Source organism: Sulfitobacter sp. R18_1 (assembly GCF_017743915.1).
Lineage (GTDB): Bacteria > Pseudomonadota > Alphaproteobacteria > Rhodobacterales > Rhodobacteraceae > Sulfitobacter > Sulfitobacter faviae.
In genome coordinates this window covers 1-209,516 of sequence record NZ_JAGHRG010000012.1, presented here as the reverse complement: position 1 = coordinate 209,516, position 209,516 = coordinate 1, and the positions used below count along the sequence as shown (strand labels likewise).

Sequence of the window (209,516 nt, the reverse complement as noted above, 5' to 3'; positions counted from 1 at the left end):
CAATCCCCGCAAGGCTTTTCAGCCCTTCGATATGTGGGGTCTCCGGGCTGCAAAGCCTTGCTACCGTCGCGCCAGTAGTGACATTCCTGCTTTGCAAACCCAGTGACATTTCTGAATGGTGTTTACATTGACTGCGCAGCCGCGTCCAACCGCCGCCCCCTCTGGCCGCTTGGCCCAAAGCCGATTAGAAGCGAGGGCGAAACCGGGGGAGCGAACCGTTGCAAAAGATCACATTGCCCGAAAGACCCGATTGGCGCGCCCATGCGCAAGAGGTCGGCTTTACCTTTGCCGATATGCATGGCGAACCCTATTGGGACGAAACCTCGGCCTATGCGTTCTCCCTCACCCAGATCGAGAATGACATCGAAGACCCTTCGACCGAGCTTCACGCCATGTGCCGCGAGGCCGTGGCCGAGATCATCGCCAGCGAAGAGTTGATGACCCGGCTCGCCATTCCAGATGCCCACCGCGATCTTGTGGCCGAGAGCTGGCGCCGGGGCGATCCTGAGATCTATGGCCGTTTCGATCTGGCCTATGACGGCACAAACCCGGCCAAACTGTTGGAATATAACGCAGATACACCGACCTCGCTTTATGAAAGCGCGGCCTTTCAGTGGCAGTGGCTTGAGGACCAGTTGAAAGCGGGCGTGTTGCCCGAGGGCACGGACCAGTTCAACGGCATTCATGAGGCGCTGGTCGCCCGCTTTGGCGATGTCTTCGAGCAGGACAGCGATCTGCATTTCACCGCCGTGGCCGACAACCCCGAAGACTACGGCACTGTCGAAGCCATGGGCTGGGCCGCACGCGAGGCGGGGCTGGGCGCGCATTACTGCGATCTCGACAAGATCGGGCTGAGTGACGATGGCCACTTCCTTGATGATCAAGACCGCCGCATTGCCGTCCTGTTCAAACTCTACCCATGGGAAGACCTGCTGCGCGACGACTACGCCGCCCATATCCAAGGCTCGGGCTGTCTGTTTCTTGAGCCTGCGTGGAAAGCGCTTTTGTCCAACAAGGGCCTTCTGCCCGTGCTGTGGCAGATGTTCGAAGGCCACCCCAATCTGCTGCCCGCGTTTTTCGAGGCTGATGTGGCCGATGCGCTTGCCGGGCGCGGCCCCGCCGCCCCCGCCTGCGCCGACGCCTTTGACCGTGCCGCGGCGGAACTGGCCGAGGCGCATGTGCGCAAGCCGATCCTTTCGCGCGAGGGGGCGTCGGTCACGATCCACCAGTCCGGTAAGGTGATCGAACAGTCGCAAAACTCTGATTACGCCGAGCATCCGCGCATCGTGCAGGCCTATGCCCCGCTGCCCACATTCGACGGTTTCCGCCCGGTGATCGGCTCGTGGATCGTGGGCGAGAGTTGCGCCGGCATCGGCATCCGCGAAGACCGATCGCGCATCACGCAGGATTTGTCACGCTTCAAACCGCACTACATTCTGGCATAGCCCACCGCTCGCCGCCCCTTGGCAGAAAGACGACCATCATGACCAAACGCTCGAAACGGGTTTCCATCGCCATCGTCGGCGCCGCCGCCTTCACCCTTGCTGGCTGTGAGGAAGAAAAGGTCGACGCCGCCGCCTTCCCCGACCTGCAAAGCTGTCTTGCCGATGCCGCGCGTGGCGGGATGTACAGCGAACAGGAATGCGAAACCGCCTTTGACGCGGCGCAAACGCTCCATGTGGAATCCGCCCCGCGCTACGACAGTCTTGAGGTCTGCGAAGAGCAGCATGGCGAAGGCGCCTGCGGCTCCGAAGAGGCAGCGACCCAAGGCGGATCGGGGGGCATCTTCATGCCCCTGCTGGCGGGCTATCTGATCGGCAATATGATGAGCAACCGCGCCGGCATGGCGGCGGCGCAGCCGCTATACAAAACCTCCGATGGGCGCTTTACCAATGCCGCGCGCTCCAGCACCTATTCGACAAATCGCGGTGCGGCCAAGCTCAGCACCTCGCAATTCACCCGCCCCAGCACCACCATCGGCAAAACCCCGATGACCCGTGCCACCGCGGCATCGCGCGGCGGCTTTGGCCGGGCGGGCGGATCGCGCGGCTTTGGTGGCTGATCGGCGCTGACGCCCTACTTGCGGCGCAGCACCGCTGCGGCAAGGATCACGATCGCCAGTGACAGCATCGCCACCGCCCAGAAGGGATCGTTGCCATGGGGATGCACATGCGCGCCCTCATGCGCCGCCAGCGGTGCGGCAAAGGTGGCGAGGGCGAATGTCAGTTTCTTCATCTCAATCTCCTTGATCTATCACGGTGGACCGTGCGGCCTCAGGCCAGCCCCAGAATCTCACGCGCCTGCTGCGCGGTTGCGACGGGGCGACCGGCCTCTGCGCAGATCTCGGCCGCGCGGGTCACGAGGGCGGCATTGGAGGTGGCGAGGGTCTGTTTGTCCAGCCGGATGTTATCCTCAAGCCCCGTGCGCAGATGGCCCCCCGCGGCGGCACACCATGCGTTCAACTCGGCCTGATGCCGCCCGATCCCGGCGGCGCACCACGGGATATCGCCGAAGAGCCGTTTGACGGTTTTGATATAGAAATCAAAAACCTCCCGATCCGCTGGCATGGCGTTTTTCACGCCCATGACGAATTGAATATAGGGCCGGGCCGGGATCTTGCCCGCCTCGGCCATCGCCTTGGCCTGTAGGATGTGGCTGAGGTCAAAGACTTCGATCTCGGGCAGCACGCTATAGGTCATCATCTCTTCCGCCAGCCAATCGACAAGCTCGGGCGGGTTCTCATAGACGCGGTTGGGAAAGTTGTTCGACCCCACCGAAAGCGAGGCCATGTCGGGCCGCAGCGGCAGCATCCCGCCCCGGTTTTTGCCCGCGCCCGAACGCCCACCGGTCGAGAATTGCACGATCATGCCGGGGCAGTGTTCACGCAGCCCCTCTTGCAGCCGCGCGAAACGGTCGGGGTCCGCCGTGGGGGTGCCATCGGCGGTGCGCACATGGGCATGGCAGATCGTCGCCCCGGCCTCAAAGGCGGCATGGGTGCTTTCGATCTGCTCGCTGATGTCGATCGGCACCGCCGGGTTGTCGGCCTTGGTTGGCAGCGATCCGGTGATGGCCACGCAGATGATGGCAGGAGTATCGGTCATGGGTGTCCTCGGCTTTCTGGAAAATCAAGCGGCGCTGTCGCAGGCAAGGGCGATGACACGGCGGAGGGCTTCCTCCGTCGGGCCTGAGCTCTCCCCCTCGGGCCAGTCGTAGAACCCCTTGCCGCTGCGTTTGCCAAGATGCCCCCGCTCGACCAATGCGGTGAGACTGGGCGAAGGGTCGTGCCGGTCGCAAAGGTCCGGGTAGAGGTATTCGGCGATGCTCAGATGGGTGCCCAGCCCGTTCAAATCGCGCTGGCGGAACGGGCCGGAAAGCGCCATGCGCACGCCGACGGACCATTGCACGATCTCGTCGATCTCCGCCGGGTTGGCGACCCCTTGATCCACCAAATGCAGACATTCGCGCATGATGGCATGTTGAATGCGATTGGCCACGAAACCGGGCGGCGCGTGATCCAGCCGCACGGGCCGCCGGTCCAACCCGCGCAGTAGGGTCATGACCTCGGCACAAAGCCCTTCGGGCGCGTCTTCAGCTGCGACGACTTCGACGGCGGGGATCACATCGCCGGGGTTGAAGAAATGCGTGATCACGGCGCGTTCAGGCCGGGCCATATCCGCCGTCATCTCTTCTAACCTCAGGCCAGAGGTATTGGACAAGATCGGCGCGCCCTCCGGCACGGCCCCCTCCAAAGCGGCGAGCACACGGCGTTTCAGCGCGAGGTCTTCCGGCACGCATTCCAATGCAACATCGGCCTGCCCTGCCCCCTCCAACGCGGCGCAGGCGGTCGACCCCGGCACCGTGGCCAAAAATGCCTCACGGGCGGCCTCGGTCGGGTCGACCGCTTGGACCCTCCAGCCGTGCTGGCCAAAGAGCCTGCCGATGGATTGGCCCATCGTGCCCGCCCCCACGATGATGATGCCTTTGGCCATGTGATCCCCCTCCCGGATATCAGTTGTATACTTATCACCAGAGCGTAGTGATAAGTAAACATCGAATAGGAAAAAGGATGCCGCCCCGTGACCCAAGACCCCTCTCCGCGCCATGCGCTCGTCACCGGCGGGGCGCGCAACATCGGCCTTGGCATCGCGCGCAGGCTGCGTGAAGATGGCTGGCGTGTCTTCGTGCTGGATATCGAAGAACCGGAAGACCCCGCGCTTCGGGCGGATGCGCAACGGGTGGATCTGACGGACATCGCGGCGACCACGGCTGCCCTCCAACACATCCTCGCGCAGGGGCCGGTCACCTGTCTGGTCAATAACGTCGGCATCGTGAAACCCGCATCTTTCGACGCTGTCGCCCTCGACGACTTCGACTCCATCATGCATCTGAACCTACGGCCCAGCATTCTGGCGGCGAAACTGGTCGTCCCGGGAATGCGCGCGGCGGGCGGTGGCCGGATCGTGATGAACACCAGCCGCGTGACCAAGGGCAAGATCGACCGCACGCTCTATTCCGCGAGCAAGGGCGCGATCCAGTCGATGGCGCGGACTTGGGCGCTGGAACTGGCGCGCGACAGGATCACCGTGAACTGTGTCGCCCCCGGCCCCATCGCCACCACCGCTTTTTGGGAGAACAACCCCGAAGACGCGCCGGAAACCCGCGCCATCGTCGATGCGGTGCCGATGGGCCGGATGGGAACACCTGAAGATGTGGCGCAGGCGGTGTCCTTCTTTGCCGATCCGCGCAGCGGCTTTATCACCGGGCAGACGGTCTTTGTCTGTGGCGGCACGGCGGTCGGGTAATCAGCCCTCGGGCTCCAGGGCCGCAAGCAGCCTGCGCAGGACCGGATTGCGCGCATCGCGCAGATAGGCCAGCCCGATCCGGCTTTGCACTTTGGCGTCGCGGATTGGTAGGAAGGACACGCCCGCATCCTTCATCCGCGCGGCGGAGGCGGGGACGAAAGCCACCCCGAGACCCGCAGAGACGAAATTCACGATGGCGGTGAACTGCGGCGCGCGATGGGCCACGCGGGGGGCGAAACCGGCATCGGCGCAGAGTTGATAGGCGCAGGCGGCAAAGCCCATGTCGGGGCCTAGGTGGCTGAAAATGAAACTCTCCTCGCGCAGCGCCGCCATGGCAACGGAAGGCACCTCGGCAAGGCGGTGATCGGGCGGCACGGCCAGAAGGATATTCTCGGTATGAACCGTGCGGGTGGCCAAATCCTTCGGCACGCCGGAAAGCGGCAGGCGCACGAAACCCGCGTCGAGCCTGCCCGCCACGATCTCGGCGATTTGCAGGTCCATGTCCAACTCGCGCAGGATCAGATCCACCTCTGCCGCGCCCGCGCGCAATTCGCGCAGGAGCCGTCCGAGGATCCCCGCGTAGGAGGCCGAGCCGACATAGGCCAATTCGATCCGCCCGCGCTGGCCGTTGCGCGCCGCTTCGGCCAATGCCTCGACCCGCCGGGCCTGTTGCAGCAGGGCGCGGGCCTCGGGCAGGAGCGACTTGCCGAAGTCCGTCAGCATCACCCGGCGGCGGTTGCGGTCAAAGAGAAGCTCACCGCCAAAGGCGGTTTCGAGATGTTTCAGCTGCTGCGTCAGCGCCGGCTGCGCCACGCCGAGCGCGGCAGCCGCTTGACCGAAATGCAGCGTTTCCGCGATGGCGACGAAGACCTCATACTGGCGCAACGTGGCGGTGAGTGGCGTTTCCATGCGGCCCCCTGAACTGACGTCAGAGGGTTTTCACACGCGCGCCGGTGATAAGCAAGTTAGATCACCGGCCCCTACCCCTCCGCCGCGCGGGCGCGGCTGCGGCGGGCGTGCAGTGTCTCGGCATCGGCCAGATCGTCGCTTTCGACCTTAACCGTCTCATGCCCACCGGGGCGCCGTGCACGTTTGCGCCGAAGCGGCCCGCTGTCATCGCTTTCCCGCGGGAGGATCAGCCGGTCGACAAGACTGCGGCGGAGGCCGAGGGTTGAGGTCAGATCGAAGACCCGCGCCGCGACCGCCTCAGCCTCTTGCGGCTGCACCAGCAACTCAAGCCGCGTGACGGGGCGGGATTTCTTGCCCTGCCCGCTGAGCATCATGAGATCGACCACGCCCTCCATGCAGCGCAACCGATCCACCGCCGCGCCCAATTCTTCGCCCGTCATATCGTCGATATCGCAGGCGAATTGCACAAGACTGTCCTGCGCGATGCCCGCCGTGGCGGTGTCAAAGACGCTCACGCGCAGGATATTCGGCAGGCCTTTCATCACCCGCATCCCCGCGCCCGATCCGGTACAGCGCAGCCGCCCCGGTGGACGGCTGGCGATGGGGCTGCCGCCGGTGAGATGGGCAAGGATCGCGGCACCCGTGGGCGTCACCCGTTCGCCTGGCACGCCGTCATCATGCCAGTCATAGCCTTGCAAGATCAGCGCCGTGGCGGGCGCGGGCACCGGCAGTTTGCCATGCGCCGTCTCGACCAGCCCACCGCCGAGGGGCAGTGGTGCTAGCGAGACGGTCGCCCCCGCCAGCGCGGCGCAGATGCTGCCCGCGGCGGTCACATCCATCAGCGCGTCCCAATCCGCGATCTCGTGGAAATGCACCCGGTCGATGGGGATATCATGCACCTGCGCTTCGGCCTCGGCGATCCGGTGAAGGATGGCGCAGGCGGCCTCCGCCGTGCCCTCCGAAAGCGCCGCGTTCTCTAGCAAGTTGCGCATGGCGCGATAGGTCGTCTCGGCACCGTGCCGCCTGCCGGCGTCGGGTGCTGTCAACACCAGCTCAAACCGCCGCGACGTGATGCCCGAGGCGACATGTTCGCTCAGTTCCGCATGGCCCACCTCAGCGGGGAGCACGGTGGCGACATCGGCCAAGGCGCGCTCGGCCAGATCGGGGAAGGCATGCAACATCGCCGCGATGAACATATCCCCCGCCGCCCCGCCAACGGGGTCGAGGTGTAGGTGAAGCCCGGGCCCCTGCATCAATGCCCCTCCGGCCAAGGGTTGCGCAGCAGGCCGCCGTCGAACTGCATCTCTTGCAGGTCGCCAATCACCTCAAGCCCCGCACGGTCGCGCAGTTCCGGCAGCATCGCCTCGGAGGCATAGAGATACTCAAGCTTCAACGTGTTGGGGATGCGCAGCAGCCGGACCTTGGTGATATCCTCGGCCCCGCAGGTCTTGACCGCCGTCTGGATCGCGGTGCGGTCGCAGGGCATGACCATCGGGATTTTCGACTGTTTCAACACCTGCGAGGTGATGGCATTGGCATAGACCGCCTCACGGTCGAAATCCTGCTCCAACCGCTGCGTGATCACATCCGCCCGCGCCGCGCCATTGCCGTTGCCATTGCTGCGCGGCGACAGGCCAAGCGCCACCAACCGCGAGATATGCAGATGGACCTGCATCTTCTCGCTCGAAAACCGATGGGTGATATTGGGGTCCATCCCGGTGCCGGAGAACTCCTTGCCGATCTCATCCACCACCAGCACGTCCAGATCGCCCGAGGCCGAAGGCGCATCCAGCGGCCCCAGCGGCAGACGGGGCATGTTGCGCATCGCCTCTTGCAGATAGGGGGCTTCGGCCTCCAGCATCCCGTCACTGTCGAGGGCGACCACCTGCGCCAGCCCGTCATAGGCATTCTCAATCGTGCCGATGCCGAAGAGCACCTTGCAACGCTCCAGCTTCATGCGCGCCATTTTGGCCACGAAGATGCCGACGTTGTCGATGCCGCGCGAATGGCAGGTCTCGGCCCCCGATTGCTTGCCCAACCCGATCGAGAGCATCTTGGCCAGCCCGCTTTCGTTCGGCGCGCGGAAAGAGGTATGCGGCTTGATCCGGTTGAACAGGATAATCCCATCGGCGGCATTGGCGTGGCGGTCCATCCGTACCGACATGCCGTTGTCGAGCACGCCGATCTCATCGGTTTCCATCGAAGAGCGGATTTCGCAACCGAGGCTCTCTTCGGTCACGCCCAGTTTCGCCAGCAGCGCGGTCTGCCCCTCTGCGGTGGCGCCGCCGTGGCTGCCCATGGCGGGCACGACAAAGGGATGCGCCCCCCGCGCGCGGACCTCGGCCACGATGGCGGCCAGCAGTTCCGGCAGGTTTGCCAGACCCCGGCTGCCTGCGGTGATAGCGATGGACATGCCGGGTTTTATCTTGCCCGCGCAATCGGTCTGCATCGCCTCCGCCACGGCAGCGCGCGGAACATCGACTTGCGTCGCGGCAAAGGTCTGACGGCAAAGCGCCATGCGCGGCAGCGGCGTATCCTCGACCAGTTTCACATAGTTCGGTTTCATCTGCGCTCTCCCGTCTGACATCTTTACCCCGTGACCCCGATCGGCCAAGGCGCGAATTCCTCTTCGCCCACCCCGAGCGCTTCGGATTTGCTCTGCTCCCCCGAGGCTATGGCGAGGATGCGTTCAAAGATCGCTTGGCCCAGTTCCTCAAGGCTCAATTCGCCGTCGATCACGGTCCCGCAGTTGATGTCCATATCGTCCTGCATCTTGGTGAACATCGGTGTGTTGGAGGCCAGTTTGATCGTTGGCGAGGGATAGGAGCCAAAGCAAGACCCGCGCCCGGTGGTAAAGCAAATCAGGTTCGCACCCCCCGCGATCTGCCCGGTGGCCGAGACGGGGTCGAAGCCGGGCGTATCCATGAAGACCAGCCCCTTCTGGATCACGGCTTCGGCATAACGGTAGACTTCCATCAACCCGGTGCTGCCGCTCTTCTTGGCCCCGCCGAGCGATTTTTCCAACACATTCGCCAATCCGCCCGCTTGATTGCCGGGGCTGACCACGCCGTTGATTTGCGTGTCGCGGCCCTTGGTATGCTCAAGCCACCAGTCCATGCGTTCGACCAGTTTGCGGCCCACCTCTTCGCTGCGGGCGCGGCGGGTCAGCAGGTGTTCGACGCCGAAAATCTCGGGCGTTTCCGACAGGATCGCCGTGCCGCCGTTGCGCACCAGAATATCCGCCGCAGCCCCCAGACCGGGGTTGGCCGACAGACCCGAAAGCCCGTCCGACCCGCCGCATTGCATCCCGATGGTAATATGCTCTGCCGAACAGGGTTCGCGCCGCACGGCATTGGCCTGATCCAACATCTCGCGCACGGCGTCCTTACCCTCGGCAATCGCGCGGGCCGTGCCGCCGACGTGCTGCATGGTGATGGTGCGCAGCATCTTGCCCTCGGCCAGCCCTTCCTCCTCAAAGAACTGCGCCAGATTGTTGCGCTCGCAACCCAGTGACAGGACCACGGCCCCGGCAAGATTTGGATGGCGGATATAGCCCGACAACGTGCGGCGCAGCAGGTCCATCGGCTCGCCCGTCAGCTCCATCCCGCAGCCGGATTCGTGGATGAAGGGGATCACCCCGTCGACGTTCTCCCATGCCTCCATCCGCTCTTCGTCGAAGTAATTGGCGATCTTGCGCGCCACGGTGGCCGAGCAATTCACGGTCACGAAAAGCCCGATGTAGTTGCGCGTGCCGACGCGGCCATTCGCGCGGCGGATGCCCATGAACTGCGCGCGCTCTGCAGCCGGCAGCAGGTCTGTCGGGGTATAATCGCGAGCGAAAGCATAGTCTTTGTCGACCGCGTCGAATTTGATGTTGTGGCTGTGCAGCCAATCGCCCGCGGCAATATCCTGCGCCGCGTAGCCGATGACTGTGTCAAATTTCAGGATCGGCGCGCCCTGCTGGATCGGGCGGATCGCGATCTTGTGCCCTTGGGGCGTATCGTGGTTGGCACGCAGCCCGTCTCGCGGCAATACCGCGCCACGGGGAACCGCCGCGGTTGCCACGACCACGTTATCCGTCGGTGACAGCAGCATCACCTTTGCGTCTCTGTCCTCTTGCATGGTCTGGCTGTCCATCGGATGCTCCCCCTCCCTTGGGTGTCGAAAAAACCGCTTCGGTTAGATGTCTTTAACTGATATATTAGATTTAACAGCTATGGAAGAGCCCGCATGACCGCATCGAAGAAACCCGCCGCGCAGAGCGCACAGACCCTTGCCAAAAGCATCCTTGGCGGTGGGGCCGACTTGGGTCTGTTTGAGGGCGGGCCGACGGGGCGCGGGGTTTACGCCACGCTGCGCGATCAGATCGTACGGCTTGACCTGCCGCCCGGCACGCCGCTGTTGCGCGCCGAACTGGCCGAGACCCATGGCGTCAGCCTGACGCCGCTGCGCGATGCGCTGCAACAGTTGGCCAAAGAAGGGCTGGTCAAGATCTACCCGCAATCGCGCACGCTGGTCACGCCGATCGACATGTCGGCGATCCGCGAGGCGCAGTTCATGCGCATCGCGCTTGAGACCGAAGTCGTGCGCCGTTTGGCCGATGAGATCGCGCCCGAAGCCCTCACCCGTCTGCGCAGCATCGTCGCCTTGCAAAGCAGCATCTCGGACCAACCCGGCGATGTGCCGACCTTTCAGGAGTTGGACGAGGTGTTTCACCAGACCCTCTTCGTGGCGGCGGGCCATGTGCAAAGCCAGCGCATCATGCGCAGCCATGCGGGCCATTTGGAACGCCTGCGCCGCCTGCATCTGGACGACATTGATGAGGCGGGACGCATTCTGAACAACAAGGACGTGATCGGCGGCCACAGTCGCATCCTCCACGGGATCGAAGCGGGCGATGCGCCCGCGGCGATGGAGGCGCTGCGCCAGCACCTACAACGCACTGTCGACCGGATGACCGAGAAACGGGCGGCGTTCCCGGAGTATTTCACCCCGGAAAAGCCCTGACTCAGCGGTTGTTGGCCTTGCGCCACGCGGCGAACTTATCAAGATTCTCTTGCTTGGTGCCGGGGTAGAGCCCGATGATCCCGGCGCCATCCTTGACCTGCTCCACCACAAAATCCTCATAGGCGGTCATCTCGACAGCCTCTTCGGCCACCTCTTCGGCGATATCTGCGGGGATGATGATCACGCAGTCGTCGTCGCCCACCACGATATCACCGGGAAAGACCGGCGCATCGCCGCAGCCCACGGGGCCGTTGATCTCAATCGCCTCATGCAGGGTCAGGTTCGTGGGGCTTGAGGGCCGTGCGTGGTAGGCTGGCATCTCGAGCGCGCCAATGGTCGCCGCATCGCGCAGCCCACCATCTGTCACCACGCCCGCCGCACCGCGCATCATCAGCCGGGTGATCAGAATGTCACCGGCACTGGCGGCACGCGCATCTTTGCGGCTGTCCATCACCAGCACATGGCCCTCGGGGCAGGTCTCAATCGCGACGCGCTGCGGATGTTCGGGATTGCGGAATTCGACCAGTTGGTTGCGGTCTTCGCGGGCGGGCATATAGCGCAGGGTAAAGGCAGGGCCGACCATGTTCCGCCCCTTGGCGGCAACCGGGCCGACCCCCTGTACCACCTGATTGCGCAGCCCGCGCTTGTACAGCGCCGTCGCCAATGTCGCGACCGAGACTGCTTGGAGTTTCTCGCGTAGTTCGGGGCTCATGCCGCCTCTCCCTTCAGTTGATTGTCTTTCAAGAATTGATCCAGCACCGCCTGCTGCTGTTCCGTCAACGGCCATGCGGAAGGCGGGCGCGTGGGGCCGCAATCCTGTCCGATGGCCATGAGAGCCGCTTTGACGCCGGTGACATTGGTGCCGTTATGCTCTTCCGCGCGGATGTCCTCAAAAGCGCGCATCCCGGCGATGAGGCGGTTCGCTTCGCCGTAGTCGCCTGCGTCGAGTGCCGCGTGGATGGCGACCGAGCGCTCGGGCCAGACGTTGATAAGGCCCGAGGTGAAGCCCCGCGCCCCCACGGCATAGAGCGGCGGCGCCCAGACCTCGGCCAAACCGCCGACCCAGACGATGTCTTTCGGCGCCGCTTCGATCGCGCGGGCAAGGTTCAACGGGTTCGGCGTGGCCCATTTGACGCCCTTCACCCCGTCGACCTCGCACAGCCGCGCGATGCCCTCGGGCCCCATGGCGTCATTGCGCAGGTACAGCATCACCGGCAGCCCGCCCGAGGCATCGCGCACCGCGCGCACATAGTCGACCGTGCCACGGGGGGAGACGAAGGGATCAGGCGGTTGGTGGATCATCAGCGCATCCGCCCCGGCCTTGGCGCTTGCCTTGGCCAGCGCGCAGGCATCGCGAATGCCGCGCCCCACGCCTGCGAGTAGCGGCGCGCGCCCGTCGACCATCTGCGCCACCTCGCGCACCATGGTGCAGGCCTCGTCATTGGTCAGCGCGTAGTATTCGCCGGTATTGCCGTTCACCACCGGGATATGCACCCCGGCGGCAAGCGCGCGGTCAATGATCGGCGCCAGCTTGCGCGGCGCGATCTCTCCGCCCGCGTCATAGGGCGTCACGAGGATGCCCGAGATGCCGGTAAGCGCCTTCGAAAGATCATGTGTCATTGCCAGCCCCTCTCAGAAAATATCCGGCTCGCCCGCCGCTTGGCCGAAGGCCGCGGTGAGGTAGTCGAAGTCGCAGCCCTGATCGGCCTGCCCCACATGGCGCTGGAACATATAGCCCCAGCCCCGCTCGAACCGCGGCTCGGGCGCTTTCCACGCGGCGCGGCGGGCGGCGAGTTCGTTCTCATCCACCAGCATGTCGAGGGTGCGGGCCTCAAGGTCCATGCGCACGATGTCCCCCGTCTTCAGCAGCGCCAGTGGCCCGCCCACGAAAGACTCCGGCGCGACATGCAGGATGCAAGCGCCGTAAGAGGTGCCCGACATCCGCGCATCCGAGATCCGCAGCATGTCGCGGTGCCCCTGTTTCAGCAGCGCCTTGGGCATCGGCAGCATCCCCCATTCCGGCATCCCCGGCCCGCCCTGCGGCCCCGCGTTACGCAGCACCAGCACATGGTCGGGCGTCACATTGAGGTTTTCGTCGTCGATGGCGGCCTTCATCTCGGGGTAGCTGTCAAAGACCAGCGCCGGGCCTTCGTGGTGGTGGAATTTTTGGTCGCAGGCCGCCGGTTTGATCACCGCGCCATTGGGGCAAAGGTTGCCCTTGAGCACGGCAAGCGAGCCTTCTTTATAGACCGGGTTCGACAGGGGCCGGATCACGTCGTCATTATAGACAGGCGCATTGGCAATCCCCTCCTCCAGCGGTTTGCCGGTGCAGGTGATGGCTGACCGGTCGAGCTTGTCGCCCAACTGGTCCATCAGCGCCCGCAGCCCGCCCGCGAAATAGAAATCCTCCATCAGGTATTCGCTGCTGCCCAAGGGGCGGATATTGGCGATCAGGGGTGTGGTGCGGCCCAAGGCATCCAGATCGTTCAACTCCAGTGCTACACCGGCGCGGCGCGCCATCGCTAGTAGATGCACCACCGCGTTGGTCGAACAGCCCGTCGCCATGGCCACCGTCGCCGCGTTTTGCACGGCGGCGGGGGTGATGATCTTGTCGGGCGTCAGGTCCTCCCAAACCATATCGACAATGCGCCGCCCGCAAGAGGCGCTCATCCGTTTGTGCCCCGCATCCGCAGCGGGGATCGAGGTGGCGCCCGGCAGGGTCAGCCCCATCGCCTCGGCAATCGCGGTCATGGTGGAGGCGGTGCCCATCGTCATGCAATGCCCGTAGGACCGCGCAATGCCGCCCTCGACGCCGACCCATTCCTCGGCCGAGATCGTGCCTGCGCGGCGCTCATCCCAGAACTTCCAGGCGTCCGAGCCAGAGCCAAGCGCCCGGCCCGCGTAATTGCCCCGCAGCATCGGCCCCGCGGGCAAGAAGATGAACGGCACGCCTGCGCTGATCGCGCCCATGGTCAGACCGGGCGTGGATTTGTCACAGCCGCCCATGAGCACCACACCGTCAAGCGGGTGCGAGCGGATCGTCTCTTCGGTCTCCATCGCGATCATATTGCGGTAGAGCATCGAAGTCGGCTTGGTGAAACTCTCGTCGATCGAGATCGTCGGAATCTCCAGCCCCAGCCCGCCGGCCTGCGCGATTCCCTTCTTCACGTCCTCCGCGCGGTCGCGGAAATGAAGGTGGCAGGGGTTCATCTCGGACCAAGTGTTCAGGATGCCGATCACCGGGCGCCCCTCCCAATCCTCGGGGCCCAAACCCATCTGCATCATACGCGACCGATGGCCAAAGCTGCGCAGATCGTCGGGGGCGAACCAGCGCGCGCTGCGCAGCTGATCGGCGGTTTTCTTGGTCTCGGTCATGGATTCCTCGCCAGCTAAAACATCATCACAAAAAGGTTGGAAAACACATCTTGCTCGAACTGATATATTACCGTATCACCCCAATTGTCGATACCATTTGAGGGAGGAGCCGCGAAAATGTCGGGAAAACCACTGAAACAAACGCTCCGCCCCGGCAGCCGCCTGTCGGGCTTTTGGCTATCGCTCTGTTCCCCTACGGTGACCGAGATCGCGGCGGGCAGCGGGGTCGACTGGCTGTTGTTGGATATGGAGCATGCCCCCAACGACCTGAGCCAAATCCCCGACCATCTGCGCGCGGCAGGCAGTGCCAATCCCGATGCGCAGATGATCGTGCGGATGCCATCCTCCGATCAGACGATGACCAAACGGCTGCTGGATATCGGCGTGCGCAACCTGATGTTCCCGATGATCCAGACCGCCGAGGCCGCCCGCCAAGCCGTATCATGGACCCGCTACCCGCCCGAAGGGCTGCGCGGTATCTCGGCCACGATCCGCGCCAATGATTACGCGCGGCAAACCGATTACCTCAGCACCTATGCAGAGACGCAATGCGTGATCGTACAGGTCGAAACCCCCGAAGCGGTGGCCGAAATCCCCGCCATTGCCGCCGTGCCGGGGGTCGATGCGATCTTTATCGGGCCGGGAGATCTCTCCTCCGCGATGGGCCATACCGGCAACCCGATGCACCCAGATGTCCAAGAGAAGATCCGCGCGGCGGTCGCGGCCATCCATGCCGCCGGGCGGCCTGCGGGCATCCTCGGCTATGGCGCCGATCTTGCGCAACGGTACTTTGGTGAGGGTATCGAATTCGTCGCCATCGCAGGCGACGCTTGGCTGCTCACGCGGCAGATGGATGCGCTGGTGCAGACCATGGCGCGGCCCTCCCCCACTTTGACACAGGAAACCCATAAGGATTGATCATGACCGCGGACAGCAAGAGATTTCACCCCCACGGCAAGCATCTGATCGCCGGCGAATGGGTCGGCGGCGGAGAGACCTTCGCCAATTCCCCCGCCACCGGCGAAAGCGACCAATTCCAAAGCGGCACCCCGGCCCATGTGGACCGTGCCTGCCAAGCGGCGGAGGAGGCCTTTTGGTCCTACGCCTATGCCAGCCGCAAGACCCGCGCCGCCTTCCTCGATACCATCGCGGATGAGATGGAGGCCCGGGCCGAGACCATTACCGAGATCGGCACCCGCGAATCCGGCCTGCCCGAAGCCCGCCTTCAGGGCGAGCGGGGGCGGACAACCGGGCAGCTGCGCCTTTTTGCCGATCACATCCGCAAAGGCGCGCATCTCGACCGCCGCGTCGACGGCGCCCTGCCCGAGCGCCAGCCGATGCCGCGCCCGGATATCCGCATGATCCAGCGCCCCATCGGGCCGGTCGCGGTCTTTGGCGCATCGAACTTTCCGCTGGCCTTCTCCACCGCGGGCGGCGATACCGCCGCGGCGCTGGCGGCGGGCTGCCCAGTCGTGGTCAAGGGCCACTCCGCCCACCCCGGCACGGGGGAGATCGTGTCCGAAGCGATCCACGCGGCGATCCAGAAATGCGACATCCACCCCGGTGTCTTCTCCCTCATCCATGCCAACAGCCGCGAGGTGGGGCAGACGCTGGTGCAGCATCCGTTAATCAAAGCCGTCGGCTTCACTGGCTCCCTCGGTGGGGGCCGCGCGTTGTTCGATCTCTGCGCCCAACGCCCCGAGCCGATCCCCTTCTTTGGCGAGTTGGGATCGGTGAACCCGATGTTCGTTTTGGCCGATGCCGCCCGCAATCGGGGCGCGGAAATCGGCGCGGGCTGGGCCGGCTCGCTGACCATGGGCGCGGGGCAGTTCTGCACCAACCCCGGCATCGCGGTCGTGGCCAAAGGGGCCGAAGGCGACGCATTCGTCGCCGCCGCGAAAGAGGCGCTTGAGCAGGTCGGCCCGCAGGTCATGCTGACCGACGGCATCGCCCAAGCCTACCGCGACGGCAAGGAACGTTTCACCGGACGTAACGCCGTCCGCGCGCTGGTCAGCAACGACAGCGAAGGTCGCGCCGCCCAGCCGAACCTGTTTGAAACCGACGCCGATACCTACCTGCAAGACCATGCGCTTGGGGAGGAGGTCTTTGGCCCCTTGGGTCTGGTGCTGCGGGTATCCTCGGGCGATGAGATGCAAGCGCTTGCCAAAGGGTTCGAGGGTCAGTTGACCGCGACGCTCCAGATGGACGAGGGCGACACCGACGCCGCCAAGGCGCTGATGCCGATCCTTGAACGGAAAGCGGGCCGGGTGCTGGTGAACGGTTTCCCCACCGGGGTCGAGGTTTGTGATGCCATGGTGCATGGCGGCCCCTACCCCGCGTCGACCAACTTTGGCGCGACTTCCGTGGGCACCATGGCGATCCGCCGCTTCCTGCGGCCCGTGTCCTACCAGAACCTGCCCGAGGTGCTATTGCCCGAAGACCTGCGCGGGGCTTCGGCATGAGCGGCGGGTTGATCGGCCCCGTCGCCGTGCTCGACGCGATGCCGCAGGACATGCGAGACAAGGTGCGCGGCTATGCCGAAGGGCTTGATCTGCGCTTTGCGGCCTCCTTCTCGGAAGCGGACTTTGCCGAAGCGGTAAAGGGGGCGGCCTATATCGTCCCACGCGGGCGGGGGCTTCCGGCTGAGGTCTTGCGGGGGGCCGATAGCGTGCGCCTCGTGCATCAATGGGGCACCGGGTATGACAAAATCCCCTTGGATGTCGCGCGCGAGATGGGTGTGCCGGTCGCGCGCAGCCCCGGGGTCAACGCGCCCACCATCGCGGATCTGACCATCGGCATGATGATCGCCGCGCTGCGCCGCATTCCGCTGCATTACAACAACACCCGCGCAGGCAAATGGATCGTGCCCGAGATCGTCCCCGGGGCGCGGGATCTCAGCAGTCAGAAGGTCGGGCTGATCGGCTTTGGCGCCATCGGGCAGCTCGTCGCGAAACGGCTGACGGGCTTTGACTGCGAGGTGCTCTACTACCGCCGGTCGGGGCCAGCCGAAGGCACCAGCGCGCGCTATGCCGAACGCGATGAAATCCTTGAGACCTGCGATATCGTCAGCCTGCACATGCCGCTGACCGATGCGTCACACCACACCATTGGGGCGGATGAACTGGCGCGGATGAAATCGGATGCGCTTTTGGTGAACACCGGGCGCGGCGGGCTGATCGACGAGGCGGCCCTGATCGACACGTTGACCCACAAGCGCATTGCCGGGGCGGCATTGGATGTCTTCACCCAAGAACCGGTGGAGCCGGACAACCCGCTGCTGCGCCTCGATAATGTTCTGCCGCTGCCGCATATCGGTGGCCATAGTGAGGACAACCTCAGGCGCATGGTCGGCCATTGGGCGGGCAACATCCGCGCCTTCCACGAAGGGCGCGGCATCGACGAGGCCTGCCTCGTGACCTGAAGGCTGCCCCCGGCCTGACCTTTCAGGCCGGGGCGCTGCTTACCTATCGAGCGGTACGGGCATCAGGATCTTATTGGTCTGGCTCACCAAATACCCCGCCTCGGCGCTTTTCTTGAGATAGACCTGCCACTCAGGATCCGCCGCCATCTGCGCCCGACGCGCGGCCCGGTCGGCGGCGTCCTTATAGGCCCAGATATGCACGAAGGAATTCACGTCCCCCGTCTCGACCTGCGCATAGATCACCGGCTCGCCCAGGATGCGTCGCTGCGCCGGGAAGCCGAATTCGGCATAGAGCGCGAGGTGTTTCTTGATCGTGCCGGGGCGGCAGCAATAGGTGCGGTGGTCGTAGATCATGGGGTGGTCTTTCTGCTTGCTTGGGTCATGCGATACCGGCGTGGTCGGTGATCCGGGCCCGCGCCTGCAAAAGGTGATAGGCCATCGACACGCCTGCGACTTCGCTGTCGCCCGCGCGGATCGCTTCGAGAATTTCGCGATGTTCGCTGATCACCACGTCGATCCGCGCCTGGGAGCCTTGGCGCGTCAACTTTTGCGCCACGTCGATCCCCTGTTCGATCGAACCGCGGGCGCAGTCGAGCATCTGCACGAAGACCTCATTGCCCGAAGCCGCCGCGATGGCGCGGTGGAATTGGTAATCGGCGTCAAAGGACGGGTCGCGCGCCTGCATCGATGCCTCCAGCGTCTGTAAGGCTGCCTCGATCCGGGCGATATCCTTGGGGCTGGCACGCTGCGCGGCCATGCGGGCGGTGGCCTTTTCGATCGTGATCCGCGCCTCCATCGCGCGCATCAGCCCGGCGACGGAACCCGCCGTGGCATATTCGATCAGCTTTTCCGAAGGCCGCCGCCGCACGAAAGTGCCCACGCCGCGCCGCGCCTCGACCAGACCGTCCTCTTGCAGCTTGCGCAGCGCCTCACGCACCACGGGCCGCGACACGCCAAAGGCGGTGGCGATCTGGTTCTCCGACGGCAACTTTTCCCCCTGCACCAACTTGTTCGACACGATCTGCTCAAGGACCTGCCCGTAGAGCTGGTCGGCCAATGTCTGGCGTTTCTTGATCTTCAGTTTCGGTGCTGTCACCGGCTACCCTCCCGCCGCGGCGCGGCGCATCATATTGGCCAACCGCAACGCTGATGTTGCAGCCCCATAGCCGTTGTCGATGTTCACCACCGTCACCCCCGGCGCGCAGCTGGCGAGTATCGAATCAAGCGCGACCCTCCCGCCGCGGGCGACACCATAGCCCACGGAGGTCGGCACACCAATGACCACCCCCGGCACCAGCCCGGCCACGACCGAGGGCAGCGCCGCGTCCATCCCGGCAAAGACGATCACCACATCCATCTCGCGCAGCAACTCTTCCCGCGCGAGCAGACGCCACAGCCCGGCGACGCCCACGTCCGAAACCTCGGTCGCCGCCATTCCGCCATAGGCCAGCGTGCGCCGCGCTTCGGCCATGGGGGCGTAATCAGAGGTGCCCGCACTGACGAGGGCGATGCGCGGCGTGCTGGCCAAGGGCCCGATCTCTCCCAAAATGGCGGTGCGCGAGGCGGTGCAGTAATCGACCTGTTGCGCCGCGTCGGCGGGCAGGGCGGCAAACTGCTCTGCCGTCAGCCGGGTCAGCAACAGCCGCCGTTCCTCTGCTGCCGCGTCTCCGATGATGGCGGCGATCTGCGCCACGGATTTATGCTCGCAAAGCACGGCCTCTTCGATGCCGATACGCCCCCCGCGGCCCCGGTCAAAGGTCACGTCTGGATGCCCGTCGGGGCCGGTCTTAGTGATGGACAAATGCACTTCCTCTTGAATAGGCCCGCAGATCGACCGCACACCCGTCATCCGTGGCCTGCCGAACCTGCATCAATATCGCTGCGCGTTTCTGGGCGGAGAGGTCTTCGTAAACAGACGGATCAAGCTCCACCACCCAGCCCCCACGCAGCAGACGGCAGCGCAGGGTGATATTGCCCAACTCTGCACGCAGCACGGTTTCCACCCGGTCGATCACCGCCAAATCCGCAGGCTCCACCCGCAGACCGGTCTCGATCCGGCTGGCCAAACAGGGGGCGGCGGGCAGTTCCGCCAGATCCCCCAGCCCGAGCGCGCGGGCCAAGGTGCGCACATCCGACTTGGACATCTGCGCCTCGACGAAAGGGTGCAGCACGCCGTGCTCCGCAGCCGCTTGCAGGCCAGGGCGGTAGTCCGACAGATCATCGGTATTGGTGCCCGCCGCCACCAGCGGCCCCATGCGCGCCAAGGTGCCATAGAGGTTCGACTTGCAGAAATAACAGCGATTGACCGGGTTGGCGCGATAGGCGGGATCGGCGAACTCCCCCGCGTCGACCAGCTTCAGCGGCAGGTCCCAAGTGGTGGCGAAATCCTTCACCCGCGCGGTCGCCGCCGCCGGAACGGCGGGTGAGACCGCATGGCAAAGCGTCACGCCCGCCACCCCGCGCACCTTGGCCGCGGCGGCCGAGAGCGTCAGGCTGTCGATCCCCCCGCTGAGCGCGATGGTCAGTGAGGGGGCACGCGCGAGGGCGGCATGGAGGGCGGCAGGAATGGTCACTCTGCCAGCCCGTCCTCGGTCTTGAGCTGTGCCAAAAGCCGCCCGCTCGACATCTGGAGGTGGTCGCGCATCCGCTGGCGGGCGCGTTCCGCGTCACCCTCGGCGATAGAGGCGGCGATGTCGTAATGCTCTTGAATCGCGTCGCGGCTTTCGCCGCCGCGTTTCAGCGCTTGCAGCCGCCCGGCCAACATGGTCTCGCGCAAGCTGGCGACAAGGTAGTTGAACAGGCTAAGGTAATAGCTGTTCCCCGTCGCCTCGCACACCGCGCGGTGAAAATCGAGGTCGGCAGTGACCCCTGCCGCCACCGCCGGGCCGCCGATCTTGTTGCTTTGGTCATAGGCGGCGGCGGCACGCTCGATCTCCGCGCGGGCCTCGGGGGTGGCGCGGGCGGCGGCGATGGCAGCGGCTTCGATCTCAAGCCCCATGCGCAGCTCTAGGATCTGTTCGAGCTTGCGCTGGCTTTCCATGTCACGTTCAGGGATAGCAAAGCCCTGACGGGGCCGGTCGCTGGCGACAAAGGCCCCCCGGCCCTGACGGCTCGACAACATGCCTTCGGCCTTAAGGCGCGACACCGCCTCGCGGATCACCGTGCGGCTCACGTCGAAATCGCTGGCCAATGTGGTTTCGGAGGGAAGCACATCGCCCACGTTCCACACACCGTTCACCACGTTGTGACGCAGCACCTCGGTCACCTGATCGCTAAGCGTGGCACCATCGACGAGGGGCACGGTCGCCTGAAGATTTGCAGCCATAATAACAACTTCCTTTCGCCGATTGGACCACCTGTATGACAAGCTGTCAATAATCAGAAGGTAGGGTCATTCCCAGCATTACAAGCAGAATACAACATTACAAGTAAGATGAAATCCCCGTAAATTTGTATTTTTAATTGACAGGCTAGAGATTCCCCCGCAGTCTGCGGATCACGGCAAGAGGATGTCAGGGGGGAGCCCGGAACCCATCCAGTAGCTGCCGACACACAGTCAAAACTCGGGAGGAGTTTCTATGTCACCGTTCTTCAAATCGATCCGCCGCACCACAGCGGCCACCATCCTTTTCGCCGTCGCAGGCGCCGCCGCCCATGCGCAGAGCTTTGTCATGGCGACCGGCCAGCAGGGCGGGTCGTGGTATCCCGTGGGCGGCGCGATCAAGGCGATTGTGGAGCGTGAGAACCCCGATATGGACATCACCGTCACGCCGGGTGCGGGTGTGTCGAATGTGGTTGGTGTAGACGCGGGCCGCTTTGGCATCGCCTTCGCCAACTCGATCTCGACCGTGGATAGCCTGTCGGGCAAAGAGCCGTTCCGCAAGGCGACGACCAATGTCTGCAACCTTGGCATTCTTTATCCGCAGTACTTCCAGGTCGTCGCGCTTGAGGATTCGGGCATCAAGACCATCGCCGACATGAAGGGCAAACGGCTGACCACGCAACAGCTTGGCAACACCGGCGAATTCCTGACGCGTGAGCTTTTGTCGACCGCCGACATGACCTTTGATGACCTCGACAGCGTCGCCAACACTTCCTATTCCGACTCTGCATCGCAGATGAAAGACGGTCAGGCCGATTTCTTCACGCTCGGGTCGTCGCTGCCAACAGGTTCGGTCATGGATCTGGCCTCCTCCCGCAAGATCCGCCTGATCGACGTGGATGAAGAGACCTTCCAATACTTCAAAGACAAGAACGCCGCCTTCCAGCGTCGCGAAGTCAAGGCAGGCGCCTACCCCGGTTTCGATGAGACCGTGCATGCGATCAGCTACGACACCCATATGGTCGCGCCCTGCGACTATGACGGTGAGATCGTCAAATCCGTGCTCGCCGCGATTGCCGACAACAACGACAGCTTCGCCGCGATCAGCAAATCCATGGCGAACCTGACGGTCGAGGAAATGGCCACCGACATCGGCGTGCCCTTCCACCCCGCCGCGAAAGAGTTCTACGCAGAGCGTGGCGTCTCGGGGATGTAATTCCCCCCTGACGAGAAACGGGTCGGCCGGGGCCAAGCGCTCCGCCCGACCCACATCCCCATAGGCCCTGCCGCCCGCGCATCGCATGCGCCGCCGCCCAAGGGCCGCCTTCCACTCTAGACGCGAGAACCCCCATGCAACTGTCGATCTTTCTGGACAAGATGCCCCTGATTACCCGCATAGCAAGGCTGATCCTGGTCGGTATGGCTGTGTGGCATCTCTACGTCGCCTTCGTCGGCCCGCCCAACCCCTATATCATGCGCGGCGTGCACGTCGCTCTGGCGCTTTTGCTGATCTTCCTGACCGTCAATCGCAAGGGGCTGCGCAATGATGTGCCGCGCTGGTATGACGTGGTGCTTGGGCTGGTCGCCTTGGGCGCGGCGCTCTATCCATCCTTTAACCTCAACTACATCACGCAGCGCTTTCTCTACGTCGATCCGCTGATGCCGATGGACATCGTGGTGGGGATCACGCTGGTCGTCCTGTTGCTTGAGGCCACGCGCCGGATGCTGGGGCCGATGCTGCCGATCACGGCGCTGCTGTTTCTCGGCTACGGCCTCGCCTTCACCTCGACCCTGCCCTCGGTGATCCTTGAGCAGTTGTTCATGACGCCCGAAGGCATCTTCGGCATCCCGATCGCGGTTTCCGCAACCTATATGGTGCTTTTCATCCTCTTCGGTTCCTTGGTCGAGCGGATGGGCGTGGGCCAGCTCTTCATGGATTTCGCGGTGGCGCTTACCGGGCGTCAGGTCGGCGGTCCGGCCAAGGTGGCCTGTGTGACCTCGGGCCTCTTCGGGTCGGTGTCCGGCTCTGCCGTGGCCAATGTGATGACGACCGGCACCTTCTCTATCCCGCTGATGAAACGCATGGGGTTTAAACCCGCCTTCTCCGGCGCAGTCGAAGCCGTGGCCTCGACCGGGGGGCAGATCATGCCGCCCGTCATGGGGGCTGCGGCCTTTGTCATGGCCGAATACCTCGGCGTCGGATACCTCACGGTTGCGAAATACGCGCTGGCGCCCGCGATCCTGTTCTATGTGGCCCTCTTCGCTGCGGTCCACTTCGAGGCCAAGCGCAAGGGCATCGGGTCGGTCCCGAAAGAGGATCAAGTGCCGCTGAAAACCGTGCTGCTTGAACGCGGCCACCTGTTCCTGCCGCTGGCGATCATCGTGGGCGTGCTGATGCTGGGCTATTCGGCCCCCTATGCGGCGCTTTGCGGTATCGTCTCGGTCGTGCCCGTGGCGGCGCTGCGCAAGACGACACGGCATTACGTCACCGTCGACAACATCCTCGAAGCGCTTGAGGGCGGCGCGCGCAACGTGCTGGCGATTGCCGCGGCCTGTGCCTGTGCGGGCATCGTGGTCGGCGTGATCGACATCACCGGCCTTGGCCTGACCTTCTCGAACTTTGTGATCGAAGCGGCCCAAGACACGCTGGTCATCGCGCTGTTCCTGTCGATGATCGCGGGCATCATCCTTGGTATGGGGATGCCGACAACACCTGCCTATATCGTGCAGGTCGCCTTGCTGGTTCCGGCACTGGTGAAACTGGGCGTACAGGTCGAAGCGGCGCATCTCTTTGTGTTCTACTTCGCTATCCTGTCTGCCATCACCCCCCCCGTCGCCATGGCGGTCTATGCGGCCAACACCCTGTCGCACGCCAAGATCGTCGAGGCGAGTTGGGCTGCGGTGAAACTCGGTGCCACCGGCTTTATCGTGCCCTTCATGTTCGTCTATGAACCGGCGATCCTGATGCAGGGTTCGGTCACCCAGATCACGTTGGTCCTGTTGCAGGCCACCATTGGCGTCATCCTGCTGGCCGCCGCCTTGCAGCGCTACTACTTCGGCAGACTGTCCAATGTGCTGTCGGTGGTGCTGTTCGGGGCGTCGCTGCTGCTGATCTACCCCGATCTGCGGCTCACCGCCTCGGGGTTGGTCATCGCGGGCGTTATCCTGGCCTTCCAAAAGGCCAGGAACCCCAACCCGAAAAGCCAAGCGGCCACACATACTTAAATCTTAGAACGAACGAAACGGAGCCTTCTCCATGCTGCAAAAAACTTCCCTTAAGGCGCGGACCGGCGGACAGGTCCTTGTGGATCAACTGCTGATCCACGGTGCCGACACCGCCTATTGCGTGCCCGGCGAAAGCTACCTTGAGGTGCTGGATGCGCTGCATGACGTGCAGGACCGCTTCACCCTCATCAACGCGCGGCACGAAGCCGGGGCCGCCAATATGGCCGAGACCTATGGCAAGCTGACCGGCACCCCCGGCATCTGCATGGTCACCCGTGGCCCCGGCGCCTGCCACGCGGCCATCGGCGTGCATATCGCGCAACAAGACAGCACGCCGATGATCCTCCTGGTGGGGCAGATCGCCCGCGACACGACCGACCGCGAAGCGTTTCAAGAAGTCGACTACCGCGCCATGTTCGGCCCCATCGCCAAATGGGCCACTCAGATCGACGACCCGGCGCGGGTGCCGGAATATATGGCCCGCGCCTTCCGTGTGGCGACCTCGGGCCGCCCCGGCCCGGTGGTGATCTCCCTGCCCGAGGACATGCTGACCGAGGTGGTTTCCGTCGCCGACGCGCGGCCCTATACGGCGACCCATGCAGGGCTGTCGCCTGACAATCTCGACATGCTCAAGACCGAGATCGCGCAGGCCGAACGGCCCCTGCTGCTGCTCGGCGGCTCTGGCTGGTCGGATGAGAGTGCGGCGGCCATCACCCGCTTTGCCGAAGCCAACAAGATCCCCGTCACCACCTCTTTCCGGCGGCAAGACATCGTCAATAACCTCTCGCCCGTCTATGCAGGCGATTTCGGCACCTCTACCGCGCCCAGCCTCTATACGCATCAACGCGATGCGGATCTGCTCGTGGTGATCGGCGCGCGTTTGGGGGAGATGACGACCAAGACCTACACCAGCATGCAATCGCCCAACCCAGACACCCGTCTGGTGCATCTTTATCCCGACGCGGATGAGATCGGGCGCGTCTATTCGCCGGATCTGGGCATCGCTGCAGCACCCGTTTCTGTCGCTGCCGCATTGGATGGTGTCGATCTGGGCCGCGCTGAGACATGGGGCGGTTGGTGCGAGAAACTCCACGCCGATTACCTCACCGACACCGAAGCGCCCAATGGCGGCGACTGGGATCTCGACATGGGTGTCGCACTTGCGCAGCTGCGCGATGAGCTGCCCGACGATGTGGTGGTCACGCTCGACGCGGGCAACCACACCGGCTGGGCGCAACGTTTCCTGCGTTTTGGCCGTCCCGGGCGGATTGTCGGGTCGACCTGTGGTGCAATGGGCTATTCCGTGCCCGCCGCCGTCGCGGCCTCGATTGCCGAGCCGGAGCGTCTGACGCTGTCCTTTGTCGGTGATGGCGGCTTTATGATGAGCGGCAATGAGTTGGCCACCGCCGCGCAATATGGCGGGCGGCCCATCGTGCTGCTGTTCAACAACGGCATCTACGGCACCATCCGCATGCATCAGGAACGCGACCACCCCGAACGCATCTCGGGCACCACCTTGCAGAACCAAGACTTCGTAAAGATGGCCGAAGGTCTGGGCGCCCATGCCGAACGGGTGACCAAGACCGAGGATTTCGCCGCCGCCTTCACCCGCGCCCGCGAGAGTGGCCGTCCGGCGCTGATCGAACTGGTGACCGACCCCGAGCAGATCTCGACCCGCACCACGATCAGCAAGCTGCGCGCCGCGGCCCAGAAAAAAGTCGGCGCCGACCAGCGCTGAAGGATGACCCAGATGACGACCCTGACCGCGCCGCGCCGCGCAGATAATACGAACGCGCAAGACCACGCCGCCTTGCTCGACGCGCTGCGCGATGCCATCGGCCCTGCCCATGTGGTGACCGACGCCAAGGATTTCGACGCGCGTCTGATCGAAGACCGCGGGCTGCGGCGCGGCACGGCGCTGGCGCTGATCCGCCCTGGCTCAACCGAAGAGGTCGCCGCCTGCATGCGTCTGTGCCACGCAGCCGAAGTGCCGGTCACACCGCAAGGCGGCAACACCGGTCTTGCAGGCGGCGGCGTGCCCGATGGCGGCATTATCCTCACGACCGACCGGCTGAACCGTATCCGCGCGGTCGATCCGACCAATGCCACGATGACGGTCGAGGCGGGCTGCATCCTTGCCAATATCCAAGCGGCGGCGGATGAGGTCGACGCGCTCTTTCCGCTCTCGCTTGCCTCCGAAGGGTCATGCCAGATCGGCGGCAACCTTTCGACCAACGCGGGCGGGACGGCGGTGCTGCGCTATGGCAATACCCGCGACCTCGTGCTGGGGATCGAAGCGGTCCTGCCCGATGGCCGGGTGCTGAATGACCTGAACGGCCTGCGGAAAAACAACACCGGCTTTGACCTCAAACACCTCTTTATCGGCGCCGAAGGCACGCTTGGCATCATCACGGCGGCGGTGATCAAGCTCTTTCCCAAACCCACCGCCCGCGCCACCGCGCTGGTGGCCTGCACCGGCCCCGATCCGGCGCTCGCGCTCTATGCGCGGATGCGCGGCCAGACCGCCGACACGCTTTCGACATTCGAGTATATCGACCGGCTGGGCTTGCAAATGGTGATCGACCACGCGCCCGGCTGTAGCGATCCGATGGCCGAGGTGCATCCCGCCTATTGCCTGATCGAACTCACCGGCAATGGCGCGCAGACAGACCTCGACGCCCGGCTGGAAACCGCATTGGAAGCGGCTTTCGAGGCGGAGGAGATCATCGACGCCGTGATCGGCGCCTCGGAGGCGCAGAAAGACGCGCTTTGGGCGCTGCGAGAGAACCTGTCAGAGGCGCAGAAACCCGAAGGCGCGTCGATCAAACATGACGTTTCGGTCCCGGTGTCGCGCGTGGCGGATTTCATCCGTGAGGCGACCCAAGCCTGTATGGATCACATGCCCGGGCTGCGGCCCTGCCCCTTTGGCCATTTCGGCGACGGCAACCTGCATTTCAACCTGTCGCGCCCGGTGGATATGGCGGATGCGGCGTTCCTTGCCGAATACGGGGCCTTCAACCGGTTCGTGCATGATATCGTGCACCAGATGGGCGGCTCTTTCTCGGCGGAACATGGCATCGGCACCTTCAAACGCGCCGAGCTGCGCCGGTATAAAGACCCGATCGCGCTGGAGTTGATGGCGCAGATCAAGGCCACCCTCGACCCGGGCCATTTGATGAACCCGGGCAAGGTGCTTTGACCGCTTAGCCGCGCCCCGCGAAGGGCATCTTGGTGGCCATCACGGTGACGAACATGGCGTTGGAGTCGAGCGACAGCTTCGCCATGTAAGACAGCGTTTCGGCCACATCGTTCACATCCATGCGCGGCTCGGACATGCGGCTGCCGTTTGGTTGCAGAATGCCCTCCTTCATCCGCTCGGTCATCTCGCTCGCCGCATTGCCGATGTCGATCTGCCCGCAGGCGATGTCATGCGCCCGCCCGTCGAGCGACAGCGCGCGGGTCAACCCGGTGATCGCATGTTTCGTCGCCGTATAGGGCACCGAGAGCGGGCGCGGCACATGGGCGCTGATCGAGCCGTTGTTGATGATCCGCCCGCCCTTGGGGCTCTGCCGTTTCATCAGGGCAAAAGCCGCGCGGGCGCAGAGGAATGACCCGGTCAGATTGGTCGCGACGATGTCGTTCCACTCCGCCACGCTGAGAGCGTCCACCTCAACTGCCGAGCCATTGCGCCCGGCATTGTTGAACAGCAGATCCAGCCGCCCAAAGGTCGTCTCCACCCGCTCGAAAAGCGCGTCGACCTCCGCCTCGACGCCCACATCTGCCGCCACGGCGATATGCCCCTGCCCGTCGAGGGTCGCGCAGGCTGCGTCGATCTTATCCTGCTGCCGCCCCGTCAGCACGAGGGTGAAACCGTCCTTCGCCAAACGCTGCGCACAGGCAAGGCCCACCCCGCTTCCGGCTCCTGTTATCAGAGCAATCTTTTGATCCATCTTCTCATTCCATCCCTGTCATCGCCCTCCGGGCCGTTGTGTGGAATCTAATATATATGATTGCGCAAGAATAGGTTTTTTCGCTATTTTCTGGTTTGGCGCCTCGTTCAACTTGGCTGTCTCACATTCGCGCGAACGCACTAGACGACCGGTCTATTATTCCTTAGATGCCCGGGTATGACAGAGGCAAAGAAATCAGATCAGACGCGGCAACGCATCTTGGACATAGGGCGCAGCCTCGTGCTGCGGCACGGGTTCTCTGGCGTTGGCCTGTCGCGCATTCTGAGCGAAAGCGGCGTGCCCAAGGGCTCTTTCTACTATTACTTCGCGTCGAAAGAGGCTTTTGGCACCGCGATGCTGGCCGATTACGTCGAGGCCTATCTCGACCGCGTCGATGCGCTGATCGCGGCCCCGGGAACGGCGGGCGACAAGCTCGACAGTTTCTGGGATGCATGGCTCAGCCAATCCAGCGCCCCGGGGATCGCCAGCGCCTGTTTGGTGGTGAAACTCGGATCCGAAGTTGCCGACCTGTCGGAAACGATGCGCGAAACGCTCGATCAGGGTGTCGATGCTTTGGTCGCCCGAATTGCCCAATTGCTGCGCCAAGGCGCAGAGGATGGGACCGTTCGTGTGCTTGAAGACCCCGAGACCACAGCCCGCATGCTCTATGCGAAATGGCTCGGCGCTGCGGTGCTGGCCAAACTGGCGCGCAGCGATGCGCCCCTGCGCATGGCGCGCGCTGAAACCTCTGCCCAACTCTCCCCCACTGGGGGCCAATTCCCAACCTGAAAGGAAACAACATGTTCGCTGCCATCCACGACACATTCGGCGAGCCCGCCGAGGTTCTGACCACCCGCGAAACCGACAAGCCCGCGCCCGCCGCTGGCGAAGCGCTGCTGCGCATGGTGCTCTCGCCCATCCACAACCACGACCTTTGGACCGTGCGCGGCAACTATGGCTACAAGCCCGACCTGCCCGGTGCCATCGGCGGCTCCGAAGCGCTTGGTATTGTCGAGGCCGTGGGCGAAGGCGTTGACGAAGCGCTGATCGGCAAGCGCGTCACCGCGGCCGGGTTCCACGGCGCATGGGCTGAGTATTTCACCGCCCCCGCGGCCGGCCTGCTGCCCCTGCCCGAGGCGATCTCGAACGAAGCCGGTGCGCAGTTGATCGCCATGCCGTTCAGCGCCCTGTCCCTGCTGGAGACCCTGAAGGTCGGCGAAGGCGATTGGCTGATCCAAACCGCCGCCAATGGCGCGGTCGGCAAAATCATGGTCGGTCTGGCCAAGGCGCGCGGTGTCAAATTGCTGAACCTCGTCCGCCGCGAAGGCGCCGCCGAAGAGATGCGCGACACCGGCGCGGAACATGTCCTCTCCACCGAAGATGCGGATTGGCAGAGCAAAGCGCGTGAGTTGTTCGGCAAAGAGGGCGCGGTCTCGGCCATCGATTCCGTCGGTGGCGAATTGGGCGGTCAACTGGTCGAACTGCTGGGCAAGGACGGTGAGTTGATCGTCTTCGGCACGGCGACGGGCCAGCCGCTCTCCATGTCTTCGGGCGAATTGATCATGAAGCACATCACCGTCAAAGGCTTCTGGGGTTCGCGCGTCAGCGGCGAGATGGCGGCAGAGACGCGGGGCCGCCTGATTGGCGAATTGGTGCAACTGGCCGCGAAGGGCCAACTGCCCCTCGACACCGGCGGCATCTACCCGCTGGCCGAGGTGACCGAGGCGATGAAAGCCGCGCTGACCACGGGCCGTGGCGGCAAGGTCATGCTGCGCCCGTGATCGGGATTTGACGACAGCGGCGGCCCTCCCTCCCCGGGGCCGCCGCCCCATGCGCGGAATGCCCAAGTTTAGGACAGCCCCGCGATTTGCTGCCCATTTTTCAGGCAAACCCGCCGCGCAGGCGGCTCTGAACCGCCTCGGCGATGACTCTCCCCCGTCTCTATGGTGATTAAAAAATCATCAGACTTTACCGGGCGGAGCGTTCCTCATTCTCATCGACAGCAGCATAAACAGCCCCCAAGCGACCCCGGTGCAGCCGCGCGCCATTGGTGCTGCGATGGTCTCGGCCAAGGCTGCGCGGGGCGGGTCGACAATTGGCGAATTGCGCCAGTCGGGCGCGATGAAGCTGCTCTTCCCGCGCCCCGACCCTGCGCTGTTGCAAGCGATCGTCATCAATTCCGCAGGCGGCATCACCGGCGGCGATAGTTTTGCCCTGACGGCCCGTGCCGAAGCGCAAGCGGCGCTCAGCCTCACCACGCAGGCCGCCGAACGCGCCTATCGCGCGCAACCGGGGCAAGTGGCAGCGCTGCGCAACACCCTTACCGTCGACTCCGGCGCGACGCTGCATTGGCTGCCGCAAGAGACCATTCTCTACGACGGATGCGCCCTGCGGCGGCATCTGACCCTCGAACTGGCGCAAGACGCCTCCCTCCTGCTGGTCGAACCGCTTGTCTTTGGCCGCGCCGCTATGGGCGAAACCCTGCGTCATGCGTATTTCTGCGACCGGATCGAGATCAACCGCGCGGGCCAGCCGCTTTTTCACGACGCGATGACACTCAGCGGCGATGTCACCGCCCATCTGGCGGCCCCTCATATCGCGGCGGGCGCAGGCGCCCTTGCCACGATTATCTATGTGGCCCCCGATGCCGAAGCGCGGCTGCCCCGGCTCCGCGCCCAATTGCCCGACAGCGCCGGGGCCAGCCTGATCGGCCCTGAACTGCTGGTCGCCCGGATCCTCGCCGCAGATAGTTTCGACCTTCGCCAATCGCTCGTCCCGATCTTGGGCACGTTGAGCGGTGACACCCTTCCCCGATCATGGATGACCTGACGTGCAACTGACCCCGCGAGAAAAAGACAAACTGCTGATCTCCATGGCTGCCGAGGTCGCCCGCAAGCGCCTTGCGCGGGGGGTCAAGCTGAACCACCCCGAGGCCATCGCCCTCATCACCGACACCGTGGTCGAAGGCGCGCGGGATAGCCGCAGCGTGGCCGATATGATGCAGGCCGGTGCCCATGTCATCACCCGCGACGACTGTATGGAAGGGGTGGCCGAGATGATCCCCGAGGTGCAGGTCGAAGCCACTTTCCCCGACGGGACCAAATTGGTCACCGTGCACAACCCCATCAGATAGGATATCCCATGCCGCGTTTTGCCCCCCTTCTTGCCCTACCGCTTATGTCGCTCGCCATGGCGGCCTTCGCCCATAGCGCGCCGCTCCCCCACAGCCACGGCGGAGAGGGTGACGGATCGCTCGCCGTCTACCTGATCGCCGCCGCGGCCTTTGCGCTCTCGGGGGGGAACCTCGTCCTGCGGCGTCTGAAGTCCGCCGAAGCATGATCCCGGGAGAGATCATTCCGGCGGAGGGCCTGTTGACCCTCAATGCCGACAGCACGGCGATCACGCTGATGGTCGCCAATACCGGCGACCGCCCGGTGCAGGTCAGCAGCCACTACCATTTTGCCGAGAGCAACCCGGCGCTTGAGTTCGACCGCGCCGCCGCGCGGGGCCTGCGCCTCGACATCGCGGCAGGGACTGCGGTGCGTTTCGAGCCCGGCCAACGGCGCGAGGTCGCGCTCATCCCGATCGGCGGGGCGCGGCGGGTCTTTGGCTTTAACAGCGCGGTGATGGGAGACCTCTGATGCCTGCACAGATCAAACGCGGTGACTATGCCGCCATGTTCGGCCCCACGGTGGGCGACCGGGTGCGGTTGGCCGATACCGACCTTATCATCGAAGTCGAACGCGACCTGACCACCGGCGAGGGCCGGGCCTATGGCGAAGAGGTTAAATTCGGCGGCGGCAAGGTGATCCGCGACGGCATGGGCCAGTCGCAGGTCACCCGCGCGGGCGGCGCCGTGGACACGGTCATCACCAATGCGCTCATCGTTGACCATACCGGCATCTACAAAGCCGATGTGGGGCTGAAAGACGGGCGCATCGCCAAGATCGGCAAGGCGGGCAACCCCGACACGCAACCGGGGGTCGATGTCATCATCGGACCGGGCACCGAGGTGATCGCGGGCGAGGGGCGCATCCTCACCGCCGGGGGGTTTGACAGCCATATCCATTTCATCTGCCCGCAACAGATCGAAGACGCGCTGCATTCGGGGCTGACCACCATGCTCGGCGGCGGCACTGGCCCTGCGCATGGCACATTGGCCACGACCTGCACACCGGGCGGCTGGCATATCGGGCGCATGATGCAAGCCGCCGATGCCTTTCCGATGAACCTCGCCTTCGCGGGGAAAGGCAATGCCTCGCAACCCGCCGCACTGGAAGAGCAGATCAACGCAGGCGCCTGCGCGCTGAAACTGCATGAGGATTGGGGCACCACCCCGGCGGCCATCGACTGCTGCCTTGGCGTGGCCGATGCGATGGACGTGCAGGTGATGATCCACACCGACACGCTGAACGAAAGCGGCTTTGTCGAACATACCGTAAAAGCCATGAAAGGCCGCACGATCCACGCCTTCCACACCGAAGGCGCGGGCGGGGGCCATGCGCCAGATATCATCAAGATCTGCGGCGAAGAGCATGTGCTGCCCTCCTCGACCAACCCCACGCGGCCCTTCACGGTCAACACGTTGGAAGAGCATCTGGATATGCTCATGGTCTGTCACCACCTCGACAAATCGATCCCCGAGGATGTGGCCTTTGCCGAAAGCCGCATCCGGCGAGAGACCATCGCCGCCGAAGACATCCTGCATGACATGGGGGCGTTCTCGATCATCGCCTCCGACAGTCAGGCCATGGGCCGGGTCGGAGAGGTCTTGATCCGCACATGGCAGACCGCGGACAAGATGAAAAAGCAGCGCGGACGGCTGCCCCAAGAGACGGGCGACAACGACAATTTCCGCGTCCGCCGCTACATCGCGAAATACACCATCAACCCCGCCATCGCCCATGGCATCTCGCCCCATATCGGCAGCATCGAAGAGGGCAAGCGCGCCGATCTGGTGCTGTGGAACCCGGCCTTTTTCGGGGTGAAGCCCGAGATGGTCTTGCTTGGCGGCAGCATCGTCTGCGCGCAGATGGGCGATCCCAACGCCTCGATCCCTACGCCGCAACCGGTCTATTCGCGGCCCATGTTCGGCGCCTATGGCCGGGCGGTGGAAAACTCCGCCGTGGTCTTTGTCAGCGAAGCGGCAGAGGCCGCGGGAGTGGGCGGCAGCCTCGGCCTTGCCAAACAGACGCTTGCGGTGCGCAACACCCGTGAGATCGGCAAGCGCGATCTGAAGTTGAACGACGCGCTGCCCGAGGTCGAGGTCAACCCCGAGACCTATGAGGTGCGCGCGGATGGTGAATTGCTGACCTGTGAACCTGCCTCTGTGCTGCCCATGGCGCAGCGCTATTTCCTGTTTTGAAGAGACCGAGATGACCCCAATCCTTTGCCAAGAGATGCGCCGCGCCGGAGCGTGGTCCGATGCCAGTGATCGGGTCGAGCTGACCTATGACGGGCGCTTTCTGCGCCGCAAGGTGCTGACCACGGCGGACGGGCTGGCGTTTCTGGTGGATCTGGCGCAGACCACCTCGCTCGACCACGGCGATGCCTTCGTTCTGGCCGACGGGCGTCTCATCGAAGTGGTGGCCGCCGACGAAGCTCTGCTGGAGGTGACCGGCCCCGACCTGCCGCGCATCGCGTGGCACATCGGCAACCGCCATACCCCCTGCCAGATCGACGCCGAGCGGCTGGTGATTCAGCGCGACCATGTGATCGCCAAGATGCTCGGCCAGATCGGTGCCACCACGCGAGAGATCACCGGCCCCTTCCGCCCCGAAGGCGGTGCCTATGGCCATGGGCGCACCCATGGGCATGATCACGGCCATGTTCACCACGCTGTTCACGACCACGACCACCCGCATGACCATGCGCATGGCTGACACCCTACAGGCCGATGCCCTTTTGACCTTGGTGCAGATGCTGTCGCCCTCCTACCCGGTGGGGGCCTTCGCCTATAGCCACGGGTTGGAATGGGCGGTGCAGAACGGGGATGTGACGGGGCAAGACAGCTTGGCCGATTGGCTGGGCGGCGTGTTGCGGCACGGGGCGGGTCAGGCGGATGCGCTTTTCCTTGCGGCGGCTTATCGCGCGGATGACCCATCGGAGATCGACGCGCAGGCCCGCGCCTTTGCCGCCTCTGCCGAGCGGTTGAAAGAAACCGTGCTACAGGGCGAAGCCTTTGCCCGCGCCAGCGCCGCGATCTGGCAGCAGGACATGCCGCCGCTTTGCTATCCCGTGGCCGTCGGACGCGCCGCACGGCTGCAAGGGCTGCCGCTGCGTCAAACGCTTGAGATGTTCTTGCACGCCTTTACCGCGAACCTCGCCACCGCGGGCATGCGCCTGATCCCCTTGGGGCAGACCGAGGGGCAGACCGTCATTCGCGACCTTGCGCCGCTCTGTCTTGAGGTCGCCGCGGCGGCAGAGGACGGCACGCTCGACGATCTCTCCTCCACCGCCTTTCTCTGCGACATCGCCGCGATGAAACACGAAACCCAATATTCAAGGATTTTCCGCACATGAAACGCAACAACGGCCCTTTGCGCGTCGGCATCGGCGGCCCGGTGGGCGCGGGCAAGACCACTCTGACCGCCGCGCTCAGCCGCGCGCTGCGGGATCGGCTGTCAATCGGCGTGATCACCAATGACATCTACACCCAAGAGGACGCCGAGGCGCTGATGCGCATGCAGGTGTTGCCCCAAGACCGGATCATCGGGGTCGAGACCGGCGGCTGCCCGCATACGGCAATCCGCGAAGATGCCTCGATCAACCTTGCCGCGGTGGCGGAGATGGTTTCGCGGCACCCGGATGTGGAAGTGGTCTTGATCGAAAGCGGCGGCGACAACCTGTCGGCCACCTTCAGCCCTGAACTCGCGGATGTGACGCTCTATGTGATCGACGTGGCGGCGGGGGAGGAGATCCCCCGCAAGGGCGGCCCGGCGATCACCAAGTCCGACATTCTAGTCATCAACAAGACCGACCTCGCCCCCCATGTCGGCGCCTCGCTCGAGGTCATGCAACGCGACAGCGCGCGGATGCGCCCGGACCTGCCAACGGTCTTCTGCGCGTTAAAATCCGGCGAGGGGATCGGCGCGCTGCTGGCGCATCTGGCGCAGGTCGGCGGGCTCGACCTCGCCCCAATGGACCCGGTGAGCGCGGCTTAATCGCGGTAGACCTCGGCCATCCGGTCGCGGAAGGCGGGCAAAAGGCTGCCATCATAGCCCCGGTGCGGCACCCCATGCCAAAGCGCGTTGAGGATCGCCTCCTCAACCGCTTCGACCGCGGCGATAAAGAAGGCATCCATCCGGTCTTCGTTCAACCGCTCGACGCTTTGTGTGTCGGCCCCGCCACGGGTGATGCGGTTGGCGGTTGAGAAGGCCAGCGCGATGTCGCCGCTTTGATGGCCGATGTGGCTGCCCAACCGGCCAAGGGCCGCGGCGCTGCGCCGGGCCATGCGGGTCAACTGCCGCGAGCCCATCGGCGCGTCGGTCGCCAGAATGATGATGATCGAGCCCTTGTCGGGGTCATCCCCCGGCCCCGGCGGCGGCAGCTGTTGGCCAAAGACCCGCAAAGCGCTTTGTTGGCCAAAGTTCGACAAAACCAGCGCGCCAATGTCGAACCCCGCGCCGCCCTGCAGGGCGACCCGCCGCGAAGCGGAGCCGAGACCACCAGCATAGCCGAAGGTCTTCATCCCGCTACCGGCCCCGACCGTGCCCTGCGCAAACGCTGGCCCGCAAGCCGCAATCGCCGCCTGCGCGTGATCCTCGTTCACCGCCAGCGCCTGAATGTCGTTCACCGTGCCGTCGTTGCATTCCAAGACCAGCGGGTTGACCGTGCAAGTGCCCCGCCCGATCTCGGGGTTTTCTGCAATCGCCCGCCGGATCAGTGCCGTGCTACAGGGGCCGACGCCAAAGGTGTTGGTCAGCAGGATTGGCGTCTCAATCTGACCCAGTTCGGCCAGTTGCATCAGGCCCGCGCTTTTGCCGAAACCGTTCAACACGGCGACGCCCGCAGGCACCGGATTGCGGAAAAGATCACCTTCATGCGGCAGAACCGCCGTCACCCCGGAGCAAAGCCCGTCCCCGCGGAGGTCTTGGCTGCCCACACGCACCCCCGCGACATCGCAGATGGTATTTCGTGGCCCCGTGGGCAGGGTCCACCAGTTCTTGCTATCGATCGTATTGCGCATTTTGCCTTAGTGAGTTTGGGGTGCCGTTGGTGCGTCAATCCGCGCCAAAAAGATCGCGGGTGAAGACCTTGTCGGGGACATCCGCCAGATCGGGGTGATTGCGGTTGGCCACGATCACATCCGCGCGCGTCTTGAACGCTTCCAAATCGCGGGTGACTTCGGATCCGAAGAAGCGTTCCTCTTGCAATACGGGCTCATAAACGATCACTTCGATGCCCTTGGCCTTGAGCCGCTTCATGATCCCTTGGACCGAGCTTTGCCGGAAATTGTCCGACCCGGCCTTCATCACCAACCGGTAGATGCCCACCCGCTGAGGGCCAAGCGCCAGAATCTGCTCCGAGACGAAATCCTTGCGGGTGCGGTTCGCCTCGACCACGGCGTTGATCAGGTTTTGCGGCACGTCAGAGTAATTGGCCAGCAACTGTTTGGAATCCTTGGGCAAACAGTAACCGCCATACCCAAACGACGGGTTGTTGTAATGCCCACCGATGCGCGGGTCGAGGCAGACACCGTCGATGATCTGCCGCGTGTCCAAGCCATTGGTCAGCGCGTAGCTGTCCAATTCGTTGAAATAGGCCACCCGCATGGCGAGGAAGGTATTGGCGAAGAGCTTGACCGCCTCTGCCTCGGACGCACCGGTAAAGAGCATGGGAATGTCGTCAGCGATTGCCCCCTCGGCCAGCAATTCCGCGAAGCGCCGGGCGCGCGGGCTGTCTTCGCCGACGACGATGCGCGAGGGGTGGAGGTTGTCGTAGAGCGCGCGGCCCTCACGCAGGAATTCCGGGCTAAAGATCACTTGGTCGCTGTTCAAGTCGGCGGAGAGGCCCGCGGTATAGCCCACCGGGACGGTGGATTTGATGACGATGGTGGCCGTTTTCGTGACCGCCAAGACATCCCGCACCACCGCCTCAACACTGGAGGTGTCGAAGACATTGGTGCTTGGGTCATAGTTGGTCGGCGTGGCGATGAGCACGTAATCAGCCTCGCGATATGCCGCCTCCGCGTCGGTCGTGGCCCGGAGGGTGAGGGGCTTTTCCGCGAGATATTGCTCGATCTCCGGATCGACGATTGGCGCTCGGCGGGCATTCACCTGCGCCACCCGGTCTGCGTTCAAATCGACCGCTGTTACCTCATTGTGCTGCGCCAGAAGCACCGCATTCGAAAGCCCGACGTAGCCGATACCGACAACGGCGATCTTGGTCTTGGACATAAGCGTGGGCCTTTCTTGCGCGGCGTGGCGTGATGTTAAACTGCGGCTTTCGTTTTGAAAAGGCTCCGCCTGACAGGGAGTTAGGGCGGTTTGGCGAAAGTGAAAGCCGCAACGTGAACCTTCCGCGCGACGGGGCAGAACCGCCGTTTGTTGCGCGCGGCCCGAACGGTGGGTTGTCAGGCTGGCAAGACTTCCTTCTCACAGTCTCAGGCGACCCATAACGCGGAGAGCCCCGATGCCCGACACCTCTGAGCGCCTATCCCTGCCCTATTTGATGCCCGCACAGGCGCAAAAACATGTGACCCATAACGAAGCGCTGCAACGGCTCGATCTTCTCGTGCAGCTTGCGGTCGAAGGCTTTGACGCCAACACGCCGCCCGCCCTACCGCAGGCGGGGGAGGTTCATGCGCTCGGTGATGCGCCGACAGAGGTTTGGGCGGGTCATCCCGGTGAACTCGCCGCCTGGGTCGGAGAGAGCTGGCAGTTCACCGCCCCGCGAGACGGCTGGGTCGCCTTGGATAAATCGACCGGGATTCTGCACCGTTGGGGGGCTGGGGCTTGGGCCGAGGTATCGCCCCCCGATCTGGCGAACCTCCCCGGGCTGGGGGTTAATACGGATTACGACAGTGGCAATCGCTTGTCGGTCTCCTCCCCGGCGAGCCTGTTTACCCACGAAGGGGCGGGGCATCAGTTGAAGCTCAACAAGGCCAGCGCCGCCGATACCGCAAGCCTGCTGTTCCAAACCGATTGGTCTGGCCGTGCCGAGATGGGCACGGCGGGGCAGGATGATTTCGCCATCAAGGTCAGCGCCGATGGCAGCAGTTGGACCACCGCACTGGCCTTTGACGCGGCCAGCGGCATCGCTTCAGGCGCGGCGCTGACGCAGGACGTGGGTGATGCGACGGTGGGTCGCTTGCTGCGGGTCGGGGATTTCGGCATCGGCGCTGATGCAGGGCCGCTGGTGACGGACCTCGACGCGCATGATCTTTCTGGCAGTTTTTCAAGCTATGGCGGCGCCCATGCGCAGGCGCCTGTCGGGGCCAACCCTTTCCCGGCGCTGAATGGGGTCTTCGGCCTGCTCTGCGGCAATAGCACCTTAGGCGGGCAGAGCGCCTATCTGTGGCAGATCGCACTTGGCATCGACACGCCGGGTCTGGCCTTTCGTGTCCGGGCGACGGGGGCATGGGGCGCGTGGCAGCCCATGTGGTCCGGCGCGAATACGACCGTGGATGCCAATGGGTTCATCAAGGAAGCCAGCCCGATCGTGCGTCTGTTCCGCGATGGCAGTGAAGAGCCTGCGGTGCCTTTGGGTGCAGGGTTCGAACGGGTCGGGCTTGGCCATTACCGATTGTCGAATGTGCCGCCGCTCGCCAGCCGCGGCTGGCAGATCGAAGCGCCGCAGGATGCGAATGGCAACCGGCTGGTTCATGTCGCGTGCAGTTATGATGCGGGGACGCTCGATATCCGCACCCGCGAGGTGATCTGGCAGGACGGCTGGGCGGGCGGTGCGCCCCGTGACATTCCTGAAGGCCGCTGGGTCGACCTGCGGTTCGACATGCCCTGAGGGGAAATGGCCGGGCAGCCGTCAGATGATTCCGCGCAGCTGCTCGACCTCATAATTGCCACCGCATAGCAAAACGACAGAGGTCTGGCCCGCGAAGTTCTGCGGCCCTGCCAGATAGGCCGCCAGCGCCAAAGCGGCGGCCCCTTCGACCAGCATGTTCTCTTCCCAAGCCAACACTTTTAACGCTTCGGCGATCTGATCCTCGTCGCAATGGATGATCTCGTCGATCACCGCGCTTGCGAGTGGCAGGGTCATCGAGTCCGCATCGACCCCGCCCGCCACGCCATCGGCCAGCGTGTCGAGATGTTCCGTTTCGACGATCTTGCCTGCTCTGATCGACGCGGCCAGCGCGCAGCTATTCGCGGCACTCACACCGATCACGCGGGTCCGCGGCGAAAATTCCTTGATCACCGATCCCATGCCCGAGATCAGCCCACCGCCGCCCATCGAGATGAAGACATTGTCGATGCCTTCGATCTGGTCGAGCAGCTCCAGCGCGGCGGTGCCCTGCCCCGCGATCACCTCGGCATCGTTGTAGGGTGAGATATAGGTGTAGCCCTCAGCCTCAGCCAAACTCTGCGCATGCAACTCTGAGAGCGAGGCATCGGCCCCATGGATCACGACCCTAGTGCCGTAGCTTTCAATGATCTTGCGTTTCTTGGCGACGACGGTTTCGGGCAGCACCACGATCAACTCATGCCCCGTGGTCTGGGCCGCAAGCGAGCAGGCGATGCCGTGGTTGCCGGAAGATGCGGTGATGACAGGCCGGTCGAGCGGCACCGTCGTCAGCTTTGCACTGGCGCCGCGCAGTTTGAATGACCCGGTATGCTGGAAGTTCTCGGTCTTGTAGAACAGCCGCGAACCCTCTGCCATTGGCAAGCGGGAGGCGATCACCGGCGTGCGGTAAACCGCGCCAGCGATTTTGCGATGAACCACGCAGGAACGTGCGGCGCTTTGGGCGATCAGGTCTGAGGCTGACGGCATGACAGGCTCCATCTAGCTTGACTGCGCTGCACCGTGACGCGCGAGGAAAGCCGAAACACGCGCCAACCCGTCGCGCAGGTCCGCCGTCGAATTGGCGAAACCGATGCGCAGCCAGCCCTCCATGTCCATGGCGCTGCCGGGGGTGAAAAGAACGCCCTCCTCTTCCAGCAATTGCGTGCAGAAATCACGGCTTGGCAGCGGCAGGTCGTATTTCAGCAGCGCCGTGGTGCCCCCTTGCGGCTTCACCCATGAGATCAGCGGCTCGGCCTCGACCCAATCCGACAGGATTGCGAGGTTCTCACGCGTGATCCGATGCGCGCGGTCGAGGATCTGGCTGCGGTTTTCGAGGGCGAGGGCCGCGAAATACTCGTCAATCCGCCCGACAGAGATCGTGTTGTAATCGCGGTGGATCATGATGTCTTCCAGCAGGGCCTTCGGCCCCGCGACCCAGCCCACGCGCAACCCGGCCAGTGAATAGGCCTTGGACATGCCCGCCGTGCTGATCCCACGCGCGTAGAGATCGCAGATCGAGGCGGTATAGCCGTTCCCGGCCTGATCGGTGCCGCGATAGACCTCGTCGCAGAGCACCCATGCGCCGCTGCCGCGCGCGATCTCGGCGATCTCTGAGAGCATCGCCCGGTCCATCAGCGCGCCGGTCGGGTTGTTGGGGTTGTTGGTGGCGATCATCCGCGTGTCGGGCCGCATCATCGCGCGCAGCTCGTCAAGGTCGGGCAGGAAGCCGTTCTCAGCGCGCAGATGCAGCAGTTCGACCTCGGCGCCGATGCTTTCGGGGATCGAGTAATGCTGCTGGTAGGTCGGCACGATGGCGATGACATGATCGCCGCGGCTGACTAGCGTCTGGTGCACCAACGCATTGGCCCCGATGGTGCCGTGGGTGGTCAGCACGTTCTCGCGGGACTGGTTCTCGTAGAGCCCCGCCACCGCGTCGCGCAGCCGGTCTGAGCCTTCGATCGCGCCATAGCCCATGCGCATGCCGCGCAACTCGCCCAGCACGGAATTGTCGACGCCAGCCATATCGATCAGCTCGCCCAAGGTGATCGAGTCGACGCAGGTCTCGGCGAGGTTGTAGCGGCAGTGGTTCTCAAATTCGTTCATCCACATTTCGACGCCAAAGGTCTTGATATGCATGGTGTTTCCTTTCGTGTCAGCTATCGGCCAGCGCGGCGAAGAGCCGACGGAGGAATTGCGGCGTGGCGGTCGGCGCGAGCCAGCGCATCACCGCGACGATTTCCTGCTCGGGTGCGACCCAGATCGTATGGCCGCCGGCGCCCTGCGCGCTGAAGGCGCTCTCGGGCAGTTTCGGATCGGCCTCGGCCCCGCGGTTCAGCCACCACAGAAAGCCGTATTTGTCGAGCGTCGGCGTTGGCGTCAGGGACCGCTGCATCCAGTCCTCGGGCAGAATTTGTTCGCCGTTCCACGCGCCGTTCTGGCAGATGAAATGGCCGAATTTCGCGTGATCCTCGGCAGAGATGAAGAGGCCCCCACCCCAGTGCCCGCCGCCGGTGACCGATTGCATCCGGGTGCCATCCAGCTCGACCCAAGAGGTCGAATAGCCCTCCCACCGCCAGTCGTTCGAGGCCCCGATCGGGTCCATGATCCGCGCGCGCAGCACCTCCGGCAAAGGGCGGCGAAAACGCATCATCAGCGCATAGGCCAACGCGTTCACCCGGACGTCGTTGTACTCATAGTGGCTGCCCGGCGCACCGACCTGCCGCAATTGCCCCTTGCGGCTGTTGTCGGCGCCCGGGCCGATCTGGCGGTAGTGGTCGACCTGATCGTCCTTGCCGAAAATCTCGCCGCGCCATTCGCTGTTCATCTGCAACAGATGCCGCCAGGTGATGCGCCCGTTGTGATCGCCCGCAAAATGCGGCCCCGGCACGCTGTCGCCCACGGGCGCGTCGAGGTCCGCGATCAGGCCGTCTTTCACCGCCAGCCCCGCCAGCACCGACAGGTAGCTCTTGGCGATGGAGAAGGTCATATCGGCGCGTGTCGTATCGCCCCAGTCGGCCACGCGCTGGCCGCGATGCAAGATCACCCCGGCAGGGCCGCCCCGCGGTTTGACGGGGCCCACGATCTCAGTCCAAGGGCCGCTTTCGTTCCACTCGCGATTGCCGACATAGGCGCCATCGGCATGGTACATCGAGCGGGGCCAGTCGGTCTCATGCGCTTGCGCATGATCGACGACGGCTTGTAGGGCGGGGGTTGCGGCGAATGTCATGGGGGCTCCTCGGGGCTTCGGGCGAACATTTCCCAAGGGGGGCGGAATTGTAAACCGGTTAAATGTCTCCCCGCGCCTCAATCGCCGATGTCGGGATAGACCTGAGAGCGTTTGACCACGCCGTAGACGAAACTGGTGTCGATCGACCCGATGCCACCGATGGGATGCAGCCGCGCACGCACGAAACGCTCATAATCCTCGAGGTCGCCCACCACGACGCGCAGCAGGTAGTCCGACAGGCCGCTCATCACGAAACATTCCAGCACCTCCGGGATCGCGCGGATCTGGCTCTCGAAACGCTGCACCGTGCCCTCGTCGTGACCATCCAGCGTCACCCGCACCATGACCGTGACCGGCAGCCCGTAGGCCTTGGCATCGACCTCCACGCTGTAGCCCCGGATCGCGCCGTTTTTCTCCAGCGCCCGCAAGCGGCGCAGGCAGGGCGAAGGCGAGAGGCCCACTTCATCCGCCAGATCGAGGTTGGTCATCCGGCCATTGCGCTGCAGGGCGCGGATGATGCGGCGGTCGGTGGCGTCCAATCGGGGCGTTTGGGGCATGATATGCCAAATCTCCTGCAATTTGCGCATATATTAGCAACCAAATGCCTTTCACGCCATCGGATCATGCCCTCAAATTCAGACAGGGGCCAGCCATGACCGAGAACCAGAAATCCTTTGCCACCCGCGCCATCCACCACGGCTATGACGCGCAGGACGAACAGGGCGCGCTGAACCCGCCGATCTACATGAGCTCGACCTTCACCTTCGAGACTGCGGAAGCGGGCGGCGACATGTTCGCGGGCGAGCGCGAAGGGCATTTCTACACCCGTATCAGCAACCCCACGCTGGACCATCTGGAAAAGCGCATCGCCAACCTTGAGGGGGCCGAGGCCGGGCTCGCCACCGCCTCGGGCATGGGGGCGATCACCTCGACGCTTTGGTCCTTCCTGCAGGCGGGCGACGAGATCATCATCGACAAGACGCTTTACGGCTGCACCTTTGCCTTTATGACCCACGGCCTGCCGCGCTTTGGTGTCAAGGTCACGCTGGTCGATATGACCGAGCCTGAAAACCTTTCCGAGGTTATCAGCGCCCAGACCAAGATCGTCTATTTCGAAACCCCCGCGAACCCGAACAACCGTCTGGTGGACATCGCCGCGATCTCGGCCATCGCGCATCGCGCCGGGGCCAAGGTGGTGGTCGACAACACCTATGCCACGCCGGTGATCACCCGTCCCATCGAACATGGCGCGGATATCGTGCTGCATTCGGCAACGAAATTCCTCTCCGGCCATGGTGATGTGGTCGCGGGTCTTGTCGCTGGCAGTGCCGAGGACATGACGCAGGTGCGGCTTGTCGGGCTCAAAGACATGACCGGTGCCGTGATGTCGCCGCTGACCGCCATGCTGCTCTTGCGCGGGATCAAAACGCTGGAGCTGCGGATGGAACGGCACTGCGCCACGGCCGCCAAAGTGGCCGAGGCACTCGAAGCGCATCCGGCGGTGCTGCATGTCGCCTATCCGGGGCTGGAGAGCTTTCCGCAGGCCGAACTGGCGCGGCGGCAGATGGGCAATTTCGGCGGCATGATCCCATTCGAGGTCAAGGGCGGCAAACCGGGCGGCATCGCTTTCATGAACCGGCTGACCCTCATTCAGCGCGCGGTGAGCCTTGGCGATGCGGAGAGCCTGATCCAGCATCCCGCCAGCATGACCCATTCCACCTATTCCCCCGAGGAACGCGCCGAACATGGTATCGCCGAGGGGTTGGTGCGGCTTTCGGTCGGGCTGGAATCGGCGGAAGACATCATTGATGACCTTTACGCCGCGCTCGGGGCGCATAACATGCAAGCGGCCTGATCCGGCACGAACCGGACCAGTCGCGGGCGGTGTCGAGGAGGGCGCCGCCCGAGGGAACCATAGATGAAAGACCTGCCATGACCGCTCTCGCCCCTGCCCAGCTCAAGACCGTCGAACAACGTCTGCTGTGGCTGTCGCACTGGATGATCCACAACGCGAACCACATCCGGCCCAAGGTGGACGGGATCAAGGTGGGCGGGCATCAGGCGTCCTCGGCCTCGATGGTGTCGATCATGACGGCACTTTATTTCAGCGCCCTGCGGCCTGAGGACCGGGTGGCGGTGAAGCCGCATGCCTCGCCGATTTTCCATGCGATGCAATACCTCATGGGCAACCAGACCCGCGAGAAGATGGAGAATTTTCGCGGTTTTCAGGGCGTGCAGAGCTACCCTAGCCGCACCAAGGACGTGGACGACGTGGATTTCTCCACCGGGTCGGTCGGGCTTGGCGTGGCGGTGACCTCCTTCGCCTCGCTGGTGCAGGACTACATCACCGCGAAGAACTGGGGCGCGGATGTCGATCTGGGCCGCATGGTCGCCTTGGTGGGTGACGCCGAGTTGGACGAGGGCAACATCTACGAGGCCCTGCAGGAGGGCTGGAAGAACGACCTGCGCAATACATGGTGGATCATCGACTACAACCGCCAGTCGCTCGACGGGGTGGTGCGCGAAGGGCTGTTCAAACGCATCGAGCAGATTTTCGACGCCTTCGGCTGGGACGTGGTGAAGGTGAAATACGGCGCCCTGCAACGCGCCGCCTTTGACGAACCGGGCGGGGACAAGCTGCGCGACTGGATCGACAATTGCCCCAACCAGCTTTACTCGGCGCTGACCTATCAGGGCGGCGCGGTCTGGCGCGAGCGGCTGATGGAGGCGTTGGGCGATCAGGGCGATGTGACGGCGCTGATCGACGCACGCAGCGACGACGAACTGGCCGAACTGATGGAGAACCTCGGCGGCAATTGCGTGGAGACGATGGCCGAGACCTTCGCCGCCATCGACCACGACCGCCCGGTCTGTTTCCTCGCCTATACCATCAAGGGGTGGGGCACACCGATTGCGGGGCACAAGGACAACCACGGCGGGTTGATGACCAAGACCCAGATGGCGGATTGGCAAAAGCATATGGGCGTGGCCGAGGGGGAGGAATGGGAGAAGTTCGCCACCATCGAGAACCCGCAAGCGTTGCAAGCGGCACTCGACCGCGTGCCCTTCTTCGCCAAGGGCCGCCGCCGCTACAATGACACGACACTGCCGGTACCGCAGATCGAACTGTCGAGCGACCGCGAAATTTCCACGCAGATGGCCTTCGGCAAGATCCTCGACGACCTGTCGAAGGGCGACAGCGATCTCGCCTCCCGCATCGTGACCATGTCGCCGGACGTGACCGGCACCACGAACCTTGGGCCATGGGTGAACCGGCGCAAGCTCTTCGCGCGCAGCGAACAGGCCGACACTTTCATCAACGAGAAAATCCCCTCCACCGCGAAATGGGAGTTCACGCCCGAGGGCCAGCATATCGAGCTGGGCATCGCCGAGATGAACCTCTTCCTGCTTCTGGGCGCCGCGGGCCTGTCGCATTCGCTCTTCGGCAAGCGGGTCATTCCCATCGGCACGGTCTATGACCCCTTCGTCGCCCGCGGCTTGGATGCGCTGAACTACGCCTGCTACCAAGACGCGCGCTTCATGATCGTCGGCACCCCTTCGGGCGTGACGCTGGCGCCCGAGGGCGGGGCGCACCAATCCATCGGCACGCCGCTCATCGGGATGAGCCAAGACGGGCTGGCGAGCTTTGAGCCTGCCTTCGCCGACGAATTGGCGGTCATCATGCAGTGGGCCTTCGACTACCTGCAACGCGACGGCGAGGGCGACCCGGACGAGCGCACATGGCTGCGCGACGAGACCGGCGGCTCGGTCTACCTGCGGCTCACAACCAATCCCATCGAACAGCCCGGCAAACGGGTCGACGAGGACTTCCGCCAAGGCGCCATCGACGGGGCCTATTGGCTGCGCAAGCCCGGGCCGAACTGCGACGTGGTGATCGCCTATCAAGGTGCCGTGGCCCCCGAGGCGATCAAGGCCGCCGGCAGCATCGCCGAAGGCCGCCGCGACGTGGGCGTGCTGGCGGTGACCTCCGCCGACCGGCTGAACGCCGGCTGGACCGCGGCACAGCGCGCCCGGGCGCGCGGCAATCATGCAGCGCAGAGCCATATCGAAACGCTGCTGGGTCAGCTGCCGCGCGACTGCAAGCTGGTGACGGTGATTGACGGCCATCCAGCGACGCTGTCGTGGCTGGGCTCGGTCGTGGGGCATCAGACGGTGCCGCTCGGGGTCGAGCATTTTGGCCAGACCGGCACCATCGCCGACCTCTACCGGCATTTCGGCATCGACGCGCGCTCGATCGTTGAAAAGGTGCAGGGCCTGACTCCGGGCCGCCAGATGTTGCACCGGCTAGCGGGCTAAGGTTCGAAGGGGGGGGCAAACTGCCCCCCTCATCACCTGCCGAACTTGGCTTCCAGATAGGCCAGATAGGCCGTCGGGTCGTAGGCCCCTGCCCCGATCCCGGCAAGGATCTCGGCCCGGCTGCGCGAACGCCCGTGCTGCCAGACGAGATCACCGAGCGCCGCCTGCAATGGGGCGTAGTCTCCCGCCGTGACGCCTGCGCGCACTTCTGGCTTCGTGGCATCCAGATGCGCCATGATCTGCGCGGCGGTGGAATTGCCCACGGTATAGGTCGGGAAGGAGCCGATGTAGCCGTGCGACCAATGCACGTCCTGCAAACAGCCCGCCCCGTCGTCCGGCACCTCCAGCCCGAGATCCTCACGCATCGCCGCGTCCCAGGCCTCGGGCACGTCGGCGACCTTCAGCGAGCCGTCCATCAGCGCCATCTCGATCTTCACCCGCAGCATGACATGCAGATCGTAAGTGAGCTCGTCCGCCTCGACCCGGGTGAGACCGGGGGAGACGCGGTTGATCGCGGCGACGAATTCTTCCTCGCTCACGTCGCCCAACTGCTCGGGGAAGGTGTCACGCAGGCGTCCGTAATGCACTGCCCAGAAGGCGGGCGAGCGGCCGATGTGGTTCTCCAAAAGGCGCGACTGGCTTTCGTGCATCCCGAAACTGGTGCCCGCCACGGCATAAAGCCCGATCATGTCCGTCGCGTGCGCCCCGCGCGTGAGCGCCGGATCGGCACCCATCTCGTAGAGCGCATGGCCCGCCTCGTGGATCGTGCCGAAGATCGACATCGGCAGGTAGTTCGGGTTCCAGCGCGAGGTGATCCGCACGTCGTTGCGGGTCATGGAGATCTCGAAAGGATGCACCGCTGTGTCGAGACGCCCGCGGTCCATGTCATAGCCCAAGGCCTCGGCGATATAAGCGCAGAAGGCCTGCTGGCCCGCCACGGGATAGTCGCGGAACAGGAAATCGCTGCGCGGCGCGGGCCGGGCGAGGGCCGCGTCGAGGATCGGGCGGATGCCGTCGCGGAGCTGATCGAAGAACCGGGTGAGCTGCATCGCGGTGGCGCCGGGCTCGAACACATCGGCCATCGGGTCGTAGGGGTGGCCGTCATAGCCAAGCGCCTCAGCCTTCTCGCGCGCCAGATCGACGATGCTTTGCAGATGCGGCTGGAACAGGGCGAAATCGCCGGTGCGGCAGGCCTCGGTCCAGGCGGCACCGGCGGTGATCGATTGCTCGGCCTGCCGGCGCAGCAGGGCTGCGGGGATGCGGGCGTGATGGGTGCGCGCCTCCTGCACCGATTGCGCGGCGCGGCGTTCGATCTCGGGCGCGTCGCTGTTCAAGACCGCCTCCGCCGCCTTGCCCATCTCGGGGTCGAGGATCATCTCACGCGCGATGCCCAGAAGCGTCGCGATCTGGTGGCCGCGCGTCTCGGCCCCGCTCTTGGGCATCATCACCCGCGCGTCCCAGTTCAGCAGGTTTACCGAGACGAGCACGTCGTTCAGACGCCCCACGCGGTCGGTCAGGGTCAGGCTCATGCGGCTGCTCCTGTTTCGGCGCCGGTGCCCCCGTCGTGCAGGTGGCAGGCGACGCTGCGGGTGTCTTTCGGGTTCACGAGGCGCGGCACCTCCACCTTGCAACGCGGCCCCGCAAGCGGGCAGCGCGGGTGGAAGGCACAGCCCTTTGGCGGGTTGATCGGCGAGGGGATCTCGCCTTTGATCGGGTGGAAGTTGGCGCGCCCGGTGCCGAGGGTCGGCACGGAGGCAAAGAGCGCCTCGGTATAAGGATGCAGCGGCTTGGCGTAGAGTTCATCCGCCGGCGCGGTCTCGACCACGCGGCCGAGGTACATGATCGCCACCCGGTCGCAGACGTGGCGCACGACCGACAGGTCGTGGCTGATGAACAGCGCGGTGAGGTCCAACTCGCGCCGCAGCTTCATGAAGAGGTTCAGCACCTGCGCCTGGATGGAGACGTCGAGCGAGGCCACGGCCTCGTCCAGCACCAGAAGCTCGGGCTGCATCGCCAGCGCCCGGGCAATGGCGACGCGCTGGCGCTGCCCGCCGGAGAACTGGTGCGGCAGGCGGTTGGCATAGGCGCCCTCCAGCCCCACCTGTTCGAGCAGGCTGCGCACGCGGTCCTGCACCTCGCGCGCGGGGATCAACCCATGGATGCGCGGCCCTTCGGCGATAATCTCGCCCACCTTCATGCGCGGATTAAGGCTCGCGAAAGGGTCTTGGTGGATCATCTGCACGCGGGTGGTGAGCTTGTCGACATTGCCGCGATGGTCGCGCGCCACCGGCTTGCCTTCGAGCGTGACGCTGCCCGCGCTCGGCGCGTAGATGCCAGAAACGACACGCCCCAGCGTGGACTTGCCGCAGCCGCTTTCGCCCACGATGCCCAGCACCTCGCCGCGCGGAACGCTTAAGGTAACGTCGTTGACCGCGTGAACGGTCTGGGTGGAGTCGCGCCCCGACAGGCGGTCCAGCCCCCGAACGACCAGCCCCGGCTTACGGGTGAACCGCTTGGAGACGCCGTCAATTTTCAGAATGGGATCGGTCATGTGGCCTCGATCGGATGGTGGCACAGGACGGAATGTGCCTCGGTTCCAGTATTGGGTGGGATCGTCGCGCAAACCTCGGTTGCGCGCGGGCAGCGCGGGCGGAACGGGCAGCCCGAGGGCAGGTTCGCCAGCTGCGGGGTCGAGCCCGGGATCTGCGGCAGATCGCGGCCCGGTTCATGCAGGCCGGGGACCGAGTCGATCAGCCCGCGCGTGTAGGGATGGCGCGGATGGGCGATGACCTCCTCGGCGCTGCCGCTTTCGACGATCCGGCCTGCGTACATCACCGCGATGTCGTCGGCGAGCGAAGAGACCACGGCGAGGTCATGGGTGACCCAGACGATGGCCGTGCCGGTCTCATCCGCCAGCCGCCGCACCTCGGCGAGGATCTGGCCTTGGATCGAGACGTCGAGCGCGGTGGTCGGCTCATCGGCGAGGATCACGGCGGGGCGGTGCAGCAGGGCCGTGGCAATGGCGACGCGCTGGCGCATCCCGCCCGAGAGCTGGTGCGGATAGGCCTGCAGACGCTCGGCGGGGGCCGGGATGCCGACGATCTCCAGCGCCTCGCGAGCGCGGTCCCATGCGGCGGCCTTGCTGAGCTTGTCGTGCACGCGCACCGCCATGGCCATCTGGTCGCCCACCCGCAGCACGGGGTTGAGGGTCATCATCGGGTCCTGAAACACCATCGAGACATTGCGGCCCCGCATCTGGCGTCGGCCCTCGGCGCTGAGGCTGCGCATGTCGGTGCCCTGCACCAGAACCTCGCCTGCGGTGATCCGACCGGGTTCGTCGATGAGCCCCATGATCGAAAACCCGGTGACGCTCTTGCCCGAGCCGCTCTCGCCCACCAGCCCGAGGATGCGCCCCGGCTGGACCGAAAAGCTCACCTCTTTGACGGCGGTGACATGCCCCTTGCGGGTGCTGAATTGCGTGGTCAGTCCCCTGACCTCCAGTGCGGCGCTCATCGGCTGTTCCTCGGGTCGAGCACCTTGCGGACCTGATCGCCCACGAGGTTGATTGCGACAACGGTCACCATCAGCGCCAATCCGGGATAGATCGACAGCCAGTAGCGGTCCGAATGGATGTATTTGAACCCGTTGGAGATCAGCGATCCCAGCGAAGGTTCAGTGAGCGGCAGGCCCACGCCAAGGAAGGACAGCGTGGCCTCCAGCGCGATTGCGCTCGCCACCTGCACCGTGGCCACGACGATGAGCGGCGGCAGCACGTTGGGCAGCAGGTGCTTGAAAAGCACCCGATGCGTCGGCAGCGGGGTGGAGCGCGCGGCCTCGATATAATCTTTGCCGCGTTCGACCTTGGCTGCGCCATGGGTGGTGCGCGCGAAATAGGCATATTGCGCGACGACGAGGGCGAGGATGATCTGACCGATCCCCTGCCCCAGCATCGCCACCAGCACCAATGCCAGCAGGATCGCGGGCATTGAAAGTTGTAGATCGACGACACGCATCAACAACGCTTCGATCCGCCCCCCGAAATAGGCCGCCGTGAGACCCACGGCGATGCCCACCAGCAGCGCCAGCGCCCCGGCGGACAGGCCGATCACGAAGCTGGTGCGCAGCCCGTAGAAGATGGCCGAGAGCATGTCGCGGCCCGCGTTGTCGGTGCCCAGCAGATGGACGTAGCCGCCCGAGCCTTCGGTGCCCGGCCGCAGGAAGGCGTCGAGCCAGTCGAGCGCGGCCATGTCATAGGGATCCTGCGGCGAGACCAGCGGCGCGCCGAAGGACAAAAACAACAGCAGGCCGATCACGATGAGCGCGCCCACGGCGACCCAGCTTTCGCGGAAGTCCGACCAGAAGTTGCGCAGCCGCTCGGCGCGGGTCTCCACCGGCGGGGCCGAGGGCACGGCCATGGTGTTTTCAGCGACGATCTCGGGCATCATGCGCCTCCTTTCAGGCGGACCCGCGGGTCCAGTCGGGCGTAGACCAGATCAACCACGAGGTTGATGAGGACAAAGAGGATCACGACCATGATAAGGTAAGAGACCATCACCGGCCGGTCGAGTTGCAGGATCGAGTCGATGATCAGCTTGCCAACGCCGGGCCAGTTGAACACGCTCTCGGTCACCACCGCGAAGGCCAGCGTCGAGCCAAGCTCAAGCCCCAGCACCGTGACGATCGGGATCGAGATGTTGCGCAGGATGTGGCGGAAGACGATCTGCCGGTCCGGCAGGCCCTGCGCGCGGGCGAACTTGACGTAATCGGTGCCCATGGCCTCGACCATGCCGGCGCGGGTCAGACGGATCATCAGGCCCATCTTGAACAGCGACAGGTTGATCGCGGGCATGATGACATGGCTCCAACCATCGGGCGTGAAGAGCGAGGAGGTGATGCCAAGGAAGGTCGCCTCGTCCCCGCGCCCGCCCGAGGGCAGCCAGCCGAGTTCCACCGCGAAGCCCATGATCAGCAGCATGCCGATCCAGAAGGTCGGCACGGAGAAGCCCAGAACCGAGAGCGCCATGATCATCTTGGCGCCGAGGCTCTCGGGGCGGTAGCCGGCCCAGAGACCGGCGGGAATGCCCACGCCCACGGCGATCAGCACCGAGGTCAGCACCAGCTCCAGCGTGGCGGGAAAGCGCGAGAAGACGAGGTCGACGACCGGAATGTTATAGACCATCGAGGTGCCCAGATCGCCCTGGGCCACGTTCTTGAGGAAGGTCCAGTACTGCACGACCAGCGGTTGATCGAGCCCGTATTGCTCGATCAGCTTCTGGCGGATCTCGGCGGTGGCGCCCGGATCGATCATCACGTCGATCGGATTGCCGATGGCAAAGACGCCGACAAAGACGATCACCGACATGGCAAAGACCACGACAACCGCCTGTGCCAACCGGGTTACAAAATAGCTGAGCATTCGACCTCGCCCATCAGACTTGAAAAATAGAGGCGCCCGCCGGCAAGCAGCGGGCGCCCGGTGCGTTATGCCGCCTTATTCGACCGGGGTGATCGCATAGGCGCGGGTTTCCTGATCGACGCGGGGCGTCATCTCGATGGTGTCGGCATTGGCCGCCCAGACGGTCTGCAGGATCACCGTCGGGATCAGCGCGCGATCTTCCATCGCGATGAAGGAGGCCTCTTCATAGAGCTTCTTGCGCGCTTCCGGGTCGAGGGTCTGGGCGCCTTCGCCGAAGACCTTGTCGAACTCGGGGTTGGAATAGCCCGCGCGGTTGAAGTTGCCGAAGCCCTTCTCGGGGTCCTTGGTGTGCACCAGCGCGCCGTAGGTATAGGCGGCCTCACCGGTCAGCGTGCCCCAAGCGGACATGGTCATGGTGTATTCCTCACGCGCGGCGGCGGGGAAGAAGACCGTGCCATTGAGCGCCTGTGCGTTCACCTTGAGACCCAGACGCGACCACATCTGCGCCAGCGCCTCGCAGACCACGGCATCGCCGGGCACGCGGTTGTTGGTGCAGGTGAAATCGATCTCGAAACCCTCGGGGTAGCCGGCTTCGGCCAGCAGTTCCTTGGCCTTCTCGATGTCATATTCGCGCTCGCCCAGTTCCGGGCTGTAGCCGAAGAAGCCTTCGGGCATCAGCTGGTTGGCGGGCGTGCCCAGACCTTCGAGCACCACGTTGACCAGCACGTCGCGGTTGATCGCCAGGTCCAGCGCCTTGCGCACGCGCAGATCCTGCAGCGGGTTGCCCTCGACCTCTTCGCCGTTGACCTTGATCGGCTGCGGCTCTTCGTCCTTCACCGACGGCGCGATGTTCAGGATATAGACCGAGTCAGACACGAATGTTTCGATGTCGCCATCGTTCTTCATCGCGAGGTAGTCGGAGGCGGGAACGTAGTTGATCAGGTCAACCTCACCCGAACGCAGGGCCGCGACGCGCGAGGTGTCCTCGGGGATTTCGCGGCGGGTGACGGTCTCCCACGTGGCCTGACCGCCCCAGTAGTCGTCGAAACGCTCAAGCACCAGATCGCCTTTGGGCTGCCAAGAGACGAAGGTATAGGGACCGGTGCCGATCGCCTTCTCGCCCGAGTTGAACTCCTCGTTGCCCGCTTCCATGCCGGTCTCAGACGGCACGACGAAGAGGCGGGTGAAGTCGTTGGGCAGCGACGGCGCCATGCCCTTGGTCTTCACGCGCAGGGTGTAGTCATCGACCACTTCGACGCTGTCGACATATTTGGTGTAGAGGGTCATCGGCATCGGGCCGGTCACTTCCGGAATGCGCTCGATCGAGAATTTTACGTCCTCGGCGGTGAAGTCGGTACCGTCATGGAATTTCACGCCTTCGCGCATCTTGAATTCCCATGTGGTGTCGTCGATCGGCTCCCAGCTGACGGCGAGGCCGGGCTTCAACTGCAGCTTCTCGTCCACGTCGACGAGCGTGTCGAAGACATGGCGCAGGGCTTCGGCCTGCGAGCCCAAGGTCGACCAATGCGGGTCAATCGAATCCGGGCCGGCGCGCAGGCCGATCACCAGATCGGCGGCCATCGCTGCTGGCGCGGCAGCGATCAACGCCAATGCGGCGACGGCGGATTTCAGGGTAAGCTTCTTCATTGGTCAAAACCTCCATGTGTTATATCTTGCAGTTACACTAGACAGCTATAATTGTGACGGTCAACACAAATATGTAACATTGCAACCTTCGCAAGCCGTATAAGCCCAATATATAAGCTTGTCGCGCCATGGATTTTGAGGCAGTGTTACAGACATGAGTGACAAACAGGCAAAATTTGAACGGGCAATGGATCGAATCGTACAGGCGATGGATCGCAGCTCGTCCGTATCTCTTTCCGTTCAGCTCCGCGGAGCGCTGGAATTCGGGATCGCGTCGGGCGAATTGCCCTCCGACGCGCGCCTGCCCTCGGTCCGCGCTTTGGCCGCACGGATGAAGATTTCCCCGGTCACGGTCAGCAATGTCTACGCCGCGCTGCAATCCTCGGGGTTGGTCGAGGGGCGCGTCGGCTCGGGTACATTCGTCAGCGGCGGTGGCAGCCGCGCCCACGACGGGCGCTTTCGGCAGCTTGATCAACAGATCGCTGAACTGTTGAGCCTTGCGAAATCCTGTGGCGTCAGCGCGTCGGAACTGGCTGTGCGCATTTCCATGGCCAGCAGCGCCAGCCCGCGCCCGCTGCGCATCCTGATGGTCGGCAATTTCATCGACGCAACCCGCGCTTATGCAGATGAACTGCGCCAGCATCTGCCCGAGGGCGATGAGATCGACGCCGCCGTTCTGGATGAGATTGCACCCAATCCGCCCATGGACATCGACCTGATTATCGCGCCCAAAACTCTGCTGTCCAAAACGCGAGAAATCTTGCCGAATGTCGAGGTGCTGGGCCTGACGCTCATCCCCAATGAAGCGACCCGCGTGGCGCTGGCCTCAATCCCGCCCGACGCCAAGACGCTCGCTTACTCCTATTTTCCCGGCTTCGTTACGATCATGAAAGCGGGCATCCTGCGGTTTGCCCCCCATGTCACGCAGTTGACCATGAAGGTTCGTGACGAGAATGGCCTGTCATCGGCCATGCGCGAGGCAGATGTGGTCATCTATGCCACCGGTGCCGACTACCTTCGTGGCGCCTTGCGCGCCGAGCAGACCGCTTTTGAATACCGTCACACCCCAGACGTACACGCCATCCGTTCAGAAATCCTGCCCGCCATTGAGACATGCCGGGCCTCTCTCAAATCCACAAAGGCCGCCGAAGAATGAAGATATCCAAAAGCAATTGGTTCGAGATCGAAGAATACCTCAAGACCGACGACCGCTGCGTCCTCCCCTTGGGCAGCACCGAGCAGCACGCCTATCTCAGCCTCTCGGTCGATTCGATCCTGTCGGAGAAGGTCGCCGCCGATGCCGCCGAACCTCTGGGCGTGCCAGTGTTTCCGGCCGTGGCCTATGGTCTGACGCCCTATTTCATGGGCTTCCCCGGCTCGGTCTCGCTGAAGCTTTCGACCTATGCGGCGCTTCTGCGTGACATCCTCGACAGTCTCTATGCCACCGGCTTCCGCCGCGTGCTGATCGTCAACGGCCATGGCGGCAACAGCCCGGTGCAGCCCGTCACGATGGAGTGGATGGAGGCCAACGAAGGCGCCCGCTGCCGCTTCCATGACTGGTGGCGTGCGCCCGAGACCTGGAACTGCGTGCAGGAGATCGACCCCGTCGCCTCCCATGCATCCTGGATGGAGAACTTCCCCTGGACCCGCCTTCCCGGCCGCGAGCTGCCTGGCGAGCAGAAACCCTTCGTCGATTTCGATCGCCTGCGCGACCGCAACGCCGCCGGCGTGCGCGCGCTCATCGGCGACGGCAACTACGGCGGCGTCTACCAGAAACCCGACGCCGATACCGACCGCCTGTGGGAGATCGCCGTGCGCGAGACCCGCGCGCAGCTCGAGGGGGACTGGGCATGAGCGAGACCCCGATCCTGATCTGGGGCGCCGGTGCCATCGGCGGCATCCTCGGCGCCTATTTCGCCCGCGCGGGTCATGCCGTGCATATGGTCGATGTCGTGGAAGAGCATGTCGAGGCGATGCGCAGCAGCAGGCTGCGCATTGAAGGCCCGGTCGAAGCATTTGCCCAAATCCTCCCGGCCAGCACGCCGGACGAACTGACTGGCAAATACGACCGCATTTTCCTCTGCGTGAAGGCGCACCACACTGCCGCCGCTTTGGAGATGCTTGCCCCGCATCTCGCGCCGGGCGGCTATGTCGTCTCGGCCCAGAACGGGCTCAACGAAAAGGTCATCGCCGCGCGCATCGGGGCCGAGAACACGGTGGGCTGTTTCGTCAACTACGGCGCCGACTGGTTGGAGCCGGGCCGCATCCTCTTCGGCAACCGCGCCGCTGTCGCAGTGGGCGAATTGGATGGCAGCATGAGCGACCGCGTGGCCGACGTGCATGGACTGTTGAAACTGGTCGAGCCCGAGGCCGTGGCGACCGACAACATCTGGGGCTACCTCTGGGGCAAGATGGGTTACGGCGCGCTGCTCTTTTGCACCGCGCTCACCCCCGACAGCATGTCCGACGCCATGGCGCGGCCCGAACACCGCGCCGCCTACCGCGCGCTTGGCCACGAGGTGATGACACTGGCCGCGCATGAGGGCATCTCCCCCCTCGGCTTCAACGGGTTCGATCCGGAAGCCTTCCGCGAGAACGATACCGCCGCCATCGATGTCGCGATGGAGAAGATGATCGCCCACAACCGCAAGACCGCCAAGACCCACTCGGGCATCTGGCGCGACCTCGCGGTGCGCAAGCGCAAGACCGAGGTCGACGCGCAGATCGGGGTTATGGTCGACTTGGGCCGGGAGGCAGGTATCGCGGTGCCGACACTGGCGCGCATGGTCGAGCTTATCCACGACATCGAGGACGGCAAGCGCGAACAATCCGCCGACCTCGTCGACCTGTTGGTGGCGGCATGAAGATCGATTTGACCGGCAAGGTCTTTGCCGTGACAGGCGCGGCACAGGGCATCGGTGCGGCGATCCTGTCCGAGCTGCGCACCGCCGGGGCCACCGTGGCCGCGATGGACATCGATGCCGAGGGCCTTGCCCCGTTGGAGGCCGAGGGCATCACGCTGCATAGCGGCGATCTGGGCAACCGCGAAACGACCCACGCGCTCTGCGCTGAGATCCTCGAACGGCACGGACGGATCGACGGGCTGGTGACCTCCGCCGGCGGCGTGCGCGGTCAGATCGGACGCCCTTTGGAGGTGATCGGCGAGGCCGACTGGCAGGCAATTTTTGAGGCCAATGTCGATGCCGCCATGTGGTGCGCCCAAGGCTTCGCTCCCGCGATGAAGAAGGCAGGCGCAGGCCGGATCGTAACGATCTCCTCCGGCGCGGGGCTGAAGCCCAGCCTTACCGGCATCCAGGCCTATGCGGCGGCGAAACATGCGCTTGTGGGCCTGACCAAGCAGCTCGCGCTCGAGCTTGGGCCGCAGGGCATCACCGTGAATTCCGTGGCGCCCGGCTTTGTCCTGTCGAACCCCTCGACGGAAAAGCAATGGGACGCCTTCGGCCCCGAGCGGCAGAAACAGATCATCGGCGGCATCCACATGCGCCGCTTGGGCCGCGCGCAGGACATCGCGGATGCGGTCACCTTCCTTTGCTCCGACCGCGCCGGTTGGATCACGGGCCAAATCCTTTCCGTCGACGGAGGCCACGCATGAGCGAGCCGCATGAATGGGACGAGCCGCAATGGCGCGGGCTGGTCGAACAGGTCCGTGCCGGGCAGAACCTGCTGCCGAAATCCTGGCCCGGCGGCGCGCGCTGTGCCGTGGCGCTGAGTTTCGACAGCGATCACGAAACCAACGAGCTACGCGACGGCGGCACAAGCATTGCGCGCCTCGGCTGGGGCGAATACGGCGCGCGCCGCGGCATCCCCCGCATTCGCCGCGTGCTCGACCGGCATGGGGTGAAGGCGAGCTTCTTCGTACCCGCCGTCTCGGCCCTGCTGCACCCCGAGGAGCAGCGCAGCCTCGCCGAGGAGGGCCACGAGATCGGCCTTCACGGCTGGATCCACGAGCGCAATACGCAGGTGCCGCCGGAGGCTGAACGCGATCTGATGCTGCGCGCCTCGGACACGCTGGAAAAGATCACCGGCACCCGCCCCGTCGGCATGCGCACCCCGTCCTGGGACTACAGCGCCCACACGCTCTCGATCGCCCGCGAGATGGGGCTTCTCTACGACAGCTCCCTGTTCTCGGACGACGACCCTTACGAGATCGTCGAGAAGGGCGAGTCGACTGGCATCGTGGAACTCCCCGTGGAGTGGATCCGCGACGACGCCGTCTATTTCATGATGAACCGTTTTGGCGCGCAGCGGCCCTATACGCCGCCCGCGGATGTGCTCGACATTTTCCGGCGCGAGTTCGACGGGGCCTATGACGAGGGCGGGCTCTTCCTCTTGACCATGCACCCGCATGTGACAGGCTACCGCTCGCGCATCTTCATTCTCGACGAGCTGATCGACCACATCAAATCCCGCGGCGATTGCTGGATCGCCACCCATGCCGAGATCGCCGCCTATTGCGCCGAACAGGCCGGATTGAAAGGACACAAATGACCTATTCCCTTGCCATTCACGGCGGTGCCGGAACCATCCTCAAGGAAAACATGACGCCCGAGAAGGAGGCCGCCTATCACGACGGTCTCGCCCGGGCGCTGGAGGCGGGCGAAGCGGTGCTGCGCGACGGTGGCAGCGCGATGGACGCGGTGGTGGCCGCGGTTTGCGCGCTGGAGGACGAGCCGCTGTTCAACGCAGGGCGCGGCGCGGTCTATACCTCCGAGGGCGTGCAGGAGATGGACGCCGCCGTGATGGATGGCGCCGACCGGCGCGCGGGCTCGGTCGCCGGTGTTTTCGGGCCGAAGAACCCGGTGAAACTGGCGCGCGCCGTTATGGAACGGACCGAGCATGTCACCCTCATCGGCCCCAACGCGCTAGAGATCGCGCGGGAGGCGGGCCTCGAGTTCGCCGACCGTGACTATTTCTTCACCCAGTCCCGCTGGGATGCCTTGCAGGCGACGCTCGAGATGCGTGCCCGCGGCGAGGTTTCGGACGATCCGGCGCGGCGGCATGGCACCGTGGGAGCCGTGGCGCGCGACGCGGCGGGCAACATCGCCGCCGCCACCTCCACGGGAGGCATGACCGCCAAGGCCCCGGGCCGCGTCGGCGACACGCCGATGATCGGCGCGGGTACCTTTGCCGACAACGCGACCTGCGCGGTCTCTGCCACCGGGCATGGCGAAATCTTCATCCGCTGGAACGCCGCCGGGGAGATCGCCGCGCGGATGCGGCACGCGGGCGAGGATCTGGCCACCGCCGCCGAACATGTGGTGATGCAGGATCTGGCACCCAACGACGGCTCGGGCGGGGTCATCGCGGTGGACGCGGCGGGCAATATCGCCATGCCCTTCAACTCGCAGGGCATGTACCGCGGCATGGTTCGTAAAGGCAGCGCGCCCGAGACCAGTATCTATTGAGCGGCGCGGCCCTTCGGTTGCCTTCCTGCCACGGGAAGGCGACAAATGCCGCCGGGAAGAGCCGCCCGCCATCTAAATCTTGACATTTTGTCCCCTCCCTTTGATTGACGATCAAACGAACTTGACGGGAGAGGGGACAAGGTGCGTTTTTTAGCAGCAATTGCCAGGGTGATCTGCGCGGTGAACTTGGTCATCGGCAATCTCTTCTCATGGCTCGCACTCGGCATCGTGTTGGTCTGTTTCACCGTGGTCGTGCAGCGCTATGTCTTCGCGATCAGCTTCGTTTGGATGCAAGACCTTTATATCTGGCTTAACGGTGCGATGTTCACGGCCGTGGCCGGTTTTGCGCTGCTGCGCGATGACCATGTGCGCGTCGACATCTTCTACCGCCCCGCCACCATGGCCCGCCGCGCACTGATCGACCTGATCGGCGTCATCGTCTTTCTGCTGCCCTTCTGCTGGATCGTCTACACCTATTCGATCCCCTTCGTGATCCGCGCTTGGGGCTATCAGGAAGGGTCGGCCAATGTGGGCGGCATGCCGGGGCTTTATATTCTCAAAGCCTTCATCATCGGCTTCGCATTTCTACTCGCAATTCAAGGGATTGCATGGATCATCCGCTCCATTCTCGTGCTCAGCGGCAATGCTGATCTGGTGCCCAAATCCATGCAATACAGCCGGGACCAAATCCCCGCAGACCATCCGCAGGGAGCCGTTTGATGGATCCGATTTTTATTGGCGAAATGCTCGCCGCGCTTATGTTCTTTGGCGTGATCGGCTTTTTGCTGCTCGGCTTTCCGGTGGCTTTCACCCTTGCGGGCGTGTCGCTGCTGTTTGGCGCCGTGGGCATGGGGTTCGGCGTGTTCGATCCCTCGAACTTCGGCTCGCTGCCGAACCGCTACATCGGCTTTATGACCAACGAAGTCCTGGTCGCCGTGCCGCTCTTTATCTTCATGGGGGTGATGCTGGAACGCAGTCAGATCGCCGAGCAGCTTTTGCTCACCATGGGCAAACTTTTCGGCAATATGCGCGGCGGTTTGGGGATTTCGGTGGTGCTGGTGGGCGCGATGCTCGCGGCATCCACCGGCGTCGTAGGGGCCACGGTTGTCACCATGGGCCTGATCTCTCTGCCCGCGATGTTGCGGGCGGGCTATGACCCCAAGCTTGCCACCGGGGTCATCTGCGCCAGCGGCACCTTGGGGCAGATCATTCCGCCCTCCACCGTGTTGATCTTCATGGGCGACATGCTTTCGGGCATTAACTCTCAGGTCCAGATGGCCAAGGGCAACTTTGCCCCCACGCCCGTCTCTGTGGGGGATCTTTTCGCCGGGGCGCTGTTGCCGGGGATTTTGCTGGTTTCGCTTTACCTGAGCTACGTTCTGTTCAAAGCCGCGACCGCGCCCGCCTCCTGCCCCGCGACGCCGGTTCCGGCGGATGAGAAAAGCCAACTGGTACGGGATTTCTTTGTCGCCCTGATGCCGCCGCTCTTGCTGATCCTCGCCGTGCTGGGGTCGATCCTCGGCGGCATCGCCACCCCGACCGAGGCGGCCTCTGTCGGTGCCGTGGGGGCGATGGTGCTTGCGGCCATGCGCTGGCGGCTGTCCTTCCGCATCCTGCGGGAGACGATGATCGCCACGGCCACGATCACCAGCATGGTCTTTGTCATTCTGCTGGGGGCTTCGGTCTTTTCCATCGTGTTCCGCATGATGGGCGGCGATAATCTGGTGCATGAGTTCCTCAGCAACCTGCCCGGCGGCCCTTTGGCGGCGGTGGCGGTGGTGATGATCATCATGTTCTTCTTGGGCTTCATCCTCGATACCTTTGAGATCATCTTTATCGTGATCCCGATCACGGCGCCGGTGCTGTTGATGCTGGACATCGATCCGATCTGGCTGGGCGTCTTGGTCGGGGTGAACTTGCAGACATCCTTCCTGACGCCGCCCTTCGGCTTTGCGCTGTTCTATCTGCGCGGGGTGGCCCCGGCGGATCTGCCAACCAGCGCGATTTACAAAGGTATCCTGCCCTTCGTGATGTTGCAGGTGGTGGCGATTGCGATCCTCTTTGCCTTCCCGCAGATCGTGACTTGGTTGCCTAAGGTGATCGCGGGGTGAGATAGTCCCCCGACGTTCAAAGGCCCGGCAGCAATGCCGGGCCTTTTTGGTTGAGCGGTAAGGGCATCGCCCTCCCTGGTGGGCGATCGAACCCGTGAAAGGGGCTGCGCCGGTGCCCATCTCGCCAACCGATCCGGCTGTCGAAACGATGCAAAATCGCCCTCCGGGGGGAGGGAGGGCGATGCCCGGTGTGCCACCGGGCGGGACAGGTCTGAGACCGTCGTTTCATAGAAAAAGGCCCGGCGTTTCCACCGGGCCTTTCCACATCGCTTAACGCGAAGCTCAGTACTTCAGGAACTTCTGACGCGCCTGCACATAGGGGCTGTCGATGTTCTCGGTCCGGGTACGGACGAGGTTCAGCGCTTCGACAAAGCTCTCGGCGGTCTTCTTGACCAGTGGGTCGTCGCTGTTGCGCAGTTCTTCGACCACTTCGACCGAGGCCTTGGCGCCGGCTTCCATGATGTCGTCGGGGAAGTTGCGCACGGTCACGCCATGCTCTTCCTGCAAGGTCTTCAGCGCGCGCGGGTCGTTGGCGTAGAAGTCCGCAGCGACTTGGTCGTACTCCGCCTGGCTCACGTCACGGATGATCGCCTGCAGGTTCTCCGGCAGTTCTTGATACTTCTTCTTGTCGACGACAAGCTCGGTCGCCAGACCCGATTCCACGAAGGACGGCATGTAGTAGTTCTTGGCCACCTGATGGAAGCCGAGCGCCAGATCGTTGTAGGGGCCGACGAATTCCGCAGCGTCGAGCGTGCCCGACTGCAGCGCTTGGAAGATCTCGCCCGCGGCCATGTTGGTCACGGTCGCGCCCAGTTTCTCCCACACGCGGCCACCAAGGCCCGGCGTCCGGAAGCGCACGCCTTTGACGTCGTCGAGGCTCTTCAGCTCATCGCGGAACCAGCCGCCGGTCTGAGTGCCGGTGTTGCCCGACAAGAAACCCTGAACGCCGAACTGGTCATAAATCTCGTCCCAGATTTCCTGACCGCCCATGTAGCGCATCCATGCCGTCAGTTCCGGCGTGGTCATGCCGTAAGGAACGCCGGTGAAGAAGGACAGCGCAGGGGATTTGTTCTGCCAGTAGTAGGCGGCACCGTGACTCATCTCGGCGGTGCCGTCGATCACGGCGTCGAGCGATTGCAGCGGCGGCACCATCTCACCGGCCGAGAAGACCTGAATGGTCAGCTCACCACCCGAGGCGGCGGTGATCCGGTCGGCCAGACGCTGCGCGCCGACACCCAGACCGGGGAAGTTCTTGGGCCATGTGGTAACCATGCGCCAGGTGATGTTGCCCTGCGCAATAGCGGGCGCTGCAAGTGTCGTGGCGGCGGCACCTGCCCCCATCACACCGGCTCTGCGGATAAATGAACGACGATCCATGTTTTTCCTCCCAAACGGATATTTGCTTAGCCTCCCCCGACGTCGACGCGGAGGGCCATGCGCAGCAGATAATCGTCGCTTTTCGAAAATGTCCATGGCTTAGGCAAATTGAAATTTCACCTTCTGGACAATCCCGCCCCAAGCCGCATACGTAGTGCTACTTAAAGCAGCATTATTAATGGTCTTTTGCCTTGTTTTCGGCAGAAAGGCCAATAATGTGCGAGCTGCCAGGGAGGGCTCAGATCTTGATAAAATTCATCGACCAGATGAACGAATTCGTCGGGCGCATCGTGTCGGTCGTCGCCGTCATTTTCGCCGCAATCATCATCTATGACGTCTTCATGCGCTATGCGCTGAATGACCCGACCCGCTGGGCCTTTGACGTCACGAAACAACTTTATGGCTTCTATTTCGTGATGCTGGGTGGCTATGCGCTGCGCCATCAGGCCCATGTGCGGGTCGACCTGATCACCGAAACCCTTGGCCCCAACCTGCGCCGTTGGGTCGAAGCGGCGGGCTATGTGATCTTTTTCTTCCCCTTCGCGTGGATCTTCACCACCCGCTCTTATGAATTCGCCATGCGCTCCTATGCCCAAGGTGAGACGACATATGGCTCAGTCCAGCTGCCGGTCTATCCGCTGAAAATGGCCATGGCGCTCGCCGCCGGTCTTTTGTTGCTACAAGGCGTGGCTGAATTTTTGAAACTCGTACTTAACCGTCAGGAACTGCCCCGTGACGCCTGAACTCATTGCTCTCACCATGTTCGGCCTGCTTTTGCTGGGCCTTTTCATGGGCCACCCACTGGCCTTCGTTCTGGGCGGTACCGCCGTTTTAGGCGCTGTCATCGCCGGCAAACCGATGGTGCTGGGCATCGTCATCAACCGAATTTTCGGCGATGTGCTAGACAACTTCACGCTGATCGCGATTCCGCTCTTTATCTTGATGGCAAGGTTCCTGTCCGATTCGGGCGTGACGGATAAGATGTTCGAATCACTACGGCTTTTGATGTCGAACATCCGTGGCGGTCTTGCGCTGGCGGTGGTGTTTATCTCAATCCTACTGGCCGCCACCACCGGGATCATCGGCGCTTCGATCACCGTGATGGGCGTGATGGCCCTGCGCCCGATGCTGCAATATGGTTATAGCCCGACGCTGACCACCGGCGTCATCGCCGCCTCAGGCTGTCTAGGCATTCTGATCCCGCCGTCGATCATGCTGATCCTCATGGCCTCCTATTCCCCCCTTTCCGTGGGTGAGCTTTTCGCCGGCGCCATGGTGCCGGGCGTGGTGCTGGGGCTGCTCTATGCGGTCTGGGTTTTCGTCGTCGCCGTGGTCCGACCCGATATGGCCCCCGCTGTTGAGCCGGATGAGAAAATCTCGAAACCCGCCCTTGTGCGCATGCTGCTGATCGAAGCCGTGCCGCCACTGGTTCTGATCCTCGGCATCTTGGGCTCTCTGCTCGCGGGCATCGCCACGGCGACCGAAGCTTCCGCCATCGGTGCGGCGCTGGCGCTGGTCATCGTCATCATGCGCGGCAAGTTCAGCTGGGCATCCTTCTACGGCGCGATGTTGGAGACCGGGCGCACCTCGGCGATGATCCTGTTTATCGTCGTCGGCGCCACGGCCTTTACCGGCGTGTTCAACATCACCGGGGGTCTGCGCGCCACGCAGGAGATCATCCGCAACCTCGACATGGCGCCTTGGCTCTTGATCGCGATGATGATGTTCATCGTCTTCATCCTCGGCGCCTTCCTTGACTGGACCGGCATCGTGCTGCTGTCCTTCCCGATCTTCCTGCCGATCGTGCAGGAGATGGACGTGAGCCTGTTGTGGTTCGTCGTCCTGATGTCGGTGGTTCTGCAAACGTCCTTTTTGACCCCGCCCTTTGGATATGCGCTGTTCTACCTGCGCGCCATTGCCCCGCGTGAGGTCAAGACCTCGCATATCATCGTCGGCGTGCTGCCTTTCATCGGTCTGATCCTGATGATGTGCGTGGCCATCGCCCTGTTCCCGCAGCTTGTCACCTGGCTGCCGGAAACGCTCTATACAAAATAATCAACGGAGGAGAGAGATTATGAAATTGAAATCAACCCTTGCCGGTCTGGCACTCTGCGCGGGCGTTGCCACGCAGGCCGCGGCCCAAGACAGCTGGACCATGACCACCACATGGCCCACTTCGCTGGAACTAATCGAGATCGACAAGCATTTCGTCGATCTGGCCAACAAGCTGACCGGCGATGACCTCACCATCGAATTCTTCGAAGGCGGCTCCCTCGTGCCCGCGGGCGAAGTGTTCGGCGCGGTTGAATCCAACACCGTGCAGGCTGGCGCCGACTGGCCCGGTTACTGGGCGGGCCGCAACTCTGCCTTCTCGCCGCTGGCGACCACGGCGAGCCTGTTCAACGCGGTCGACTACGTCAACTGGATCGAGCAATGGGGCGGCAAAGAGCTTTATAACGAGATCTACGGCAAGTTCGGCATGGTCTATCTGCCCTACGGCGTGACCAACAACGAATCCGGCTTCCGCACCAACGAGCAGATCGTCACGCTGGAAGACCTCAAGGGCAAGCGTCTGCGCCTGTCAGGTCTGGAGCAGGGCCGTCTGTTGGAAAAACTGGGCGGGTCGCAGGTCTCCATGGCCGGTGGCGAAATCTATCAGTCGCTTGAGCGCGGCGTGATCGATGGCGCGGAATTCTCCACCCCGAACGTCGACTTCTCGGGCGGTTTCCAGCAGGTCACCAAATACTGGGCGACACCGGGCTGGCACCAGTCGGCGTCGATCTTCGGTGTGATGATCAACAAAGGCGCATGGGACGCCCTGTCGGACGAGACCCGCGAAGCGCTTGAGATTGCGGCGCAGGCCAACCTCGTTTGGTCGCTGTCCTTCACCGAGAAGCGTGCGACCGAAGCGTACCAGCAGTTCCTCGACGCGGGCATCGAAATCAACCGCTACGATGACGAGACGCTGACCAAGGTTCAGGAGATGGCGAACGAGACCATCGAAGAGACCGCCTGCGAGAACCCCGATTCCGCAAAGGTTTACCTGAGCCAGCTGGAGTATCTGAACGACTACGCGAAATGGCGTGACGCGTCGGCTCCGTTCAACCTTGGCCGCACGCCGAATGGTCCGGACATCGAGAAGATCCGCGCCTGCGCGGAGTGATTTGAGCCGTCAGGTTTAAACGGAAAGGCCCGCCAAATGGCGGGCCTTTTTTGCGTTTGGGGAAGAGGATCGAGGGCCATCGCCTGCCCGCGGGTCGGCGATCAAACGCTAGATGCTGCCACTTTATCCCTCAACCATGATTTGCTTTCGCGAGGTTGCACCCAGCCTCACCAAATCGCCTACCCGTCCGGGCGGGCAGGCGATGGCCCGGCGCCTGCGGCTTGATTCCGGCCCCGGTGGCAAAATCACCCTACCCCTCGACCCGTTTCAAGAACTTCTGCAACCGCGCATCCTTCGGCGCGCCAAAAATCTCCGACGGGGCACCGCTCTCAACAATCTTTCCGCTGTCCATAAAGATCACCCGATCCGCGATCTCGCGCGCGAATTGCATCTCATGGGTCACGATCAGCATGGTCTGCTTGCGCTCTGCCACCGCGCGCATCAGGTCGAGCACCTCCCCCACCCATTCCGGATCGAGTGCCGAGGTCGGCTCGTCGAACAACATCAGTTCCGCCCCGAGCGCCATGGCGCGACCGATGCCAACGCGCTGTTGCTGCCCGCCAGACAACGCCGCCGGGAAACTGTCAGCCTTATCGGCCAAGCCGGTCTCAGCCAGAACCGAGAGCGCGCGTTCTTCAGCCTCGGCCTTGGGGCGTTTCTGCACCGTGACGAGCGCTTCCATGATGTTCTCTTTCGCCGTCTTATTGGCGAAAAGCGCGTAGTTCTGGAACACCATCGCCGTCCGACGCCGCAGCGCCAGAATATCCGCCTTGCGCGCCTTGGCGGCATCGACGGTCACATCGCCGATGCGAATGACCCCCTCTTGCGGCACGTCGAGAAAATTGAGACAGCGCAGCAGGGTCGACTTGCCGGTACCCGAGGGGCCAATCACGACCACCCGCTCGCCTTCGGCAATCTGCAAATCAATGCCATTCAGAACCGGCGCGCCGCCGAAATCCTTGGTCAGGCCAGTGATATCAATCATCGCACGAACGCCTTATTCAGATAGGTTTCAAGCCGCTTTTGCACTTGGCTCAGCGCTTCGACAATGACCCAATAGATCATGGCGACGACGAGATAGGCCTCGAAATAAAGGAAACTTCCGGCGGCTTCTTTCTGTGCGGCGCCCATCATCTCGGTCACGCCGAGGGTAAAGGCGAGCGACGTGCCTTTGATCATGTCGATGAAATAATTCACCAACGTCGGCGCGGCGATCCGGGCGGCCTGTGGCAGGATGATCCGCCACATCATCTGACCTTGGGTCATGCCGATGGACTGGGCCGCCTCCCATTGGCTGCGGTCCACCCCCATGATCGCGGCGCGGATGCTTTCGGCCATATAGGCTGCGAAATGCAGGGTCAGCCCCATGATGGCGGCAGTCACACCGCTGATATTGGTCAGGAACGACAGCACCTGCGGCAGACCGAAGTAGAAAAGGAACAGTTGCACCAGTAGCGGCGTGCCGCGGAAGAAGCTGATGAAAACGATCACGAGCCAGTCGAGCACGGGCACTTTCGCAACCCGTTCGACCGCCAAAAGCGAGGCGAGGATGAGTGCGAACACCATCCCCGCCACCGCCATGAACAAAGTCAGCGGTACATAGCCCAATATGACGGGCACCAGCCCCAGCATGTAGTCAAGGTCTAGCGCCCGCATGGGTTACTCCGCTTTGGTGATGTCTGTGCCGAACCACTTGTCCGAGATTTCGGCCAGTGTACCGTCTTCGCGCAGGGATTCCAGCGCAGTGTCGACACGGTCACGCAGCGCGCGGCCTTCGTCATTGTCTTGGAACGGCAGGGCATTGCGGATTTCAGAGAAGGGCTTGCCCGCCAGTTGCAGCGGCAGGGGGCTTTCCTGAATGAGCTGCGCCGAGGAAACCCGGTCCATCACAAAGGCATCGACCCGGCCAAGCGCGGTATCTTGGGCAATGTTGGATTCATAGGTCTTGATCTCGATCTCATCCGCGAAGGCGAGTTCGTTCAAAAGCTGCTCGAAGTTCGACCCAAGGTTCACCGCAACGGTTTTGCCGCGCAGGTCTTCGACGCCGCCGATCTCTTCGTTACCTTCTTTGGTCACGACCTGCGCACCGTCAAAGACATAAGGCGCGGTAAAGGCGAACTTTTCCTGACGCTCGGGCGTGATGGTGATCTGGTTGGCGATCGTATCAATGCGGCCTGCGTCCAACGCGCCGATCAGGCCGGAGAAGGCCATGGTCTCGAACTCAACCTCAAAACCCGCTTCTTCGCCAACGGCGTTCATGACATCGACTTCAAAACCCTGAAGCACGTCTTGCTTCACGAAAGTGAAGGGGAAATAGCCGCCCGACATGCCGACGCGGAGCGTGTCATTGTCTTGGGCAAAGGCTGCGGTGCCGGTGACCGCGGCGAGCGCGGTTGCGGTAACGATCTGTTTCAGCATTGAATTTACTCCTCTAACGCTTGCGCTTCAGATGTCACCGGGCGCTGCCCGCTTCAACACCGTCGCTGAAACAGGAACGTTTGACGGGCAGGATCGGTTCAGATGGAATAACGGGCTTACGGGAGCGGCCCCGGTAGGAATACCCTCCCAGTCACAACGCACGTAACAGAACGATATTCTGCGAACCTGAACCAGATTCCCCACATGCGGAACAGATATGCGCGTTTCGCATAGCTTTATCCCGGTCAAAACGCCTCGATATCCAACCCTTCGGCAGCCCAAGCGGCGAGCTTGCGGTCGACGGTTTTGCGCGACACGCCCAAGCGGCGCGCGGCCTCGGCCCGGTTGCCGTTCGACAGATCAAGGATGTGCAGCATATGGCGCTGCGTGACCAGTTCGAGGTCTTCGATCGCCCGCGGCCCATCGACCGCGCCATGGCCCGCAAAGGCTTCGGGCAGACTGCCGAGGATCACCGAGCGTTCGATCAAGTTGCGCAATTCGCGCACATTTCCGGGCCAGTCGTAACGGCGCAGTTTCAGCAAAGTCTCCGCATCCAAACGCAGCGCGGGCATGCCGAGGGCGGTCGAAAACTGCTGCATGAACATCGCCGCCAGTTCGACGATATCCTCAGACCGGTCCTTGAGCGGCGGCATCGCGACTTCGACTACATTCATGCGGTGATAGAGGTCGGCGCGGAAACGCCCCTCTTCCACCGCCTTGGGCAGGTCGGCGTTGGTGGCGAACAGGAACCGCAGGTTCAACGGAATCTCCCGCTCTGCCCCGTCGGGCCGGATGCGCTGGTCTTCCAACACCCGCAAAAGCGCCGCCTGTAGCTGCTCCGGCATCTGCGCCACTTCGTCCAGAAACAACGTGCCGCCGTCGGCCAAGAGGAACAGCCCCGGTTGCAGGGTCTCATTCCCCTCCACCGCGCCAAAGAGTTCGGGCACGATCCGGTCCGGCGTGATGGCGGCGCAGTTCACCGCGACGAAAGGATTGTCGGCGCGGTCGGACATTTGGTGCAACTGCCGCGCGGCCAACTCCTTGCCCGTTCCGCTGGGACCGGTGAAAAGCACCGGGGTCGGCACCGGGGCCAGACGGTTGAGCATGCCGCGGACCTTCGACAGCGCCTCGGATTTGCCGAGCATTTGCACCGCCGTGCCACCCTGCAACTCGCGCCTAAGCAAGGTATTGTCACGGCGCAGGTTCTTGCGGTCCAAGGTGCGCGACACCGCGCCGAGGATTTGGTTCGCCCGGAAGGGTTTCAGCACGAAATCACTCACGCCCGCCCGGAGTGCGGCAATGGCGGTTTCAAGGTCGGCATAGGCGGTGATCAGGACCGTGTCGGCGTAGAACCCCTTGCGGCGTTGTTCGACGACCCATTCCAGACCGGTCTTGCCGGGCATGACATTGTCCAGCACGACCACATCGAAATGCGCCTCGTCCAAGAGCTTGGTGGCCTCCGCAGGAGAAGCCGCTTGCGCCACACGTTTGACGCGCGGCTCCAAGATCTTGGTGAGGAAATGGCGCATCCCCGGTTCATCGTCGATCACAAGGATCGACGCGCCTTCGAGCGTGCCGCCGTATTCATCGCCTGCCGCCATGATATGCCTCTTTGGTGTCAGTCCAGCCGGACGTTTTCACCTGAATAGACCTCGGCGGAGGAAAAGCCTATCTCATGCAGCCCGAAATAGGCCACGACGCCGATCACCGCGACGCCCAGAAACCCTGCCAACATGGCTTTCATCGCGCGACTCCTTTGGTTTGAACGCCGCCGCCCGTCATTCTGCGGGGGTCCGTTTGTCTTGTTTGACCTCATCGAGCCAGAGCGAGTGGTGCTGTTCGGCCCAACGCTCATCGACCTCTCCATTGCCCATGGCGTCAAAGGCGCCTTCCATGCCGAGCGTCCCGATGTAGATATGGCCCAAGATCACCGCCATCATCAGAAAGCCGATGATCGCGTGCCACAGCTGGGCATATTGCATTTCGGCATGCGGCGTCAGATCGCCCTGAAGCGGACCAAAGCCTGCGGCCTCGGCCATGCCGATGTCATTGATGATGTTGAACGTATGCCCGAAAAGCTGGACCTCGAAGGGAAAGAGCAGCGACAGCCCCGAAAGCGAGACCGAGAAGCCCAGCAGGATCACGGCCCAGAAGACGATCTTTTGGCCAAAGTTGAACTTCTTGGCGGGCGGGTGTTTGTCACCGATGAAACCGCCACCCTGTTTGATCCAGACCCAATCCGTCTTGTTGGGGATATTGTGCCAAATCCACATGACGAAGACCATGACGAGCGCAATCATGAAGGCCCATGAGACATTGTTGTGGATGAACTTCGACCCGGTCAATAGGGTCGAGTTGAACTCATGCCCCAGCAAAGGGATGACGACCTTGCGGCCAAAAAGCGTGGGCAAGCCCGTCAGCGCGAGCAGGATGAACGAGCCCGCCAGCATCCAATGCGCGAAACGCTCAATGGCTTTGAAGCGGGTGACGGTGCGCCCGACCTTGCCGCCTTCGATGCGGATCCGGCCTCGCAGAAGGTAAAAGAGCAGCAGCACGGCCAGCGTCCCGGCGAGCAGCGAAGCGCCATAGGTCGCAAGTGGGCCTTCGCGGAATTGCTGCCACCACATCCCGTTGTCTTGGACAAGGACGCGGCCCGTCTTGTTCATCGTGCTCACGCGAACGGGCAATTCGTTATAGCGGATGCCGCGCCAGAGGTCGGGGTCGGAGCGTCCGCCGAGCGGGCCAAGGCTTGGCACCGTGGCCGCATCGCCGCCCAGATTGTTGCGCCGGAACCCATCGTCGATCTCTGCGCCGTTCTGACGCCGTTCGATATCGGCCAAGTTCTGCGCGCCGCCGGTGCTGGCGCGGTCGATGGCCGAGGGGGTCGCGTTCTCAGGCAGGCGCACGTCCTGCGCCGTGACGCTGACCGGCAGCGCGGCCAAGGCGAGAATGAAAAGAGCCATCAGGTGGCGCAGCATGGGAAATCCCCCGGCTAGACAGATATGGAGAAAAGGGACGGCCCGCTCAGGCCGCCCCCGAAAGCCGTTACTGGCCCTTTTGCTCGTAAGCCGTGCCCCAGCCCCAAGCGCCGGAGCCGAAGCCGCGTGCGACCACGCGCTCGCGGTAGATGTCGGAGACCATGTCCCCGTCACCGGCCAGAAGCGCTTTGGTCGAACACATCTCGGCGCAGATCGGCAGTTTGCCTTCGGCGATCCGGTTGCGACCGTACTTCTGGAACTCGGCTTGGCTGTGGTTTTCCTCGGGGCCGCCAGCGCAGAAGGTGCATTTGTCCATCTTGCCGCGGCTGCCGAAGTTGCCGGCCTGCGGGTACTGCGGCGCGCCGAAGGGGCAGGCGTAGAAGCAGTAGCCGCAGCCAATGCAGAGGTCTTTGGAGTGCAGCACGATGCCGTCGTCGGTCTGGTAGAAACAATCCACCGGGCAGACCGCCATGCAGGGCGCGTCTGAGCAGTGCATGCAGGCGACCGAGATTGAGCGTTCGCCCGGCTGGCCGTCCTGAATGGTCACCACGCGACGGCGGTTGATGCCCCAAGGCACCTCGTGTTCGTTCTTACAAGCCGTGACGCAGGCGTTGCATTCGATGCAGCGCTCGGCATCGCAGAGAAACTTTGCTCTTGCCATTCTCTTGTCTCCTTACGCTGGCATGATCTTGCAGAGAGTCGCTTTGGTCTCCTGCATTTGTGTGACTGAATCGTAGCCGTAGGTCTGCACGGTGTTGGTGCTTTCGCCCAGCACGATCGGGTCGGCCCCGTCGGGGTATTTGTCCCGCAGGCTGACGCCGCCCATGTGCCCGCCGAAGTGGAAGGGCATGAAGGCCACGCCCTCGCCGACACGTTCGGTCACCATCGCCATCACCTTGATCTTGCCGCCCTCCGGGCCTTCGACCCAGACATCGGACCCGTCGCGCACACCGAGGTTGTTGGCGTCACGGGTGTTGATCTCGATGAACATGTTCTGTTGCAGCTCGGCCAGCCATGGGTTCGACCGGGTCTCATCCCCGCCGCCCTCATATTCGACCAGACGGCCAGAAGTGAGGATGATCGGGAATTCCTGCGAGAAGTCGTTCTTTTGGATCGACGCATAGAGCGTCGGCACCCGCCAGAAAGTCTTGTCGTCATAGGTCGGATAATCCGCCACCAGATCACGCCGGTTGGAATAAAGCGGCTCGCGGTGTTTCGGCACCGGATCGGGGAAGGTCCAGACCACGCAGCGGGCCTTGGCGTTGCCGAAGGGGGCGCAGCCATGTGCAATCGCCACCCGCTGGATGCCGCCCGACAGGTCGGTCTTCCAGTTGATGCCGCCGACTTGAGCCACGTAATCGGAATCGATCTCACCCTGTTGCGAGGTTTCGCCGACTTCCGCCTGACCATCATCCGCGTTCTCAGGCGCTTCGTAGCCTGCGACCGCTTCGATGATGCGCCGCTCATCGGCTGTCAGATCACCATCCCAGCCCAGATCCATCAGCATCTGCATGGTGAATTCGGGATAGCCGTCCTTGATCTCGGACCCTTTGGAATAGACGCCCTCGGCCAGCAGGTTCTCACCATCACGTTCCACACCGAAACGGGCGCGGAAGGTCAGACCGCCATCGGCCACCGGCAGCGACATGTCATAAAGGTTCGCCGTGCCCGGGTGCTTCATCTCGGGCGTGCCCCAGCAGGGCCATGGCATGCCGTAGTAATCGCCATCTGCCGGGCCGCCGACGGCGCGCAGGGTGGTTTTGTCGAAAGTATGCTGGTTCTGCATGTGCATCTTCATCCGCTCAGGCGACTGCCCGGTGTAGCCGATGGTCCACATGCCCTTGTTGAACTCGCGCGTCAGGTCTTCGATGAGCGGCTCTTCACCATTCACCTCGATGTTGCGGAACATGCGATCTTCAAAGCCGAACTTCTTGGCGAACTTATAGAGGATCGTGTGGTCGGGCAGGCTCTCGAACAGCGGCTCCACGACCTTTTCGCGCCACTGGAGCGAGCGGTTGGATGCGGTGACCGAGCCGGAGGTTTCAAACTGCGTACAGGCCGGCAGAAGATAGGTGTCTTCGGTGCGGTCATGCAGAACGGCGGAAACGGTGGGATATGGGTCGACCACGACCAAAAGGTCGAGTTTCTCCATCGCCGTTTTCATCTCGCCCTGACGGGTTTGCGAGTTCGGCGCGTGGCCCCAGAGCACCATCGCTTTGGTGTTGTCGGGCTGTTCGAGGTTCTCACGATCCTCAAGCACGCCGTCGATCCAGCGCGACACCGGGATGCCGGTGAGGTTGATCATGCGCTGCTCTTCGCCTGCGCCATCCGTCCAAGCGGCGAAACGGCTCTGGATCCATTCCAGATCCTCACCCCAAACGCGCGCCCAATGCGCCCAAGAGCCATCGGACAGACCGTAGTAGCCCGGCAACGTGTCGGCCAGAACGCCGAGGTCGGTCGCGCCCTGCACGTTGTCGTGGCCGCGGAAGATGTTGGTGCCGCCGCCCGCGGTGCCCATGTTGCCAAGGGCCAGCTGCAGAATGCAGTAGGCGCGGGTGTTGTTGTTGCCGTTGGTGTGCTGCGTGCCACCCATGCACCAGATCACGGTGCCAGGGCGGTGGTTGGCCAGTGTCCGCGCGACGCGCTCAAGCTGGGAGCCGGGCACGCCGGTGACGCGCTCGACCTCGTCCGGCGTCCAGTTGGCGACTTCCTTGCGGATCTCATCCATGCCCCAAACGCGGGTGCGGATGAATTCCTCATCCTCCCAGCCGTTCTCGAAGATGTGGTAGAGGATACCCCAGACCAGCGCCACGTCCGAGCCGGGACGCATGCGCACATATTCGTCGGCATGGGCCGCGGTGCGGGTGAAACGCGGGTCGCAGACGATGAGCGGCGCGTTGTTTTCTTCCTTCGCCTTCAGCACGTGCTGAAGCGAGACCGGGTGCGCCTCGGCAGGGTTGCCGCCGATGATGAAGATCGCACGCGACTTGTGGATGTCGTTGTAGCTGTTGGTCATGGCGCCGTAGCCCCATGTGTTCGCCACGCCCGCCACGGTGGTGGAGTGGCAAATCCGCGCCTGGTGGTCGACGTTGTTGGTGCCCCAGTAAGCCGCGAACTTGCGGAACAGATAGGCCTGTTCATTGGAATGCTTCGCCGAGCCCAGCCAGTAAACCGAATCCGGGCCAGAGGTGTCACGGATCGACAGCATCTTGTCGCCGATCTCGTTGATCGCCTGATCCCAAGAAATCCGCTGCCATTCGCCACCGACCTTCTTCATCGGGTACTTCAGGCGGCGCTCGCCATGGGCGTGCTCACGGACCGAAGCGCCCTTGGCGCAATGCGCGCCGAGGTTGAAGGGGCTGTCCCAACCGGGTTCCTGACCCAGCCAAACACCGTCCGACACTTCGGCGATGACGGTACAACCGACCGAGCAATGGGTGCAGACGGATTTCTTGACTTCCATCTTGCCGCTGACAGCGGCGGTGGCGGCGCTGGCCTGTTGCACGCTGCCCGCGGTGCTCGCGATCGCGGCAAGCCCACCGATGGCAAGGCCCGAACCACGCAGGAACGCGCGCCGGTCAATACCGCTGCGCGCCACATCGGACATGATGCCTGTCCGCTGCGCAGACCGCGCGACCCCATTGGTCTTTTTCCTCAACATATCTTCACTCCCTATGCGCGGGCTGGCCCCGCCTGAGGTGGCTATTGAACGGCGGGCGTTGTCGCCCTGCCAATTTTCGGGGCCGCGCCCCGGTTATCTGGTCAGAACCGCGCAGCGGCGTAATAGGCGCGCGTGTGTTCGGTGTCTTGGATACGGTCCGACGACAGGTCGGGCGCCTTGGCCGCTTCGGCCTCGGTCCCGGTGGTGGCCACGGCGACGGCGGCCAAAGGCGCGGCGCTGCCCGCGAATTTCAGGAAGTCGCGCCGATCTTTGCGAACGGCTGTGTCGGTGGATCCCTCTGGCTTGCGTGTCATCTTCTCTCTCCTGTTACGTCTCTTGTTCAGGGGCGCGCGGCCCCGCCTGTCTCATCCCGCTCGGTCTAGTCGTCTTTGCTCAGCCGGAAGGCTTCGGCTTCAATCTGCATGAAGGCGCGGCCAATTTTGCCCACAGGGGCATAGAAGACCGAGTTTTTCGCGCCTTCGAGGTCGGCAAAGAAGTGCCCAGCCCAAGGGGCGATATGCCGGTTAAAGAATGTCTTTTGCTGCGCCAGCGTCGCGGGGGACGCGAAACGGCCCGCGATCATCGCGCCCATCATCTCCATCAAGGAGGCGATGTTGTCTTCGGGCTCGAACACATTCGCCGCCCGCTCCAACCCGCGTGCGACCATGTCTTGGCGCAGTGCCGCCAGCGGCTTTTCGTTGAGAAAGCCGGTGAGGTAGAAGCTGGCATAGGGCAACAGTTCGCCCCGGCCCAAACCGATAAAGAGCCGGTTGAACTCGCTCTCGGCGCCTGCGGGCTTGGTCTTGGCGGCCAGTTTGGAGAGCGCTTTGAACCCCTGCCCCAATTCGCTGTCGTCGCCCGACAGGGCGGCACATTGATCCAGCAGGGTCTGATCCGGCGGGCCGGAAAGGATCAGCCCCATGAAGTTGTAGAGGTCCGCGCGCAGACGGTCTTCTTCGGGCAGGGGCGTCGCGGCCAATTGGGTCATGCGCTGCTACCTTCCATGTCCTGTGCCAGATCGCTGGCGAAGTGAAACCGCATGCGGCGGTGAGTCGGCGCAGGCTGCGCCTCAGCGTCTTCTTCGGGGGTCACCGTCTGCGCCTCGTAAGGTGCATCTTGTGCCAGAGCCGTTTCGGTGCGCCGCGGGCCCGGCACGACGACATCATGGGTCGGTGCCAGCGCGGGCGCTTCTGCCTCAACCGCCTCTTCCGGCGCGTCGGCCTCGGCGGTCAGCACCTCTTCGACCTTCGCGACCATGCCCCGGCCCACTTTGTAGATCGTGTTGACCGGCTTTCCAGCGGTGGCTGCCGCTGTGTAATCGTCATCATAGTCGTTCAACCCGTCAAGGCAGGCCAGCACCGGATTGGTTTTCCAAAAACTGCGCAGCGCACGGGTCTTGAGCCGTTGCGGCAGTTGCGCCTTGAGAAAGGCGCGCAACTGTTCGCCGCTTACCAGATCCTCGGGCGCGGGCAGGTCGAACTCGGCCAAGAGATCATCATCGCTGCGCTCGGCGAGCGCGGCTTCTTCGGCGGCGGCGGCGCGGGCTTCGTGAAGCCGCGCTTCTGCCTCCGCCTCGGCGGCGACGGCGGCGCGGCGCTTTTGCCAGAAACCGCTCATGCCAGACGCTTTCGTTTCAACGCGGGCGAGGCGTAGATGTCAGCGGGCTTTTCGATGCGCGGGTCGCCGATACCGTCTTGCTTGCGATCGGTGCGCAGACGATCCCGGCGGCGTTTGACGAAGGCTTCCTCTTGATGGAACTCTTCGACAAATTCCTGCACCCATGCAATCAGCCCCGGCGTCATCGCGACCTTTTCCACGACCTCTTCGGCGCTGTCGCAATAGTCCTGCGCCTCATAGGGCGATGCGGTCACAAGGGCGAGCTTGAAGGGACGGTCTGTCGCGCCGGGAATGGGGCGCATCACGACATAGACACATGGCACATCCGCGCCCAGCCCGTGCACATAGGCTTCGGTCTCGGCGCCGTGGAGGTCTAGCTTGAGGGTCGCAGCGTGGTATTCGACGGTCTCACCCTCGCGGCGCAGCTCACGCCAATCCGCTTTTTCAGCACCGGGCAGCACGGCGGTCGCTTTCCAGCTCCACTTGGCCCAACGGGTCACACCCGGCGCGCGCCGCAGTACAATGCCCAAGGGCATCGTCCGATACATTGTCGGGTTGTGAATCAAGTCGCTCCTCCGTTTCGAAGACCTTCGCCGGAAAGCCCGGTCCGGGGGAAGCGCTAATCCGCGCCGAGGCCCGAAAAACCCGGCTTTCGAGACAAGATGGCCCGCCGGTTCTGCCCGTCAATGGCGCCTCGGCCTATTTGTCTAACTTGAGTATTTTGATCGGAAAACCGACGAATCGCCGATATCGAATCACCCGAGCCGCAAGCAGCCGCGCCGCCCCGCCGATCGCCCCTGTCGCAACGCGGTCGCGGGGCGAATTTCGGTTGTAGGGGGTGGCAAATCCCGTCTAGCTTGGGGCCTCAGCCGCCGCCGGAGAGGCCGCGGATTGACGGGCGAGATAAGGGAAAATTCATGGCCAAGACATTGATAACATGCGATTGCGCAGGGTCGCAGCGTATCGATTCCGATGCATTGGCCGAGCGCAGCGGTTTAGCGGTCTCCCCCCCCTGTTCGGCCCTTTGCACCACCCAGATCGACCGCGCGGCCAAGGCGCTCACCGCGGGCGATGCGATTTTATGCTGCACCCAAGAAGAGCGGGTCTTTACCGAATTGGCCGAGGAATTGGGCCTGCCCCCTGCCCCCCTCTTGGACCTGCGCGACCGGGCCGGATGGTCCGATGACCCCCGGGACAACCTACCCAAAATGTCCGCCCTCGCGATGGAAGCGCTGTTGGGCGTTCCGGCTGAAAAAACCATCGACGTCGCCTCGGAAGGGCTGTGCCTGATCGTCGGGCGGGGCCCGGCGGCTCTGGAAGCGGCGGCGCAACTCAAGGACCACCTCAGCGTCACGCTGTTGATGGACGACGCGGTGACCGAGGCCGAGGACAACCTGCCCGAGGTCCGCGATTTCGACCTGATCTCCGGCAAGCTGCGTCGCGCCAAGGGCGCACTTGGTCAGTTCGAGGTGGTGATCGACGCGCTGCGGCAGGTCGATCCGCGGGGCCGTGGCCCGCTGACCTGGACGGAGCCACGCGACGGCGCGCGCAGCCAGTGCGACATCATCCTCGACCTGCGCGGCGAGACGCCGCTTTTCCCCGCGCATGAGAAACGCGAAGGCTACCTGCGCGCCGATCCGGGCCACCCGCCCGCCGTGGCCGCAGCCGTGCTCGCCGCCTCGCATCTCACCGGCACCTTCGAGCAACCGCTCTACGTCCGGACCGAGCCGCTGCTATGCGCCCATTCCCGCGCCGGGCAAACAGGCTGCACTGCCTGCCTCGACCTCTGCCCCACCGGCGCGATCACCCCCGACGGCGATCACGTCACCGTCGACCCGATGATCTGCGCGGGCTGCGGCGCCTGTTCCTCGGCCTGCCCCTCGGGCGCGATCAGCTATGACGCCCCGCCTGTCGATTTCACCATGCGCCGGGTCCAGACCCTCGCGCGCGCCTATCTCGACGCGGGCGGTGACGCGCCGCGCCTGCTGGTCCACGACGCCCACGGGGCCGAGATGATCCGCCTCGCCGCGCGGCACGGGCGCGGGCTGCCTGCGGACGTGGTGCCGATGGAACTCGACGCGCTCGGCGCCTTCGGCCATGCTGAGGCGCTCGCCGCCCTTGCCGCCGGTTTCGCCCATGTCTCGCTCCTCCTCGGCCCCAAGGCCGACCGGGATGCCATCGAGACCCAGACCGCGCTGGCCCGCGCCATCGCGGGCGAGGCGCGGATGTCTCTGATCGACACGCCCGACCCAGAGGCGCTGACCGACATCCTCTACGACGGCGCGGCCCCTGCCCCGGTCGACCAGCCCGTGCGCCCCATGGGCAGCCGGCGCCAGATCGCCCGCCAATCGGCGCGCGCGCTGAACCCCGAGGCGGAGGTGCTGGACCTGCCCGCCGGTGCTCCTTACGGCGCCGTGCTCGTTGACAAAGACGCCTGCACGCTCTGCCTCTCCTGCGTCTCGCTCTGCCCCTCGGGGGCCTTGGGCGACAACCCGGACCTGCCGCAGCTGCGCTTTCAGGAAGACGCCTGCCTGCAATGCGGCCTCTGCGCCAATGTCTGCCCCGAGGATGCCATCACCCTCGCGCCGCGCCTCGATCTCACCGAAGCGGCGCTGAGCCAGCGCGTGATGAACGAGGAAGAACCCTTTGCCTGCGTGGAATGCGGCAGCCTGTTCGGCGTGAAATCCACCGTCGAGCGGATCACCGACAAGCTGCGCAGCCATGCGATGTTCGCCGACGAGGCCAAGCTGCGAATGATCCAGATGTGCGATGACTGCCGCATCAACGCGCAGTATCACAGCACAAACAATCCGATGACGGGCGCCGAGCGGCCCCGCCCCCGCACCACCGACGATTACCTCTCCAAACGGCGCGACCACTAGGCCGCCCCCAACACAGGAGCCACCCATGAGCGAAGACTTCAACATGTCGATGCGCAAGTTTCTCAAGCAGGTCGGCGTGACCTCGCAACAGGCCATCGAAAAGGCCATGCGCGAGCATGACACCGCTGGTAAGACTTTCCCGGTCAAGGCCGTGATCTCGATCCCCGAACTGGGCCTCGAACATACCATCGACGGCACCATCGCCGGTGCGGACAAGGGCGAGGCTTAAGCGACGTGACTGCCAGCAGAGACGCGGTCCTGACCGCCTTGAAGACCGTGACCGATCCGGCCACGGGCACCGATATCGTGGCCAGCGGCGTGATGCGCGCGCTTAACGTGGACGCCGCGGGCGCGGTGCGTTTCGTGATGGAAATCCCGCCCGCGCAGGCCAAAGCCTACGAGGAAGCCAAGGCGCAGGCCGAAGCCGCGCTGGCTCAGGTCGAGGGGGTCTCGAAGGTCTCCATCGTGCTGACCGGCCACAGCGAGAAGGCCCCGCCCCCGGACCTCAAGCCGCAGCGCAAGGCCGAGCCCGCAGGCCCGCAGAAGATCCCCGGCGTGGACCGGATCATCGCCGTGGCCTCGGGCAAGGGTGGCGTCGGCAAATCCACCGTTTCGGCGAACCTCGCCTGCGCGCTCGCGGCCCAGGGCCGCCGCGTGGGCTTGTTGGACGCGGATGTCTACGGCCCCAGCCAGCCCCGGATGCTCGGCGTCTCGGGGCGTCCGGCCTCACCCGATGGCAAGACCATCCTGCCGATGCGCAACCACGGCGTCACCATGATGTCGATTGGGCTCATGACCAACGAGGATCAGGCCGTGGTCTGGCGCGGGCCGATGCTGATGGGCGCGCTGCAGCAGATGATGACGCAGGTGCAATGGGGCGCGCTCGACGTGCTGATCGTGGACCTGCCGCCGGGCACCGGTGACGTGCAGATGACGCTGGCGCAAAAGGCGCAAGTCGACGGCGCGGTGATCGTCTCTACCCCGCAGGACGTGGCCCTGATCGACGCGCGCAAGGGCATCGACATGTTCAACCAGCTGAAGGTACCGATCCTCGGCATGATCGAGAACATGTCGACCCATGTCTGCTCCAACTGCGGTCACGAAGAGCATGTCTTCGGCCACGGCGGTGTCGCCTCGGAAGCGGAGAAATGGGGCGTGCCGCTGCTCGCCGAAGTGCCGCTCGACCTGCAGATCCGCCTCGCCTCCGACGGTGGCGCGCCGATCACCGTGAGCCAGCCCGACAGCAAGCAGGCCGCGGCTTTCCACGCCATCGCCAAGACATTGGTCGACAGCGGCGCGGCATGAGCGAAGACCTGTCCTTTCCCCCGTTGATGTCGGGCGAGGCGGTGACGGGCGATGCCCTCGCCGCCGCCTGCGCCCGCGCGGCCGAAGGCTGCGACGCGGGGCTGATTTGCTATCGGCTGGGCGAGACGGAGATCGAGGCCGCGCTGGTCTTCGCCCCCGAGGTGCCGCTGGCGCGCGCCGTGGCGATGTTGCCGCTCTGCGGGGTGGGTTTCCAAAATGCACTCGGCGCGCTGTCGCCGCCCGAGGTGGCGGTTCAGCTGGACTGGGACGGCGGCATCCGCGTCAACGGTGCTTCCTGTGGCCGCTTTCGCATGGTCGCGTCCACGGTTGACGCTCAGGCGGTGCCCGACTGGCTTGTCGTGGGCTTCACTCTGCCACTCTACCCCGCCGACGATCCCGAGATGACCCGGACCGGCCTCACCCCCGACCAGACCGCGCTCTATGCCGAAGGCTGCGCCGAGGTCCAGCCCCCCGCGCTTGTGGAATCCTGGGCGCGGCACAGCTTGCATTGGATCAACCGGTGGGAGGACCTCGGCCCGAAAGCACTGCACGCCGAATGGCGCGGGTTGGTCTTCGACCTCGACACACAGGTGTCCGTGCAGGGCCAAAGCGGTACATTCATCGGTGTCGACGAGGACTTCGGCATGTTACTGCGCGACGAAGAGACCACGCGTCTCATCCCGCTCACCACCCTATTGGAGCCCGCCCCATGACCCTCAAACTCGCCCGCGCGATCCATTTCGACGAAAGCGACCGCAACGTCTTTGCCTCCCCCGCCCGCACTGGCGAATGGTGTATCTCGGGCGGGTTCGAATTCTCGGATTGGACCGAAGGCGACCTGACCGGCAAGGCACGCCAAGCCTTCGCCAATGGCTGGCTGGGGCTCGAGACCTTCGGCCGCGTCACCTTCGTCGCCATCACCCAGATCGAAGAGGCCGAGGTCGAGGCGCTCGCGGCCCTACTGGCGCAGCATTTCGTGACCTACTACGGCGCGCCCTCGGTCGATGCCGCGCGCCCCGTGGCGAAAGAGGAACTGGCGCAGATGGTCGACCTCTGCGCCGACCACGCGCCCAATTGCCTGCTCACCGTGGCGCGCGAACTGACCGACGCAGGCGTGCGCGAAAGCTTTCGCATGATCCAGCCGCAGGACGCAGGCCTCGAGCAATTCGCGATCCACGGCGACCTGCCCGAATGAACCACCCGCGCCCCGGCGGGCGCGGATGGTCTCTAACAAAGGCTATTCAGCCTCTGCCGCGTTGAAGACAAAGAGCGTCTCACCGTTGATTTTGTAGTCATTGATCAGGGTTTTCGCGCGATCTGACGTCAGCCAATCCTCCAGCTTCAAGGCCAGATCGTTTTTCACATGGCCATGCATTTCGGGATTAACCGGCAGATAGGCATATTGGTTAAACAGAACCGGATCACCCGCATAGAGCAGCACCAGATCGCCCTTGTTGCCGAAGTTCAGCCAGCTCGCGCGGTCCGACATGACATAGGCGGGCATCCCCGACGCGGTGTTGAGCGCGGCGCCCATGCCCGCGCCAACAGCGTTGTACCAATCCCCGAATGTCGCCGGGTCAAGGCCCGCTTCGGCCCAGAGGGACAGTTCCTTCTTATGGGTGCCGCTGTCGTCCCCCCGGCTCACGAAGGCAGACTCCGCCTCGGCAATTGCGCCCAGGGCAGCCGTGGCCGCCTCTGACCCTTCGATGCCCGCCGGATCGTCTTTCGGCCCGATGAAGACGAAATCGTTATACATGATCTCGGTCCGGTGGCTGCCAAAGCCGCCTTCGACAAAGGCTTCTTCCGCCTTGCGCGAATGGACGAGGATCGCATCCACGTCGCCCGCCTCGCCCAGTTTGATCGCTTGGCCGGTGCCGACGACCAGCAGTTGCACGTCCAGATCAAGGTCCGCCGCAATCTCGGGAAGGAGCACGTCGGCGAGGCCCGAGTTGTTGAACGAGGTGGTCACCGCCATCTTCATCACATCCGCGGCCTGCGCGGCACTGCTCATCGCCAGCGCGGAAATTGCGCCGATCATCCAATGTTTCATTCTACGATATCTCCTCTTAGAAATGCCTGAGCCTCTGCGGTCTCAGGTCGGTTGAAAAACTCATCTGCGGGACCGGCCTCATGCAGACGGCCCCCCAGCAGGAACAAAACGTCATCGGCCAAACGGCGCGCTTGGCCAAGGTCATGTGTCGATAGGATCAGCCGCGTGCCGGTCGATTTCGCCGATTGCAAAATCGCCTCGATTTCTCGCGTCGCACGCCCGTCCAATGCGGCACAGGGCTCATCCAGAAACAGCAATTTGGGTTTGGAGATCAGCGCACGGGCAAGGGCCAACTTTTGCTGCTCACCGCCCGAGAGCACCGGGGCCGCGCGGCCCAAAAGCGGCTCTAACCCGACGCGGTTGGCCCATTCCTCTGCTTCTTTCCGCGCCTCGGCTTTTGACACGCCGCGCAGGCGCAAGTGGTAGATGAGGTTCTCAAGCACCGTCCGCCGCAGCATGACCGGGCGCTGAAAGACAAATGCTTGGTGATGCCGCGCCTCCTCGGTCGAGCAAGCCCACTTGATCTCTCCAGCCGAGAGCCGAGCCGTGCCGTGCAGCAGTTGCAACAGTGTGGTCTTCCCCGCGCCGTTCGGCCCCATCACAACCGTAGCGCCCTGACCGTCCAGCGTCAGATCGATCGGCCCCACCAGCCGCTGCCCCCGCCTGCGGCTTTCGATCGCTTTGGCTTGCATCGGAAAAAGCTGCGTCACCACCGGCCCTCCCGCTCCGTCCGGCCTAGCCAATGGATGGCGAGGTTCACCGCCACCGCCAGCCCGATCAACACAAACCCAAGGGCGAGCGCCAAGGCGAACTCCCCCTTCCCGGTCTCGAGCGCAATGGCCGTGGTCAGCACGCGCGTTGCATGGTCGATATTGCCCCCGACGATCATGATCGCTCCAACCTCGCCAATCGCGCGGCCAAACCCCGCAAGTGCCGCAGTCAGCAATGCGCGGCGCGAGTCCCAGAGCAGAGTTCGTATCTTCTGGCCCTGCGTGACATTCATCGAGATTAGAAGGTCATGATATTCCTGCCAAAGCTCACGGATCGACTGATGCGCGATGGAAGCGATGAGCGGCACGATAATGATCACCTGCGCGATGATCATCGCCGTGGGGGTGAAAAGCAGCCCGAACACCCCAAGCGGCCCGGAGCGGGAGAGAACCACATAGACGATCAGCCCCACCACGACCGGCGGCAGCCCCATGAGCGCGTTCAATATCGCAATGACCAACCGCCTTGCACGGAACCGTTTGACGGCGACCAAAGCGGCGAGGGGCAGCGCGATCAGGCAGGCAACAGCCAAGGCAGAGAGGGTGACACGAAGAGACCGGCCGGCGATCTCCACCAGCTCGGTATCGAAGGTAAAGACAAGCCAAAAGGCCTGCGTGATACCGCTCCAAATATCGACCATCTCGCGGAGGCCTCCCCCGAATAGGAGCGCGCGGCCCCATCGCCCGCGCAGAGTGTCAGGACTATCCTTCGGACGCCAGAGCCTGTGGGCGTGAAAATACCCGGGGAGACAGGCTGGGTTTGATTTTACGTCGCTCAGAAGGACAGAAGGTCAACTTGACCCGCCTGTGATTCCCGCAAAAGGAAGGATGTGGCTCTAACAAGGGCAAGCGAACTCGCCCGTGGGGCCAACTCGTGGCTGGCATGTGCCTCTAGCCGCAAGAATAGTTTTACTGTTTATTTACAATCTCTTACGCAGAATGAGGCATTCTATCTTTGCCTCTGGCCCAGATAATTAATGCCGCCTTGCCCTCTCCTTCCGCAAGAATCTATTGCAAGCTTCGCTCCAATCGCATTAAGTAACGGAAACAAAAGCGCTACCGAATAATAGCGTTACTGAGAGCGAGGGCAGATGTGACGGACACTGTACACATCAATACACGGATCCGCCGTAATGCGGAAACGCTTTCCGAGGCGTTGGAAAGTCACATGCTGAAGGTCTTTGCGCCCGACGCGCGCAAGGAGTTGCGCCGGTTCTCCGCCGGGGAAGCGGCTGAATTGCTTGGCATTTCCACGAGCTTCCTTCGCAAACTCCATTTCGACAATAAGATCGTCGATGTCCAGACCAGCCCCGGCGGGCGGCGGCACTACAGTGCGGACGATCTACTGTCGATCCGGCGGACATTGGAATCCACCGCTAAAACCCGCGGCGCCTATAAACGCGGCCGTCGTGACGGGGATAAACTGCAAGTATTGTCCTTTTTGAACTTCAAGGGCGGATCTGGCAAAACCACAAGCGCGATCCACGCCGCACAGCGGTTGGCCCTCAAAGGCTACCGTGTGCTTTGTGTCGATATCGACCCGCAAGCGTCTCTAACAACGCTGTTTGGCTATCGGCCTGAGTATGATTTCCTGAACTCCGGCACCATCTACGATGCGATCCGCTATGATGATCCCGTCCCCTTAGCCGATGTGATCCAAAACACCTTCTTTACGGGCATTGATTTGGCCCCAGGCGGGTTGATGCTACAGGAGTTTGAGCATGAAACGCCTCAGGCACTACTTAACAACACGCAGCCGCCGTTTTTCGCGCGTTTGGCGACATCCTTGCAGGATGTAGAGCAGAATTACGATGTGGTGATCTTCGATTGTCCACCGCAATTGGGCTATCTGACCATGTCCGCACTCTGCGCCTCGACGGGTGTGCTGATCACAGTGGTCCCGAACATGCTAGACGTTGCATCCATGTCGCAATTCCTTCAGATGAGCGCCGATCTGCTCGATGTCGTCTCTAACGCGGGGGCAAGCATGGAGTTCGACTTCCTGCGCTTCCTCATTAATCGCTATGAGCCGAATGACGGGCCACAGCAGCAGGTTCTATCCTTTTTGCGGCAACTCTTTGACGAGGAAGTCATGGTCGCCCCGATGCTGAAATCCACCGCGATTTCCGATGCGGGGCTCACTCATCAGACCATCTATGAGGTGGACAGGTCGCAGTTTCATCGGACGACCTATGACCGCGCGGTGGATTCACTCAATCTTGTGAATGATGAGATCGAAAGCATGATCCAGAAAGCATGGGGTCGGTAATGGCACGTAAAGGTATTCTATCATCTGCTCCGGCGAAATCTCCGAAGACGGAGCCGCCTAAAACGCCAGCGGTAGAGCCAAGTAAGAGCCGGAGCAAGCCTAGCCTTATGCCCCGCGGAGCGGTTGGGGCGCTTCAGTCGTCGTTGAACCGGATGCAAGAGAATGCAGTTCAAGAATTGGACGGCAGCCTGATTGATATGGCCGGCGTCGAAGACCGCTTAGGGACTGATACGCAGGCTCAGAAACAGCTTCACGATAGTCTGAAGACCTATGGCCAGCAGGTCCCGGTTCTGGTTCGGCCGCATCCGGAAACCCCGGGAAGGTTCGAGATTGTCTACGGGCGGCGGCGACTTCAGGCTCTGAAAGCGCTTGGGATGCCGGTCAAAGCGATGGTGCGTCAATTGGATGACCACGCTTTGGTAATGGCGCAGGGCCAAGAGAACACGGCTCGCCAGGATCTCTCTTTCATCGAGAAAGCGAGTTTTGCGGCTCAGCTCGATGCGGGGGGGCATGACCGGCAGACAATTGCGGATGCGCTTTCGATCGACCTGCCAATGGTCAGCCGGATGCTCAAGGTCGGCCATGCGTTCGATCTGCCCTTTCTGCGTCAGATCGGGTCGGCGCCATCCATCGGGCGTGATCGCTGGATGGCACTGGTCAAATTGTTTGAACAACCGGGCGCGAAAGAACGGGCAGAAAAACGAATGGCGCGGCCCGATTGGGACGGGTTCACCTCGGATGAGCGGTTTGAGGCGATTTTCGCAGAGGCCTCAGCGACCCCTGAAAAGTCTGCCGTCTCCCCTGCCCCATCGGCCAAGCCCCGCACGCTGCGGAACCGGGAAGGCAAGGCGCTCGCGGACATTCGCAGCGGCAAGCGTGGTATCACGGTCACCGTGCCCGCCCGCGCGGCAGAGGGTTTTGATAAATGGCTCGATGCCCATGCAGAAGAGCTTTTGCAGGAGATTCACGACCGCTGGCAGAAGACCCGCGCGTGAGACATTGAGGAAGTAGCAACAGGAGGCACATCCAAGACCACAAAAGAAAAGCCCCCCAGGATAAATCCCGGAAGGCCCTTCTCAAACTTTGCACCTTCGAGATAGCCCCAAAGATTTATCGATGTCAACTCTACCCGATGGGATAGGGCCGGTATTTTGTTGTCTTTCGTGATTTTAGATGAAAAACACGTTCCGAACTGCGTTCGGGCGGCCGAAATCGGCTACCCAAGTGGAATGCGAGGGGCCGGACAAATGGGCTTTGCTCGACCGGCTGACAACCGCGGCAGAGGCTTTTGAGCTGTCGCACCGCACTCTTACCGTATTGAAGGCTTTGCTGAGTTTCCTGCCAAGCCGGCATATTCCGGATGGTGCCGCGGGCATAGTATTTGCCTCAAACGCCCGGCTCTCTGAACGACTTAACGGTATGCCGGAGAGCACTCTGAGGCGGCATCTGGCGCAGTTGGTCCGCGTGGGCCTGATTGCGCGACATGATAGCCCTAACCGGAAGCGTTTTGCACGAAACCAAGGGGGTGCAATTGCGCTGGCCTTTGGGTTTGATCTTGCCCCCCTTGTCGTTCAGGCGGGAGTGATCGAGACGGCAGCTCAGGCCGCCGAGGCAGAGCAGGAGCGCTTGCAGGCGCTAAGGGACCGCGTTCTGGTCCTCCGACATGCGCTGATCAGGGAGGGTTACGGCGAGGGATTGGCTGATGAGGCGGGCCGGGTTCTGCGGCGCAAACCAGATGAAATGGCGTTGTCTCAGCTTGAGACGGCGATCCGAGTGGCACTTGAAAATGCCCGTGGAGAAGAACCTGTGGGCCAAACAGCACCCGTCCCCCCTGCCCCGCTAACGGATCAAATGAGCGCCAACGACGGTGAAAATGATCGGCACATACAGGATTCAGATAAATCCTATTTTGACTCTGAAGAGCGCGGCAAGGGCAATAAGAACCCGCGTACGGCTGACAAAGCCGAACCTGATTACTCAGAGAACGAAGAAGGCGTATCATTCGCAGATGTCGTAGATGCCTGCACAGAGGCTCGGAGCTTTTTCCCGGACGCGATGCGTAACTGGGGAGACCTTGTCCGGGTCGCAGACCGGATTGCGCCGATGCTGGGGATTGACCCGCCTGTGTTAAATGAGGCAAAACGAGACATGGGCGCGGAGAGCGCTGCGGTGACGGTGCTTTGCTTGCTTGAGAAAGCCGCGACGATCCGTAGCCCCGGAGCTTATCTGAGGCGTTTGACCCAAATGGCTCGAAATGGCGCGTTTTCCCTCGGTCCGATGGTCTCAGCCCTGTCAAACCGGCGAAATTGTCAGCTGACAATTTGAAAATGATAGGTTTTACAGTGGCTTAGGTTGACTTGCGCCTGGCAATTTAAGAAATCGGGCCTTCTATCGGGCAAAATCCCTCCATATGCTTCACCCTACTCGGCTCACCGGCTAACTTAGGTGAAGCTCTCCGGGAAAACCCATGACCTCTGTCCGCCTCCGCCTGCTTATCCTCGCGCTCACACCGCTCATTGTGCTGATGCCGCTTCTGTTGGTTCTGGGCATGTCACGCTGGACGGCGGATTATGACGAAGTCCTCATCGCGAATGTTGAAAGCGAGCTGAGGATCGCCAACCAGTATCTCGCGCGGTTGTTGGCGCAGACGGGGAATGAGTTGGACGCCGTCGCGGGGTCCGTCGAATTCGCCCGGCAGCTTGATAGCCCGGCGGCAGAGCAGGCGACTCTCTTTGCCGAGATACAGGACCGGCTCGGTTTGGACTTTCTACAGTTTCTCCCCATTGAGGCCGCCATCGAAGACGGAGAGGACTGGCCGGTGATCGCCCGCGCCGCGCGGGGTCAAAGCGGCGCGGAGATCGATGTATTCAGCAACGCACGGCTGACAAAGTTGAACGACGCCCTCGCGCTCCGCGCGCAGGTGCCGGTGATCGATACGCCCGCCGCCGTGCCCACGGACCGAAAGATCGAAGACCGCGGCATGGTAGTTCACGCCGCAAGCCCGGTTGATTTGGACGGCGCGCAGGGGGTCTTGGTCGGCGGGATGCTGTTGAACCGCAACCTCAACTTTATCGATACGATCAATGACCTCGTCTATCTCAACGCGGTGACCGGTGGGGACAGGCAGGGCACGGCGACGCTTTTCCTAGATGACCTGCGCATCTCGACCAATGTGCGCCTTTTCGAAGATGTGCGCGCCCTCGGCACGCGCGTCTCGGCAGAGGTGCGGGAGGCCGTGTTGATTGATGGGCGCACTTGGCTCGACCGGGCCTTCGTGGTGAACGATTGGTACATCTCTGGCTACCAGCCGATCACGGATAGTTTTGGCGAGCGGGTGGGGATGCTTTACGTCGGCTTCCTCGAAGCACCCTTTGCACAGGCGAAGCGGGAGGCCTTCTGGTGGATGTTGGCGGCGTTCTTTGCCGTGCTGGCGCTGTCGGCGCCGGTGTTCCTTTGGCTGGCGCGTGGTATCTTCTCGCCGCTTGAACGGATGACAAAAGTCATGCACCGGGTCGGCAAGGGGGAACTCTCGGCGCGGATCAGCGCGGTCCCCGCACGGGATGAGATCGGGGCGGTGGCGCATCACCTCGATTGGTTGCTGGAGCAGGTGCAGGAACGCGACCGGCAGTTGCGCAGCTGGAATGACGCCTTGAACCAGCGTGTCGATCAGCGCACTGCTGAACTGCGCGAGGCGAACGAGAAGCTGGAGCAGACCTTTCGCCAATTGGTGATGAGCGAGAAGCTCGCCTCCATCGGGGAAATCACCGCGGGGGTGGCGCATGAAATCAACAACCCCGTCGCGGTCATCATGGGCAATGTCGATGTCATCCGGGAGACGCTTGGCGCGGATGCAGAACCGGTGGCCACGGAACTCGGCTTAATCGACCGGCAGCTGTCACGGATCGAGGTCATCGTGGGCAAGTTGCTCAAGTTCGCCGCGCCATCCGAGTTTTCTGATTGTGAACATAATATTGCGCTGCGGCCCTTGGTACAGGACTGTCTCGTGCTGGTCGATCACCTCATCAGCCGGGGCGGCATCGAGGTGCATTGCGATCTGGACGAGGTGCCGCCAGTGCGTGCGGACTCCGGTGAAATTCAGCAGGTCGTGGTGAACCTTGTGGTCAATGCGGTGCAGGCGATGCAAGGGGCAGGGCGGTTGGCATTGTACCTCAGCCCTGAGAGCCGCGACGGCGTGGCCGGTGTGGCGTTGTCCGTGCATGACAGCGGCCCGGGGGTGCCTGAGGCGCTGCTCGGCTCGCTTTTCGATCCCTTCTTTACCACCAAACCGGGGGAGGGGACGGGCTTGGGCCTGTCGATCTCTCAGACGCTGATCCAGCGGGCCAGGGGGATCATCATGGTCCGCAATCGGGCGGAAGGGGGCGCGGCCTTTACCGTTTGGCTGCCGCAAGCCCCCGAGGATGCAAGCCCCCCTGACCACGCGTGATGCGCAGGGGGGCAGGGGGCTTTAGGCTGCCTTGCCGTCAAAACCCTCAAGATAGGCCACGAGGATGTCGAGTGCGGCTTGCAGGTCACCTTTCGACACCATCTCGGTCACCGTGTGGATGTAGCGGGTGCCGACCACGATCCCCACGGCCCGCGCGCCAGCGGCGGCTTGCTGCGCCGCAGCGCCGTCTTGTCCACCTGCGGCGAGCATGGTGCGTTGAAAGGGGATGTCGCGGGTCTCGGCCAGCTTTTCGATGTCGCGCACGAGGTCCACATCGGCGATGAAGCTGCTGTCGCGGACGTGCAGGCCAAAGCCTTTGCCGAGCCGCGTGGTCGAGAGATGCTCAGGCACGCCGGGTGTGTCACAGGCCAGCGTCGTGTCGATGCCAAGGCCGATGTCGGGCTGCACCTTATAGGCCGCCGTGCGCGCGCCGCGCAGACCGACTTCTTCCTGACAGGTGAAGGCCACATGAATCTCCGCGCCGCGCCCCTTGTCGGCCAGCTTGCGGATCGCCTCGATTCCCAGCCAGCAAGCCACGCGGTTGTCGAGCGCTTTGGAGACGAACTGCTCGCCCATCTCAAGGAAAGGCTCGTCCATGACGACGAAGTCACCGACCTTGACGATCTCCTTGGCCTTCTCGCCCAGCCCGAGGTCGACGAAAAATTCGGATACTTCGGGGATCTTCTTGCGGTCTTCGGGGGAGGAGATGTGAATGGGCTTGCCGCCGGGGTTCATCACGCCCTTCAGATCGCCCTGATCGGTGCAGACCAGCACCCGGCGCGAGAAGAGGTTGCGCGGATCGAAACCGCCGACGGGCTGGAGGTAGAGGAACCCGTCTTTCGACACATGGCTGACCAGAAAGCCGATCTCGTCCATATGGCAGAGCAGCATGATCTTGGGCGCCTTGCCATCGCCCGCCGTCGCATCCCGGCGGCAGAGGAGGGAGCCCATCGCGTCGGTCTCCACATGGTCGAACAGCCCTTCGATCTCACGGGTGATCAGATCGCGCACGCGGTGTTCGCGCCCCGGAACGCCGGGGGTTTCGCAAAGGTCTTTGAGTAGGTCGATGTTCATGCTGGCCTCATCCTTGGTGATTTGGCCGCACTATCGCGCCGCGCCTGCCGAAGTGCAAACAGGCGCGGCGCGATGAGGCTGAGAGGGCAGGGGGCTACATCTGACCCGGCAGGAACAGCACCAGCGCGGGGAAGACGAGCAGCAGGATCAGCCGCAGGATATCGACAAGCCAGAACGGGGTGACGCCGCGAAAGATCGTACCGGTGGAAACATCGCCGACCACGCCTTTGAGGACAAAGACATTGAGGCCCACAGGCGGGGTGATCAGGCTGATCTCGGTCACCACAACGACGATGATGCCGAACCACACCGGATCGAAGCCAAGGCTTGTGACCAGCGGGAAGAAGATCGGAACCGTCAGCAGCAGCATCGACATGCTCTCGAAAATGCAGCCGAGCGCGATGTAGATCAGAAGGATCAGCCCCATCACCACCCAAGGCCCGAGGTCGAGCGCGGTGACGGTGGCCAGCAGCCCTTCGGGCAGCCCCGCGAGGTTCACGAAGTTGGAGAAGATCCACGCCCCGATCAGCACCGAGAAGAGCGAGGCGGAGGTGAGCGTCGTCTCCTCCAGCACTTCACGCAGGCCGCGCCAACTCAGCCCCCCGCGCGCCCAAGCGATGAGGAAGGCCCCCGCCGCCCCCATGCCTGCGGCCTCGGTCGGGGAGAAGGCGAGGTGGATCGGCCAGAAGTCCAAGACCCCATAGAGCCCGCCGATGACCAACGCGAAAAGCGCCAGCACCGACCAGACGTGATTGAGCGCGCGCAGCCGCTCGCCCCAAGTCGCACGGGGGCCAGCGGGGCCGGCCTCGGGGTTCATGGCGACGGAAAAGCGCACCGCGCAGAGATAGAGCAGGATGCCAAGCGCCCCCGGCACGATGCCCGCGATGAACAGCGCGCCGATCGAGGTCTCGGTCAGCAAGCCATAGATCACGAGGATCACCGAGGGCGGGATCAGGATGCCGAGCGTGCCCCCGGCGGCGATGGAGGCGGTCGAGAGGCTGTCGGAATAGCCGTATTTGCGCATCTCCGGCATGGCGACTTTGGACATCGTGGCGGCGGTGGCGAGCGATGAGCCGCAGATCGCCGCGAAGCCTCCGCAAGCGACGATGGTGGCCATGGCCAGACCACCCCGGAAGTGGCCCAAAAAGGCGTTGGACACTTGGTAAAGCTCGCGGCTGATCCCGCCTTTGTTGACGAAAAGCCCCATCAAGATGAAGAGCGGGATCACCGACAGCCCGTAGTCTTGGCTGGTGTCGATGATCAGCCGCGACACCATGGAGATCGACGCGCGGTAGCTGGTCTCATAGACCAGCCCGATCATCCCGACGAGGCCCATGGCAAAGGCAATCGGCAAGCGCAGCAAGACGAGGACGAAAACGGCGGCAAAGCCGATGGCAGAGGCGATCATGTGGCAGGGTCCAGAAGTTGCGGCGCAAAGAGGCGCAGAAGCCCGCGCAGGATCAGCACGACAGCGGTGAGATAGGTCATCACCGCGATGAACATGCCGATGTAGAAGGTAGGGATTTCAAGATATTCGGTCACGTCGCCATAGCTAAGCGCGCGGTAGGCGAGGTCGACGACCCGCCCCGCCGGAAACCACAGCATCACCCCGCAGCCCAGCGTCACCAGCCCGTCGCGCCAGCGTTGCAGCCCCCAGTTTTCAAAGGGGCGGTCCAAGAGATCGGCGGCGATATGCCCTTCGCGGCCCGACAGGACCGGCAGAGCAGAGAAAACGATCAGCGCGATGCCGATGCGGATCAGCTCGGTTGCAGCTTCGATGGGCGCGTTGAAGACCGACCGCATGATGACATCGGCAAAGGTCAGCACCATCAGCGCGAAAAGCGCGAGAGAGGCCATCGTCATCGGCAGGGCCGAGAGGGCGGTGGTGAGGCGGATCAAAGAGCGCATGGCGGTTCCCTGGCTGGGGGCCGACCGCTGCTGCGACCGGCCCCTTTGGCGGTGGGGGTTACTGGCTGGCGTTCGCCATTTCCTCACGCATCATCTCATAGGCGGCCTGCCCATCGACACCGGCCTCGTCGAGCTCTGCGATCACCTTGTCGCGCACTTTGGCGGCCATCTCGGCAAAGCGGGCTTGATCCTCTTCAGAGGCGGTGACGATCTTGTTGTCGCCTGCGGCTTCGGTCGCCTCACGCGCGTCCACGTCGCTTTGATCCCAGACGGCACCCATCATACGGCTCGCCGTCTCGCCAAAAACTTCGCTGTCGAGCTTTTGCTGTACGTCTTCGGGCAAGCTGTCAAAGGTCTCTTGGCTCATGATGACCGAGAAGGAACCACGGTAAAAACCGCCGGGCATTTCATAGACGTTCTTGGCGACTTCGTTCAGCTTGAAGCTGATCCGCTCGCCCATGTTCATCGCCACCGCGTCAGCGGCACCGGAATCGAGGGTCTCGTAAACCTTGGGCGCGGGCACCTGAATGCCGACGAGGCCAAGCTCCGCCCCCACATCCGCCGAGACACCACCGCCGAGGCGGGTTTTCAGCCCTTGCAGATCGTCGAGGGTGTTCACCTCTTTGTTGGAGTGGATTTGCCCCGGGCCGTGGGTTGTGAGCGCGATCACCTTCACGCCGCGGTGCTCGTCCAATTCAGACAGCATCGCCTCATGCACGCGCCAATGGGCGACCGATGCGGCCTCGGCATTGCCTTCGTAGCCGGGGATTTCGACCAGTTTCGTCCCGACGAAACGACCGGGCGTGTAGCCGTGGAACAGAATGGCGATATCGGCGGCCCCGTCCAGCAGCAGGTCCATCTGCGCGGGCGGCGGGGCGAGGCCGTTTTTCAACTCAGTCTCGATTAGCCCATCGCTGGCCTCGGCCATCATGTCGGTCAGCTGGGTGAACATGCCGGTGTTGACCGGGTGGCTTGGCGGCAGCCATGTGGAAATGGTCAGCGTCTCGGCGGCGAAAGCGCCGGTCGCGGTGCAGAGCGCAAGCGCACTCGTCGTGAGAAACTTGGTGAATTTGGTCATTTTGGGCTCCTCCCCATACCGTTCGATATGCCTTGGCGGGGTTCTCCCAAACCCGTATCGCCAAGTATATGCTTTTTCATGTATTCACATTTACAGCACGATTGGAACCATTTTTTGCGCCCGGGGCAAGGGCGCTGATCAGCCGCGAAGATCGCCCGTGTCATCCAAAGCGGCGAGCAGCGATTTCAGCGCGGGCTTCAACTGCGCCCCCTCATTGCCCTTCAGCATTTCCATCAAGGCCGCCTCATGGCGGCGCGCTTGCGGCACCAGTTCGGCGGCCAGCGCGCGGCCCGCGTCGGTCAGATATACCCGCACGCGGCGGCCATCGGCGGGGTCGCTGCGGCGAAGCAGCAGGCCGCGTTCCTCCATCTGGGCGATGATCCGTGTGAGGCGGGATTGTTCGGCCAGCGCCCGGCGCGCGAGCTGCGTGATCATCGCGCCATCGGTGTCCGACAGGCAGGCCAACACGCGCCATTCCGGCACCCGCAGCCCCGCCTTGCGCACCTGCGCGTGGAACTGCGCGCTTGCCACATCGCTGGCCGCCGCCAAGAGATACAGCAGGTAATCCGAGACGAATCCCCCCTCCTGACCCGTCTCCTTTTGGGCGGTTGCATCGGTCTTTTGCTGCGTCACACCAGTTAACCCTTTGATGGAAAGAGGGCTCCTTGCGCCTCGGCCTCCCTAAATGGCGGGCAAATTCGCGCTTGGCAAGAAAACCCTTGACCGAAACTATATGAAAAATCATATTGTTTGGCAGGGGAGGACATCACATGTCGAAGATCAACGCCATCGTGCGCAGGGTCACAGCGCTGACCGATCGCATCAGCGAATTCGAGATTGCAGCCGCCGACAGCAGCCCGTTGCCGAACTGGGATGCCGGGGCGCATGTGCTTTTCGATCTGCCCGATGGCGACAGCCGCGCCTATTCCCTGATCACCTTCGATCCGATCCCCGAGGGCCCCGAAAGCTACCGCATCGCTGTCCAGCGTGAACCCGAGGGCAAGGGCGGCTCGACCCATATGCACGGGCTGAAACCGGGGGCAGAGATTACCTGCGCGGCGCCGAAGAACGATTTCCCCCTGTCCCCGGACGCGCCCGCCGTGCTGCTGGCGGGGGGGATTGGCATCACGCCGATGATCTCGATGGCGGCGACGCTCAAGGCCGCGGCGCAGGACTTCACCTTTCACTATACGGGCCGCAGCGCGCCCGTCATGGCCTACCGCGATGCCCTGCGCGACAATTTCGGCGATGCGCTGCATCTGCATTGCGATGATGACGCCACGGCGCTGGATCTCGGCGCGGTGATCGACAGCCTCGGGGCCCATGCGCATCTCTATGTCTGCGGCCCCAAAGGGTTGATCGACGCGGCCAAGACCAAAGCCGAAGGCACGGGCATCGCCGCCAAGCGCATCCACTTCGAACTCTTCGACGCGCCACAGGAGCAAGAGGGCGACAGTGCCTTCGAGGTCGAAGTCGCCTCAAGCGGAGAGGTTTTCACCATCCCCCCCGGCCAGTCGATCATCGACGTGCTGGAGGCGGGCGGTGTCGATGTCATGTACGACTGCCAGCGCGGCGATTGCGGCATCTGCCAATGCGATGTGCTCAGCGGCACCCCCGATCACCGCGACGTGGTCCTGTCCGAGGCCGAGCGCGCGGCGGGCAATGTCATGCAAATCTGCGTCAGCCGCGCGAAATCTCCGCGCCTTGTGCTCGACATCTGAGGGAGGAACTCATGGGACGTTACGACAGCCCGGCGGCCTTGGCCGCCCTCGTGCAGCCACATCAGGTGCACCGCGATATCTACACCGACCCAGAGGTGTTCCAGCAGGAGATGACGCATCTCTTCGCCAATGCTTGGGTCTTTGTCGGCCATGAAAGCCAGACCCCGAACAAGGGCGATTATTTCAGCACCCATATCGGCACCCAGCCCGTCATTCAGGTGCGCCATTCGACGGGGGACATCCATGTCCTGCTGAACCGCTGCCCCCACAAAGGCACCAAGATCGTGATCGACCGGCAAGGCAACACCGGCAAATTCTTCCGCTGTCCCTATCACGCATGGAGCTTCAAGACCGATGGCTGCCTTTTGGCGATCCCGCTCAAGAAGGGCTACCAGAACACCGGGCTGGAAGGTACCGACAGCGGCAAGGGGATGCGCAGCGTCGGCGATGTAAAAAACTACCGCGGCTTCATCTTTGCGCGGCTGGCCGAAGAGGGTATGAGCTTTGAAGAGTTCTTTGGCGAAAGCCTGTCCTCGCTCGACAATATGGTTGACCGCTCCCCCGCCGGGCGGCTCGAAGTGGTCGGCCCGCCGCTGCGCTATATGCACCATTGCAACTGGAAGATGCTGGTCGAAAACCAGACCGACACCTGCCACCCGATGGTGGCGCATGAAAGCTCTGCCGGGACAGCGGTGAAGCTCTACGAAGAGTTGGGCCTGCCCGAGGACGCGCCCAAACCCCCCGCGATGGAGATCATCGCCCCCTTCATGTCGCCTTACGATTTCTTCGAAGGGATGGGCATCCGCACATGGCCCAACGGGCATGGGCACACTGGCGTAAACCACTCTATCCACTCGGATTATTCCGCCATCCCCGGTTATTTCGAAGCGCTCTGCGACAGCTACGGAGAGGAGAAAGCCAAGGCGATCCTCGATGAGAACCGCCACAACACGGTCTATTTCCCCAACATCATGATCAAGGGGCCGATCCAGCAATTGCGGGTTTTCATCCCCATCGCCGCCGACCGGACCGTGGTGGAAAGCTACATCTACCGCCTTGTCGACGCACCCGATGAGCTGACCGCCCGCACCGCGATGTACAACCGCATGATCAACGCGCCCACCTCCATCGTCGGCCATGACGATCTGGAGATGTACGAGCGCGCGCAGGAAGGGCTGACGGTCGACGGGCTGGAATGGGTGAACATCCAGCGCCTGATCGAAGAGGACGAAGACTTCGAGGTCGAAGCGGTCGAAAACGGCACCACCGAACGCCAGATGCGCAACCAATTCCACGCATGGGTCAAGTTCATGACCATGGGCCAAAAGACGGAGGCGGCGGAATGAGTGTGACGCGCGAAAGCCTCATCGACTTCATCTATGACGAAGTGCGCATGTTGGACGAGGGGCGCTATACCGAATGGCTCGACCTCTGGCTGCCGGATGGGCATTATTGGATGCCGTTGGACTATCAACAGAAAGACCCGATCAACGAGACCTCGTTGATGTATGAGGATATGTTCATGCTCAAGCTGCGCGTCGAACGTCTGAACGGGGCGCGCACCTTTAGCCAGAAACCCAAAAGCCGGTGTCACCATGTGATCCAGCGGCCCTTCGTAGATGAAATGGATACGGAGGCAGGGCGTTTTGTCACGACCACCTTCATACACTACGTCGAGACGCGGCTGGATGAGCAGCAGTTGCTCGCCGTCACCGCGCGGCATGAGTTGGCGCTGGTCGAGGGGCGTCTCCGCATCGCCAACAAACGGGTCGATATCGTGAATTGCGACGCGGCCTTCCGCAACATCCAGTTGCTGCCATGATCGGGGCAGAGACTAAGACGGTCTTCGCGGCCTTTGAAGACACCGCCGCGCGGCACCCCGAACGGGGTTTCCTGAATGTCCTCCCGGAAACGGCGCACATCTACGGCATCGCGGCGGGGGAGGTGACTTATGCCGAAGCCGCGCGCGAGGTTGCGACCCTGCGCAAGCGCATCTCGGCGGCGGGTTATCTGCCCGGCCAACGTGTCATGCTGCTGATGGAGAACCGCCCGGCCTTCTTCCTCTGGTGGCTCGCGCTGAACGGTCTGGGCCTGTCGGTCGTGCCGGTGAACCCCGATCTGCGTGCGGCGGAGTTGAGCTATATGATCGACCATGCCGAGCCGGTCTTGGCCGTGGCGATACCCGCGCGCGGCGACGACCTGCGCGCCGCGGCACGGCAAGCGGGACGCGACATGCCGGTGATCGCGCCGGAGGATTCCTTGCCCGCACCCGCAACGCTTGAGACCATCGCGGCACGGCGAGGCGGGGGAGAGGAGGCCGAGGCCGCATTGCTCTACACCTCGGGCACCACCGGCCAGCCCAAAGGCTGCATTCTGACCAACACCTATTTCCTAGATGCCGGACGCTGGTACGCCGACACCGGCGGGCTTTGCGCCCTCTCGCAAGACGGCGAGCGGATGATCACGCCGCTGCCGATCTTCCACATGAACGCGATGGCCTATTCCTTCATGGCGATGATCGCAGTGGGCGGCTGCCTGACCGCGCTCGACCGCTTCCACCCCCGCAGTTGGTGGGCCTCGGTCCGGGCCTCGGGGGCGACCTGTCTGCACTACCTTGGCGTCATGCCGTCGATGCTCATGGGGGCGGAAGCAAGCGAAGCCGACCGCGACCATGCCGTGCGCTTTGGCTTCGGCGCGGGGGTGGACCCGAAACTGCACGCCGCCTTCGAGGCGCGTTTCGGTTTTCCGTTGGTCGAGGCTTGGGCCATGACCGAAACCGGCGCGGGGGCGGTGATCTGCGCTAACCGCGAACCGCGCCGCGTGGGCGAAAGCTGCCTCGGCGCGCCCGAAGGGGGGCTGGAGGTTCGGCTGCTCGACGATGCCGGGCAAGAGGCCGATCAAGGCGAATTGCTGGTGCGCCGCGCCGGTGCCGACCCGCGGCGCGGGTTCTTTGCGGGCTATTTCAAGAACGCCGAAGCCACGGATAAGGCTTGGGCGGGCGGTTGGTTCCACACCGGCGACATCGTGCGCCGTGCCCCCGATGGCGCGATGTATTTCGTCGACCGGAAGAAAAACGTGATCCGCCGCTCGGGCGAAAACATCGCGGCGGTCGAGGTGGAATCGACCCTGATGCGCCACCCTGCCGTGGCCAGCGCCGCCGTGGCCGCCGTGCCTGACGCGGTGCGCGGGGATGAGGTTTTCGCCTGTATCGTGCCGAAGGACGCCGGTGCTGACCCTGCCGTCTTGGCCCGTGAAATCACCGAATGGTGCCTGACCCAACTTGCCTATTACAAAGCCCCCGGTTTCATCGCCTTTGTCGAGGCGCTGCCGCTGACGGCGACGCAGAAACTGCAACGCGGGGTGCTGAAAACGCTGGCCGCCGATCTGCTGGACGATCCCGCCACGCAAGACCTGCGCGGGATGAAGAAACGGACGGCGGCATGAGGCGCTGGGGCTATGACGGCGTCGTCCTCGCGGCGCCTACCTCGGTGCCCTATGCGCGCTATAGCAATGAGACCGCCCATTGGTGGATCGCCCGCGCGCTGCGCGTGATGCTGGGCAAGGCCGGGATCGCGCCGGGCGCGCTGGACGGTTTCTCGGTCTCCAGCTTCTCGCTCGCGCCGGACACGCCGGTCGGGCTGACCCAGCATTTGGGGCTCAGCCCGCGTTGGCTTGATACCGTGCCGACGGGCGGGGCCAGTGGGGTCATCGCGCTGCGCCGCGCGGCGCGGGCGGTGCAGGCGGGCGATGTCGACGTGGTGGCCTGCGTGGCGGGGGACGCGAACCGGATCGACAGCTTTCGCACTCTGCTTAGCGGCTTTTCGCGTTTCTCGATGGATGCGACCTTTCCCTATGGTTTCGGCGGCCCGAACGCGAGTTTTGCCCTGCTGATGGACCGCTACATGCAGGAACACGGCGCCACGCGAGAGGACTTTGGCCAAATCGCCGTGGCGCAACGAGCCAATGCGCTCTGCTATCCCGATGCGCTGATGAAAACGCCGCTGACCCTCGACCAATACCTTGATGCGCGCATGATCTCAGACCCCATCGCGTTGTTCGACTGCGTCATGCCTTGCGCCGGGGCCGAGGCGTTTTTGGTCATGCGCGAGGACGAGGCCCTGCGCCGCGACCTGCCCTTCGCGCGGATCAGCGGCACCATCGAGCGGCACAACGCCTACCCCGAAGACCCGATGCAACTGCGCGGCGGCTGGGGCGTGGATATCGGTGAGCTCTACGAGATGGCGGGCCATGGGCCTGAGGGGGTCGATCTGCTGCAAACCTATGACGACTACCCGGTGATCTCGGTGATGCAATTCGAAGACCTCGGGTTCTGCGCCAAGGGGGAGGGGGCCGCCTTTGCGCGGCGGCGAGATCTGACGATCCACGGCGATTTCCCCCACAACACCTCGGGCGGGCAGTTGTCGGTCGGCCAAGCCGGGGCCGCGGGCGGCTATCTGGGGCTGGTCGAGGCGATCCGGCAGGTGACCGGGCTGGCCGAGGGCACACAAGTGACCAACGCCCGGCGGGCCTTGGTCTCGGGCTTTGGCATGATCAACTATGACCGGGGCGTCTGCTCTGCCGCGGCGATCATCGAAGGGGGCGGGGCATGACCGAACCCTTGACGCCGCCCCGAAAGAAGAACCCGCAAAAGCGCAGCAGGGTGCCGACGCTGCCGCCCGCGCAGCGCTCGCGCGCGGCCCTCGGCCTTGCCATTGCCGCAGGGCGGGGCACCTTCGCTTTGCAACACTGCGCCGATTGCGGAGCGGTGCAATACCCCCCGCGCGATGCCTGCTGCAAATGCCTGTCCGTCGCGTTGGACTGGCGCGAGACGGACCGCGCGGGCGAGGTTTTGGCCGAAACCACGATCCGCGTCTCGCCCGACCCGTATTTTCGTGAGCGGCTGCCCTGGCGCATCGGCACGGTGCAACTGGCCGCGGGGCCGGTGGCGGTGTGCCATCTGCATTGCGAAGTCGGGCGCGGTGATGCGGTGCGGCTGGCGTTGAAACTGGACCGGGCCGGGCAGGGGGTCATGGTGGCCCTGCCGCGAGAGGGAAGCGAATTGATGCAAGACGATCCAATGCTGCGCGAAATGTCGAGCGATCCGAAACACCGGCGGGTGTTGATCACCGATGCCCGCTCGCCCTTGGCCCTGCCGCTGGCCCAAGCGCTCCTGAGGGCAGGTGCGGCGGAAGTATTCGTGGGCGAGCCGGAACATTGGCGTCGGTGGGAAGGCCGCGCGGCCTTCGAGGGGATGGAGAGCGTCAGCCTGATCCCGCTTGATGTCACCGATGGGGCCTCCGTCTCGCGCCTCGCGGCAGAGATCGGTGGCAAGGTCGACATCCTGATCAACACAGCCCAATTCATCCGCCCCGGCGGGGTGCTGGGCAGTGACACGGTCTTTGCCCGCGAGGGGATGGAGACCAATGTGCTGGGCCTGATGCGATTGGCGCAGGGCTTTGGCCCCGCGATGGCCGCGCGCACGGCAGATGGGGTTAATGCGGCGGTGGCTTGGGTCAATCTCCTCTCGGTCGGGGCCTTGGCGCCCGAGGCGGGTTTCGGTGGGTTCGATGCCTCCCAAGCGGCGGCGCGGTCGCTCAGCCAGACGATGCGGGCGGAGTTTGCCGGATCGGGGCTGCGGGTGATGAATGTCTACACCGGCCCCGTCGATGACGAATGGCACCAACCTCTGCCGCCGCCCAAAGTCGCCCCCCGCGCGCTGGCGCGGACAGTGGTGCGCGGGCTGGTCGACGGGTTGGAAGAGGTCGCCTGCGGTGACGTGGCTCAGGACGCGCTGGCCCGCTGGCTGGACAATCCGGCCTTGATGGAACGCGAAACGCGAGGGGGCGGCGCATGAGCAATGCAATCACGACACTGGCCGAAGCACTGGCAAGCGGTGCAGCAAAGGTCGTTGATCTGACCCATAGGCTCGACCCGGACTTCCCGGTCATCGTCCTGCCGCCAGAGTTCGGCCAATGCGCGCGGTTCCGGATGGAGGAGGTCTCGGCCTATGATCACCGCGGCCCGGCGTGGAAGTGGCATAACCTCACGCTAAACGAACACACCGGCACCCATTTCGACGCGCCCATTCACTGGGTCTCTGGCAAGGACGTGGCCCATGGCGCGGTGGATGAAATCCCGCCCGAAGCCTTCATCGGCCCGGTCGTGGTGATCGACTGCTCGGCGGGGGCGGCGCAGAACGACGACTTTGAGCTGACGCCCGAGATCATCCGCGATTGGGAGGCCCAGCACGGGCCGATCCCCCCCGACGTTTGGGTGCTGATGCGCACCGATTGGTCGAAACGCAGCGGCGCGGATTACCTCAATATGCGCGAGGATGGCGCCCATTCGCCCGGCCCCACACCCGCCGCCATCGAACTGCTGCTAGAGCGCGGCATTCGCGGCTTTGGCACGGAAACGGTCGGCACCGACGCGGGGCAGGGGATGCATTACGACCCGCCCTTCCCGGCGCATTACCTGCTGCATGGGGCAGGCAAATACGGGCTGCAATGCCTGTGCAACCTCGACCAACTGCCGCCCACCGGGGCCATGCTGATCGCACCGCCGCTCAAGATCAAAGGCGGCACCGGCAGCCCCTTGCGGGTGCTGGCACTGATACCGGGAGAGAGGCCATGACCGAATACACCGCCGTCATCACCGGGGGCAGCAAGGGCATCGGCGCCGATCTGGCGCAGCGCCTGCTGGAGCGCGGCTATCGCGTGATCTCGATCGCCCGAGGCAAGCCGGAGTGGGAGGCGGAGGGCTGCGAGCATATCGAAGCCGACCTGCTCGACCCCGCCTCCGTCGCCGCCGTTGCCGCCGACATCGCCGCACGCCATGAGGTGACCCATCTGGTGCATAACGCGGGGCTGATCTGGCCCAATCTGGTTGAGGAGGCCAAGCCCGAAGACATCACCGGCCTTGCCCAACTGCACCTCGGTTCGGCCCTGACGCTTCTGCAAGCCTTCCTGCCCGCCATGAAGGAACGCGGCTTTGGCCGGGTGATGTTCAACGCATCTCGTGCCGCCTTGGGCGCGCCGACCCGCACCGCCTATTCAGCCTCGAAAGCAGGGATGATCGGCATGGCGCGCACATGGGCGCTGGAGCTTGCGCCGCATGGCGTCACCGTCAATGTGGTGGCCCCCGGCCCGGTGCAGACGGATAACTTCTGGGGCATCATCCCGAAAGAAAGCGACCGCGAAGCGGCGCTGGCCAAACGCATCCCCATGGGGCGGTTGGGGCAGGTGGGGGATGTGACCAACGCCTTCCTCTTCTTTTGCGATCCGGCCAGCAGTTTCGTCACCGGCCAGACGCTTTTCGTCTGCGGCGGGTCGAGCATCGGGACGCTGACGCTCTGACCCCTCGGGCTTAACCCTTTCGGAAATGCTGCACCAATTCAGGGACATAGGCATCGCCCGCGCCCTTTTCGACGACTTTGGAAAGGGCGCGATAGACGCCATCGGCAATCTCGACCTGCGCGCCCGCTTGGGCGGACATCTGGCGGTAATAGTCGAAATCCTTCAGCGCATTGCTGATCGCGAAGGGCAGCGCTTCACGGTCGCCGCTGGTGATGAAGGGTGACAGCCGGTCCAGCGCGACACTGGCACCGCCGCCGCCCGCCAAGACATCCACGAAGCTCTGCGGATCGATCCCCGCATCCGCCGATTGCGCAGCCGCCTCGGCCAGCAGAGACATGAAGCCGACCGAGACATAGTTGTGCAGCAGTTTCAGCCGATGGCCCGCGCTGACTTCGCCCACATGTTTGACCTCCTCGGTGAAGGCAGCGAGGACGGGAGAGACCTTTTCGACCACCGCAGCGTCCCCCCCGACCAGCAGGTTCAGCTTCCCCTCATGGGCGAATTGCGCGGTGCGGGTCATTGGCGCATCGACAAAATCGCCCCCCGCCGCCTTGACCGCCTCGGCCATTTTTACCGTCGAGGCCGGCAGGGAGGTGGAGCAATCGACCACAACCGCGCCGGGCTTCAGCCCCGCGATGACGCCGCCTTCGCCAGTCAGGATACCTTCGACCTGCGGCGAGCCGGTGACACAAAGGATAATCACATCGGACGCGGCGGCCAGATCGCGCAGGCTGTCAAAGGCCGTGGCCCCCAGACCGTCCAACTCATCCGTCGGCTGGTTGCCGGGATGGTCGAAATAGCCAAGCGCAAAACCCCCGCGCCGCATCACGTTGCGGGCAATTCCGTGGCCCATCAGGCCGACACCGATCATACCGATTTTCATGGATTTTCCTTCGCTTGCCACCGCCACCCCTGCGCGCGGTTCCCTTGGGGAAAGTTCTAGCGATCCACCCGGCACGGTGCAACGCGACAGGCCGGGATTTTCTTGCCCAAACAGGGCTTTGTATATTTGAAACCGACAATTCGATTGATAGGAATGGCGCATTAATGGAATGAGGCTGAAATGACTTTGACCCGCGACCCCCACCAGATTGCCGAAACGCTTTACCACGGGCAGTTCTGCCCGATGTTCATCGATGGTCAGGACGTGCCCGCCTACTCCGGCGCAGTGATCGAGGTGACCGATCCCGCCTCTGGCCGCAAGCTGGCGGAAGTGCCGCGCGGCGGGGCGCGGGATGTCGATCTGGCCGTGGATGCCGCGCGCCGGGCCTTCGAGGGGGTCTGGTCCACCTTCACCCCCTACGACCGGCAGGAGGTGCTGTTGCGCATCGCCGATGTGATGGAGCGGGATTGGGAGAAGCTCTGCATCTCCGACACCGCCGACATGGGGTTGCCGCTGGCACGGACGCTCGGGAACAAGCGGCGGGTGATCGGGATGCTGCGCTTCTACGCCGGCCAAGCGGTAGCGCTGCATGGCGACGTGATCGAAAACTCGATCTCGCAATCGATGCTGTCCTTCACCACCCGCGAGCCGGTCGGCGTGGTAGGCGCGATCATCCCTTGGAACGCCCCGACCGCCGCCTCGATCTGGAAGATCGCCCCGGCGCTGGCCACCGGCTGCACCGTGGTATTGAAGCCCTCCGAAGACGCGCCGCTGACGCCCTTGATGATCGCGAAGTTGATGCAAGAGGCAGGCGTGCCCGATGGGGTGGTCAACGTGGTCACCGGCACGGGCCGCGAAGCAGGCGCGCGTCTGGCCGAACATGAGGACGTGAACAAAGTGGTCTTCACCGGTTCGACCGCCACGGGCAAGACCATCGCCCGTGCAGGCGTTGAGAACCTCAAGCGGATCACGTTGGAGTTGGGCGGGAAATCTCCGCTGATCATCTGCAAGGATGCTGACATCGACAAGGCGGTGCCTGTCGCGGCGATGGCGGTCTACGCGCATTCGGGGCAGATCTGCATCGCAGGCTCGCGGCTGTTCGTGGCGCGCGAAATTCAGGATGAGTTCATCGAGAAACTGGCCGCCTTCGCACGGGGGCTGAAGATCGGGCATGGGCTGGATGAGGGCACGGACCTCGGCCCGCTGATTAACCGCGTGCAGGCTGAAAAGGTCGAGGGCTATATCGCTGCGGGCAAAGCCGAAGGCGCGCGGCTGGTCACCGGCGGCGCACGGCCCGAGGGCGCGGACTATGAAGGCGGCAACTTTCTTGAGCCGGTGATCTTTGCCGATGTGACCGACGACATGACCATCGCGCGGGAAGAGATTTTCGGCCCCGTGATCTCGGTCCTGCCTTTCGACACGATGGAAGAGGTGATCGCGCGGGCCAATGCCACGCCCTACGGGCTGGCGGCGGGCATCTTTACCCGCGATCTAAGCACGGCGCACCGCACGGTGAAGCGGCTGAAGGCGGGCTCGGTCTGGGTGAACATGTACCACGCAATCGACCCGGCGGTGCCGTTCGGCGGGCTCAAGATGTCGGGCTATGGCAAGGAAGGCGGCGTGGAGCACCTGCAGGCGTATTTGGATACCAAGGCGGTTTGGATTCAGACCGAGTAGGGAAACGCGAACGGCAACGCCGCCCGGTCTGATGCCGGGCGGTAACCTGTTAAAAACCGCTGACCTTCGGCAGCCATGTCGAAATCGCCGGCACAAAGGTCAGCAGCATCAACACGACAAAATTCGCCAGAAAGAACGGCGGCATCTCACGGATCAGCGCCGCAGGGCGCAGGTTCACCGCCGAAGACACCACGAAAATCAGGCTCCCCACCGGCGGCGTCGTCAGGCCGAGCGTCAGGTTCACGATCACCACAATCGCAAAATGATCCGGCGCGATGCCAAGCGCATGGCTGATCGGCGCCAAGATCGGCACCAAGATCATCACGCCCGGCAGCGGGTCCATGAACAGGCCAAAGAGAAGCAGCAGCACGTTAACCGCCAAGAGGAACAGGATCGGCGACAGCTCCCATGCGATGATCGTCTCGGCCAGAAATTGCGGCACGCCTTCGATCACCAGAACCCACGCAAAGGCCCGCGCAGCGCCAAGGATCAACAAAACGGCGGACGAAATCAGCGCGGCGCGCAGGATCAGCCCCGGCAGGTCACGCAAGCGCAGCGCGCGGTAGACGAAAAACCCGCAGAAGAGGGCATAGAACACCGCGATGACCGACGCTTCGGTGGGCGTGAAAATACCGCCCCGGATGCCGCCGACGATCAGCACGATCAGCCCAAGTGCCGGCAGCGCCATAAAGGTATTGTGCCACATCTGCGCCCGCTCGGGGCGCGCATCTGCGCTGCGATAGTCGCGTTTCCAACTGACCCAACCGTTGGCGGCAAGACTGCCACAGGCCAGCAAAAGCCCCGGAATGACACCGGCCATAAACAGCGACCCGACCGAGACTTCCTGATCCTGAAGCGCATAGATGATCATCACGATCGACGGCGGAATGATCGGCCCCACCACCGCCGAGGAAATCGTCAGCGCCCCGGCGTAGGAGCGGTCATAGCCACCTTTTTCCATCATTCGGATCATCATCGCCCCCGGTCCCGCCGCATCGGCCAAGGCCGAGCCGGAAATGCCCGCGAACATGGTCGAAGAAATCACATTGGCATAGCCCAACCCCCCGCGCAGATGGCCCACGAACTGCGCGGCAAAGCGCAAAAGCGTGTGGGTGATCGCGCCGCCGGTCATGATCTCGGCGGCGAGGATGAAGAAGGGCACAGCCAAAAGCGGAAAGCTGTCGAGGCCGGAAAACATCTCTTTGACAACGACGATCTGCGGATAGGAACTGCCCAGACCGATGGCGGCGAAGACGGAAATGGCCATGGCAAAGGCGACGGGCAGCCCCAGCACCATAAGCACGAAAAGCGAGATGAAGAGGATCTCAGCCATTGGCGGCTCCCGGCATGTTCTCGGTCTGACCTTCGGGCTGGTGATAACGGCCCGCCATGATGAAGGGCCGCGCGATCAGCAACAGATGTACGATCAGCAGCGTGAAGCCGACTGGCATGGCGGCATAGACATAGCGAAACGACAGGCGCATCGCCGGGGTCATTTGATACTGTGCGCGCTGCATGTAGTCCCAGCCGACCTTGACCATGAAAGCAAAGAAGAACAGCAAAATCAAAACGATGACCCCGCGCAGGATGCGCTGCATTCGGGTGTTCATCACGTCATGCAGATTGGTAATGGCCACATGGCCGCCCTGCCGCAGGGCAAGGCCAGCCCCCAGAAAGGCCATCCAAATCATCAGGTAACGGGCGGATTCATCGGACCACGACAGCGAATGGTTGGTGCTGAACCGCAGGGCGACATTGGCCCCCACGACCAAGACCATCCCCGTCAAACAGGCGATCACCACGGCGGCGTTCACCCTGACGAATAGCTGTTCCAATCTGCGCATGGTTTCCCTCCCGTGCAAAACGGCCGGAAGCACTGCTCCCGGCCGTCCGTCTTTACGTCGCGGCGCTTACTCGGTCGCGGCGATCTGGTCGATCAGCTCTTTGCCGTAGGTCTCGTAGTACCCCTCATAGGCGCTCTCGATGGAGGCGCGGAAAGCGGCCCTCTGGTCTTCGCTCAGTTCGTTCACTTCCATGCCGCGCTCCTTCAGCGTCTCGACGCCGCTTTGCTCCACGTCATCGACGAAGGCGCGCATGGCGGAGACAGCCTCGGTCGCGCCCTTCTCGAAGGCAGCTTTGTCCTCATCCGACAGACCTTCCCAGAAGGGTTTGGAGACCAGCAGCATGGCGGGCGAATAGACGTGGCCCGAGAGTGTCAGGTACTTCTGCACCTCGTCGAGCTTGACGGAGACGATCACCGACAGCGGGTTTTCCTGCCCGTCGATGGTGCCCTGCTGGAGCGAGCTGATCACCTCGGGCCAGGCCATCGGGGTGGGGGCGGCGCCAGCGGCGTTGAAGGCTTCGAGGTGGACCGGGTTTTCCATGGTGCGCAGCTTCATGCCCGCGATGTCTTCGGGCGTCTCGATGGCGTTGCGGTTGTTGGTGATGTGGCGGAAACCCTGTTCGCCCCAGGCCAAGGCCACCATGCCCGCGCCGTCGAACTCGGCCAAGATGTCCTGACCGATCGGCCCGTCAAGCACGCGGCGCGCGTGGTCGAGGCTGCGGAACAGGAAGGGGATGTCGGTCACACCGGTGGCGGGGACGAAGTTGCTCAGCGTGCCGGTGGAGACGATGGTCGCCTCGACGGTGCCCAGTTGCAGGCCTTCGACGACCTCGCGCTCACCGCCCAGACCGGAGGAGGGGAAATGGCGGAAGCTGAACTTGCCGTCGGTTTCGGCCTCGACGACCTCTTGCCACTTCTGCGCCGCGACGCCGTAGTGGCTGTCGGGGGCGAGGGCGTAGCCGATCTTGACTTCGGTCTCGGCGCTCAGGGCTCCTCCGGTGAGCGCGGCCAAAGTGGCGAAAATTGCCGTGGGCTTGGTGATTTTGAACATTTTGTATCCTCCAGCGATCTTATTAACAAGGTCACGAAAACTGCTAGCGGCGGATGTTCAGAATGGCAATGGGGGTGGGCGCTTTGTGGACAATGAATCCACAGCAAAGCGCCGTTAAATTTCCGTGACGATATGATCGGGCGCGATGCCCGAGCCTTGGATCGCCGCAGCAACCTCTAACCCCAAGAGGGAGCCGTGGCCGGTGACCAGCGCCGTGGCGAAACCCGCCTGCGCCCCGCCGAGGATGTCGGTGTGCAGCGTGTCGCCGACCATCAGCACGCGCGCCGGATCGACGGGCTTTGCCCGGGCGAGGGCCAAGTCGAAGATATCGGGAAAGGGCTTGCCACAGAAATGCACCGCCACGCCGGTCACGTCGATCAGACGATGCGCGAACCAGCCGGGTTCGAGCGAGAGGCCATCCTCACGCGGGGCGACGAGATCGGGGTTGCCGACGAACACGGGCCGGGGCTGGCGTTTCAGACTGGCCTGCAACAGGGCCTGCCGCGCCTCTGTCCACCCATCCGCCCCGACGAGGAGGAAACCTTCGGCCCGGTCATAGACAGCCGGATCATCCGCCAGAACGGTCGCGCCGAGATCGGCGATCTCTCCCATGTCCTTATCGGGGTTCAGCATCACGCCCCAGCGGCGCGCGGGCTCTTCGGCGACGCGGTGCAGCAGCGCCTCGCGGCTGGTGACCACCTCGTCGGCTGAGAAATCAAAGCCAAGCCGCGCATAGCGGTCCATCATATGCGCCTTGGGATAGGCGGCGGAGTTGCTGACGACCATGACCGATTTGCGCATCTCGCGCAGCGCGGCAATGGTCTGCGCGGCCCCCTTGATCGCGGTTTCGCCGACGTTCAGCACGCCGTAGGCGTCAAATAGGATCAACTCATAGTGCGCGACAATATCAAGGAAACGGGCGGCCTCCACCCCATGGCCGAGCTTGTCGCAGGCGGGCAGTCGGGGGCGCAGGCGCTGGTATTCGGCCAGCGCCTGCGCGGGGTCTATGGCGACGTTCACAGGATGCGGCGGCGCAGGAAGGCCGAGATCACCTCACCGATGATCACCAACACGATGATCGCGATGAGGATCGTGGCGACCTCGGGCCAGTTGAAGGTGTCGATGGCCCCTTGCAGGATGATCCCGATGCCGCCCGCGCCGACGAGGCCCAGAACGGTGGATTCACGCAGGTTGATGTCCCACCGCAGGATCGAGACAGCCCAGAAGGTCGGCATGACCTGCGGCACGATGGCATAGGCGATGACCTTGAACCGCGAGGCGCCGGTGGCCTCCAATGCCTCGACAGGACGGCGGTCGATCTCCTCGATCGCTTCGCCCAGAAGCTTGCCGATGAAGCCGATGGAGCGGAACATGATCGCCAAAATGCCCGCCACCACGCCGGGGCCGAAGATGGCCACGAAGAGAAGCGCCCAGATGATCGTGTTCACCGACCGCGAGGTCACGAGGATCAGCCGCCCGAGCCAGAGGGTGGCCCGGTTGGGCGTGGTGTTCTGCGCCGCGATATAGGCCACCGGCAGCGACAGCAGCACCGCAAAGGTGGTGGCGAAAGTGGCGATGTTCACCGTGTCCCAAAGCACTTTGAGGATGGTTTCGAGGTTGCTGGGGTCGGGCGGATACATGCGGCCAAAAAGGTCGCCGATCTGCTCGGGCGCGCCCCAGACCCAGGCCCAGATGACCTCTATCGAAGTCAGGGCCCAAGCGATGGCGAGGGCGCAACCCAGAAGCACGCCGTAGCGCGTGAGGCGTTGGCGCAGGGTGAAACGGGTCCAGTCGTCGCGGCCGAATTTCTCTGCAATCGTCGTCATTGGATGCGCTTTCTGATCACGCCGCTGACGGCTTCGGAGACAAGGATGACACCGACGATGACCATGGTGATCGCCAGCGCGAAGTCATAGTCGTAGCGGCCAAAGGCATTGGCGAGCGTCGCCCCGATGCCGCCCGCGCCGACGATGCCCACCACCGCCGAGGCGCGCAGGTTGCTGTCGAGCTGATAGATCGTGAGGCCGATCTGGCGCGGCATGATCTGGGGAAAGATCGCGTAGATCAGGGTCGAGAAATAGGGCGCACCGGCGGCGCGCATGGCTTCGACCTGACCGAAGTCGATCTCCTCGATCCGTTCGGCCAGCATCTTGGCGACGAAGCCGATGGAATAGACGATCAGCGTCAGCACGCCTGCGAAGGGGCCGAAGCCCACGGCCTTGACGAAGAGGATCGCCACGATCACCGGGTGAAAGCTGCGCGCCACGATGATGATGGCGCGGCCCAGATAGAAGATCGGCTTGGGCGCCACGTTGCGCGCCGACATGAAGGCGATGGGGATCGACAAAAACACCCCGCCCGCGGTGGCGAGGATGGCGATCTTGAGGCTCTCAAGAAAGCCGTCGATCAAGAGGCCCGAGCGTTCGAAACTGGGCGGAAAAGCCCCGCCAAAAATGCGCCCGGCACGGCCCAGCCCTTCGGCGACGCGGTTCCAGTCAATCGGCATGGTCAGACCGACCCAACCGAAATAGGCCACCGCGCCCAAGATCACCGCCCACCGCAGCACCGGGTTGGCGATGAAGGGTGGTTTTTTCCAACTGTCCCGTGGCGCGCTCATGCCGCGGCCCCATCTTTGGCGCGGTCCGCATGGGGGCTGCCGGCGTAAATCTGGTCCATCGCGGCTTGGTCGAGCTTGCCCGGTTCATCGTCGAAAATGATCCGGCCATAGCGCATGCCGACGATACGGTCGGTGTATTCCTTGGCCTCGGTCACGTTGTGGATGTTGATCAGCACCGGCAGTTTCAGCTCACCGGCGAGGTCGCGCAGCAGGCCCATGATCTGCTCTGACGTTTTGGGGTCGAGCGAGGCGGTCGGCTCGTCGGCCAGCAGGATGTCGGGGTCTTGCATCAGGGCGCGGACCACGCCGACGCGCTGGCGTTCGCCGCCCGAGAGCTGGTCGGCGCGGGTGTTGGCATATTGCGCGATGCCGACGCGCTCCATCAGCTCATAGGCGCGGCGGATGTCGGCCTTGGCATAGCGGCGGGTCACGGCGGACCATGTCGAGATGTAGCCCAAGCGACCGGACTGGACGTTCTCCATCACCGTGAGGCGGTCGACGAGGTTAAAGCCTTGAAACACCATGCCGATCTTGCGCCGTGCGGCGCGCAGGTTGCGGCCCCGCAGGTTGGTCAGTTCGGTGCCGTTGAGCATGATCGACCCCGAGGTCGGCTCCACCAGTCGGTTGATGCAGCGCAGCAGCGTCGATTTGCCCGCGCCGGAGGAACCGATGATAGACACGACGCTTTCGCCCTCGATCGTCAAATCGAGGTTCTTCAGCACCGGATCACCGCTGCCATAGCGTTTCACGAGGTCGGAGATTTTCAGCATTTAATGTACCTTAAACGTGGGGCCGACCGCTTGGTCGGCCCCCGGTGTTGAACGATTATTCAGCCGCGAGGCCCTGCGGCGTGTACTCGACGCCGTTCGCCTTCTGGATCTGACGGATCACCGCCCACTGGTCCTTGTAGGTGATCGGGACGAACTTGCTCACGCCCGCGAATTCCTCACCCAGTGCGGTGCCTTCGAAATCGAAGGAGAAGAAGGCTTCCTTGATCTTTTCCTTCAGCTCGGGCGCGAGGTCATGCGCGACACCGTAGGAGGTTGTCGGGAAGGGGTCGCTTTCCCAGACGATGCGCACCTCCTCGGGGTCATAGAGACCGCGCTCGGCCATACGGTCGACCACTTCAGAGGCCACCGGGGCCGCGTCATAGTCGCCCGCGACAACGCCCAGCATGGATTGGTCGTGGCTGCCCGAATAGGTCACTTCGTAGTCTTCGTCCGGCACGACGCCCAGATCGGGGAAGAGCGCGCGGGGCGCTTGGTTGCCGGAGTTCGAGGTGGGCGAGGTATGCGCGATGCGCTTGCCGGCCAGATCCTTCATCTCTTTGATGTCGCTGTCGGCCTGTGTGTAGACCTGCAGCTTGTAGCCGAACTGGCCGTCCTCGGCACCCATGATGGCAAAGGGCTCGACGCCCGCGAGGTTCACGGCAAAGGGCGTGGGACCGGTGGAGAAACCGGCGATATGCAGGCGGCCTGAGCGCATCGCCTCGACCTCGGCGGAGTTCGACTGCACGGCAAAGAACTGCACGTCCTTGCCGGTCACGTCTTCAAGATGCTCGATGAAGGGGGTCCAGATGTCTTCGTAGATCGCCGGGTCTTCGACGGGCGTGTAGGCGAAAACCAGCGTTGAGGGGTCTTTCAGCATATCGGGATCGGTCGGCGCATCGGCGACCAGATCGCCATCGGCGTCGCAGAACATCTTGTCCAAGGCGCCGCGATCGCAATCCTCTTGCGCGAAGGCAAGGCTGCCCGTCAGTGTGAAGGCCGCGGTGAGACCTGCGGCGAATAGGTATTTATGAGACATTGCGTTCTCCTCCCTGAGAATCCGCGCATCTGGCGCGAAATACAATAATGCGCAGATACGAACATCGAACAGTTTCGTTTGCAAGCTGTTCCGGCGCGTCGGCGGACAAAATTGTCACAAAGCTGTAACATCTCCCACCGCAGAGCGGGGAAGGCCAGGGCGCGGTTTAACCAGTCGAAACAGGGGCTTCAGAGATCGAGTTCGATCTTGCGCACCCGGTCGCGCAGCAGGGTTTTGGAAACGGTCAGCAAATGCTGCTCCATCGCGGCGGCGGCGCCGAGCGTATCGCGCCGGGCGATGGCGTCGTTCAGGGTCATATGCTGCTCGCCCAGAACCTGTAGCGTTTCGGGGGCGTGATAGGTCCGGCGGCGCGAGGTCCATGCCACTTCGCGGCGCACCGCGCGGATGGATTCGTAGACCGTGAGGAACAGCGGATTCCGCGCCATCTCAGCAATCTTGTAGTGGAACATGTCATCCGCCGCCTCATAGGCGTCCGGGTCGCTAAGGTTTAGAGTGGCGCGCATCAACTGGTCCAACCGCTCGATCTCTTGCGGGCGGGCGCGGTCAGCGGCGAGGGCGGCAAGGGCAGGCTCGACCTCTAGCCGCACTTCCATAACGTCGCTTGGCGTGACCTGCCGCGCAAGGTGGCGCAGGCTGTCGGCATTGGTCGCGGGGGGCGGTGTGGCGAATGTGCCTTGGCCGTGGCGGCGGTAGATCGTGCCGTCCTCTTGCAACAGGCCAAGTGCCAGCCGCAGCCGCGCCCGGCTCACGCCGAAATGCTCGGCCAGCGCCCGTTCGGGCGGCATCCGCCCGTCGTTCAGGATGTCCCCTTGGCGGATCGCTCCGCGCAGCCGCTCGGCCAATTCATCTTCACTTGGGGCGGACTGGGGGGGCTGTGTCATGAGATGGAAAACGCTTCAAATAAATCAATGAACATACGCAGAGAGGTTACCATTAGGAAAATTCCAAAGGCAAACCGAAGCGCCCGGCGCGGGATGCTATGGGCTAGTTTCACACCCACATGGGCAAAGCTGGAGGTGAGCGGAATGATGATCGCCGCCGCGGCAAGGTTCACATAGCCGAGCGAGAAGGGCGGCAGCCCCTCGGCACCGAGGCCGGTGAGCGCATAGACCACTGCACCGGGCAGGCCGATGATGAAACCGATCGCGGCAGAGGTGCCCACGGCGCGGCGGATGTCGTAGCCCAGAAAGTTCAACAACGGCACGCCAATGGTGCCGCCCCCGATGCCCATCATCGCCGACAGCCCGCCGGTGACGACGCCCAAGACCGCCCAAATCGGCTTGGCAAAGCCGCGCGGGGTGGGGTCGTCCTTGGTCTTGCGAAAGATCATGTCGAGGGCGACGATGGCGGCCACGGTGGCAAAGACGCCGACAAGGATCAGCCCCGAGACATAGCCCCCCAGAAGCGCGCCGATTACGACGCCGACCAGCAGCGATGGCGCCCAGAGTTTCAACAGGTCCATATCAATCGCGCCGCGTTTGAAGTGACCATAGCCCGACGATAGCGAGGTAAAGACGATGGTCGCCAGGGACGTACCCACCGCGACCTGCATGGTGATCGCCGGATCCATTCCCGCCGTCGACAGCGCAAGATAAAGCGCGGGCACGATGACGATGCCGCCGCCCACACCAAGCAGCCCTGCAAGGATGCCGCCAAAGACCCCGGCGGAAACCGCAATGGCGAGAAGGGGCAGAAGCTGGCTGAAATCGAGCGCGTTCATATGGTTAATCTTTCTTTGTCTCTAAATCTGTCGCCAGCGACCGGCTGGGCTTGCCCGCCGCCTTGCGGGCCTCTTCGGCGCGGGTGATCGCCGCATCAATCGGCGCGCGGTCCGATGTGCCCGAAAAATTGTCGAGGCTCGGCATCGCTTCGGCCACATGCAGATAGCGCTCTCCGGCGACGTCGAGCAGGCGGTCAAGTTCGCTCAGCGGATCGCCGTGGTCATCGACGCGCAGGTCGAGATAGGCATGGTCCTGCCCGCGGTGGATCACCAGCCCCGCGGCTTGACGCCCGCGCATGTCGCCGCCCGCCTCTTCGCCCGCGCGCATGGCGGCGAGCAGACGTTCGGCCATCGGCAGATCATGGCGCGCGGCGTAGGTCTCGAACGTGGCCTCCACCACCTCCGGCCCGGTCAGCATATTGCCCGCGACGGAGTGAATGGTCCCCACTCGGTGCCCGGCCCAATCGACACAGCCCGCACCGGTATGCGCGGCGAAGTTTCCTTGGGCATCGAGCATGTGGCACTGCCGGATATCGCGCCCAGCATCGCGCGCGGCAAATTCCTTCAGCAGCGCTTCGGCGGGGTCGCCGCTTTCCAGCATGCGCCGGCCTTCGGTCCCCCAAAGCGGGTTAACGAAAGCCTGCGTGGCCACGGCGACGCGCCGCCCGATATAGGGCACGGCGGCCCCGCAGGCGAAAAAGCGGCTCGCCACGGCGATGCCGATCTCATGGCTTTCGGGGTCACGGGCGATGATGGAATAGGTCATGGGTTAACGTCCTACGGCATAGGCCTGCATCAGGCGGGGGGTCGCGGCGGCCTGAAGGCTGCCATCGGGATTGCGCAGCGCGGCGGTCATCCGCCCCACCGACCACGGCTCGGCCACGGTGACGATATGCCCTCGTGCGCGCAGCGCGTCGATGACCGCGGGGCCGACATTGGGTTCGATCATCATCTCACCGGGTAGGGCTTGGCGGGGGAAGAAACTGCTTTGGAAATGCAGCGTGTGGAACAGCGGCGCGTCCATCCCCTCTTGCAGGTCAAGGCCGTGGTGCACGAAACGCAGGAACCAGATCAGCTGCCATTGGTCCTGCTGGTCGCCGCCCGGCGTGCCAAAGACCAACTGCCGCCCATCGGCATGTTCGGCGAAAGAGGGGGTCAGCGTGGTGCGCGGACGCCGTCCGGGGGCGAGGGAGGTGGGCAAACCCCGCTCAAGCCAGAACATCTGCGCGCGGGAGTTCAACGGAAAACCAAGCCCCGGCACCACCGGATTGCTCTGCAACCACCCGCCCGAGGGCGTGGCCGAGACCATATTGCCCCAGCGGTCGATCACATCGAGATGCACGGTATCGCCGCGTTTCTCGGTCAAATGCGCCATCGTCGGCTCTTGCGGGGCGGCGTTCTGAACGCCGAAATCACGGGCCGCGCGTTCGATATAGCGCTCGGCCAGATGCTCCAGCCCCGCGATCACGCCGGGGCGCTGTTCAAGCGATGCCTTGCCGTTCACCAGCTTCGCGCGTTCCGCGTTATAGGCATCAGAGAGCAGCTCTTCCATCGGGATGATGCTCTGCTCGGGGTCGCCGTAATAGGCCTCGCGGTCGGCATAGGCGAGTTTCATCGCCTCGATCACCGTATGGGTAAAGGAAGCGCCCATCGGATCCATCGCGGCAAGATCGAAATGTTTGAGGATCGCGAGGGTCTGCAAGAACACCGGCCCCTGCGACCAAGCGTGGGTCTTATGCACCGTCCAGCCGTGGTATTCGTAGGTCAGCGTGTCCTCATAGCTGGCCTGCCATTTGGCCATGTCCTCGCGCGCCAGAAGGGCGCTGTTCTTTAGCTCGGACACGTCATGCACGCAGGCATCTTCGAGATAGTCGAAAATCGCATCTGCCACGAAACCTTCGGACCAGATTTTGCGCGCCGCTTCGATCTGCGCGCTGCGGTCTTCGCTTGTGGCTTCGGCCTCGCTGACCAAACGCTCATAGGTCGCGGCCAGATCGGGGTTCTTGAAGTTGGCGTTCGGCTCAGGCGCCGCGCCGCCGGGCGTCCAGACCGCGGCGGAGCTGGGCCATTCGGCGGCGAAATATTCGGCCAGCCCCTTGATGGTGTTCGACACGCGCGGCAGCACCGGATGCCCGTCGCGGGCATAGTCGATCGCCGGTTGCATCACCTCGCGCAGACCCATCGTGCCATGGTCGCGCAGCATCAGCATCCAGCCGTCAAAGGCACCGGGCACCACGGTGGAGAGAAGACCCGAACCGGGGATCAGCTTGAGACCCAGAGCCTCGAAATGCTCCAGCTTGGCGGCGGCGGGGCTGACCCCTTGAGCGCAGACGACCTTGGTCGCCTGTTTTGCCGCATCGTGAAAGATGATCGGCAGGTCGCCCGCCGGGCCGTTCAAATGCGGCTCGACCACTTGCAGGACAAAGCCCGCGGCGACAGCGGCGTCAAAGGCGTTGCCGCCTTTTTCAAGGATGCCGAACCCCACGGTCGAGGCGATCCAATGGGTCGAAGTGGTGACACCAAAGGAGCCGCGGATCTCGGGGCGGGTGGTGAAGGGGGTCATGTCGTCTCCGGTCAGTGTTCGCGTGGGTCGAGCGCGTCGCGCAGCCCGTCGCCCAGAAGGTTGAAGCCAAGCACAACCATGAAGATCGCGATGCCGGGCCAAAGCGCCATCCACGGCGCCTGATTGAGAAAGTTCTTCGCCGTGTTCAGCATCGACCCCCAAGAGGGCGCGGGCGGCTGCTGGCCAAGACCAAGGAAGGAGAGCGACGCCTCGGCGATGATGGCAGTGGCGACGGTCAGCGTGGCCTGCACCAACACGGGCGGCAGCACATTGGGGAAGATATAGCGGCGCAGGATGCGCGGCGTGCTCAGACCAATGGCGCGGGCGCTTTCGACGTAATCCTCGGCGGCGACGCTCAGCACCTGACCGCGGGTCAGGCGGATGAAGATCGGCGTGGCCGAGATGCCGATGGCGATCATCGCATTTGTCAGGCTCGGCCCGAGGAAGGCCGCAAGCGCGATGGCGAGGATCAGGAAGGGTGCTGCGAGCAATGCTTCGGTGCAACGCGAGATCACCGCGTCGGTCCAACCTCCGAAATAGCCCGCAACGATGCCCAAAGGCACGCCAAGCCCAAGCGCGATGGCGACCGAGACAACCCCGGCCAACAAGGAGGCCTGCGCGCCCCAAACCAGACGGCTCAGCACATCGCGGCCCAACTCATCGGTGCCCATCCAATGCGCCGCCGAAGGCCCCTTGCGCACCGCGCCCCAATCGGTGGCGGCGGGGTCGGGGATCGGCAGCAATGGGGCCAAGAGTGCGATGGCGCAGAAGAAGACCACCAGCACGCCGCCCAGCATGGCGCTGCGATGGGTGCGGAACTTCTTCCAAACCCGGTTTTCGGGACGGGCAGAGAGGACCGGATCGGCGGCGCTTTCGGCGTCGATGGTGATGGGTGTGGCAGGTTGAGCCATTATTGCTTCCTCAGGCGGGGGTTCAGCAGCACATAGGCGACATCGGCGAGCAGGTTCATGAAGATGAAGCCGACGGCGGTGACGAGCACGATGCCTTGGACCACGGCGTAATCGCGGTTGAACACGGCATCGACCACCAGCTTGCCAAAGCCGGGGATGGTGAAAATCTGTTCGGTCAGCACCGCACCCGCGATCAGCTCACCAAAGAGCAGGGCGGTCAGGGTGACGATCGGCGTCAGCGCGTTGCGAAAGGCGTGTTTCAGGATCACCCGGCGCTCGACCAGACCCTTGGCGCGGGCGGTGCGGACGTAGTCACTGCTCAGCACGCTCAGCATGGCCGACCGGGTGTGGCGCATCAGCGTCGCGGCCAGCGCCGTGCCCAGCACGAAGGCGGGCATGATCATCACGGTGATGGAGCGGATGGGGTCTTCGCTCAGCGGCACATAGCCCGAGGCGGGCAGCAGTTTCCATTTCACCGAGACCAGCAGGATCAGCATGATGCCCAGCCAAAAGTTCGGGATCGACAGGCCCGACAGCGCCACGACATTGGCCACATAATCGGTCACGGTGCCCTTCTTGACGGCAGAGAAGATGCCCGCAGGCACGCCGATCAACAGGGCAAAGATCATCGCCATCGTCGCCAGTTGGATCGTGACGGGCAGCTTTTCCCCGATCAGCTCAAGCACCGGCTGGTTGGTGCGCAGCGAAATGCCCAAGTCCCCCGTCAGCGCGTTGCCGATCCAAGTGAAATATTGCACCGGGATTGGGTCATTCAGGCGGTATTTCTCGCGCAGGAATTCCAGCACCTGCGGGTCGCGTTCTTCGCCGGCCATGGCCAGCACCGGGTCGCCCGGCAGCAGCTTTTGCAAGGTGAAGACAAAGACCGAGATCAGGATGATCGTCGGGATCGCGATCACCAGACGGCGCAGGATGAAGGACAGCATTTTGAAACGTCTCGCTCAGGGGAGGGGCACCGCCGGGACCGGCCCGGCGGTGCGGATGCAGAAGGGTTAGCCTTCTTCTTTTTTCATGCCCGCAAGGCGGATCATGCCGTCAGGATAGGGGGTGAAACCGGTGATGTCGGAATCCAGCGCCCAGATCCATGTCTGGTGGTAGAGGTACACGATCGGCATCTCTTCGTTCAGGATCGCGCGGGCAGCGGTATAGCTCTCGCGACGCACGTCTTGATCGTTGGATTTGCGCGCCTTGTTCAGCAGCTCATCCACTTCCGGGTTCGAGAACTTGGAATCGTTGATGCCGCCATCGGAGGTCATGAACTGGTGGATGTTGCCATCGGGGTCCACACGGCCCGACCAGCCGATCTGGCTGGCCTGATAGTCACCCGCCGATTGATCGGCCAGCAGCGTCGCGAATTCCTTGGAGGTGATCGAGATGTTGATCCCCGCCTCGGCTGCCATGGATTGCACGACCTGCATCAGCTGCAGCGGGATCGTGGTGTTGGGCACCTGCACCTCAAGGTCGATGCCATCGGCAAAGCCCGCTTCGGCCAGCAGTTCCTTGGCCTTTTCCACGTCACGTTCAGGCACGGGATAGTCGGTGCTGTACCAAGGCGAGTTTGGCGGGAAGGGCTGGTTGCCCGCGGCGAAGGCACCGTTGAAGACGACCTGATTGATCGCTTCGCGGTCGATCGCATAGCTCAGCGCCTGACGCAGACGTTTGTCGTTGCCCCAAGGGTTGTCGCCCTTTTCGCCATTGGCCACGTTGATCGTGATGCCCTGATAGCCAAGCGACACGGCGCTTTCCACGTTGATGCTGTCGTCACCTTCGGCCTGCGCGAGGTCGGTCGCGGCCAGACGCTCCAGCATGTCGATGTCACCCGATTGCAGGTTCGCCAGACGCACGGTGGTGTCGGGGATCGGCAGATAGGTGACGGTGTCGAAGTGGTATTCCTCGGCGTCGTAATAGTCGGCAAATTTCTCAAGCACGATCCGGTCTTGGGCCACACGCTCTTTGAACTGGTAGGGGCCGGAGCAGACCGGGTTCAGGCCAAAGTCATCGCCCGCGGCCTCAGCAGCGGTGGGAGAGACCATCATGCCTGCGCGGTCGGCGAATTGCGCCATCAGCGTGGCATCGGCATCGGCCAGATCAAAGCGGATCTCATGGCTGCCCAGCACTTCGACGCCGGTGATGGAGGAAAGCTCGGACTTGCGGCGCGAAGTTTCCATGTTCTGGCTGCGGTCGATGTTGGCGGCCACGGCCTCGGCATCAAAGGGCGTGCCATCGTGGAAGACCGCATCGTCGCGCAGTTTCATGGTCAGCTGTTTGCCGTCTTCGGAAAAAGACCATTCGGTCGCCAGCTGCGGGATGATTTCGAGGTCCGGGGTGATGTCCACCAGCTTGTCGCAAAGCGACGCGTAGACGATGCGGCCCACGAAGGTGCGCGACTGGTCGGGGTCCAGCACATCGGCATCGGATTGCAGCGCGATGCGCAGGTCAGCCGCCTGCGCGCCGAGGGTCGTGGCCCCCAGCAATGCAGCGGCAAGTGTCATTTTGGTCAGTGTCATGTCGAACTCTCCTGTCGTTTCAATGAGTCTGGGTTCAGCCTGTTATTCTTGGTTTTGGCGGGGGCGGAGCGTGGTCCGGTCCCGCATGGCGTCTTGGTAAAGCGCAAAGCGCGCGGCGGCCCCGGGGGCGCGTTCGGGCGCATCGGCAAGGCCGAGGTCCGGCGTGGCGGCGGCGATCTCTTCGAAGTAATGGCAGGCGGCGATATGGCCGTCGCCTGCATCGGTTTCGCGCAAGGCAGGCGGCTCACTCGCGCAGCGCTCTTTGGCATAGGGGCAACGGGTGTGGAAACGGCAGCCCGAAGGCGGATTGGCCGGGCTTGGCATCTCGCCCTCAAGCGCGGTTTGCGGCGTGCGTGCACCATGGGCGGCCACCGGAATGGCCGATAAGAGCGCGCGGGTATAAGGGTGGCGCGGGTGGTTATAGACCGTGTCGACATCGCCCTGTTCGACGATTTGCCCCAGATACATCACCGCCACGCGGTCGCTCATATGGCGGATCACTGCGAGGTCGTGGGCAATGATGACCAATGTGAGCCCCAACTCATCGCGTAGATCGCCAAGCAGGTTGATCACCTGCGCCTGCACCGAAACGTCGAGGGCCGAGACCGGCTCATCCCCGATCACCAGTTTCGGGGCCGAGGCCAGCGCCCGCGCGATCCCGATCCGCTGACGCTGACCGCCCGAGAATTCATGCGGGTAGCGTTCGGCATGTTCGGGGCGCAGCCCGACCTTGGCCAGCAGTTCGGCCACTTTGCCGCGCCGCTCGGTGGCTGACATCTGGGGGAAATGGGTCTCAAGCGGCTCACCGACCAGCTTGCCGACGCTCATACGCGGATTGAGCGATGAGAAAGGGTCTTGAAAGATGAACTGCATGTCCCGGCGCAGGGCGGTCAGATCACGCCCCGAAAGGCTGCGCACATCCGCGCCGTCGAACTGCACATCGCCCTCGGTCGGCGTCAGCAAGCGCATCAGGAGCCGCGCGAGGGTGGATTTGCCGCAACCGGATTCGCCGACGATGGCAAAAGTCTCGCCCCGGCTCACGTCAAAGGAAACGTCATCGACCGCCTTGACCGTGGCCCCTTTGGCCAATCCGCCGCCCGAGGTTTTGAAATGTTTCTTCAGCCCGCGCGCTGTCAGGATCGTGTCACTCATACGCTCTGCTCCAGATGTGTCTCCAGCGGGGCGAAATGGCAGGCCACGGCATGGCCCCCCTCCAGCGGCGCAAGCGGCGGCTCCTGCGCGCAGATGGGCTGAGCGAAGGGGCAGCGCGTGGCAAAACGGCAGCCTTGGGGCATGTTCTGCGTCGTGGGCACCATGCCCGGCACGGTCGCCAAGCGTCCGCGCGGACCGCTGAGCTGCGGGATCGAGGACATGAGGCCGATCGTGTAGGGATGCTGCGGGTCGTTAAAGATGCGTTCCGCAGGGCCAGTTTCGACGATCGTGCCTGCGTACATGACGGCGACGGTATCCGCGATTTCGGCCACTACGCCAAGGTCATGGGTGATCATGATCGTGCCCATATCGGTCTCGGCCTGAAGGTCGCGGATCAATTCGAGGATCTGCGCCTGAATGGTCACGTCGAGGGCGGTCGTCGGCTCATCCGCGATCAAGAGCGCGGGGTCGTTGACCAAGGCCATGGCGATCATCACCCGCTGGCGCATGCCGCCGGAGAGTTGATGCGGGTAGTCGCGCATCCGCTTCTCTGCCGCCGGAATGCCGACCCGCTTGAGGATCGCCAGCGCCTTGTCCTCAGCCTCGGACTTGCTGGCGTCGCTATGGGCGAGCACGGCTTCGGTGATCTGGTCGCCAATGCGGAAGGCGGGGTTGAGCGAGGTCATTGGCTCTTGAAAAATCATCGTCATCCGACTGCCGCGCAGCTTGCGCATGGCAGTGTGGTCGGCGAGGTCGAGCTTCTGACCTTCGAAAACCATCTCGCCCGAGCGGATGGTCGCCGCACCGGCCGGCAGCAGCCCCATCATCGCCAGCGAGGTCACGCTTTTCCCGCAACCGCTTTCCCCGACGACGCAGAGCGTCTTGCCTGGGTGGACGGTGAAATTCACATGGTTGATCTGGTCGCTCGGCGCGCCGCGAAAGCGCAGGCTGAAGTCGCGCACTTCGAGCAAAACCTTGTCGGGACCGGTGTCGGGGCTGGGCAATGGACCGCTTTCTTGAACCAATATCAGATTGGTCGAGTATGCGGTTGCAACTTTCTTGCTGTCAATCCGGCGATTGCAGTTTTTGAAAAAGCCATTTGGGGTCAGTATTCTAGCGGGAATAGTGCCTGATATATCGGCGGTGATGCCTGATTTTTGGGCGATTTGTTGCGGCGGTTGGGTGCGCGGTTGGCGCGGGGTGGCGCTTGGGGAGAGTGCGGAAGGTATTTGAGAAAGGATGAAATGAGGGGGGTGGCGCGCTCTGGGGGTGATAGCGCTATTGTAGGGCGGGGGATTTGTTGCTTTATCGAGGGGGAGCCATGAACATCGAAAGGGCGGCATCCCCGCATGACCAGCAAACCTAAAACGGCGGAACGCAAGCGCGGGTCCGGGGCGCAATTTGTCTATTCCATCCTGCGCGATGAGATACTCGATCTGACCCTCTTGCCCGGCAGTCCAATCGACGAGATTCGACTTTCCGAGCGGCTGTCGATGTCGCGCACGCCGATCCGCGAGGCTTTGGTGCGGTTGGCAAGCGAGGGGTTGGTGACCACGCTGCCCAACCGTTCGACGGTCGTGTCGAATATCGACTTCATGAACCTGCACACCTTCTTTGACGCGATGACATTGATGTACCGTGTCACCACGCGTCTTGCGGCGCAGTTTCATACGCCGGCGGATATGGCCAATATTCGCGCGCGGCAGGTGGAGTTCGCCAAGGCCGTGTCGGCGCAGGACGCGCTGTCGATGATCGCCACGAACCGGGAGTTCCATGCCGAGATCGCCCGGGCGGGGCGCAACCCTTATTACGAATCGCTTTGCCTGCGGCTGTTGGATGAGGGGCGCCGTTTGCTGCGGATGTATTACCAGTCTTTCGACGATCAGCTTCCCAGTGAGTATGTGCAGGAACATGAGGACTTGATCGCGGCGATTGAGGCGCGGGATATTGGTCGTGCGGATTCTTTGGCCGCGACCCATGCGGATCAGATCGTGCGGCAGATTCAGGCGCTGATTTCGCGGGATCGGCGGCAGCATATCGACCTGTAACTGTAGGTAAATGCGCCTTTATTGGGCCGCCATAGTGGCTGTGCAGATTTTATGTCGACAAATAAAATACAATAGTTAAGATGCAGCCAAGCCCGGCGGTATCGCGGCCGGTTTCTATGATGGAGAGATATATGACCCCTTCGATTTTTTCCGGCTGCATCCCGGCCCTGATGACCCCCTGCACCGAAGACCGGAAACCTGACTTCGACGCTTTGGTGCGTATGGGCAAAAAGCTGATCGCCGATGGGATGAGCGCGGTGGTTTACTGTGGGTCCATGGGTGATTGGCCGCTGCTGACCGATGCAGAGCGGATGGAAGGGGTCGAACGTCTGGTCGAAGCGGGCGTGCCGGTGGTTGTGGGCACGGGGGCCGTGAATACGAAGTTGGCCGCCGAACATGCGGCCCATGCGCAGAAGGTCGGCGCCAAGGGGCTGATGTTGATCCCCCGTATCCTGTCGCGCGGCACATCGGTCGCCGCGCAGAAGGATCACTTCAAAAAGGTTCTCTCGGCGGCGCCTGAGCTTCCCGCCGTGATCTACAACAGCCCCTATTACGGTTTCGCCACCCGGGCCGATCTCTTCTTTGCGCTGCGGGCCGAGCATTCCAACCTTGTCGGCTTCAAGGAGTTCGGCGGCGCGGATGATCTGCGCTATGCGGCCGAGAATATCACCAGCCGGGATGATGAGGTCACGCTGATGATCGGTGTGGATACCACCGTCTTCCACGGTTTTGTCAATTGCGGCGCAACTGGCGCGATCACCGGGATCGGCAATGTGCTGCCGCGCGAAGTGTTGCATCTGGTTGCCCTCAGCCAAGCTGCGGCAGCGGGCGATGCCGAAGCGCGCCAGCGGGCGCAGGAGCTTGATGCGGCCCTTGGTGTTTTGTCCTCCTTCGACGAGGGGCCGGACCTCGTGCTTTATTATAAGCATCTGATGGTGCTCGAAGGCCATGCGGAATATGCCTTGCATTTTAATGAGACCGACGCGCTGACCGACAGCCAGCGCGGCTATGCCGAGGCGCAGTATAAGCTTTTCCGCACATGGTATGCCGATTGGAGCCAGCAGGGCGGGGCGGTCGCCAAATACGCCGCTTAATCTCCTTAGCCACCACTCCCCGGCTGGGCAGGCCCGTCGCATTTGCGGCGGGCCTTTTGCGTTCGTGGCAGGCCATTCGAAGAAGATAATTGCAAACGCATATAAATGTGACTAGCATCTTTGCAGGGACAACGCATCGGGAGTGGGTGCGCCATTTGAGGGAGATTAATTGAAATGAGTGCTACGGATTTAATGCGCGATTTCGGCGCGATGCTGGCTTCGGGCGGGGTTGAGGTCGTGGATTGCTCGGGCGTTTTGGGGCCGGATACGCCGATCCTGCAACTGCCTGCCGATTTCGCCAAGCCGACGCCGAAGGTCGAGATTCACAAGATCAGCGAATATGACGAGGACGGCCCCTTCTTTGCTTGGAACTGGATGGTGCTGGGTGAACATTCGGGCACGCATTTCGACGCGCCGCACCATTGGATCACTGGCAAGGATTACGACGACGGGTTCACTGATACGCTCGACGTGCAGCGTCTGGTCGCCCCGGTCAATGTGATCGACTGCTCTCAGCAGGCGCAGAAAGACCCGGATTTCTTGCTCGATGCAAAGAGCATCAAGGAATGGGAAGCCGAGTATGGCGAGATCGGCGAAGGCGAATGGGTTGTCATGCGCACCGATTGGGACGCGCGCGTCGATGACGAGGCGCGGTTTCTTAACGCTGATGAGGCCGGGCCGCACAGCCCCGGACCGACCCCGGATGCGATCCAGTACCTGATGGAGAAGAAGATCGTCGGCTGGGGCACCCAGTGCATCGGCACCGATGCGGGGCAAGCGGGCGGGATGGAGCCGCCCTATCCGGCGCATAACCTGCTGCATAAGAACAACTGTTTTGGTCTGGCGTCACTGGCCAACCTCGACAAACTGCCACCCAAGGGGGCGATCCTGATCGCCGCGCCGTTGAAGATCAAGAACGGCACCGGCAGCCCCATTCGGGCGCTGGCACTGGTGCCGAAGGGCTGATCGGTGACAGATACACCACCTTCCAAGGCCGAGAACGCGCCGCTGGATCGGATGGGGCTTGATAATTTCGCGCCCTATCTGATGAACCGGATCATGGGGCGGTACAATGCCGCCCTGTCGGCGGAGATGGCGGCACTCGGCCTGACCACGCCGCAGATGCGCTCGCTCGCGGTGCTGTCGGTGACCGACGGCATCCTGATCCGCGAGTTGGCGGTTTACGCGGTGGTGCAGCAATCGACGCTGAGCCGCGCGCTTGACGCGCTGGTGCGCGACGGGCTGGTCCGGCGCGAGACCGATACCAACGACAGCCGTGCCACGCGGGTCTACCTGACCGATCAGGGGCGCGAGGCCTATGCGCGTCTCTGGCCGCATATGGCGCAGGCCTATGAGGCGATGTTCAAGGGCATCGGCCCCGAGGAGAAGGCAGCCTTCGTGGCCACCTTGCAGACCATGCTGCGGAACATTCGAAAACACGATTTCTGAGAGGGACCGATGGCCGAACGTTCGTTCAAGGCAGAGGTGGAACATCTGCGCAAGGGAGACGGCGACGTCTTCACCGGCGAGGGCATCCTTGCGATCACCAAGGCGCTTTTGGAGAACGGCGTGGGCTATGTCGGCGGCTATCAGGGCGCGCCGATCAGCCACCTGATGGACGTGCTGGCCGACGCCGAGGAACTGATGGGCGAGCTGGGCGTACGGTTTGAGGCCAACGCTTCCGAGGCCGCGGCGGCGGCGATGCTGGCGGCGTCCGTTCACTATCCGATCCGGGGGGCGGTGACCTTCAAGGGGCCGGTGGGGGTCAACGTGGCCTCGGACGCGCTGGCGAACCTCAGCTCCTCGGGGGTCACCGGCGGCGCGCTGGTGATCGTGGGCGAGGACTACGGCGAAGGCTCCTCGATCATGCAGGAGCGCAGCCACGGCTTTGCCATGAAATCTCAGTTCTGGATGCTGGACCCGCGTCCGAACCTGCCCTCGATCACCAAGGCGGTGAAGGACGGGTTCGAGCTGTCCGAGGCCAGCAACACGCCGGTCATGCTGATGGTGCGCATCCGGTCCTGCCACGTCACGGGGAGTTTCGAGACCCGCGACAACCAGCGCCCGCCGCTCACCGTGGCCGAGGCTGCGGCGAACCCGCAGTCGGATTTCAACCGCGTGGTGCTGCCGCCGATGTCCTACCTGCACGAGAAGGACAAGATCGAGAACCGCTGGCCGGCGGCCGAGAAATTCATCCGCGACAACAAGCTCAACGAATTTTTCGGCCCCGAGAAGGCGCCTCTGGGCATCGTGGTGCAGGGCGGCATGTATAATTCTGTCATCCGGGCATTGCAGCGGCTGGGGCTCGCCGACATCCACGGCCAGACCGAGGTGCCGCTTTACGTGCTCAACGTCACCTATCCGCTCTTGCGCGATGAGTTCGACGACTTCTGCGCGGGCAAGGAGCATGTGCTGGTGGTCGAGGAAGGGCAGCCCGACCACATCGAGCAACAACTTGGCTCCTACCTCTACAAGCTCGACCGCCGGGTGAAGCTGCACGGCAAGGACGTGCTGCCGATGGCCGGGGAATACACCGGGCAGGTGCTGCTGGATGGTCTGACGGCCTTCCTCAAGATCGCCGCGCCGGAGATGCTGCCCGGTGCGGTGCGCGCGCCTAACGCCGAGGCGCCCGCGATCCCGGATCTCACACAGACCGTGCCGATCCGCCCGCCGGGCTTCTGCACCGGCTGCCCCGAACGCCCGATCTTCGCCGCGATGAAACTGACCGAGCAGGAGTTGGGCAAGCACCAGATCACCGGCGACATCGGCTGCCATCTCTTCGGCTGCCTGCCGCCCTTCGAGATCGGCGGCTCGACCATGGGCTATGGCCTCGGCCCCGCCTCCAACGCGGCATTTGATGGCGGCGGCGACAAGCGGGTGATCTCGATCTTGGGCGACGGGGGTTTCTGGCACAATGGTCTGTCGACCTCGATCGGCAACATGGTGTTCAACAAGTCCGACAGCGTCGCGGTGATCGTCGACAACTACTATTCCGCCGCCACCGGCGGGCAGGACGTGATGTCCTCGCGCGCGCATAACGACACGAAAAGCACGAACAACCCGATTTCCAAGGCGCTGAAAGGCGTCGGCGTGGAATGGGTGCGCCAGATCGACCGGACCTATGACGTGGGCAAGCTGCGCGAGGTGCTGCGCGAGGCGCTGACCACCGATTACAAGGGGCCGAAGGTGATCGTGGCCTCCTCGGAATGCATGCTCAACAAGCAGCGCCGCGAGAAGCCGAAACGCAATCAGGCGATTAGGGACGGCCGCCGCATGGAGGTGCCGCGCTTTGGCGTCGATGCGGATGTCTGCACCGGCGATCACGCCTGTATCCGCCTCTCGGGCTGTCCGTCGCTGTCGCTGAAACGGCTCGACGATCCGCTGCGCGACGACCCGGTGGCGCATATCGACCAGACCTGCGTCGGCTGCGGCAACTGCGGCGAAGTGGCGGATACCGCCGTGCTCTGCCCGTCCTTCTATCAGGCCGACGTGGTGCACAACCCGACGAAGTTCGAGCGTTGGCGGGCCGAGAAGACCGGCCAAATCATTCGCTGGTTGCAAGACCGACGCGATGCGAAACGACTGCGCAACGAAGGAGTGGCCACATGAACATGGTGCTGCCGCAAAAGACCCCCGACGCGCGGGTCGAGAAGATCATCAAGCTTGCCGTCATGGCCGTGGGCGGGCAGGGGGGCGGCGTGCTCACCGGCTGGATCGAGGCGATGGCCCGGGCGGAGGGCTACGTCTGTCAGGCGACCTCGGTCGCCGGCGTGGCGCAGCGTACCGGGGCCACCATCTACTACGTCGAAATGGCCCCCAAGAGCGCGCTGGACCCCGTCTTCGCGCTGGCCCCGGCGGCGGGCGACGTGGACGTGCTGATCGCCGCCGAGATGATGGAAGTGGGCCGCGCCGTGATGCGCGGTTTCGTGACGCCGGACCGCACGACGCTGATCGGCTCGACCCACCGCGCGCTCGCGGTGAGCGAGAAGATGGCACCCGGCGACGGCATCGCGGATGCCGATGAGGTCCGCGCGGCGGCCGAGATCGCGGCGCATAAGCTGGTGCTTGAAGATATGGAAGGGCTGGCCGTCGGCGCGGGTTCGGTCATCTCGGCCTCGCTCTTTGGCGCGCTTGCAGGCTCCGGCGCGCTGCCGTTTCCACGTGAGGCCTATGAGAATGCGATCCGTGCCGGCGGCAAGGGGGTCGAACCCTCGCTGCGCGCCTTCGCTGTGGGCTTTGACGCGGCACAGGGCAAGCTGCCCGAGACACCGCAGGCGCCCGAGGAAGAGATCAAACCGTTCAGCCTTGTCGGGCCGGAGAAGTTGCAGGCCGAATGGGCCGCGCTGGTGGACCGGGCCGACCGCCTGCCCGAACCTGTGCGGGACCTCGCGCTTGCCGGGCTCGCCAAGGTGGTGAACTTTCAGGACTGCGCCTATGGCGCGCTGTATCTCGACCGGCTCGATACCGTTTTGGCCCGCGATGATGCCGCACACGACTGGGCGCTTTCGGCGGCGGCGGCGAAATACATCGCCAATGCCATGGCCTATGACGACATCATTCGCGTGGCGGACCTCAAGACCCGCGCCCCGCGTCTGTCGCACATCCGCCAAGAGATGCGCGCGGGCGACGAGAACCTGCTGCAACTGACCGAGTATTTCCACCCCCGCGCGGAAGAGATCGCCGGGCTCATGCCCGCGCGGCTCGGCGCCAAGGTGGAGGCGAGCGAGAGGTGGATGTCCCGACTGAACCGCTGGTTCGACAAGGGCCGCCGGTTGCGCACCGACCGGCTGCCTGCCTTCCTGATGCTGCATTTCCTCGGCGGCCTGAAGGGCTACCGGCTGCGCACCCATCGCCATGCGCTGGAGGTCGCGCATCTGGAGGACTGGCTGCGCCGCTGCCTTGCGGAGGTGGAGACTGACTACGCCCTCGCCGTGGAACTGGTGAAATGCCGCCGCCTGATCAAGGGCTATTCCGACACCCACGCGCGGGGCCTGGGCAAGTTCGACCGCGTGATGGGCGCCGCCGATCTGCTGCGCGGGCGTGACGACGCGGCGGACTGGATCGCACGGCTGCGCGAGGCGGCGCTGCAGGATGTGGATGGCAAGGCGCTTGACGGGGCCATCGCCACGGTGCGGTCCTTCGTCTGAGGTGCCCGTTTTCTGAGCGGGCGCGGGGCGGATCACGCACAGAGCGGCCCCCGGCGCCTGCATCGCAGTTGACCACGGGTTCGCGTCGCGCCTAGCTGGGCGCAGTCACAGGGGACCGCTGCCATGGAACTTTCGCATCTCATCGCCTTCAACATCGCGCTCATCGCGTCAATCCTCAGCCGCGGCCCGGCCTTTCTGATCGCGTTGAAAACGACGCTGAGTTCGGGGCGGCAGGCGGGCGTTGCCGTGGGGGCTGGCCTCGGCCTTGTGGCGTCGTTCTGGACCCTTGCCGCGCTCTTGGGGTTGGAGGCCGTCTTCCTCGCCTTCCCATGGGCCTATGCCATCGTGAAAACCGTGGGTGCGGCCTACCTGCTCTATGTGGCTTACGGCATGTGGCGCGGGGCGCGGGCACCGGTGACAAGCACGGTGACACCCGCCCGCCATGCGTTTCGGCAGGGGCTGATGATCAACATCCTGAACCCCAAATCGGTGCTTTTCGCCGCCGCGGTGCTGGTCGTCATCTTCCCCGAGGGGATGCGGCTGAGCGAGAACCTCTTGATCGTCGCCAATCACCTGATCATCGAACTGGCCTTCTACACCGCATTGGCCTTCGGCATGAGCCGCCCTGCCGTCAGCCAAGGCTACCTGCGCGCGAAGGTCTATTTCGACCGCATTGCCTCGGCTGTGCTGGGGCTTTTGGGGCTGCGGCTGCTGCTTGCGCGTTAAAGCTCGGCCTCCCACCGGCGCGACAGGCGCATGGCACCGTTGATGATGCCGACCATTGAGTAGGTCTGGGGGAAGTTGCCCCAGCCCTCACCAGTGGCAAAGGCAGTGTCTTCGGACATCAGGCCAAGGTGGTTGCGGGCCTCCAGCAACTCTTCGAACAGTTTGCGCGCTTCCTCTTCGCGGCCAATCCGTGCCAGTGCGTCGATCCGCCAGAAGGCGCAGACGTTGAAGCCCACCTCCGGCACGCCGAAATCGTCGGCCTCTTCGTAGCGCAGCATGAAAGGGCCGCGGCCCAGCACTTCGGATAGACGTTCGACCGTCGCGATGAATCGCGGGTCTTTCGGCGGCAGAAAGCCGACCTCGCCCATCAGCAAAACGCTCGCGTCGAGGGTGCTGCCGCCAAAGCTTTCGACAAAGGCGCCGCGTTCCTCGGACCATGCGTTGTCGAGGATCTTGTCGCGGATCACCTCGGCCCGCTCGGCCCAGCGGGTGGCGCGGTCGTCCAATTCCAGATGCCGCGCAATCTTGGCCAGACGGTCGCAGGCGGCCCAACACATCAACGACGACGAGGTGTGAATCCGCGCGCGGCTGCGCAATTCCCAGATGCCCGCGTCGGGCTGGTCGTGCAGCTCCCATGCCTGTTCGCCGAGCGGCTCCAACTGCTCATAGGCGGTGCGCCCGGTGTTCGTCGGCAGGCGGTGGTCGAAGAACGCCGGGGCGGCACCGAGGATGATATTGCCATAGGTGTCATGCTGGAAATGCTCATGCGCCTGATTGCCGATCCGCACCGGCCCCATGCCACGGAACCCCTGTAAGCTAGGCGAGATGCGCTCGGTCAGCGCCGTCTCAAGCCCCAGCCCCAGCACCGGTTGGATATGCCCGCCCTCGGCATCGGCCACGGCGTTCATCAGCCATTGAAAATAATGCTCCAACGTGCGGGTGGCGGCGAGACTGTTGAGGGCGCGCACGGTGAAGAAGGCATCGCGCACCCAGCAATAGCGGTAATCCCAGTTGCGCCCCGAATCCGGCGCCTCAGGCAGGGAGGTGGTGATCGCGGCGATCACCCCGCCCGTGGCCTCATAGCTGCAAAGTTTCAATGTGATCGCGGCGCGGATGACGGCCTCCTGCCACTCGAAAGGGATCGCCAAACGCTGCGTCCAGCGCTGCCAATAGCGGGTCGTCTTGGTGCGGAAGGTGGTGCCGATCTGCTCAGGGCTGTCCGACAGGGTCTCATCGGGGCCGAGGATGAAGGTCATCTCACCTTCGAGGTTGATCATCCGCCCGTCGAGCACATGATCAATCGGCGCGTCGGTGGTCAGGCGCATGTTCTGCTCAGGCCCGACGAAGCGCACATGATTGGAGCCACGGGTGAGGGTTGGGGCCACTTCCCCCCATTGAAAGCGCGGCTTCATGCGCATCCGCACACGGGGGGAACCTTCGATACGCCGCACCTGCCGCACCAGCATCTGCGGGCGAAAGCTGCGGCCATAGGCGGTGAAACGGGGGCAGAAGTCGACAATCTCGACCGCGCCTTTCGGGCTGCGCAACACGGTGCGCAGGATCGCGGTATTGGGCAGGTAGCTCTGCTCGCTCTCGGTCATGTCTTCGAGTTCGACGGCAAATTCCCCGTCGCCCTCTTCGCCCGCGCCATGGCCCATCAGGCTGTGAAAGACCGGATCGCCGTCGAAACGCGGCAGGCAGAACCAGTTGATCGCCCCTTCGCGGCTGACCAGCGCCGCAACCGCGCAATTCCCGATGACACCCAGATCCATAAGTCCCTCTTTTCTATTCTTGATACGACTGCCGGGCGGGCCGGATCAGCGCAAAATCTCTTCCAGCCAATCGGCAAAACCGGCCACGTCTTCGATGCGATGTTGGGCTTCGGTCGGCCCTTGGCCGATCTTGATGCCAAAGCCACCCATGGCCTGCGCCGCGCGAAAGCCGTCTTCATCCGTCACGTCATCGCCGACCATCACGGGCAGGCGGTCTGCAAAGGCGGGGGAGGCCATGAACCGCGCCACCGCGCCGCCCTTGTCGACACCTTTCAAGGCGACCTCGCTGACCATCTTGCCATGCAAACCGCGCAGGCTGGAGTCTTCGCCGACCAGCGTATCGACGAAGCCGCGACAGGCGTCTTCTTGCTCCGGGGCCTTGCGGTAATGCAGCGCGATCGCGCCGGGCTTGCGCTCGGATGTTACCCCATGCAGCACGGCGAATTCCTCGACCCGGTCGATGACCGGGGTGGGGATTCCCGCGCTCTGCCCCGGCGCGTGATCCTCCGCGGTGCTAAGCCGCAGCTCCATCCCATGCGACCCCGAGACCGGCAGGCGCAGCGCGCCCAAGATACGGTCCACATCCGCCATGGCCCGGCCAGAGATCACCGCCACCGCCCCATCGGTCTTTGCGACGAGACGGGTCAAAAGATGGCGCGTCGCCTCCGGCAGACAGGCGTCTTCGGGGTTGTCGACAATGGGGGCGAGCGTGCCGTCGAGATCAAGGAAGAACGCATGGCGCTCGACCGGGATCACGGGCGGCAGATTGCGGGGCGACAGGGTGGTGCTATCCATAGGGGCCGGTCTATCCGTTTCGTTGCACGGGCGTTCCCCCAGAAACCTATGCGCCAGCGCAGCGAAATCAACGGATTTATGCTGCAACTGCGCAGAGATGCGCGATGTGCGCCGCGGGAACCCAGCCGATGCGCCCGCGTTGATCAAAACGGGGGCAGGCCCCAGACGCCACCCCGCCTATCGCAATCGGAACCCCAGATGACCGCACCGTCGACGCTCAGGTACTACCCCGACAGCAAACCCGGCATCGCTCGGCGGCGCTGCGGGCGGGGGTTTTCCTATCACGCGCCCGATGGCCGCTGTATCAAGGACAAGGCCGAGCGGGCGCGGCTGGTGAAACTGGCGGTGCCCCCGGCCTATGAGCGGGTTTGGATCAGCCCCTATGACAACGGTCACCTTCAGGCGACGGGGTTCGATGCACGGGGGCGCAAGCAATACCGTTACCATCCGCTCTGGTCCGAGGCGCAGGCGCAGGAGAAATACGCAAGCCTGCCCGAGTTTGCCGAGACCCTGCCGCGCATCCGCCGCCGCGTGCGCCGTGATCTCAAGGAGGAGTTGGGCGAACGTGATTTCGCGCTGGCCGCTGCCGTGGCGATGATCGACCGGCTGTCGCTGCGCGTCGGCAATCAGGTCTATGCTGAAACCAACCGCACCTATGGCACGCTGACCCTGAAACGGCGGCATCTGGTCCTGCGCGATGGGAAGTTGCAGGCGTCTTTCATGGCAAAGGGCGGCAAACGGGTTCGCCGCCAGATCGCCAACCGCACCCTGATGCGCGCGCTTGAGAAAATTCGCGATCTGCCCGGCGCGGACCTGCTGACATGGCTCGACGAAGAGGGGCAGCCGCGCAGTCTGACCTCAACCGCGCTGAACGACTACATTGCCGAGGCCGCTGGCACCGAAGGCTTCTCGGCCAAGACCTTTCGCACTTGGGCCGGGTCCGTCGCCGCCTTCGACGTGGCGCTGAAGGAGGATAAGCCCAGCATCAAAGCCATGGCCGAAGCCGCCGCTGAACGGTTGCACAACACGCCCACCATCGCGCGCAACAGCTATATCCACCCGCAGGTGATCGAACTTTCCCAGACCCCGCAAGACTTGCCGGACCCGCCCGATATCGACGATATGACCCAAGCCGAACGGGGGCTGCTGGCCTTTCTGCGCGCGAAGACGTGAACTTGAATCGACAATTCGGGCGAACTTTCACGGCGCTCACGCATTGTTAACATGAGTAGCGCTATCGCCCGACGTTAGAAGGACCAGAATTTCATGAGCGATACAGGTCGGCCAACCCTCAGCGGCGTCCTAGATGAGATGGAGCATCTTTCCGGCGGCGCGGATCGGCAAATTACTGTGGAAGAGATCATCGATTGTCTGGGAAAACATTCCTTTGCCTCGACTATTCTTGCCTTCAGCCTGATCTCAACCTCGCCCGCCAGCGGCATTCCGGGGATCACGGCTTTCATCGGTTTGGTGGTGCTGTTTCTGGTGGTGCAGATGATCTTTGGCCGCGACAGCCTCTGGCTGCCCGGTTTCGTCATGCGCCGCGACATCGCGGCGAAGAAACTCCGCGAGGGGGTGCGATGGCTGCGCCGCCCGGTGGATTTCGTGGACCGCTATCTGCATGAGCGCTCGACCTTCATCCTGCACCGCCCGTGGATTTACCTGCCCCTGTTCATGGTGATGGCCCTGTCGATGTTCATGCCCTTCATGGAAGTCGTGCCCACCTCCGGCTCCATCGCGTCGGCGATGATCGCCATCTTCGCGGCGGGCTATCTGATGCGCGACGGGCGGGTGGTCATCCTGTCGATGGTCCTCATGTCGCTGCTACCTGTGGGGGTCGCGTGGTTCTTTCTTGGGCGCTGAGAAAATAATTCCCGCCTATGGCCATGCTGCACCTGCAAAAGATTTGACCAAAGGCGCTCAAGCTGGGAACCTTTACCGACCTAAACCATTAAACCGTTAGTGGTGGTCGGCGTTCCGCCTAATCAGGCTCGGCGACCGAAAATGATTGTTCCCGAGGCATAAAATGGCTGGCAGATTAATTGTAATCTCAAATCGCATCCCATCGGAGGCCGCCCCTTCCGGTGGGCTGGTTTATGCGCTGCATGAAACCCTGCGCAAGATCGGCGGCATCTGGATCGGGTCGCACCCCGAAACCACGGAAACCCCCGCCAACAGTCTCAGCGAATATGGCGATCAGGGCAATTACACCCGGCTGAGCTTTAGCCTAACCCCCGAAGATTACAAGAATTTTTACCTCGGCTTCTCGAACTCGGTGCTTTGGCCCGTCTGCCACCGCCGCGGCGATCTGGTCAAGCTCGACCGCGGGTTCGAGCGGGGCTATTGCGCCGTCAACGCCCGCCTTGCCCGGCAGGTGATGGAGGTGGCCGAGCCCGACGATATGATCTGGGTTCACGACTATCATTTCTTCCCCCTCGCCACAGAGCTGCGCAAGCTGGGTTTCACCGGCAAGATCGGGTTTTTCCTGCATATTCCCTTTCCCGCCTTGGGCGATATGGGCGCCCTCCCGCGGGAGGCCAATCTGGCGCATTGGCTGGCGGATTATGACCTCGTCGGCCTGCAAACCCGCGCCGACGTGGCCCGCTGTCTTGAGATGTTCCGGGCCGAAACCGATTCCGAATTCCTGATGGATGGCACGATCAAATGCGGCTCCCGCGCGGTGGCGCTGCGGTCTTTCCCCATCGGCATCGACGTGGAGACCTTTGTGAAGGCCGCGCAGGGCGGCAGCGCGCAGGACCGTCTGGCCGACGATATGGCAGGCGACATCGTGATCGGCGTCGACCGGCTCGATTACTCCAAAGGTCTGCCCAACCGCTTCCGCGCCTTTGGCCGCTATCTCGAAACCCGGGATGAGCGGGAACGCCGGGTGAGCATGGTCCAAATCGCCCCGCCCAGCCGAGAGGAAGTCGCCGCCTATCGCGAGTTGCGCTACGAGTTGGAAGAGCTTGTCGGCCGCGTGAACGGGGAGCATGGAGAGATCGACTGGACCCCGCTGCGCTATATCCACCGCAACCTTGATCGCAACCTTTTGGCCCGCCTCTATCGCCGTGCGCGGGTCGGGATCGTGACGCCCTTCGCCGATGGGATGAACCTTGTGGCCAAGGAATATGTCGCCGCGCAAGACCCCGAAGACCCCGGTGTGCTGATCCTGTCGCATATGGCCGGCGCTGCCGAGGACCTGACGGATGCGGTTCAGGTCAATCCCTATGATATCGAAGACATCAGCGAAGCGCTCAAGACCGCGCTCGCCTTGCCGCTGGAAGAGCGCAAGCGCCGCCATGCCAGCTGCATGGCGCAGGTGCGGGCCACGGATGTGAACCTCTGGAGCCAGCATTTCGTCGACGCTTTGAAAGCCTGCAAGCCGACGCTCGTGGTCAAGCCCCGCGCGCGGGAATGGACAGACGCCTAGCGGCGGGGGTCATTCTTCTGGCGCATAGACCACTGCGGTCTCCCAACCGCTGCATTTCTCGGCAAGGCCCGCAGGCAGCGCCAGATCGGTAAAGAACATATCCACCTCCCGCGCCGAGGCGATCCGCGCGGGGGCAGAGCGTTTGAATTTGGAATGATCGGTCACCAAAAACGTCTTGCGCGACTGCGCGATGATACATTGGCTGACGCCCACTTCTTCGATGTCGAAGTCGAGCAGATCGCCATCCGCATCCATTGCCGAACAGCCGATCACCGCGATGTCGAATTTGAATTGGCGGATCGTCTCGATCGTCAAGTTTCCGACCAGTCCGCCGTCCATCCGGCGCAGTGCGCCGCCGGTCAGCACGATGCGGCATTCGGGGTTGTCGACCAGAATATTGGCCACGTTCATGTTGTTCGTCACCACCATCAAATCCCGGTGGTGAAGCAGGGCGCGGGCCACGGCCTCGGTACTGGTCCCGATATTTAGAAAGACCGAACAGCCGTCGGGGATATGTTCGGCACAGGCGCGGGCGATGCGATTCTTGGCCTCTTCATGCAGATTGCGCCGCTCGGCATAGCCGATGTTACTGGCCCCCGAGGGCAGCACCGCGCCGCCATGGACCCGCTCAAGCTTACCGCTGTCGGCCAGTTCCGTAAGGTCACGGCGGATGGTCTGATGGGTCACGCCGAAATGTTCGGCCAGCCCATCGACGGTGACTTTGCCTTCGCGCCGGGCGATTTCAAGGATGTCGGGATGGCGGAATGTCTGTGAAATGGGCGTCGCTCCTGCCTGCTGTTGGCGCATTATCTCCAGTGTTTTGGCTAACGCAAGCAATCGCGCAGCAAGACACGTTTAACATGTTCGCTATGCTGGTGAAACGAACATAAACGAAAATAATTCTTGTGCAGATGAGAGTCGTTTCGTAACACTGCCCCAAATTGGACAGTCTGAGCTGGGGGAGGGCCGGATCGTGAACCAACAGCCCGATAGCCATATGGCCGCTGCCTCGGTCGATCTATTCGTCATCGGTGGTGGCATTAACGGCGCCGGGATCGCGCGCGACGCGGCAGGCCGGGGTCTGAGCGTGACCTTGGCCGAGATGAACGATCTGGCCTCGGCGACCTCTTCGGCCTCGACCAAGCTTTTCCACGGCGGGCTGCGTTACCTTGAGTATTTCGAGATCGGCCTTGTGCGCCACGCGCTGACCGAGCGCGAGGTGCTGCTGAAGGCGATGCCGCATATCTCTTGGCCGATGCGTTTCGTGCTGCCCTATCACCGCGACATGCGGTTCGAGGGCGACACGCCGACCTCTAAACTGCTGCGGTTGTTCATGCCGTGGATGCGGGGCCGCCGCCCGGCATGGCTGATCCGTCTGGGCCTGTTCCTCTATGACAACCTCGGCGGGCGTAAAATCCTGCCCGCCACACGCAGCCTGTCCTTGCGCGGTACGCCCGAAGGGGCACCGCTGGAGGACCGGTTCGAGAAGGCGTTTGAGTATTCCGACTGCTGGATCGAAGACTCCCGCCTTGTTGTGCTGAACGCCCGCGACGCGGAACTGCGCGGCGCGCGTATCATGACCCGGACCAAAGTCGTCTCTGCCGACCGCAGCGCCGATGGCTGGGCGGTCACCGTAGAGCATGGCGCGGATGGCCAGCGCGAAGTGATCCACGCCAAGATGCTGGTCAACGCGGGTGGCCCGTGGGTCGGCGACATTATCCACAACACCGCGCGGCTGAACTCCTCCGAAGGGGTGCGGCTGGTGCGCGGCAGCCATATCGTGACCAAGCGGCTCTACGATCATGACAAATGCTATTTCTTCCAAGGCACCGATGGGCGGATCATCTTCACGATCCCCTATGAGCAGGATTTCACGCTAATCGGCACCACGGATGCCGATCACCCTGATCCGACGGTCACCCCGGAATGCACGCCCGAAGAGCAGGACTACCTGATCGACTTTGTGAACGGCTATCTCAAGCAGGACATCACCCGCAAAGATATCGTCTGGACCTATTCCGGCGTGCGTCCGCTTTATGACGACGGGGCCAGCAGCGCCACGGCGGCGACGCGGGACTATACGCTCAAGGTCGACAAGACCGGCGGCGCGCCGATCCTCAATGTCTTTGGCGGCAAGATCACAACCTACCGCAAACTGGCCGAAGACGCGCTGGAGCTGATCGCGCCGCATTTCGACGGGCTGTCAGGCCATTGGACCGCAGGCGTCGCCCTGCCCGGCGGTAATTTCCCGGTGGACGGCGTGGCGCAGTTGATCGCGCGGCTGAAAGCGGATTATGACTTTCTGGATGAAAGCTGGGCTGCACGGCTGATCCGCGCCTATGGTACGGATGCTTGGGCGATGGCGGGCGAGGCCAAGACGCTGGCGGATATGGGCGAGCATTTCGGGGCCACCCTCACCGCGCGCGAGGTCGCTTGGCTGATGAACAAGGAATATGCCCTCAGCGCAGAGGACGTCGTCTGGCGCCGCAGCAAGCTGGGCCTGCGAATGGACGAGACGCAGATCGCGCGTCTCGATGAATGGATGCAGATGCGCGCGGCGAAACAAGCCGCCTCTGCGGCGGAATGAGGGGAGGTCGAACGTGAGTTTGATCCTGAAGAACGTGTCGAAGACGGTAGGCGGCCAAACGCATATCTACCCGACCGACCTGACCTTGGAAAAAGGCACGATGAACGTGCTTTTGGGGCCAACATCCTCGGGCAAGACGTCGCTGATGCGGCTGATGGCGGGGCTCGATGTGCCGGGTACGGGGCAGGTGATCTGGAACGGCGAAGACGTGACCGGCATGCGGGTGCAGGACCGCAAGGTCGCCATGGTCTATCAGCAGTTCATCAACTACCCCTCGATGACGGTTTACGACAACATCGCCTCTCCGATGAAGCTGATGGGCAAGTCGAAGGATGAGATCGATCGTGCCGTGCGCGAAACCGCCGAGCTGATGCAGCTCACCCCGATGCTTGACCGCAAACCGCTGGAGCTTTCGGGCGGCCAGCAGCAGCGCTGCGCCTTGGCGCGGGCGCTGGTCAAGAATGCCGGGCTGGTGCTCTTGGATGAGCCGCTGGCCAACCTCGACTACAAGCTGCGCGAAGAACTTCGTGCCGAAATCCCGCGTATCTTTGAGCGCGCCGGGTCGATCTTTGTCTATGCGACGACCGAGCCTGAAGAGGCGCTGCTTCTGGGCGGCAATACCGCGACGCTCTGGGAAGGCCGCGTTACGCAATTCGGCCCGACGCCGAGTGTCTACCGCCGGCCCGAGAATGCGACCACGGCGCGGGTGTTCTCTGACCCGCCGATGAACTTCCTTAGCATGACCAAATCGGGCGACACACTGCGTTTCGACGGCGGTGAGATGGCGGCGCCCGCCACGATGGCGAGCTTGCGTGACGGCGAATATACCGCCGGTTTCCGCCCCAACCACCTCACGCTGAGCGCGCAGGCGCCCGAGGCCATCGGCTTTGACGCCGTGCTGAACGTGACCGAGATCACGGGGTCGGAGACCTTTATCCACCTCGATTACCACGGTGCGAAATGGGTCGGTCTGGTGCATGGCATTCAGCATTTGCAGCCCGGCCAGCCGCTGCCGGTCTATCTGGACCCGGCGCATATCTACCTGTTTGACGCGAACGGGGCGCTCGTCTCGGCCGCGCCCTATGCGGAGGCGGCATAATGGCCAAGATCACGCTTGATAACCTCGCCCATTCCTATCTGCCCAATCCCAGCGGTGAGGATGATTTCGCCCTCAAGGAATTGAACCACGATTGGATCGACGGCGAAGCCTATGCGCTTTTGGGCGCCTCGGGCTGTGGCAAATCCACACTGCTCAACATCATCTCGGGGCTTTTGCAGCCTTCGCAGGGGCGCATCCTATTCAATGATGTAGACGTTACCCATGCGCCGACCGCTGAGCGCAACATCGCGCAGGTCTTCCAGTTCCCGGTCGTTTACGACACGATGACCGTGCATGACAATCTGGCCTTCCCGCTGCGCAACCGTGGCGCGGATGCCTCCTATGTCGCGTCCCGGGTCCAGCAGATCGCCAAGATGATCGGCATGGAAGACGAGCTGAACCGCAAGGCGCGGGGCCTTACGGCGGATGCCAAACAGAAGATTTCGCTGGGCCGGGGCATGGTGCGCGAGGACGTGAACGCGCTCTTGTTCGACGAGCCGCTCACGGTGATCGACCCCCATATGAAGTGGGAACTGCGCACGCAGCTCAAATCGCTGCACCACGAATTCGGCCACACGATGATCTACGTCACCCATGACCAGACCGAGGCGCTGACCTTCGCCGATAAGGTGGTGGTCATGTACGATGGCCGCGTCGTGCAGATCGGCACGCCGCAAGAGCTTTTCGAGCGGCCCGCGCATACTTTCGTGGGCTATTTCATCGGCTCGCCGGGGATGAACCTCTTTGACGCACAGATCGCGGGCAATGCGGCACAAGTCGCGGGCACGAGTGTCAATTTGAACAAGACCTACGCCCCCAAGGGCCAGAAAACGCAACTGGGCGTCCGGCCTGAATTCGTTCGGATCAATGGCGAAGGTCTGGGCCTTCCGGCCAAGGTGACCCGTGTCGAGGATGTGGGCCGTCACAAGATCATCCGTCTCGACGTGGCAGGCCAGCAGGTCAGCGCCATCGCCGAGGAGGGCGCGACAGTGCCGAGCGAAAACACCGCGATCAGTTTCGATCCGGCGGGCATCAACGTCTATGACGACGATTGGCGCATCAGCGCAGAGGGAGAGGCCGCATGAACAAGACCGTCAACCAAAAGGCATGGTTCCTTGTCCTGCCGGTGCTGATCCTCGTGGCCTTCTCGGCCGTGATCCCGCTGATGACCGTGGTCAACTACTCGGTGCAAGACACCTTCGGCCGGAACGAGTTTTTCTGGGCCGGGCTGGAGTGGTTTTCCGACATGCTCGACAGCGACCGGATGTGGGACGCGCTAGGCCGTCAGTTGATCTTCTCGGGCGTCATTCTGGCGATCGAGATCCCGCTTGGCATTTTCGTCGCGCTGAACATGCCCAAGAACGGGTTCTGGGCCAGTTTCTGCCTTGTCCTGATGTCCCTGCCGCTGTTGATTCCGTGGAACGTGGTCGGCACCATCTGGCAGATCTTTGGCCGCGTCGACATTGGCCTTTTGGGCTATACGCTCGACAAGCTGGGCATCACCTATAACTACACCCAAGATATCACCTCGGCGTGGATCACGGTTGTGGTCATGGATGTCTGGCACTGGACCTCTCTGGTGGCCCTCTTGGCCTATGCCGGTCTGCAATCCATTCCGGACGCTTACTATCAGGCGGCCAAGATCGACCAAGCCAGCCGTTGGGCCGTGTTCCGCTACATCGAACTGCCCAAGATGGCCGGCGTGCTGATGATCGCCATTCTGCTGCGCTTCATGGACAGCTTCATGATCTATACAGAGCCGTTCGTCGTGACCGGCGGCGGGCCGGGCAATGCCACGACCTTCCTGTCCATCGACTTGGTGAAAATGGCCATCGGCCAGTTTGACCTCGGCCCCGCAGCGGCGTTCAGCCTGATGTATTTCCTCGTGATCCTGTTGATTTCATGGGTGTTCTACACCGTGATGGTCAACCTCGACAAAAGGGATGGTGTGTGATGACCGACACAACCGTGCAAGCCCCCGGCGCCGCGCCCATTCCGGGTGACGTGACCGCTGCCAAACGCACCCGGCGCAGCCGCTTCCGGCCCAAGGGCTCGGTGGTGGTGATGACGCTCTACCTGCTGTTCCTGATGCTGCCGATCTATTGGCTCATCAACATGAGCCTCAAGACCAACGCCGAAATCCTCGGGTCCTTCTCGCTCTATCCGCGGGACCTGACGCTGGCGAACTATGCCAAGATCCTCACCGATCCGAGCTGGTACATGGGCTATGTGAACAGTCTGATTTATGTGGTGATGAACACGGTGATCTCGCTCGCTGTGGCGCTGCCGGCGGCCTATGCCTTCTCGCGCTATACGTTTCTGGGCGACAAACACCTGTTCTTCTGGCTGCTGACGAACCGGATGTCGCCGCCTGCCGTTTTCGCGCTGCCGTTCTTTCAGCTCTACTCCTCGGTCAATCTCTTTGACACGCATATCGCGGTGGCGCTGGCACACTGCCTGTTCAACGTGCCGCTCGCGGTTTGGATCCTCGAAGGTTTCATGCGCGGCGTGCCGAAAGAGATCGACGAGACGGCCTATCTTGATGGCTATTCCTTCCCGCGTTTCTTTATCCGCATCTTCACCCCGCTGATTGCCAGCGGCATCGGGGTCGCGGCCTTCTTCTGCTTCATGTTCTCATGGGTGGAACTGCTGCTGTCGCGCACGCTGACCTCGGTCGATGCCAAACCCATCGCCGCTACCATGACCCGCACCGTTTCGGCCTCGGGCCTCGACTGGGGGGTCTTGGCCGCGGCGGGTGTGCTGACCATCGTGCCGGGGGCGCTGGTGATCTATTTCGTCCGCAACTACATCGCCAAGGGCTTTGCCCTCGGGCGGGTATAAGAGAGGAGACCGCCCATGTCTTGGATGGCTTGGACCATGCCCACCGCGATCTTCTTCGGTGTCATCGCGCTGTTACTCGTGACCTTCACGATCCTCGCGATCAAATTCCCTGAGACGCCCCGTGTGGGCATCCTCAGGATTGAGACAACCCGTGGTGACCGTCTGTTCATCACGCTTCTCGGCTCGGCCTTTATCAATTTGATCTGGCTGGGTTTCGAGGCGGGTCCGCAGCCCTATGCGCTGCTGGTCTGCCTTGCCTATGCCGCAGCCGTATTTCGCTGGGTCTAGGCGCTATCACGGCGGACCCCGGGCAACCGGGGCCGCCATACGACACGACCAAATGTCTAGGGAGGACATAATGAAACGATCTGTCATGAAATCGACTACCGCTTTGGCGGTCACGCTCGGTCTGCTCGCCGGACCAGCATTCGCGGATATGGAAGCCGCGAAGAAGTTCCTCGACGAGGAAATCGAACGCTCCGCGCTGAGCCGCGAAGAGCAGGAAGCGGAGATGCAATTCTTCATCGACGCTGCCGAGCCGTTCAAAGGCATGGACATCAAAGTCGTGTCCGAGACGATCACCACCCATGAATACGAAGCCAACGTGCTGGCCCCGGCCTTCACCGCGATCACCGGCATCAACATCACTCACGACCTGATCGGCGAAGGTGACGTGGTTGAGAAACTGCAAACGCAGATGCAGTCGGGCGAGAACATCTATGACGCCTATATCAACGACAGTGACCTGATCGGCACGCACTGGCGCTACAAGCAGGCGCGCAGCTTGACCGACTGGATGGCGAACGAAGGCAAGGACGTGACCAACCCCGGTCTCGATCTCGATGACTACATCGGCCTTGATTTCACCACCTCGCCCGATGGCGAGCTGTATCAGCTGCCCGACCAGCAGTTCGCGAACCTTTACTGGTTCCGTCAGGACTGGTTCACCGATCCTGAGTTGATGGCCGAATTTAAAGAGAAATACGGCTATGACCTGGGCGTGCCGGTCAACTGGTCCGCTTACGAAGACATCGCCGAATTCTTCACCGGCCGCACGATCGACGGCGTCGAAGTCTATGGCAACATGGACTACGGCAAGAAAGACCCGAGCCTTGGCTGGCGCTATACCGATGCGTGGCTGTCCATGGCGGGCGGCGGCGACGTGGGTGAGCCCAACGGCCTGCCGGTCGACGAATGGGGCATCCGCGTCAACGAGAACTCGCAGCCCGTCGGTTCCTGTGTGACCCGCGGTGGTGCCACCAACGATGCGGCGGCGGTCTATGCGATCACCAAGTCCATCGAATGGCTTGAGAAGTACACGCCCCCCGCAGCCGCTGGCATGACCTTCGGCGAAGCCGGTCCGGTGCCTGCGCAGGGTGCCATCGCCCAGCAGATGTTCTGGTACACCGCCTTCACCGCCGACATGGTGAACGACAGCGCCAAGGCCGTGCTGAACGAAGACGGCACGCCCAAGTGGCGCATGGCCCCCAGCCCGCATGGCGCCTACTGGAAAGAAGGCCAGAAGGTTGGTTATCAAGACGTGGGCAGCTGGACGCTGATGGAAAGCACGCCCGTCGACCGCGCCAAGGCCGCATGGCTCTATGCGCAGTTCGTGACCTCGAAAACCGTGGACGTGGAAAAGGCCCATGCCGGTCTGACCTTCATCCGCGAGTCCACCATCCAGCACGACAGCTTCACCGAGCGCGCGCCGAAACTCGGCGGTCTGGTGGAATTCTACCGTTCGCCCGCGCGCACCGCATGGTCGCCCACTGGGACGAACGTGCCGGATTACCCCAAGCTGGCGCAGCTGTGGTGGCAGAACATCGGCGACGCGATGTCGGGTGCGAAAACACCTCAGGAAGCGCTCGACAGCCTTTGTGCCGAGCAGGAAAAGGTCATGGAACGTCTTGAGCGCGCAGGCGTCCAAGGTGATCTGGGTCCGAAAATGAACGAGGAGCGTGAAGCCTCCTACTGGCTTGAGCAGGAAGGTTCGCCCGTTGCCAAGCTCGACAATGAAGACCCCGAGCCCGAGACCATCAGCTACGAAGAGTTGATCAAGTCCTGGCAGTAAGCCAAACTTTCGGGGGCCGGGACGCAGCAGCGTTCCGGCCCCTTTTTCGTTTCATCCAACATCCGGGGGCCGCGCCATGACCCATATCCTCGCCATTGATCAGGGAACCACTTCCTCACGGGCGATCATCTTTGACGGCAACATGTCGGTGACGGCCACGGCCCAAGAAGAATTTCCGCAGCATTTCCCCCGCTCCGGCTGGGTTGAGCATGATCCGGGCGACCTGTGGTCGACGACCGCTGGCACCTGCCGCGCGGTGATCGAAAAGGCCGGTCTGCGCCCCGATGACATCACGGCCATCGGCATCACCAACCAACGCGAGACGACGCTGGTCTGGGACGCCAAGACCGGCAAACCCGTCCATAACGCCATCGTCTGGCAAGACCGCCGCACCGCTGATTTCTGCCGCGCGCTGCGCGAAAGCGGCGACGACAAGATCATCACCGAACGCACCGGCCTGTTGGCCGATCCCTATTTCTCAGGCACCAAGCTGAAATGGATCCTCGACAATGTTGAAGGCGCGCGCGAACGGGCGCGGGCGGGCGAGTTGCTTTTCGGCACCGTCGACAGCTATCTGATCTGGAAGCTCACCGGCGGCGCGCGCCATGTGACCGATGCCACCAATGCCGCCCGCACCATGCTCTATGACATCCACAAAGGCCGCTGGAGCACGACCATCTGCAAGATGTTCGACGTGCCGCTCGAAATGCTGCCCGAGGTGCAGGACTGCGCCGCCGATTTCGGCACCACCCGGCCTGACCTCTTTGGGCGCGAGATTCCAATCCTCGGTGTCGCGGGCGACCAACAAGCGGCAACCATCGGGCAGGCCTGTTTCCAGCCCGGCATGATGAAATCGACCTATGGCACCGGCTGTTTTGCCCTGCTGAACACGGGCGAGACGGCGGTGACCTCGACCAACCGGTTGCTCACCACCATCGCCTACCAACTCGACGGCAAGCCGACCTATGCGCTCGAAGGCTCGATCTTCGTTGCCGGGGCCGTGGTGCAATGGCTGCGCGACGGGCTGAAGATGATCCGCGAGGCGGGCGAGACGCAGGCTCTGGCCGAGCAGGCCGATCCGCATCAGAATGTGGTGCTGGTGCCTGCTTTCGTGGGCCTCGGAGCACCTTACTGGAACGCCGAATGCCGCGGCGCGATCTACGGGCTCACGCGCAACTCCGGCCCTGCGGAACTCGCGCGGGCGGCGCTCGAAAGCGTGGGCTACCAGACCCGTGACCTCTTGGAAGCGATGCAGGCCGATTGGGCCGCCCAAGGCCAGCCGGGCGAGATTGCGACCCTGCGCGTCGACGGCGGGATGAGCGCCAGTGACTGGGCGATGCAGTTCCTCTCGGACGTGATCGGCGCCTCGGTGGACCGCCCCGATGTGCTGGAGACTACCGCGCTTGGGGCCGCGTGGCTCGCCGGGCAGCGGGCGGGCATCTACCCCGATATGGAGGGTTTCGCTCGCGAATGGGCGCTTGATCGGCGGTTTGAAACCCAGATGAACGAGGCCGCGCGCGAAGAGAAATACGGCGCTTGGCAGCGGGCTGTTCAGGCGACGTTGCAGTTCTGATGCAGAGGATGTCCCCTTTCGGTTTCGCCACCGCCGGGCGCATCCGCTTTGGTCGCGGTGTCGCGGGTGAAGCGGCCTCAGCCGCGCGCGCCTATGGGCGGCAGGTGCTTTTGCTGCGCGGCGGCTCGGTCGCTTGGGTCGATGAACTGGCGCGCGATTTGGCGGCGGCGGGCTGCGAGGTGACCCAGTTGCGCGGCAGCGGCGAGCCATCGGTCGACGACGTGCGCGCCGCTGTGGCGGCGGGGCGCGGGGCGCAGGTGGTGCTGGGCGTGGGCGGCGGCGCGGTGATCGACCTTGCCAAGGCGGCAGCGGCGCTGATCCCGTCGGAGTGCGACGTGATGGAGCATCTCGAAGTCGTGGGCGCAGGCAAGCCCTTGCAGGCCGATCCCCTGCCGATGATCGCGATCCCCACCACCGCAGGCACCGGAGCCGAGGTGACAAAAAATGCCGTCATCGCCGTGCCAGACGCCGAGCGAAAAGTCAGCCTGCGCGACGACCGTATGCTGCCGCGTCTGGCCTTGGTCGATCCGGCGCTGACCGATGGCGCGCCGCGCGGGGTGACTTTGGGCTCCGGCCTCGACGCTTTGGTGCAGGTGATCGAGCCCTATCTGTCCAGCAAAGCCAACCCGCTGACCGATGCGCTCTGCCGCGCCGCGATCCCGCAGGGCATTGCCGCGCTCAAGCGTCTGGCCGAGGGCGAGGAACAGGCCGCGCGGAATGCGCTGGCCTATGTCAGCCTATCGGGTGGTTTGGCACTGGCCAATGCGGGCCTCGGGGCCGTGCATGGGTTGGCGGGTGTGATCGGCGGGCGTTTCGGCGCGCCGCATGGGCTGATTTGCGGGCGTTTGCTCGGGCCGGTTCTGGCGGCCAACAGGGATGCGATGGGGGCCTCCGACCGGTTTTCGGAGGTGCAGATGTGGCTCTCCGACGGGTTCGACCTGCCTGAGGAAGGCACTTTTGACGCGCTGACCGCCATGCTGGATGATTGGGGGTTGGAGCGGTTGAAGCATTGGATCCCCGAAGATGCGGATCTGGGCGAGACGGCCCGCGAGGCGGCGGCCTCTTCCTCCATGCGTGCGAACCCTTGCGTGCTTGAGGCGGAAACCCTCGAAGCCTGCATCCGCGCGGCAATGTAGCGGGCAGGGGCCACGGCCCCCGCCCGGCAGTTTTACGCGGCGCGCGGCGGCGTGTTACCCTCGCCCAAGTCCCAGAACACGCCCGCCATCACCCGCAGCGCATCGCGGCAGACGGGTTTTAGCACATGTTCATCCGGCGCGTGCTGCGAACAGCTGCGGTAGGAATGCGGCACCCAGACGGTGGGCAGGCCCAAGATATCGCTGAAACTGTCATTGGGCAGCGAGCCTGCGAGGTTGGGCAGGATATGCGGCGCTTTCCCGGCGCTTTTCGTCAGAGAGTCGGCTACGAACTTCACCCAAGGGTGATCCGCATCCAGCCGCGTCGCGCGGAAGAAGCCGCGGTCATGCGGTTCGATCCGCACATCCTCGAACCCCTGTTTATCAAGGTGCCGGCGCAGGGCGGGCAGGATGTCTTCGGGGTCGGTGCCGACGACATAGCGCAATTGGCAGGTGGCCGTCGCATGGGCCGAGATCGCGTTGACCGGCGCTTCGGGGACGCCGCTTTTCATCGCGAGAATGGCAAAGCTGTTCCAGCCATAGGCGCGCTCGACCGGGGTCAGGTCTTCTTCGCCCCAGTCGCTGTCGATGGCGGGGCCATCATCGCTTTCGATCGGCAGATCTTTCAACGCCGCGCGGACCGAGGGGGTCAGGCTGTCGGGCCGCCACGCGGGGATCTGGATTTGCCCGCGTTTGTCGGTGATGGTCGATAGGGCCTGCGCCAAGATCATTGCAGGATCGGCCAGCAAGCCGCCCCAGTTGCCGGAGTGATGCGCGCCTTCGCGTTTGTCGACGATCAGATCGAACGACACGCCCCCGCGCGAGCCCATGAACATGGTCGGCACTTCAGGTTGCAGCCGCGGCCCGTCCGAGGCGATGAGCACGTCGGCGGTCAGTTCCTCGCGGTGTTCGGCAAAGAACTCGGGCAGGCCCGCGCTGCCGGTCTCCTCGCTCATCTCGATCACGATGCGGCAGTTGAAACCCAGCTTGCCGCGGGTTTTCAGAACGGCTTCGATGGCGGCGATGTTGATCAGGTGCTGGCCCTTGTTGTCGGCGGTGCCGCGGCCATAAAGTTTGTCACCTTCTTCGACCAGTTTGAAAGGATACAGCCCCTCGCGCCACTGGTCGGTCTGGGCGCGGATCACGTCGCCGTGGCCATAGGTCAGCACGGTCGGCAGGTCGTCCCCCTCACGGCGCTCGCCCACCAGAAAGGGGCCGCCGCGCGGGTCAGGATTGTCATGAAAGCTACAGGCAAAGCCCATCGCCGTCAGCCGCGGCTCCATCGTCTCGACCAGATAGCGTTTCAATTCGGGGGCTTGGTCGGGGTTCTGGCTCTCGGTCTCGTAGGAGACGAGGTTGGCCAGTTCGGCTTGGAATGTCCCCTCATCGAAATAGGTCGAGATCGCTTCGATCGCTTGATCGCGGGTCATGCTTGAATGTCCTTTGTCATATCTTCGGAAATGGCGTCGCCCCAAGGCGACATGATCTCGGTGCAGCCGGAATTCTGCCCGCCCGCGCGCATCACGCCTGCGGGGCAGGCGAAAGCGTAGGGAAAGATCGTGCGTTTGGTCTCGGCGACCGCGTTGTTCTCGCGCAGCCGGTCGAGCACATCGCGCGGCAGGCTTTCATCGGCGATGAGCTGGTTGGCGTCCGAGGCGTCAATGCGCGGCGCGTGGAAGCTGTCTTCGAGCGACATGTCGAAATCGGTGATGAAGGAGGACAGTTGCGCCACCGCGCCCAAAATCTTGCGCCCGCCGGAGGCGCCGAAGGCGAAGCGTTTGTCGCCCTGCTCGCCGATCACGGGGCAGACATTCATCAGGCAGCGCTTGTTCGGCCCGAGCGAGTTCGGGCGGCCCTGAACCGGGTCGAACCACATGATGCCGTTGTTCATCAAAAAGCCGGTGGAGGGCGAGACGACGCGCGAGCCGAAGATCGACAAGAGCGTCTGGGTCTGCGCCACCATATTCCCGTGGCGGTCGACGACCGAGAAATGCGTGGTGCAGCCCGGTGCCTCGGGGCTTTCGCCGGTGTCGCCCATGGAGCCCAGACGGCGGGCATAGGCGCCTTTGAGGGCCTCGGCCATGGCGGCATAGCTGTCTGGGCCGGGGGCGCTCCCGAGGTCTTCGGTCGAGAGAGAGGTAAAAGTATCGCGGAAGGTTGGCCCGGCGGTCAGCCCCGGCACCACATGGAAGCGGGCATCGCGGTAGGCGAAGTCGAGCGGCGCGCTGAACTCGGCGCGGTAGGCTTGCAGGTCGTCGTGGCTGAGGCAGCCGCCCTTGTCCTGCACATCCCGCGCCATCGCGGCCCCAAGGTCTCCATCATAAAGCGCGCGCGCCCCGTGCCGCGCGATCTGGTCAAGGCTGTCGGCCATGCGCGACTGGTCCAGCCGCTTTTCGGCCAGCGCGGTCCAACCGCTGATCGTGGGCCACTGCCCGTCTTCCAGAAAGAGGTCCGCCGCATCCACATCCTGCGCAAGGGCGCGTGTGCAAGAGGCGATGACCAACGCGGCATACCAATCCACCAACAGACCCTTGCGGGCATGTTCCACCGCCGGGGCAAGCAGATCGGCCCAAGGCATCTTGCCGAAACGTTCATGCGCTTGGCCCAGCCCGTCGACCACGCCGGGCACGGCGATGGCGGTGGCGCCTTGGACGTTGCGGTCCCCCTCGACATGCTCCCACGGGAAGAGATCGCCCGCCTTGCCTCGCCCGCTCAGCGGATAATTCGCCGGGTCGAGTGCGCCGGGGCTGCGCATGCCGTGGTTGAGCGCATGGGCTTGGCCTTCTTCCGCACGCCAAAGCATCATCGCCCCGCCGCCCGCGGGGCCGCTCATCCAAGGTTCCAACACGCCGATGACGAAAGAGGTGGCCACAGCCGCATCCACCGCGTCTCCCCCTGCCGCAAGCACCTCGGCCCCCGCGATTGCTGCCAACCGATGCTGGGCGGCGACGACGCCATGTTCGGTTTCGATGACGGTTTTGCGGGTTTGACTGCTGTGCGACAGGTTCGATGACATGGGATTACTCTTGTTCGTACATGGGGGTTTCCGGATCGTGCAGATGGCAGGCGACATGCCCCTGCGGGATCGGGGTGTGACGCGGTGCTTTTTGCTTGCACAGATCCGTGGCGCGCGGGCAGCGCGGGTGGAAATGGCAACCGGGCGGCGGCGCGATCGGGTTCGGGTAGGCCATGCCAAGCTGCGTGTCCGGCACGCCCAAACCGGGCTCGGGCGTCAGCACGGATTTCAAAAGCGCCTTGGTGTAAGGGTGACGCGGCGCGTCAAAGAGCCCGGCGACCGAGTTCTGCTCGACGATCTCGCCCAGATACATCACCGCCACGCGGGTGGCGAGGTGTTCGACCACCGCCAAATCATGGCTGATGAAGAGATAGGTAAGGCCGAACTCCTCGCGCAGCTCGCCCAGCAGGTTGAGGATCTGGCTCTGCACCGACACATCCAGCGCCGAGGTCGGCTCGTCGCAGATCACCACCTCGGGTTTCATGATGAGCGCCCGGGCGATGGCCACACGCTGGCGCTGGCCGCCCGACATCTGGCTGGGGTAGGTGTTGATCACCCGTTGCGGCAGGCCCACAACGTCGAGGATCTCTTTGACCTTTTTCTTGCGGCTTTCCTCGTCACCGATGTTGTGCACCCGCAGCGGCAGAGAGATCACGTCATAGATGCTCTTGCGCGGGTTGAGCGAGGAATAGGGGTCTTGAAAGATCGGCTGGATCCGCCGCGCCAGCGCCAGACGGCCCTGCTGCGTGATCTCTTCGCCGTCGATCTTGACGTGACCGGCGGTCGGCTCCTCCAGCCCCAAGAGGATCTTTGCAAGGGTGGATTTGCCGCAGCCGGATTCACCGACGAGGCCCAGCACCTCGCCCTTGCCCAATTGCAGCGACACGTCATTCACCGCCGTGAGCGGTTTGACCTTGCCGAACATGCCCTGTTTCACCCGGTAGGTCTTGCTGACGCCGGAAAGCTCCAGCACCGGGGGTGTGTTTACGCTGTCCTTCATACGGTCAGCTCCTTCTCGGACTGGCGTTTGCCATCGGGGAAAATGCAGCGGAAGGCGTGGTTGCCGTCCTCGCGCTTGGGGATGTCGCCACGGCATTCGGCGACCGCATGGGGGCAGCGGGTACGGAAGACGCAGCCTTCGACTTCGCCCACCAGCGAGGGCACGATGCCCGGAATGGTGCCAAGTTTCGCACCGCGATCCGTTTTACCGGGCAGGGGAATGCAGCGCAGCAACCCGCGGGTGTAGGGATGCGAGGGCGCGTTAAAGATATCGCCCACCGGGCCGGTTTCGACCAACTCGCCCGCGTACATCACAGCGACCTTGTCGGCCACGCGGGCCACAACGCCGAGGTCATGGGTGATCAGGATCACGGCCATGTTCATCTCGCGGCCCAGATCGTGCAACAGCCGCAGGATCTGCGCCTGAATGGTCACGTCGAGCGCGGTGGTCGGCTCGTCCGCGATGATCAGTTCCGGCTCGCACATCAGCGCCATGGCGATCATCACGCGCTGGCGCAACCCGCCCGAGAGCTGGTGCGGGTACTGCGACAAGCGGCTCTCGGCGGCGGTGATGCCGACTTTCTCCAAGAGTTCAATCGCCCGGTCCCGTGCCTGTTGGCGGCTGACCTTGCGGTGCAAGAGCAGCGCCTCGGCCAATTGGTCGCCGATCGTATAGGCGGGGTTCAGCGAGGTCATCGGCTCTTGAAAGATCATCGCCATCCGCGCGCCGCGCAGTTTGCGCATCTGGCCTTGGCTGGCGGTGGTCAACTCGGTGCCATCAAAGGTCATCCGATCCGCGTTTCGCTTGATGGATTTGCCCAAGAGCCCCATCAGCGCCAGCGAGGTGAGCGATTTGCCCGAGCCGCTTTCGCCGACGATGCACAGGGTCTCGCCACGGTTGAGGTCGAAGTCGATCCCGCGCACCGCATGCAGGGTGCCGCCGCCCGTGGGAATGTCGAGCCGCAGGTTGCGGACGCTCAGAAGTGGTTCTGTCATGGGTCAGCTCCGGTTTTCGGGGGCGGTGACGTCGCGCAGACCGTCACCCATCAGGTTGATCGCCAGCACCAGCACGAAGAGCACGGCGCCCGGGATCAGCACGAGCCACGGCTCGAACAACATCATGTTCTTACCTTCGGAGACCATCAGCCCCCAGCTCGGCGTCGGGGGTTGCACCCCAAGGCCGAGGAACGACAGTGCGGCTTCCAGAAGGATCGCATGGGCCATCTCTAGCGTTACGACGACGATCAGGTTGTTGGCGATGTTGGGCATGATCTCGGACAAAAGGATGCGCGGGGTGGAGGCGCCGATCACCTGCGCCGCGGCAACATATTCGCGTCGCCGCACCTGCATGGTCGAGGCGCGCATGACCACTGCGAAACGGTCCCAAAGAAGCAGGCCCAGCACCATGATCACCACTTGAAGTGACCCGCCAAGGATCGCGACGACCGCAAGGGCCACCAGAACCACCGGCATCGCGAGACGCACGTTGATGAGGAAGGTCACGACCGCGTCGACCTTGCCGCCGAAATAGCCAGCAGCCACGCCCATGGCGGTGCCGATCAGGCCCGAGATTAGCGCCGCCACGGCCCCGATCAGCAGCGAAATCCGCGCACCGTAGATGAGGCGCGACAGGTAATCGCGGCCCAGATGGTCGGTGCCCAAGGGATGCTCCCATGCGCCGCCCATGAAAACGGGGGGCTCCATCCGGGTCATCAGGCTTTGGGCATAGGGATCATGTGGTGCAATCCAGGGCGCGAGGATCGCGATGATCGTGAGGATGATCAGAACGACCGCCCCGATCAGCAGACCTTGGTGCCCGAAGATGCGCTTGCGCAGCATCTGGCCGGGGGTCGGGCCGGTGATTTCGTCCAAAAGGCTGTCATGTGTGCTTGCCGTGGCCATGTCAGCTGCTCCTCATGCGGGGGTCGAGCCATGCGTTCAGCACGTCTGCGAGGAAGGTGAAAACAATGTAGAACATCGAGAAGATCAGGATCAGCGCCTGCACGGTGGGCAGGTCGTTGCGCGCGATGCTCTCCCACGCCAGATAGCCCGCGCCATGCAGCGCGAAGATCGACTCGACCACGATGGAGCCGCCCAGCATGAAGCCCATCTGCACGGCGGCGAGGCTGACCACCGGGATGATCGCATTGCGCAGCGCGTGGCGGAACAGCACCCGGCGCTCGTTCGCGCCCTTGGCCCGCGCGGTGCGGATGTAGTCGGAGTTCAGCACGTCCAGCATGCCCGCGCGCGTCAGGCGCATGATGGCGGGCATAGCGTAATAGCCCAGCACCACCGTCGGCAGGATGAAATGGCGCCATGTGTCGGTGCCCGAAGGCGGCAGCCAGCCCAGTTGGATGGCGAAGACCACGATCAGGATGAGGCCGAACCAGAAGCTCGGCATCGCCTGACCGGCAACCGAGATGAAGAGTGCCACACGGTCGATGATCGAATTGGGGCGGATCGCGGCGACCACGCCCAAGGGCACGGCGGTCAGCAACGCGAAGGTGATCCCGCAGACGCCGAGCGTCATGGTCACGCTCAATCGGTCGGCGATGAGCGAGGCGACGGGCAGGCGGAAATAGTAGCTCTCGCCGAAATCGCCCTGAAGGGCCGAAAACAGCCATTCGCCATATTGCACCAGCATGGGCCGGTCAAAACCATAGAGACGGCGCAGGGCCTCGATATCTTCGCCACTGGCGGTTTCACCGGCAAGTGCTGCGGCGGGGTCGCCCGACAGGAACAGCAGGCTAAAGCTGATAAACGACACGGTGAAGGCCACGAGAAGGGCCAGTCCCAATCGTTTGAGAATGAATTGAAGCACGGGTGCAACTACCTTGAGGCTGCGCCGCAGGCGAGGGCCTGCCGCGTGGGTCTGGGTTGGGTGCGGAAGGGGAGAAGGGCAGGGGCACCGGTCACGGCGCCCCTGCCGATTGGTTTACTTCCAGCTGGCAGTGGTGAAGCGCAGGACTTCGTCGGCTGTGGGTGTGTATTCCACCTCATTGGTGGTCACGTAGTTGGTGTTGTAGGAGAACATCGGCGCCCAATAGGCTTCCTCGGTGATGCGTTCGATCGCTTTGGAGTAGTTCTCTTTACGGACCTCGGGGTCGGTCGAGCTGTCGGCGATGTTGAGGTATTCCAGCGTCTCGTCGTCCATCGCGTAGTCGAGCGAGCCATGTTTGAAGAACTGGCTGACCATGGCGGAGGCGTCGTTGATCGAATAGCTGCCCCATGTCTGGAACGACACGGCGGTTTCGCCCTTCATGTTCTGCTCGCGCAGGGCGGAATACTGCAACATCTTGAAGTTGGTATCGATGCCCACAGCGTTCAGGTAGCTTGAGATCGCTTCGGCATATTCACGGTCGCGGTAGGCGTAGAAGTCGATGGTCAGACCGTCTTCGTAGCCCGCTTCAGCCAGCAATTCCTTGGCCTTCTCGGGGTTGTATTCATACTCGACCGCCGCGTCTTCGTCGCAGCCGAACTGGCTGGGGAAGCAAGGGGTGTAGACGACTTTGGATTTGCCTTTAAGCAGCGCGTCGACCAGTTCCTGACGGTTGATCGCATAGTTCACAGCCTTGCGCACGCGCACTTCGGTGAAGGGGCTGTCCTCGGAGCGGCCCGCCGCATCCAGCGTCAGATAGCCTACACGCATGGTGGATTCGTTGGAGACTTGGAACTCATCCCGCTCGGCCAGTTTCTCGGCTTGGTCCGACGGCACCTGCCAGATCAGATCAAGCGAGCCGCTGAACAGTTCCGCCATCTGCGTGTTCACATCCGGGATGGTGCGGATGTCGATGTTCTTGATGCTGGGCTTGCCCTTGGGGCTGTCGTGGTAGCCCTCATAGGCTTCCAGTTTGAAGTGCTGGCCGGGGACGACCTCGGTCACCTTGTAAGGGCCGGTGCCGACGGGTTTCAGGCCCATGCCTTCGGGGCCGGCTTCTTCGTAATAGTCGCTGGGATACATCGAAACGGGGCCGGAGAGGAATTCAATCGCCGCCGGGAACTTCTCTTTCAGCATGATGCGCACGGTGTAGTCGTCGACCTTCTCAGCCGATTTCATCCAGTTCACGTTGCGCTGCGTTTTCACGCCATTGGCCTCATCGGCGACGTAGTTCACGGTAAAGACCACGTCATCGGCGGTGAAGTCCGACCCGTCGTGGAATTTCACGCCTTCGCGCAGTTTGAATTCGATGGTCGTGTCGTCGATCCATTCCCATTCGGTGGCGAGGTTGCCCATGTATTCGTTGGTGACCGGATCGCGGTAGATCAGACCATCCCAAACCGCGCGTTGCAGCACCACGCCTTCGCGGGACGAGTTGAAGTAGCTGTCGACGTTCTCAAGCTCTTTGGTGAAGGCGACATTCAGCGTGTCATTGGCTTTGTCCGCCCAAGCCGCGCCCGTGGCGGCGGCCAGGACAAGCCCGGTGATGGTTGATTTCAGGACCGTGGATTTCATGGTCAACTCCCCTGCTGGTTAACGAATTCGGTTCCGTATCTTTTTGACTTGCGTCTCGTATCATATAATAATACTTGGTATCGCAATACGATTAATAAACGCAATCAGATCGACATACGTCAAGCCCCGGTTTGAACAATTGGGCCAGATTTCGGGGTAGGTGATTGGAAAAGAAGCAAAATACCCTTTACGTCGGGTCGCTTGCCAAGGGGCTGCGGCTGCTCCGCGCCTTCGATGAATCGCATACGGAATTGTCGCTGGTCGAGCTGGCCGCGCGCAGCGGATTGGATAAAAGCGCGGTTCAGCGGCTGGCGAATACGCTGCATATCGAGGGGATGTTGGAAAAGGACCCAGCCACGCGGCGCTACCGCCCGTCTCATGCTTGGTTAGAGCTGGCCTATGCCTATTACTGGTCGGATCAATTGGTGGGGCAGGCGATTCCCAAGCTGATCGACCTTAGCCAAGAGATCGGGGAGACGGTGAACCTTGCTGAGCTTTCGACCGATCACATCATCTACGTCAGCCGATTGCCCTGCCAGCGAACCTATTTCGCGGCGACGGTGATCGGACGGCGGCTGCCTGCGCTTTCGACGTCAGCGGGGCGGGCGATCATCTCGACCTTCTCGCCCGAAGACCGGGAAGACGCGATCGAGACTTGGCCGCTCAAACCCTTTACCGCGCGCACCACGATGGACCGCGCCACGATCCGCAACAGCATCGGTGAGGCCGTGCAGCAGGGCTATGCGATCTCCAGCGATCAGATGATTTTGTCCGAGATCGGGGTGGCCTGTCCGATTACCGGCCCCGATGGTCGGGCCTTTGCGGCGGTGCAATGTTCGGTCTCGGCGCATACCTGGACGCGGGAGCGGATCAGGGCCGAGATTCTGCCGCGCCTTCAGGACACGGCGAACGCGATTTCACCCTCATCACAGGTGCATCGGCGCTAGAAAAAGGGCCGGAGCATTTCTGCCCCGGCCCGGTGTTTTCTTATTCCCAGTTCAGCTTTTCTTCGCGCTGCCAGAACCGAAGTTTCCGGCAGGTTTGAAGGAACGCGTCCGCATTATCGGCAGAGACCTCCATCGTCCCCTCGTCCTTCTCGACCCCGGCGGCGTTGAGCAGCGGATCGGCGGTAGTGGTCCAAGCGATGAACTTGTTATGCGCAAAGGCGTCCGAGATGAAATCCTGCGCCGGTTTGTTCTTGGCGATCTTATCGGCTTTCTCATTCCCGAAGACTAAGGCCACCGCGTCAAAGACCACCGACGGGCCGCCGTCGATCTTCTCATCCGCTTCGCGGGTGCTGCCGTCCGAAAGGCTCACCCCTTGGATATGCGGTGTCACGATGGCCACCATCGCGCCCTCGTCGGCAAAGGCTTTTTCCAAGGCTTCCACCACCGAGGCATCCGCGCCTTCTGTCAGGAACAGACCCAACTTGCGGCCCGCAAAGCTGTTCGGCGCGTTCTTCAGAATGCTGAGCGCATCCGACGGCGGCAGACCGGTGATCGGCTCCCGCGCGGGTTTGGCGGGGTCCGGCATCTCGGTCACGCCCAAGCCTTCGGCCACCTGTTTCGCCAGATCGTCATGCACGTTCATCAGATGCGAGAGCATCCGCAGTCGAATGCGCTCTTCCTGACATTTCGACAGCTCGAAGGTATAGGCCGCCGCGATGTGCTGCTGCTCGATCTCGGTCTGGCTGATGTAGAACTGCCGCGCTTGGCTGTAGTGGTCAGCGAATGTCTCGGACCGCACGCGCTGTTTCGTGCCTTCGACCTCTGCCGGGTAGCTCTGGAAGCCAATCTCGGGGTTCTCGCGCGGACCACCATCCTCGCCCCAGCTGTTGGGCTCATAGTTCACGCGGCCCTTGGGGTTGTGCATCGCCATATGCCCGTCTTGCTGGAAGTGGTGGAACGGGCATTTCGGCGCGTTGATCGGAATATGGGTGAAGTTCGGCCCGCCGAGACGCTTAAGCTGCGTGTCGAGGTAGGAGAAGTTCCGCCCCTGAAGCAGCGGGTCATTCGTGTGGTCGATCCCGCGCACGATGTTCTGGGTGCAAAAGGCCACCTGCTCGGTCTCGGCGAAGAAGTTATCGACATTGGCATCCAGCGTCAGCGTCCCGATGATGCGCACCGGCACCTGCTCTTCGGGGATGATCTTGGTGGCATCAAGGATGTCGAACTCGAAGTTGTCGGCGAATTCATCGTCGAAGACCTGAATGCCCAAATCCCACTGCGGATAGTCGCCCGCGTCGATCGCATCCCACATGTCGCGGCGGTGAAAATCCGGGTCCGCGCCGTTGATCTTGAGCGCTTCGTTCCAAACAACCGATTGCAGACCCTGCTTGGGCTTCCAGTGGAACTTGACGTAATGCGATTTGCCCTCGGCATTGACCAGCCGGAAGGTATGCACGCCGAAGCCTTCCATAAAGCGGAAGGAGCGCGGGATCGCACGGTCGGACATCTGCCACAGCGTCATATGGATCGCCTCGGGCGAGAGCGAGACGAAATCCCAGAAGTTGTCATGCGCCGACTGTGCCTGCGGAAAGCCACGGTCAGGGGCGGGTTTGACGGAGTGGATGAGATCGGGGAACTTGATCGCGTCTTGGATAAAAAACACGGGGATGTTGTTGCCGACGAGGTCCCAGTTGCCCTCTTGCGTGTAGAACTTCGTCGCGAAACCGCGCACGTCGCGGGCCAGATCGAAAGAGCCCTTGTTGCCTGCCACGGTGGAGAAACGAGTGAACGTCGGGGTCTTTTCGCCGACGCGCTGGAAGATATCGGCGCAGGACAGTTCGGGGATCGCTTCCTTTAGCTCGAAATGCCCATGCACGCCGTAGCCGCGGGCGTGAACGACACGCTCTGGAATGCGCTCGTGGTCGAAGTGGAACATCTTCTCGCGGAATACGTGGTCTTCCATCAAGACCGGGCCGCGCGGACCTGCCTTGAGTGAGTTCTGATCATCCGCGATCGGGCCGCCCTGCGCGGTCGTCATCGTCTTTTCGCGGTCCGTGGTTTGCTGGCGGGGTTCGCCGCCTTTGCCAAGTTCTTTGTCTGTCATGATCTTTCTCCACAGCGCCCCCGGAATATAATCGGGAGGATTTGTTGCTAATATGTGGCGGGCCGAGAGGGCCGCTCTAGAGCCGGCGGTGATTGCCCGACCCTATGAGAGTTCAACCACCCCCGCGGCGAGGGGTTCCGATGCTTTTGCCCGGCGGGCGGGAAAGTTCTCGCGGGGGTGGAGATCTGCGGCCTCCGGTGCGAGGGGGGCGGCTGTCTCACGGGCCGCGGACTTCTCCAAAAAGCCCCGCAGCAGCGCGATATGCGCGGGCAGTTCATCGACCGGAATGCGTTCAGCCTCTGGCACCTGCACCGGCCAGCAGCCCAAACCCCCCCGGCGCAGTTTCTCCAGCAAGCAGCCCGCATCCGGCAAACAGTCATCGGCCAGATAGCCCGCCCCGCTCAGCCGGTTGCGCAGCGTATCGGCCATGCCGCCCGCCGCGCGCCCGACAAGCCTGCAAGAGGCTTCGACCCAGACATCATCCGCGTGATGCACCCGGCGGCCCGCGGCCCGCAGGGCGCGGATGATCGCCCGGTCTTCGCCGCAGGGGATCGGGGCGAAACCGCCGACGGCCTCATAGGCATCGCGGGTAAATCCTAGGCTGGCCCCCGGCGCTTCGCCGTGGCTGCCTTGCAAATCGGCGCAGTTCGGGGCGTGCCGCGCGTAGAGCGTGAGCACCAAGCGGCGGTAGGCCATTTCATGGGCCTCAAACATGGGGTCTTGCTGCGCCAAACCGGCAGCCTCTTCGGGGTTCAGCGTGACCCTACCGCAGAGGGCATCAAAGCGTTGGAGGTGGTGAATGCTGCGCGCGACCCAATCGGGGCTGACGCGGCAATCGGCATCGGTGGTCAGGATCTGGCGCAGATGAGGCATCTGTTCCAAGGCCACTGCGCAGCCCTGCCGCCGCGCCGCGCCGACCCCCATGCCGGGGGGGAAGGTGAGATCGAGCACGGTGAGGTCGATGCCAAGCCGCGCTGCCGCCGCCTTGGCGATCTTGGCGGTATCGTCATCGGTGTTGTTCACCACAAGGATCACGCGAACACGGTCGTTGCACTGGGGGGCGAGGGCGGTGAGGCAATCGCCGATCCGCTGTGCCTCGTTCCGGGCGGGGATGATGATCGCGGTGTCTTTCCAGCGCTCGAAACTCATCTGTCACCCTCCGGAAAGGCGCGGTCGATGCGGTAGTTCTCGGTCTCGCTGACGCAGGTGAAGGCATGGGTGTCGAGCGCCTTGGCAAAGCCGTTCAGCGCCTCCTCCCCTTGCAACGGATTGCCGGTGTCACCGCGCCAAGTCACGCAGATGATCTCGGCCTGCGGCCAACGGGTGGCGATGTCAGTGGCCAGTTGTTCCAGCCCCGCGTGATCCAGAAAATAGAGCACTTCGGAGAGGATCAGCAGATCGAAGTCCCCCTCGGGCAGGGGGCCGGGATAGAACCCTTGGACGAAGCGCCCCTCCGGCACCGTTTTGCGCGCGGCGGTCAGGGCGCTGGCGACTGCATCCATCCCGGTATAGCGTGCGCAGATGTCGATCAGGTGGCGTGCCAGTTGACCATTGCCGCAGCCGAGTTCAAAGGCCGAGCGGTAGCCATCCTGTGAAAGCGCCGCCCGCGTCGCCGCGAATTTGGCCTGCTCATAGGCGCTATGTTCGAACCCCCAAGGATCGCTCGTCTCGGCATAGAGACCTTGGAGATGATCTAACCCCACACCCATCACGGCATCCTCCAGAAGATTTCGTCTTGCTGCGCGAAGAGGTCGATCATCGCCTCGGGCAGAATGAACCCGTCGGGATCGTCTTGCACGACTTGGCCAAGCTGGCTGCGATGCGCGCGGATCGCGGCGCTCTTGGCGTCGCGGTAGGCGGCGGTGTCGAGGGTGAGGGGGGCGTAGCCTGCTGTGTTCTCGGCAAAGTTCGGATCATCGAAACGGCTCCACACCGGATAGCTATGAAAATGCAGATTGGGGCGCTGCGCGCGCAGGCCGTCGGCCAGTGACGCGGTGGTTTGGTGGTCGCAATGTTTGTCCTCGCTTGCCGGGACGAAGATGTGGCGTGCCGCTTGCGCGTCGATCACCTGCATCAGCTCAGTCAGGATGGCGTCGGCTGCCACCTCGTGCAATCGGCTGTCGGGATGGCCGAGCCATGTCAAATCCGCCGCGCCGCCACCAAGGAGATCGAGCGCCCCTGCCAGTTCCGCGCGCCGCGTCTCGGCCAATCGGGCCGGGGACCATGCGCGGGAACCGGGGTGGCTGGCGCCGCCATCGGTCAGGCAGATGACATGCGCCCCGGCCCCTGCGAAAGCGCGGGCCAAAAGACCGCCGCAGCCGAGTGTTTCGTCGTCCGGATGCGGCGCCAGAACCACGATCTTTTCGCGGCCCGACAGAGCCTCGGCGAGGGGGGCGTTATGGCTCATCCAAAGACACCCCAAACCGTCTGGTCACTCGAAAGCGCATGGCGAGCGGCCCGTTGCAGGAAGGCGTCGCGCGCGGCTTGGCGCAAATAGACCGAAAGATCGCGCGCCATGCGACCCGTCTCGGAAGTTCCGGTGAAATGGCGCAACCCAAGGCTCTGTTCCACTGCTTTGATCGCGTCGAGGGCGACTTCCTCAGTATAAATCCGCGCGGCGATGGAGGTGTTGACGAGGGTCTCTTCCTCGTGGTCATCCGCGTTGGCGAGAGCGGCGCGTTCGACCAATGCCATACCAGCCCAGACCCGCATCAGCACCTGCATCAGGCGGCTCAACTGGGCCTCGGCCTCAAGCCGGTCCATGCCCCGCAGGGTACTGGCCGCCGCATCGATCAACCCTGCCGCCGCGCCCGCCTGAAGCGCTGCGATCCGCCAAACGCCGCCGACGAAATGCGGCTCTTTCAGATAGTCGCCGGGGGCGCCGATAAGCGCGTCATCCTCAAGAGGCAGGCCAGAAAAATCATACGTCCCCGAGGCCGTTGCCCGCATCCCCAGCATGTCCCATTGCGAGGCATCGCCGCGGGCGGGGTCGGTCACATCGATCAGCGCAAGCTGCACCTCAGGGCCGGAATTAAGCGAGACGAGCGCATGGGTGACAGTGCCTAGGCCGGAGGCAAAGATCTTCTCACCCTTCAAAACACCCTTCTCGAAACGCGCCGGATTGCCGCCATCGGCCCCCCAGACGCCCAGAAGCCCGCCCTGCCGGATCACCTGCTTCGCCCGCTCCGCCTGCGCCGCACTGCCGTATAGGCGGATCAGGCGCAGCGCGTTGACGTGGCCCTCCCATAAGCGGCCGACGCTGAGGTTGGCGGCACCGATCTGCATCAGCGCATGGGCGGTGCGCAAAGGGGTTGTGGCGCCGTCTTCTAGCATCAGCCCCGCGTCGCGCAGAATGTCGATAGAGCCGCTGATCGGGGCGGTGCCCGCCTCTTCGGCCCGCGCCGCGTGGCGCAGGGCCTTTCGGGCAGATTGCGAAAGGATATCCCTTTGCGACTGGGGCGGGGAAGGGTCGAAACGCGGCGCACTGTTCATGGCAGTGCCCGACAGCCGCGCAAGGATACACCTTTGAGATCAAGCGTCACGATACTGCCCCCCATTCGTGAAACGGGCAGCCTGCGCGCGTGGCAGCACTGCCTTCGGGAGTGCAACCGTTCAACTTGTCTCTTGGTTCCCGCCTACGTTGCAGCCGCGGCAGGGGGCGGATGTCAGCCCTCGGGAATCTCGCCCATCACCTTGGGCACATGGTAGCCCTTTTGCACCGCGTCCCGCGCGCGGAGGCGCTGATACCACGCACGCACATTGGGATAGTCGGCAAGGTCGATCTGCTGCCACTCATAGCGCGAGACCCAAGGCCAACAGGCCATATCCGCGATGGAATATTCGCCGCAGATGTGGTCCCGCCCTTCAAGCTGTTTGTTGAGCACCCCGTAAAGCCGTTTGACCTCGGCCCCGAAACGCTCTTCGGCATAGGCGGCCTTGCCGGGGTTGAAATGCAAGAAGTGATGCGCCTGCCCGGCCATGGGGCCAAAGCCGCCCATCTGCCACATCAACCATTGCATCACCTCGGCCCGGGCGGCCTGCCCCTCGGGCAGGAAGCGGCCATGTTTCTCGGCGAGGTAGACCATGATCGCGCCGGATTCCATCAGGCTTACCCCAGTGTCATGGTCCACGATGGCGGGGATTTTGTTGTTGGGGCTGATCTTTAGAAACTCGGGCGCGTGCTGCTCGTCCTTGCCGATGTTGATGGCATGCACATTGTAGTCGATCCCCAATTCTTCGAGCAGGATCGAGACTTTGCGGCCGTTGGGGGTGGTCCATGTGTAGAAATCAATCATCGCTTCGGTCCCATATGCAGAGGTGCGTTTCGGTTTCTTGCAATGTTAAGCAGGCGGTTTGCGGCGGGTCAACTTAAGGAACCACAGCGGTCTGCCGGGGGTTTTGCTTAACAAGGCACCAATTTGCGGAGCGAAGATGCAGAACAGTGACCCCCTAGCGCAGCCCGACATCGCAGATCGCGCGAAATCCGTTTTGGAAGTGCTTTGCGACCGCGACATTCACATCGCCACAGCGGAAAGCTGTACTGGCGGGCTGGTCGCCGCGTTGCTCACGGATATCGAAGGGTGCTCCCACGCCTTCGAGCGGGGTTTCGTCACCTATACGGATCAATCCAAGCATGAGCTGTTAGGCGTCGACCGGGCGCTTTTGGACCGCTGCGGCGCGGTTTCGCGCCCCGTGGCGATTGCCATGGCCGAAGGCGCGCAGCACCGTTCCGGCGCGCAGATCGCCGTTTCGACCACCGGGTTCGCCGGGCCGGGCAGCGCCGAGGATGAAGAGGGGCTTGTGCATTTTGCGCTTGCACGCGAGGGGTGTAACACGGTTCATCGGGCCGAGTCCTTTGGCGCCATTGGCCGGGATGCGATCCGGCAGCGATGCCTTGAAACGATTTTGGATATGTTGGAGGAGAGCCTGACGTGAGCAAGAGCCAAGCCGCCGCCTTTACCGCCTACCACCGTCATGGCTTTGTCCGGGTGGCGACCTGCACACCGCATGTGCGGCCCGCCGATGTGGCCTTCAACCGCGACAGCCTGTTGGACGAAATGCGCCGGGCCGATGCGGCGCGGGTGGATTTGCTGGTTTGCCCCGAACTGTCACTCTCGTCCTACGCCATCGACGATCTGCACATGCAGGATGCGCTGCTGACGGCGGTGGAAGAGGCGCTTGGCGACCTGATCGAGGCCAGCGCCGAGATGACCCCCGTGATCTTACTCGGCGCGCCACTGCGCCGTGAGGGGCGACTTTACAATTGCGCCATCGCCATTTCACGCGGGCAAGTGCTCGGCGTGGTGCCGAAGTCCTACCTGCCCAATTACCGCGAGTTCTATGAGAAACGCTGGTTTGCCCATGGCCGTGACACCGGCGGAGAGATCACCGTCGCAGGCCGCCGTGTGCCCTTTGGCGATGACCTGATTTTCGAGGCGACGGACCTGCCCGGTTTGATTTTCCATGCCGAGATTTGCGAAGACCTCTGGACGCCGGCGCCGCCCTCGGCGGATGCGGCTCTCGGGGGCGCCTTGATCCTCGCCAATCTCTCGGCGTCCAACATCGTGATCGGCAAATCCTCTGACCGTCACCTGCTGTGCCGGTCGCAATCCATGCGCGCCTTCGCGGCCTATGTGTACTCCGCCGCCGGGCCGGGGGAGAGCACGACCGATCTGGCGTGGGACGGGCAGGGGATGATCCATGAGTTGGGCGATCTTCTGGCCGAATCCACCCGTTTCCCGCTGGAGCCGGAGCTGACCATCGCCGATGTGGATTGCGGGCGTATCCAGTCTGAGCGGATGCGGACGGGCAGTTTCCATGACGCCGCGCGGCACCGCGCGCCGGAATTCCGCCGGGTGACCTTTGCCCATCAGCCGCATCACGAAAACGCCGGACTGATCCGCCCCGTGCGTCGTTTCCCCTATGTGCCGAACCGCGAAAGCCATCTCGACCAAGACTGCTATGAGGCGTTCAACATTCAGGTCGAAGGGCTGCGCCGCCGCTTTGAGGCGACCAAGGGCAAGACCATGGTCATCGGCATTTCCGGCGGGCTGGATTCGACCCATGCCCTGATCGTGGCGGCAAAAGCCTGTGACCGTATGGGTATTCCGCGCGACCGGATCCTCGGCTTTACCATGCCCGGCTTCGCCACCTCCGAGGGTACCAAATCCAACGCGTGGAAATTAATGCAGGCCATGGGCATCACCGCGGATGAGATCGACATTCGCCCCGCCGCGCGCCAGATGCTTGAGGATATGAATCACCCCTTCTCGGACGGGGAGCCGGTCTATGACATCACCTTTGAAAACGTCCAAGCCGGTCTGCGCACCGACTACCTTTTCCGGCTCGCCAACCAGCGGCAGGGCTTTGTCATCGGCACCGGCGATCTGAGCGAATTGGCGCTTGGCTGGTGCACCTATGGCGTTGGCGACCAGATGAGCCACTATGCGGTGAACACCGGCGTCCCGAAAACGCTGATCCAATATCTCATCCGTTGGTCCACCCGTTCGGGCCAGTTCGACTCTGAGACGGACAAGGTTCTGCAAGCCATTCTTGACACCGAGATTTCGCCCGAACTGGTGCCCGCGGGCGAAGATGAAGAGATCCAAAGCACCGAGTCGATGATCGGCCCCTATGAGTTGAACGACTTCTTCCTCTTCCACACCATGCGCTACGGGCTCGCCCCGTCAAAGGTGGCCTTTCTGGCGTGGCACGCTTGGCATGATGTCGAGGCGGGGCGCTGGCCTGAGGGCTTTCCGCAGGGCAAACGTAACGCCTATGATCTGGAGACGATCCGCCACTGGCTCGAAAAATTCCTGCATCACTTCTTTGCCACCAGCCAGTTCAAGCGCTCGGCTCTGCCGAATGGGCCCAAGGTCAGCGCCGGGGGGGCATTGTCGCCGCGCGGGGACTGGCGCGCGCCGTCGGATTCTGTCGCCACGCCGTGGCTGGAAGAGCTGCGCAGCAACGTGCCAGAGAGCTGGCCCCAGAGCTAAGCCGCGCTATTCCTCGCGGCTCAGCTCGCCTTCGACAAAGTTGGGGGTCAGCGGCGGTGCCGCGTGGCGTTCTTGGGTTTCGGGATCGCTGCGCAGGGTCATGCGCAGCAGCCCCCATGCCACGATGGTCAACTGAAAACCGCCAAGCGCCAGTGGCAGGCCCCGCGGCCCCAGTGTATCCAGCAGCACCCCCGCCAGCAGCGGCCCGATCGCGGCGCCAATCCCCTGCATCAGCACCAGCCCGCCCGACACGGCCACCACCGCCGAGCCGGGGGCGCGGTCGTTGACATGGGCGATGACGATGGATTGCGCGGGCAGAACCAGCCCGCCAATGGCAAAGCCCAGCACCAGCAGCATCGACCCCGAAGGGGCGGGGATCGGCAGGGTCAGCATCATCAAAGCACCGCCCGCCGCAGCCAGTCCGACGCCCAAGCCCCGGCGGCTCATCCGGTCGGAAACCCAGCCCAACGGGAATTGCAGCATTAGCCCCCCGATGGTGAAGGCCGCGATCAGCAGGGCGATGCGCGATTGGGTATAGCCCATCTCTTGCGCGAAGAGTGGTGCCAGCCCGTAGAACGTCCCGATAGAGGCCCCGACCAGCCCTGCGCTGACCGCGCCGTAGGGCGACAGCCCCCACAGTCGGCGCAGCGATGGCGGCTCCTGCGCGCCTTCCGAGCGCGGCCCCTCCACACGGCTAAGCGAGATCGGCACCAGCGACAGGGACATCACGATGGAGACGAGCACGAAAAGGATGAACTCAGCTGGATCCCCGAGGTTCAGCAGGAACTGCCCCGCCGCACCTGAGGCCATGCCGACCATACCGTAGACCGCGAGCAATTTGCCCCGCTGCGCAGAACTGACCGAAGCGTTGAGCCAGCTTTCCGTCACGATGATCAACCCGGCAAAGGCAAAACCGGTGAGGCAGCGCACCGCGATCCAGACCCAAGGGTCGATGAAAGCCAAATGCATCAGCGCCGCCGCAGAGGCGACAGAGGCGAGTGCTGCAAAGGTGCGGATATGGCCCACCCCGCTGATCAGCCGCGGTGCCACGAAGGAACCCACGCTCAGCCCCGCGAAAAAGCCCGACATGATAAGGCCGGTTGTCGCCCCGCCGAACCCTTCGAGCCCCGCGCGCACGGCCAGAAGCGTGCCCTGCAACCCGTTGCTCATCTGCAAAAGCGAAAAGCCCAGTAGCAGTGTCGCCAGTGGTAGAACCGTCGCGCGCATGATGTCCCCTTGGTCTTTGATCCGGCTTGGGCCTGAATATGTGCGGCGGAAACGGAATTTCTAGTAATCAACCCCATTGCCCTTCCACCGGGCAGGCTTCCGCGCCATAGTGCTAGCAGCCAGCGGCCCCTTCGGGGAATGCCCAGCCATTGAACAAGCAGAATTGAGGTGCCTTTTTGGGGCCGATGCTCAATTATGCGCCTCGTAACATATTTTGAAAGCGCATCCCCCGTGAAAGCCCTGCGCCAATTTTTCGTATTTCTGCTGGTTCTCGTTGCGGGTCTTTACGCGATGTTAACCTATGTCCCCGCCTCCCGCCCCTATGTGGCGGAGACCGGCTTGCTTGATCTGCTGGGGATCGAGGAGGTCGCGGAGGCGCCACAGGCCTCTGGCTGGGGTTGGGGCGGCGGCGGACCCTCGCTGGTCGTCACCGCCGCGGTCAGCGAAGAGACTTTGGCCGATCGGATCACCGCCATTGGCGACGGGCGCGCGCGCCGCTCCGTCACGCTGCGTTCCAACGCCGTGGGGGTCATCACCGACCTGAACCTGCCCGCCGGGCAGTTGATCGAGGCGGGCACCGTCGTGGCCCTGTTGGAGAATGAGGCCGAGCAGATCGCCCTGAAGCAAGCCGAATTGCAGCTTGAAAACGCCCAGACCGAGCAAGACCGCGTGGAGCGGTTGCAAAACACCGGCGCGGTCAGCGAAGTGCGCCTGCGCGAGACGGAACTGGCCCTGCAAAGCGCCGAGCTTGCGCTCAGCCAAGCGCAGTTCGATCTGTCGCAACGCCGTATCGTTGCGCCGATCTCGGGTTGGGTGGGGATCACCGATATCGAAGAAGGCGACCGCGTCAATGCGCAGGATCAACTGGCCACCATCACCGACCGCAGCGAGATCCTGATCGATTTCCGCGTGCCTGAGCGGGTGGTGGGCAAGCTGGACCTTGGCAAAGAAATCACGGTCACCCCGCTTGGAATGCGTGACCTGACGTTGACGGGCGAAGTCAGCGCCATCGACAGCGTGATCGACCGCGCCAGCCGCACGCTTCTGGTGCAGGGCCGGGTGCCGAACGAAGGCGACCAGCTGCGCGCGGGCATGGCCTTTTCGGTCAGCTTGACCTTTGTCGGCGACCCCTATCTGGCGATCCCGCCGCTGGCGGTGCAGTGGTCCTCGGACGGGCCTTTTGTCTGGACGGTACGGGAAGGCAAGGCGCACCAAGTCGCGGTCGAGATCGCACAGCGCAACAGCAATTCGGTGCTCGTCCTGTCGGATGATCTAACCGCCGACGATGTGGTGGTGACCGAAGGGGTGCAAACCCTGCGCGAGGGCGGCGAGGTGCGTGAGGTCAACCGCGCGGGCAGCGTGCAGTCAGATGCCGCCCCGGCTGAGAAGACAACCCTATGAGCGCCGCCCCGACCGAAGACGCCACGCCGCCTGCGAGCACCGCCTCGGGCACCGCGCTTTTTGTGCGCCGCCCGATCCTTGCTTTCGTGCTGAACGCGCTGATCGTGCTGGCAGGCATCGCCGCGCTTTTCGGTGCGGAGGTGCGGGAACTGCCCAATGTCGACCGGCCCGTGGTCACGGTCACCACGACCTTCTCGGGCGCCTCCCCGGAATCCGTCGATCAGGAACTCACGGGGCGGATCGAAGGGGCCGTGGGCCGGGTCTCGGGCGTGCGGGCGATCTCATCGAACTCGCGCTTCGGGCGCAGCCGGGTCACCTTGGAGTTCAACGACAGCACCGATATCGACGTGGCCGCGACCGATGTGCGCGATGCAGTGGCGCGGATCGTGAACCAATTGCCCGAAGGGGCCGACCAGCCGCAGATCGTCAAGGCCGATGCCAATGCCCAGCCGGTGATGCGCATCGCCGTGACCTCCATGGGCCGCTCGCCGGAGGAGTTGACCAAACTGGTGCAGGACCGGGTCGAAGACCGGCTGATCTCGGTCAACGGGGTGGCGGATTTGCAGGTCTACGGCGACCGTGAGCCGTTTTTCCGCGTCGATATCGACCAGTTGGAACTGGCCAGCCGGGGCCTGACCCTAGGCGATATCCAGCGCGCCCTGGCCGATGTGGCCTATGACGCGCCCGCGGGCGATCTGGTGGGCGACCGTCAGTCGATCAACGTGCGCACCACGGCCAGCGTCGTCACCACACAGGCGTTCGAGGCGATGGAGATCAAGCAGAACGTCCGGCTCGGCGATGTCGCCAGCGTCACGCTCGGCCCCGCCGAAGGGGAGACGATCCTGCGCGCCAATGGGCAATTGGGCCTCGGCATTGGCATCATCCGGCAAGCCACGTCGAACACGCTTGAGATCTCGCGCGATGTGCGTGCCGTGGTGGGGGAGTTGAACGAGACCCTGCCCGAGGACGTGCGCATTTTCGTGACCTCGGACGATGCGACCTTTATCTCAGGCTCGATCCGCGAGGTGCTCTCGACGCTGGCCTTTGCCGTGGGCATCGTGGTGGCGGTGATCTTTGTCTTCCTGCGCGATTTCCGCGCCACGCTGATCCCGGCGCTGACCCTACCCGTGGCGCTGATCGGCACATTGGCGGCGATCTATCTGGTGGGCTTTTCGATCAATATCCTGACCCTGCTGGCGCTGGTTTTGGCCACTGGGATGGTCGTGGATGACGCGATTGTGGTGCTGGAGAATATCGTGCGCCAACGGGCAGCGGGCATGGGGCCGCGCGCGGCGGCGGTGCTGGGCACCTCGCAGGTCTTCTTTGCGGTCGTCACTACCACGGCCACGCTGGCGGCGGTCTTTATCCCGCTGTCGTTCCTGCCCGGTCAGGCAGGAGGGCTGTTTCGGGAGTTTGGCTTTACCCTCGCCATCGCGGTGATGCTGTCCTCGGTCGTGGCGCTCAGCCTTTGTCCGGTCTTAGCGAGCCGCCTTTTGACCAAACCCGCGGCCGAGAACCCGCACGGCCCTGTCGTGTGGCTCGGCAATCTGCTGTACCGGGCCTATGCGGCGACGCTTAGATGGGCGCTTGCGATGCCCTATGTTGTGGTGCTGATCGCGGCCTTCGTCGCGCTGACGGCAGTGCTGGTTTCGGGCGAGATCCGGCAAGAGCTGACCCCGCGCGAAGATCGCGCCGTGGCGCTGCTCAGCGTCTCGGCCCCGCAGGGCGTCTCGCTTGATTATACCCAAAGCAAGATGCGCGAGATCGAAGACCTGATCACCCCGCTGCAAGAGGCCGGAGAGGTGACGAACATCTTCTCCATCACCGGATTTGGCGCGGATAACCGGGGTTTCATGGTGTTCACGCTCGCCGGATGGGAGGATCGCGCCCGTAGCCAAGATGAGATCGTGGGCGAGATCAATGGCAAGCTGCGCGGCATCGTGGGCGTGCGGGCCTTTGCAATTCAGCCGAACTCCCTCGGCATTCGCGGCGCGGGGCGGGGGCTGTCATTCGCCATCACCGGCAACAATTACGAGCAACTGTCCCAAGTCGCACAGGCGATGGTCGACCGGCTGAGCACGAACCCCGCGATGGGGCAGGTGCGGCTGGAGTATGAACGCACGCAGCCGCAGCTTTTCGTGCAGATCGACCGGACGCTGGCCGCTGATCTCGGCGTCAATATCACCGGGCTGGGGCAGGCTTTGCAGGCCATGCTCGACGGGCGCGAGGTGGCATCGGTCTTTATCGACGACACCAGCTATGGCGTGCAGATGCTGTCGACCTCGGACCCGGTGAACGACCCGCGCGACCTTGAGAACGTCTTTGTCCAATCGGGCAACGGGCAGATGATTTCGCTGGCCAGTTTCGTGTCCCTCGAAGAGCGCGCCGTCGCACCCGAGTTGGACCGGGAAGGGCAGAACCGCTCTGTCGAGATTTCCGCCGGGCTGACGCCGGGCCTGTCATTGGGCGATGCGTTGGAACAGGTGCGCGCGGTCGGACAAGAGGTGTTGGAGGATGAAAACCTGATCGTGCCGCTGGCCGAAGCCGCCGCGTTGGATCAAACCAGTTCGGGGCTTTTCGTGACCTTCGGCTTTGCGATCCTCGTGGTTTTCCTTGTCCTCGCCGCGCAGTTCGAAAGCTTCATCTCTGCCATCGTAGTGATGGCCACGGTGCCCTTGGGGCTGGCCTGCGCGATCTTCGCGCTGCTGATGACGGGGCAAAGCCTCAATGTCTACAGTCAGATCGGGCTGGTCATGTTGATCGGGATCATGGCCAAGAACGGGATTTTGATCGTCGAATTTGCCAACCAATTGCGCGATCAGGGGGCGGATATCCACGCGGCGATCTTTGGCGCCTCCACCATCCGGCTGCGTCCGGTGATGATGACGATGACCTCGACCGTCTTGGGCGGCGTGCCGTTGATCCTTTCGGCGGGCGCGGGGGCCGAGGCGCGCGAGGCGCTTGGCTGGGTGATCGTCGGGGGGCTGGGCATGGCCACGCTCTCGACCCTTTATCTCACCCCCGTCGCCTATTTCCTGCTGGCGCGGTTCACCACGCCCAAAGCCGCCGAAGAAGCCCGGCTTCAGGCTGAGCTGTCTGAGGCGCAACCGGTCTGAGCCTGCCCGATATTTACGCATCGATGCAACTTCGCGCTACAATGGGCGTTTAGTCATGTAGGATTGAGTGGAAAGGGGCGAAAACGTGCAGGGCGATTTGGATATGGCAAAGGCGAACCACGCGGAGTCGATCCAAGGGGCGAACAGCCAAAGCCTGTTCAATGACAAGACCACATGGCGCGTCGCCCGGGCCGAGCGGTTTGGCCTCATCGTCGATGCGGCGGATTACTTCCGGGTCCTGCGCGAGATTTTCCTCGGGGCGCGGCAGCAGTTGATGCTGATCGGCTGGGATTTCGATTTCGAGCTTGAGATGCTGCCGGGCGAAAGTGACGAAGACGGCAATGCGCCGGACGGCTATCCCAACCAGCTTGGCGCCTTTGTCGAGGCGGTGGTGGAGCGGACACCGGACCTGCATGTCTATCTGCTCAAATGGAATGGCGCCGTGCTGGCCGCGCCGGGGCGATTGGTGCCCTCACTGGCGCTGAGCCTATTCGGTGGCGACCGGATTCATTTCGCCTTGGACGGCCATCACCCCTTCGGCGCCTGCCACCACCAGAAGATTGTCGTGGCCGACGATGCTCTGGCCTTTTGCGGCGGGATCGACGCGACCGAAGACCGGTGGGACACGCCCGACCATCTGCCGCACGACCCGCGCCGCCTGCGTAAGGACGGCACGCCCTCCGACCCTTGGCATGACGCAACCTCGGCCATGTCCGGCCCCGCCGCTGCCGCCTTGGGTGAGCTTTCGCGTCGGCGTTGGTTCCGCGCCACGGGGGATGAGATCGCCCGCCCCGAAGACGCGCCCGTGTCCGAATGGCCCGCAGACCTGCCGATTGATGCCGAAGGGGTCGAGGTGGGCATCGCCCGGACCGAGCCGCCTTTCGACGAAGAGCCGCTGATCAATGAGATCGAACGCCTCTATATCGCGGGGATCCAATCGGCGCGTGACTATATCTATATTGAATCGCAGTATTTCGCCGCCGCCTCGGTTTGCGACGCGCTCAAAGCGCGGTTGGCCGAAGAGGACGGGCCGGAGATCGTCATCATCAACCCGCGCGATGCGGAATCCCAGTTGGAAGATGACGCCATGCATGTCCTGCGTGAGCGGCTCGTCGAAGAGCTGAAACACGCGGATCACCAAAACCGCTTTCGCATCTATTTCCCCGTCACCGAGGAGGGGGAGCCGATCTATGTTCATGCGAAGATCATGATTATCGACGATCATCTTTTGCGCCTCGGCTCCAGCAACCTCAACAACCGCTCCATGGGGTTTGATACCGAATGCGATGTCGCGATCGAACACCCAGCGAAGGTGATCGAAGGGTTCAGAACCCGCCTGATTGCCGAACACCTCGGGCTGCCGCCCGAACGTGTGGCCGAGGTGATGGCAGAGAAGAAGTCGATGATCGGGACCATTGAAGCCCTCAACCGCAAGAAGGGCCGTGGCCTGCGGGCGGTGTTCCGGGGCAGCGAGACTGTTGTCGGTGGCTTCCTCGCCAACACCCGCTTGCTGGACCCGCGCTACCATCCGGGCGAAAACACCGCCACCGGGCGCGGCATTCGCCCGCGGCACATGGCGCTGATCGCGGGCGGGCTGGGACTTGCATGGCTTGCGTGGCGCAAATGGGGGCGCGGCGACGACCGGCGTTCGTAAAGGCTAAGGGGTGGCTTCGGCGGTTTGTGCTTTAAGTGAGGCGGGTGCGGGTTTGGGGTCGGCAGGTGCGGCAAGCACCTGCCGCGAGGTCTCTGCAATCCAAGCGATGCCATAGAGCGCCGCCGTTCCGACAACAGGCAGAACCCACGGCATCCACTGCGCCTCTGGACGCGCCATCATCGCAACCTGACAGATCAGCGCCAGAACGGTGCCGCTGGCAAAGACCAGCAGCCCATGCCGACCGATCAGCCGGACGGGGCTGGCCACGGCATGGGCCGAAAGGCGGGTGACGGTCTGCAACTGTGACAGGAAATATCCCAGGGCCAGAATGTGAACGAACCGCGGGGCGGAGAGATAGGTCTTGTCGTGCGAAGTGATGTTGAAGGGCACCCCGGCCTCTCTCAAATGATGCATTTGCAGGTTCAGGAAACGGCCCAAACCCGGCACATAGCGCCATGCGAGGACGCTGAGCAGGACAGCGACGGACAGCCAGAACAGCGCCTGCGAGTTCGGGAAAAAACGGTAGCCCTGCCGCTGGCTTAAGCCCACCAGCATTCCGCAGACAAAGATCGCCTGCCATGCGAAGGGGTTAAAGAACCAGCCGCCCGGGTTGGGGTAGTTCGGCAGGTTCAGCCGGAAGACACCGGTCAACAGCCAAAGCACCAGCGACAGCGCGAGAAGCAGGCGCGGCCAGCGCAGCCCCAGCATAATCGCCGCCGGGGCGCAGACCAGCAAAACGGAATAGGCGGGCAGGATGTTCACATAGCCGAACTGATGCGTCAAAAGCGGAATGCCGATCACGCTCTGGGTCGGGTTTTGAAAGACCTGGCGCATGTTGATCTTGGTCAGGAACCCGGCCTCTGTCGTGATCTGGAAGGCGGCGGCGAAGATGCCCAAGGCCACTGCTGAGAGCAGAAGTTGCACCACATAAAGCGACCACGCCCGTTTCCACAGGGGCGCGATGGCGCGCCAGAGGCCGTGGCGAACCCTGCCTCGCGCGATGAAACGGGGCGTATAGGCCAAGCCTGCAGCGATGCCGGACATGAGGAAGAACGCCTCCGCCGCGTCGGCGAAACCGAGGTTGCGGATGGTCAGCGCCTCATAGGGGTTGCCCGGGACGTGGTTGATGAAAATCATCACCAGCGCCAGCCCGCGAAACAGGTCGATGCGCGGATCGCGGGCGGATTTGGGAACCGCGCCGGCAGCCCGAGCGGCGGGCGATAGCCCGGTGTTAGGCGGTGGCATGGGTCAGTTCCGCCGCTTTGGGTTCTGGCATGAGATGCTCGTCATTCCACGTCAGCCGCCAGACATCGCAGATACTGTCGTATTCCGCGACAACATCGCGCGGCGCGGCATCCTCGGGCACGGCGAAAAGCCCGCGGGGCAGGGGGCGGGAGGTCCAGGCGATGAGCAGCGGCGCCAGCAACATCGGGACCGCCACGGGCAGCAGCCAGACGGTCAGATCGGGCGCGATCCATTGCACCGCCGCGAGGATCACCGCGCCAATGAACACGATCCACCGGCCAGCCGCCCAGCCATCGGCCAAGCTCAATTGGCCCTCGTTCCGTTGGTTGGCGGGCCAGCCGCCGTCTTGGCCCGAGAGGACCTGCATCACCGCGCGGCTGTGGTAGAGCAGCATCAAAGGGGCCAGAAGCGTGGTCAGCACGATCTCGGTCAGCACCGACAGCGCCATCCGCAAAGCGCGGCCAAAGTCGCGCGCGCGGTCGGTCAGAAGCGCATGGATCAGGATCAGCAGCTTTGGCACCACCAACAGCCCCAGCACGCCCAAGGCCAGCAACGTGATCTCGCGCGCGCTGGTATCGGGGAAGACGGGGAAAAGCTGATAGGGGCCGGGGAAATACTCCGGCGGCGGCGCGTAGAGCGTGCTGATCGCCGAGGTGATGAGAAAAGCCGCCCAGAGAAGCGAGACCACATAGGCGGTTACGTTCTGCAAAAAGACAAAGCGGCTCCACCCCGCCAAGCCGGGCGCAAAGATCAGCCGCGCATGTTGCAGGTTGCCTTGGCACCAGCGCCGCTCGCGCCGCGCGAAGGAGAGGACGTTTTCGGGGCCCTCCTCAAAGGAGCCGCCCAAGGTCTCATCCACCTCGACCTTCCAACCGGCGCGGGCGAGCAAGGCCGCCTCGACATAATCGTGGCTCAGGATATGCCCACCCAAGGGGGGCGGGCCGGAGAGTTCGGGCAGGCCACAGCTTTCGGCAAAGGCGCGGACGCGGATGATTGCGTTATGGCCCCAAAACGGCCCCGTCGCTCCCTGCATGCGGGCAAGGCCACGGGTGAAGATTGGCCCGTGGAACCACGAGGCGAACTGCAAGGCGCGGCCAAAGAAAGACCGCGCGCCGATGATCTTGGGCAGGGTTTGCAAGAGCCCTAGCTGCGGATCGGCCTGCATCCGCGCGATCATGGCGCGGATCGTCTCGCCCTCCATCAGACTGTCGGCGTCAAGGATCACGGCAAAGTCATAGGCCCCGCCGTAGCTGCGAATGAACTCTTCGATATTGCCCGCCTTGCGGCCCGCGTTGTCCTGCCGCCTGCGGTAGAAGATGCGGCCTTGGCCCTCGGTTTCGCGCAGCAGGCGGGCGAAGGCGAATTGCTCTTTCCCGGCCAGCGCGTCATCGCGGGTGTCCGACAGAACGACGAAATCCGCCGTAACCCCGGCCCGGGCGACAGAGCGGTCAATCGCGGCGATGCGGGCGAAGGTGGTGAGCGGGTCTTCGTTGCAGATGGGCACCGCGATCACCGTGCGCGGCTGGGGTGCCTCAAGCGCGGGGCGGGGCGGTGTTGATCTGCCGCCGAAAAGCCCGATGAGCGCCAGTGACGCGCCCCAAGCCAACCAAGCGGTGGTGGCGAAAACGAGCAGGGCGCGGAGGCCGTCCCAGCCGCTGAACCCATCCCGCGCCGCAGCCTCGGCCAAAAGGGTCGCGGCAAGGGCTGCGGAGCCGAGCGACAACAGCAGGGCGACCGCCCGTGCAAAACGGGTCGGGCCATCCGCCGCGATCTGCCTGTGCTGGGGTGTCATGGTGCTCAGGCCTTACGCCGCAGCAGAAATGCCCGCGCAAAGTCGGCCAGCCCGGCCAGATGGCCGCGCCGTTCCAAGCTCTGCCGTGGCATCGCAAGCGGGGCGGCAGGCGGCATCCAGTTCTCGGCCTCGCCAGCCATTGCGGAAGTGGGGATCGTCGCGTTTTGAAGGGTCATGCGTTGATCCATTGGTACACCCATGTCTCTGTCAGATTGCGGTCATATCCCGATAGAACTGCCTTGATTTCGACGATGGCATCAGGCTCGGCGCGCAGTTCCAGCACCAGCCGCCATTCGTCCCTGCCATCCACCCGGCTTAGGATCGCCTCCACGATCTCGCCGTTTTGTGCGCTGGTGACGGGTTCAAGCTCGGCGTCGCTCGGCATATCGCTGAGCTGCCCACCGGCGAAGTCGATGACGAATTTGCGGGTCTCGGTGTCCGCCTCAACACCCGCCACCCCGCCATGGCCCGAGCGCAGCCGTACCACGCGGCCAAGGGTCTGCGGTGTTGCGCCCGGCGGGGTCATCCCCCAGTGCATGCGGTAGCCGTAGGCCAGTTCATCGCCCGCGCGGGTCTCCCCTTCGGGGATCCAATAGGCCACGATATTGTCATTGCCTTCCAGATCCGAAGGTATCTCAACCAGCCGCAGCGTGCCTTTGCCCCAATCGCCCATGGGTTCGATCATCAGCGTAGGGCGGCGTTCGTAATGGGCCTGCGCGTCGAGGTAATGCTCAAAGTCCCGGTTGCGCTGCGCCAGCCCGAAAGACCGCGGGCTCTGCGCTCCGAAATAGGAACTTGCCAAACGCGGCGGATTGTTCAGCGGGCGGCAGAGGGTGGTATCCTCGCCTGTGTTCAGCACCAAGACTTCGCTGTCATGCGCCGCGGGGCGGAAATCGTCAAAATTCCCCTTATCCGCGCCATTGTGCAAAAACATCGAAGTCAGCGGCGCGATGCCAAGCTGTTTGATGTCTTCGCGCAGGAAGAGCCGCATGGTGACTTCGACGGTGGTGTCTTCGCCCGGTGTGATCACGAATTGATAGGCCCCGGTCACCGAGGGGCTGTCGAGTGCGGCATAGATCGTGGCGCTATCGTCACCCGGTTCGGGGCGGCGCAGCCAAACCTCGCTGAAGCGGGGGAATTCCTCACCTTCGGGCAAGCCAGTGTTCACGGCCAATCCCCGCGCGCTCAGCCCATAGAGCGTGTCCTTGCCCAAGGCGCGGAAATAGCTCGCCCCTTGGAAGACGATCAATTCATCGAAAATATCGGCCCGGTTGAGCGGGGTGTGCAGGCGGAAACCGGCGACGCCCGGCATCTCGGCATTGGGCGGGATCGACTTGACGAGTTCTTCGTCGTCATACTCGAAATCGGCGGTGGTAAAGCCCATCGGTTCCACCGCGTCGCCCCGGACCTCGTTGATCTTCACCGCTTCCTTGAACAGCCAGCCGGGGTGGAAAGCGTGCAGCCTGAAGGCCACGCCCTTTTCCTGCCAGCGGGCCTGCTCGGGCCGGAACCGGATGCGTTGGTAGGCGTCATAATCCAGTCCGGCAAGGAAGCCTTCGACAGGCTTCGGGGCGGCATAGGACGTTTGCGCCAACTGGCGCATATCCTCGACCAGTTGGTCGAAGCTGAAGGAGGCGGCGGGCACCTCCTGCGCACGGCTGTGCCGCGGCATCAGGGCGGCGGCAAAGGACGCGGCAGAGAGGGTCAGAAACTGACGTCGCTCTAGGTTTTCGGTCCGCAGTTCGTTGGGTCGTGTGGGTCGGAAATTCGGCAAAACAATACCTCGGAAGACACGTTAAGAGTGTGCAATTTTTCCCCTATCTAATCTTTTCGCGACCGCTGGAAACTTCATTTTGCAACTTTCAGCGGAATGCCGCAGAGCGGCGCGGAAAACCGCCGATTGCTGCGCCGCCGGATTGGGTCTGCACAAAATTTTGCCTTGAATTCCGTAGGATCGCCGCTTTTTTGTGACAATCGCCTTGAGGTGGCCGCGCCCCGACCGCGGGTCGGAGCGCGAAAAAGATCAAACGGCGTCGAGGCCTTCGGCCAGCAAACGCTCGAGGCTGCGCATCTCGGCATCCGTCAGGGGAATCCCCTCGGCCCGCGTCTCGGCACGCGCCTTGAACCGGCGCTGCGAGGGCAGCCGCGCGCCTTGGCCGGTGATCGCATCAAAGAGGGTTTCCGCTCGGGCGAAGGGATCGCCGGGGCGGCCTGCGGCAAACGTCTTGGGGTCGAAGGCGATGATCAATTCGCCATGGGCGGGCGCGAGGGTGAGCGAGCCCAAGGCCTCGCGCGCTTCAGGGCTGGTCAGGTCACCGATCATCACCCCGGCGAGCAATTCGATCATGGTCGAGATGGCCGATCCCTTGTGACCGCCGAAGGGCAGCATAGCCCCGGCGAGGGCGGCTTCGGGGTCGGTCGTCGGGCTGCCATCGGGGGCGATGGCCCAGCCTTCGGGCAGGGGCGTGCCCGCGCGGCGGTGCAATTCGATCTCCCCCCGCGCGGCGACGCTGGTGGCGAAGTCGAAAACATAAGGGTCGCTCCCTTCCCGGGGCCAGCCAAAGGCGAAAGGGTTGGTCCCCATCAAGGGGTCGGTTCCGCCCGAAGGGGCGACGCTGGCATAGCTGGGGCACATGGCCATGGCCGCGAGGCCCATCTCGGACAGCGCCTCGATCTCGGGCCAGAGCGCGGCGAAATGGGTGCAATCGTTGATCACCATGGCGGCGATTCCGGTGGTGCGGCAACGCTCGGCCAGCACCGGCGCGCCTGCTTCAAAGGCCGCGTTGGAGAACCCGCCGCCCGCGTTCACGCGCACCACGGCGCTGTCGTCATGATGCACCTGTGGCACCGCGTCGGGGACCACCTTGCCCGCCTTGATCGTGTGCAGGCAGCCTTCGATCCGGTAGATGCCGTGGGATTTGCAGGCATCGCCTTCGCCCGCGACAATCACCCGCGCGAGGGCGGCGGCATTCAGGGGCGACAGGCCCGCGCCTTGGAAAATCCGAATGACCATCGCGGTCAGGTCATCGTGAGAGAGGGTTGTGTCGGCCATCTGGATCCTCGCAGGGCTTGGGTTGCAATCATGCATACATCATGTATGCAGATGTGGAGAGACGCAAGCTGACACCGGGCCGCGGCCCACATGAAAGGATAGACGATGGCCTTTACCCCCCATGGCAAACACCTGATCGCTGGCGAATGGATCGCCACGGATGATAGCTTTAGCTCTAGCCCGGCCCATGGGCCTGCGCATGACTTCTCGGTCGGCACGGTGGAACTGGTCGACCAAGCCTGCGAAGCCGCCGAAGCAGCGTTTTGGGACTATGGCTATTCCAGCCGCGCGACCCGTGCCAAATTCCTCAACGCCATCGCAGATGAGATCGACGCCCGCGGGGCCGAGATCACCGAGATCGGCAGCCAAGAAAGCGGTCTGCCCGAAGCGCGGCTCGAAGGGGAGCGGGGCCGGACCGTGGGCCAACTCCGCCTGTTCGCGGCGCATATCGAAAAGGGCGACTACCTCGACCGCCGCTTCGATGCCGCCATGCCCGAGCGCCAGCCCGCCCCGCGGCCCGCGATCACCATGGTGCAACGCCCCATCGGCCCCGTGGCCGTCTTTGGCGCGTCGAACTTTCCGCTGGCCTTCTCCGTGGCGGGCGGTGACACCGCAGCGGCGCTGGCGGCGGGCTGTCCGGTCGTGGTGAAAGGCCACTCCGCCCATCCGGGCACCGGAGAGATCGTGGCCGAAGCGATCCATGCGGCGGTGGAAAGCTGCGGCATGCCGCGCGGGGTCTTCTCGCTGATCCAAGGTGGCAACCGCGCCGTGGGGCAGGCCGTGGTGCAGCATCCGCGGATCAAGGCCGTGGGCTTCACCGGCTCGCTCGCCGGGGGCCGGGCGCTCTTCGATCTCTGCGCCGCGCGGCCAGAGCCGATCCCCTTCTTTGGCGAGTTGGGCTCGGTCAACCCGATGTTCATGCTGCCCGCCGCGATGGCGGCACGGGCCGAGGAACTTGGCAAGGGCTGGGCGGCATCGCTGACCATGGGCGCGGGCCAGTTCTGCACCAATCCCGGCATCGCCGTGGTGATCGACGGGCCGGGCGCCGACGCCTTCGTGCAGAACGCGGCCGCAGCGCTGCAAGACGTGGCCCCGCAGGTCATGCTGACAGACGGTATCGCCGAAGCCTATTGCGCAGGGCGGGACAAGTTCAAATCCGCGCCAAGCCTGCGCCAAGTGCATCTGGCCGACAGCGAAGGCCGCACCGCCGCGCCCGCGCTCTTCGAAACCACGGGCGACGCGTTCAAGGCCAATCCGGCGCTGCATGAAGAGGTCTTTGGCCCTCTCGGATTGGTGGTGCGGGTCTCTTCGCTGGAAGAGATGCGCGCGCTGGCACTCGAGCTGGACGGGCAATTGACCATCACCCTGCATATGGATGACGCGGATGTCGACGCCGCGCGCGACCTCATGCCGGTGCTGGAACGCAAGGCGGGTCGCCTGTTGGCCAACGGTTTCCCGACAGGTGTCGAGGTGGTGGAATCCATGGTGCATGGCGGGCCATATCCGGCCAGCACCAACTTCGGCGCGACCAGCGTGGGTACCCTGTCGATCCGCCGTTTCTTGCGGCCCGTGTCCTATCAGAACCTGCCCGAGGCGCTGCTGCCGGAAGACGCGGCGGAATAATCTGAGATCGTAAAAGCCGGGCCGCGCGCCCGGCTTTTCGCATTTGTTACGCCGTGGGGGAGCAGCCCAACCGGCTGCTCTTTCGCGACCATGCTGGCCAGACCGGAATGTATCAAAAATATGTCGACATGCCGGTAAAAGTTAAAAATACATATTGTATTTTTAATGAAGACATTGTTCCTTCATACCACCCCGCACCCCGTCCAGAGAGAGTCGGGGGCGACCAACCCAAGAGGGAGATACCTATGAAATTCACGCAACTCGCCGGGAGCCTCGTGGCTGCGACCGTGATCGGCACCGCCGTTCAGGCCGACAAACTGGACGACATCATTTCTTCGGGCACGCTGCGCTGCGCCGTGGTGCTGGACTTCCCGCCCATGGGCTCGCGCGATGACAGCAATACGCCCGTCGGTTTCGACGTGGACTATTGCAACGATCTGGCCGCGGCCCTTGGCGTCGAAGCCGAGATCGTGGAGACGCCCTTCCCCGACCGTATTCCCGCCCTCGTCTCGGGCCGCGCGGATGTGGGTGTTGCCTCCACCTCCGACACGCTGGAGCGCGCTAAGACCGTTGGTTTCTCAGTGCCCTATTTCGCCTTCACCAACGTCGTGCTGACCCGCGAAGATGCGGGCGTCGACAGCTTTGAAAGCCTCAAGGGCAAGACCGTAGGCTCCGTCGCGGGCACTTTCGAAGCCATCGCGCTGGAAGAGCAGGTCGACGCATGGGACGAGGGCAGCTTCCGTTCCTACCAGAGCCAAGCGGACGTCTTCCTGTCGCTGGCCCAAGGCCAGATCGACGCGACGGTCGTGACCTCCACCGTGGCCTCCTCCATCGTGGCGAGCGGCAAGTTCGACGGTCTGACCATCGCGGGTGATGCGCCGTTTGACGTGGATTATGTCGGTCTGATCGGCCTGCGTCAGGAATACGGTCTGCTGAACTATCTCGACCTCTTCGTGAACCAGCAGGTGCGCTCGGGCCGCTATCAGGAACTCTTTGACAAATGGGTCGGCGGCGACGCGCCTGACCTGACCATCGCCAAAGCCTATCGCTGATGGATGCGGGGGCCGCCCGTCGCGGCCCCCACTGCCGATAACCGCTGATCGGAGCAAGAGATGGGCAACTACACCTTTCAATGGCGACAGGCCTTTCGCGCCTTACCAGAGATGCTGGAAGGCGCGCTGGTCACGCTGCAAATATCGATCCTGTCGATGCTCATCGGCATTGCCATCGCCGTGCTGCTGGCCGTGGGCCGGGATGCCAAATCGGCTTGGTTGCGGGCGCCTGCGACCGCATGGGTCGAAGTGGCGCGCAATACGCCGGCGCTGTTTCAGATTTACATGGCGCATTTCGGGCTTGGGTCTTTCGGGATTTATCTCAGCCCCTACGCCGCGCTGCTGGCCGGGATCGCCTTCAACAACGCGGGCTACCTTTGCGAGACGTTCCGCGGCGCGATGCGCGCCATTCCGGGCACCCAGCTGCGCGCCGGGCGGTCACTGGGCATGGGGCAGGCCAAGGCGTTTCGCTTGATCATCCTGCCGCAGATGTTCCGCATCTCGTTCCTGCCGACGACGAACCAGATGATCTGGGCGATCTTGATGACCTCTCTGGGTGTCACGGTGGGGCTGAATTCGGATCTCGCCGGGGTGACGCAAGACCTCAACGCGCGCAGCTTCCGAACCTTTGAATTCTTCGCATTGGCGGCGGTGATCTACTACGTGATCGCCAAGACCGTGATGCTTGGCGCACGGCTGCTTGCGGCCCGCCTGTTTCGCTACTGAAGGAAGAGAATAGATGTTTGATACGGCTCTGACCTTCAACGACCTGTTGTTCATGCTCAAAGGCGCAGGGGTGACGCTTTCGGTCACCGCCTTCGCGGTGGTGGGCGGCACGCTGCTGGGGGTGTTCTTCGGGGTGCTGCGCAGCCAGATCAGCCCATGGGCGGCGCTGCCGCTGACCTTCGTGCTGGATATCTTCCGCTCGGTCCCGCTGCTGATCCAATTGATCCTCGCCAACGCTTTTCAGGCAATCGCGGGCTGGGGGATTTCGCCCTTCGTGACCTCCTGCATCGTGTTGGCGCTTTATACCTCGGCTTATTGCACCGAGATCGTGCGCGGCGCGATTGAGGCGGTGCCTTCGGTCACCCGCCGTGCGGCGCGTTCGCTTGGCATGACATGGGGCCAAGACCTCACGCAGATCGTCTTTCCCATGGCGCTGCGGGTTGGTCTGCCCAGTTGGATCGGCCTCACGCTTGGCGTGATGAAAGACAGCGCGCTGGTGATGTGGCTCGGCATCATCGAATTGCTGCGGTCTTCGCAAATTCTGGTGACACGCCTGCAAGAGCCGATGTTCATCCTGCTCGTGACCGGCGCGATCTACTTCGCGCTCAGTTTCCCCATTGCCCGGCTTGGCAGCCGCTTGGAAAAAAGGTGGCAAGAAAATGATTGAGATTGAAAACGTCCACAAATCCTTTGGTGCGCTTCAGGTGCTCAAGGGCATCGACCTAACCGTGCAAAAAGGCGAGGTCGTCTCGGTGATCGGCGGCTCGGGTTCGGGCAAATCGACGCTTTTGACCTGCATCAACGGGTTGGAGCCGATCGACAGTGGCCGCATCGTCGTCGACGGGACCGAGGTTCACGCCCGCGACACCGACTTGAACAAGCTGCGCCGCAAGATCGGCATCGTGTTCCAGCAGTTCAACGCATTTCCGCATCTGACGGTGTTGGAAAACGTGACGCTCGCCCCGCGCAAAGTGAAGGGCATCGCCCGCAAGGAGGCCGAAGAGATCGCGGTGCAGCAGCTTTCGCATGTCGGTCTGGCCGATAAGCTTGATGTTTACCCCAGCCGCCTGTCGGGCGGGCAGCAGCAGCGGATGGCGATTGCGCGTGCATTGGCGATGTCGCCCGATTACATTCTCTTTGACGAGGTGACCTCGGCCCTCGACCCGCAACTGGTGGGCGAGGTGCTGGACACGCTCAAATTGCTGGCAGATGAAGGGATGACGATGATCTGTGTCACCCATGAGATGAGTTTCGCACGCGATGTGTCGGACCGTGTGGCCTTCTTTCACAAGGGCGTCATGGCCGAGATTGGCGCGCCGGATCAAATCTTTGGCGATCCGCAGCAAGAAGAGACCCGTCAATTCCTGTCGAGCGTGCGGTAATGAACCAAACCCCGGTGACGGTCGTCGGCGCGGGCGTGGTGGGCCTGTCCATCGCGCTGGCGCTTCAGGCGCGCGGGCTGCCCGTGCGGGTGATCGACCGTGAAGGCCCGGCGGCGGGCGCTTCGGCGGGCAATGCGGGCGCCTTTGCCTTTACCGAGATCCTGCCGCTCGCCTCGCCCCGGATGATCCGGCAAGCGCCGAAATGGCTGCTTGATCCTCTGGGTCCGCTGTCGGTGCCGCCGCGCTATGCCGGGCGGATCGCCCCGTGGATGTGGCGTTTCTGGAAAGCAAGCTGGCCCGCGCAAGTGCGGGCCTCGACCGTGGCGCAGACGGCGCTGATGAAGCTCTCGCAAGCCGCGCTCGACCCGCATCTGGAGCTGAGCGGTCTGGCCCATATGCTGCGCCATGACGGGCAGTTGCAGGTCTATGAGAGCGAGGCCGAGTTCCGCGCCTCCCTCCCCGGATGGCAGGCCCGCGAAGAGGCGGGGATCGCTTTCACCCATCTCAAGGGCGATGAGATTGCGGCCTATCAGCCCGGTCTTGCGCCCGGCTTCACCCATGCGACCTTCACCCCGGAATGGCAGTCGATCTCGGATCCGCGCGACTATGTTCTGGCGATGGCCGAGCGCTTCCGGGCCGGGGGCGGGGAGATCACCATCACCCGCGCCGAACGTCTCCTCGCGGGCGGGGTTGAGACCGCCGCTGGCCTGATGCCGGGCCGCGTGGTGCTGGCCGCAGGCGCGCATTCGCATCACCTCGCGCGGACCGCTGGCGCGAAAATCCCGCTGGAGACCGAGCGCGGCTATAACACGACCCTGCCCAGTGGTGCCTTCGACCTGAAGCGCCAGATCACTTTCGGCGGCCATGGCTTTGTCATCAGCAAGGTGGGCCATGGGCTGCGCGTCGGCGGGGCGGTGGAACTTGGCGGGCTCGACCTGCCGCCGAACTTTGCCCGGGCCGACGCGATGCTGAAAAAGGCCAAGCGCTTTTTGCCGGGGCTCGACACCTCGGGCGGCACGCAGTGGATGGGTTTCCGCCCCTCACTGCCCGACAGCCTGCCCGCCATCGGCGCGCTGCCAAGCCGCCCGGATGTGTTCTGCGCCTTTGGCCACGGGCATCTGGGCCTCACCCAATCGGCAGGCACCGCCGCCATCATCGCGGATCTGATGACCGGTCAAGACCCCGGCATCGACCTGACCCCCTTCTCTCCCGCCCGTTTCTAGAGGCTGACATGACGCAACACACATTTCCCTGTATCGACGGCCATACCTGCGGCAATCCGGTACGGCTCGTCACCGGCGGCGCGCCGCTGTTGAAGGGCGCGAACATGCTGGAAAAGCGCGCGCATTTTCTGGCGGAATACGACTGGATCCGCACCGGTCTGATGTTCGAGCCGCGTGGACACGACCAGATGTCAGGCGCGATCCTTTACCCGCCGACGCGCGATGATTGTGACATCGCGGTGCTGTTCATCGAGACCTCGGGCTGCCTGCCGATGTGCGGCCATGGCACCATCGGCACCGTCACCATCGCGCTTGAGAACGGGCTCGTTACCCCCGCCACCCCCGGCCAATTGCGCCTTGAAACCCCTGCCGGACGGGTCGATGTGACCTACCGGCAAGAGGGGCGTTTCGTCGAAGAGGTGCGCCTGACCAACGTGCCCGCCTTCCTCCACGCCGAAGGGCTGACGGCAGAGGTCGAGGGTTTGGGCGAAGTGGTGGTCGATGTGGCCTATGGCGGGAACTTCTATGCCATCGTCGAGCCGCAGAAGAACTTCCGCGATATGGCGGATTTCTCGGTCTCCGAACTGGTCGGCCTTAGCCCGAAACTCCGTGCCGCGCTCAATGCGAAATATGAGTTCACCCACCCCGAACATCCCGCGATCAACGGGCTGAGCCATATCCTCTGGACCGGCGCCCCCCGCGCGGGAGAGGCGCACGCCCGCAACGCGGTTTTCTACGGTGACAAGGCGATCGACCGCTCGCCCTGCGGCACCGGCACTTCGGCGCGGATGGCGCAGCTGGCGGCCAAGGGCAAGCTGAATGTCGGCGATGATTTCGTGCATGAATCCATCATCGGTTCCATGTTCAAAGGCCGCGTCGAAGCAGCGGCGGAGGTGGCGGGCAAGCCTGCGATCATCCCCTCCATCGCAGGTTGGGCGCGGGTGACGGGCTTTAACACCATTTTCATCGACGAGCGTGACCCCTTCGCGCACGGCTTTGTCGTCACCTGAATTGGAGGGGCTCCCCATGGCGCATATCATCGTTCCCGCCGCAGCCCAAGGCGCGGTGCTGGCTTCCTCTGAGGGGCTGAGTTTCTGGGGCGGCGTCGATCCGGCCACGGGCAAGGTCATCGACGCGCATCACCCGCTTTGCGGTCAGTCGCTGGCGGGGAAGATCCTGCTCATGCCCACCAGCCGCGGCTCCTGCACCGGCAGTGGCGTGCTGCTGGAACTGGCGTTGAACGGTCATGCCCCTGCTGCCCTCGTGTTTCGCGAGGCCGAAGACATCCTGACCCTGGGCGCGTTGATCGCGGGCAAGATGTTCGACAAGCCGCTCGCGGTGCTGCGCCTCGGGGCCGAGGATTACGACCTGCTCGCCAAATCCCGCAGCGCGCGGATCACGCCTGAGATGCTCAGCACCGATGACTGGGATCTGCCCCTGTCGGACAGGCCCGCCCGCGCCCTGCATCTCACTGCCGAGGATCAAGCGATGCTGGACGGGGCCGAAGGCAAGGCCGTGCAACTGGCGATGGAGATCACCTGCACCATGGCGCGGGGGCAGGGGGCCGAGCGGCTGGTCGACGTGACGCGCGTGCATATCGACGGCTGCATCTACGCCAGCCCCGCCAACCTGCTCTTTGCCCAGACCATGGCCGATATGGGATCACAGGTGCGCGTGCCGACGACGATGAATGCGATCTCGGTCGATCACGGCAATTGGCGCGATCAAGGCGTGCCGCCGGACTTCGGCCTGCCCGCCAGCCGTTTGGCCGACGCCTATGTCACCATGGGCGCGCGGCCCAGTTTCACCTGTGCGCCCTACCAATTGCCTGCCCCGCCCGAACGCGGCGAGTTCATCGCGTGGTCAGAATCCAACGCGGTGATCTATGCCAATAGCGTGCTTGGCGCGCGGACGGTGAAACATCCCGATTTTCTCGACCTGTGCATCGCGCTCACGGCGCGCGCGCCGCTCTCAGGGGTCTACCTGGGGGAACACCGCGCCCCGCGCCGGGTGATCGAAGTGGCCCTGCCCGCGCAGTATGACGAGGCGATCTGGCCGATGCTGGGCTGGCTCGCGGGGCAGGCCGCCCCGGACCGGATCCCGGTCCTGCGCGGGTTGGAGGGGGCCGCCCCGAATGAGGATGACCTCAAAGCGCTCTGCGCGGCCTTTGGCACTACTTCCGCAGCCCCGATGCTGCATGTGGCCGGGATCACACCCGAGGCCGATCTGCCCCCTGTCGCGGAGGCCGATACGGTTCGTCTCACATCCGATGACCTGCGCCGCGTTTGGCGGCAGTTCAACGCCGGGGCCGCGACGGTTGACCTCGTGGCTTTTGGCAGCCCGCATTTCTCGCACGCCGAATGCCGCGCGCTCGACACCGCCCTCGCCGGGCGCAAGCGCCATGCCGACACGGCTGTCATCGTGACGCTCGGACAAGACACGCTGCAAGCGGCGCGCGATGACGGCACCGTGGCGCGACTTGAGGCCGCGGGCGTGCAGGTGGTGCCCGACATCTGCTGGTGCTCGATTTCCGAGCCGGTCTTCCCGCCCTCGGCCAAGGTGCTGATGACCAACTCGGGCAAATACGCCCATTACGCCCCCGGTCTGTCGGGCCGGGCCGTGCGCTTTGGCAGTATCGCCGATTGTGTGGAGGCCGCCGTGACGGGGCAGGCGGGAGAGGCACTGCCGAGATGGCTGACCGAGGAGGAGACGAAGGATGCGTAGCAGCAAGACGGTGCATGTGATCTCGGCCCATGCCGAGGGTGAGGTGGGCGATGTGATCGTGGGCGGTATCGCCCCGCCGCCGGGGGAGACGCTGTGGGAGCAGAGCCGCTGGATCGCGCGGGATGAGACCCTGCGCAACTTCGTGTTGAACGAGCCGCGCGGCGGGGTGTTTCGCCATGTGAACCTTCTGGTCCCGCCGAAAGACCCCCGCGCCGATGCGGCCTTCATCATCATGGAGCCGGAGGACACGCCGCCGATGTCCGGTTCCAATTCGATCTGCGTCTCGACCGTGCTGCTCGACGGGGGCATCCTGCCGATGACGGAGCCTGTGACGGAGCTAACCCTCGAAGCGCCGGGCGGGCTGGTGAAGGTCCGCGCCGAATGTCGCAATGGCAAGGCGGAGCGTATTTTCGTACAGAACCTGCCGAGTTTCGCGGCGCGTCTGGATGTGCCGCTTGAGGTCGAAGGTCTGGGCACGCTCACTGTCGATACCGCCTATGGCGGCGACAGTTTCGTGGTCGTCGATGCCGCCGCCATGGGGTTTTCGCTAGAGGCGCATGAGGCCCATGACATCGCGCGGCTCGGCGTGCGGATCACCAATGCGGCCAATGCGGCGATGCGGTTCGACCACCCTGAGAACCCTGATTGGCAGCATTTCTCTTTCTGCCTGTTCGCCGGTCCGGTGACCCGCGATCAGACCGGCCTGCGCGCCGGGGCGGCGGTCGCGATCCAGCCCGGCAAAGTGGACCGTTCGCCCACTGGCACCGCCCTTTGCGCGCGGATGGCCCTGCTGCACGCGCGGGGGGAAATGGGGCTGGAGGACAGTCTGACCACCGTGTCGCTGATCGGGTCGACCTTTACGGGGCGCATCTTGGGCGAGACGCGGGTGGGCGAACATACGGCCATCCAGCCAGAACTGTCGGGCCGGGGCTGGGTCACGGGCATCCATCAACATATGCTCGACCCCGATGACCCTTGGCCGGGCGGCTACCGTTTGTCCGACACATGGGGCGCGCGCGGCTAGGCGCGCGTTTTGTCACGTTGAACCCCCGACCCTCGGGCAGACCGGAGGCGGGGCCAATCTTTACAACCTCGCGCCGCCTCGGCGCGAAGCCGCCGTGTTTGGCTGACGCGAGGCAACGTCTTGCATGTGCTCTCCGTTTTCGATTGATTGCTTTTCAATCAGAACACGAACTTTCAAACAACGGAGAGTCACCATGAAGCTACGCACCACACTTGCATCCTCCGCATTGGCGCTCAGCCTTGCGTTTCAGGCCCAAGCCGCCGATGTCCCCGAGGGTGTGAACCTTGCCGAAGATCAAAGCTATACCTTCTGGCTGCTCGACGCGATCAAGTCGATGGACCCGCAGATCAACACCGATGTCGAAGGTTCGGACGTGCTGCGCAACCTCTTCGAAGGGCTTTATAACGAAGACGGCAATGGCGAACTGGTCCCCGGTGTGGCGCTGGATCATGAGGTCTCCGAAGACGGCAAGACCTACACGTTCAACCTGCGCAAAGACGCCAAGTGGTCCAATGGCGATCCGGTCACGGCCAATGATTTCGTCTATTCTTGGCGCCGTTTGGCGGACCCGGCGACCGCGTCGGAATACGCATGGTACATGGAGTTGATGCAGGTCGAAAACGCGCCTGAGATCATCGCCGGGGACAAGTCGCCCGAGGAATTGGGCATCCAAGCCGTCGACGACCACACGCTTGAGGTCAAGATTACCACGCCGCTGCCCTATTTCCCGCAGATGCTGGTGCATGGGTCGACCTTCCCCGTGCTGCAAAGCGTGGTGGAAGAGCATGGCGACGATTGGACCGATGCGGGCACGCTCATCGGCAACGGCGCTTATAAACTGGTCGAGCATCAGTTGGGCGAACGTGTCGTGATGGAGAAGAACGACACCTATTGGGACGCCGACAACGTGGTGATGGAGAAGATCACCGCGCTGACGATCAATGACGTGAACCAAGCGCTGACCCGCTATCTGGCTGGTGAGTTGGACCGCGTGGATATCCCCGCCGGTCAATACCCGCGACTGAAGAAAGAATACCCCGAACAGGCGGTCTCAACCCCCTATAACTGCTCCTATATCTACATGCTGAACGTAGGCGAAAAGGGCCCCGAGGCGCTAAAAAACGTCAATGTACGCAAAGCCTTGGCCTATGCCATCGACCGCGACATCATTGTCGAGCGTATCCTGCAAGGCGGCCAAAAGCCGTCCTACAACTGGACCCACTGGGCGATTGCCGATTTCGAGCGTCCCGAGCTTGATTGGGCCGACAATATGGATCAGGCGCAGCGCGTGGAAAAAGCCAAAGAACTGTTGGCCGAGGCGGGATATGGCCCCGACAACCCGCTCGACCTGACGCTGCAGTACAACACATCGGAAGATCACAAAAAGATCGCCATCGCGGCCTCGCAGATGCTCAAGCAGATCGGCGTGAACCTGACGTTGGATAACTACGAGTGGAAGGTGCACACCGACCGCATGCAGCGCCAAGACTACGACATGGCGCGCTATGCATGGTGCGGCGACTACAACGAGGCCTCGACCTACCTCGATCTGCTGACCTCATATTCGGGCCACAACAACGGCGAGTTCTACAATGACGCTTATGACAAGCTCATGAAAGACAGCAAAACCGCCGAAGACCCGCAGCCGCTTTACAAAGATGCGGAGCGTATCTTGGCCGAGGAAATGCCGATTATCCCGATCTACCACTACGCCAACGTCGACATGATCGCGGAAGACATCGAAGGTCTGCCCGAGAATAACGTCAACAACACGTGGTACGGCAAAGACCTCTATCGTACCGCGGAGTAACCTCTCGACATTCGGGCAGCCCGGCGGTTAAGGCACGGGCTGCCCGATTCCATTTTGCTCCCCCCTCACCCCCCCCGTATCCGGAGCGCGCGCCTCTTGCTCAGTTACATCCTCAAGCGCCTTGCCATCGCTGTTCCGACGCTGCTTGTGCTGATCGTCATCTCCTTTCTGCTGATGCATTCCGCCCCCGGCGGGCCCTTCACATCAGAGCGTGAATTGCCGCCGCAGGTGCTGGCGAACCTCAATGCGAAATACGGGCTGGATGATCCGCTGTGGAAGCAGATCGGCAGCTATGTTTGGGGCATCGTGACCGAGTTCGATTTCGGGCCGAGCTTTGTTTACAAAGACCGTTCGGTGAATGAGATCATCGCCCAAGGTTTCCCGATTACGCTGACCTATGGGCTGTTGTCCTTTGCCGTGGCGGTGATCGTCGGCGTTGGCCTTGGCGTGGCCGCAGCGGTGCGGCACAACTCGCTGCTCGATTATGTCGCGGTTGGGGTTTCCATCGGGGCGCAGGTGCTGCCGAATTTCGTCATGGCGCCGATCTTGGTGCTGGTATTCACGCTCTGGCTCGGCTGGTTGCCCGGTGGTGGCTGGCAGGGGCCGGAATATTGGATCATGCCGGTGATTGCCCTGTCGACGTCCTTCATGGCCTCCATCGCGCGGATCACCCGCTCGTCGATGCTTGAGGTGCTGACCTCAAACCACATCCGCACCGCCCGTGCCAAGGGGCTGCCCGAACGCCGGGTGATCCTGCGCCATGCGCTGAAACCCGCGATGTTGCCGGTGATTTCCTATCTGGGCCCCGCTTTCGTGGCGATGATCACCGGCTCTGTGGTGGTGGATATCTATTTCTCCACCGGCGGCATCGGCAAGGCTTTCGTCGATTCAGCGCTCAACCGCGATTACGCGGTGATGATGGGGGTGACGATCCTCGTGGGCGCGCTGACCATCTTCTTTAACCTCGTGGTCGATATCCTCTACGGGTGGATCGACCCCAAGATCCGGTACTGACATGGTGATGACATCCGAACAACGGGTCGAGGCCAGTGAGATCGCAGGCAAGGGCCGCTCGCCTTGGGCCGATGCGCGGCGGCGGTTCTTTCGCAACAAGGCGGCGCTGATGGGTCTGGTGATCCTCGGCTTCGTCGTGGTCTTTGCGCTTTTCGGCAACAGCCTTGCGCAATGGTCGAACGAAGAACTCGACTACAACGTCATGGGCCAGATTGTTGAGCTAGGCGGACCGTCGATTGAGAGCGGCCACTACTTCGGCACCGACGATCTGGGGCGCGATCTGTTCGCCCGCACCGTGCAAGGCACGCAGATCAGCCTCGCGGTGGGCCTTGTCGGCGCGTTGATCGCCTGTGTGGTCGGCACGCTTTACGGCGCGGTCGCGGGCTACTTCGGCGGGCGCACCGACAGCATCATGATGCGGCTCGTCGATATCTTCATGGCCGTGCCTTACATGTTCGTGCTGATCCTGCTCTTGGTGATGTATGGCCGTTCGATCACCATTCTTTTTGCGGGCGTCGGGCTGATTTCATGGATGGAGATGGCCCGCATCGTGCGGGGCCAGACGCTGACCATCAAGGGCCGCGAGTTTGTCGAGGCTGCCCGCGCCACCGGCGTCTCGGCCCCGGTCATCATCCTGCGCCATATTGTGCCCAATCTGCTGGGCGTGATCGCGGTTTACGCCACGCTGCTGGTCCCGCTGATGATCCTGACGGAAAGCTTCATTTCGTTCCTTGGCCTTGGCATTCAAGAGCCGCTCACCTCCCTCGGGGCGCTGATCTCCGAAGGGGCGGGGACCATCGCCTATGGCACCACTTGGCAGTTGGGGTTCCCGCTGCTGTTTTTCTGTCTCACGCTCTTTGGCCTGTTCTTTATCGGCGACGGATTGCGTGACGCCCTCGACCCCAAGGATCGCTGATGTCTCTGCTGGAAATCGACAAGCTCGACGTCACCTTCGAGGGCGACGACGGCCCCGTTCACGCGGTCAACGACCTGTCGCTCGCCATCGACCGGGGCGAGACCCTCGGCATCGTTGGCGAAAGCGGCTCGGGCAAGTCGCAGACCGCCTTTTCGATCATGGGCCTTCTGGCGCCGAACGGGCGCACCGGCGGGTCGATCCGCTTCGACGGGCAGGAGATCCTCGGCGCCAAGCCGAAAGTTCTGAACAAGATCCGGGCCGAGCGCATCGCGATGATCTTCCAAGACCCGATGACCTCGCTCAATCCCTACATGCGGATTTCCGAGCAGATGGCCGAGGTGCTGACGCTGCACCAAGGCCTGTCGAAGCGCGACGCGCTGGCGGAATCGGTGCGGATGCTGGACGCAGTGAAAATCCCGGCGGCCAAGGAGCGTATCCGCCTCTTCCCGCATGAATTCTCCGGCGGGATGCGCCAGCGGGTGATGATCGCCATGTCGCTGCTGTGCAAACCGGACCTCTTGATTGCGGACGAGCCGACCACCGCGCTCGACGTCACCGTGCAAGCGCAGATCATGGACCTCTTGGGCGATCTGCAGAAGGATTTCGGCATGGCCACGATCCTCATCACCCATGACCTCGGCGTCGTGGCGGGCTTCTGTGAGCGGGTGCTGGTCATGTACGGCGGCCGGGTGATGGAGCAGGGCCCGACCGAGCCGCTCTTCGCCGAGCCCACGCATCCCTACACCCGCGGCCTTCTGGCCGCCGTGCCGCGCGTCGATGACGAGGACGCCACCATGAAGGCAATCCCCGGAAACCCGCCCAACATGGCCGCCCCGCCCGCGGGCTGTCCCTTCCGCCCGCGCTGCGATTACGCCGGCGACGATTGCCGCGCGATGCCGCCCTTGGCCCCCTTCGACGGCGCCCGCGCCCGCGCCTGCCACCGTCCCATCGCGGAGGTCACCTCATGAGCCCGCTGCTTTCCGTCCGCGACCTGCACGTCAAATTTCCGATCACCCGCGCCGGCGACATGCCTTGGACCAAGCCGCGCATCCTGCATGCGGTCAACGGCGTCAGCTTTGATCTGGAGCCCGGCAAGACCCTTGGCGTCGTGGGTGAATCCGGCTGCGGCAAATCCACCCTCGCGCGCGGGCTGATCCAGATGGTGCCCGCCGAGGGTCAGGTCATGTGGCAGGGCGAGACCGATCTTCTGTCGCTCTCCCCGCGTCGGATGAAGCCCTACCGGTCCGAAATCCAGATGGTGTTTCAGGACCCGCTCGCCTCGCTCAACCCGCGTATGACGCTGGGCCAGATCATCGCCGAGCCGCTGAAGACCCACCGTCCCGACGTGCCCGCCCGCGAGCGTCGCACCCGGGTGGCGCAGATGATGGAGCGCGTGGGCCTGCTGCCGCAGATGATCAACCGCTACCCGCATGAGTTCTCCGGCGGCCAGTGCCAGCGCATCGGCATCGCCCGCGCGCTGATCGTGGAGCCGAAGCTCCTGATTTGCGACGAGCCGGTTTCGGCGCTCGACGTCTCGATCCAGGCGCAGGTGATTGAACTTCTGAAAGAGTTGCAGCGCGATCTGGGGCTGGCGATGATCTTCATCGCCCATGACCTCAGCGTGGTGAAGAACATCTCGGACGAGGTCATGGTGCTCTACCTTGGCCGCGTGATGGAGAAGGCGCCGAAGGCGCAGCTCTACGACGACCCGCAGCATCCCTACACGCAGGCGCTGCTCTCGGCGGTGCCGATCCCCGATCCGATCGCCGAGCGCGCCAAGCAGATCGTGCCGATGAGCGGCGACATGCCCTCGCCGATGAACCCGCCCTCGGGCTGTGTCTTCCGTGGCCGCTGCCCGCGGGCGCAGGGCGATTGCGCGCAGGTGGTGCCGCAACCGGGCGAGTCGCTGCATCAGGTCGCTTGTATTCACCCCGGCCCGCTGCAAGCCAGCGAGACCGCGGCGCAGTAAGTCTGTGGGCGGTTTCGATACGAGAATTCTATAATATTTAACCTCTTAGGGGCGGTTTGCGTTCGCCACCGCCCCGCCCTATCCGCGAAAAATGATATACGTCTATCAAAAATGATTGACGTATATCAAAATATCCCCTAGATAGGCCCCGAGATGCGCAGGCTGGGAGGGCCAGCGCGCGGGGGAGGGGCCATGACAAGTCCGACGTTAAGCGATGTCGCACGCGCTGCCGGGGTGAGCTATGCCACCGCGGACCGGGTGATCAACAACCGCGGCAACGTGGCGGAAAAGTCCATCGCCAAGGTGCGCGAAGCGGTCGCGGCGCTTGGCTATGTGCGCAACGTCGCGGCGGCGAACCTGTCACGCGGGCGGGTCTACCGGCTCGCTTTCCTGATCCCCCGCGGCTCCAACGCCTTTTTCAACCGCATCCGTCAACACATCGACCATACCGCTGCCCATCAGGCCACCGAACGCGTCACCGCCGAGGTGATCGAGGTCGCGGCCTTCGCCGTCGAAGGGTTGCAAGACAGCATTTCGGACCTGCTGAAACGGGATTTCGACGGTGTCGCCATCGTCGGTTTGCAAAGCGCGGCGCTTGAGGCACCTTTGGCCGCCCTGCGGGACAAGGGGGTGGCCGTGGTGGGCCTCGTCTCCGACCTGCCGCAGACCGCCCGCGCCGCCTATATTGGGATCGACAACATCGCCGCCGGGCGCACCGCGGGCCGCATGGTGGGGCTTGCCCATGGCGGGCAGGGCGGACGGGTGCAGACCTTCGCAGGCTCGCTTGACGCGCGCGACCACGCAGAGCGTCTGACCGGCTTTCGCGAAGTGTTGCAGGCCGATTTCCCGCAGGTTGAGTTGCTGGATCCGATCATGACGAAGGACGACGCGCAGGTGCTGAACGCGCAGACGCGTCAGGCGCTCGGCCAGACGGAGCTGACAGCACTTTACAACGTGGGCGCGGGCAACAGCGGGTTGATCGCCGCCCTGCAAGAGGGGCAGGGAGAGCGGCCCTTCTGCGTGGTGCATGAACTGGTCGCGCATTCGCGTCAGGCGCTGCTTGATCGACATATCGATCTGGTGATTGACCAGCGCCCGGATGTCGAGATCAACCGCGCCTTCACCGTGTTGCGCGCGCTGATCGACCAAAAGGAATTGCCGCCGATGCCGGACCTCGTGCCGACGATTTACGTGCGGGACAATCTGCCCGCCGACACATTGACCGATAAGATGAAGGCCAAGATAGATGACTGATTTCTTTAAAGATATAAAGCCCCTCACCTATGATCCCGAGGGGGCCGATCTGGCCTTTCGCCACTACAACCCTGACGAGATCGTCATGGGCAAACGGATGGAGGATCACCTGCGTTTCGCCGTAGCCTATTGGCATTCCTTCGCATGGCCGGGCGGCGATCCCTTTGGCGGGCAGACGTTTGATCGCCCGTGGTTCGGTGACACGATGGATCTGGCAAAGCTCAAGGCCGATGTGGCCTTCGAGATGTTCGATCTGCTGAACGCGCCCTTCTTCTGCTGGCACGATGCCGACATCCGCCCCGAGGGGGATACATTCGCCGAAAGCCTGCGCAATTTCGAAGAGATCATTGATTATCTCGGCATCAAGATGGAAGCCTCCAAAACCAAGCTGCTTTGGGGCACGGCGAACCTCTTTGGCCACCGGCGCTTTATGTCGGGCGCGGCCACCAACCCCGACCCTGAGATTTTCGCTTGGTCCGCCGCCACGGTCAAAGCCTGCATGGACGCGACCCATAAGCTGGGCGGTCAGAACTACGTCCTCTGGGGCGGGCGCGAGGGCTATGAGACGCTGCTCAACACCGACCTGAAACGCGAACGCCAGCAGGCCGGGCGCTTCTTGCAGATGGCGGTAGAGTACAAACACAAGATCGGCTTCAAAGGCGCCATTCTGGTGGAGCCCAAGCCGCAGGAGCCGACCAAACATCAGTATGATTTCGATGTCGCCACGGTCTATGGTTTCCTCAAGGAGTTTGGGCTGGAGAACGAAGTTCAGATGAACATCGAACAGGGCCATGCGATCCTTGCAGGCCATTCGTTCGAACATGAGCTGGCGCTGGCCGCGTCCTTGGGGATTTTCGGCTCGATCGACATGAACCGCAACGACTATCAATCGGGCTGGGACACGGATCAATTCCCCAACAACGTGCCCGAAGTGGCGCTGGCCTATTACGAGGTGCTGAAGGCGGGTGGTTTCACCACCGGCGGCACCAATTTCGACGCCAAGCTGCGGCGGCAATCGCTTGACCCCATCGATCTGGTCGCGGCCCACGCGGGCGCGATGGATGTCTGCGCGCGGGGCTTCAAAGCCGCCGCAGCCATGCTGGAGGATGGCACGATTGAGGCCATGCGCGCCGAGCGCTACGGGGGGTGGGAGACGCCCAAGGCCAAGGCGATGCTGGAGGGGGATCTGGCCTCGATCGCCGCGCAGGTCGTCCAAGACGGCATCAATCCGCAGCCCCGCTCGGGCCGGCAGGAAATTCTGGAGAACATCGTGAACCGGTTCGTTTGAGCCGGGGAAAGGGAGGAACATTATGAAGACGATCAAGGGACCGGCGCTGTTTCTGGCGCAATTCGCGGGCGATGAGGCGCCCTTCAACTCTTGGGACAGCATCACCAAATGGGCCGCCGATTGTGGCTACAAAGGCGTGCAAGTGCCCAGTTGGGACGCGCGGCTGATCGACTTGGCCAAGGCCGCGTCGAGCAAGGATTACTGCGACGAGTTCAAGGGCAAGGCGGTCGAAAACGGCGTGGAGGTGACCGAGCTTTCGACCCACCTTCAGGGCCAATTGGTCGCCGTGCATCCGGCCTATGACACGGCCTTTGACGGCTTCGCCGTCGAAGAAGTGCGCGGCAATCCCAAGGCGCGGCAGGAATGGGCGGTCGAGCAGGTGAAACTCGCGCTTTCGGCGTCCAAGAACATGGGGATCGGGGCGCATGCGACCTTCTCGGGCGCTTTGGCTTGGCCCTATGTCTACCCTTGGCCGCAGCGCCCGGCGGGGCTGATCGAGACGGCCTTTGACGAACTCGCCGCGCGTTGGCTGCCGATCTTGAACCACGCCGAGGATTGCGGTGTCGATGTCTGCTATGAGATCCACCCCGGCGAAGACCTGCATGACGGCATCACCTATGAGATGTTTCTAGAGCGTACGGGCAATCACGCGCGCGCTAACATGCTCTATGACCCCAGCCACTACGTCCTGCAATGTCTTGATTACATCGATAACATCGACATCTACAAAGACCGGATCAAGATGTTCCACGTCAAGGATGCGGAGTTCAATCCGACGGGCCGTCAGGGGGTCTATTCGGGCTATCAAAGCTGGACGGACCGCGCCGGGCGGTTCCGGTCGCTCGGCGACGGGCAGGTTGATTTCGGCGCTGTCTTTTCCAAAATGGCGGCGAATGATTTCGATGGCTGGGCCGTGGTGGAATGGGAATGCTGCCTCAAACACCCCGAAGACGGCGCGCGCGAGGGGGCGCAATTCGTCTCAGATCACATCATTCGCGTGACCGACAAAGCCTTTGACGATTTCGCCGATGGCGGCACCGATGAGGCGGCAAACCGCAAAATGCTGGGGATCGACTGATGGCACGTATTCGACTTGGCATGGTGGGCGGCGGCAATGACGCCTTTATTGGCGGGGTGCACCGCATCGCCTCGCGCATCGACGACCGGTTTGATCTGGTGGCAGGCGCGCTGTCTTCGACCCCCGAGAAATCCGCCGCCAGTGCGGAGGCTTTGGGCATCCCGCGCTCCTACGGCAGTTTCGAAGAGATGGCCGAGGCCGAAGCCGCCCGCGAGGACGGGATCGAGGCGGTCTCGATTGTCACGCCCAACCACGTTCATGCCGCTGCGGCAAAGGCCTTTCTGGCCAAGGGCATCCATGTGATCTGCGACAAGCCCCTGACCTCCACGCTGGAGGATGCGGAGGCGTTGGCGGCCAGCGTCGCGGAGGCCGAGGCGCTTTTCATCCTCACCCATAATTACACCGGCTATCCGATGATCCGCCAAGCGCGGGCCATGGTGGCGGCAGGCGATCTGGGCGAGATCCGCATCGTGCAGGCGGAATACCCGCAGGACTGGCTGACCGCGCCGATGGAGAACGAAGGCGTCAAACAGGCCGAATGGCGCACCGATCCTGCGCGCTCGGGCGCGGGCGGCTCTGTGGGGGATATTGGCACACATGCCCATAACCTCGCCTGTTTTGTCAGCGGTCTAGAGGTCGAAAGCCTTGCCGCGGATCTGCAAAGCTGGGGCGCGGGGCGCAAGCTGGATGACAACGCCCATATGATGCTGCGCTTCGCCGGTGGCGCGCGCGGCATGCTGTGGTCAAGCCAAGTGGCTCCGGGCAATGAGAACGCGCTGAGGCTGCGTATCTATGGCGACAAGGGCGGTTTGGAATGGTCGCAAGAGGATCCCAATTACCTGTGGTTCACGCCCTTGAGAGAGCCGAAGCGCCTGATCACCCGCAATGGGGCAGGGGCGTCTGAGGCGTCGCAATCGGTAAGCCGCATTCCCGGCGGCCACCCCGAAGGGTATCTCGAAGGGTTCGCCACGATCTATAACGAGGCCGCCGATGCGATCCGCGCGGTGCAGGGCGGCGCGAGCCGCGAAAGCGCCATGGGCGTGCTGCCGGACATCACGGCTGGCATGGCGGGGATGCGTTTCATCAATGCTTGTGTCACTTCCTCGGCCAATGATGCGGCGTGGACCAAGCTATGAGTGCCACCCCCGTTCTTGCCCTGCGCGACGTGAGCAAGAGCTTCGGCTCGATCGAAGTGCTGCACGGCGTGACCCTCGCGCTAGAGCCGGGGACCGTTCATGCGCTGATCGGTGAGAACGGGGCGGGCAAATCGACGACGATGAAGATTATGGCGGGCTATCAACTGCCCTCCAAAGGCGCTGTCGAACTTGACGGTGCGGCGGTCCGTTTCGACAGTCTGCACGAGGGCGAGATGGCCGGGATCGTGATGATCCACCAAGAGTTCAACTTGGCCGAACAGCTTACCGTTGAGCAGAACATCTTTCTGGGCCGCGAGTTGAAACGCGGGCCGCTGCTCGACAAGGCCGAGATGCGGCGGCGCACGCGCGACTATCTTGATCGGGTGGCCTGCAACGTCTCTCCGGATGCGCTGGTCTCGCGCCTGTCGAATTCCGACAAACAAATGGTCGAGATCGCTAAGGCCCTGTCGCGCGATGCGCGGGTGCTGATCATGGACGAGCCGACGGCGGTGCTGACCAAACGCGAGACCGATGTGCTGTTCAAACAGGTCGCGGTCCTGCGCGCGGCGGGGACGGCGGTCTTGTTCACCTCGCATAAATTGGACGAAGTGGCCGAGATCTCGGACCATGTCACCATCATGCGCGATGGCGCGGTGGTGCAATCGGGGCCAAGCGCGGACATCACCGAAGACGAAATGGCCACCGCCATGGTGGGCCGGGATGTATCGGACCTCTATCCGGCCAAGCCCGGCGTGGCACCGGGCGCGCCAGAGGTGCTGTCAGTCGAAAACCTCAGCGTGCCGGGTTTTGCCAGCAATGTGTCCTTTTCGCTGCGACAGGGGGAGATCCTCGGGCTGGGCGGGCTGATCGGCTCTGGCCGGACCGAGGTGATGGAGGGCCTGGCCGCGCTGCGCCCGGCAAGTGCCGAGCGTGTCACCCTCTTTGGGGAGCCGGTGCAATTCAAGCGGCCAAGCGACGCGCAACAGGCCGGGCTGTGCTATCTGACCGAAGACCGCAAGCTGCGCGGTCTGCTGCTGGAACGCGGCATGCGTGAGAACCTGACCCTGCAAAACCTGCATAAATTCGGCGGCTTCCTGATCGACCGCAACGCAGAGGAAACCGCCCTGACCGAGGCCATTGGCGAATTCGACATTCGCGCGGGCAGCCGTGATGTGCGGGTCGGCAATATGTCGGGCGGCAACCAGCAGAAACTGCTGCTGGCCAAGATCATGCTCTCCGAGCCGCGCATCCTGATCGTCGATGAACCCACCCGCGGCATCGACATCGGCACCAAGCAGCAAATCTATGCCTTCCTGCGCAAATTGGCCGATCAGGGCCACGCCATTATTGTGATCACCTCCGAGATGCCCGAACTCATCGGTCTTGCCGACCGCGTGATGGTCATGCGTTTGGGTAAGGTCAGCGGCACGCTGAACGCGGGCGAGATCACGGAAGACGCGATTGTCCGCCTCTCCATGGGGCTGAGCGCCGAACAAATGCCGATGACGGCCTAAGGAAACCGAAGATGACAGATGTAACCACCCCTCAAACCAAAAGCTTCCGGATGCCGTCGATGTCTGTCCTTGGGCCGATCATCGCGCTGATCGTTCTGCTGCTGATCGGCACGGCACTGAACTCCAACTTCCTGAGTGCGGCGAATATCACCAACGTCCTCGCCCGCTCGGCCTTTATCGGGATCATCGCGGTGGGCATGACTTTTGTCATCACCGCGGGCGGGCTCGACCTGTCGGTAGGGTCGATGGCGGCCTTTATCGCGGGGCTGATGATCTTGGTGATGAACGCCGCTTTACCGAGCCTCGGTGTCGGCGTGCCGATCATCCTTTTGGGGATGTTCACGGCCATCGTCGCGGGGCTGCTGGCGGGGCTGTTGAACGGCTTTTTGATCACCGCGCTCGGCATTGAGGCCTTCATCGTCACGCTCGGCTCGATGGGCATTTACCGCTCGCTGGTGACCTGGCTGGCGGATGGCGGCACCCTGTCGCTCGATTTCGGTCTGCGCAGCTTTTACCGGCCCGTGTATTTCGACGGCATCCTCGGGATCAGCTGGCCGATCATCGTTTTCGCGCTGGTGGTCATCATTGGTGAGATCATCATGTCGCGCAGCGTCTATGGCCGCCACTGCGCCGCCACCGGGTCGAACGAACATGTGGCGCATTATTCTAATGTGAACGTCAATCGCACCCGTCTGATCTCCTATGCCGCATTGGGCATCTTGGTGGGCATCGCGACGATCATGTATGTGCCGCGCCTCGGCTCGGCCTCGGCCTCTACCGGGGTGCTGTGGGAGTTGGAGGCGATTGCCGCCGTGATCATTGGCGGCACTGTGCTCAAGGGTGGTTTCGGTCGGGTCTGGGGCACCGTCATCGGCGTGCTGATCCTCAGCCTGATCGGCAATATCCTCAACCTCACCGATTTCGTGTCGCCCTATCTCAACGGCGCGATCCAAGGGATTATCATCATTCTCGCTGTGATCCTACAGCGCGAAAGGAAGACGGCGCTTTAAGCCGTAGTTGAACGCTTCATGGGAGGAGCAAATATGACATTTACCAAAACATTCATTGCCACCGCGCTGGCCACGGCTGTCGGCACCGCCGCCTTTGCCCAAGACACCAAAGTCATCGGCGTGTCGATCCCGGCGGCGACCCACGGCTGGGCGGGGGGCATGAACTTCCACGCCAAGGAAACCGTCGAACGTCTGGAAGAGGTCTATTCCGATCTCGACTTCGTTCTCGCCACCGCGTCGGACCCCGGCAAACAGGTGAACGACATCGAAGACATGGTCGCCACGCGCAACATCGACGCGCTGGTGGTGCTGCCCTTTGAATCCGACCCGCTGACCCCGCCGGTGCAAGCCGTGGCCGACAGCGGTGCATGGGTTACCGTGGTGGACCGTGGCCTTTCCGTGGAAGGCATCCAAGACCTTTACGTTGCGGGCGACAACAGCGGCTTTGGCAAGGTGTCGGGTGAGTTCATGGCCCAGCAAATGCCCGATGGCGGCGACATCGTCGTGCTGCGCGGCATCCCCACCACCATCGACAACGAGCGTGTCGAGGGGTTCAACGCGGCGATCGAAGGCTCCGGCATCAATGTGCTCGACATGGAGCATGGCAACTGGAACCGCGACGACAGCTTTACCGTGATGCAGGATTTCCTCTCGAAATACCCCAATATCGACGCGGTCTGGGCCTCGGACGACGATATGGCGATTGGCGTGCTGGCCGCGATCGAAGCGGCGGGGCGTGACGACGTGAAATTCGTGCTCGGCGGGGCCGGTATGAAAGAGATGATCAAGCGCACCGCCGATGGCGATGAAATGATCCCGGCCAATGTGACCTACCCGCCTTCGATGATCGCCACCGCGATTGAGCTGACCGCCGTGGGCCTCACCTCCAACGCGCCGGTCTCGGGCACTTTCGTGATCGGCTCGGTGCTGGTGACGCAAGAGAACGCGATGGATTTCTACTATCCCGACAGCCCGTTCTAATGGCCAAGGCCACCGGCAGCCTGCCGGTGGCTCCCTCTCATTTGTGAAGTAACGAGTACCGCATGACCTATCTCGGGTTGGACCTTGGCACCTCGGGCGTCAAAGCGCTTTTGATCGACGAAGGCCAACGGCCCTTGGCCGAGGGTCATGCCCCATTGGAGGTTCAGCGCCCGCACCCGATGTGGAGCGAGCAAGACCCCCATTCATGGATCACCGCCTGCGAAAGCGCCATCGCCGAGGTCCGCACCGCGGCCCCGGATGCATTCGCGGCGCTGCGCGGCATTGCCGTCTCGGGCCAGATGCACGGCGCCACGCTGCTGGATGCCAATGACCAGCCCCTGCGCCCGGCGATCCTGTGGAACGATGGCCGCGCCCATGCCGAATGCGCGGAACTGGAAGAGCGCGCCGATTTTCGGGGGCTGGGTGGCAATATCGTCATGGCAGGCTTCACCGCGCCCAAGCTGCGGTGGGTGCAAAAGCATGAGCCCGAGATTTTCGCGCAGGTCCGCAAGGTCCTGCTGCCCAAGGACTATGTCGGTCTTTGGCTGACGGGCGAGCATGTTTCAGAAATGTCCGACGCGGCGGGGACGCTCTGGCTCGACGTGGAAAAACGCGATTGGTCGGATGAACTGCTCGCCGCCACGGAGCTTAGCCGCGATCACATGCCGCGACTGGTCGAAGGCAGCGCGCGGGCGGGCGGGCTTCGGGCCGAGCTTGCCGCTCTGTGGGGTGTCGGCAACGTCACTGTCGCGGGCGGCGCGGGGGACAATGCCGCCACCGCCGTGGGGCTGGGGCTGGTGCAGCCGGGGCAGGGCTTTCTCTCGCTCGGCACCTCTGGCGTGCTATTCACCGTGACCGACCGTTTCGCCAGCAACACCGAAAGCGCGGTGCATAGTTTTTGCCACGCGGTGCCGAAAACCTGGCACCAGATGGGGGTCATCCTATCGGCCACCGACGCTTTGGCATGGCTGGGCCAGATCACGGGGCAAAGCCCCGCAGCCTTGGCGGGCATGGTTCAAGGCCTGCAACAGCCCTCCGCGATCACCTTCCTGCCATACCTCTCGGGCGAGCGGACGCCGCATAACGCCCCCGATGCCGCCGGGGCGTTCCACGGGCTGCGCCGCGGGCATGGGTTGCCGGATATGGTGCAGGCGGTGATGGAGGGGGTCGGCTTCGCCTTTGCCGACTGCTGTCGCGCCCTCGACCACTGTGGTTCCTTGCCCGAACGGGTCTGCGTGGCGGGCGGCGGCAGCCAGTCGGAGACATGGTTGCAGATGATCGCCGACATCACCGGGCTGACCCTCGATGTGCCAGAAAGCGGTGCGCAGGGCGCGGCGCTCGGCGCGGCGCGGCTGGCGATGCTGGGCTGTGGCGGGGCGGCGGAGGCCGAGGTGATCCGCCCCCCGAAGATACGCAAAAGCATCGCACCCAACCCCGCGCTCACCTCAGCCTATGCGGAACGCTATGCCGACTTCCGTGCGGCTTGGGAACAGCGGCTGGCGCAGTAGGCATCAAGCGCAAGACCGGCAAGAAAGGGGCGGCTATCAGGCCGCCCCCCTCTCATCACATCCCGGCAATCACCTTGTCCAAGGTGGCGGGATAGTCGCGCACCCGGACGCCGGTGGCGTTGTAGATCGCATTGGTGATCGCTGCCGCCGCGCCGCAGATGCCCAACTCACCGATCCCTTTCGCCTGCAGCGGGTTGGCCCAATCGTCACGTTCCTCCAGCAGATCGACGGTCAGCTGTGGCACGTCGGCGTTCACCGGAATGTGGTATTCCGCAAGGTTGTGGTTGGCCACATGCCCGTCGCGCGGGTCAAAGGCCAGTTCCTCGGTCAGCGCGATGCCGATGCCAAAGGTCATCCCGCCCAGACATTGCGAGCGCGCCGTCTTGGCATTCAGGATCCGCCCTGCGGCGAAAGTGCCGTGCATCCGCCGCACCCGCGTCTCGCCCGAGGCGGCATGCACCGCGACCTCGGCGAAATAGGCCCCGAAGGTGGCCTGCCGCACTGCCTCAGAAGTATCGCCGGGCTGGACGTGACCCACTTTGGCAATCTCATCCCCGTCCAGGATATCGCTCAGGCTGCGGGTCTGGTTTTCAAAGGTCGCCATGCCGTCTTTTAGCGTGAGGTCACCTTCCTCCACCTCCAGCCGCGCGGCAAGCTGTTTGCGGATCGCCTCGCAGGCCAGATAGACCGAGGTGCCGCTCGACGACGCGCCCCACGATCCGCCCGAACCCGAAGCTGGGGGCAGGGTGGTATCGCCCAAGACCACATTGACCGCATCGCGCGGCAGGCCCATCATATCGCCTGCGATTTGGCCCAAGATCGCATAGGTGCCGGTGCCGATATCGGTCATATCCGTTTCGACCCGCAGGCGGCCATCGGGCATCAGCGTCACGCGGGCTTGGCTCTCCATCAACACGTTCACCCGCGCGGCAGAGGCCATGCCATAGCCGATTAGCCATTCCCCCTCGCGCCGTTCCTTGACGCCCGGGCGGTCGGCCCAGCCGAATGTCTCGGCCCCGCTGTCGAGCGCCTCTAGGAAACGGCGGGATGAGAACTCCTTGCCGCTTTCGGGGTCCTTCTCGGGAATGTTGCGGCGGCGAAGCTCGACAGGGTCCATGCCGATCTTGTCGGCCAGTTCATCCATCGCGCCTTCGAAAACGGTGACGCCTACCGCCTCGCCCGGCGCGCGGACGGAGCCTGCGCAAAGCCGATGCACCCGCGCCAAATCCATCGACATCTTGCGGTTCGCCCCGGCATAGAGGAAATGCGACGCCTGCAAAACAGGCTCGGCAAAGCTCTCTCCGGGCAGGTTGGACACCCGCGCGTCATGGCCCAGCCCAGTCAGCCGACCTTCGGCATCGGCGGCAAGGCGCACCCGCTGCGTGGTCTCGGACCGGCGCATCGTCGCCTCATAGACCTGCTGGCGGTGCAGCGCGACAGAGACCGGGCGGCCCACCTCTTTCGCGGCAATCGCCGCCGCGACGGCCTCGGGCGCGATGCCGAGTTTCGACCCGAAGCCGCCGCCGACATAGGGCGACAGGATGCGCACTCGGTCGGGGTGGATGCCCAAGGCATCGGACAGCTCATTGCGGTTGTATTTCAGCATCTGGTAGCTGCCGCGCAGGGTCAGGTCTTCCCCGTCCCATGAGGCGATGGAGGCATGCGGCTCCATTGGGGTGCTGGAATGCGACGGGGTGGTATAGGTCACATCGACCGAGAAAGCGGCCTGAGCCATAGCGCCGTCCAGATCGCCCTGATCCAAGGTCTTCGCCTCCTGCGGCTCGACCGCCGCGGTGGCGGGATCGACCGGCATGACCTCGCCATTCTCCAACGCCACCTTCAGCGATTGCGCCGCATGGCGGGCCTGCTCGAATTCCTCGGCGACGACCACCGCGATCAACTGGCCGAGGTAGGCAGCCTGTTCCGGCCCCTGTATGGGTGCTTGGTTCGCGGTGCCTTGGGCCGGATTGCGCAGCAGGCGCGGGTCTTGGATCACGGCCAATACCCCCGGCATTTGCGCCACCGCGTCGCGGTTGGCCAAGGCCACGCGGCCACTGTTGCCCGGCGCGCGGACCATGACGCCATGCACCATGTTCTCGACCTGCCATTCATTGGCATAGGTCGCCGTGCCGCTCACCTTCAGCGGCCCCTCGGGGCGGTCCAGCGGCGCGCCGACAAGCCCCTGCGCCATATCGTCCAGCCTGCGGGCGGTGGCGGGTGCGTCCATCTTGAATTGCTCGGTCATTGCTGGGCCTCCGCGGTAAGTTCGTTCAGCACCGACACCAGCGTGCGGCGGGCGAGGGGAATTTTGAAATCATTCGCGCCATAGCCTTTGGCCTCGGCCAGCAGCAGATCGGCGGCTTTGTTGAAAAGGTCTTCCGAAGGCGCGTTGCCGGTCAGCAGGTCCTCGACCTCGGCATTGCGCCAAGGTTTCGGCGCCAGCCCGCCAAAGGCCAGATCGGCACGGGTGATCCGCCCGTCTGCCATCTCGACGATCCCGGCAACCGAGACGAGGGCAAAGGCATAAGAAGCCCGGTCCCGCACCTTGCGGTAGGTCTGGTTGCCCGTCACAGGCGCGGGCAGCACCACGGCGGTGATCAATTCGCCCGGCTCAAGAACGGTCTCTTGATCAGGCCGCTCTCCGGGCAGCAGGTAAAGCTCATCAAGCGTCAGCCGGCGCGTGCTACCATCCTCCTTCAGCGTCTCCACCTCGGCCCCGAGCGCCCGCATGGCCACGGCCATGTCGCTGGGATGGGTGGCGATGCAATGCTCCGAGGTGCCCAAGACGGCAAGGATGCGGTTGAACCCCTCCTTCGCCGAACAGCCCGTGCCCGGCGCGCGTTTGTTGCAGGGCATGGCGCGGTCATAAAAATACAGGCACCGCGTGCGTTGCAGCAGATTGCCGCCCGTCGTCGCCTTGTTGCGCAACTGCCCGCTGGCCCCGGCCAGCAACGCACGGCTCAGCACCGGCCAGCCCTTGCGCAGACGGGCGTCATTGGCCAGATCGCTGTTGGTCACCAAGGCCCCGATGCGCAGCCCGCCGTCTTGGGTCTCTTCGATCTCGCCAAGGTCGAGCCGGTTGATGTCGATCAGCGCCTCGGGGGTCATGACCTCCAGCTTCATCAGATCGAGGAGGTTGGTGCCCCCGGCGATGAAGGTGCCACCGCTGGCCGCTTGCCGCGCGGCGGCTTCGGTATTCTCGGCGCGGGTATAGTCGAATGGTCTCATGCGCTTTCTCCCGCCGCTTTTCGGATCGCCTCGACGATGTTGGGATAGGCCGAACACCGGCAGAGGTTGCCGCTCATCCGTTCCGAGATCTCTTCCGTCGTCAGCGCAGGCTTGCCGCTCAGGTCATCGGTCACATGGCTGGGCCAGCCCTCTGCGATCTCTTCCAGCATCGCGGTGGCCGAGCAGATTTGCCCCGGCGTGCAATAGCCGCATTGGAACCCGTCTTCGCTGACAAAGGCTTCTTGCAGCGGGCTGAGGTTGCCGGGCGCTCCGATGCCTTCGATGGTGGTCACCTCATCACCGTCATGCATACAGGCCAATGTCAGGCAGGCGTTGATCCGGCGGCCATTCACCATGACCGTGCAGGCACCGCATTGCCCGTGATCGCAGCCCTTCTTGCTGCCGGTCAGTCGAAGATGGTGGCGCAGCGCATCCAGCAGCGTCGTGCGGGGATCGAGATCCAGCCGCTGCTTCGTGCCATTGATGGTCAGATTCGTTTCCACGGCAATTTCCTTTGGCTAAATGGGGGCGGAGGGGCAGGCCCCTCCGGCTATCGGCTGGCTCAGGACGTAGGGCGGCACGGATGAGCGGCAAGCGGGTGTGGCTGGTGGAACTCGGGCGGCGCACTTCAGTAACATAACCATGATTACGAGGCTTTTGACTGTAGCCGCAAAGCAGTAATGTCACCCATCGGCAAAGCAGAAGTGTCACTCTCCTTGCATACGGTAGCGAGGATTAGTGGACATGGGATGGGTGACGATGAGTGAGCGCGAGTTGAACCGCGTTG

The 209,516-nt window shown here is 63.5% G+C and carries 192 protein-coding genes; 100 read left to right on the top strand and 92 right to left on the bottom strand.

All coding sequences use genetic code 11. The features are described 5' to 3' along the window. The first annotated feature begins 218 nt into the window (after positions 1-218). Both J7392_RS21080 and J7392_RS21075 read left to right on the top strand, forming a co-directional pair. The gene (locus J7392_RS21080; protein WP_209219283.1) at positions 219-1,445 is read left to right on the top strand and encodes a glutathionylspermidine synthase family protein; all 1,227 of its coding nucleotides are present in this window, start codon (positions 219-221) and stop codon (positions 1,443-1,445) included. A 38-nt stretch (positions 1,446-1,483) separates the two neighbouring features. Continuing rightward, the gene (locus tag J7392_RS21075; RefSeq protein WP_067267677.1) at positions 1,484-2,062 is read left to right on the top strand and encodes a DUF1190 domain-containing protein; all 579 of its coding nucleotides are present in this window, start codon (positions 1,484-1,486) and stop codon (positions 2,060-2,062) included. A gap of 14 nt (positions 2,063-2,076) precedes the next feature. Here J7392_RS21075 and J7392_RS21070 read toward each other — a convergent pair whose 3' ends face one another. The 3 genes from J7392_RS21070 to J7392_RS21060 are packed head-to-tail and all read right to left on the bottom strand — an operon-like array spanning position 2,077 to position 3,989. Continuing rightward, positions 2,077-2,235, bottom strand: coding sequence for a peptidase M23 (locus tag J7392_RS21070; RefSeq protein WP_073037890.1), 159 nt, complete (start codon positions 2,233-2,235; stop codon positions 2,077-2,079). Positions 2,236-2,273: 38 nt separating this feature from the next. After that, positions 2,274-3,101 (bottom strand): 3-keto-5-aminohexanoate cleavage protein, encoded by an 828-nt coding sequence (locus tag J7392_RS21065; protein ID WP_209219282.1) that lies wholly within the window; start codon positions 3,099-3,101, stop codon positions 2,274-2,276. Between the two features lie 24 nt (positions 3,102-3,125). Continuing rightward, positions 3,126-3,989, bottom strand: coding sequence for a 3-hydroxyacyl-CoA dehydrogenase NAD-binding domain-containing protein (locus J7392_RS21060; protein WP_209219281.1), 864 nt, complete (start codon positions 3,987-3,989; stop codon positions 3,126-3,128). 87 nt (positions 3,990-4,076) lie between these two features. Here J7392_RS21060 and J7392_RS21055 point away from each other — a divergent pair, with 87 nt between their 5' ends. Continuing rightward, positions 4,077-4,802 (top strand): SDR family NAD(P)-dependent oxidoreductase, encoded by a 726-nt coding sequence (locus tag J7392_RS21055; RefSeq protein ID WP_209219280.1) that lies wholly within the window; start codon positions 4,077-4,079, stop codon positions 4,800-4,802. Here J7392_RS21055 and J7392_RS21050 read toward each other — a convergent pair whose 3' ends face one another. The 4 genes from J7392_RS21050 to J7392_RS21035 all read right to left on the bottom strand — a co-directional run bounded on the left by J7392_RS21050 (position 4,803) and on the right by J7392_RS21035 (position 9,848). Beyond that, positions 4,803-5,711, bottom strand: coding sequence for a LysR family transcriptional regulator (locus tag J7392_RS21050; protein WP_209219279.1), 909 nt, complete (start codon positions 5,709-5,711; stop codon positions 4,803-4,805). It lies immediately after the preceding gene. A gap of 71 nt (positions 5,712-5,782) precedes the next feature. Next, on the bottom strand, positions 5,783-6,964 hold the full coding sequence (locus tag J7392_RS21045; protein ID WP_209219278.1) for a LarC family nickel insertion protein: 1,182 nt from the start codon (positions 6,962-6,964) through the stop codon (positions 5,783-5,785). Further along, complete coding sequence (locus J7392_RS21040; protein ID WP_247744686.1) at positions 6,964-8,277, bottom strand: lactate racemase domain-containing protein; 1,314 nt, start codon at positions 8,275-8,277, stop codon at positions 6,964-6,966. Before J7392_RS21040 ends, J7392_RS21045 begins: the two co-directional genes overlap by 1 nt. 23 nt (positions 8,278-8,300) lie before the next feature. Further along, positions 8,301-9,848, bottom strand: a complete 1,548-nt coding sequence (locus tag J7392_RS21035; RefSeq protein ID WP_247744685.1) for an altronate dehydratase family protein — start codon at positions 9,846-9,848, stop codon at positions 8,301-8,303. A gap of 93 nt (positions 9,849-9,941) precedes the next feature. On the opposite strand from J7392_RS21035, the gene J7392_RS21030 reads away from it, so the two are divergent. Next, the gene (locus tag J7392_RS21030) at positions 9,942-10,718 is read left to right on the top strand and encodes a GntR family transcriptional regulator (protein ID WP_209219276.1); all 777 of its coding nucleotides are present in this window, start codon (positions 9,942-9,944) and stop codon (positions 10,716-10,718) included. 1 nt (position 10,719) lies between these two features. On the opposite strand, the gene J7392_RS21025 is transcribed toward J7392_RS21030, so the two are convergent. Genes J7392_RS21025 through araD form a run of 3 tightly spaced genes read right to left on the bottom strand, consistent with a single transcriptional unit; the run spans position 10,720 to position 14,093 of the window. Next, entirely contained in the window at positions 10,720-11,430 is a 711-nt protein-coding gene (locus tag J7392_RS21025; RefSeq protein WP_209219275.1) for a ribonuclease activity regulator RraA, read from the bottom strand. After that, a complete protein-coding gene (locus J7392_RS21020) occupies positions 11,427-12,338 on the bottom strand; it encodes a dihydrodipicolinate synthase family protein (protein WP_209219274.1) in 912 nt (303 codons plus the stop codon). Before J7392_RS21020 ends, J7392_RS21025 begins: the two co-directional genes overlap by 4 nt. A gap of 12 nt (positions 12,339-12,350) precedes the next feature. After that, the gene (araD, locus tag J7392_RS21015) at positions 12,351-14,093 is read right to left on the bottom strand and encodes an L-arabinonate dehydratase (protein WP_209219273.1); all 1,743 of its coding nucleotides are present in this window, start codon (positions 14,091-14,093) and stop codon (positions 12,351-12,353) included. A gap of 117 nt (positions 14,094-14,210) precedes the next feature. On the opposite strand from araD, the gene J7392_RS21010 reads away from it, so the two are divergent. The 3 genes from J7392_RS21010 to J7392_RS21000 are packed head-to-tail and all read left to right on the top strand — an operon-like array spanning position 14,211 to position 17,514. Then, positions 14,211-15,011 carry an aldolase/citrate lyase family protein gene (locus J7392_RS21010; RefSeq protein ID WP_209219272.1) on the top strand — a complete coding sequence of 267 codons (801 nt, stop codon included), beginning with the start codon at positions 14,211-14,213 and terminating at the stop codon, positions 15,009-15,011. A gap of 2 nt (positions 15,012-15,013) precedes the next feature. Next, positions 15,014-16,555 (top strand): aldehyde dehydrogenase (NADP(+)), encoded by a 1,542-nt coding sequence (locus J7392_RS21005; protein WP_209219271.1) that lies wholly within the window; start codon positions 15,014-15,016, stop codon positions 16,553-16,555. After that, the gene (locus J7392_RS21000; protein WP_209219270.1) at positions 16,552-17,514 is read left to right on the top strand and encodes a 2-hydroxyacid dehydrogenase; all 963 of its coding nucleotides are present in this window, start codon (positions 16,552-16,554) and stop codon (positions 17,512-17,514) included. The genes J7392_RS21005 and J7392_RS21000 overlap by 4 nt, the downstream gene beginning before the upstream one ends. Before the next feature lie 39 nt (positions 17,515-17,553). Here the strand turns inward: J7392_RS21000 and J7392_RS20995 are convergent, their stop codons facing one another. From J7392_RS20995 to J7392_RS20975, 5 genes are read right to left on the bottom strand one after another with little or no spacing between them, the layout of a single operon-like run. Further along, a complete protein-coding gene (locus J7392_RS20995; RefSeq protein ID WP_209219269.1) occupies positions 17,554-17,868 on the bottom strand; it encodes an NIPSNAP family protein in 315 nt (104 codons plus the stop codon). A gap of 25 nt (positions 17,869-17,893) precedes the next feature. After that, the gene (locus J7392_RS20990) at positions 17,894-18,610 is read right to left on the bottom strand and encodes a FadR/GntR family transcriptional regulator (protein ID WP_209219268.1); all 717 of its coding nucleotides are present in this window, start codon (positions 18,608-18,610) and stop codon (positions 17,894-17,896) included. 3 nt (positions 18,611-18,613) lie between these two features. Then, positions 18,614-19,315: a nickel pincer cofactor biosynthesis protein LarB gene (larB, locus tag J7392_RS20985; RefSeq protein ID WP_209219267.1), complete on the bottom strand. Its 702-nt coding sequence runs from the start codon at positions 19,313-19,315 to the stop codon at positions 18,614-18,616. Continuing rightward, positions 19,302-20,087 (bottom strand): adenine nucleotide alpha hydrolase, encoded by a 786-nt coding sequence (locus J7392_RS20980; RefSeq protein ID WP_209219266.1) that lies wholly within the window; start codon positions 20,085-20,087, stop codon positions 19,302-19,304. The genes larB and J7392_RS20980 overlap by 14 nt, the downstream gene beginning before the upstream one ends. Then, a complete protein-coding gene (locus tag J7392_RS20975) occupies positions 20,084-20,839 on the bottom strand; it encodes an FCD domain-containing protein (RefSeq protein ID WP_209219265.1) in 756 nt (251 codons plus the stop codon). Before J7392_RS20975 ends, J7392_RS20980 begins: the two co-directional genes overlap by 4 nt. Positions 20,840-21,092: 253 nt before the next feature. On the opposite strand from J7392_RS20975, the gene J7392_RS20970 reads away from it, so the two are divergent. The 4 genes from J7392_RS20970 (at position 21,093) to J7392_RS20955 (ending at position 27,260) form a co-directional block, all read left to right on the top strand. Continuing rightward, positions 21,093-22,052 (top strand): TAXI family TRAP transporter solute-binding subunit, encoded by a 960-nt coding sequence (locus tag J7392_RS20970; RefSeq protein WP_209219264.1) that lies wholly within the window; start codon positions 21,093-21,095, stop codon positions 22,050-22,052. Between the two features lie 134 nt (positions 22,053-22,186). After that, positions 22,187-24,061 carry a TRAP transporter permease gene (locus tag J7392_RS20965; protein ID WP_209219263.1) on the top strand — a complete coding sequence of 625 codons (1,875 nt, stop codon included), beginning with the start codon at positions 22,187-22,189 and terminating at the stop codon, positions 24,059-24,061. A gap of 31 nt (positions 24,062-24,092) precedes the next feature. Next, entirely contained in the window at positions 24,093-25,799 is a 1,707-nt protein-coding gene (locus tag J7392_RS20960) for a thiamine pyrophosphate-binding protein (protein WP_209219262.1), read from the top strand. Between the two features lie 12 nt (positions 25,800-25,811). Beyond that, on the top strand, positions 25,812-27,260 hold the full coding sequence (locus J7392_RS20955) for an FAD-binding oxidoreductase (RefSeq protein WP_209219261.1): 1,449 nt from the start codon (positions 25,812-25,814) through the stop codon (positions 27,258-27,260). Between the two features lie 4 nt (positions 27,261-27,264). Here J7392_RS20955 and J7392_RS20950 read toward each other — a convergent pair whose 3' ends face one another. Next, positions 27,265-28,011, bottom strand: a complete 747-nt coding sequence (locus J7392_RS20950; RefSeq protein WP_209219260.1) for an SDR family oxidoreductase — start codon at positions 28,009-28,011, stop codon at positions 27,265-27,267. Between the two features lie 177 nt (positions 28,012-28,188). Between J7392_RS20950 and J7392_RS20945 the strand changes: the two genes are divergently transcribed. The 10 genes from J7392_RS20945 to ureG all read left to right on the top strand — a co-directional run bounded on the left by J7392_RS20945 (position 28,189) and on the right by ureG (position 35,174). Then, positions 28,189-28,800 (top strand): TetR/AcrR family transcriptional regulator, encoded by a 612-nt coding sequence (locus J7392_RS20945; RefSeq protein ID WP_209219259.1) that lies wholly within the window; start codon positions 28,189-28,191, stop codon positions 28,798-28,800. Between the two features lie 11 nt (positions 28,801-28,811). Beyond that, positions 28,812-29,792, top strand: a complete 981-nt coding sequence (locus tag J7392_RS20940; protein WP_209219258.1) for a zinc-binding dehydrogenase — start codon at positions 28,812-28,814, stop codon at positions 29,790-29,792. A gap of 250 nt (positions 29,793-30,042) precedes the next feature. Beyond that, positions 30,043-30,840, top strand: a complete 798-nt coding sequence (locus J7392_RS20935; protein ID WP_348540720.1) for an urease accessory protein UreD — start codon at positions 30,043-30,045, stop codon at positions 30,838-30,840. A 1-nt stretch (position 30,841) separates the two neighbouring features. Then, complete coding sequence (locus J7392_RS20930) at positions 30,842-31,144, top strand: urease subunit gamma (protein WP_209219257.1); 303 nt, start codon at positions 30,842-30,844, stop codon at positions 31,142-31,144. A gap of 8 nt (positions 31,145-31,152) precedes the next feature. Beyond that, on the top strand, positions 31,153-31,350 hold the full coding sequence (locus tag J7392_RS20925; protein ID WP_209219256.1) for a hypothetical protein: 198 nt from the start codon (positions 31,153-31,155) through the stop codon (positions 31,348-31,350). After that, entirely contained in the window at positions 31,347-31,652 is a 306-nt protein-coding gene (locus J7392_RS20920) for an urease subunit beta (protein WP_209219255.1), read from the top strand. The genes J7392_RS20925 and J7392_RS20920 overlap by 4 nt, the downstream gene beginning before the upstream one ends. Then, positions 31,652-33,376, top strand: coding sequence for an urease subunit alpha (ureC, locus tag J7392_RS20915; protein ID WP_209219254.1), 1,725 nt, complete (start codon positions 31,652-31,654; stop codon positions 33,374-33,376). The genes J7392_RS20920 and ureC overlap by 1 nt, the downstream gene beginning before the upstream one ends. Before the next feature lie 10 nt (positions 33,377-33,386). Continuing rightward, entirely contained in the window at positions 33,387-33,893 is a 507-nt protein-coding gene (gene ureE / locus J7392_RS20910; protein WP_209219253.1) for an urease accessory protein UreE, read from the top strand. After that, positions 33,886-34,533, top strand: a complete 648-nt coding sequence (locus J7392_RS20905) for an urease accessory protein UreF (protein WP_209219294.1) — start codon at positions 33,886-33,888, stop codon at positions 34,531-34,533. Before ureE ends, J7392_RS20905 begins: the two co-directional genes overlap by 8 nt. After that, positions 34,530-35,174, top strand: coding sequence for an urease accessory protein UreG (gene ureG, locus J7392_RS20900; protein WP_209219252.1), 645 nt, complete (start codon positions 34,530-34,532; stop codon positions 35,172-35,174). The genes J7392_RS20905 and ureG overlap by 4 nt, the downstream gene beginning before the upstream one ends. Here ureG and J7392_RS20895 read toward each other — a convergent pair. Further along, positions 35,171-36,199 carry a P1 family peptidase gene (locus J7392_RS20895; RefSeq protein WP_209219251.1) on the bottom strand — a complete coding sequence of 343 codons (1,029 nt, stop codon included), beginning with the start codon at positions 36,197-36,199 and terminating at the stop codon, positions 35,171-35,173. The two genes, ureG and J7392_RS20895, sit on opposite strands and share 4 nt — an antisense overlap. 34 nt (positions 36,200-36,233) lie before the next feature. Then, positions 36,234-37,409 carry a nucleotide sugar dehydrogenase gene (locus J7392_RS20890; protein ID WP_209219250.1) on the bottom strand — a complete coding sequence of 392 codons (1,176 nt, stop codon included), beginning with the start codon at positions 37,407-37,409 and terminating at the stop codon, positions 36,234-36,236. A 235-nt stretch (positions 37,410-37,644) separates the two neighbouring features. Between J7392_RS20890 and J7392_RS20885 the strand changes: the two genes are divergently transcribed. After that, on the top strand, positions 37,645-38,973 hold the full coding sequence (locus J7392_RS20885; protein WP_209219249.1) for a DUF2793 domain-containing protein: 1,329 nt from the start codon (positions 37,645-37,647) through the stop codon (positions 38,971-38,973). Between the two features lie 21 nt (positions 38,974-38,994). On the opposite strand, the gene J7392_RS20880 is transcribed toward J7392_RS20885, so the two are convergent. The 4 genes from J7392_RS20880 to J7392_RS20865 all read right to left on the bottom strand — a co-directional run bounded on the left by J7392_RS20880 (position 38,995) and on the right by J7392_RS20865 (position 42,753). Then, positions 38,995-39,957, bottom strand: a complete 963-nt coding sequence (locus J7392_RS20880; RefSeq protein WP_209219248.1) for a pyridoxal-phosphate dependent enzyme — start codon at positions 39,955-39,957, stop codon at positions 38,995-38,997. A gap of 12 nt (positions 39,958-39,969) precedes the next feature. After that, the gene (locus J7392_RS20875) at positions 39,970-41,106 is read right to left on the bottom strand and encodes an aminotransferase (RefSeq protein ID WP_209219247.1); all 1,137 of its coding nucleotides are present in this window, start codon (positions 41,104-41,106) and stop codon (positions 39,970-39,972) included. A gap of 16 nt (positions 41,107-41,122) precedes the next feature. Then, positions 41,123-42,196, bottom strand: coding sequence for a serine hydrolase (locus J7392_RS20870; RefSeq protein WP_209219246.1), 1,074 nt, complete (start codon positions 42,194-42,196; stop codon positions 41,123-41,125). Between the two features lie 77 nt (positions 42,197-42,273). Beyond that, on the bottom strand, positions 42,274-42,753 hold the full coding sequence (locus J7392_RS20865) for an Lrp/AsnC family transcriptional regulator (RefSeq protein ID WP_209219245.1): 480 nt from the start codon (positions 42,751-42,753) through the stop codon (positions 42,274-42,276). Between the two features lie 95 nt (positions 42,754-42,848). On the opposite strand from J7392_RS20865, the gene J7392_RS20860 reads away from it, so the two are divergent. Beyond that, positions 42,849-44,051: a methionine gamma-lyase gene (locus J7392_RS20860; RefSeq protein ID WP_209219244.1), complete on the top strand. Its 1,203-nt coding sequence runs from the start codon at positions 42,849-42,851 to the stop codon at positions 44,049-44,051. A gap of 77 nt (positions 44,052-44,128) precedes the next feature. Beyond that, positions 44,129-46,513, top strand: coding sequence for a 1-deoxy-D-xylulose-5-phosphate synthase N-terminal domain-containing protein (locus J7392_RS20855; protein ID WP_209219243.1), 2,385 nt, complete (start codon positions 44,129-44,131; stop codon positions 46,511-46,513). A gap of 32 nt (positions 46,514-46,545) precedes the next feature. Here J7392_RS20855 and J7392_RS20850 read toward each other — a convergent pair whose 3' ends face one another. The 6 genes from J7392_RS20850 to J7392_RS20825 form a co-directional block, all read right to left on the bottom strand. Further along, positions 46,546-48,042 carry a carboxypeptidase M32 gene (locus J7392_RS20850; RefSeq protein WP_209219242.1) on the bottom strand — a complete coding sequence of 499 codons (1,497 nt, stop codon included), beginning with the start codon at positions 48,040-48,042 and terminating at the stop codon, positions 46,546-46,548. Further along, positions 48,039-49,064: an oligopeptide/dipeptide ABC transporter ATP-binding protein gene (locus tag J7392_RS20845; RefSeq protein ID WP_209219241.1), complete on the bottom strand. Its 1,026-nt coding sequence runs from the start codon at positions 49,062-49,064 to the stop codon at positions 48,039-48,041. The genes J7392_RS20850 and J7392_RS20845 overlap by 4 nt, the downstream gene beginning before the upstream one ends. Beyond that, complete coding sequence (locus tag J7392_RS20840; protein WP_209219240.1) at positions 49,061-50,026, bottom strand: ABC transporter ATP-binding protein; 966 nt, start codon at positions 50,024-50,026, stop codon at positions 49,061-49,063. Before J7392_RS20840 ends, J7392_RS20845 begins: the two co-directional genes overlap by 4 nt. Continuing rightward, positions 50,023-50,955, bottom strand: coding sequence for an ABC transporter permease (locus J7392_RS20835; protein ID WP_247744684.1), 933 nt, complete (start codon positions 50,953-50,955; stop codon positions 50,023-50,025). The genes J7392_RS20840 and J7392_RS20835 overlap by 4 nt, the downstream gene beginning before the upstream one ends. After that, entirely contained in the window at positions 50,955-51,929 is a 975-nt protein-coding gene (locus J7392_RS20830; RefSeq protein ID WP_209219238.1) for an ABC transporter permease, read from the bottom strand. The genes J7392_RS20835 and J7392_RS20830 overlap by 1 nt, the downstream gene beginning before the upstream one ends. 75 nt (positions 51,930-52,004) lie before the next feature. Then, positions 52,005-53,576 carry an ABC transporter substrate-binding protein gene (locus J7392_RS20825; RefSeq protein WP_209219237.1) on the bottom strand — a complete coding sequence of 524 codons (1,572 nt, stop codon included), beginning with the start codon at positions 53,574-53,576 and terminating at the stop codon, positions 52,005-52,007. 187 nt (positions 53,577-53,763) lie between these two features. On the opposite strand from J7392_RS20825, the gene J7392_RS20820 reads away from it, so the two are divergent. From J7392_RS20820 to J7392_RS20785, 8 genes are all read left to right on the top strand, one after another. After that, positions 53,764-54,732: a GntR family transcriptional regulator gene (locus J7392_RS20820; RefSeq protein ID WP_247744683.1), complete on the top strand. Its 969-nt coding sequence runs from the start codon at positions 53,764-53,766 to the stop codon at positions 54,730-54,732. After that, positions 54,729-55,430: a creatininase family protein gene (locus tag J7392_RS20815; protein WP_209219235.1), complete on the top strand. Its 702-nt coding sequence runs from the start codon at positions 54,729-54,731 to the stop codon at positions 55,428-55,430. The genes J7392_RS20820 and J7392_RS20815 overlap by 4 nt, the downstream gene beginning before the upstream one ends. After that, positions 55,427-56,440, top strand: a complete 1,014-nt coding sequence (locus J7392_RS20810; protein WP_209219234.1) for a 2-dehydropantoate 2-reductase — start codon at positions 55,427-55,429, stop codon at positions 56,438-56,440. The genes J7392_RS20815 and J7392_RS20810 overlap by 4 nt, the downstream gene beginning before the upstream one ends. Further along, positions 56,437-57,189 (top strand): SDR family oxidoreductase, encoded by a 753-nt coding sequence (locus tag J7392_RS20805; protein WP_209219233.1) that lies wholly within the window; start codon positions 56,437-56,439, stop codon positions 57,187-57,189. The genes J7392_RS20810 and J7392_RS20805 overlap by 4 nt, the downstream gene beginning before the upstream one ends. Beyond that, positions 57,186-58,085, top strand: coding sequence for a polysaccharide deacetylase (locus tag J7392_RS20800; protein ID WP_209219232.1), 900 nt, complete (start codon positions 57,186-57,188; stop codon positions 58,083-58,085). The genes J7392_RS20805 and J7392_RS20800 overlap by 4 nt, the downstream gene beginning before the upstream one ends. Then, positions 58,082-59,002, top strand: coding sequence for an isoaspartyl peptidase/L-asparaginase (locus tag J7392_RS20795; RefSeq protein WP_209219231.1), 921 nt, complete (start codon positions 58,082-58,084; stop codon positions 59,000-59,002). Before J7392_RS20800 ends, J7392_RS20795 begins: the two co-directional genes overlap by 4 nt. Before the next feature lie 141 nt (positions 59,003-59,143). After that, a complete protein-coding gene (locus J7392_RS20790; RefSeq protein ID WP_209219230.1) occupies positions 59,144-59,722 on the top strand; it encodes a TRAP transporter small permease subunit in 579 nt (192 codons plus the stop codon). Beyond that, positions 59,722-61,113 carry a TRAP transporter large permease subunit gene (locus J7392_RS20785; RefSeq protein WP_209219229.1) on the top strand — a complete coding sequence of 464 codons (1,392 nt, stop codon included), beginning with the start codon at positions 59,722-59,724 and terminating at the stop codon, positions 61,111-61,113. Before J7392_RS20790 ends, J7392_RS20785 begins: the two co-directional genes overlap by 1 nt. 282 nt (positions 61,114-61,395) lie before the next feature. Here J7392_RS20785 and J7392_RS20780 read toward each other — a convergent pair whose 3' ends face one another. After that, positions 61,396-62,490: a TRAP transporter substrate-binding protein gene (locus J7392_RS20780; protein ID WP_209219228.1), complete on the bottom strand. Its 1,095-nt coding sequence runs from the start codon at positions 62,488-62,490 to the stop codon at positions 61,396-61,398. Between the two features lie 242 nt (positions 62,491-62,732). Here J7392_RS20780 and J7392_RS20775 point away from each other — a divergent pair, with 242 nt between their 5' ends. The 3 genes from J7392_RS20775 to dctP are packed head-to-tail and all read left to right on the top strand — an operon-like array spanning position 62,733 to position 65,653. Next, the gene (locus J7392_RS20775; RefSeq protein WP_348540721.1) at positions 62,733-63,233 is read left to right on the top strand and encodes a TRAP transporter small permease subunit; all 501 of its coding nucleotides are present in this window, start codon (positions 62,733-62,735) and stop codon (positions 63,231-63,233) included. After that, complete coding sequence (locus J7392_RS20770) at positions 63,223-64,545, top strand: TRAP transporter large permease subunit (protein ID WP_197470951.1); 1,323 nt, start codon at positions 63,223-63,225, stop codon at positions 64,543-64,545. The genes J7392_RS20775 and J7392_RS20770 overlap by 11 nt, the downstream gene beginning before the upstream one ends. 19 nt (positions 64,546-64,564) lie before the next feature. Beyond that, the gene (gene dctP / locus J7392_RS20765; RefSeq protein WP_067266589.1) at positions 64,565-65,653 is read left to right on the top strand and encodes a TRAP transporter substrate-binding protein DctP; all 1,089 of its coding nucleotides are present in this window, start codon (positions 64,565-64,567) and stop codon (positions 65,651-65,653) included. A gap of 250 nt (positions 65,654-65,903) precedes the next feature. On the opposite strand, the gene J7392_RS20760 is transcribed toward dctP, so the two are convergent. The 12 genes from J7392_RS20760 to J7392_RS20710 all read right to left on the bottom strand — a co-directional run bounded on the left by J7392_RS20760 (position 65,904) and on the right by J7392_RS20710 (position 76,863). Beyond that, positions 65,904-66,638, bottom strand: a complete 735-nt coding sequence (locus J7392_RS20760) for an amino acid ABC transporter ATP-binding protein (RefSeq protein ID WP_209219226.1) — start codon at positions 66,636-66,638, stop codon at positions 65,904-65,906. Then, the gene (locus J7392_RS20755; protein ID WP_209219225.1) at positions 66,635-67,309 is read right to left on the bottom strand and encodes an amino acid ABC transporter permease; all 675 of its coding nucleotides are present in this window, start codon (positions 67,307-67,309) and stop codon (positions 66,635-66,637) included. Before J7392_RS20755 ends, J7392_RS20760 begins: the two co-directional genes overlap by 4 nt. Before the next feature lie 3 nt (positions 67,310-67,312). Beyond that, positions 67,313-68,071: an amino acid ABC transporter substrate-binding protein gene (locus tag J7392_RS20750; protein WP_067266585.1), complete on the bottom strand. Its 759-nt coding sequence runs from the start codon at positions 68,069-68,071 to the stop codon at positions 67,313-67,315. A 245-nt stretch (positions 68,072-68,316) separates the two neighbouring features. After that, positions 68,317-69,672 (bottom strand): sigma-54 dependent transcriptional regulator, encoded by a 1,356-nt coding sequence (locus tag J7392_RS20745; RefSeq protein ID WP_209219224.1) that lies wholly within the window; start codon positions 69,670-69,672, stop codon positions 68,317-68,319. 17 nt (positions 69,673-69,689) lie between these two features. Beyond that, complete coding sequence (locus J7392_RS24385; protein ID WP_259950196.1) at positions 69,690-69,815, bottom strand: hypothetical protein; 126 nt, start codon at positions 69,813-69,815, stop codon at positions 69,690-69,692. Positions 69,816-69,849: 34 nt separating this feature from the next. Next, positions 69,850-71,049, bottom strand: a complete 1,200-nt coding sequence (locus J7392_RS20740) for a formate dehydrogenase subunit gamma (RefSeq protein ID WP_209219223.1) — start codon at positions 71,047-71,049, stop codon at positions 69,850-69,852. A 67-nt stretch (positions 71,050-71,116) separates the two neighbouring features. Then, positions 71,117-71,710: a formate dehydrogenase FDH3 subunit beta gene (gene fdh3B, locus J7392_RS20735; protein WP_067266580.1), complete on the bottom strand. Its 594-nt coding sequence runs from the start codon at positions 71,708-71,710 to the stop codon at positions 71,117-71,119. 12 nt (positions 71,711-71,722) lie between these two features. After that, a complete protein-coding gene (locus J7392_RS20730; RefSeq protein ID WP_209219222.1) occupies positions 71,723-74,710 on the bottom strand; it encodes a formate dehydrogenase subunit alpha in 2,988 nt (995 codons plus the stop codon). 101 nt (positions 74,711-74,811) lie between these two features. Further along, a complete protein-coding gene (locus tag J7392_RS20725; RefSeq protein ID WP_067266573.1) occupies positions 74,812-75,024 on the bottom strand; it encodes a twin-arginine translocation pathway signal protein in 213 nt (70 codons plus the stop codon). Between the two features lie 65 nt (positions 75,025-75,089). Then, positions 75,090-75,698 carry a molecular chaperone TorD family protein gene (locus J7392_RS20720; RefSeq protein ID WP_209219221.1) on the bottom strand — a complete coding sequence of 203 codons (609 nt, stop codon included), beginning with the start codon at positions 75,696-75,698 and terminating at the stop codon, positions 75,090-75,092. Beyond that, positions 75,695-76,327: a DUF3306 domain-containing protein gene (locus J7392_RS20715; protein ID WP_209219220.1), complete on the bottom strand. Its 633-nt coding sequence runs from the start codon at positions 76,325-76,327 to the stop codon at positions 75,695-75,697. Before J7392_RS20715 ends, J7392_RS20720 begins: the two co-directional genes overlap by 4 nt. Then, on the bottom strand, positions 76,324-76,863 hold the full coding sequence (locus tag J7392_RS20710; protein WP_209219293.1) for a DUF3305 domain-containing protein: 540 nt from the start codon (positions 76,861-76,863) through the stop codon (positions 76,324-76,326). Before J7392_RS20710 ends, J7392_RS20715 begins: the two co-directional genes overlap by 4 nt. Positions 76,864-77,244: 381 nt before the next feature. Between J7392_RS20710 and J7392_RS20705 the strand changes: the two genes are divergently transcribed. Genes J7392_RS20705 through J7392_RS20685 form a run of 5 tightly spaced genes read left to right on the top strand, consistent with a single transcriptional unit; the run spans position 77,245 to position 81,709 of the window. Continuing rightward, a complete protein-coding gene (locus tag J7392_RS20705) occupies positions 77,245-79,209 on the top strand; it encodes a 4Fe-4S binding protein (RefSeq protein ID WP_209219219.1) in 1,965 nt (654 codons plus the stop codon). 25 nt (positions 79,210-79,234) lie between these two features. Continuing rightward, on the top strand, positions 79,235-79,438 hold the full coding sequence (locus J7392_RS20700; protein WP_209219218.1) for a DUF6494 family protein: 204 nt from the start codon (positions 79,235-79,237) through the stop codon (positions 79,436-79,438). Between the two features lie 5 nt (positions 79,439-79,443). Beyond that, complete coding sequence (gene apbC, locus J7392_RS20695) at positions 79,444-80,514, top strand: iron-sulfur cluster carrier protein ApbC (RefSeq protein ID WP_209219217.1); 1,071 nt, start codon at positions 79,444-79,446, stop codon at positions 80,512-80,514. Further along, a complete protein-coding gene (locus J7392_RS20690) occupies positions 80,511-81,227 on the top strand; it encodes a biotin/lipoate--protein ligase family protein (RefSeq protein WP_209219216.1) in 717 nt (238 codons plus the stop codon). Before apbC ends, J7392_RS20690 begins: the two co-directional genes overlap by 4 nt. Continuing rightward, on the top strand, positions 81,224-81,709 hold the full coding sequence (locus J7392_RS20685; protein WP_209219215.1) for a DUF6505 family protein: 486 nt from the start codon (positions 81,224-81,226) through the stop codon (positions 81,707-81,709). Before J7392_RS20690 ends, J7392_RS20685 begins: the two co-directional genes overlap by 4 nt. 42 nt (positions 81,710-81,751) lie before the next feature. Here J7392_RS20685 and J7392_RS20680 read toward each other — a convergent pair whose 3' ends face one another. Genes J7392_RS20680 through J7392_RS20670 form a run of 3 tightly spaced genes read right to left on the bottom strand, consistent with a single transcriptional unit; the run spans position 81,752 to position 83,975 of the window. Beyond that, positions 81,752-82,564: a substrate-binding domain-containing protein gene (locus J7392_RS20680; RefSeq protein WP_209219214.1), complete on the bottom strand. Its 813-nt coding sequence runs from the start codon at positions 82,562-82,564 to the stop codon at positions 81,752-81,754. Further along, positions 82,561-83,274 (bottom strand): ATP-binding cassette domain-containing protein, encoded by a 714-nt coding sequence (locus J7392_RS20675; RefSeq protein WP_348540719.1) that lies wholly within the window; start codon positions 83,272-83,274, stop codon positions 82,561-82,563. Before J7392_RS20675 ends, J7392_RS20680 begins: the two co-directional genes overlap by 4 nt. Further along, positions 83,271-83,975 carry an ABC transporter permease gene (locus tag J7392_RS20670; RefSeq protein WP_209219213.1) on the bottom strand — a complete coding sequence of 235 codons (705 nt, stop codon included), beginning with the start codon at positions 83,973-83,975 and terminating at the stop codon, positions 83,271-83,273. The genes J7392_RS20675 and J7392_RS20670 overlap by 4 nt, the downstream gene beginning before the upstream one ends. Before the next feature lie 452 nt (positions 83,976-84,427). On the opposite strand from J7392_RS20670, the gene repA reads away from it, so the two are divergent. The 4 genes from repA to J7392_RS20650 all read left to right on the top strand — a co-directional run bounded on the left by repA (position 84,428) and on the right by J7392_RS20650 (position 90,047). Beyond that, positions 84,428-85,603, top strand: coding sequence for a plasmid partitioning protein RepA (gene repA / locus J7392_RS20665; protein WP_209219212.1), 1,176 nt, complete (start codon positions 84,428-84,430; stop codon positions 85,601-85,603). Beyond that, positions 85,591-86,598 (top strand): plasmid partitioning protein RepB, encoded by a 1,008-nt coding sequence (repB, locus tag J7392_RS20660; protein WP_247744682.1) that lies wholly within the window; start codon positions 85,591-85,593, stop codon positions 86,596-86,598. The genes repA and repB overlap by 13 nt, the downstream gene beginning before the upstream one ends. Positions 86,599-86,776: 178 nt before the next feature. Further along, on the top strand, positions 86,777-87,928 hold the full coding sequence (gene repC / locus J7392_RS20655; protein ID WP_209219210.1) for a plasmid replication protein RepC: 1,152 nt from the start codon (positions 86,777-86,779) through the stop codon (positions 87,926-87,928). A 142-nt stretch (positions 87,929-88,070) separates the two neighbouring features. Further along, positions 88,071-90,047 (top strand): cache domain-containing protein, encoded by a 1,977-nt coding sequence (locus tag J7392_RS20650; RefSeq protein ID WP_209219209.1) that lies wholly within the window; start codon positions 88,071-88,073, stop codon positions 90,045-90,047. 21 nt (positions 90,048-90,068) lie between these two features. On the opposite strand, the gene J7392_RS20645 is transcribed toward J7392_RS20650, so the two are convergent. The 5 genes from J7392_RS20645 to J7392_RS20625 all read right to left on the bottom strand — a co-directional run bounded on the left by J7392_RS20645 (position 90,069) and on the right by J7392_RS20625 (position 94,740). Then, positions 90,069-91,121, bottom strand: coding sequence for a M20/M25/M40 family metallo-hydrolase (locus J7392_RS20645; RefSeq protein ID WP_209219208.1), 1,053 nt, complete (start codon positions 91,119-91,121; stop codon positions 90,069-90,071). A gap of 94 nt (positions 91,122-91,215) precedes the next feature. Beyond that, the gene (locus tag J7392_RS20640) at positions 91,216-92,529 is read right to left on the bottom strand and encodes a TRAP transporter large permease (protein ID WP_067266538.1); all 1,314 of its coding nucleotides are present in this window, start codon (positions 92,527-92,529) and stop codon (positions 91,216-91,218) included. Beyond that, positions 92,526-93,029, bottom strand: coding sequence for a TRAP transporter small permease subunit (locus J7392_RS20635; protein ID WP_067266537.1), 504 nt, complete (start codon positions 93,027-93,029; stop codon positions 92,526-92,528). Before J7392_RS20635 ends, J7392_RS20640 begins: the two co-directional genes overlap by 4 nt. 58 nt (positions 93,030-93,087) lie before the next feature. After that, on the bottom strand, positions 93,088-94,107 hold the full coding sequence (locus tag J7392_RS20630; protein WP_209219207.1) for a TRAP transporter substrate-binding protein: 1,020 nt from the start codon (positions 94,105-94,107) through the stop codon (positions 93,088-93,090). Between the two features lie 138 nt (positions 94,108-94,245). After that, complete coding sequence (locus J7392_RS20625; RefSeq protein WP_067266533.1) at positions 94,246-94,740, bottom strand: MarR family transcriptional regulator; 495 nt, start codon at positions 94,738-94,740, stop codon at positions 94,246-94,248. A gap of 137 nt (positions 94,741-94,877) precedes the next feature. Between J7392_RS20625 and J7392_RS20620 the strand changes: the two genes are divergently transcribed. From J7392_RS20620 to J7392_RS20585, 8 genes are read left to right on the top strand one after another with little or no spacing between them, the layout of a single operon-like run. Next, positions 94,878-95,828 carry a PDR/VanB family oxidoreductase gene (locus J7392_RS20620; RefSeq protein ID WP_209219206.1) on the top strand — a complete coding sequence of 317 codons (951 nt, stop codon included), beginning with the start codon at positions 94,878-94,880 and terminating at the stop codon, positions 95,826-95,828. Positions 95,829-95,839: 11 nt separating this feature from the next. Next, positions 95,840-97,174 carry an aromatic ring-hydroxylating dioxygenase subunit alpha gene (locus tag J7392_RS20615; protein WP_209219205.1) on the top strand — a complete coding sequence of 445 codons (1,335 nt, stop codon included), beginning with the start codon at positions 95,840-95,842 and terminating at the stop codon, positions 97,172-97,174. Further along, positions 97,171-97,650, top strand: a complete 480-nt coding sequence (locus tag J7392_RS20610; protein WP_209219204.1) for an aromatic-ring-hydroxylating dioxygenase subunit beta — start codon at positions 97,171-97,173, stop codon at positions 97,648-97,650. The genes J7392_RS20615 and J7392_RS20610 overlap by 4 nt, the downstream gene beginning before the upstream one ends. After that, the gene (locus J7392_RS20605) at positions 97,647-99,272 is read left to right on the top strand and encodes an AMP-binding protein (RefSeq protein WP_209219203.1); all 1,626 of its coding nucleotides are present in this window, start codon (positions 97,647-97,649) and stop codon (positions 99,270-99,272) included. Before J7392_RS20610 ends, J7392_RS20605 begins: the two co-directional genes overlap by 4 nt. Further along, complete coding sequence (locus J7392_RS20600; RefSeq protein WP_209219202.1) at positions 99,269-100,438, top strand: thiolase family protein; 1,170 nt, start codon at positions 99,269-99,271, stop codon at positions 100,436-100,438. The genes J7392_RS20605 and J7392_RS20600 overlap by 4 nt, the downstream gene beginning before the upstream one ends. After that, positions 100,435-101,682 (top strand): SDR family NAD(P)-dependent oxidoreductase, encoded by a 1,248-nt coding sequence (locus J7392_RS20595; RefSeq protein WP_209219201.1) that lies wholly within the window; start codon positions 100,435-100,437, stop codon positions 101,680-101,682. Before J7392_RS20600 ends, J7392_RS20595 begins: the two co-directional genes overlap by 4 nt. Further along, positions 101,679-102,461: a cyclase family protein gene (locus tag J7392_RS20590; protein ID WP_209219200.1), complete on the top strand. Its 783-nt coding sequence runs from the start codon at positions 101,679-101,681 to the stop codon at positions 102,459-102,461. The genes J7392_RS20595 and J7392_RS20590 overlap by 4 nt, the downstream gene beginning before the upstream one ends. Continuing rightward, positions 102,458-103,183: an SDR family oxidoreductase gene (locus J7392_RS20585; RefSeq protein ID WP_209219199.1), complete on the top strand. Its 726-nt coding sequence runs from the start codon at positions 102,458-102,460 to the stop codon at positions 103,181-103,183. Before J7392_RS20590 ends, J7392_RS20585 begins: the two co-directional genes overlap by 4 nt. Before the next feature lie 10 nt (positions 103,184-103,193). On the opposite strand, the gene J7392_RS20580 is transcribed toward J7392_RS20585, so the two are convergent. Then, positions 103,194-104,066, bottom strand: a complete 873-nt coding sequence (locus J7392_RS20580) for an NAD(P)-dependent oxidoreductase (protein WP_209219198.1) — start codon at positions 104,064-104,066, stop codon at positions 103,194-103,196. A gap of 180 nt (positions 104,067-104,246) precedes the next feature. On the opposite strand from J7392_RS20580, the gene J7392_RS20575 reads away from it, so the two are divergent. Beyond that, the gene (locus J7392_RS20575; RefSeq protein ID WP_209219197.1) at positions 104,247-105,743 is read left to right on the top strand and encodes an aldehyde dehydrogenase; all 1,497 of its coding nucleotides are present in this window, start codon (positions 104,247-104,249) and stop codon (positions 105,741-105,743) included. A gap of 49 nt (positions 105,744-105,792) precedes the next feature. Here the strand turns inward: J7392_RS20575 and J7392_RS20570 are convergent, their stop codons facing one another. The 17 genes from J7392_RS20570 to J7392_RS20490 all read right to left on the bottom strand — a co-directional run bounded on the left by J7392_RS20570 (position 105,793) and on the right by J7392_RS20490 (position 122,956). Beyond that, positions 105,793-107,076 (bottom strand): TRAP transporter large permease, encoded by a 1,284-nt coding sequence (locus J7392_RS20570; RefSeq protein WP_209219196.1) that lies wholly within the window; start codon positions 107,074-107,076, stop codon positions 105,793-105,795. Further along, positions 107,069-107,587: a TRAP transporter small permease gene (locus tag J7392_RS20565; protein ID WP_209219195.1), complete on the bottom strand. Its 519-nt coding sequence runs from the start codon at positions 107,585-107,587 to the stop codon at positions 107,069-107,071. The genes J7392_RS20570 and J7392_RS20565 overlap by 8 nt, the downstream gene beginning before the upstream one ends. A 66-nt stretch (positions 107,588-107,653) precedes the next feature. Beyond that, positions 107,654-108,637 carry a TRAP transporter substrate-binding protein gene (locus tag J7392_RS20560; RefSeq protein WP_209219194.1) on the bottom strand — a complete coding sequence of 328 codons (984 nt, stop codon included), beginning with the start codon at positions 108,635-108,637 and terminating at the stop codon, positions 107,654-107,656. Positions 108,638-108,751: 114 nt separating this feature from the next. After that, on the bottom strand, positions 108,752-109,657 hold the full coding sequence (locus J7392_RS20555; protein ID WP_209219193.1) for an HAD-IIA family hydrolase: 906 nt from the start codon (positions 109,655-109,657) through the stop codon (positions 108,752-108,754). Further along, positions 109,654-110,463: a phosphonate ABC transporter, permease protein PhnE gene (phnE, locus tag J7392_RS20550; protein ID WP_209219192.1), complete on the bottom strand. Its 810-nt coding sequence runs from the start codon at positions 110,461-110,463 to the stop codon at positions 109,654-109,656. Before phnE (J7392_RS20550) ends, J7392_RS20555 begins: the two co-directional genes overlap by 4 nt. Beyond that, the gene (gene phnE, locus J7392_RS20545) at positions 110,460-111,254 is read right to left on the bottom strand and encodes a phosphonate ABC transporter, permease protein PhnE (RefSeq protein WP_209219191.1); all 795 of its coding nucleotides are present in this window, start codon (positions 111,252-111,254) and stop codon (positions 110,460-110,462) included. Before phnE (J7392_RS20545) ends, phnE (J7392_RS20550) begins: the two co-directional genes overlap by 4 nt. Beyond that, on the bottom strand, positions 111,251-112,024 hold the full coding sequence (gene phnC, locus J7392_RS20540; protein ID WP_209219190.1) for a phosphonate ABC transporter ATP-binding protein: 774 nt from the start codon (positions 112,022-112,024) through the stop codon (positions 111,251-111,253). The genes phnE (J7392_RS20545) and phnC overlap by 4 nt, the downstream gene beginning before the upstream one ends. Before the next feature lie 55 nt (positions 112,025-112,079). Continuing rightward, positions 112,080-113,060, bottom strand: a complete 981-nt coding sequence (gene phnD / locus J7392_RS20535; protein ID WP_209219189.1) for a phosphate/phosphite/phosphonate ABC transporter substrate-binding protein — start codon at positions 113,058-113,060, stop codon at positions 112,080-112,082. Positions 113,061-113,248: 188 nt separating this feature from the next. Next, positions 113,249-113,962: an FCD domain-containing protein gene (locus J7392_RS20530; protein ID WP_209219188.1), complete on the bottom strand. Its 714-nt coding sequence runs from the start codon at positions 113,960-113,962 to the stop codon at positions 113,249-113,251. Then, a complete protein-coding gene (locus tag J7392_RS20525; RefSeq protein WP_209219187.1) occupies positions 113,959-114,801 on the bottom strand; it encodes a sulfite exporter TauE/SafE family protein in 843 nt (280 codons plus the stop codon). Before J7392_RS20525 ends, J7392_RS20530 begins: the two co-directional genes overlap by 4 nt. Positions 114,802-114,805: 4 nt before the next feature. Then, positions 114,806-115,567: a DUF1028 domain-containing protein gene (locus tag J7392_RS20520; protein ID WP_209219186.1), complete on the bottom strand. Its 762-nt coding sequence runs from the start codon at positions 115,565-115,567 to the stop codon at positions 114,806-114,808. A gap of 3 nt (positions 115,568-115,570) precedes the next feature. Further along, positions 115,571-117,364, bottom strand: a complete 1,794-nt coding sequence (locus J7392_RS20515; protein ID WP_209219185.1) for a gamma-glutamyltransferase family protein — start codon at positions 117,362-117,364, stop codon at positions 115,571-115,573. An 11-nt stretch (positions 117,365-117,375) separates the two neighbouring features. Beyond that, the gene (locus J7392_RS20510) at positions 117,376-118,275 is read right to left on the bottom strand and encodes an ABC transporter permease (protein WP_209219184.1); all 900 of its coding nucleotides are present in this window, start codon (positions 118,273-118,275) and stop codon (positions 117,376-117,378) included. Continuing rightward, positions 118,275-119,219 (bottom strand): ABC transporter permease, encoded by a 945-nt coding sequence (locus J7392_RS20505; RefSeq protein ID WP_067264018.1) that lies wholly within the window; start codon positions 119,217-119,219, stop codon positions 118,275-118,277. The genes J7392_RS20510 and J7392_RS20505 overlap by 1 nt, the downstream gene beginning before the upstream one ends. A 66-nt stretch (positions 119,220-119,285) precedes the next feature. Beyond that, positions 119,286-120,800, bottom strand: coding sequence for an ABC transporter substrate-binding protein (locus J7392_RS20500; protein WP_209219183.1), 1,515 nt, complete (start codon positions 120,798-120,800; stop codon positions 119,286-119,288). Between the two features lie 42 nt (positions 120,801-120,842). After that, complete coding sequence (locus J7392_RS20495; protein ID WP_209219182.1) at positions 120,843-121,952, bottom strand: dipeptide ABC transporter ATP-binding protein; 1,110 nt, start codon at positions 121,950-121,952, stop codon at positions 120,843-120,845. Then, entirely contained in the window at positions 121,949-122,956 is a 1,008-nt protein-coding gene (locus J7392_RS20490) for an ABC transporter ATP-binding protein (protein ID WP_209219181.1), read from the bottom strand. The genes J7392_RS20495 and J7392_RS20490 overlap by 4 nt, the downstream gene beginning before the upstream one ends. Positions 122,957-123,301: 345 nt before the next feature. Between J7392_RS20490 and J7392_RS20485 the strand changes: the two genes are divergently transcribed. From J7392_RS20485 to J7392_RS20455, 7 genes are all read left to right on the top strand, one after another. After that, positions 123,302-124,000, top strand: a complete 699-nt coding sequence (locus J7392_RS20485; protein ID WP_209219180.1) for a GntR family transcriptional regulator — start codon at positions 123,302-123,304, stop codon at positions 123,998-124,000. A gap of 131 nt (positions 124,001-124,131) precedes the next feature. After that, a complete protein-coding gene (locus J7392_RS20480) occupies positions 124,132-125,094 on the top strand; it encodes a dihydrodipicolinate synthase family protein (protein ID WP_209219179.1) in 963 nt (320 codons plus the stop codon). Between the two features lie 174 nt (positions 125,095-125,268). Further along, a complete protein-coding gene (locus tag J7392_RS20475) occupies positions 125,269-126,060 on the top strand; it encodes a cyclase family protein (RefSeq protein ID WP_209219178.1) in 792 nt (263 codons plus the stop codon). A 3-nt stretch (positions 126,061-126,063) separates the two neighbouring features. After that, entirely contained in the window at positions 126,064-126,543 is a 480-nt protein-coding gene (locus tag J7392_RS20470) for a MarR family transcriptional regulator (RefSeq protein ID WP_348540718.1), read from the top strand. 9 nt (positions 126,544-126,552) lie between these two features. After that, complete coding sequence (locus J7392_RS20465) at positions 126,553-128,703, top strand: indolepyruvate ferredoxin oxidoreductase subunit alpha (protein ID WP_209219177.1); 2,151 nt, start codon at positions 126,553-126,555, stop codon at positions 128,701-128,703. Continuing rightward, on the top strand, positions 128,700-130,241 hold the full coding sequence (locus tag J7392_RS20460) for an indolepyruvate oxidoreductase subunit beta family protein (protein WP_209219176.1): 1,542 nt from the start codon (positions 128,700-128,702) through the stop codon (positions 130,239-130,241). The genes J7392_RS20465 and J7392_RS20460 overlap by 4 nt, the downstream gene beginning before the upstream one ends. Positions 130,242-130,364: 123 nt before the next feature. Beyond that, positions 130,365-130,967, top strand: coding sequence for a LysE family transporter (locus J7392_RS20455; RefSeq protein ID WP_209219175.1), 603 nt, complete (start codon positions 130,365-130,367; stop codon positions 130,965-130,967). Here J7392_RS20455 and J7392_RS20450 read toward each other — a convergent pair. Continuing rightward, a complete protein-coding gene (locus tag J7392_RS20450) occupies positions 130,964-132,739 on the bottom strand; it encodes a glycoside hydrolase family 15 protein (RefSeq protein WP_209219174.1) in 1,776 nt (591 codons plus the stop codon). The two genes, J7392_RS20455 and J7392_RS20450, sit on opposite strands and share 4 nt — an antisense overlap. A 45-nt stretch (positions 132,740-132,784) precedes the next feature. After that, positions 132,785-133,534: a trehalose-phosphatase gene (otsB, locus tag J7392_RS20445; protein ID WP_209219173.1), complete on the bottom strand. Its 750-nt coding sequence runs from the start codon at positions 133,532-133,534 to the stop codon at positions 132,785-132,787. A gap of 198 nt (positions 133,535-133,732) precedes the next feature. On the opposite strand from otsB, the gene J7392_RS20440 reads away from it, so the two are divergent. The 3 genes from J7392_RS20440 (at position 133,733) to J7392_RS20430 (ending at position 136,964) form a co-directional block, all read left to right on the top strand. Further along, positions 133,733-134,707 carry a DNA topoisomerase IB gene (locus J7392_RS20440; protein ID WP_209219172.1) on the top strand — a complete coding sequence of 325 codons (975 nt, stop codon included), beginning with the start codon at positions 133,733-133,735 and terminating at the stop codon, positions 134,705-134,707. Positions 134,708-134,800: 93 nt separating this feature from the next. Continuing rightward, the gene (locus tag J7392_RS20435; protein WP_209219171.1) at positions 134,801-135,397 is read left to right on the top strand and encodes an exopolysaccharide biosynthesis protein; all 597 of its coding nucleotides are present in this window, start codon (positions 134,801-134,803) and stop codon (positions 135,395-135,397) included. Positions 135,398-135,560: 163 nt separating this feature from the next. Then, the gene (locus J7392_RS20430) at positions 135,561-136,964 is read left to right on the top strand and encodes a trehalose-6-phosphate synthase (RefSeq protein ID WP_247744681.1); all 1,404 of its coding nucleotides are present in this window, start codon (positions 135,561-135,563) and stop codon (positions 136,962-136,964) included. A gap of 9 nt (positions 136,965-136,973) precedes the next feature. Here J7392_RS20430 and J7392_RS20425 read toward each other — a convergent pair whose 3' ends face one another. Beyond that, positions 136,974-137,741, bottom strand: coding sequence for a DeoR/GlpR family DNA-binding transcription regulator (locus J7392_RS20425; RefSeq protein ID WP_067268490.1), 768 nt, complete (start codon positions 137,739-137,741; stop codon positions 136,974-136,976). A gap of 220 nt (positions 137,742-137,961) precedes the next feature. Here J7392_RS20425 and glpD point away from each other — a divergent pair, with 220 nt between their 5' ends. From glpD to J7392_RS20380, 9 genes are all read left to right on the top strand, one after another. Continuing rightward, positions 137,962-139,551 (top strand): glycerol-3-phosphate dehydrogenase, encoded by a 1,590-nt coding sequence (gene glpD / locus J7392_RS20420; RefSeq protein WP_209219289.1) that lies wholly within the window; start codon positions 137,962-137,964, stop codon positions 139,549-139,551. A 13-nt stretch (positions 139,552-139,564) separates the two neighbouring features. After that, positions 139,565-140,650 (top strand): ABC transporter ATP-binding protein, encoded by a 1,086-nt coding sequence (locus J7392_RS20415; protein ID WP_209219170.1) that lies wholly within the window; start codon positions 139,565-139,567, stop codon positions 140,648-140,650. Continuing rightward, the gene (locus J7392_RS20410) at positions 140,650-141,735 is read left to right on the top strand and encodes an ABC transporter ATP-binding protein (RefSeq protein ID WP_209219169.1); all 1,086 of its coding nucleotides are present in this window, start codon (positions 140,650-140,652) and stop codon (positions 141,733-141,735) included. The genes J7392_RS20415 and J7392_RS20410 overlap by 1 nt, the downstream gene beginning before the upstream one ends. Then, positions 141,732-142,604 carry a sugar ABC transporter permease gene (locus J7392_RS20405; RefSeq protein ID WP_067268460.1) on the top strand — a complete coding sequence of 291 codons (873 nt, stop codon included), beginning with the start codon at positions 141,732-141,734 and terminating at the stop codon, positions 142,602-142,604. Before J7392_RS20410 ends, J7392_RS20405 begins: the two co-directional genes overlap by 4 nt. Beyond that, on the top strand, positions 142,604-143,491 hold the full coding sequence (locus J7392_RS20400) for a carbohydrate ABC transporter permease (RefSeq protein WP_067268458.1): 888 nt from the start codon (positions 142,604-142,606) through the stop codon (positions 143,489-143,491). Before J7392_RS20405 ends, J7392_RS20400 begins: the two co-directional genes overlap by 1 nt. A gap of 15 nt (positions 143,492-143,506) precedes the next feature. Then, entirely contained in the window at positions 143,507-143,779 is a 273-nt protein-coding gene (locus J7392_RS20395; protein WP_067268456.1) for a DUF2160 domain-containing protein, read from the top strand. Positions 143,780-143,864: 85 nt separating this feature from the next. Next, the gene (locus tag J7392_RS20390) at positions 143,865-145,562 is read left to right on the top strand and encodes an ABC transporter substrate-binding protein (protein ID WP_209219288.1); all 1,698 of its coding nucleotides are present in this window, start codon (positions 143,865-143,867) and stop codon (positions 145,560-145,562) included. A gap of 76 nt (positions 145,563-145,638) precedes the next feature. Next, positions 145,639-147,135 carry a glycerol kinase GlpK gene (gene glpK, locus J7392_RS20385; RefSeq protein ID WP_209219168.1) on the top strand — a complete coding sequence of 499 codons (1,497 nt, stop codon included), beginning with the start codon at positions 145,639-145,641 and terminating at the stop codon, positions 147,133-147,135. Positions 147,136-147,143: 8 nt separating this feature from the next. Beyond that, on the top strand, positions 147,144-148,271 hold the full coding sequence (locus J7392_RS20380; protein ID WP_209219287.1) for an iron-containing alcohol dehydrogenase: 1,128 nt from the start codon (positions 147,144-147,146) through the stop codon (positions 148,269-148,271). A gap of 32 nt (positions 148,272-148,303) precedes the next feature. Here the strand turns inward: J7392_RS20380 and J7392_RS20375 are convergent, their stop codons facing one another. The 7 genes from J7392_RS20375 to J7392_RS20345 form a co-directional block, all read right to left on the bottom strand. Further along, on the bottom strand, positions 148,304-149,698 hold the full coding sequence (locus J7392_RS20375; RefSeq protein ID WP_209219167.1) for a M20 family metallopeptidase: 1,395 nt from the start codon (positions 149,696-149,698) through the stop codon (positions 148,304-148,306). Next, a complete protein-coding gene (locus J7392_RS20370; RefSeq protein ID WP_209219166.1) occupies positions 149,695-151,284 on the bottom strand; it encodes a gamma-glutamyltransferase in 1,590 nt (529 codons plus the stop codon). The genes J7392_RS20375 and J7392_RS20370 overlap by 4 nt, the downstream gene beginning before the upstream one ends. A 4-nt stretch (positions 151,285-151,288) precedes the next feature. Then, a complete protein-coding gene (locus tag J7392_RS20365) occupies positions 151,289-152,284 on the bottom strand; it encodes an oligopeptide/dipeptide ABC transporter ATP-binding protein (RefSeq protein ID WP_209219165.1) in 996 nt (331 codons plus the stop codon). Continuing rightward, positions 152,281-153,279, bottom strand: a complete 999-nt coding sequence (locus J7392_RS20360; protein ID WP_209219164.1) for an ABC transporter ATP-binding protein — start codon at positions 153,277-153,279, stop codon at positions 152,281-152,283. The genes J7392_RS20365 and J7392_RS20360 overlap by 4 nt, the downstream gene beginning before the upstream one ends. Before the next feature lie 3 nt (positions 153,280-153,282). Beyond that, complete coding sequence (locus J7392_RS20355) at positions 153,283-154,185, bottom strand: ABC transporter permease (protein ID WP_209219163.1); 903 nt, start codon at positions 154,183-154,185, stop codon at positions 153,283-153,285. A gap of 1 nt (position 154,186) precedes the next feature. After that, the gene (locus J7392_RS20350) at positions 154,187-155,104 is read right to left on the bottom strand and encodes an ABC transporter permease (protein WP_136720362.1); all 918 of its coding nucleotides are present in this window, start codon (positions 155,102-155,104) and stop codon (positions 154,187-154,189) included. 114 nt (positions 155,105-155,218) lie between these two features. Then, positions 155,219-156,736, bottom strand: coding sequence for an ABC transporter substrate-binding protein (locus J7392_RS20345; protein WP_209219162.1), 1,518 nt, complete (start codon positions 156,734-156,736; stop codon positions 155,219-155,221). Between the two features lie 164 nt (positions 156,737-156,900). On the opposite strand from J7392_RS20345, the gene J7392_RS20340 reads away from it, so the two are divergent. Further along, entirely contained in the window at positions 156,901-157,683 is a 783-nt protein-coding gene (locus J7392_RS20340) for an IclR family transcriptional regulator (protein WP_067265122.1), read from the top strand. A 40-nt stretch (positions 157,684-157,723) separates the two neighbouring features. Here the strand turns inward: J7392_RS20340 and J7392_RS20335 are convergent, their stop codons facing one another. The 6 genes from J7392_RS20335 to J7392_RS20310 all read right to left on the bottom strand — a co-directional run bounded on the left by J7392_RS20335 (position 157,724) and on the right by J7392_RS20310 (position 164,082). Further along, the gene (locus tag J7392_RS20335) at positions 157,724-159,787 is read right to left on the bottom strand and encodes a catalase (RefSeq protein WP_209219161.1); all 2,064 of its coding nucleotides are present in this window, start codon (positions 159,785-159,787) and stop codon (positions 157,724-157,726) included. Positions 159,788-159,889: 102 nt separating this feature from the next. After that, positions 159,890-160,936 (bottom strand): glycosyltransferase family 2 protein, encoded by a 1,047-nt coding sequence (locus tag J7392_RS20330; protein ID WP_209219160.1) that lies wholly within the window; start codon positions 160,934-160,936, stop codon positions 159,890-159,892. Further along, entirely contained in the window at positions 160,933-161,496 is a 564-nt protein-coding gene (locus J7392_RS20325) for a class I SAM-dependent methyltransferase (RefSeq protein WP_209219159.1), read from the bottom strand. Before J7392_RS20325 ends, J7392_RS20330 begins: the two co-directional genes overlap by 4 nt. Continuing rightward, positions 161,496-162,194 (bottom strand): PIG-L family deacetylase, encoded by a 699-nt coding sequence (locus tag J7392_RS20320; protein ID WP_209219158.1) that lies wholly within the window; start codon positions 162,192-162,194, stop codon positions 161,496-161,498. The genes J7392_RS20325 and J7392_RS20320 overlap by 1 nt, the downstream gene beginning before the upstream one ends. Next, positions 162,191-163,279, bottom strand: a complete 1,089-nt coding sequence (locus J7392_RS20315) for an acyl-CoA dehydrogenase family protein (RefSeq protein WP_209219157.1) — start codon at positions 163,277-163,279, stop codon at positions 162,191-162,193. Before J7392_RS20315 ends, J7392_RS20320 begins: the two co-directional genes overlap by 4 nt. Positions 163,280-163,452: 173 nt before the next feature. After that, positions 163,453-164,082, bottom strand: coding sequence for a glutathione S-transferase N-terminal domain-containing protein (locus tag J7392_RS20310; RefSeq protein ID WP_209219156.1), 630 nt, complete (start codon positions 164,080-164,082; stop codon positions 163,453-163,455). A 136-nt stretch (positions 164,083-164,218) separates the two neighbouring features. Here J7392_RS20310 and J7392_RS20305 point away from each other — a divergent pair, with 136 nt between their 5' ends. Together J7392_RS20305 and J7392_RS20300 are read left to right on the top strand one after the other, a co-directional pair. Beyond that, on the top strand, positions 164,219-164,722 hold the full coding sequence (locus J7392_RS20305) for a CinA family protein (RefSeq protein ID WP_209219155.1): 504 nt from the start codon (positions 164,219-164,221) through the stop codon (positions 164,720-164,722). Further along, positions 164,719-166,782, top strand: a complete 2,064-nt coding sequence (locus J7392_RS20300) for an NAD(+) synthase (protein ID WP_209219154.1) — start codon at positions 164,719-164,721, stop codon at positions 166,780-166,782. Before J7392_RS20305 ends, J7392_RS20300 begins: the two co-directional genes overlap by 4 nt. Before the next feature lie 6 nt (positions 166,783-166,788). Here the strand turns inward: J7392_RS20300 and J7392_RS20295 are convergent, their stop codons facing one another. Next, positions 166,789-168,009: an MFS transporter gene (locus tag J7392_RS20295; RefSeq protein ID WP_067265100.1), complete on the bottom strand. Its 1,221-nt coding sequence runs from the start codon at positions 168,007-168,009 to the stop codon at positions 166,789-166,791. A 195-nt stretch (positions 168,010-168,204) separates the two neighbouring features. Between J7392_RS20295 and J7392_RS20290 the strand changes: the two genes are divergently transcribed. The 3 genes from J7392_RS20290 to J7392_RS20280 all read left to right on the top strand — a co-directional run bounded on the left by J7392_RS20290 (position 168,205) and on the right by J7392_RS20280 (position 174,180). Then, positions 168,205-169,410, top strand: coding sequence for an efflux RND transporter periplasmic adaptor subunit (locus tag J7392_RS20290; protein WP_247744680.1), 1,206 nt, complete (start codon positions 168,205-168,207; stop codon positions 169,408-169,410). Next, on the top strand, positions 169,407-172,526 hold the full coding sequence (locus J7392_RS20285) for an efflux RND transporter permease subunit (protein WP_209219153.1): 3,120 nt from the start codon (positions 169,407-169,409) through the stop codon (positions 172,524-172,526). Before J7392_RS20290 ends, J7392_RS20285 begins: the two co-directional genes overlap by 4 nt. A gap of 85 nt (positions 172,527-172,611) precedes the next feature. Next, positions 172,612-174,180, top strand: a complete 1,569-nt coding sequence (locus J7392_RS20280) for a phospholipase D-like domain-containing protein (RefSeq protein WP_348540717.1) — start codon at positions 172,612-172,614, stop codon at positions 174,178-174,180. Between the two features lie 3 nt (positions 174,181-174,183). On the opposite strand, the gene J7392_RS20275 is transcribed toward J7392_RS20280, so the two are convergent. From J7392_RS20275 to J7392_RS20255, 5 genes are all read right to left on the bottom strand, one after another. Continuing rightward, positions 174,184-175,425, bottom strand: coding sequence for an OpgC domain-containing protein (locus J7392_RS20275; protein ID WP_209219152.1), 1,242 nt, complete (start codon positions 175,423-175,425; stop codon positions 174,184-174,186). Continuing rightward, positions 175,412-177,217 carry a glucans biosynthesis glucosyltransferase MdoH gene (gene mdoH, locus J7392_RS20270; RefSeq protein WP_209219151.1) on the bottom strand — a complete coding sequence of 602 codons (1,806 nt, stop codon included), beginning with the start codon at positions 177,215-177,217 and terminating at the stop codon, positions 175,412-175,414. Before mdoH ends, J7392_RS20275 begins: the two co-directional genes overlap by 14 nt. Positions 177,218-177,222: 5 nt before the next feature. Then, positions 177,223-177,393 (bottom strand): hypothetical protein, encoded by a 171-nt coding sequence (locus J7392_RS20265; RefSeq protein WP_209219150.1) that lies wholly within the window; start codon positions 177,391-177,393, stop codon positions 177,223-177,225. Further along, positions 177,390-178,991, bottom strand: a complete 1,602-nt coding sequence (locus J7392_RS20260; protein ID WP_348540716.1) for a glucan biosynthesis protein G — start codon at positions 178,989-178,991, stop codon at positions 177,390-177,392. Before J7392_RS20260 ends, J7392_RS20265 begins: the two co-directional genes overlap by 4 nt. A gap of 249 nt (positions 178,992-179,240) precedes the next feature. Further along, entirely contained in the window at positions 179,241-180,269 is a 1,029-nt protein-coding gene (locus J7392_RS20255) for an Ldh family oxidoreductase (RefSeq protein WP_209219149.1), read from the bottom strand. Positions 180,270-180,374: 105 nt separating this feature from the next. On the opposite strand from J7392_RS20255, the gene J7392_RS20250 reads away from it, so the two are divergent. From J7392_RS20250 to xylB, 22 genes are all read left to right on the top strand, one after another. Further along, complete coding sequence (locus J7392_RS20250) at positions 180,375-181,892, top strand: aldehyde dehydrogenase (NADP(+)) (protein WP_209219148.1); 1,518 nt, start codon at positions 180,375-180,377, stop codon at positions 181,890-181,892. Positions 181,893-182,137: 245 nt separating this feature from the next. Further along, complete coding sequence (locus J7392_RS20245; RefSeq protein ID WP_209219147.1) at positions 182,138-182,944, top strand: transporter substrate-binding domain-containing protein; 807 nt, start codon at positions 182,138-182,140, stop codon at positions 182,942-182,944. Positions 182,945-183,004: 60 nt separating this feature from the next. Next, complete coding sequence (locus J7392_RS20240; protein WP_067260891.1) at positions 183,005-183,670, top strand: amino acid ABC transporter permease; 666 nt, start codon at positions 183,005-183,007, stop codon at positions 183,668-183,670. A gap of 13 nt (positions 183,671-183,683) precedes the next feature. Next, the gene (locus J7392_RS20235; protein WP_209219146.1) at positions 183,684-184,337 is read left to right on the top strand and encodes an amino acid ABC transporter permease; all 654 of its coding nucleotides are present in this window, start codon (positions 183,684-183,686) and stop codon (positions 184,335-184,337) included. Next, complete coding sequence (locus J7392_RS20230) at positions 184,330-185,052, top strand: amino acid ABC transporter ATP-binding protein (protein ID WP_209219145.1); 723 nt, start codon at positions 184,330-184,332, stop codon at positions 185,050-185,052. The genes J7392_RS20235 and J7392_RS20230 overlap by 8 nt, the downstream gene beginning before the upstream one ends. Continuing rightward, a complete protein-coding gene (locus tag J7392_RS20225; RefSeq protein WP_209219144.1) occupies positions 185,052-186,275 on the top strand; it encodes an FAD-dependent oxidoreductase in 1,224 nt (407 codons plus the stop codon). The genes J7392_RS20230 and J7392_RS20225 overlap by 1 nt, the downstream gene beginning before the upstream one ends. A gap of 8 nt (positions 186,276-186,283) precedes the next feature. Beyond that, positions 186,284-187,285, top strand: a complete 1,002-nt coding sequence (locus tag J7392_RS20220; RefSeq protein WP_209219143.1) for a 4-hydroxyproline epimerase — start codon at positions 186,284-186,286, stop codon at positions 187,283-187,285. Between the two features lie 16 nt (positions 187,286-187,301). Continuing rightward, entirely contained in the window at positions 187,302-188,999 is a 1,698-nt protein-coding gene (locus J7392_RS20215) for an aconitase X (protein ID WP_209219142.1), read from the top strand. Further along, positions 188,992-190,023: a proline racemase family protein gene (locus J7392_RS20210; protein WP_209219141.1), complete on the top strand. Its 1,032-nt coding sequence runs from the start codon at positions 188,992-188,994 to the stop codon at positions 190,021-190,023. The genes J7392_RS20215 and J7392_RS20210 overlap by 8 nt, the downstream gene beginning before the upstream one ends. Positions 190,024-190,216: 193 nt before the next feature. After that, positions 190,217-191,833 (top strand): peptide ABC transporter substrate-binding protein, encoded by a 1,617-nt coding sequence (locus J7392_RS20205; RefSeq protein WP_209219140.1) that lies wholly within the window; start codon positions 190,217-190,219, stop codon positions 191,831-191,833. Positions 191,834-191,929: 96 nt separating this feature from the next. Further along, positions 191,930-192,847: an oligopeptide ABC transporter permease OppB gene (oppB, locus tag J7392_RS20200; RefSeq protein ID WP_120352378.1), complete on the top strand. Its 918-nt coding sequence runs from the start codon at positions 191,930-191,932 to the stop codon at positions 192,845-192,847. A gap of 1 nt (position 192,848) precedes the next feature. Further along, positions 192,849-193,763, top strand: coding sequence for an ABC transporter permease subunit (locus J7392_RS20195; protein WP_209219139.1), 915 nt, complete (start codon positions 192,849-192,851; stop codon positions 193,761-193,763). After that, a complete protein-coding gene (locus J7392_RS20190) occupies positions 193,763-194,731 on the top strand; it encodes an oligopeptide/dipeptide ABC transporter ATP-binding protein (RefSeq protein ID WP_209219138.1) in 969 nt (322 codons plus the stop codon). Before J7392_RS20195 ends, J7392_RS20190 begins: the two co-directional genes overlap by 1 nt. Next, the gene (locus J7392_RS20185) at positions 194,728-195,732 is read left to right on the top strand and encodes an oligopeptide/dipeptide ABC transporter ATP-binding protein (protein ID WP_209219137.1); all 1,005 of its coding nucleotides are present in this window, start codon (positions 194,728-194,730) and stop codon (positions 195,730-195,732) included. The genes J7392_RS20190 and J7392_RS20185 overlap by 4 nt, the downstream gene beginning before the upstream one ends. A gap of 192 nt (positions 195,733-195,924) precedes the next feature. Beyond that, a complete protein-coding gene (locus J7392_RS20180) occupies positions 195,925-196,986 on the top strand; it encodes a LacI family DNA-binding transcriptional regulator (RefSeq protein ID WP_209219136.1) in 1,062 nt (353 codons plus the stop codon). Further along, positions 196,979-198,274, top strand: a complete 1,296-nt coding sequence (gene xylA / locus J7392_RS20175) for a xylose isomerase (RefSeq protein WP_209219135.1) — start codon at positions 196,979-196,981, stop codon at positions 198,272-198,274. The genes J7392_RS20180 and xylA overlap by 8 nt, the downstream gene beginning before the upstream one ends. A gap of 22 nt (positions 198,275-198,296) precedes the next feature. Continuing rightward, entirely contained in the window at positions 198,297-199,352 is a 1,056-nt protein-coding gene (locus tag J7392_RS20170) for a sugar phosphate isomerase/epimerase (protein ID WP_067261237.1), read from the top strand. Further along, positions 199,352-200,488 carry a Gfo/Idh/MocA family oxidoreductase gene (locus J7392_RS20165; RefSeq protein ID WP_209219134.1) on the top strand — a complete coding sequence of 379 codons (1,137 nt, stop codon included), beginning with the start codon at positions 199,352-199,354 and terminating at the stop codon, positions 200,486-200,488. The genes J7392_RS20170 and J7392_RS20165 overlap by 1 nt, the downstream gene beginning before the upstream one ends. Next, positions 200,485-202,002 (top strand): sugar ABC transporter ATP-binding protein, encoded by a 1,518-nt coding sequence (locus J7392_RS20160; RefSeq protein WP_209219133.1) that lies wholly within the window; start codon positions 200,485-200,487, stop codon positions 202,000-202,002. The genes J7392_RS20165 and J7392_RS20160 overlap by 4 nt, the downstream gene beginning before the upstream one ends. A gap of 11 nt (positions 202,003-202,013) precedes the next feature. Beyond that, positions 202,014-203,012 (top strand): ABC transporter permease, encoded by a 999-nt coding sequence (locus J7392_RS20155; RefSeq protein WP_067263827.1) that lies wholly within the window; start codon positions 202,014-202,016, stop codon positions 203,010-203,012. Positions 203,013-203,045: 33 nt separating this feature from the next. Next, positions 203,046-203,993 carry an ABC transporter substrate-binding protein gene (locus J7392_RS20150; RefSeq protein ID WP_209219132.1) on the top strand — a complete coding sequence of 316 codons (948 nt, stop codon included), beginning with the start codon at positions 203,046-203,048 and terminating at the stop codon, positions 203,991-203,993. A 62-nt stretch (positions 203,994-204,055) separates the two neighbouring features. Then, positions 204,056-205,501, top strand: coding sequence for a xylulokinase (gene xylB, locus J7392_RS20145; RefSeq protein ID WP_209219131.1), 1,446 nt, complete (start codon positions 204,056-204,058; stop codon positions 205,499-205,501). 55 nt (positions 205,502-205,556) lie between these two features. On the opposite strand, the gene J7392_RS20140 is transcribed toward xylB, so the two are convergent. The 3 genes from J7392_RS20140 to J7392_RS20130 are packed head-to-tail and all read right to left on the bottom strand — an operon-like array spanning position 205,557 to position 209,232. Beyond that, complete coding sequence (locus tag J7392_RS20140; RefSeq protein ID WP_209219130.1) at positions 205,557-207,746, bottom strand: xanthine dehydrogenase family protein molybdopterin-binding subunit; 2,190 nt, start codon at positions 207,744-207,746, stop codon at positions 205,557-205,559. Then, the gene (locus J7392_RS20135; RefSeq protein ID WP_209219129.1) at positions 207,743-208,729 is read right to left on the bottom strand and encodes a xanthine dehydrogenase family protein subunit M; all 987 of its coding nucleotides are present in this window, start codon (positions 208,727-208,729) and stop codon (positions 207,743-207,745) included. The genes J7392_RS20140 and J7392_RS20135 overlap by 4 nt, the downstream gene beginning before the upstream one ends. Then, positions 208,726-209,232, bottom strand: coding sequence for a 2Fe-2S iron-sulfur cluster-binding protein (locus J7392_RS20130; protein WP_209219128.1), 507 nt, complete (start codon positions 209,230-209,232; stop codon positions 208,726-208,728). The genes J7392_RS20135 and J7392_RS20130 overlap by 4 nt, the downstream gene beginning before the upstream one ends. Between the last annotated feature and the right edge of the window lie 284 nt (positions 209,233-209,516).

Bases quoted from the DNA above. Each gene is read 5' to 3' on its own strand.
- J7392_RS21075 (WP_067267677.1), top strand. From the start codon at position 1,484: ATGACCAAACGCTCGAAACGGGTTTCCATCGCCATCGTCGGCGCCGCC.
- J7392_RS21070 (WP_073037890.1), bottom strand. From the start codon at position 2,235: ATGAAGAAACTGACATTCGCCCTCGCCACCTTTGCCGCACCGCTGGCG.
- J7392_RS21065 (WP_209219282.1), bottom strand. From the start codon at position 3,101: ATGACCGATACTCCTGCCATCATCTGCGTGGCCATCACCGGATCGCTG.
- J7392_RS21060 (WP_209219281.1), bottom strand. From the start codon at position 3,989: ATGGCCAAAGGCATCATCATCGTGGGGGCGGGCACGATGGGCCAATCC.
- J7392_RS21050 (WP_209219279.1), bottom strand. From the start codon at position 5,711: ATGGAAACGCCACTCACCGCCACGTTGCGCCAGTATGAGGTCTTCGTC.
- J7392_RS21045 (WP_209219278.1), bottom strand. From the start codon at position 6,964: ATGCAGGGGCCCGGGCTTCACCTACACCTCGACCCCGTTGGCGGGGCG.
- J7392_RS21040 (WP_247744686.1), bottom strand. From the start codon at position 8,277: ATGAAACCGAACTATGTGAAACTGGTCGAGGATACGCCGCTGCCGCGC.
- J7392_RS21035 (WP_247744685.1), bottom strand. From the start codon at position 9,848: ATGGACAGCCAGACCATGCAAGAGGACAGAGACGCAAAGGTGATGCTG.
- J7392_RS21030 (WP_209219276.1), top strand. From the start codon at position 9,942: ATGACCGCATCGAAGAAACCCGCCGCGCAGAGCGCACAGACCCTTGCC.
- J7392_RS21025 (WP_209219275.1), bottom strand. From the start codon at position 11,430: ATGAGCCCCGAACTACGCGAGAAACTCCAAGCAGTCTCGGTCGCGACA.
- J7392_RS21020 (WP_209219274.1), bottom strand. From the start codon at position 12,338: ATGACACATGATCTTTCGAAGGCGCTTACCGGCATCTCGGGCATCCTC.
- araD (WP_209219273.1), bottom strand. From the start codon at position 14,093: ATGACCGAGACCAAGAAAACCGCCGATCAGCTGCGCAGCGCGCGCTGG.
- J7392_RS21010 (WP_209219272.1), top strand. From the start codon at position 14,211: ATGTCGGGAAAACCACTGAAACAAACGCTCCGCCCCGGCAGCCGCCTG.
- J7392_RS21005 (WP_209219271.1), top strand. From the start codon at position 15,014: ATGACCGCGGACAGCAAGAGATTTCACCCCCACGGCAAGCATCTGATC.
- J7392_RS21000 (WP_209219270.1), top strand. From the start codon at position 16,552: ATGAGCGGCGGGTTGATCGGCCCCGTCGCCGTGCTCGACGCGATGCCG.
- J7392_RS20995 (WP_209219269.1), bottom strand. From the start codon at position 17,868: ATGATCTACGACCACCGCACCTATTGCTGCCGCCCCGGCACGATCAAG.
- J7392_RS20975 (WP_209219265.1), bottom strand. From the start codon at position 20,839: ATGGCTGCAAATCTTCAGGCGACCGTGCCCCTCGTCGATGGTGCCACG.
- J7392_RS20970 (WP_209219264.1), top strand. From the start codon at position 21,093: ATGTCACCGTTCTTCAAATCGATCCGCCGCACCACAGCGGCCACCATC.
- J7392_RS20965 (WP_209219263.1), top strand. From the start codon at position 22,187: ATGCAACTGTCGATCTTTCTGGACAAGATGCCCCTGATTACCCGCATA.
- J7392_RS20960 (WP_209219262.1), top strand. From the start codon at position 24,093: ATGCTGCAAAAAACTTCCCTTAAGGCGCGGACCGGCGGACAGGTCCTT.
- J7392_RS20955 (WP_209219261.1), top strand. From the start codon at position 25,812: ATGACGACCCTGACCGCGCCGCGCCGCGCAGATAATACGAACGCGCAA.
- J7392_RS20950 (WP_209219260.1), bottom strand. From the start codon at position 28,011: ATGGATCAAAAGATTGCTCTGATAACAGGAGCCGGAAGCGGGGTGGGC.
- J7392_RS20945 (WP_209219259.1), top strand. From the start codon at position 28,189: ATGACAGAGGCAAAGAAATCAGATCAGACGCGGCAACGCATCTTGGAC.
- J7392_RS20940 (WP_209219258.1), top strand. From the start codon at position 28,812: ATGTTCGCTGCCATCCACGACACATTCGGCGAGCCCGCCGAGGTTCTG.
- J7392_RS20925 (WP_209219256.1), top strand. From the start codon at position 31,153: ATGCCGCGTTTTGCCCCCCTTCTTGCCCTACCGCTTATGTCGCTCGCC.
- J7392_RS20920 (WP_209219255.1), top strand. From the start codon at position 31,347: ATGATCCCGGGAGAGATCATTCCGGCGGAGGGCCTGTTGACCCTCAAT.
- ureC (WP_209219254.1), top strand. From the start codon at position 31,652: ATGCCTGCACAGATCAAACGCGGTGACTATGCCGCCATGTTCGGCCCC.
- ureE (WP_209219253.1), top strand. From the start codon at position 33,387: ATGACCCCAATCCTTTGCCAAGAGATGCGCCGCGCCGGAGCGTGGTCC.
- J7392_RS20905 (WP_209219294.1), top strand. From the start codon at position 33,886: ATGGCTGACACCCTACAGGCCGATGCCCTTTTGACCTTGGTGCAGATG.
- ureG (WP_209219252.1), top strand. From the start codon at position 34,530: ATGAAACGCAACAACGGCCCTTTGCGCGTCGGCATCGGCGGCCCGGTG.
- J7392_RS20895 (WP_209219251.1), bottom strand. From the start codon at position 36,199: ATGCGCAATACGATCGATAGCAAGAACTGGTGGACCCTGCCCACGGGG.
- J7392_RS20890 (WP_209219250.1), bottom strand. From the start codon at position 37,409: ATGTCCAAGACCAAGATCGCCGTTGTCGGTATCGGCTACGTCGGGCTT.
- J7392_RS20885 (WP_209219249.1), top strand. From the start codon at position 37,645: ATGCCCGACACCTCTGAGCGCCTATCCCTGCCCTATTTGATGCCCGCA.
- J7392_RS20880 (WP_209219248.1), bottom strand. From the start codon at position 39,957: ATGCCGTCAGCCTCAGACCTGATCGCCCAAAGCGCCGCACGTTCCTGC.
- J7392_RS20875 (WP_209219247.1), bottom strand. From the start codon at position 41,106: ATGCATATCAAGACCTTTGGCGTCGAAATGTGGATGAACGAATTTGAG.
- J7392_RS20870 (WP_209219246.1), bottom strand. From the start codon at position 42,196: ATGACATTCGCCGCAACCCCCGCCCTACAAGCCGTCGTCGATCATGCG.
- J7392_RS20865 (WP_209219245.1), bottom strand. From the start codon at position 42,753: ATGCCCCAAACGCCCCGATTGGACGCCACCGACCGCCGCATCATCCGC.
- J7392_RS20860 (WP_209219244.1), top strand. From the start codon at position 42,849: ATGACCGAGAACCAGAAATCCTTTGCCACCCGCGCCATCCACCACGGC.
- J7392_RS20855 (WP_209219243.1), top strand. From the start codon at position 44,129: ATGACCGCTCTCGCCCCTGCCCAGCTCAAGACCGTCGAACAACGTCTG.
- J7392_RS20850 (WP_209219242.1), bottom strand. From the start codon at position 48,042: ATGAGCCTGACCCTGACCGACCGCGTGGGGCGTCTGAACGACGTGCTC.
- J7392_RS20845 (WP_209219241.1), bottom strand. From the start codon at position 49,064: ATGACCGATCCCATTCTGAAAATTGACGGCGTCTCCAAGCGGTTCACC.
- J7392_RS20840 (WP_209219240.1), bottom strand. From the start codon at position 50,026: ATGAGCGCCGCACTGGAGGTCAGGGGACTGACCACGCAATTCAGCACC.
- J7392_RS20835 (WP_247744684.1), bottom strand. From the start codon at position 50,955: ATGCCCGAGATCGTCGCTGAAAACACCATGGCCGTGCCCTCGGCCCCG.
- J7392_RS20830 (WP_209219238.1), bottom strand. From the start codon at position 51,929: ATGCTCAGCTATTTTGTAACCCGGTTGGCACAGGCGGTTGTCGTGGTC.
- J7392_RS20825 (WP_209219237.1), bottom strand. From the start codon at position 53,576: ATGAAGAAGCTTACCCTGAAATCCGCCGTCGCCGCATTGGCGTTGATC.
- J7392_RS20820 (WP_247744683.1), top strand. From the start codon at position 53,764: ATGGATCGAATCGTACAGGCGATGGATCGCAGCTCGTCCGTATCTCTT.
- J7392_RS20815 (WP_209219235.1), top strand. From the start codon at position 54,729: ATGAAGATATCCAAAAGCAATTGGTTCGAGATCGAAGAATACCTCAAG.
- J7392_RS20810 (WP_209219234.1), top strand. From the start codon at position 55,427: ATGAGCGAGACCCCGATCCTGATCTGGGGCGCCGGTGCCATCGGCGGC.
- J7392_RS20805 (WP_209219233.1), top strand. From the start codon at position 56,437: ATGAAGATCGATTTGACCGGCAAGGTCTTTGCCGTGACAGGCGCGGCA.
- J7392_RS20800 (WP_209219232.1), top strand. From the start codon at position 57,186: ATGAGCGAGCCGCATGAATGGGACGAGCCGCAATGGCGCGGGCTGGTC.
- J7392_RS20795 (WP_209219231.1), top strand. From the start codon at position 58,082: ATGACCTATTCCCTTGCCATTCACGGCGGTGCCGGAACCATCCTCAAG.
- J7392_RS20785 (WP_209219229.1), top strand. From the start codon at position 59,722: ATGGATCCGATTTTTATTGGCGAAATGCTCGCCGCGCTTATGTTCTTT.
- J7392_RS20780 (WP_209219228.1), bottom strand. From the start codon at position 62,490: ATGGATCGTCGTTCATTTATCCGCAGAGCCGGTGTGATGGGGGCAGGT.
- dctP (WP_067266589.1), top strand. From the start codon at position 64,565: ATGAAATTGAAATCAACCCTTGCCGGTCTGGCACTCTGCGCGGGCGTT.
- J7392_RS20760 (WP_209219226.1), bottom strand. From the start codon at position 66,638: ATGATTGATATCACTGGCCTGACCAAGGATTTCGGCGGCGCGCCGGTT.
- J7392_RS20755 (WP_209219225.1), bottom strand. From the start codon at position 67,309: ATGCGGGCGCTAGACCTTGACTACATGCTGGGGCTGGTGCCCGTCATA.
- J7392_RS20750 (WP_067266585.1), bottom strand. From the start codon at position 68,071: ATGCTGAAACAGATCGTTACCGCAACCGCGCTCGCCGCGGTCACCGGC.
- J7392_RS20745 (WP_209219224.1), bottom strand. From the start codon at position 69,672: ATGGCGGCAGGCGATGAATACGGCGGCACGCTCGAAGGCGCGTCGATC.
- J7392_RS24385 (WP_259950196.1), bottom strand. From the start codon at position 69,815: ATGAAAGCCATGTTGGCAGGGTTTCTGGGCGTCGCGGTGATCGGCGTC.
- J7392_RS20740 (WP_209219223.1), bottom strand. From the start codon at position 71,049: ATGCTGCGCCACCTGATGGCTCTTTTCATTCTCGCCTTGGCCGCGCTG.
- fdh3B (WP_067266580.1), bottom strand. From the start codon at position 71,710: ATGGCAAGAGCAAAGTTTCTCTGCGATGCCGAGCGCTGCATCGAATGC.
- J7392_RS20730 (WP_209219222.1), bottom strand. From the start codon at position 74,710: ATGTTGAGGAAAAAGACCAATGGGGTCGCGCGGTCTGCGCAGCGGACA.
- J7392_RS20725 (WP_067266573.1), bottom strand. From the start codon at position 75,024: ATGACACGCAAGCCAGAGGGATCCACCGACACAGCCGTTCGCAAAGAT.
- J7392_RS20720 (WP_209219221.1), bottom strand. From the start codon at position 75,698: ATGACCCAATTGGCCGCGACGCCCCTGCCCGAAGAAGACCGTCTGCGC.
- J7392_RS20715 (WP_209219220.1), bottom strand. From the start codon at position 76,327: ATGAGCGGTTTCTGGCAAAAGCGCCGCGCCGCCGTCGCCGCCGAGGCG.
- J7392_RS20710 (WP_209219293.1), bottom strand. From the start codon at position 76,863: ATGCCCTTGGGCATTGTACTGCGGCGCGCGCCGGGTGTGACCCGTTGG.
- J7392_RS20705 (WP_209219219.1), top strand. From the start codon at position 77,245: ATGGCCAAGACATTGATAACATGCGATTGCGCAGGGTCGCAGCGTATC.
- J7392_RS20700 (WP_209219218.1), top strand. From the start codon at position 79,235: ATGAGCGAAGACTTCAACATGTCGATGCGCAAGTTTCTCAAGCAGGTC.
- J7392_RS20690 (WP_209219216.1), top strand. From the start codon at position 80,511: ATGAGCGAAGACCTGTCCTTTCCCCCGTTGATGTCGGGCGAGGCGGTG.
- J7392_RS20685 (WP_209219215.1), top strand. From the start codon at position 81,224: ATGACCCTCAAACTCGCCCGCGCGATCCATTTCGACGAAAGCGACCGC.
- J7392_RS20680 (WP_209219214.1), bottom strand. From the start codon at position 82,564: ATGAAACATTGGATGATCGGCGCAATTTCCGCGCTGGCGATGAGCAGT.
- J7392_RS20670 (WP_209219213.1), bottom strand. From the start codon at position 83,975: ATGGTCGATATTTGGAGCGGTATCACGCAGGCCTTTTGGCTTGTCTTT.
- repB (WP_247744682.1), top strand. From the start codon at position 85,591: ATGGGGTCGGTAATGGCACGTAAAGGTATTCTATCATCTGCTCCGGCG.
- repC (WP_209219210.1), top strand. From the start codon at position 86,777: ATGAAAAACACGTTCCGAACTGCGTTCGGGCGGCCGAAATCGGCTACC.
- J7392_RS20650 (WP_209219209.1), top strand. From the start codon at position 88,071: ATGACCTCTGTCCGCCTCCGCCTGCTTATCCTCGCGCTCACACCGCTC.
- J7392_RS20645 (WP_209219208.1), bottom strand. From the start codon at position 91,121: ATGAACATCGACCTACTCAAAGACCTTTGCGAAACCCCCGGCGTTCCG.
- J7392_RS20640 (WP_067266538.1), bottom strand. From the start codon at position 92,529: ATGATCGCCTCTGCCATCGGCTTTGCCGCCGTTTTCGTCCTCGTCTTG.
- J7392_RS20635 (WP_067266537.1), bottom strand. From the start codon at position 93,029: ATGCGCTCTTTGATCCGCCTCACCACCGCCCTCTCGGCCCTGCCGATG.
- J7392_RS20630 (WP_209219207.1), bottom strand. From the start codon at position 94,107: ATGACCAAATTCACCAAGTTTCTCACGACGAGTGCGCTTGCGCTCTGC.
- J7392_RS20620 (WP_209219206.1), top strand. From the start codon at position 94,878: ATGTCGAAGATCAACGCCATCGTGCGCAGGGTCACAGCGCTGACCGAT.
- J7392_RS20615 (WP_209219205.1), top strand. From the start codon at position 95,840: ATGGGACGTTACGACAGCCCGGCGGCCTTGGCCGCCCTCGTGCAGCCA.
- J7392_RS20610 (WP_209219204.1), top strand. From the start codon at position 97,171: ATGAGTGTGACGCGCGAAAGCCTCATCGACTTCATCTATGACGAAGTG.
- J7392_RS20605 (WP_209219203.1), top strand. From the start codon at position 97,647: ATGATCGGGGCAGAGACTAAGACGGTCTTCGCGGCCTTTGAAGACACC.
- J7392_RS20600 (WP_209219202.1), top strand. From the start codon at position 99,269: ATGAGGCGCTGGGGCTATGACGGCGTCGTCCTCGCGGCGCCTACCTCG.
- J7392_RS20595 (WP_209219201.1), top strand. From the start codon at position 100,435: ATGACCGAACCCTTGACGCCGCCCCGAAAGAAGAACCCGCAAAAGCGC.
- J7392_RS20590 (WP_209219200.1), top strand. From the start codon at position 101,679: ATGAGCAATGCAATCACGACACTGGCCGAAGCACTGGCAAGCGGTGCA.
- J7392_RS20585 (WP_209219199.1), top strand. From the start codon at position 102,458: ATGACCGAATACACCGCCGTCATCACCGGGGGCAGCAAGGGCATCGGC.
- J7392_RS20580 (WP_209219198.1), bottom strand. From the start codon at position 104,066: ATGAAAATCGGTATGATCGGTGTCGGCCTGATGGGCCACGGAATTGCC.
- J7392_RS20575 (WP_209219197.1), top strand. From the start codon at position 104,247: ATGACTTTGACCCGCGACCCCCACCAGATTGCCGAAACGCTTTACCAC.
- J7392_RS20570 (WP_209219196.1), bottom strand. From the start codon at position 107,076: ATGGCTGAGATCCTCTTCATCTCGCTTTTCGTGCTTATGGTGCTGGGG.
- J7392_RS20565 (WP_209219195.1), bottom strand. From the start codon at position 107,587: ATGCGCAGATTGGAACAGCTATTCGTCAGGGTGAACGCCGCCGTGGTG.
- J7392_RS20560 (WP_209219194.1), bottom strand. From the start codon at position 108,637: ATGTTCAAAATCACCAAGCCCACGGCAATTTTCGCCACTTTGGCCGCG.
- phnE (WP_209219192.1), bottom strand. From the start codon at position 110,463: ATGACGACGATTGCAGAGAAATTCGGCCGCGACGACTGGACCCGTTTC.
- phnE (WP_209219191.1), bottom strand. From the start codon at position 111,254: ATGAGCGCGCCACGGGACAGTTGGAAAAAACCACCCTTCATCGCCAAC.
- phnC (WP_209219190.1), bottom strand. From the start codon at position 112,024: ATGCTGAAAATCTCCGACCTCGTGAAACGCTATGGCAGCGGTGATCCG.
- phnD (WP_209219189.1), bottom strand. From the start codon at position 113,060: ATGTCTCATAAATACCTATTCGCCGCAGGTCTCACCGCGGCCTTCACA.
- J7392_RS20530 (WP_209219188.1), bottom strand. From the start codon at position 113,962: ATGACACAGCCCCCCCAGTCCGCCCCAAGTGAAGATGAATTGGCCGAG.
- J7392_RS20525 (WP_209219187.1), bottom strand. From the start codon at position 114,801: ATGAACGCGCTCGATTTCAGCCAGCTTCTGCCCCTTCTCGCCATTGCG.
- J7392_RS20520 (WP_209219186.1), bottom strand. From the start codon at position 115,567: ATGACCTATTCCATCATCGCCCGTGACCCCGAAAGCCATGAGATCGGC.
- J7392_RS20515 (WP_209219185.1), bottom strand. From the start codon at position 117,364: ATGACCCCCTTCACCACCCGCCCCGAGATCCGCGGCTCCTTTGGTGTC.
- J7392_RS20510 (WP_209219184.1), bottom strand. From the start codon at position 118,275: ATGGCTCAACCTGCCACACCCATCACCATCGACGCCGAAAGCGCCGCC.
- J7392_RS20505 (WP_067264018.1), bottom strand. From the start codon at position 119,219: ATGCTGTCCTTCATCCTGCGCCGTCTGGTGATCGCGATCCCGACGATC.
- J7392_RS20500 (WP_209219183.1), bottom strand. From the start codon at position 120,800: ATGACACTGACCAAAATGACACTTGCCGCTGCATTGCTGGGGGCCACG.
- J7392_RS20495 (WP_209219182.1), bottom strand. From the start codon at position 121,952: ATGAGTGACACGATCCTGACAGCGCGCGGGCTGAAGAAACATTTCAAA.
- J7392_RS20485 (WP_209219180.1), top strand. From the start codon at position 123,302: ATGACCAGCAAACCTAAAACGGCGGAACGCAAGCGCGGGTCCGGGGCG.
- J7392_RS20480 (WP_209219179.1), top strand. From the start codon at position 124,132: ATGACCCCTTCGATTTTTTCCGGCTGCATCCCGGCCCTGATGACCCCC.
- J7392_RS20475 (WP_209219178.1), top strand. From the start codon at position 125,269: ATGAGTGCTACGGATTTAATGCGCGATTTCGGCGCGATGCTGGCTTCG.
- J7392_RS20465 (WP_209219177.1), top strand. From the start codon at position 126,553: ATGGCCGAACGTTCGTTCAAGGCAGAGGTGGAACATCTGCGCAAGGGA.
- J7392_RS20460 (WP_209219176.1), top strand. From the start codon at position 128,700: ATGAACATGGTGCTGCCGCAAAAGACCCCCGACGCGCGGGTCGAGAAG.
- J7392_RS20455 (WP_209219175.1), top strand. From the start codon at position 130,365: ATGGAACTTTCGCATCTCATCGCCTTCAACATCGCGCTCATCGCGTCA.
- J7392_RS20450 (WP_209219174.1), bottom strand. From the start codon at position 132,739: ATGGATCTGGGTGTCATCGGGAATTGCGCGGTTGCGGCGCTGGTCAGC.
- otsB (WP_209219173.1), bottom strand. From the start codon at position 133,534: ATGGATAGCACCACCCTGTCGCCCCGCAATCTGCCGCCCGTGATCCCG.
- J7392_RS20440 (WP_209219172.1), top strand. From the start codon at position 133,733: ATGACCGCACCGTCGACGCTCAGGTACTACCCCGACAGCAAACCCGGC.
- J7392_RS20435 (WP_209219171.1), top strand. From the start codon at position 134,801: ATGAGCGATACAGGTCGGCCAACCCTCAGCGGCGTCCTAGATGAGATG.
- J7392_RS20430 (WP_247744681.1), top strand. From the start codon at position 135,561: ATGGCTGGCAGATTAATTGTAATCTCAAATCGCATCCCATCGGAGGCC.
- glpD (WP_209219289.1), top strand. From the start codon at position 137,962: ATGGCCGCTGCCTCGGTCGATCTATTCGTCATCGGTGGTGGCATTAAC.
- J7392_RS20410 (WP_209219169.1), top strand. From the start codon at position 140,650: ATGGCCAAGATCACGCTTGATAACCTCGCCCATTCCTATCTGCCCAAT.
- J7392_RS20405 (WP_067268460.1), top strand. From the start codon at position 141,732: ATGAACAAGACCGTCAACCAAAAGGCATGGTTCCTTGTCCTGCCGGTG.
- J7392_RS20400 (WP_067268458.1), top strand. From the start codon at position 142,604: ATGACCGACACAACCGTGCAAGCCCCCGGCGCCGCGCCCATTCCGGGT.
- J7392_RS20395 (WP_067268456.1), top strand. From the start codon at position 143,507: ATGTCTTGGATGGCTTGGACCATGCCCACCGCGATCTTCTTCGGTGTC.
- J7392_RS20390 (WP_209219288.1), top strand. From the start codon at position 143,865: ATGAAATCGACTACCGCTTTGGCGGTCACGCTCGGTCTGCTCGCCGGA.
- glpK (WP_209219168.1), top strand. From the start codon at position 145,639: ATGACCCATATCCTCGCCATTGATCAGGGAACCACTTCCTCACGGGCG.
- J7392_RS20380 (WP_209219287.1), top strand. From the start codon at position 147,144: ATGTCCCCTTTCGGTTTCGCCACCGCCGGGCGCATCCGCTTTGGTCGC.
- J7392_RS20375 (WP_209219167.1), bottom strand. From the start codon at position 149,698: ATGACCCGCGATCAAGCGATCGAAGCGATCTCGACCTATTTCGATGAG.
- J7392_RS20370 (WP_209219166.1), bottom strand. From the start codon at position 151,284: ATGTCATCGAACCTGTCGCACAGCAGTCAAACCCGCAAAACCGTCATC.
- J7392_RS20365 (WP_209219165.1), bottom strand. From the start codon at position 152,284: ATGAAGGACAGCGTAAACACACCCCCGGTGCTGGAGCTTTCCGGCGTC.
- J7392_RS20360 (WP_209219164.1), bottom strand. From the start codon at position 153,279: ATGACAGAACCACTTCTGAGCGTCCGCAACCTGCGGCTCGACATTCCC.
- J7392_RS20355 (WP_209219163.1), bottom strand. From the start codon at position 154,185: ATGGCCACGGCAAGCACACATGACAGCCTTTTGGACGAAATCACCGGC.
- J7392_RS20345 (WP_209219162.1), bottom strand. From the start codon at position 156,736: ATGAAATCCACGGTCCTGAAATCAACCATCACCGGGCTTGTCCTGGCC.
- J7392_RS20335 (WP_209219161.1), bottom strand. From the start codon at position 159,787: ATGACAGACAAAGAACTTGGCAAAGGCGGCGAACCCCGCCAGCAAACC.
- J7392_RS20330 (WP_209219160.1), bottom strand. From the start codon at position 160,936: ATGAGTTTCGAGCGCTGGAAAGACACCGCGATCATCATCCCCGCCCGG.
- J7392_RS20325 (WP_209219159.1), bottom strand. From the start codon at position 161,496: ATGGGTGTGGGGTTAGATCATCTCCAAGGTCTCTATGCCGAGACGAGC.
- J7392_RS20320 (WP_209219158.1), bottom strand. From the start codon at position 162,194: ATGAGCCATAACGCCCCCCTCGCCGAGGCTCTGTCGGGCCGCGAAAAG.
- J7392_RS20315 (WP_209219157.1), bottom strand. From the start codon at position 163,279: ATGAACAGTGCGCCGCGTTTCGACCCTTCCCCGCCCCAGTCGCAAAGG.
- J7392_RS20310 (WP_209219156.1), bottom strand. From the start codon at position 164,082: ATGATTGATTTCTACACATGGACCACCCCCAACGGCCGCAAAGTCTCG.
- J7392_RS20305 (WP_209219155.1), top strand. From the start codon at position 164,219: ATGCAGAACAGTGACCCCCTAGCGCAGCCCGACATCGCAGATCGCGCG.
- J7392_RS20295 (WP_067265100.1), bottom strand. From the start codon at position 168,009: ATGCGCGCGACGGTTCTACCACTGGCGACACTGCTACTGGGCTTTTCG.
- J7392_RS20290 (WP_247744680.1), top strand. From the start codon at position 168,205: ATGCGCCTCGTAACATATTTTGAAAGCGCATCCCCCGTGAAAGCCCTG.
- J7392_RS20285 (WP_209219153.1), top strand. From the start codon at position 169,407: ATGAGCGCCGCCCCGACCGAAGACGCCACGCCGCCTGCGAGCACCGCC.
- J7392_RS20275 (WP_209219152.1), bottom strand. From the start codon at position 175,425: ATGCCACCGCCTAACACCGGGCTATCGCCCGCCGCTCGGGCTGCCGGC.
- mdoH (WP_209219151.1), bottom strand. From the start codon at position 177,217: ATGACACCCCAGCACAGGCAGATCGCGGCGGATGGCCCGACCCGTTTT.
- J7392_RS20265 (WP_209219150.1), bottom strand. From the start codon at position 177,393: ATGACCCTTCAAAACGCGACGATCCCCACTTCCGCAATGGCTGGCGAG.
- J7392_RS20255 (WP_209219149.1), bottom strand. From the start codon at position 180,269: ATGGCCGACACAACCCTCTCTCACGATGACCTGACCGCGATGGTCATT.
- J7392_RS20250 (WP_209219148.1), top strand. From the start codon at position 180,375: ATGGCCTTTACCCCCCATGGCAAACACCTGATCGCTGGCGAATGGATC.
- J7392_RS20245 (WP_209219147.1), top strand. From the start codon at position 182,138: ATGAAATTCACGCAACTCGCCGGGAGCCTCGTGGCTGCGACCGTGATC.
- J7392_RS20240 (WP_067260891.1), top strand. From the start codon at position 183,005: ATGGGCAACTACACCTTTCAATGGCGACAGGCCTTTCGCGCCTTACCA.
- J7392_RS20235 (WP_209219146.1), top strand. From the start codon at position 183,684: ATGTTTGATACGGCTCTGACCTTCAACGACCTGTTGTTCATGCTCAAA.
- J7392_RS20230 (WP_209219145.1), top strand. From the start codon at position 184,330: ATGATTGAGATTGAAAACGTCCACAAATCCTTTGGTGCGCTTCAGGTG.
- J7392_RS20225 (WP_209219144.1), top strand. From the start codon at position 185,052: ATGAACCAAACCCCGGTGACGGTCGTCGGCGCGGGCGTGGTGGGCCTG.
- J7392_RS20220 (WP_209219143.1), top strand. From the start codon at position 186,284: ATGACGCAACACACATTTCCCTGTATCGACGGCCATACCTGCGGCAAT.
- J7392_RS20215 (WP_209219142.1), top strand. From the start codon at position 187,302: ATGGCGCATATCATCGTTCCCGCCGCAGCCCAAGGCGCGGTGCTGGCT.
- J7392_RS20210 (WP_209219141.1), top strand. From the start codon at position 188,992: ATGCGTAGCAGCAAGACGGTGCATGTGATCTCGGCCCATGCCGAGGGT.
- J7392_RS20205 (WP_209219140.1), top strand. From the start codon at position 190,217: ATGAAGCTACGCACCACACTTGCATCCTCCGCATTGGCGCTCAGCCTT.
- J7392_RS20195 (WP_209219139.1), top strand. From the start codon at position 192,849: ATGGTGATGACATCCGAACAACGGGTCGAGGCCAGTGAGATCGCAGGC.
- J7392_RS20190 (WP_209219138.1), top strand. From the start codon at position 193,763: ATGTCTCTGCTGGAAATCGACAAGCTCGACGTCACCTTCGAGGGCGAC.
- J7392_RS20185 (WP_209219137.1), top strand. From the start codon at position 194,728: ATGAGCCCGCTGCTTTCCGTCCGCGACCTGCACGTCAAATTTCCGATC.
- J7392_RS20180 (WP_209219136.1), top strand. From the start codon at position 195,925: ATGACAAGTCCGACGTTAAGCGATGTCGCACGCGCTGCCGGGGTGAGC.
- xylA (WP_209219135.1), top strand. From the start codon at position 196,979: ATGACTGATTTCTTTAAAGATATAAAGCCCCTCACCTATGATCCCGAG.
- J7392_RS20170 (WP_067261237.1), top strand. From the start codon at position 198,297: ATGAAGACGATCAAGGGACCGGCGCTGTTTCTGGCGCAATTCGCGGGC.
- J7392_RS20165 (WP_209219134.1), top strand. From the start codon at position 199,352: ATGGCACGTATTCGACTTGGCATGGTGGGCGGCGGCAATGACGCCTTT.
- J7392_RS20160 (WP_209219133.1), top strand. From the start codon at position 200,485: ATGAGTGCCACCCCCGTTCTTGCCCTGCGCGACGTGAGCAAGAGCTTC.
- J7392_RS20155 (WP_067263827.1), top strand. From the start codon at position 202,014: ATGACAGATGTAACCACCCCTCAAACCAAAAGCTTCCGGATGCCGTCG.
- J7392_RS20150 (WP_209219132.1), top strand. From the start codon at position 203,046: ATGACATTTACCAAAACATTCATTGCCACCGCGCTGGCCACGGCTGTC.
- xylB (WP_209219131.1), top strand. From the start codon at position 204,056: ATGACCTATCTCGGGTTGGACCTTGGCACCTCGGGCGTCAAAGCGCTT.
- J7392_RS20140 (WP_209219130.1), bottom strand. From the start codon at position 207,746: ATGACCGAGCAATTCAAGATGGACGCACCCGCCACCGCCCGCAGGCTG.
- J7392_RS20135 (WP_209219129.1), bottom strand. From the start codon at position 208,729: ATGAGACCATTCGACTATACCCGCGCCGAGAATACCGAAGCCGCCGCG.